Here is a 230,686-nt window from a genome sequence, read left to right on the forward strand (position 1 = left end):
AAAACGAATGGGGCCTTTTTGGAGAATAGAGAAGGAGTCGAGCCTTTCAAAACCTCAGATGTTGTTTTCTGATCATTAAATTAAATGAATCATATTAAGTTTTCCCTTTTTAATCTAATGCTTAAATAGCACCCGTCGGCCAGTGTTCTATGGTTCACTTTTAGCCTAACTTGCATAAAAATGGCGAGGATCTAAAGTAACAAGTTTCATTAGGAATACACGAAAGCCCGGTTGAGTCTCGACCGGCGTTAGACCTCGTTACATAGGAGACTACGATGGTGCAAGTGTGTACAGTGGAGCAATACAAGACTAACTAACTTATCGTCGCTGAACAGCCAGCTTAACGGCAAGTCCAGCGAGTACACCGGACATAATCCAGCGCTGTGCCTTAAGCCATGTCGGGCGCTTACCGAACCAACTGGCGATCTTGCTTGCTGTAAGAACAATAAGGAGGTTCACTGTTAAACTGATTAGAATTTGCGTTATGCCCAGAATTGCACCTTGTGCAAGTAACGAGCCTTTTTCAGGATTCTGAAACTGAGGTAAAAGTGAAATATACAATACCGCTATTTTGGGATTTAGCAAATTGGTTATGAAGCCCATCAGAAATAATTTTTTGGGCTTCTCCATTGGGAGAGCAGCCGGTTCCAGTATAGTCGTAGAGCCAGGCTTAATCATCTTCCATGCGAGCCAAAACAAATATGCCGCTCCCGCCCACTTCATTGCCGTATAGATAATCGGAACGGTATTGAATATGGCGATTAGCCCCAGCATAGATGCAATGAGGTAGACGCCAAATCCCAGCATAACCCCCAACAAAGAAATAATGCCGGCCTTACGCCCTTGCGCAATGGAACGTGAGATCAGGTAAATCATATTAGGGCCGGGAGAACAGACCATCCCCAGTGATACAACTCCAAAAGCAATTAATGTTCCTAGACTAATCAATCCCTTGTGCCTCCCTATAGAAGCTATAATGTCTAAGGTAGGTTATCATAATTACAAGATGAATGTATACCATTAAGTATTACACAACTGAGGAAATTTAGCGGAGATATAGACTAAACAAAAGGGAAAAACGTTCCAACTTCACTCACTTTGTGAATATAACGTTACCTGAAAGATCCACAATGATTATTTTTGAAGGGATGTATAAATTGTCGAGGGACAAAATCATAACCCATTGAAGTCGCTATTTTAGTGGCTTTTTTGTTTTATCGGTACAAGCTCGTGTCCCGAGCCATGGACAAGAACTTGTACCGATTACCAGAATGGGCAAGAACATGTTCCTACTACCGCTTGGACGTATATCTAATCTGTATTCTACCCATTAATTGATTAAGCTAACGGGCAGGTTAGTTGTATGGGTGATAGAATAAAGTGAATAAAATACTTTTTTATATGATGTAACAAAGGATACCTGTACTTTAATTTATTTTGGAAGTGAGGCTGGATGTGATATGCATGAACCAATCAGAGTTTATAACACGGCAGTTGAAGCTCTTCTTGAAGTGATTGGAGGCAAGTGGAAGCCGGTTATTTTATTCCATCTTACCTTTGGTAAAAAACGGAACGGGGAATTGATGAAGCTGATACCTGCCATTACACAGAAGATGTTGACACAGCAACTGAATGAATTGACGGAGGCAGGGATTATCTTACGTATTTCCCATAACCAAGTTCCGCCAAAAGTGGAGTATGAGTTAACGGAATATGGGTGGAGTCTTAAAGAGATTCTTCATCTGATGTGCAAATGGGGGGACGCGCATGTAGAAAAGGTTTATGGTGATCGAGGGATAATCCTGTTCAAGCCACCGACTTCTATCCTTTGAAGAACATAATTAAGCCAATTCCTGATAACTAGGAATTGGCTTATTAGTCATTATAATTTTTAAGGGATGATCTTGCGCTCACGAAGGTCTTTAAATATATTCATAAACATACTTTCAGTTTCAACGAATTCGTAAAATCCGAAACGACGAGCTTTGGAACCATCTGCGAAGAAGTCATAGTCCCAAGAGAAGACGAAGTCACCGAATGCCCAAGAAGAGACAGCTTCATAGGGAGTATTCATTAAATCATATTTTTCAATCATCGAATTCCAAAGTGGTTCTTTATCTGCCATCGTTGTTGCAAGTGAGAGGGGGAGTGGAGGTGCCGTTTCCAATTCAAAAAAAGCAGCGATTTTGGGCCAAAGTTCATTCCAGCGAAACAGATCGCCGTTGGTAATATTGAACGCCTGGTTGGCACAGCGCGGATCGGTTGCCGCCCAGACTGTCGCACGAGCGAGTAGTGATGCATCTGTCATTTCAAGAAGGGAATCAAAAGCTCCCGGTCTGCCCGGAAAGCGAAGCGCTAAGCCAAGCTCCTTAGAGATAGAAGCATATATTCCAATTACCATAGCTAAGTTCATTGGATTACCCAGAGCAAATCCACATACAACAGACGGGCGCAGGGCTGACCAGGTCCAGTTGCTTTTGGGCTGCCGATTTTCGAGAAACTGCTGCTGATCGACATTGAATTCAGGAGGCATATGATGAGCATCGGTTTCTCTTGCGGGTGTTTTAAATGGTCCCAGATGTGCACCGTAAACCTTATAGCCCTGCATTAGACTGATATGTTGAAGGTTTGGTGCGATCGGTTCGATGGTATTTACCACATTGACAAGCATCGCAAGGTTGGGCTGTACCAATTCCGCCCAGGTTGGACGATCCTGATAAGCGGCATAAAAAATATGAGTAACCGACGTTAGATCAGACAGTTTCGCCTTGGTATCTGCTTCGCTTAGTAAATCGGCCGATATATAACGTAGTCTAGGAGTATCTTTCCCTCCACGACGCGATACACCAATAATATTCCATTCCGGGAGGGTCATGAGATAATCAATAAGATTTCCTCCAATAACACCTGCAGCACCTATGACAAGTGCAGTGTAATGGGGAATAGATTGTTCGGTTTTCAATGGACATTTCTCCTTTCTCTTCTGCTCATTATTGTGGCTGAGAACAAGAGAGATGAGAAGTACGCACCTCAAAGTGATATAGGAACTTAAAAGTAATATATGTGCAGGTAGTAGGTGCTGGAGCGTGTGATGAACATCCTTAATATCAACCGTTCGCCATACTTTTTGAAGTATATGGGAAGTCATCGCCGGGCGGATATCATTTTATGAAACCTCTCGTCTAATAACATTATTTCCGCTTTTTGGCTGATGGCGTGGTTCCCAAGTTTTACATCAATTATGAAATCATTGCTCAGCATCTGGCGGTAACGGGAAATAATATCGTTGTCAGGCAATTCTCCCATTTCCTTCGTTTCGGGAGGGATTACGGGAATGCCGGCTTGCTCTACCAGATGAATGTTTTGTTTAATACCTGCGGCAATCTTGCTTAGAGTGCTTACACTTCTTGCTGTATCTATATCCACCATTCCGTCATTCGTATAGAAATGCTTGTTGACGATTGCTAACGCAGTATGCGAAATATGGAATGCTTGAATGTCTTTTTGGATTTCATAATGCAAATCCACGGATTCAAATATTTTGGCAAGCTCTTTTACTCTTTCTGTCGTCAGTCCATTTATTTCACCAAAAATGGTTCCTTGATGTTTTTCGGAACCAAATTGGGCGTATAGAACATCTTCTTTGATGTCACCACCGGCGCCCGGGAATCCCGGAAGTAAGCGATCTCCCACGATTTCAAGCCAAGAGTCATATCCAATGGTGTTGGTCAAGGTGACGATGGTCTTGCTCCGATTATGCTTGATCGCAGACAGGGCAGATTCGGCCTGATCATACCGGACTGGGACCAAAATGAAATCATAAATGTCGTCGTTATCAAGCTTTTCTATCGTCTTGATCGATATTTGCTTTATCGTTCCATTATCGTTGTATTTCAGTCCGTCCCTTTTCAGAGCCTCCAGTCTTTTTCCTCGTGCCAGTATAGTGACGTCCAGTCCCGACTGTGCGAATCGGAGTGCATATACACTGCCAATCACGCCGGCTCCAAATATCAAAAGTCTATGTGGTCTGGTGTTCAATAGGATCCTTCCTTTCAAAGAATTATTCACAGATTGTTTAAGCAACACGTGTTTGATAAGATAATAATATCGTATGCTTATGATTTCAACCGGCAGAGTTAGAGGAAAGTTGCATAGGCAACACATTGTGATAATTGATGTTTAATGAGGAGATATAGAAATGGTAAATCAGGAAGATCCGAGGGTGCTGCGTACACGATAGTTAATTAGAACGGCGTTCAGAGATTTGTTGCGGAGAAGGGGATTTGATGCAATCACCATCAAAGATATCGCACAGGAAGCAACCATTAACCGCGCCACCTTTTATGCCCACTTTGAAGATAAATATGCTTTGCTTGATGAAGTCACAGAACAGGCTTTTCATGAGATGATTCCTGAGCATGTGGCGAATGCACAGGAGTTTACGGATGAAATATGTGACCAGTTGATCTTGCTGACGTACCAATACATCGTAGATTTTTATCGGATTTGCAGAATAGATTCCAATTCGATGGCTAAGCTTGTCGATGAAAAAATAAAGAATATGCTGCAGCAAACCATAGAAAGCATTTTTCTGAAAGGGGATACCCACCATGGAGCGGACAGGCATCATATAAAAATCGCGGCGGCCATGACAGGTTCAGCGATCTATGGTGCTGCGCATTATTGGTTAAATGTCGAGGAAAAGGATCGAACCGATGTGCTTGTAGACATTGTTCGTCCCTATGTAATGAATGGTCTGGACTGTATCGCAATGGCGATGACTACAGATGAAAAACGAGACTGTTCAGATAGGAACGATGGAGTATCATAAGTTACACACTTCGTTGCTGCGAAAGTTGAGTTACAAGAACCAAACGAGATAAGATTACGAATGAAAACAGAGAGCGAGTATAGACCCCTTACTGATTCGATGGTTTTCTCGTTCTTCTTCAGGCTTGTACAAATTATGTACGCATATGGTTGTAATGGGCGCGCTGATCCTATGACTATGATTTGAATGAATTAAGGAGGTAGCTTGTGATAATAAATAAACATTGGGGAAAGTATTTAATTCTACTTGCTGTTATATTGCCAATCTCAATCGTTGTTATTTTTACGCTCCCGTATGATAAACGCTATATTTCAGTAGCTATATTTCCATTACTATTCTGGATAATTTACTATTTATGGATAGCAATAGAGAGAAGAAAAGATAGATAGAACAACTATCTTAGATAGCGAGGAGAACCAGTTTAAATATTGGGAGGTGTCGAGGGACAAGAACTTGTACCGATTCCCGGAATGGACAAGAACATAGTCCGAATGCCGACTTAGATAACCAAGGAATTCTAATGTTTAGAGGGATACCCGGTGCTTTACATCAGTTTTCTGTTAACTTAGCAGTATAGATAAGGCTAACGGGATAAGATAGATAAATAAAATCAAGAAGGCAGCTGACGAACGGAATCGGCTGCTTTTATTCAACTTACGGGCGGGCAGTTTAGCGCGTTCCTATAGAAATTAAATCAAGAACAATGGACATGCACTCTGAAAATTCAGTCTTTAGTATGAGGTGAACGATGAGGAAGTCCGTATAATTAGGAATTGAAAGGAGAGTCATATCTTACTCGAAATGGGAATATTTTCGGACAAATTGGAGGTTGAAAAGATTGGAGAGGCACGAAAAAAACATGAATGTACCAAGCATGTTTCGCAATCGGTTCCTGCAGACGATTTTATTATCAAGCGTGCTCCTGCAGGTTGGCATTTGGGTACGTAATTTCGCTATTCTCCTGTACGTTGCGGATAGAACAAACAATGATCCATACGCCATTTCGCTAATCAGCGTAGCCGAATTCGCACCAATTTTTGTTTTTTCGTTCATCGGAGGTACATTTGCCGACCGCTGGCGGCCGAAGCGAACGATGATCTGGTGCGATTTATTATCTGCAGTATCGGTATTTGTAGTACTTCTGACCATACATTACGGTTCTTGGCACTCCGTTTACCTTGTCGCATTCATCTCGGCTATTCTTTCGCAGTTCTCTCAACCTTCAAGTATGCGTTTGTTTAAATATCATGTGCCCGAAGAACAGCTTCAGCAAGGGATGGCTCTATTCCAATCGCTGATGGCCATCTTCATGGTGCTTGGTCCGATGCTCGGAACCTTCGTTTACAGCACGTTTGGGCTTGAAATATCGATCGCTGTCATGGGCTTGGTTTTTCTGCTCTCTGCACTCGTTCTTATTCGTCTGCCAGAAGATCATATGCAAGCTCAAACCGTTGCTGTAAAAGGGCAGTTTCGTAAAGAATTCATTGAAGGCTTCCGCTATGTTTGGCAAAGCCTAGTACTGCGGATGCTCGGACTGGCGTTTATTCTCGCGGGACTGGCTGTTGGCGTAGCCCAAGCGCTCAACCTGTTTATCGTAACGGAACGGCTGGGCAGAAGCGAGGAGTTCTTGCAATATCTGCTAATGGTGAATGGTGCAGCTATGCTGATTGGTGGCGGAATCGTAGCCGTCTTCGCCAAGCGGGTTCCGCCGCAGGTTCTTCTTGCGATAGGTATGATCGCAGGCGGAGTCTGCACAGCCATTGTAGGGTATTCGACAAGCGTTCCGCTCACCCTGACCGTTCAATTTCTGAATGGACTTGTTTTCCCTTGCATTCATATTGGGATCAGCACAATGATTCTGAAATGGTCAGAGGCTTCGATTGTCGGCCGGGTGAATGGGGTTCTGAATCCGATGTTCGTTGGCATGATGGTCGTTTCCATGTCTTTCGCTGGCGCGTTAAAGGGCGCCTTTTCGCTCAGTACGATCTATGGTGGCGCAGGATTATTATTTCTTCTTGGCGCACTGGTCATGGTTCCGATCATGAACCAAAAAGCGCCGAATAACTCACATATTGCACAAGAGACATAAGTTGGCGATATCTATAAGGTTTTAACGAAGAAGAATCGGCCATGAAAAAGTGGTCGGTTTTTCCTCAATGTATACCAGATCGGATACTTCAACAGCAGTCCAGGTACCGAATACCATGAAGACGAGGCATACCTGCCGTTTGCCAAAACGCCGACCGCCATTACGATTAAACCATATACAATGACAGTGAATAAGGATTGGACCGTGATTTTAGACAGCAAGGGCCAACCAGTCAAAAACTATCATAAAGATCTTGAAATAACGATCCCGGTCGTTCAATAACAAGCTGTGCCCGTTAACGCAATGGGGTTGAATAGAAAAGAAGCGATTCTCCCCAAGTAAACGGTACCCTATAGAGTAGACATATGCAAAATGTCTCTCTATGGGGTATTTTTATATATACTGTGAAAGAGACAGGGATGTGGAGACAAATTATAACCAAGAACAAGGTTGATACTGGATCTATGATGTTACATTTGCCAAAGATATTGTAGAATTAGGTGCAGCTTTACGTGATAAGAGGTTGGAAGAACCCTATTACCCCGAAAATAATTTTTCACCAAGTGATGCGTCTGTAAGCCTGAACAGATTGTGGTCAGGCTAGCGTCTTTAGGCGGAATTTGGCAACAGGGGGTTATACCATGATGGGGGAAGGCGATGCTGATATCACCACATAAATAATTTCACTTTTATTGTTAACCATACAGGTGAAGAGGATCGCATGCCGAAAGACCAATTTTCCATACTTTCTTGAAGGGGGATATCTGTTTTGGATGAGCAGTTTCTTGATTTATTGGCCGAGAAATATGATACGGAAGAAAAAGTCATAACAGAGATCATCAACCTTGAAGCGATCTCCAATCTTCCCAAGGGAACTGAGCATTATGTCAGCGATTTGCATGGGGAGTTTCATGCTTTTCAGCATGTACTCAGAAACGGTTCGGGTAATGTAAAGGAGAAAATCAAGGATTTATTCCGTGAGGTTTGGACAGATGATGAAATCAATGATTTTGCGGCTTTAGTTTATTATCCGGAAGAAAAAATACAGTTGGTTAAAGCAGACCTGTGTAATAAACAAGCCTTGAACCAGTGGCATAGACAAACGATTGAACAAATGCTTAAGCTCGTTTCTTATGCCTCTTCCAAATATACGCGCTCGAAATTGCGTAAAGCTCTGCCGGAGCAGTTTATCTATGTTGTAGAAGAGCTTCTATACAAAACGGATTTGACCAACAATAAGGATCCTTATTATGAGGAAATATACCGGCAAATTATCTCCTTGGGCCAGGCGGACAAGCTCATTATCGGTCTAGCTTATACGACCCAGCGCCTAGTGGTTGACCATCTTCATGTGGTTGGAGATATCTATGACCGGGGGCCGGACCCCGATAAAATTATGGACACGCTAATCAACTATCATTCTGTAGACATTCAGTGGGGGAACCATGATGTCCTGTGGATCGGCGCCTATGCGGGTTCCCTGGTCTGCCTTGCGAATATTATCCGGATCGGCGCCAGATATGACAATCTGGACATCATCGAAGACGTATACGGAATCAATCTTCGCCCACTGCTAAACTTGGCGGAGAAATACTATGATGACAATCCGGCCTTCAGACCCAAGCTGCAGTCAGACCATAACGGTTCGGAGCAGGAAATCCTGCAGATTACTAAAATTCATCAAGCTATTGCCATGATCCAGTTTAAGCTTGAAATCCCGATTATCAAGAGACGCCCATACTTTAATATGTCTGAAAGACTTCTGCTGGAGCAGATTGATTACGACAAAAATGAAATCAAAATCGGCGGAAAAACGTACCCGCTGGAAAACACCTGTTTCAGAGCCGTGAATCCGCAGCAGCCTGAACAATTGCTGGAGGAAGAACAGGAGGTGATGGAAAAGCTGCTGTTTTCCGTGCAGCATTCCGAAAAGCTGGCCAAACATATGAATTTTCTTATGAAAAAGGGCAGCCTTTATTTAAAATACAACGGGAATTTGTTAATCCACGGCTGTATTCCTTTGGATGAAGAAGGAAACATGGAAGAAATGCAGATTGAAGACAAGACGTATTCGGGCCGTCAGCTGCTCGATGTTTTTGAATATTACTTACGTTACTCCTTTGCGCATCCGGAAGAGACAGATGATCTAGCGACGGATATGGTATGGTATATCTGGACAGGGGAATGTTCCTCGCTCTTTGGAAAGAGAGAAATGACCACTTTTGAACGGTACTTTATCCAGGATAAAGAAACCCATAAGGAGAGAAAGAACCCTTACTACTATTTACGTGAAAATGAGGAGATCTGCCGGAAAATCCTGCAAGAGTTTGATTTGAATCCGGATCATGGACATGTCATTAACGGTCACACGCCAGTTAAAGAAACTCGTGGAGAGAACCCCATTAAAGCCAACGGGAAAATGATTGTCATTGACGGCGGTTTTTCCAAGGCCTATCAATCTACAACGGGTATCGCCGGATATACTTTGTTGTTTAATTCCTTTGGCATGCAGCTCGTCGCCCATCAGAAATTTAATTCAAAAGAAGATGTGTTATGCAACGGAACGGACGTAATGTCTGTAAAAAGACTGGTGGATAAAGAACTGGAACGGAAGCTGGTGAGGGAAACCAATGTAGGGGAGAAGCTGCTGCAGAAAATTTCAAATTTGAAGGACCTCCTGGAATATCGCTACATGAAATAAAAAAATACTGAAAGTACTAAAAGCCCCCCACCCCAGGGAGGCTTTTAAGTTCTACTTAAAAAAATGTCTGCAAATACGATTATTGTTCTGGAAGGCCTCTTCCATTTCGGTCGAGAACCGGCAGCCTTCAGATCAATTTTTCCGCTATGGGAAGGTTGAGTTATTCATAATATCCTTCAGTAGATTTTCTCAGGCTTCCAAATTGATCCGCATCATGCCCGAACCACACTTGGGAATTCGTTCGGGCAGCCAAAGTGCGAATTCTCTCCACTGTGTTTCGGTACCCGATCAAATCATAGATTATACCAGGTGGCTTGACCGGAGGACCAAAACTTTCCGCAGTATAGATGGCATCGGAAGCTAGAATGATTCCGCCGGTTTCTGGCATTTCGATCTGGAGACCTAACATTCCCCAGGCATGACCGCTTCCGAAATTTAAGATTTTGATACCATCCACCAGATCCAGATTGTCTTCTCCCGGTTTGATCGTTTTCCACTGCAGCTGGTTTTTGATCCATGCATCAATATCAGCCCACACATAGGCTCCTTCTTTTTCATTGCAGGCGTAGGTCTGCAGTGCTCCGTTAAATTCATCTTCATGAACGATAATCGTCGCATTCGTGAACAATTCGAGGCATCCTGCATGGTCCAGATGCAAGTGGGAGGCAACGACATACTTGATTTCCTCGGGTCTAACCTTAAGCTGCTCCAGCCGGTTATGCAGGTAACATTCCTCACTTGCTACCCATGGAGACGACAGTTGGGTCGACTGTGCCCAGCGCCCTTGAGCGCCCATCGAGTTTGGGTTGCACGCGGTATCAAACAAAATTTTCCCCTCAGGATGATCAATCAATACCGTATAAATTGGAAATTCAACAAATTGTGTCTGGGCATTCGGATTATTAATGGTTGCTGGATTATGCATGGAGATGATCCAATTTTTATCCATGCTCATTCGACCGTTATCCAATACATATAGCTTGGGACGCGTTTTAATAATATTTGTCATGTTATTTACCTACCTTCGAAGTAATCCAGTACAAGGCAACCCCTTCCAAGAGCAAAGCTTCTTAGACACCCGAGTTCACCCTTAAGGACTGTGTTTGCTATAGCAAATCTAGCTCAAGCTGCTCCGTGCTGGTATAGACATACAGTAATGCAAAAAATAAAATGATATAAGTAGGCACTTTAAAGTGTCCTGGGAACTTCATAGTGCATAGGAGGGGAACATTTTGGCACATTCATCAAAAACAACTAAACAATCTGATATTTCGTTATCCAATTGCGGCTATAGCAAAGTTCTTGACATTATCTCTGACAAGTGGACTGCACTTGTTATGTATGCCATGGAGAACGGTAAAATCAGATATGGAGAAATGCTGCGGAGGGTTGAGGGAATATCTAAAAAAATGCTTACCCAAACGGTGCGCAAGCTGGAGCGTGATGGTTTGGTTCAACGACATATTACTCCTACAGTACCTTTAATTGTCGAGTATTCACTAACCATATTAGGGGAAACCTTGCTTCAGCCGATGAAAGAGCTAAGGCAGTGGGGAAGAGAACATTACACTCAAGTTGTAGAGGCGCGAGTTCAGTATGACTCTGCTAATACTAAGGGTTCACATGAAGCCGACAGCATAAATGGATGAACTAATACTTTATTTTATTTGAACACAAGGAAAAAATCCTTTTACAATCATTGTCAGTACGTTATAATACAATCACCAGATGGATTACCCGACAAAAGAAGTTAAATATTGTAATTAATTAGTGATGTCCACCATGTAAATTTAGGTTGGATTATCTCCTTTTCACAGTCATGTAGTCACCCTCGGCTCGTCATAGTCTTGAGCCGCTTATTACATAATTGATATCGGAGGTATGGTTATGGTCAAGAAGAAAATTTCCACAGCCCTCAGCGCAGCTTTAATCGTTTCTATGCTGGCTACTGGCGTGATAGTCGCTATCCAAGGTAAAACAACGTTAGAGGTAGCGAAGACAGCAGGGGATAAAAAGGTTGAAGTTATTAAATGAAGAAGCTAGGTGCGACTCTAGTAGTCCCAATTAGGGGGATTCGAAGCACCTGATGCGAAAGGCACAGAAGATGATAAAGGCAACTGTCACGGGACAAGAGCATATTCCAATTGAAGTCGCTAATTTAGCGGCTTTTTTTTGTTTTATCGGTACAAGTTCGTGTTTCAAGCCAAGGACAAGAACAAGAACAAGAACATATTCCCATTACCGATTAGGCGTATATCTAATCGGTATTTTGTCGTATTTTCATTATGCTAACGGGTAGGATAATTCCAATTGTGGTGCTATAATTTCATTCAGTTAACGGCGATTTTGTAGGGGGAACAGAAATGTTTGCGGTAGTCGCGCACTTTGATCAGAAAACTACACAACTACTTAAATTATGAATGAAAGAAGGTATAGAAGATGCTACGAGAAATTAAAGAGCAATTCACTGAAGAGATTCTTACTGAAGCAATAAAGCGATATGACATTAATAATGACACCGTTCGTTTATTGGGCGGTTATGAAAGCTTTGTTTATGAATACCAGAAAAACAATGCGTTTTTCATATTAAAAATCTCACATACAATTAGAAGATCAAGAAATAATATACGGGGTGAAATTGAATTTTTAAATTTTTTGTCGAATAAGGGACTGGCAGTTTCAAATGCTGTTCCATCGACCAGGGGTAATATGGTTGAAGAAATTGCTGCAGAAAATGGGTCGTTCCTAGCCATTTCATACGAAATGTCTCTTGGAAAAGAAGTGTCAGATGCAGATTGGAATGAATCGCTTTACGAAAAATGGGGCGAATTTCTGGGGAAAATCCATCATGCGACTAAAGGTTATGAATGGAGTAATCCGGCGTTTAAACGACAAGCCTGGGACCAGGAAGTTCAATTAAAGGCGGAGAAATACCTGCAACCTGATGATGTAATGATTTCAATTCTAAAAGAAAGATTAACAAAACTTACTTCTCTGCCCAAGTCCAAAGATACATACGGTTTGACTCATACTGATTTTCATCAAAGTAATTTTTATCTGCATAACGGAGACATTTATTTGTTCGATTTTGATGATTGCGGTTATACGTATTTCGTAAACGATATTGGGATTACATTGTATTATGCACTTTCTTATCCGTTTAAGGAATTTGAAAATAAAACGGAATATTATAAATTGTTTTTCCGCCATTTTATGAAAGGATATCTGAAGGGAAATACAATCCAAGAAGAAGAAATAGTATATTTACAAGATTCTATTAAACTTCGTCATGCATTGCTGTATGTTTATTTTCATCAAGTAAACGATGTGTCAAATTTGAATGAAGAATCAATGAACTGGTTAAAAGAGCTTCAACGAGTAGCCGCTTCTGATGAACCTATGCTGCCGATTGATTTTGTTCAAGAATTTAAAAGCATTTATAATAGTATTCATTAACCTGGGAGCATCGCATTTTACAAACGTGCTCCCGGCTGTAATACTGGAAAAGGGTACAGTTGGGCTTAACTCTGCAGAAATAAATGAAGGATTTCTTCATTTAAAATTGCCTGATATGAGATTCGGTAAATGCAGCAATTAAGACTTTTCAAGAACTGACGGGTTATAATGATAAGCATTTAGTCATTGGTGATATGCTTGAACTTGGTGATCATAAAGAAGAGTTCCACAGAGTAATTGGTAAAAACCTTGACCCGGATAAAATAAACTTTATTTATACATTGATTGATTCAATATCCGATACTTAATGAAGTGATCACTAAACTTACGGAACAATTTAGTTCAACAAATAAAGGAAGGAGCAGCTCGCCGGCGGCGACTGCTCCGTTTTTTATTACGCTAATAAGCTTTTGCTGATCTGTAGTGCTCTTCTTCGTCGAACGCTGCCTACCACATTGGCCTAAAGAGCCATTCCAGAGAACAACTTACCATCGATTGTCGTGGTTTGCCCTCCAAAGCCCTATCGTTGAGCAGATGGTTCCTCGTAGCTTTGCAAGCCAGCGTCACGCAAAGTTCTTCCGACATAGCCCAACTCTCGACGTGCAGCGGCATCGTTGACGGTGAACTCACGCCCAATCATGCGTATCATCGAACGTGAGATCGGCGGATCGCCGTTTTTCCGCGTTACGGCCCAGGTAGTGTCGAACAGACGGCCAATGGCAGAGGCGAGCCAGTAGGGCATCGAACGCAGCTTATCGATGGACAGGCCCTGCAAGTTCGCAAGCGAGACGACGAACTCACGGAAAGTCTGCCCTTCCTGGTCTTTGATGAAGAAGGCATGGCCGCCTTCTCCGCGTTCAAGAGCGCATTGTATGGCTTCAACAACATTGTCCACATGGCAAGTTGAAAAAGCGTAATCACCGCGGTCGATGAACGCGAACTGTCCAGATCTGACTGCTTCGGGAAGCGCTCGGCTAAACGGATCACCAGGCCCCCAGATTGCGGGTGGGCGAAGCGCGATCGTGCGAAAGCCGGGTTTGTTGGCTGTCAGAACCAATGAATCGGCCTGTGCCTTGCTCGCCAGGTAGGAGGAGAAGTGGTTCCGGAAAGTCGGCGCGCTTTCATCAGCGTCGTGGATGAGCGTTCCGCCGTTATCCATGTGGATCCCCGCCGCACTGATGTAGATGAATGTCTTCGCACAGGCGGACTCGGATGCCTTCAGCAAGGCTGCAGTGCCATCGACGTTGGTACGGAAGAAGGGTTCGCGAGGCCCTGAAAAGCGGAAAAGGGCGGCCGCATGCACAACCGCATCGATCATCGGTAACACGATTGGCGTGCTGCTTTCGAGATCGGCATCGACCGGTATCGCACCCATGGCCTTGAGTTTGGCGTGAGACGATATAGAGCGTGTGAGGGCGAAAATCTGGTGACCATCCTCCACGAGCTTCGGGATCAGGCGGCCGCCGAGCAGGCCGGTGCCTCCCGTCACGAGAATTTTCATTGTGATCATCCTTTCGGTTCGGAATTCAGGATAGACCGCATGGCGCAACCGCGGATTTGCTCAAGAACCGCAGAAGTGGGTGGCTCTCCACCTTGCGTAGCCGAGCTGTGACGTGAAGCAGGGATGCAGCATTCGCAGACGCCTACATGAGCACAACCACCTCGACCGTAGGTGCGAGCCATCCCTCGGCTGCGATGCGTTGTATCAGGAGCGTAAAGGCCAGCTCGGCAGCGGGAAATTCAGCGCCGTAGAGAACGCGGCTCATCATCGCTACGTAGGGCCGTGGACGAGCTGCCGCGAAGCGCACGTAATCGTCCCAGCCTTCGCACAGCGCTATCACCGGATCGGCGCATTGGGCCGCAGTCCTTTTGCTTTCGAGCAACTGCGCGAAGGCTTCCACAATGGCGGCGCTCAGAAGCCCGTTGGCCCTTCCGAAGTGATGGTACACCTTCAACCGACGCGACTCCCGTCAAAACCAGAATAATGCCGAACAATCGATCATCATATTGTGGAGTGCATCCTTCATAGAATTTTCCTTCTATCCATCATTTATTGTTTATCTAGCAATCTTAGCGAAGTGCTCCAGAGTTCGAACCAATTGGGCTGTATAAGACATTTCGTTATCGTACCAAGCTGCGGTTTTCACCAATTGCTGGTCACCGACTGTCAGAACTTTCGTCTGCGTGGCGTCGAAGAGCGAACCGAATGTGATGCCTTTGATATCGGAAGAAACGATTTCGTCTTCCGTGTAGCCGAAAGTTTCTGGATCGGAAGCTTCTTTCATAGCAGCGTTAACTTGTTCAACCGTTACCTTGGTATTCAAAACGGCAACGAGTTCAGTCACGGAACCTGTTGGTACAGGTACACGTTGAGATGCCCCATCCAGTTTGCCCTTAAGTTCCGGAAGAACTAGGCCAATGGCTTTTGCGGCACCGGTGGAGTAGGGAACGATGTTCTCCGCTGAGGCGCGCGCAGCTCGGAAATTGCCTTTTGGATCCGGAGCGTCAAGTGTGTTTTGGTTACCCGTGTAAGCGTGAACGGTCGTCATCAGCCCGGATTGGATACCAAACTTGTCGTGCAGAGCTTTAGCCATAGGGGCCAGGCAGTTGGTTGTGCAGGAAGCACCGGAAATGACAGTTTCCGTACCGTCCAGTGTGTCATGGTTCACGTTGTATACGATCGTTTTCATGTCGCCTGTAGCAGGGGCGGAAATGACAACTTTCCTCGCTCCGCCTTTCAGGTGAAGCTCGGCCTGTTCTTTCGTGGTGAAGAAGCCTGTACATTCGAGAACAATATCAACGCCAAGCTCTCCCCAAGGAAGCTCTTCAGGATTCCGCTTAGCCAAAACCTTAACCTCTTTGCCGTTTACTTTGAAGGTTCCGTCATGGACTTCAATGTCACCGTGAAAAGTGCCTTGGGTCGTATCATATTTGAGCAGATGAGCTAACATTTTAGCGTTCGTAAGGTCGTTAATCGCTACAACCTCGACGCCTTCCACATCTTGAATTCGGCGAAAAGCTAGTCGTCCGATTCGTCCAAAACCGTTTATACCTACTTTTACAGTCATTGAAAAATCCCCCTATAAGTTTTATTTATTCCAACAAGCGAATGCCTGTAATAAAATAAAAATGGCCCAGCGCTATTTCATTCTAGAATGGCTTATTGTATAATCTAAAAAGAGACCGATCGGTTTCTTTTATATTAGCATGATATTAATGAATTACAAGGCCGAATTGAATAATTCGTTTAAAATAAATGAAATGAAAATAAGGTTCATACGGAGGAGCTCATGAAAAAAGGGGACAGAACACGGGAACATATCATTATGAAATCGGCTGAAATTTTTAACCAGAGAGGATATGCCGGTACATCGCTGAACGAAATTATTGCCGACACAGGAATTAAGAAGGGGGGCATCTATCGACATTTTGCCAGTAAAGACGAGATAGCGCTTGAAGCCTACAATTATGCTGCCGGTATGGTCATCAGAAAATTTTCTGAGGCGGTGGATCAAGAGCAGTCTGCGTCAGGAAAGTTGGTTGCTTTTTTTCGTGTCTATGAGAATGTCGTTAACGATCCACCATTTATTGGCGGATGTCCCATGCAGAATACAGCTGTAGAAAGTGACGATACTCATTTAGAGCTTTGTGGTCAAGCAAGGCAAGGGATGCATACCTTCTTGGATATGATGAAAAGTATTATTCGCGACGGCATTCAAGCTGAGGAGTTTAGGGAGGATCTGGATGTAGATGCGCTAGCATCATTTGCATTTTCCTTGTTGGAGGGAGGAATTTTACTCAGCAAGTTGGATGGGGATAACAAGCACATGCTAATGAATATAAAAATCTTCTCGTCCTATTTGCAGCAATGCTGCTTAAAGACCAGTTAATCTGGTGTACTGGCACATCGGAATGGAGCTGTGCATCATCGATGACAACTACATCCTTAATCATAAATTGAATGAGCTGATTGAATGTTGGAAGGAAGGGCGGTACAGATAGCCAGTTGTGCATCCGGAAACAAAAAGAGAACTTGAGCTTCTAACAAATCCTAAGGGAGAGAAAAACCATTGAGCTAACGGGAAACGTTAGCTCAATAAAACAGCGGCAGTCTAGGACTTTATTTATCGTCCACGGCTACCGCTGTTTTTATAGTTGTGGCTAGTCTAATACATATCACAATATCTGACGATTTAATAATTCGAAAACCGCCTTATACCAATTCCGAAATGCTGTCTGAAAAAAATTCCTAATATTTACATTAATCACCATTGAAAACCTGAACCGTTACGTTGAGAGCAGAGAACAACTGATGGTCCATCTGGGGATTCGAGCCATAATGATTTATTGGACAGGGGCAAGTAACAGCATATTTTCAAACAAGTTGATAATAATCTGTTACTTATTTTCACGTTTGATCCCTTGAGGAATTTTGTGAAACAATTTAAATGGGGTTGTGGAAATGAATGAGGATAATTTAAATCAAATGATTCAAATCTCTTTTTTGTTTAGTTTAATAGAAGGACCGTTTAAAAACGTACATATGAAGCACCTGTCTTCACACTTTGGGGAGGATCGGTGCTTTGTTCATTTATATAAAAATTTATGTTTATCCATTGTAACCATCCTCTTTCAAATAGGATGTAATATCAGTTATTGACTGCATGGTCAATAACTGATATATTACTCCCATGAGTAGACCAAGAGAATTTGATGTCGATCGTGTATTATACCAGTCTATGGAAGTGTTCTGGAATCAAGGCTTCAAAGCAACTTCTTATGAGGACCTTACGCGTACTACAGGAGTCAAAAAGCAAAGTTTGTACTGTGTTTTTAAAGACAAGCGATCGTTGTTCCTGAAGGCGCTGGCTCTTTACCGTGAACAGGTTATAGCGAAACTGAAGGAGATTGAAGCCCTGGATTCGTCTCCAGTTGATAAACTGGATGCCTTACGATATTCCCTTTTAGACGATGAAACTGGCTGCCAAGGGTGTCTAATTGTGAATGCATCACTCGAATTCGGAACAGATGACGAGCAGGTCACACGCGAAGCTGAGCTCATGGTAGAAGAGGTTCAACTGGTATTAGAGAAGATTATAAGTAGTGGCCAGAAACAACAGTTAATTTCCAACCGATATACGAGTATAGAGCTTGCATCTTATCTAAATAACACCATTCTTGGTGTGAGAGTTATGGAGAAATCAGGTTCATCCCGTGAACAGATCGAGACGGTTCTGCGTACTTCATTTGGCATGATCATGTCTTGATCTTTTTTTTGTGAAATTCTTGACTACGAAGTCAAAAACAATTGAAGGTGGATTAATACACCACGAAACCTTTAAGGAGGTGGGGCTTTTCGATAAAAATCGTGTATTGATTCATTTGGAAGTAACGTCTAGCTGTTAACCAGGCTAGTTGCTGTTTAACATCTTAGGTCAACTTATATAAAACAAAATATGTGGAGGTTATTATGAATTACTCTCAATCCGTAGAAGCATTGTTCCAACCTATAGAGTTAGGTCACTTGAAGTTATCCAATCGGATCGTAATGGCGCCGATGACGCGTCAATTTTCTCCGGACGGTATCCCGGGTTCGAATGTTGCTGGCTATTACCGCCGCAGAGCAGAGAACGCAGTGGGGCTTATTGTGACGGAAGGGACGATAATTAATCACCCGGATGCATCCAATCAAGCCAATGTGCCGCACTTTTATGGGGAAGCTGCAATGAATGGCTGGGCACATGTTGTATCTGAAGTACATGAAGCTGGCGGACGAATTATTCCACAGATCTGGCATATGGGAGCCAAAGGTCATGTTAATGATTATTCAGAAGCTGAGATTGCTACAATCGTTCAGGAATTCGCACAAGCAGCCTCAGAAGCGAAACGCGTTGGGTTCGATGGTGTTGAAATCCATGGAGCACACGGCTATCTGATCGACCAATTCCTGTATGAGAAAACCAACTCTCGTACGGATCGTTACGGTGGAGATATGATGGCTCGCACACGCTTTGCAGTTGAAGTGATTGAGGCTTGCCGTGAAGTAGTGGGACCGGAATTCCCGATTGTACTGCGTTTATCTCAGTGGAAGTCAGATGATTATCAGGCTAAATTGGCTGAAACACCGGAATTACTGGAGCAGCTTCTCGCACCGTTGGTTCAAGCTGGAGTCGATATCTTCCACTGCTCCACACGCCGTTTCTGGGAGCCGGAATTCGAAGGGTCTGATCTGAATTTTGCTGGATGGACCAAAAAACTGACTGGCAAACCGACAATCACCGTTGGATCGATTGGTCTTGATGGTGACTTTACAAGTCTGTTCACAGAAGGTAAAGGCGCAAGTAACGTCGGTATCGATGGATTGGTACAACGACTTCAGAATGATGAGTTTGATCTGGTTGCTGTAGGACGTGCTCTTCTGGTCGACCCTGAATGGGCTAAGAAAATTCAAGAAGGACGTACCAATGATCTGGTTCCATTTACAAGAGAGGCGGTGACCGTACTTACTTAATTGCAGTAATACTCATTAAGAATACTCATCTTATAAAGAAAAGCAGTGACAGACCAACGGAGCGGCTGGACTGACCCCATAACGTGAGACAAATAAAACACCTTCAAGAGAATGAAACCTTGTTGTAAGACAGGGAGTTCATCTTGGAGGTGTTTTTGTAATGGCAACCAGAGTGAGTTATACCGTGGAATTAAAGATGAAAGCCATAGAAATGAGATTGTAATGTCGGGGGACAAGAGCATAGTTCGATTACCGATTAGGCATATCTCTAATTATCTCCTAAAAAAGAAAATAATCTCTCCAAAAAGGGGTCGTAGTTCTAGTTCACGAATATAATATATGTCCCAAAGTTCCCCTGAACCGGTTTTGAGCTATCGGGGTATTTGTACGGGCAGGAAATAGTCGAGAACTAGTAATTACGAATATTTGGAAATGCGTTACATTTATAATTTTGGGAGGGAGGGTTTCAACTGATGGGAAAATCCACAATCTGCTCCATGCAAAGTCTGTTCTATAAACAACGGCGGTTGTTTGAATGGAGCAAGAACGAAATATAACCGCTGAATCATCTCTGGCATGATGTTTACTGTTTATAGAATGACTTTGCTCCCTTAAATTTTCAAAAAAATTTTAAGGAGCAGAGCTATCATGAAATATGTAAATGCAGACAGCATCTTTCCGGAAGAGTTGCTAAAAGAAATCCAAAAGTACATTCACGGTCGCATGGTTTATGTCCCGACTCCTGAAAAATTGCACAAAAAATGGGGAGAAAAATCGGGGAGTAGAGAACAACTAAGTCTAAGAAACGAAACGATCCGTCAAACATATTTCAATGGAAAGTCGATCGATGAACTCTCGAATGAATTCGGTCTTTCCTACGAAAGCATTAAGAAAATCATTTACTCTAGAAAATAGATTCACTTGTAAGTCACATCGAGCTTTCTGATGTGGCTTTTCGTGTGTGGAATTTGATTCTGAATCAAATTCAGTATATTTTCAATCAGCATCTTTTGTTACCATAAAGGTAAAGGGAAGAGGTTATAACATGGATAAAAAGATTAAACTACTATACACACAAGATATATTGAGACAGTCCGCGCAATGTTTTGGAATACGTGAAGACTCAATTTTCGAATTAAATGGGTTTCAAAATTTCGTTTATTCCGGGGTAGTCGGAGATCGAGAAGTTATTTTAAGAATTACCCATGTCACACATCGGGATGAATTATTAACAAGAGCAGAACTAGATTTTATCATGTTCCTGGCTGATCGCGGAATGAAAGTAGCGAGGCCCATTCAGTCTATATCAGGGGATCATATTCATATCATTGACGAGTCCTTTGTTGTGACAGCTTTTGAGAAAGCACCCGGCAGAAATGCAGTAATAGCCGAGGAGAGCAATACGTTTTATGAGAATATCGGTCAAATGGTCGGGAAAATACATAAGTTTTCACTTAATTATTCGCCCCAACATTCACGCTATGAATGGAATGATAATGCCCTATTAGCCTCATTTAAGAAGTATTGTCCGTTAGAATTACACGATAACTTTGATCGTTTAATTACTGAAGTTAGCGCTCTACCCAAGGAAAAAGATACGTACGGTCTTATTCATGGGGATATCAGCCCTGGTAATTATCTTAATGATGGGGACAAAGCCTTTATTATTGACTATGACGATGCGGAATATAGCTGGTTTGTTTCTGATATTGCTACACCATTACTTTATGAAATCCCTATTCCGTGGGTTGTATCTGGAGATGTAAGGATGGAGATTGCAAAGCGTTACTATTGCAACTTCTTAAACGGCTATTGTAAGGAAAATACTGTGAGTCAAGGTTGGTTAAACAAAATTCCATTATTTATTAATTTAAGGCAAGCTAGAGTTTTAGCCGCGTTCTATAGAAGCAGAGATTTTAACGCTCCTGATTGGAGCGAATGGGATGAGCAAGCCCGACGCTTCTACTATGAAAATTTGTTAAATAACACTCCTTATATTGATATGGACTTTTTGTGCTAAAGGGTACGATACTTTAACAAAGCCAGAAAAGGGAAGGGATTTGTTATGATAAAAATCTGGAGGCGAATGAGATGCTGGAATTAGAGTTTACTACTATAGAGGAGTGGGATGAAGCATTGTGGGCGTGGATGGAGCGAATCTATCATGAGGCTTTTCCAAGCGGCGCGAAGACAAAAGCAATTCTGCGCAGTATGCTTTGACCGAGGGATTGGTTATTTACACACGGGCGTGCATCAAGGAGAAGTGGTTGCGATGGCTGTTACTGGACTGGAGGGGAGGGCAGCGAACCGCATCGTGATCATCGATTACCTCGCGGTTGAACAGAAGCTGCGCGGGTCAGGCATCGGGACTTGGATGCTGGAGCAGCTCAGAGCCTGGGGGTTAAGTGAACACGGCATCAAAGGTATGATTATCGAGGCGGAGTCCGGGACAACGGAGGCTCATCAGGAACGCATTCAGTTCTGGCAGCGCAACGGGTTCATTCTAACCTCCTATGTTCATCAGTATAGAATGGTGCCAGAGCCGTATCAGGCCATGATGCTGCCACTGGATGGAAGCACACATGTGCCTGATGATGGTGAAGCACTGTTTCGTTATATCAATGCTTTTCATAAGGTTGCTTACCGGAAGAGTTAGACCGACATTTATTCTGTCAACGATGCCTGAAATATGAGAGAGCCGCTAACTGTGTAATAGGGTTAGCGGCTTTGTGGTCTGTACGGCTAGCTCTTTAATATGCGTTTATCAGCAAATTTCTCGGTTATGTCACTTGTTGCTGGTCTTCTTGATCAAGTCCACGCCATCGTATACCAGACTTTCCATACTTGCTGCCTTCTGCAGGATGTAATGATCAAAAAAGTTCTTCGTATAGTCAGTAACAAGATTTCGCATCTCCATAGCATCCCGTTCGCCTCTGATTTCCTCATTAACACTGGTAAACACGATGTCGCAGTAATCTAAATGCGCAACACGATCAACAGAGAAATAATAGGTTTCCATGCTATTGTTAGCGCCAATTATCGCATTCATATTATAGTTAGGTTCACAAAACAGTAGCAAGAACGGTTTCTTAAGGTCGCTGCCCTGAAGGCCGAACGCACCGCTATCGAGGCCTATCCCGCAGGCGAACCGGTCGTCGTCCCGGCAAACAATCGCCGTCGTAAGCCCTCCATAAGAATGTCCGACGATGCCCATGCCGATGTCAAGCAACAATCTGCCCTTAAAGATGGAATTCAGCTCTCCAGAGTCCAGTTTGTAAAGATAATCGGCTACATACCTTACATCTTCTGCCTGTAATTCACTATACTCTGTTAAGTTGGCAATTATCGGCAGTGTAAGCACGTTACGGCACATCTCAATGGCAGTTTCGTCGTCAGGCCGCATCTCCATCTTACCAGCCAACGCCAGCATCCCCGGATCTTCAGAAAGCGCTGTAATGACATCCGAAAAATCCTTTGATACATTAAACAGGCGCCCATCTTTACGCTTATACATCGTGCTATTCTGATGGCCGATGCTTACCACAACATACCCTATGCTTGCCAAGTCTGTACAGATCACGGTACCCCATTCTGGAGAACTTCCTCCGCCGCAAACATAGAATAACACCGGATAGCGCTTTTCCTTACGGGAGACAGCAAGTTCGTCGTAACACTGGGTCATGATATCTATAGAGAAAACATCCTTCAACGCAGTGGCAAGTGGCTGCTCATTCAACATTTCGTAGACTTCAGGAAACATGTACGATGATGTAGTCTTACCTTCGCTGCTGTCGGACGGATAGTACACAAACAACGTCAGTTCTCTTTTTGAGTGATCTGATGCTGTGTACTCAAAATCCATCTGGGTTCGACCGACAGTATAGCTGCCAATTGGTTCTGGAAATGCATCATACGTTTTCATTTTCTTGTTCCCCCTTAATTAATAAAAGTGGCGAATGTGAAATACATACATTGCGCGCGCTATGAGCGCTTTTTCAAAACAGTAAAACCATTACATTCTATCTTCAGTGAATCATATCTACTCATTGGCTTTCTTAAAATCTCTAACAATTTCAGAATATTTATGATCTTCAAGCAGCCCATGGCTCATAAAGTCAGTAAAGTACTTGCTAATCTTATTTTGCAGCGTAGAGTCCTTAATATTGAACTCCCTATAAAACATGACTAAATTAAACTGCATTGACTCAAACATAAATGAGATCAGGTCGTCGTCAATATCAGGTCGGAGGTATCCATCCACTCTCATTCGGCGCAAAATGTCCTTGATCAAGGGGAAAGACTCGCCCTTTAGCACATTCAGATATACTTTAAGTAAAACGTTCTCAGGAATGTATAAAAATGTTTCAGTGAGTTTGATTTCCAGCTCATTCAATGGCTCAATCACAGTGCCATTAACGTTACCAAATAAGCCAGTAAGGAAAAACCGGTAAAGGGAATCTTCATTACTGTTATTAAAATACGCAGCTCTTTTCTGGGTCACATTACGAACTAAGAGACAATAAAGGTCATCTTTGTCTTCAAAATACCGATAAAATGTTCCGGGGTGCATGGACAAACTATCCAAAACCATCTTCATAGTTATATCCTCGTAAAGATGATCAACAAAAAGATGCATAGCGTTATTAGATATTTCCTCGCGCCTTGCTTCGTCTAAACGAATGAAAGAATTTTTTGGCATAGATTACTCCTTAATGTGAAGTGTGAACCCATTCACACCATATCGATAATTCATTCACATGTCAAGTAGTATTGAATTATCATTATAAAAAATTAAAACCATTGCATAGAACATTATCCTTCCTAAGAAATAAGTTAAAAGAGTTAGTGAGGAGAGTTAAAAGAACCCTGCAGAAGTAATGAAGTGCACCCCTTAGAATGGACATTGGAAAAAGCCCTGGTTTATCAGATGAAATTCTAGGGGGTGCATTTTGTATGCCAGCAGTTAAAGGTCAGAAGTTTAGACAGTTTTCCTACGAGACCAAGATGGAGGTGATGCGTCTTCACTTGATGGAAGGTTGGACTTATCGCAGAATCATGGAGAAGTTCGGCATGACAGACAGGCATCGTCTCAAAGACTGGGTGAAGAAATACAAGGAATCCGGTGAGTTTGGACTCATCGATCATCGTGGAAGACGAGAGGAATATTCGAGGAAGCCGCAAAAGAGTATCTAATGCGAATTACATAATGATTTTAGAATAAATAATTTCAAGTTTTAAAGTTGATGAAACATATAAATGTTGTATCTATGATTATAATATTAACAATACTACACAATTCGTTTTCGTTACCTTGAGAACGGCTCAAACGCGAATCAGAAGTGCTTGCTTCCAATTGAACGGTTTTACTATGTAGGAAGCTGAATTCTGGCGAGGAGATATTCAACGAAAGTATGTGAAAATTTAATTTTATTAGGACTTTTGTTAATGGAAAAATCATTGACTTAAGCCCTGATGGGAGAGGGGAAAGATGTTTGGTGAACAGCAAGGAAACCAACGGTGCTTCGAACGAAAGTGTGACAGATCAGCAGCTTCAGGATCAGTTGACATATTATAAAGAACGAGCTCCAGAGTATGATGACTGGTGGTACCGTCGAGGCACATTTAATCAAGGAGACGAAGCCAACCAAATCTGGTTCGATGAGATCAGTACGATTAAGGATGCTTTTAAAGCTGAACATTTTCATGGTGACTTTCTTGAACTTGCGGCGGGGACTGGCACTTGGAGTAGTCTGTTCTTAAAAGAAGCCCTTATATTGACCATTGTAGACGGTTCCGAAGAAATGCTTTCGCATAATCCGGTAGTATCTGAACCCAATGTAAGAACGATCGTTGCAGATCTTTTCAGTTGGTCTCCGGATCAGTTATACGATTCAGTTGCTTTTACTTTTTGGATATCTCATTTACCCAGAGAGAGACTGGCGAGCTTCTTGACCATGGTATCACGCTGTTTGAAGCCCGGAGGGAAAATGTTCTTTATCGATGATCGAGAAGTAGCAGGAACCCGTGAGTCTCATGTTGTGGGGACATCTGGGCAAACGATGGTTCGGAAGCTTAATAATGGTGATCATGCTACGATAGTGAAGAATTTCTTTGGCGGTAAAGAGATTGAGAAAATTGCTGCTAGTGTGGGAATTGTATTGCATGTCCATTGCACCCCTAAGTACTTTCAGTATGGGATAGGGTCCAAAACAGTCTAAAGCAGCACAATATAGATAACACTAAATGTTCGCTGAAAATAAAGAATTAGACTGGAGTCGTTGATTTAACGCGGTTTTTGAATTAAAGAATCGTCAGCTTTTTTAATGATACAAATTTTTGAAGTTCAATTGGAACACGTTGGACAGCTTGCAAAGCAAGGAACGGATGTTTATTCAACTGAGCAAGAAAGTGAAGCTTTCGGCCTCCGAGACCAAATACAGCGATAAGGTTTACGCGTCCATCGATCGCACAAATGGTTCTACGAGTTGGGTGTACGATTATTCTGACATTCCCAACGACAAACCTTTTACCGCCTCGAAGTTTTATTCTGCTAATAATAGCTATAGTTATTTTTACAAAATGAAAGACGCAATCGCCTATGATCTCTCCGTTGTCGATCCGAAGGGGAAATTGAAATGGACAAAATATATAACCGATTCGTACACGCCATTGGTGCTCGACAGCGGTAACATTGTCATTCGTTCCTTCGTCCCCAACAAGACGTCTTCCCTTAGTTTCACCGAATACAACCAGGGCGGGAAACAGATACGAAAGCTAAACTTAACCAACAAATGGACTTCAGGGATAGTAGAGGTACTTCCAAACGGCTATGTGGTGCATGAATCGCCTGAGCAAGGCAGCATTAGTGTTTACCGGAGTCTGAGTACGCTGAAAACACCGCTGGTCACCTATACGGCTCCAAAATCGATGAAAGATCCCTATCTCGAGGTGAAGCCATCTGAAGGTGGATCCTTTATCGTTATTTCAAGGAGTAAGAAAGATAATCTGGTAATTGGTTACGATATGAAAGGCAAGAAGAAGTGGGTGCGTACTCTAAATGTGAATGATCAGATCGATATTACGGGCAACAACTACTTGGTTCGGAACGACAACGTGTATAGACTGTATAGCAAGGATAACCAGCTTCTCGGCAATCAGCAAATTGGCGAAATTGGCGATAAGAACTGGATTTACCATATGACGCCTTCAGGCGAGATTACCGTGGAGAAGCAGTATCAGTGGCAGGAGCATCCACCTATAATTGATGAGAACGTGTTTGAGGGAGATTGGGCCAGGGAAGACTTCTATGTGCTGGATCCTAGGAATTTGCAGATCAAATACCATCTTTCTAGTCTGTGGCTCGATCAAAAGGCCGGGCACATGTATATTTATGCCGGAAACGGTGAGCTTTATCTCACGAACGAGTTCTTCGATAATACCTTGACCAAATACATACTGAAATAGCGCTGAGCGAGGATTTCCATTTATCGCTCTTCCAAACACGCGTAATTCCTCTAATACATCGCCAAGTGACGTACAGCACTGGCGATGGCTTTTTATATAATCCGTTCACTTATAGTGGTTATTACTTGGATGAAGAAACGGATATGTTTTACCTATTCAACCGATATTACGACCCACAAGATGGTCGTTTTATTAGCCAAGATAATATTGAGCCAATCGATTCAAATTTGTACATTTATGCTGTCAATGATCCAATTAACAGTGTTGATCCTAATGGAGATTTTGCATGGGCACTTGGTGTGTATGCGATACCAGGTGTGGGTGGGCTAAGAACGATAGAATGAGAGGGAGCGAGGCGAAAAAAAGAGAAAAGAAACAAATAAATGATACATTTGGTTCAAGGTCTCAAAGGGAAAAAAGTACAAAAGAATTACACCGAGATAAAAGAGATCAAAGAAATGATAACAACAGAAGTTGGAATGATTTGGACATGTATCGATAATTAATTATTCATTTGATCTTTGTATTATTGACCTCAACAACTTATTTGTTGGGGTCAATATTATAAAAAGGAGATGCGATAAATGACTTTTTTTGAACAAGGGGAAGAGCTCTATGAAGAAGGTAATTATAATGAAGCATTAGTTTACTTTAAAAAGGCTCTCAATGAGAATATAGATATCCAAGATACAATGAATTACATGGGAAGATGTCTTACAGAGTTAAAAGAATATAATGCCGCAATTGAAGTTTACGACAGGGCAATTAGACTATTCCCTACATGGGAAAGATTATACTTTAATAAAGGTTATGTCTATTTACAATTAGGCAATACTGAAGATGCACTAATTTTTTGTAAACGTGCAGTAATGATAAACTCAAAATCTGAAGATGCTTTGTATTATCTTGCCCTTTGTTATCAAAAAAAGGAGGAATATAAGAAAGCAATAGAATATTATCAAAAATCATTAGCACTTAATACTAATCAAGAAGAGGCCCATATTAACCTAGGATTAATTTTCCATGAATTAGGAAATAATCAAGAAGCGCTCGACGAATTTCAGTGGGCTTTACAGATAGATCCGTCATCAACTAATGCAATGTATAACAAAGCATTAGTGTTAAAGCATATGGAAAAAAAAGAGGAAGCTATTATCGATTTTAAAAAGATCCTAATATCAGAACCTGAAGATTACGATGTAAGGTTACAAATCGCAAAAATTTATCTTGAAGAAAATCAATTTGAATTAACAGCATATTATTTAGATTCAATATTAAGTTTTGATTCAAATAATACTGTTGCGCTTTATTTCAAAGGTAAGTTGCTTGAGAGGCAAGGCAATTATGAGACCTCAATCAAACTATTAGAACATGCCTCTTCATTAGACCCGATTGATATAGATATTTTGTTACTATTAGCTCAACTTTATAGTTTGATCCATTTAAAAGAAAAAGAAAGAGCTTGTTACATCCGCATCTTAAAAACTGACCCTGAAAATATAATTGCAAAAAATAAATTGCGATAAAGTATTGAAACGATGGAAGAAACTGAACGAGTACAATGGCTAACAATCTCATCGAGGGAATAGTCATATTAACGAATCATAAAATTGTTGAACGAGTTTAAGAGACATTTATTTAGGCTGGAAAGCTTCAACTGCGAGATCGTGCAGCAGATAAGAAGAAGTTTAAAACGATTTATAATAAATAGCCAGCGCTTAAATGTTGGCTTTTTCTTCATATGTAAATATAGATAAACTGAATTCGAAATCATTTATTTCTAAGAATAGAGGCAATGTATGAGCAACCCGAATATAATAACTTTATGTTAATGTACAAAAATGTCGAGGGACAAGAACATATTCCCTAGCACACTGATATTTGGTTTTACCCCATGTTTCGTTCGATACGCAAAGCAAATAGCCCCCACGAATGGACGGGGCTAAGATTTGAACGTTCAATTTACACTCCATAGTTATACGATCCTGCACGTTCTACGATTATATTCCAGTCTTCTTCTTCAAAAAGGATGTTGTTCTCATCCTCGGGTTCGCCGATCTGTACTTCAAGGAAGACCAACCTGGTTTCAGCGAAAATAGAATAGACGCTCTCCGAGATCATCGCGAACTGAGTGCCCAGAGTCATCTGTGTGACCTGTCCGTTGATAAGCAATTGACCGCTGCCTGCAAGTACCGTCCACGCTCTACATCCTGCCCGGTGCCATTTCAACCCGATATGTTTGCCCGGAAGAACTGTTATGTTTAATGTGGTTACAGTTGTATTTTCATCATCTACCGAACTCTCAATGACACGATAACTGCCCCAGGTTGCTTCACCATACATCGGTTTTAATGGCAAGCTGCCCAATTGCGCTTTAATTTCATTTGAATTATTTTTGTTGGCAATGAGAATGCCGTCCGGACTTGCGGCAGCGATAATACCTGGCACGCCAATGACTTGGATGGGGTAGGGAAGCTCGTTAATAATATAGGAATCGGAGGAAGAGCCCGAGATTCCACCGTGTCCGAATACATGGGAATCTAACTGGGCACACAGCGTATCCCAGCTTCCGATATCCTGCCACACTCCCTTATAAGGCAGGACTACGGCCCGCTGCGCCTTTTCTGCAACATGCTTGTCAAAACTGCGTTCTGGCAACGCTTCATACAGGGACGACAATTGATCATAATGAACCGGAAGCCCCATTTTTTTAATATGGGATATCATAAACGCGACGGTGAATGCGTACACACCGCAGTTCCATAGTGCCCCACGTTGTAGCAGAGTTTCAGCAATGGTGGCTTCGGGTTTTTCTATAAATTGTGTTATGGGCGCATAAGCATTACGTTCTTCCCCACCCGGCAGGATGTATCCATACTGTTCTGAAGCATGTGTAGGCCTTGTCCCAATTAAAGCGATATCGGCTTGAGAATGTTTCAATATGTCCGGCAGTAATTGGAAGTTGCCGAAAAAATCTTCACCTGCGAACACATCAGCTGGCGCGATACAGATCACATCGTCATCTTTGGCCATTCGGAAGGATTGCAGATATAACGTCGCTAAGGCCGCCGCAGTAAAAGTGCCTCGTTTATAAGGTTCCCCGATGACTGGTATTTTGCCTTGAGTATGTCGAGCCGTAATATTAGCCTGATCCTGATGTGAAATAATGAGCGTTGAATCCGTTAGGCATGAACTGTCAAGCTGGCGGCATACTCTGCTGATCATGGATTCCCTACCTCCAGCGGGTGATGGAAGTATATCTATGAACAGCTTGGAGCGAAGCTCATTGGATAACGGCCAGAGCCTTTTGCCAGAGCCGCCGCACAGCAGTACGATATGCATGGGCTTCCTCCTTAAGCTCAGGGAGCTTTACTATAGATTTTCCGTTTATGAAAGGAAAGAGAACGGTATTTAAGAGCCAGATTACGGATTTGTTGCTCTTTTAACGAAGAAGCGTTAACATTCAGACTTTTATTCATGGAACTTCTAAGGACCATGCTGCCTGGGTTCTTCGTATACATAAAATTGGCATACGTTTCATACTCGGAGAAACCAAACTGCTTCTTCTTATTGATATTGGAGATGATCGCTTTGTACCATGGCAGCTTATGAACCGCTTCGATTTTCTGTTTTAAGGCAGCGAGTTTCGATTTGTCGAACAGCATATAATGGGTGACAAAAGAGCGGGGACGCGGAGCTTTCATGCCTAACAACTTGCGGTAGGTATTGAAATATTCCGGCTGGCTCCAGTCACGGCAGTAAAATACTGTTTTGCCTTCTACAAGAAATGAATGAGGTTTAATCAGTACGGTATCCGCATCCATGACTAGAAAGTATTTTGCCTTCACAATGGAATCTCCGTTCATTTTGAGCAGCTGCTGATATAACCAGCCTGACCGATTCCATCGGGAGGACTGGTAGTGTATCTCGTTTTTGGTTATAGGCAGGACGGATCGCTCATTAACAAAAATGCAGTTTTTACGGGAACAAAGTTTTCTGATTTTGGTGCTGACCGGAGAAACAATATATATGCTTCCAATGGGATGTTTTACATAACGGCGAATGTTATCGATGACGAGGGGAAGGGTAGCCAAATCTTTCTCGATCGCTGGTATAAGAACATCAATCTTAGGCGCATTATTCAACCGGATTCCACGCTGGACGGACATCTTCTCAACTCCTTGCACAAATCGTGATGACTTATTATATGGTATGTGTGCAAAAGTGTTTTGGTCAGGGCATGTGAAAATATACATTTTTTACGAATAGGGGCTTTTGTTGAGGGTTCCTTTATCGGTATTACATATAATGCATGCAGGATCTTGATCAAACAGCGAGCTTTGATGCGGTTGCTGAAGGGAGAGTTTACGACATGGGAGTTGATAAATTGCAGCCGTTAAGAAGCAAGTGGTTAAAAACAAAATTGATCATTAATAATGAATCAATTAAACCGTTTATCCCCGACACACAGAAATATAACAAAACGAATCTGAAATCCATGATCAGCAAATATGGAATGGTCTATGTCAAACCTGAGAGAGGTACTTTCGGGATGGGTGTTATTAAGGCCGAGATGGACAGTCATCAACATTTTGTCTATCAGATAGAGCAAAAACGCCTGACGTTTGACAGCTTTGAATCGTTTTATAGCAGTCTGACTCGTTTGGTGCATAAAAGAAGTTATCTGATTCAGAGAGGAATCCATCTGCTTAAGCACAATAACAGACGTTTTGACATCCGAGTCATGATACAGCTAAGCCCGACCAAACATTGGGAAGCTACCGGAATCATCGGCCGACTGGGTCATCCAAAGAAAATCGTAACCAATTATCATAGTGGTGGTACACCGATGGATATTCACAAGCTGCTACAATCGCATGCATCCACAAAACGCAGGAATAAACTGGTTCAGGAGATGAATGAGCTTAGCCTGCGCATAGCTCGTCATATGAAAAAAAAGTACCCGTATCTAATGCAAATCGGTGTAGATATCGGCCTTGACCACAGTCTGAAACCCTGGATTATTGAGGTGAATGTCAAACCTGACCCATTTATATTCAATCAATTAAAGGATAAGACGATGTATCGCAAGGTAATACGATATTACCGCCATGTTATGCCCAAAAAAACAGAATAACAGACCGGATTTTTCATAGGAATGGATGGAGAAAGTTTCAAGCTCAAAAGTCGCCAATGTGGCGACTTTTGAGCTTGAACTGCGTTTTAGGGTCTGAATAATGCATTTCATCCCAATTCGACTCCGAAACCTATGCTAAAATAGTATATTCGAGAGTGAAATTCAGAGTCGATGTCGATGAAAGGCGGATGTTCCCCCATGTTCGATATTGCAATCTGTGATGATGAGGAGCAGCAGCGAGAACGTGTGAAAACATTTCATTTCATATTCTCATCTTGGATGTGGAGATGGGCGGAATGAACGGGATTCAGACCGCTAAAGAGATCAGGAACATGAAGTTTCTGGATGTACAGATTATGTTCTTGACCAGTTACCCGGAATACATGGTGGAGAGCTTCGATGTCATCACCTTTCAATATCTGATTAAGCCAATTCAGCCGCAAGTTTTCGAGGAAAAGATGTTGCTTTGGGAGTTAATCTTGATGGTCCTTTGAAAGATGCTGTAGTTAGTAGAGAAAGTGACTTAGTGTTGAGTACAGTAGGAGTTGTCGAGGGACAAGAACATATTCCCATTGAAGTCGCTATTTAAGCGGCTTTTTTTATTTTATCGGTACAAGTTCGTGTCCCGAGCCAAGGACAAGAACTTGTACCGATTACCGTATTGGACAAGAACATGTTCCTATTGCCTATTAGGGGTATATCAATCGTTATTTTTGCCCGTTAATTCATTAAACTAACGGGCAGGATTGTTACAATTCATGGTAAACTACCTTAAGTGGAGTCTATGATTGTAGTGACAGGAATCCGGAAAATGTTGTTTATCTACAGGACGATATGTTCCGTTACATGAAGGATGCTGGGATGGTCTCCCTTTCTTTGAACTTTATTAAGTAGGTAAATGAAAGAGGTAATTTTTGCATGAGTGATTTGAAATATTCGAAAATCAAACCGTATCAAGGACTCCGATCTGATACCCGAAATGTTCTGCGAGCATCTCGTCTACCCGTTTTTATATGGGTTATTTTTATTTATTTAACTGTATTGTTCACCCAGATCCCCGTGATTCCTAGATTGTTAGATTATATTTTTTTTACAGTTCTCATGTATATCCACATCTTGCTGCATTGGTATGCCGGATCTATCGTTTATAGAAGTCACTGGATATATTTTGTAGTACAAGGTCTTGTTGTTTGGGGTTGTGCATTACTCATGCCTGAGGTTTATTCTGTTATCTTTGTCAGTTTATTGACGGTCGTGATTGGGCAGAGTATTGGGGTATATTCCCGGAGACTCAAGGTACTCTGGGTCTGTACGCTTTATAGTGCTATTTTTGCTTTTTCATTGGTTTGGTTGGAGACAACTGAGGATTTGTCATCAACATTAATATCGCTCTTCTTCATGATGTTTTTTGTAATCAGCTATGCTACTTTGTTCTATAAACAAGTTCATATTAAATTGCGGACACAGTCATTTTTACGTGAATTGGAACGAGCGCACAGAAAAGTGGAGGATCTGACAATCGCCAACGAACGACAAAGGATGGCCCGTGATTTACATGATACCTTGGCACAAGGGTTGGCAGGTCTCATCATGCAGCTTGACGCCATGGATGCCCATTTAGAGAACGATAATAACCAACGTGCCCACGAGATTGTTCAGCTGTCGAAAGCCCAAGCAAAACGCACGCTTTCGGAGGCGAGAAGCGCAATTGACGACTTGCGATTGTATTCGGTAGAAACCATAGATATCTCTAAAGCGGTGCAGGATGAGGCTGAACATTTTTCACATATGACAGGCATTCGAATTTCCACAAGTTTATCGATACACCATCCTGTGGTACCTAAGTTGATCTTAGAACATAGCTTGCATATCATTCGAGAATGCTTGGCAAATATAGCTAAACATGCTAATTCTACAAATGTAGAAGTCATAGTTGCATCAAATGAAAACGTAATCGAGCTAAGAATTACGGATGATGGAATAGGGTTCGAAACCAAGCTGATCGAGAAACAATCCGGTGGCTATGGATTGATTGGTTTATATGAACGAGCTAGAATTATTGGCGGGAAGATAAAAATTGATAGCGGAAAAAAAGGAACCAACGTTTTTGTCCGCATTCCATTACAACAGGAGGACGCCAACTTATGAAAATTAAGATTCTAATAGTGGATGACCACCTAGTCGTACGTGAGGGACTTAAGCTGATCATTGAAACCAATCAAAAGTACGAGGTAATCGCAGAAGCTTCCGACGGTGTGGAAGCGGTTCGACTGGTAGAGACCCACAAGCCCGATATTATCTTATTGGATTTGAATATGCCAGAGATGGGCGGATTAGATACCATGACAGTGCTCAAAGCTAAAGGACTTGAAATACCAGTCATTATTTTGACTACCTATAACGAGGATGAAATGATGATACGAGGACTGACGTTAGGTGCCAAAGGATATTTGCTCAAGGATACGGGAAGGGAGATGATTTTTCGCTCCATTGATGCAGCGATAAGGAGGGAGACGTTGCTTCTTCCTGAAATCACCGAGAAAGTTTTCGGTAACAATACGCCAATAAAGTCAAAGAAGTCATTCTCGGGGAAGACATCTCTTACAGACAAAGAAATGACCGTGCTTCAAGCGATTGCCCGTGGCTCTCGAAGTAAAGAGATCGGCTTCGATATGCGAATATCCGAACGGACAGTTAAAGCACATTTAACTAATATATATATTAAATTAGGAGTTGATTCGAGAGCGCAAGCGGTCGCAGTAGCGATGGAGCTTGGCATTTTAGATTTATAACTAAAAATTCATAGATTGCCCGATCGTACAATAGGGAACTGCCCTTTTGTACGATTTTTTTATTTTTCTCTTCCATTTATGATGAGTGTAGGAATAAAAGAGGAGTGTTAACACTATTCCATGACCTATATTGGAGGAATAATTATGAGGAAACTACTGACAGCGATTTTGGCAACTGTTCTCACACTAACCATGCTCTCCGCCAACGGCTCCAAAATCTTCATTTCCGCACAAGGGCAATTTTCGGAACAGGGGAATAACGTCATTACTGCAAATGATCAATTTCCGAAACCGGTCGGAAATTACACGGTCGGGCGGACACAGATGGACTTTACGTACAGAGCATCAGACAATTTAGCAAGGGATCTGACCGCAATAATTTTCTATCCGTCCGACAGCAGTAAAGGCAAGCCAACGGCAGAATATGCATTTTCGGAGTTTCAGTCGCTAAGGGATGAGCTTGTGGTCAAATTGGGGGGGACAGCGGGTGGAGAACAACTTTTTGCCCCTAATTTTAAAACATGGTCCTACGACGATCTGGCCTTGTCTAAAAAGGAAAAACAATATCCGGTTTTATTCTTTTCACATGGAGCAGGAGCTTACCCGCAGCAAGGCACCTTGTTCTCTCAAGACCTGGCAAGCGCCGGCTATATTGTGGTATTAATCGGGCATCCGGGGAGCGGTGTGTCCAAACTGAAGGATGGACGAATAAAGGGTATGACAACTGAATTTTTGGACGACATCGTAAAGTATACCATGGAATTTGCCGGCTTAATCACGCCCCAAATATCGATCCTGACAGAGAAGCTGGGGGAAGAACAAGCAATCGAGGTTTCTCGGCAGTTGACTTCCGCGCCTGAAGCCGTCAATTTTGCGAAATATGCCGTTTTACAGAGCGAGGATATTAGCTATGTCGCAGATCGTTTATACGAAATGAACTCAGGTGACATTGATTCCATATTTAAAGGTAGATTGCAGCTTGAAATCGGTATGGGTGTGTTTGGGCATTCTTTCGGAGGAACGACAGCGGCACTCGTTAGCCGTGACGATGACCGATTTGTCGGAGCTGTAAATCTTGACGGCAATATGTTAGGCGCGCTGGATAGCGACTTTAAGAAACCTTTCATGCAGCTAGGTACCGTACTTGCCTATAATACGAATGCTTTCCTTCTTGAATCGAACAGTAAGGAAACGTACTTTGCCATTATTGATAATGTGGTTCATAGTGACTTCTCCGACTCGTTGTATACTGGGGGAGAGGCTCCCAGAGGAACCCGGGACGCTATGGAACAACGCACCATTATTTCCTCTTATACAAAGGCGTTTTTTGATAGATATTTGTTAAAAAAGGAAGCGGAAATTGAAAACCTGACCTTTGACGGCGTAGAAATGATTAAGAGGTCTCAAACATTTGTGGACATCCAAAATTATGGTTGGGCGCGGGAGGCTATAGAGACTTTGTCTGCGCGCGGAGTCATCACTGGTGTAATGGAGAACCGCTTTAGCCCATCGGCTTCGGTTACTCGGGCGGACTTTATCCTGATGTTGGTCAGGGCACTTGGCCTTAATGAGTCAGGAAACGGTTGGGCTACGGATACCGGTATCAGCTTCTCAGATGTGGATTCCGATTCTTACTATGCCGATGCACTGCACATTGCAAAGAGCATGGGGATAGCATATGGCCAGGATAATAATCACTTCCGCCCCGAGTCCGAAATATCTAGACAAGATATGATGGTGCTTATTGAGCGAGCGCTTAAGCTTGTCGGCAAGGATATGGATAAGGGAAGCGAGAATCTGTTGGAACGTTTCTCGGACTGGTCTAGCGTATCCGAATATGCGCAGAAAAGTATCGCCACACTGGTTGCTGATGATATTATTACCGGAGATGGGACAAAATTGAAGCCTTTAGCATCATCGTCCCGGGCGGAAGCAGCGGTGATGATTTACAGAGTCATTCACTAACTCGCTGCAGTCCTAATCAATATAAACAATCCGCAACTAGGTTCCTTTATTTCTCTGGATCCAGAACAAGATATGGATTTGGATAATCCGCTGAATCGGAATGGATATAGTTATGGATTAAATAATCCAGTTGCGTTTGTGGATGATGATGGAAATAATCCATTTATAATATTTGTTATCGTCTTCGTTGTAAAGGTAGTCGCTAAAAAAGTAGTCAAAGCTGCTGTTAAGAAGACTGCGAAAAAGGCTGCGGGAAAAGCGATTAAAAAACAACTCATGGTAATAGTAAAGCAAGTAAAAAAACACAACATGGATATGAAATATCAGAGAAATCTACTGGAGATGTTGTAAAAACAGGAATTAGTGGGCAAAAGTTAAATAAAAATGGGACTTCTCCACGAGCAAACAGCCAAGTGAACAAATGGAATAAAAATGCTGGTACTAATAAGTATGAAGCAAGAGTAGTTAAATCTAAAATGCGTAACAGACAACAAGCCCTCGAATGGAAAAAAGAATGCTCAAAAACTATGGGATAAGGGAAATTCAATGAGTAGACATCAAAGACCACGCCCATGGGAATAAAGTAAGGAGAGAATCAGATGTATCTAAAAGAATTTGACTTAGACTTACCATATATTGTGAATGATGAAAGAATTGAATCTATAATGAAAATACAAAAATGTGAGTACAACGAAGCAACAAAATTAGATTATGAATTGAATTGGAAATGGAAAAGGCGTTCATTTAGATTGGAAACTCGTTGTATTACAGCGATGTTTGAACGTTTATTTGGAAAATACAAAACGAAAGATTGTTGGAAAGTCCTAATAGAATGTGTAGAAAACATTTCTGACGAAAGGATTGTTAACGATTCAGGTGTGTGTTCGGCGCCAATCCAATTTAGTTTGAATGACTTTCGTGCAAAAAATGAGTTGGAGAAAAAAAAAGGTTACGCTTCGACTACTAATGGATGGGATCGAGAAGCTTGCTCTACGTAATAGTTGGGAGATTGAGCCATTTAGGGAAATAGCATTACAAATAGAAGAATTAGGTTATGTAAATGAATGGACTTGGAAAAAAACAGTAACGAGTCCTAATAAGAAGTATAATGCTAAAGTCATATGCCATCATAATGTAGAAAGTATGGATATATTCATATCTATTCTACAACGAGATGGCACGCAAGTACTTTTAGAAAAGGTCATATCAGAACAACCAGATGAATTTGCCTATGCTAAACATTTAGGCGAACTGAAATGGGAATCTGATTTTGAAGTTGCTTTGATTAATAAAAAAGGCAATAAAAAGTATTTGGTAGCCATAGAACACTGATCATATTGTCTGTAGATAAAATTGTAAAAGGACAAGAACATTAGTTCAGTGAAAGTCGCTATTTATGGTCATAACCCCGTCAAGTAGACAAAAAGACGAAATTTAAGCTGCGACCGTTTCTCGGTACTCCACCGGGGAATGGTCGTTTAGCTTTTTATGGATTTGGTTTCGGTACAAATTAACAAATAAGGAGCATTCATACGGTGTAAAAATTAATACTGTAGATAATCCCGGTTGGTCTGTCGAAATCAACCTAACAGATACTTGTTTAGAAGATGTACCGTTTGAAACGATTGAAGAAGAGAGAAATGAAGAGGATTGGTTCTACTGTATTGTGAGGGATGGAGTGTTTCACGGTGCAGGTGGAGCAACAAATTTAGAAGAGATACTATATAAATTGAACTAAACATTTACACAAAACGGAGAGGGCAGAAAGAACCTGAAGAAGCGGAGCTAAAAGCTTTCTGAAAGAAAGCTGCATCGTGGGCTTCGAGTTTAGAGAGAAGTTAATTATGTAGTACCTGAGGAAGAGACCTTGATTGGCTAGATGCCTCTTAAGGTCTTTTTATATTCTTTATAGAGATATGTCTAGGACTAATCTTTTCTAGGTGTTTTGTTACTACACAATATTTGGAAGAGAGCAACGAGTAATTATAACACCATAAATAGATGAGCAGGTGTTGGAAAGGAAACATATTTTAAAGCTACGACGAGGGAGTTTGGAAGACTATGAGACATACATGTCGAGGGACAAGAACATATTCCCATTGAAGTCGCTATTTAGCGGTTTTTTTTATTTTATCGGTACAAGTTCGTGTCCCGAGCCAAGGACAAGAACATGATCCTATTGCCGATTAGATGAATGTCTAAATGAAAGCATTGTAGTTAAAATTCAACAAACACCATGACACATAGAGTTTTCACATCGTTATGGAACAACTGCCTCGAAGAGAGTTCTCCTAATTCATAAAACAAACAAACGGTATAATTTGTTTACAGTAAGAGTAATAGTTTCTATATTGTTTATTTTATGGTTCCTTATTTAAAATTACCGATTTAATAAATGTCTTCCGTATGTCCAAGAGTGTGCACGTAAGATCTGCTCACTTTTTTCTGGACTGATCAGTTCAGATATGTTATATTTCTGAAACGGGAGGTGTTACTTATCGCCAGGACTAAAGAATTTGACAAAAATCAAGCGTTACACCAAGCAATGCTGTTGTTTTGGAAAAAAGGATATGAGGCTGCTAGCATACCGGATTTACTAGAAGTGATGGGCATTAGCCGATCCAGCCTTTATGATACGTTTTCCGACAAGCAAACCTTGTACAGAGATGCCCTGGAGCATTATAAAAAAGGGAGTTCCAATAAGCAGACCATTCTTGAACAAGCTTCAAACGTTAGAGATGGAATTCTTCAATTTTTTGAGTATCATATTGCTTCAGCATACGATACCAGCCTACCGGGCGGATGTTTTGTAACGAATACAGCTACAACAGTGGAGTCACCAGATGAACAGATAAATGTCTTGATACAGACTAGTTTTTCGGATTTGGAACAAGCATTTTGTGAGCTTTTGGAGAAGGGCCAACAATCGGGAGAGATAGATAAAACAACAGATATCAAAACATTGTCTTATTTATTGCTGAATTTACATCAAAGCATAAATATTATGGCCAAAACAGGTCAAAATCCAGAACGTGCAAAAGAGATGATTAGTTTTGTAATTGCAGGTATATAATTTTTTTTGACAATATCGGAATGATTGTTCCGTTATTATATTCCTCATATTTTGAAGGTTCCATTTGAAGAGTATCTGTAAGACCATATTTTTTTGATCATTCCGGAACATTCATTCCGTTATTAAAACAATCCATCAACAATAAGGAGATGCAACCAATGAAGATATCGTTTATTGGACTTGGAAATATGGGGCTTCCAATGGCACAAAACCTGTTGAAAGCGGGGTATGAATTAGTCATCTTTAATCGGACCCCTGAAAAAGTTGAACCATTAATAAAACAGGGAGCACGCTATGTCCAAACACCACTAGAGGCAGCGAAAGAAAGTAATCTTGTAATTACCATGTTATCTGATGATGCTGCATTGAGAGAGATTGTTGAGGGAGCAAATGGTGTTCTGAACGGATTATCTGAAAATGGAATTCACGTATCCGCCAGTACGATCAGCGTAGATCTGGCTCGGAAATTATCCGCATTGCATGCGGAGAGACACCAACACTTTGTGTCTGCAACCGTAATGGGGCGCCCGGATGCCGCTAAAGCAGCTACATTGCGCATTATTTTAGCTGGTCCGGAACATGCAAGACAAAGAGTACTTCCCATGTTAACAGCACTAAGTCAAGAGATATTTGAGATTGGGGATCATGGCGAAGAAGGTAACATTGTCAAAATAGGCGTTAACTTACTAATTGCTTCAATGCTGGAAGCTTTGTCGGAAGCGCAGCTCATGGTTGAAAAGCACGGCATTAAGCCGTCCCGATATATGGATGTTGTGAATGCTCTTTTTCAATCTCCGGTATATCAGAACTATGGAGAGATCATGACTGAACAGCGCTTTGAACCAGCCGGTTTTAAAATGAAGCTCGGGTTAAAGGATGTTGCATTAGCTATCGAGGCAGCCAAGTCAGTTCAAGCTCCACTACCTTTAGGTCAGCTTATTCATCAACACCTCTCTGAAGGAATTACCCATGGTTATGGTGAGTTGGATTGGACGGCTTTAATCCGTTGTCTTGAGCATTCCTCTTAAGGAAAGAAAATATAAGGAGAGATTAATTATGGAAATAGGTGTTACTTCATTCGTAGAAACAAAGCCTGATACTGAGACCGGAGTTGTCATGAGTCACGCTCAGCGATTGCGAGAAGTCGTCGAAGAAATCGTCCTTGCAGATCAGGTAGGACTTGATGTGTTTGGCATAGGTGAGCATCATCGTGATGATTATGCAGCATCTTCACCAGCAATGGTGTTGTCCGCTGCGGCGCCTCTCACAAAACGAATTCGATTGACAAGTGCTGTGACGGTCCTATCTTCAGCAGATCCTGTCCGTGTGTTTCAGGATTTTTCCACGCTTGACGGTCTCTCCAATGGACGTGCCGAGATTATAGCGGGTCGGGGTTCCTTCATTGAGTCCTTTCCACTGTTTGGTTATAACCTGCATGACTACGAGGATTTATTTAATGAAAACATTGAACTGCTTCTTAAATTACGGGAATCCGAGAAAGTAACTTGGAGTGGAGGCCATCGACCAGCGATACATAATCTGGGGATATACCCGCGTCCTGTTCAGAATTCTATACCTGTATGGATTGGTAGCGGAGGTACTCAGGAGTCTGCCATACGTGCTGGAATTCTAGGTCTGCCACTAGTTCTGGCAATTATCGGTGGAAATCCAACGAAATTTGCGCCACTTGTAGAACTGTATAAAAAGGCGGCAACTCATGCTGGTCATGATGTATCGCAGCTTCGGGTAGGTTCTCATTCTATCGGATTTGTTGCAGAAGATACAGAAAAGGCCGCAGAACTCTTTTTCCCGTCCACTCAGTACGGCATGAATAAACTCGGCAAAGAGCGGGGGTGGGCATATTACGATCGTTCCAGCTATGACGCTGCTCGCAGCTCTGATGGTGCGTTGTATGTTGGGGATCCGGAAACAGTTGCTCAAAAAATTATTCATCTGCGCAAGCATGTAGGAATTACACGTTTCATGATGTATGTTCCCTTAAGCACGATGCCACATGAGTTGGTAATGCGGGCTATAGAACTGCTCGGTAAAGAGGTTGCACCGCGAGTACGAGAGGAAATTTCCAAGTGGGAAGCTGAAATGAGATAAGAATTAACTGAAAAAACGTACACAATCGAATTCATTATTATATTTGGAGGAATTATCATGAGTATTGAGACACGTATATTACCAGAATTAAGAGAGGTATATTCACAATTTCCAGGGTTTGAGTTGGAGAAAAATTTAGAGTGGAGCAGAAACTTAGTATCGGCTACATCGGTGAGGAAATCAGAGCATGTAAACACAACCAGCCGGAAAATTCCGAGGGATGGAGGTGAGATGCTGGTCAAAATATATGAGCCTGCCGGCCGAACGAATGATTTACTACCAGCCATGTTATGGATTCACGGGGGCGGATACGTGTTAGGACATCCAGATATGGACGACAAATTGTGCGAACTTTTTGTTCAGACAGCAGAATGTATTGTCGTATCAGTCGATTATAGGCTCGCTCCTGAGCATCCTTATCCTGCGGCGATTGAAGATTGTTATGCTGGATTGGTATGGATGACGGAGGAGTCAGCAATGCTTGGCATTGATGTGAATCGGGTTGCAATTGCCGGTGCTAGCGGTGGTGGAGGGCTGACAGCAGCACTCGCGCTGATGGCTCGCGATAAAGGAGGTCCGTCTATTATTTTCCAAATGCCATTGTACCCGATGTTAGATAATCGTAACATCACGCCATCTAGTCATGAGATTACAGAAGAGGGTTCAATCTGGAACCGAACGGACAACGTGGCTGCATGGAATATGTACCTTGGTGAGGAGAACGATGTCAGTGGAAGTTTTTCTTATGCAGTACCTTCGAGAGCAGAGAGCTTGGCCGGATTGCCGCCTGCCTATACTTGTGTAGGTCAGCTCGATCTATTCCGAGACGAAACGATGGAGTATGTGGCACGTCTTGCTCAAGCTGGTGTGGACGTAGAATTTCACCTATATCCGGGCTGCTTCCACCTTTTCGAAAGTCTTGCTCCAGAAACAGAAGTCAGTCAGCGCGCTGTTCAGGGTTATATGGATGCGATGGCACGAGCACTTCATCCCAACAGGGTTCTTTAAAGCTGCAGAGGGAAGCCGATCCGCAGTAAAATAGCTAGAGGTCACGTTATAAATCAAACCAAATCGCCGCAAACCTGCGGCGATTTGGTTTTTACCTAGATTTTAGCGTGCATTCTTGCTTCTTCAAGCCATTGTCGGAGAAAATATACGGTAAGCGTTATAAGCAAAATTGTGGTATTAGAAATAAGAGGAGAAACCATGTTTAGGAATATACCTGAGAAAATGTAGAATGACATAAAGTCGCCAACCAAGTCATTTTGGTAGGGAACTTTGTGTCAATGTACATGTCTGTCGAGGGACAAGAACATAGTGCCATTGCCGAAAAGGACATGTCGAAGGACAAGAACATAGTCCCATTGAAGTCGCTAATTTAGCGGCTTTTTTATTTTATCGGTACAAGTTCGTGTCCCGAGCCAAGGACAAGAACTTGTACCGATTACCGGAATGGACAAGAACATAGTCCGATTACCGATTAGATGAGCATCAAAATAGAAAACGATGTGATTTAAATCTCAACAGGTCTTCGTTTATTATATTAACGATGAGAAAATTAAAATAAAACTCTTTTTGACAGAGGCCGAAATTTGGTGGCAAAAGAATTTCCCTCATTAAATTCTAATCTTACTCACCTTATCTTCTAAAGTACGCGGCTTACAATAGAGGCTGTAGTTAAATTTGAAGGAGGAATTCACAATGAACAAGAAACTGATGGTCGGTGCGCTTGCTGTTGCTCTTACTGGAGGAGGAATCATGGGAGCGGCCTTATTGCCTTCCACGAATGCAGCGGCTTCGGATGCTGCAGCTTCCGCTTCGGCAATGTCGGCATCGGCAACGCCAGTCCAAAAAGCTCAAACCCAGCAGGATAACGATAAAGAAGTGAACGACGACGGTGCGCAGGACAAGCTGGATAACGATAAAGAAGTGAACGATGACGGTGCGCAGGACAAGCAGGATAACGATAAAGAAGTGAATGACGACGGTGCGCAGGACAAGCTGGATAACGACAAAGAAGTAAACGACGACGGCGCGCAAGCGGCTTCTATCACGAAGCAACAGGGTATTGATGCAGCCTTGAAGCAAACGGCAGGAACGGTGTCCGCCGTGCAGTTGGAGACGGAAAACGGCGTAGCCGCCTATACCGTTACGATCAAAGACGCTGCGGGAACACAGCATGAGGTTACGGTAGACGCCACGACGGGCAAGGTCATTCCCGAGAACGACTGAACCGACTTCCGAAGAGCCTAAGCTTTCGCTTAGGCTTTTTGCCCGTTTTGCCGGGATAGATTTGTTTGGTGGAAGCGGTTTTTACTTATAATAAAAAGACGGAAGGGGGATTCACAATGAACAAAGACGTGTTAATCGTCGAGGATGAGCCTAAAATCGCTCGGCTTCTCGAATTGGAACTGACCTATGAAGGCTATGCGGTTACGATAGCCGATAACGGGAAAGAAGGCTTGGAGCAGGCGCTGTCGAAGGCATGGGGGCTTATTCTTCTTGATATTATGCTGCCCGAATTGAATGGAATCGAGGTATTGCGAAGATTAAGGAAGATCGATATACATACGCCGATCATCGTCGTGACCGCGAGGAATACGACGCCGGATAAGATATCGGGGCTCGACCAGGGAGCCAACGATTATGTGACTAAACCATTCGAGATCGAAGAACTGTTCGCCAGGATGAGGGCAATGATGCGCAATCGCTTCGTAGAGCCGGAGGTGAAGGAACCGGCAAAATTACTGCAGATCAATAATCTTACGTTGAACAAAATGACTCGGGAAATTAACCGCGAAGGAAAAAGGATCGATCTTACGCCCAAAGAGTACGATCTGTTCTTATTCTTGTTGGAAAATAAATACCATGTCCTGAGCAGGGAACAGATCATGAACCATGTCTGGGGATATGACTTTGAAGGAGAAACGAACGTCATCGACGTTTATATCCGTTACATTCGCAAGAAGATCGACCATGATTTTGATGTTAACCTTATCCATACGATACGCGGAGTGGGCTTCTGCGTCAAGGAGGAGGACAGTTGAAGCTTCGAACCAAATTCACGCTTCTCACTTCCATATTGGTCATTCTCATCTTGCTCTGCGTAGATATCGGAATCTATTTCTTATTTATTCAAATGGCCACGCGCAACGAGATCGAACTGCTGCGCAACAAGTCGGAGCAGATTATCGAGAAAATCGGACCTTCTGTTATGCTGGACAAGAATCAGAACGGCCAAATCCTGAGCTATCTGCCCGAAGATTCGGCGATCCGGGTATTCACGCCGGATTTGAAGGTCGTTCAAGTTTATCAACAAGAACCCGACATCGATTTTAATCAAATCGTTATTTCTTCCATGAACGATTCCAGGCTGCTCGTTATCAACGATCAGAAAATATTAGTCGTTCGAATCCCGATACAGTCTGACAACAAGATCATTGGTGTCCTGGAGATTGCAGAGAAAATGGAGACCCTCGAATCCAATATAAACCTGCTGGTGATAATTCTGATCTTCGCGACGCTCGGCGCAGTCATGCTCAGCGTTGGCGGGGCGCTAATTCTGTCGAGAACGCTGTTTAAGCCGATCACGGATAGCATTATTACGATGAAAGAAATCGAAAGCAGCTTGGTATTTAAAAAAATTCCGACGCAAGGCCGATCAAACGACGAACTCTTTCATATGACGGAAACGTTCAACCGGATGATGGAGCGTTTGGAGGAAAACTTTCATAAACAGCAGCAATTTGTCTCCGACGCGTCGCATGAGTTAAATACGACGATCACGATTATTGAAGGATATGCCAATATGCTTCGGCGCTGGGGGACGCGCGATCAGAAAATCCGGGGTGAGTCCGTCGAGGCGATTTACGAGGAATCCAAGCAATTGAGGAAGATGACACGGCAATTACTGGACCTGGCCTCCTCCCAAAAGAACGAAAATATCGTCTTTGAGAAATTTGATCTGGTGGCCTGCTGCAGGCAAGTATCTTCGCTGGCCAAGCAGCTTCATAAGAATGATATCCGTCTTCATTCGGACTGCCGGGAAATAGAGATCGAAGCGGATCTGTCCAAGGTGAAACAGCTCTTGCTCATTCTCATCGACAATGCGTTGAAATACAGCGAAAGATCCATCGACATCCACGTAACGAAGGAGGCGGCGAATGCCATCATAAGGGTCAAAGATTATGGGATCGGCATTGCGCAGGAGGATATCGAAAATGTCTTCGAACGCTTTTTCCGCGTTGATTCCTCCAGAAATCGTAAGACCGGGGGGACCGGACTGGGTCTGCCGATCGCTCAATCGATCGTCAGCGAGCACCATGGGAAGATCCGCATAGAAAGCACAGTTGGCGCGGGCACGGAGGTTATCTTGCATCTGCCTGTGGAGCAGGAAGATGCGGGCTGAGCGATCGTCACCTTCACAAAACTTTTGTTTGGGTTGGAATAAAGAAACGATAGGAAGTGGATACAAGTACAGGGACCCGCGATTTTTTGCAGGATAGTAGGATGAGGATTACTAAAGGTATCTCGTTGATCGATGAGTTTTGAACCACTAAAATGGATACTAAACTATAGCTTAACAATCCCTTAAACGAGGCTACCGGTATGAAATGGCAGCCTCATTAATCAATGGACAGATATGTTAAAGGACTTATGGTGGTGAAAGGGACAAGAACTTGTACCGATTGCCGTATTGGACACGAACATGTTCTTATTACCGTTTAGGCGTGTATCTAATCTATGTTCTCACCGTTGGTGTAGTAAACACAAGTACGACAGTGAAACCGCCAACTGTCAGTTCAAGTCCCTACCAATGTATTACGGAGGTGAATAATAATGGACAGCCAATTAATTGATCCTTACGAGTTACGGTTACGTAAAGCGCTTAACAAAGTGCTACCGGGATGCCTATGAAAGTCTAAAAACCCTCGACCAACTTAACTCAACTGATCCGGTACCTAACTCTAAATATATGTTTAACAATGAGGCATTCGGAATAGTGGCCATTGCATCGGTGCTCAAGCATTCAAAAAAGCTATCTTATTCGAAGGCACTACTTATTTTGCCGCTCATGGCCCACAAAGAAACACTAATCTTATTGAAGCGTGAAAACTCAATTGTCCGCAGTATTGAACAATTAATAGCAAAAAAAGAGAATCTCCTTACCAACTTTACCGAACGCTACCTTTCTCTCCTGCCAATTTCCATAAACTCTATTGTATTGCTCAATGAAATCAGGGTGCTAGAGAATGACGCAGGAATTATCGAATATGTTAACGATTCGTTTAATTTTAACAATAGAGGTCTAGGAAAGCGGGCACATGATGTCGTAAAAGCATCAAAAAAAATCTCACGTATGCTGGATATGAGCGCAGAAAACTTATATTTACAATTGAGGGTGCATATATGAAATTTCACTTTAACGAAATATCACTATGGATGAAAAATGGAAATACTCGCAGACTCAGATTCAAACCTAACAAAGTAAATGTGATAACTGGCGGTAGCATCACGGGTAAAACGGTAATTTGGGGAATTATTGAGTATTGTCTATTTGGTAGCGATCCCCGCATCCCTGAGAAAATTATTAATGAGAACGTAGAGTGGTATGGAATCAATTTCTGTATAAATGATAAAACATTTACAATATGCAGAAAAAGCATCTCTGATGATGGTACGATTTCAGACGATTACTATTTCTCATGAAGCGGAGAGATACCTGAGATACCTGAAAAGAGTATTAATGAGGATGAACTGAAGAGTCTCATAGATGTTGAGTTTGATGTTCATGACAAAGTAGTCATCCCGTGTCGAGGAACAAGAACATATTCCCATTGAAGTCGCTATTAGTACGTCTTTAAAACTGAATTTAATGCTGTATCGTGAGCCCAATGATGCGCTATTCCACAGAGAAGGAAACAAAGAGACGTATCCTTTAATTATCTATCTTCAAGGGTGTGGATGGGGATGGTCTGAGCAAAATATTTTTGCATTTGTACCGCAACTTACTGATGTGGTCAAATCAGGCTTTGTCGTCGCAACCGTGCAATACAGAGGAAGCGGCAGCGCTATTTTCCCAGCTCAAATACAGGATGTAAAGGCAGCGGTACGTTTTCTAAAGGCTAATGCATCTCTTTATAATATAGACTCTGAAAGAGTTGGTGTATGGGGGGATTCTTCCGGTGCTCATCTGGGATTGCTGTTAGGACTAACGGAAAACAATACAAATTTTAAAGGAGAGAGAGAATATTCTGATGTGTCTGACCGGGTTCAAGCTGTAGTGGACTGGTTCGGACCAACGGAATTTCTAACGATGAGCCAATATCCATCTGTATTTGATCATGATTCACCACATTCCCCCGAATCCAAACTTATTGGCGGACCAATTCAAGAGCTTAAGGACAAATCCAGAAATGTAAGTCCTATTGAACATATCCATCCGGATGCTCCCCCAATTCTGATTATGCATGGAGATGAAGATGATGTCGTTCCTTATGAGCAAAGCGTCGAATTCTTTAAAGCTTTACGGCAAGCGAATGTGGATGCGACAATGTACAGAATTAGAGGAGTAGGGCATCTTGGTTTTGTTCAGCCGCAAACGATGCAGATCGTAAAACAATTTTTTATAAAGTACTTAAAAAAGGAATATTAATAAAGTGTAAACACAACCCACCTCAGTATAATTGTCGAGGGACAAGAACATGGTCCCATTGAAGTCGCTATTTTAGCGGCTTTTTTATTTTATCGGTACAAGTTCGTGTCCCGAGCCAAGGACAAGAACTTGTACCGATTGCCGGAATGGACAAGAACATAGTCCGATTACCGATTAGATGTGTATCTAAATGAGAAGAAATGTAATTAAAACCTCAATAAGCAGCATTATACAGGACAGTTTTCGCATTTCAGATCTGAGTAGAAGTGTTGTGTCTCTTATGGGTGACAGAAACACTGAATGCTGTTTTATAGTCAAAGAAACCAGCTTCAATGATCGGAAGTACTTCGATTAAAACTGTGATCTCATTTGAATTAGATAAAACAAACTCATAAAAGCACTTTAGCAAAGAAGTGGAGAGGATGCTGGATGTGTCTTTTGGCTCGAGGAATGAAAACATATACCGATATCGTACTTAGTGCTGATCCTGTCATTGTTGAGGGACAAGAACATGTTCCTATTACCGATTAGGCGTATATCTAATCGGTATTTCACCTTGTTTCATAAAGCCAACGGGCATGGATTTATCCATTCCTAGTTAAGGTTCACGTTCAGCTCTTTTTGTTCGCATTTGAATTTTGAAAAAGGATAAATAACTCAGGCATTTTGAGCAATCATTTCCCGTTAGTTCAATCGTCTTAAAGAATATCTGATTTAAACAGATCATGTAATAGCATTGATTAAAACTGACAGAATATAGGGCAAGGGAGGTGGATTTAATCAACACATGTACTATAATAATGGAAATTAAATAAGGGATGGTGTTTCTCAATTGAAAACTTTTTATTGTGATCTGGAAATAACCTTAGATGTCATTGGCGGAAAGTGGAGACCTCTTATTCTGTATTACTTAATAAAAGGTCCTAAACGGACCGGTGAATTGAAAAGGCTCATACCATCAATTTCTCAGAAAATGTTAGTACAGTCGTTGCGGGAGTTGGAGAGTAATAATTTGATTATAAGAAAAATGTTCAATCAGGTACCACCAAAAGTGGAATATGCAATATCAGAAATGGGTATGTCACTTGAACCCACTTTGCGAGCTCTTTGTGATTGGGGGCAGGATTACGCAGAGAAAACATGGAACAAGGATGAATATCGGAGATTAAATGTAGAATAGAGTAATTTAAAAAATCAAATTATTCTTTACTTCATCACAATTATCACTTTTTGGTTACTATATAACCAAAAAGTACGTACTATTTTAAAAGTGATACATAGTACATAATGAGACTTGTGACCATGAAGAAAATAAAAAAATTAATAAGAGGAGTGTTCTAATGATGTCAACAAACAACAGTCAAATAATTCTCAATATACGTTTTAAAATTAAGCCTGGTAAGAAAGAAGCTTTCCGTGAAAGTCTATTTGCAATGATTAGCAACTTCAAGAGTGAACCTACCTTTGTCAATGCGATCGTCTCCGATGATCTTGATCATTCTGATGATCTTGTCATCTATGAGATCTGGCAGGGAACAAGAGAAAGTTGGATTGAACACGAACTTAATAAACCTTATCGTGCTGAGTATGAAGGTGCACTTACCAACCTTATTGATGATAGAATCGTAAGCTGGCTTGAACCAGTCGGTGAATGGGGAAGTACACTGACGAATGTAAGACGGTAAGTTTTTTAAAGGTAAGGATTATCACTTGCAATCCATTCTGTAGCCTCCAAATTCGAATTTTACAAATAATCTCTGAATATTTCACCGTGAAACAACAGTCACTCGATCTACTGCCAAACTTAATCAATGGAAGATAGATGTTCTCGCTAGCTTCACGATAAAAGATGATGTGGACGATATGATAACCTTTTTTTTGACCATAATGCAACTTATATTGTTACATTATGGTCAACTTACCTTCATTGAAGAATAAGATGAGAATGTTAAACAAATATAATTTCATGGAGGTGCCTAATGAAATTTGGCTTTATTGGTGCTGGAATAGTTGCTCAAACGCTGGCGAGGCATCTCTTGCTTCACGGTCATGAAGTTATGCTCAGTAATAGCCGTGGTCCCGAAACGCTCTCAGACCTAGTAAGCTCGCTCGGTACTGGCGCAAAAGCTGGAACACCTATAGAAGCAGCTGAGCAGGACTTTGTAATTTTGAGCGTAATGTGGCCGCAAATGCCTACTGCTTTGTCCATGGTTCCTGACTGGACAGGCCGTGTTCTTATTGATGCGACTAACCGCTTTGAAAATATGGAACCTTTAGTCGGTGAATTATCAGGAAAGAATTCGAGTGAAATCGTAGCGCAATATGCTCCGGGTGCTCGGGTAATCAAAGCTTTTAACAGTGTACCGATGGAATGGATTAAGAATTACACGGAAGAGAAGCCGAAGACTGTCCTATTCATGTCCGGTGACGACATCCAAACCAAACAAGTCTTGCAAGAAATTTGGGAGAACATTGGTTTTGCCTGTATTGATCTTGGCTCCTTAAGCCAGGGCGGTCTGCTGCAGCAAATAGGAGGTCCTCTTGCTGGATTGAATTTAAATCTGTTGGAGCGATACAGTGTACGATAACGCTATTCTAGGTTGCAAGTGCCAGCAGATGTGTGAACCAAATCTTATTGGTTGGAATGTTTCGTTATTTGTGGACATTTACCAACTTCATATTCATGCACCGCCTAACGTTAAGGACTTTCAGTCAATCATATGGTCATAAAACAGGTGAACGATCCGGAAGTCGTGATTGGTTTCTAGTTATAAGATTACAGCATTAATAAAAGTACAAAAGGGGTTATTCATATGGGTAAAATACTTATTACTGGAGCAACAGGTAATCTCGGCAGCAGGACACTAGAGCTTCTTCTTAAAAAGGTTCCGTCAAATCAGGTCGCTGTATTGGTACGTGATCCGGAATCCGAAAAATTGAAAAAGTTTGTTAAAGAAGGTATAGAAGCTCACAAGGGCGACTATTTTGATTATGACTCACTTCTGCGGGCTTTTAATGGTGTTGACGGATTGTAATATGAAGTGCGACACCCGCTGGAAATAAATAAAAAATGGCCCATGGCCGGATTCGTGTAGAATGAAGGTTCCTACACCACATTCACACAAGGAGAATCCACCATGAGCTACACACATCTTAGCATAGTTGAGCGCAGCAAGCTAGAAATCCTCCATCGGCAAGGTCAAAGTTCAAGAGCCATCGCAAAAGAATTAGGAAGACATCCTTCGACGATTTGTCGTGAATTGGATCGTGCTACTTCATCGCAACCGTATCACGCAGAACAGGCTCAGAGCGCTTATGAGGAGCGTCGTCAAGCTTCGATCTCACCGGGTAAATGGTCCGAAGCCATAGCGATTTCCTTAGAGGAAAAACTGCAGGCAACGTGGTCTCCAGAGCAAATCACGGAACGTTTCCGTATCCAAGGCCTGCCGTCGGTTTCCTTTAAAACCATCTATCGATGGCTCTACGCTGGGCGTCTGGTTCGAGGCACGTTACAGGTCCTTCGGCACAAAGGGAAGCGTCAGAAACCTGCAGAAACTCGCGGTAAATTCGCGATTGGCAGATCGATTTCAGATCGTCCTAAAGAGGTTCGTTCCCGGGAAACGTTTGGACACTGGGAACTGGATACCGTCGTTTCGGGTCGTGGGAAAAGTAAAGGATGCGTAGCCACGCTCATTGAACGCAAAACCCGTCTATATACCGCCATTCTTATGCCTGATCGCACCGCTTTGTCCATGGAAATTGCGCTTGGTGTAGCCATTTCACAGTACCCCACAGGCACTTTCCTCACAGCCACGGCGGACCGAGGAAAGGAGTTTGCATGCTATACCAATCTGGAAAAAAGCTATGATCTGCACGTTTATTTTGCTGATCCATACTCGTCTTGGCAACGCGGTTCCAATGAAAATGCGAATGGCTTACTTCGAGAGTTTTTCCCGAAAGGCACTGATCTCGCTAAAGTCGAGGATGAGGATCTCGCCGGTTCACTAGATCTAATTAACCACAGACCACGAAAATGCTTGGGTTGGAGAACCGCTCACGAATCTTTCACAGAGGAACTGTCGCACTTGGTTTGACAATCTGTCTGTTGAAAAAGTAATGCTTATTTCCGCGCAAGCATTTACCGACCGCAATACGCAACATTTCAATGTGATCGCAGCTGCAAAACAGGCTGGTGTGAAACAAGTGATTTTCACGTCGATCATACGAAGAGAAAATTCAAATCTTATTGTGCCCGAAGTATCGATGTCAGACTTATTTGCTGAACAAACGCTTAAAGCATCCGGATTAGACTATACCATTCTGCGGAATCCTCCGTATCTTGAAGTCATGCATTCGTATTTCGGAGATGCGCTTAAAGTCGGCGTACGAGTACCAGCTGGTTCCGGTAAAGTAGCCGCTGCATCTCTGGACGATTTGGCGGCAGCCAACGTAGCCGTTCTTACTCAAAACGGGCACGAAAATAAGTCATATACTTTAAGTGGCAGCGAGGGAAGCTCTTTTGCAGACATCGCTGAAGCCCTCTCGGAGATTAATGAGATGAATATCCCTTATGAGGCAATTAGCGAAAAAGAATATATAGACACTATGGTAGCGAATGGCTTGCCTGTTCTTATGACTGATTTCTTATTAGGTTGGGTGCGTGGAATCAACACTGGAGAATTCTCGGAGACGTCTGGGGATCTTGAACGTCTGATTGGCCGAAAACCAATGACGTATAAAGAATTCTTTAAAATCAAATCGCCGTTTTCTAAAATTGAAGATTGAAAGCTGGCATGATATTAACTTACTCTATGAAAAGTTTAGAGTTATTTACAAGGAAGACATACTATGAGCCGCAAAGGCAAAGTACCATCAGAATCGCTTCTGTGATCCTCAAGAGGTTCTTGATGTGAAGTTCACGACTTTTGACTACAAGCTCGCCAAAGGCGATGTATTGATCAGAGTTACAAGTCTTTGGTTCGAGAAGGCATTTGACTATTCAAAACAATTCAGGAATGGATCTGCATTTTGAATGGTTTAGAGATGTTCATACAGATCACGCATGGAACTTTATACAAAACAATAAACATGAAACACGTAAATCAAGAAAAGTAGATGTAAGCGCCTATTTTCCAGTAAAAGTATATAAAAATGATGCAGGCTCAGTTGGATCATACATCGGATCTTTTACGAGAGAAGTTTATGGCCATGACCGGGTTGCTATCGTAAATTTAACAGTCGATGGAAAACCTGCACTTCAGGCAATATCTTTAGTCGAGACTCCATTAAAAATTCTCGTTACTTGGATTTTATGATGTGAATATTTTGAAGAAGAAGAATATTGAATGAATGTCTCGGGACAAGAATATTGTTCCATTCAAAGTCGCTATTATAGCAGCTTTCGTATTATTAGGGTCAGCCAGAGATTTTCTGGTTGGCCTATTTTTATGGGTGTTTTACGATGGTGGTAACCGGGAGAACGAGGGCGGCTTAGGGACAAAGAACCCGTACAAAAAATTGTTCTCCCACTACCGTCCAACGACCATGTTTGAGCTGGTTGAGGCTATGACCTCGTAATCACAAGCGAAGCTATGGGTTTGGAAACCAGGTGGGAATGCCGGTAAATCGAATGAGGGAGGTTTGGTTTCGAGCGGCTAGGGGAAGTGCTTAGCATACTGAAAGAGGAAAGTGGTGTGGAACCTGTCGTTATCTTCGAGGCAACCGGACATTACCATTGAGGTTTGGCGGGGTATCTCATGGCAGAAATTATGCGGCGAGAAAAAAAGGACAACTCGCTTTCTGAAGGCACACAGACAGTTCCATTCCTGAAAAGATTGAGAGCAAGGTATCAATGCCGATTTAAAAATTATATCTGAGTTGTCGCGGGACAAAACATTGTTCCATTCAAAGTCGCTATTATAGCGGCTTTTTTGTTTTAAGGAACCACGTTCTTGTCCCAAGCTGAGGACAAGAACATTGTACCATTGCCGAAAAGGACAAGAACAATATGTCATTTCGGATTAGGGGTTGTAAACGAACAAACACTGAAAGATTTGGTCAAAGAAACTGGGTACAGGACATCTCTAATGATTCCCTCCGGATGCTTGATGGCCGTCGCCATGTTAAATAAAATGCCATACTTGTTGCCGACTCGTCGTAGATCGTTCATTTGGAAAGGCCCTTTGCCGGCATGGACTTGGGGAGGACCGCGTTCGTCGGGAAAGTCGGTAGAAATAGGCTGCAGCGCGTTTCGGTCCACAGAACGATTGAGGGGACTATAGGGGCTCTTGCTGGCAGAAAGCAAATGCCCCTCCGCTATGTTGGCGGAAGGGGACAGATCCTTGTCAATTGCAGTACTTTTATACCTTGTGCTTAACATCAAAACAGCGATTAAGGGGACGGGTCCTTACAAGATAATGAGGCATTTTTTTTTGTTCTTTCCGCTAGTTTAGTAATCGAATCAATGTCTTGATCGGTTAATAGATCTAGAAAATGCTTGCGTATTGCCTTTGAGACTATGGGAAGGGCATCATCCAAGGCTGACTTTCCGGCGGAAGTAATGATGACTTGAACACCGCGATCTGTGTCTAGTGGTTTCCTCAGAACAAGTCCGCGTTTTTCCATCCGAGTTAGATGATGTGATAGTCGGCTCTTATCCCAGCCCATCGATTCAGCTAATTCCTGTTGGCGAAGCTTACCATTCCCGAATTGGACTAACCGGTCTAATACTCCAAAATCACCCTCGGATAGTCCTGTGTATTCAGACATTTCTTTTACAACGCGACCGAAGATTTGTTTAAAAGAGCCTTTCCACATATTCCATATTCGCATTTCGACTTCGTTTAGTTCGTTCATATTCATATCCATAAATACATAATAACACGGTTGACGCATCAACCTCAAGGTGCTACAATGCGTTTAGGTTGATACGTCAACCAAACGGTGAGGTCGAACTAAGATTGACATATCAACTTTGGGTTGTATTACAAAGATCTCACAGTCAATTCAAGAAAGGGAGTTTATTACTATGCAGGAAAACCCCGTCGCCTTGGTCACCGGGGCCAATAAAGGAATCGGTTTGCAAATCGCGAAGGATCTTGCAACGCACGGCTTTACCGTGCTCATCGGATCGCGCAATCTCGAGAAAGGGGAGACGGCTGCGAAGAGCGTCGAAGCCGATGTCCGCGCCATCCAGCTCGATGTCACGAATCAGGATTCCATCTCCGCCGCTGCAGCGCGTATTCGCAGCGAACTCGGCCGTCTCGACGTGCTCGTCAACAATGCGGGAATATCACACGCCGGTCAGCCGGGCAGGCCGCTCGAGGAGGTTGGAAAATCGGGTCGACCAAGCGTCGCTTCTCTCGACGAAGTACGCGCGGTGTTCGAGACGAATGTGTTCGGCGTGATTGCCGTCACGCAAGCGATGCTGCCGCTCCTGCGTGAAGCGCCGGCGGCACGTATCGTTAACGTATCAAGCGGCTCTGGCTCGTTGACGTTGAACGCGGACCCTACCAATTCGCATCGCGAAATGTTTGGCGCTGTTTACGCCCCGTCAAAGACGGCTCTCAATGCGATTACGCTCGCCTTTGCCATTGAACTCATGTCGACAGGCATTAAGGTCAATGCGGTATGCCCGGGTTTTACCGCGACGGATCTCAACAACTTCGAGGGAACGGGCACTGTCCAGCAAGCTGCTTGTCATCCCGTACGCCTTGCGCTGATTGGAGAGAACGGTCCGACGGGTACGTTCTCAAATGAGAGACGCGAGCTCCCATGGTGAAGTAGTCTCTAGCACTGGATCAACATTGAGAGATGTATAGACAACCTGAAGGTGTGGATACCTTCCAAATATACATAAGGAGTGTGTTAACAAATGGAATATGTAAAACTTGGCCGCAGCGGCTTGGATGTTTCGCGGTTAAGCCTTGGAACCATGGGCTTTGGGGTACCTGAACGCGGCAATGCCCCATGGTCGTTGAATGAAGAGCAAAGCAGACCGATCATTAAAAAAGCACTAGAATTGGGCATCAACTTCTTCAGTACCGCAAATATGTATTCCGACGGAACAAGTGAAGAAATTCTCGGACGTGCATTAAAGGACTTCGCTCGTCGTGACGAAGTCGTCATTGCGACTAAGGTCTTTGTTCCGATGCGCAAAGGTCCGAATGCTATGGGGCTTTCCCGGAAGACCATCATGACCGAAATGGATAACAGTCTAAGACGACTCGGAACGGATTACGTTGATCTGTACCAGATCCATCGTTGGGATCCTAATACGCCGATTGAAGAGACAATGGAGACTCTCCACAATTTAGTTAAGGCGGGCAAGGTAAGATACATCGGAGCATCCTCCATGTTGGCATGGCAGTTTGCGAAAGCTCAGCATGTCGCGGAGAGAAATGGTTGGACACGGTTCGTTTCCATGGAAAATAGACTTAACTTACTTTATAGGGAAGAAGAAAGAGAAATGCTCCCCCTTTGCAAAGATGAGGGAGTTGGTGTCACCCCTTACCTACCTTTGGCTGCAGGCCGGTTAACCCGGGATTGGAATGAGCAGACCTCGCGATCCGAGAATGACCAGGTAGCAAAGGGATTGTTTGTTAAAACGGAAGAGGCTGATCGTAAAGTTGCGGAAAGAGTTGCGGAAGTTGCCGCTGACCGTGGAATTCCACGTGCACAAATTGCACTTGCATGGTTGCTGCAAAAGGAAGAGGTTACAGCTCCAATTATCGGCTCAACTAAGATCAGTCATCTCGAAGACGCGGTTTCGGCGTTGTCGGTTAAATTGACACCCGAAGAAATTACGAGTCTAGAAGAACTTTATATACCGCATACATTAGTATAAATTGGACACAAATACACAACATCTTTGGGCGAACGCTTCTACGGTGTTCGCCCTCTTATATAGTTGTTCATGAGAGGGGCGGGTCTAACGAGAAACGTTAGTTTAACAAACAGACTGCAATTGGTACATTTATCACTCATAAAAAGAACTCTCCAGATGCGGAGGGTTCTAACATTTTTATCCATGTGTTTGCGGGTGGTGTCAGCTACGCTGTTATTACCCCGAATTGAAGACTTCATAACTGACCACACAGGTTTGGGTTATATTATTTCCGAGAGAAAGGTAAATTTGACCAACTCAATACACTTTTTTGAGATACTCCGCTAACTCTTTATTTAATTGGAACCGAGGAAAGGTACCTGCTGATATACAACAAATAGAGAAATGACCTATGTTACTTATATGCCTTTATTGTTGGATAGGGGGTTAATAGCTCTCACTGTTTTATACTGAAGATCCACAACTAACTGAGGTTATGGATTTTCGCCTTTAAGTGATATGGAACTTTTTTGATTCTGGAGGATCCCGGAAAGGATAACAACTAAAAATACTAAATGCATAGTAAGTAAGAGTATATGATCGATTAGAGGAGGAATTATAGTGAGTTAATAAAAGGAGAAAACGGGTTTTGTTTGTATTGGTTACATATGTACAAAATACGAGTTTTGTGAAACAGTAATCAAATTTTAAGATCATGAATGATTTTCACGCCTATTCAAACTCTGTTCACATGGATAAATGTGGCTTAATGTTTTTATAACCCCCGAGATATTTTTAATTTCGTATGGATAAATATGTGATCCTGTATGTTTCTGTTACCAAACAATTCAGTTATCTCAAATATAATATGCACCCAATCCAACTTTAAAATGAGCACATATTATATTTGATACCGAATCTTTTAATTTATGCTACATCAACTTAATTCCCGTGCACCCAAAACTCTATAATACTGTTCCAGGTATTGGATTCGTTTCCTTGCCCGACATAACGAATGAATTTTGCCTGAATCGGTTCAAATTCAAATGTTTCATAGGCAGCCTGTTTTTGACTGGCCACGTTATTTAATACCTTTTGGTAATTAATACCATCCAATGAAACTTCCAAATCGAAATAATTGGATCGCGTATGACCATTATAGAATTGGATGCTTACCTGCCCTACTTGAGTCTGTTGCTCAAGCTCCAACTGCAAGTATTGTCCCTTTCCATCTGCAGACCATCTGGAGTCAGGATCACGGTCGATCGTATGGATCGGCAGATTGCCATCATCTGCACTTGCCGTAACCTTGGTTACAGCAGCAAATGGTCCTTCCGGTTCGGCCATGGGCTCTTTGACTTCAAATTTCTCTCGTGCCTCGACCGTTACTCCATTAAAGACGCAGCTCACAATGACGTCGACAATTCCCGCTTTTACCGCATGGAAGGTAGTTCCGTCCGTATATCCGATCGTCTCATCACTCGACGTATACGTGACAGGAACGTTCAATTCCGTAATGTTCACGATCTCACCATTATCTAATGTTAGAAATGAGGATAATTCCCCGCTCGCGCCTGCACTGATCGCATTGCCTGCAACTCTCCATCCTGGAAGCGCTTTATTCGGACTTATGGAGATATTCTCTGGAAGTACCGGTGTATCCGCTACCTTAAAATTCACTCGCACGTTCTGGGTATGCCCCCGATACGATACAGTGATCTCTCCAGTTCCATTGGTCCCTTGCGGTTGTTTAATTTTAACCTTGGCATCCTTCGCAAATGGTTTCGCAGAGATGAACGGTGTTTCCGTTGTGCCATAAGGTAAAGTGTGAACGTAATCCGTTCTTAAGAACTGCATACCCGCTATAGCTTCGCCATTCACCAACAGGGATTGGAGCCCCAGCTGAATATCTTTGATTCGCTTCTTGCTCTGATCCTGATATAAACTCTGCGGAGATAAACGATCTCCTTCTCCAATGCCTTCCGCCATATCAAATGGCTGCGTATTCGCATCCGGAATGGAACCAACAATGTTGACGTTCACGCCGGTGTCCTTTCCTTTTGTTCCAATGACATAACCATTCCCGAATTGTTCTGATTCTACAATAACGCCGGATTTACTGCGATGTGCCGCCTGTCCGGTCGTATTCCAGAACACACTTTCCGTGGTAACGACTCCATGACGATTCGTTTCGGAGGATCCATAATCCCGCGTAATGGCAGAGATCCCGTCTCCGTTGACTACTAGGTTGTCGATCAGGTTCGCCATGCTCATGTACATATGGAAGTCGGTCATTAATGAAGGATTCTCGGAATACGACCCTTGCAGCACATTCCCGTTCGCAGAGAAGTTGGCATATGTGAAGCTATGTCTAGCTCCGATCGCCTTACTGTTCTTGATGAGATTATCATTGCCTATAAATTGATATAAATAACCGTTTCCATTCGCTCCACGATACTGCGGGTACTGCATGGTTACATGATCCACTGTGACGTTCTTCGTACGGTCCAGAATAATTCCCTTGGACAATAGATGATAATCTGCATTGCCAGCTGGCTTATACGTGTTAATATTACGAATCCAGCTGTTCGCCACTGCGATCACATTGATCGCTTTAGCATTATCAGCCTCGTATCCAGCAGTTCCAACGACTTTGAAGTCATCCTCACCAAGTCCAGGTTTCGAATTCTGAATGTTTGCGATTGAGAAATCCTCCAAACCAACCTCGACAATCGGATCAGCCGTTTGACTAATCGTAATGTCATCGCGCAGCTTCATTGGATAACGCGTCGGAATGTCTAGCGTAATCGTATTATTCTCCGGATCTACCTCCACGATTTGGCGATAGAATAACGGTTCTACTTTACCGAGACGTGAAGACCATTTGTTTTGCATGCCCAGCTCACGTAAGAACCCAGGCGTTGTTTCGAATGAAATGACCACGTAATCATTCACCGCAAACCCGCTCGTATCCTCAACGGGCAGCAGGACGGTTGGATCGGTAACGGACTTGCGAAGTTTCGTAGAGATCCCCGTTTTTTTCCAATCCCCGTTACCGATCCGGATAATATCCTTGTTTTTCATATTTTGCTGTGCATTATAGATATGAGTCTTGTTCATCCCGTCACCTTTCAGGACTACCCGACTTGCAGGAATGGTTAGTGAATAATCCTTGCCGGCCTGAGGATTAACCTGATATGTACCTTTGGGAAGATACACGACACCCCCACCCAACGCAACCGCAGCATCAATTGCTTTTTGAATCGCCTGGGTTGCATCACGGCCCCCTGAAGGATCGGCAAAATAAGGTGAATTGGTAACGTCGATACGTTTGTTCTTGGCCGTTTTAGGCAGGTCTTCTTCCCCACGTCGATAACCGGCATACGAAAAGTCATGCAGAAATCTTCCTTGTTCATCTTTAAATCCTGGATACCAATCAATTGGGTAGAGTCTGCTTCTGCCATCCGTCCCTAGAGACAGGTTCTCACTCGCACGTTCAATAGACAGCTGTGAGTCACCCTCTGATGCTCGAACTTCATGGGTTCCAGGTACAGGCAATCCAACAGCCAACGTAAATGCCAACCCTAACAAAGGCCATTTTTTCCGCATGCTTTCGTTCTCCTCCTTCTGGATTTCAGAGTATGTGAGCGGTTTCAAGAAATCCTGTAGTCACCTCCGATCCTGCTCAAGCAAGAGTCATGTGCATGCCTTCTCAGCATGTCATAACCGATTGTAGAGTACGAGGAAACGAAATTACATGAACAAAAACGACATTCCTATGCCTATTTTATACAATATAAGGATTTATTTTGAGGACACTGCACGATTATATCGTTCTAAAGCCTGCTGTTGAATCTCAATCGCACGTTCAATCTGCAACGATTTGATTTGCTCGACATACATATCAAAGGAATCCACCGGCTCCATGCCAAAAATAATTTTAAGTGACATCTCATCCACCACCTTGTTCACTTCCTGCATGATTACTGACAACTCCGTGCTTTCTTTCTCGGTCTTGGGCAGGGTTGGCACCTGATGGAGCACAGCATCCGTGTTGGACCATAGCTGCACCGCCTCTTTCTGTTCCGGCAAAATATAATATTGTTCCATATATCGCGTATCCTGCACAAATGGACCAAAATAACTTGCTCTGGTATACATCGCAAGGGCTTGCGCCGGCGACCACTTATCAGGGTTTTTCAGAATAGTATCCGTATACGTCGGATACCCGTCTTTCATCTCAAAGCTAACACCTTCTATTCCAAAATTGAACAGCAAATGCCCTTCAGGCCCATACCCATAATCCAGCATGCGTGCTGCTTCCTCCACATGACGACTGTTGCTGGATATGGCGACTCCACTGGAGCCGATAGCCGGAGCGAGCTGACCGAATTTAGGGCGATCTCCTTTGTTCATGACAGGATATGGCGCTGGTACAAGCTGTGCATGGGGATCCGTCTCCTGCAAAATGGGCAGCCATGTACCGATCCCCGCACCTGCATTCCAGATGCTCGCGCCACTGCGTCCTGTTGTCATGTTGGTATCCTGAGTCTCCGAATCGACGGCAGCCAGATTCTTGTCAATGAGTCCTTCCGCATACCATTCACGAAACAAGGCTAGAAACGCCTTATATTCAGGTTCCTGTGCCCCAAACTTAATGTGGCCATCTTCCAAGAAGAATCCTTTTTTTATGCCAAAAGCGCCAATAAAACCGCCGCCTTCGATACCAAACAACGGATTCGGAACACCGAGGAAAGTGAGCGGAGCGTCAGCTCCCTTTTTATCCTTAAATGCCTGCAGCATCGTATGCCATTCGTCGATCGTGGTTGGTACATCAAGACCGAGCTCATCCAGCCAGTCCTTTCGGATAATCGGCCCTTGATAGGTTCGCAGCTTGTCTTGTCCCTGAATAAAGGGAAATGCGTAATAACTTCCACTGGCTGTGCGAATCTGCATATCAATGTCCGGATGCTCACTCAGGTACTGCTTCAGATGAGGTGCATGTTGATCAATAATATCGTTTAATCGCAGAATGTATCCGTCTTTGATCGCTTTCTCCGGTCCACCGGGATAATTACTCCACTCATATTCGATCATATCCGGCAGCTCTCCGGACGTAAGCAGCACATTAATCGCTTCTTTGGCCTGATTGGCGGGAGGCCGGATGAATTGAAGGTTGACCCCGGTTCTTCGCTGCCATTCCTGAAAAAAAGGAACATCATTGAAACTGGATTTGATGCTTGCTGCATTGCCATTCAGTTCTGCCCAGTAGGTTAATCTCCCATCGGTGTCGAAAGCTGTAGTAGAAATGGTCCGAGATGCTGAAGCATCGGATCGGTCATTCATCTTGGCATCCGAATCTGTCCCGTTCTGATCGCAAGCAGTCAGCATGCCGAGCAGCAGGAGTAGTCCTGCCACCTTTGCTATGAATGCCAATTTCCACTTTACATTCATATTCCGGTCTCCTTTCAAATCAACTGATTTCTTTATATTTACCAGGCGTAATGCCTTCGTATTTCTTGAATACCCGGATGAAAGTGGCTGCATCATTATACCCGACCAATCGGGATATTTCTGTAATGGATTCATGTTTATGCTCCATCATTTCTTTGGCCTGTCGGATACGGCATTTATGAATACAGTCCAGCAGACCCTCACCGGTCTGATTCTTGAAGAGTTTGGACAAATAACTGCCCTTCAGTTCAAAATGCTCACCAATGGCGTTGACGTTCAAATTCACGTCCGTATAGTTACTCTCAATATACTGTGTAACCTGGGTACTGAGATGACGCAGGGAATCCTCACGTTCTTGTGATACATTCGTTGCGCGCTTATCAGCGGCATAGGCACATACCTCCTCTAACAAGGTTTGCAAAGCCTCCTGCATCTCCTGGATGGTATCCCCGGCAATAATGTCATCAATCCGGTGCGGATAATGGGTTAACGTGTTGCTATTCCTGTCCCCCAGATCATTGATGGCTTTTATCATCGTACCTACCAAGTTGAAAATCAGGCAACGAGCGAGTGTGAGCGACATAATCGGTTTATCAAAATTCCGCGCTGTAATCTCATTCATATAAGCGCTGGCTTGGTCGGTATCTCCAGCTTTGATAAAATTAAGAAGCTGCTGTTCTACTTGAAGCGGATAGTAATAGCCAAATGGGTCATCCGCCATTGCATCGCTGCGTACATCCCCATAGGTAATGATGCCTTTCTTGCCAAGCACCATTTTATATTCCATCGCGTCCACTGCTTCCTGATATGCTTCGGCGATACCAATCCACGACGTATGGCGTCCGCTGATGGAGATCGTCAGTTCCATATCATAGCGTTCCAGAAAGCGTTGTGCTTCTGCCGCAATGTGATGAAGATCCTGATTCCAGTCCGAAGAATCCGCTTTCATATTTACAAGGCAGACCATCATATCATCGACTTCCGCTACATATCCGGCGTGCTGACGCTCTGAAGTCAGTTCCTCAACAACGTTGGAAATAATGAGATGGATTAACTTGTTTCGTTCATTGATATCAATGCCCGGCAGCTTTCCATAGAGATTCTCTTCATTTTCGATGACAAACAGGATTACGGCAAACTCACTTGAATACAGCGGCATATGGAAAGAACGGAATGCATCTTCGTAGGGAACGAGTGTGTCCTGTTTGCCTTTCAGAAGCCGGTTAATCATATTCGAGCGCAGCACCTGCTGATGTTTCTGCAGCTGCTGGGCAATCTCATTCTTTTCTGATCGTGTGTTCATAATGACCTTCTGAATAAACCTTAGTTCGTTCCGATCAGCAGGTTCGTTCTGCGTAGTTTTGTCTTGTAGTGATTCCACGAGCTGCTGGATTGGAGAGTAATTCCGGCGCATGAAGAACCAGGTCAGTACACCCGCACTAATGAGACTCACCACGATACTAATATACGTAAAATTGCGGACATACACTGCCTTTTCCCAATACAGGCTGCTAGGAATAATTAATGCGTACTTCAGATCGGATACCGCGGAGTCCATGTAAAACATCTCTGATTTGCCTACCTTGGCGTTATCCAACTGAACCTGATTGCCATTCATGAATGGCTTCAATTCCTCCGATCCGGGACGATTGCTCATCAGAATCTCATTATTCTGGTTCAGGATCAGCAGTGTTGCATCACTAAAACCCGAAATGCTCTCAATCGCTTCCTGGAATCTTCGCGTATCGGCCATGACCACAACTGTACCCGTCTCCTGACCATTCAAATCATCAGGCAGACGTGTAATGTACGCAATGGCAGACTCCGCCGGACCTGCATTCTGATGCGGCAGAATGACGAATTGATTCGTTTCTGCACCCAGGATCTGATCCCGCCACGCTTCAAAAGACATTGCACCTGTGTTATGTAGGGTATGAAATGCCGTCCGCATATCCCGAATATTACCTGAACGGAGAATGGACTGGTCTTTTTTCCACACGACGTAAAATTCATCGATGGATGCGTAGGATGTTTTGTAGAGACGAAGTTCCTTCACCAGCTGATAAGCCGTATATGGCGCCTCCTTGGCTGGCTGATTGGAATACATCAGCGTTTGCAGGTTCGGACTCCACGTCATCTCCATGTTTAACCGCTTCATGAGATCAACTTGTGTATCGATCGTATAACGCATTTGCTTCAATAAAGAATCGTTCGCCCGATGTATTTCACCCTTGAGTGTCTCATTGGCTTGCATGTAAATAACCAGGCTGATCAGAATGGGTACTATTAAAACAGCACTGTAGGAGACAAGCCAGGTCACGATTATACTTTCTCGTTTTTGCCACAAATATCGAATGTTTAGCAACAACTCATCACCTAACTCTTCGTAGATTATCGATGTTTGGATCAGGAATTTATTATAACGGCAAGAGCACGATTCGGATATAGATAAAAAGTTCAATTCAATTGACAATAAGGTGAGCAAGCAGCGATTTCCCGCGTCAAATCAAGCACAAATAGCCCGTATAGACAGCTTTCGTCTATCGGGCATTCGGTATCAAAACGTCAATGTATTTCATTTAATTTTTAAATAGATGAGAATGTTTTTTTTGAATATTCTTAGAGCATTTTTAGAAAATGCGATGCTTCCATCCGTTTAATTTGGCGCTGGCCTCCACGAAGAAATAGTCACCGTAAATGAGAGAGACATTCACGTTCTGACCTGCCGGTTTATGACCGGTTCCCTCCAGAAGCATGCCTTCGTGCTCAGGAAGATCCCATGTTCCATAATGATCCCGCAGGGAATTCAGGATACGTTTGGCAACGGAAGCATAAAGCCTGCCTTCAGGATCAGTGAGTACACCTGCAAGCTCAAGCAATCCGGAAGCAGCAATGGCACCCGCGGAGCTGTCCCGTGGAATCTCTTCTCCTTCTTCGGGCTCTGCCCGGAAATCCCAATGTGGAACGCTATCCTCAGGCAAGTTGGCAATGAAGAAGTTCGCCACACGCTGTGCAGCATCCAGATATGCCGGGTCTTCTGTATAACGATACGTATTCGTTAATCCATATAAAGCCCACGCAGCTCCACGACTCCAAGCCGAATCTGGCCCTGCTCCCTGTCCCCCTATCGCTTCTGCCCGTTCACCTGTCTCGGGACCAAATGAAACGATATGATGTACAGAACCATCTTCCCGGACAAAATGCTTCATGACCATATCCGCATGAGCTTTGGCGATATGGCTGAAACGGGGATCTCCACTCTCCTCCGATGCCCAGAAGAGTAAGGACAGATTCATCATCGTGTCGATAATTGACCAGCCCAACATGTCTCCATTCCAGGCCCGGATAAAGCTGCCTTTGGTATTGAAGCGTCCAGCCAGGAAGTTGGCAGCAAATAAGGCACGTCTAGCTGCATCGGCATCTCCGGTGAGCTTGTATTTGATGACGGCCGTGGGTAGGAAATGAAAGCCCACATCGTGGTCGAAGTAGTTATTTTCGAGAAACCGTTCCGATAGCCGTTCATCCCAATTCCATGCAGCCTCTTTATATTTCTCATCACCCGTCATATCGTACACAATCCATAATATACCCGGCCAGAATCCCGAGGTCCACCAATCGATCCTCATGTCGTCATAAATGCCATTCGTACCTGCGACATGTGGAGACTTGTCACCTATAGCTGCAAGCATCTGGTCGGCTTTGCTCTTGATCTGATCCCACATGTCCTTGTCCAGTTCATTTAATACGTTCATGTAACGTCATACCTCCTTACCGTTTTTTCAATTCTTCGGTTTAACCTTTCAATGAACCAACCATGACACCTTTCACGAAAAAGCGCTGCAAAAACGGATAGATGCACAGGATCGGTATCGTTGCTACCATAATCGTTGCATACTTGATGGTTTCCCCAATCTGAAAGCGATCCCCGGCCGAGGCACCTGCGGACATGCTCTCCGTGGAATTGGCAATCAGAATCTCACGCAGCACCAATTGCAGCGGGAACAGCTCACGGCTTTTGATAAACACCGATGCATAGAACCACCCGTTCCACTTATCTACCGCGTAATACAGAATCATTACGGCAATGACGGGCATGGACAACGGGATAATAATACGGAACAAAATGGTAAAGTGATTGGCTCCATCAATCTTGGCCGATTCTTCCAGGCTGTCCGGAATACCCATAAATGATGTTCGCATGATGATCAGGTTAAATGTACTGATGGCAAAAGGCAGAATGGTCGACCACAGCGTATCTAACAGGCCAACGCCTTTGACAACCAGATACAGCGGAATCAACCCGCCGCCAAAGAACATCGTGAACACGATAAAGAACATGAACACCTTGTTCCACATCACGTTTTTACGTGATAGCACGTACGCACCAAGCGCTGTCATGAACAGGTTGACGATGACGCCAAACACGAGAATAAACAAGGTATTACGGAAACCTGTGGCTATCCCTGGATTGGCAAGTACACTCTTGTAAGCTTCCAGACTGAACCCTACGGGCTTCCAAAGAAGGCCCTTGTTCGCTAACAGCTGCGCCGAGTCGCTTAAGGATGCGAATAACACGTAAAGTAGTGGATACAAGGTGACGATAACAAGCAGGATTAGAAATGTATAATTCAAGATCGTAAAGATTCGGTCAAACCAACCGCTTTCCTTAATCAAAGTTACCACCTCACCATAAGCTGTTTTGACTCACTCTGCGGCTGATATAGTTCGCCGAAATCAGAAGAACGAGATTGATGACTGAGTTGAATAGACCGACTGCCGAGCTGTAACTCCATCCGAATTCCAGCAATCCCTTTCGATACACGAAGGAAGAGATCACATCTGCCGTTTCATAGGTTACCGGATTGTAGAGGAGAATGATCTTCTCAAACCCGACATTCAGCATATTCCCCATCCGGAGAATGAACATGATTGTAATAATAGGCAGTAATCCCGGCAGTGTAATGTGGAACATTTGCTTGAGACGGCTCGCACCGTCTATCTTCGCCGCTTCATACTGTTCCAGATCGATGCTCATTAATGCAGCGATATAGATAATCGATTCCCAACCGATCCGCTGCCATATTTCAGAAAGGACATAGATCGGACGGAACAACTCCGGCTTTTGCAGCATCGCCTGACCGTCATATCCGAGCATCATGATGAGACGGTTGATTAAACCATCCGCGTTCGTGAAATCTGTAATAATACCGCATATGACAACAAGAGAGATGAAATAAGGCATATACGTTATTGTTTGAACAACCCGCTTGAACGTGCGCTTACGTACTTCATTGATGAGCAGCGCCAGAATGATCGGTGCAGGGAATTCAAAGAGCAGCGTGTACAAACTGATGAGCAGGGTATTCTTAAGAACCCGCAAGAAATAGTAACTGTTAAAAAACTCTTCAAAGTGCTTCAGCCCAACCCAATCACTCCCCAAAATACCCTTCATCGGAGAATAGTCTTTAAAGGCAATAATTGCACCGTACATCGGACCGTAATGAAATATTAAATAATATCCAATAACGGGAATCATCATGATATACAAATACTTGTTCATCATGAAGTCCCGAACGAACCGGCTTCTGAAGGATTGACGATTGCTCATGATGTACCTTTTCACCTCTTTTCAATCGGGAGGGCCAGAGCCCTCCCCTTTTACAATTACCGATTGTTGTAGCGTTCGAGTGCTGCTGTCTGGATTTCGATAGCTCGATCCAGATGTAACGACTTCATCTTCGCAACATAGCTCTCAAATTGATCCACCGATTCGTTACCCAGAATGATCTTGATCGTCATCTCATCGACGAGCGTGTTGATATCATTCATGATGGTCGCGTATTCGGAGCTCTCTTCAGGTGTAGGTGTGATTGAAGGCAGATTATATTTTGCAGCCTGCGTATTCTTCCATACATCAATGGCATCACGCTGGGTCTGCAATGCAAAGAACTGCTCAGCATAACGTTTGTCTTGAACGAACGGACCGTTATAACTGCTGCGGGCATATAGTGAAATTGCTTGTGCCGGAGCAAGTTTATCCGGATTCTTCAATAACAAATCCGTAAACTTCGGATAACCATCTTCCATGTTGTAACTGACGCCTTCTTCCCCAAAGTTAAAGAACATGTGCCCTTCCTCACTATAGCCATAATCCAGCATGCGAACGGCAAGTTCCGGGTCCTTGGCTGCCGTAGTGATGGCAACAGTACCTTCCGAGGCATAACCCTGGTTGAGCTGCCCGAATTTTGGAATGTCGCCTTTGTTAAGCACCGGATATGGCGCAGCGACCAGAACGGCATCCGGATCATTTGCTTCTACGAGCGGCTGCCATTTGCCGATACCCCCACCTGCGTTGCCAACACTGGCGCCAGTCGCACCCGAAGCGAGGTTGCCGTCAACCGATTTGGTATCCGCTGTTGAGATGTTTTTATCGATCAGCCCTTCTTTGTACCATTCCTGGAATAACGTCAAGTATTCTTTGAATCCCTCTTCTGACGGGCCAAATTTGACCTGTCCATCTTCCTGATAGAATCCGCGGTTTACACCGAAGGCGCCAAGGAAAGCACCATTACCGGAATCATTAAAGAAACGTGGCTTACTTACAACAGAGAATGGAGCGGCGGCGCCTTTTTTCTCTTTAAAAGCTCTCAGAGTCGTTGTCCACTCATCAATCGTTTCCGGAACGGGCAGTCCCAGCTCATCCAGCCAATCCTTACGAATGATTGGACCCTGGAAGACACGAAGATACTCGTCTCCCCGAACGAACGGGAATACATAGTAGCTGCCACTGTCCGTTTTGACCATCTTGTCGATGTCCGGATTCTCCTGCAGATATTTCTTCAGATTTGGCGCATACTGGTCAATCAGATCGTTCAGCTTGAGAATGTAACCATCGTTGATGGCTTTCTCCGGTCCACCGGGGAAATCTCCGATGAAGTTGTACTCCAGCATGTCTGGCAAATCCCCGGACGCCAGCATCACGTTAAAGGATTCTCTGACCTGACCTGTCGGAGGTGCCGTGAATTTGAGTGGCACGCCGGTTTTTTCCTGCCATTTTTGAAAGAATGGAATTTCGCTGTGCGAATTTTTGACCCCAATCAGGTTTCCGTTAATTTCACCCCAATACGTAAGCGTCTTATCCGTTTGAATTGGATAGGTAGTTGCTTCCGTTGATCCGCTCGGTGTCCCTTTATCGGTATCGCCCGCTGTACTGTCTCCGGACGAACACCCCAGGATCGTTGCACCTAATAACAGGATCATCAAACTCGTAGATAACACTTTTCTTCTCATGGACCTTATCCTCCACCTTTTGGGAATGTCTGTGCTCTACCTCAGATTAAGGGAGGGGCCATTGAAGCGATATTCGCAAAAGATCAAATGTCATGTTGATTTCGTCAGAAGGAACTGATCATTTAGCCAAAACGATAGACGAATTCTCTATGTACTCATCTGTAATGTCTTGAAATTACTGTGTTGGCGCAGGGTTGTGACTGTACTTCTGACATCACAAAAAAACAGACCATGAACAAGGTTCATAGTCTGTAACGTGGGTGAATATGAGTGGATTGGAACATAACGAATATATTGCGCCAGGGCTCGCCTTCTCATTTTCAATCCCAAACGACTTCTGTGCCTGCGATAAAATCGTGTAGTGCACGTTTGTCCTCGCGAATGGCCACCATGAAGACACTTATAATGAAACCAATGCCAAATGTGATTGCGTATACCAGCCCAGCAACAACTACACGCATCAGCATCGTTCCGATTCCCGGAGGCTCCTGTGTATCATATTTTCGAATTCGAATTCCGCAAATCCGCTTTCCTATCGTTCTACCGTACCAGAAAACGGGCAATAAAATGGAATACAATGCACTTAATATTTTGGCTATAGGTTCATCACTATCAAAGTTTCCTGTAATGAGCCCTGCGAAAACCATTAACGGCAATGCAATAATAATAGCATCCAGAATACTGGCACCCAGCCTTATCCAAAAACCTGCTTTATACAAAATGTTTCCTCCAAACTTTCTTTACTAAAAAGACTAAAAAATACGTTATTCCTAACTCCTTTCATTCATTTGTTCTAACTCAACATATGTATGTACATATACGGAGAGTATAACAGAAAAATTTACTATATAGCCCAACAAAACACAATCAAATTCCTTTCCATATCTAAACACTTTTCATATGTATTAGGTTACAGAAAGAGACCATATTGAACATATGGCCTCGGCAATACGTGGAATGGGAAGGTTACGGTTGCTCGTGAAAAGCTTTCCAGAATGAGCCCTCTGTATTAATGATATCCTTGATTTGGGCAAAAGGAATCGTAAATGTCGGAAATCCCGCCACGTAAGGAGCGATTTCATAAGGTCTGAAATACACATGCAATGCATCACGTGAGACAAAAAACGGCTGATCCGGGCTAATTCCCTCATACGTGTCCGGAAAAACATAAGAGTATTGCGGGTCATTTTTGATCTGATCGCCTATAATTTTGCTGAGTACCTTCACATAGTCACTGTTTGGCTTAAATAAATCCTTGAGCTCATACATCTGACCGCTACTCAGATTAATAATCGCATAGATCATCGTAGGCATACCATGTGCTGCACCAGCCGGGTAGTTATAACCCGTGAGTTTGAGTTGAAGCAATTGCTGCTGATAAAATGTAATATCAAAATCCCCTGTATACGTGTAATCCAGCTTCTGATTCGCAGGGATGGGCTTCACTTGGGATAGTGCCTTTAACTTGGCGTTGACTGCAAGCTGAACTGCTTGATCCGTTAACCCTTCCAATTGCGGATAATACACAAGGTAATCGGGGTTGGGCTTATATTTCTCTTCGCGTACACGATATGGCGGGTGAAGCGGAACGATTGTATTTTGCCGCCAGATGATCTGCCCGGCCCGGTTTACATAGGAAACACGCTGGTCGACATACGCCTTGATCAAATCCGGAGCTACCACTTCAAGTGTGCCCGAGCCTTCAACACGGGGATATCCCGTTGCAGGTCGCCCGCTTAGATCCAAAAAGAACGTTTGCGTTCCATTCGTGGCTGAAGCCAGCCCTCCTTTGTAATTCGATACATCCGTATATACAAAATCCGAAAGCCTTCTACCGCTGACATCCGCAATTGCATAGACCGAACCCATAAAAGACTGTTTGGGATCAATAGCTTGCCCCAATGCCAGACGATGTTCTCCCAGATCGCGAATATCATTGTAGCCGGATTGGATGGTAAATGTGCCCTGTGTATTAATAACGCCATAGCTGGAGTTGTAGTCCTCCGCTGTATTCACAATAGCGTATCCACCATTAAACGGTAAAGCCGAGGTGAAGCTAGGCTGAATTCGGACATGACCACTTTCGTCAATATAACCGTATTTACCCGATGTTTCTTTCTGAAAAGGAAGTAATCCGTCACCCAGAGGTCCCACATAGGCATACGGGTACGTCGCCAGTCGCTGACCATTCCGATTGATTAACGCATATTCATTATCCTTGATCTGCACAACGGCCTTGCCATCCTGAAAATCGTTCGCTGAAGCGAACTGCGCCCGAATGACCTCATTTCCAGCTGTGTCCAAAAAACCGTAACGACTGACTTCCCCACCTGGCTGACTGCTGTCTGAAAGGTAAAACAGCGCTCGGCCATCCTTCACATCGGCAATAAACGGATATGCCCGTTTGGTCAGCACATTACCCTGTTCATCAATCATCTTGAACCCTTGAGAGTCAATAACAATGGCCCGACCTTCTGCAAAAGAATTAATGGAATCGTATACAGGTTGAACAACGAATTGGCCGCTAAGATTGATGATGCCTGTCTTCCCGTTTTTTACTACGACAGCCAGGCCATTTTGTTGAAAGTCTTGGGCATCGTCAAGGATCGGTTCAAGTCGAATACGACCTTGGGCATCCATATAACCCCACCGGGTTCCTGTTGTTGTTCTGACCGATATCGGAAATAGCCATGTCGTTTCACGTGCATGACCCTCTGTGCCCACCGCTTGTCTAATCTTCTTTTCCAGCTCAAGCAGAGCTTCCCGTGAAGGGTATGGGTCATTGAAACGTAGCGCTTTTTGGACAGAAACGAGTGCAGCAGTAAATAATCCGGCTTTATACTGAGCGTCCGCAAGATAGTACCAATAGAAAGTATAATCTGGATGCTGCTCTGCCAATTGTTCGTAATACTTCACGACCTTAGGAAAGTAATACGGGTATACATCTGTTGCTTGAACCCATCTCCCATTCTGCCAGCGGATGATCTCGACCCGATAAGCTTCACCTGTATCATGAATCCAGAGTGCAATCTCCACTTTTCCATCTCTGCCGTGGGGACCGGGCATATCAATGATTTCCACATGGCTGTAATACAAATCTTCTGGCGCTAAATCTTTCAGTCCCATTTCCGTCCAATCGTATACAGCAAGCTTCGACCAGATCGCACCGATCTGCCAGCCGACAATGAGATTATTTCTCGCCGTAGATGTCACAGATGCCGCTGTCAGCAAGGTAACGCCATACCCCAAGCCTTTAGTCAAAGACATCTTGATCCAGCGACCTTGGTAAAATTTCAGAACAAGCAGCATTAATTCTCCGCCCTGCTCATATACAGCAGCAATCTCCGGCATTCCGTCTCCGGTTAAATCTGAAGCATAAATGGCCGGATGTTGGACCGGTTTATCAATGGTGACGACAGTCGCGTCAGCCGGGATATGTTGATTAACAATTTGTGTTAACAGAGGTTCGCTCATGGACATGCCTGTTTCCTCCTCAAGACAGCATTCGCCTACTGGTATGGGTATGCATCATAAGCGGGGATATGACATCTGAACGAATATGGCCCTGTGGATTATTAAACGATCCGTATATTGAATCTAATCCTTGCCCTAAACGCTACTCCAATTAATTATGAAGCTTTTCGTACCATATTTGTTAGTCAAAAACAAGGTTTCAATCGCCATAATATTGAATATATAGATGGTGCAGGCTTTTCGTATGAAGCCACTGGAATGAACATATACTCCCTTAGATAAGATTCGTAACATTACGAGTCTTTGATGAGAGGGGATCAACCAATGGTTAATGATACTTCACAGCCTGAATTCTTCACCCGAGAATTTACACAAAATCCTTATCCGGTATATAAAAAACTGCGACAGAATGATCCCATTCACAGAGTCCTGTTCCCTCATGGTGATTTCGGTTGGATTATTACCCGATATGAGGATGCGGTCGAGGTGTTGAAAGACAATCGCTTCAGCAAGGATGTCATTAAACGTTATGGGCCGGATCAAGATAACATTTTTGTGCATAACATGCTTTTTTCTGATCCGCCCGATCATCGTCGGTTGCGTGGACTTGTACAGAAGGCATTCACTCCCAGGCTGATTGAAGGCATGAGAAGCCATATTCAGGATATTGCCGACGATCTTCTGGATAATCTTAATTCCCAGGACAAGATGAATCTGATTGATGAGTTCGCTTTTCCGTTACCGATTATTGTCATCAGCGAAATTCTCGGTGTTCCTCTTGAAGATCAGGACAAATTCCGTCTGTGGTCCAATTCCATCATCGACGCGACAAGCGACGAGAATTCCGAAGTGTTTGAGAAGCATGCCAAAGAGTTCATTGATTACCTGAATGCCTGGTTTGCCAAAGTACGTGAGCAGCCGGGCGACGATCTGATCAGTCAGCTTGTTGTGGCAGAAGAATCAGGAGAGCAGCTCACTGAAAAGGAACTACTTGGTGTAGTCGCGCTGCTCATCATTGCCGGACATGAAACAACCGTTAATCTGATCGGCAATGGTATACTTGCCCTTCTGGAGCACCCGGAACAACGCGAGCTGCTGATTAATCGGCCTGAGTTGATCCATAACGCTGTTGAAGAAATGCTGCGTTATAACGGTCCGGTTGAATTCAGCACGTCCCGCTGGGCATCCGAGGACATTGAATTTCATGGACATCACATAGCTAAAGGTGAACTTGTTATTGTAGCGCTGGATTCGGCCAATCGAGATGAAGCGAAATTTAAGGATGCGGATGTGTTTGACATCACTCGTGAGAAGAGCGCCCATTTGGCATTTGGCAAAGGCATTCATCTCTGTCTGGGAGCCCCTCTCGCGCGACTCGAAGGTGAGATTGCTATCAACACTCTAATTCGCCGTTTTCCCGATATGCAGCTTCAGGCGGATGTGAATGAACTTGAATGGAGACCTGGCATGATTGTTCGCGGTGTTAAGGAAATCCCGGTACAGCTTAAATAGAAATGTATTTGGAGTAAGGAAAGCGAGGCACCTGGCTGCATGGAAATAAACACCATTGTTTTAGTCGTTTTTTTAATTCTTATTCTCATCTTATTGGTTCGTGTCATCAGCTTGCAGACCCAGCTGAATGAACTGAAGAGGGATGTAGAGCGCCTGGAGAATGGAGCAGGTAGTACTGCACACTTCCCTCTTAGTCATAACGCTTCTTCAGTGAATGTATCTCCACCTCCACCGTCACAGGCTGATCTGACTGAACTTGATAGGGAGCTGCAGGCACTTGCACAACAGGGCAAGAAAATCATTGCAATCAAAAAGGCTCGTGAAGCCAGAAACCTATCACTGAAAGATGCCAAAGAATACGTCGAGTCACTCGAACGACAATAAGAGTGAGTTTGAATCGACTTTCCAACTCCCTGCAAAGGTTTTTGCTTCAGTTGATTCATTTTCGACTGAAAGTAACGATCTTCTTCGTAGGGAGTTTACTTTTTTCAAAAGACATGATAAAGTTATTTCAATATTTATAAAAATAAGAAATAAAGACGAAAGGAACGATTTTGATGCAATCCAATACGATTGATGAACAGGCCGTCAAAATTCATAAAGCTTTGGGCGAACAAACGCGATATAAAATTATTCAGATCCTTTCGGGTGAAAGCAACCTGTGTCCAGCTGATTTGGAAAATAGGCTTGTAACGGTAGCGCTCTCCACTCTATCTCATCACCTGAAGCAGCTATCCGATTGTGGTTTGTTGACGTCACAAAAGAAAGGCACGTATATTTATTACAGCCTGAATACAGAAACTGTCCAGAGATTCGCTCCTTATCTGTTGGATAGGTAAATTTTTGTCCGTTATTTCTATAATACTAGAAATATGAAATCAACAATTAAACACTCGTCCTGGCACATTGGAATGCAAAGACTCATCGTAGTTGCATAACTATCCTTTTGCCAAAACACCCAGTACATTAGATGGTTTAACTGCTCAACCATGTCTCATCGGTTCATTCATAATATTGTTATCCCGTTCTCTCGTCTTTATTTCTATATTTCTAAAAATATAATAATAACAAACAGAAAGAGGTTATATGCTCATGTCTAACACATGGAAAATCTATGTTCTCGCCTTGGTCAGCTTTCTTGTAGGGACCTCCGAATATGTCATTGCTGGTATTCTGGACAGGATCTCTGACACCATGAATATATCATTAATTGCTGCGGGACAGCTGATTACGATCTTTTCACTCGTTTACGCGCTCGGTACGCCCATCATAATTGCCTTAACATCCCGTATGGACCGACGCAAACTGCTGCTCTACTTCCTTGGACTATTTGTCATAGGTAACGTCTTGGCCTTCTTGCTCCCTGGATACGGACTGTTCATCGCCGCACGAGTCTTAATGGCTCTGGGAGCCGGGGTGGTTGTTGTTACATCCTTGACGATCGCGGCCAAAATAGCGGCTGTGGGTAAACAGGCCAGCTCTATCGCAACGGTTATTACCGGATTTACCGCTTCCTTGATCGTGGGAGTTCCTCTGGGAAGAATGGTTGCTACAGCTTGGGACTGGAAACTTGTTTTTGCAGGTATCGCGATTCTGGGTGTCATTGCCATGATTGTTATTGCCATTACGATCCCGCCATCTGAAGGCGAAGCACCGGTTCCTTTGAAAAAACAATTATCCCTTCTTAAGCAACCTCGTATCGGCTTGGCGCTGCTTGTCAGCTTTTTCTGGTTAGGAGGCTATTCCATTGCGTATACTTACATTTCACCTTACCTGGTATCTATTGCGGGCATGAGTGAAGCATTATTAAGTTCCGCTTTGCTGGCTTTTGGTATCGCAAGTCTGATTGGTTCCAAATCCGGAGGATATAGCGCCGATCGTATGGGAGTAAAAAGAACACTCCTCATGGGTATGGCCCTGCATGTCATAAGTCTGCTTATGCTGAATGTCACAGCTCATTCGGGTGCGGCCGTCTTCATTGTATTGATTCTGTGGTCCTTTTCCGCCTGGTCTTCCGGTCCAACACAGCAATATAATCTGGTGACGATGGCTCCGGAATCGTCCGGGATTATGCTGAGTCTGAACAGTTCGGTTATGCAACTCGCGATGGCTGCCGGTGCCGGTATTGGAGGAATTGCCGTCAGTGCTGTTTCATTGTCATCCATCACCTGGATTGGAGCTTTAGGGGTGGTCATTGCCATGATTATTATCATTCTTGCCTACCGTCCGGGAGTTGCCACTACGCCTCAGACCGAATCATCCCATGTGGCATGATGGAGCGTAAGCTCAACAATACAAATCATCAAATGCAAAAAGAGAGGCACTGTGACTTTACAGTAAGCCTCTCTTTCTTATTCAGTCTGATGGATGCTTTAGGTGTACGGTTCGAAACGGTGCTGTGTCAAGACTAAGGCGAACGTAAGTCTTATCTGAGCAAATTGGTCTTTGCCAACTCAATCAGCTCATCGCCACGTCCATTCAATACTGCCTTCATCATCCATAAGGTGAAGCCCTCGGCCTGTTTGATATTAATCTTCGGAGGCAGGGACAGCTCCTGTCGATTCACCACAACATCAATCAGAACAGGACCATCATGCAGCAATGCACGCTCTAAAGCCCCTTCCAGATCTGCCGGATCTTCAACCCGTATTCCTTCCAGACCCATCGCTTGGGCTACAATAGCAAAGTTCGGATTCACAAGCTCGGTACCGGACTCAAGCAATCCGGCAGCTTTCATCTCCAGTTCAACAAAACCCAGTGCTCCGTTGTTAAACACGACAACTTTAATAGGGAGATTATGCTGTTTAAGAGTCAAAAGATCACCCATCAGCATAGCAATGCCGCCATCACCGGACAAGGATATGACTTGTCTCCCCGGATCAGACACCTGTGCTCCAATCGCTTGTGGTAGAGCATTCGCCATGGTGCCATGACTGAATGAACCCAGCAATCGGCGCTTGCGGCTCATTTCAATATAACGAGCTGCCCATACGGTAGGTGTACCTACATCGCAGGTGAAGATCGCGTTCTCGGCGGCAGCATCGCTAATGACCTTGGTTAAGTATTGGGGATGAATTGGCATTTTTCCGGGTTTCCCAACAGCAAGCTCATCCAGTTCTTTACGAACTTTTTCGTAACGTTCCACGCTTTTATGCAAATGTTTGTCGCTGTGCTCTTCCGTCAGATAGGGCAATAACATTTCAATGGTAGCCTTCACATCGCCGCACACGCCGTAATCCAGCTTCGTACGGCGACCAAGGTGTGAAGACTGAATATCTACTTGAAGTACGACTGCATCCTCCGGGAAGAATTGACGGTATGGAAAATCTGTTCCCAGCATCAAGAGCACATCACAGTCCATCATGGCATGATAACCGGATGAGTAACCGATTAGTCCCGTAAGGCCTACCGAATACGGATTATCGTACTCCAGATACTCCTTGCCTCGCAGCGCAATAACCATTGGGGATTTCAAGCGATCACAGAGCTGCATGAGAGGTTCACGCGCACCAGCGCAGCCTGCCCCGCACAGCAACGTAATTTTTTTACCTTGATTCAAAAACTCCGCCAGTTTCCGCAATTCAGGTTCGGAAGGATGTACAACCGGATGGGTGGGATGGTATACATGCTCTGGCACTGGCAGATCAGCCGCTTCCAGGGCCGCTACGTCCCCTGGCAATATAATGACGGAAACGCCAGAACGCGCAACTGCGGTCTGCATCGCCATCGTAAAGGAACGCGGCATCTGTTTGGCCGTTGTAATGACCTCACAATAATGACTGCATTCCTGAAATAAATACTCTGGATGAGTCGCTTGAAAATACTCACTCCCAATCTCATCACTAGGAATATGAGCAGCGATGGCAAGTACTGGTACACGGTTCCGATGACAATCGTACAGACCGTTTATCAAGTGCATGTTTCCCGGTCCGCTACTGCCCGCACATACTGCGATACTTCCACTCACTTGGGCATCTGCCCCGGCCGCAAAAGCAGCCACTTCTTCATGGCGGACATGAATCCATTCAATTTTACCCGAGCGACGGATGGAATCCAGTACCGCATTCAAGGAGTCTCCAACGATACCATAGATGCGTTTGATGCCTGCGTTCAATAATGCTTCGACCAGAACGTCTGCAATTGTTTTTTTCATGAAAGGTCGGTCTCCTTTATTCGCTTATTTTGAATTATGTTTCCACCGCGTTAAACTACCTATTCTTTTACCCCAATTTTTTGAAATTAGAAACAAAATCATATGTATTTATGGATATATACAAAAATCCGCTTGTCATGGAACTGACAAACGGATCATGGTTACACGATAGTTTATAATGCTGTTCATTCATACTTTTGAATTGATTTACATCAATAAATTCACAATTAAATAGCAGGCATCACATTGCCGCCACTGACCGGGATATAGGCCCCAGTGATAAAAGAGGACAGGTCGGATGCCAGAAATGCTACCGCATTGGCAATTTCCTGATCTTCTCCCCTACGTTTCAACGGCACCGTTTGAATATACCCCTCATCATGTCCTGGCTCACTGTTGCGGTCACGTTCACTGATTGTCCATCCAGGCGCAACTTGGTTGACCGTAATCTGATGCTCGCCTACCTCTTTTGCCAGCACACGGTACAAACCGTCCATTCCGCGTTTACCCGCCGTATATGCAGACTGGGTAGCAAAATTCTGCATCGCACATTCCGTATTAATACCAATGAATCGACCAGCTCTGGCTTCCTTCATAGCCGGAATGAAAGCTTTGGCAAGATATACACTTTGCATCACGCATGATTCGAACTGGCTTATATAATCGTCCGGTGATTGTTCCAGCACTGTTGTCCAGGCATATTGAATGACCGCATTGGCAACCACGATATCTACATCTCCGAGGCTGGATTGAATTTCATCACGCATCCGAAATACCGTATCTTGCTTCGTGATATCACCCTGAATAATGACCGTTTTCCGACCGATGGCTTCAATCTCACCTTGAAGCTCCCTGGCCTTCGTTTCATTATTTATGTAATGCAGCGCCAGATTTGCACCACAGTCTGCCAACGTACGAGCGATGACCCTTCCTAATTGACCAGTTGCTCCAGTCACCAGCGCCGTTTTACCTGTAAGATCCAATTTCATAGGGACAGTTTCCCTCCTCTGAGCTACATGTGTAGTAACGAAATTTAGTGATAAAGCAAGAAGGATTATAAAATAGATTAACGCTCGATAGCATCAAAACGGAAAACGCTTTCGAGGTTCATGTTATTTGCCGTGCTGAACGAGATCGATTTCCTGGAAGCGACTAACTTCCTTTTCCCACCGTTCTTCTACATATTTGCGATGAACCGGGTGAACATTATATGCATCATACGCAGCCTGATCTGCAAATACCATTGAAAAACTGTAGTCAAACTCATTTTTTTCGCTCACCTGACGCAGGACCTGAAATTGCTCCACACCTGGAATTTTCGCTAGGGCATCCGTACTTTCGTTCAGAAATGCCTCTGCTTCAGGTGTATCTTTGCCTGCGTAAAGTGTAAACGTTACCATATGATTGATGCTGCTCATCTCTATTTCCTCCTAATGTATGATCTCACTCTGTTTCCTAGTGTACCTCCGTTTGATATGTAAGCGCAATAATTGTATGCAATTTTTTATTTATCCTTGTCAAGACACAAAGAAACCCCGAGGACAAGTCCCCGAGGTTTCTTCGCAATCTATGGACAGACTAGTTTTTGATGTTGTATTTACGGTTAAAGCGATCAACACGACCACCGATGTCCACGTTTCTTTGTTTACCTGTGAAGAATGGGTGGGATGCGGAACTAGTGTCCACACGGATTACTGGGTAAGAGTTACCATCTTCCCATTCCATAGTTTCGTTCGAGAACTTAGTCGAAGAACTCAGGAATTTGTAATCAGCACTTGCATCGAAGAAAATTACTGTTTGTGTCTTTGGATGGATGTCAGCTTTTGGCATAATCTATTTACACTCCTTTAATATGGGTACTTCTTAGAATAGAACTAAATTTTATTATACTCTTTTTTTGGACGAAGTACCAGTCGGAATTGAACAAACGATAAATATTTTACAATTCACTGCAATTTGCACAGGTTTTAGACTTCAAGTTAAGCCCTTTTCCAGCACGTTCAGCATATATTCCAACGCTTCAAGTTCATCTCTTCCCCGTGTCTGCAATCTCACCACACTGCCGTGTCGAATGGGAAGAAGCGCCATTCCGAGCAGGCTTTTGACATCTACACGATGCTCATGATTTGCATCCATAAATGACAATGAAATATCCGAGGAAAAACGCGACGCTTGAGAAGATACAGACATCAGATCATCCCGGTGGAAATCAGAGTGAATCCTAAATTCATGTGTTCTCACAACCTTCAGTTCCTTTCGCTAAGTTGCTATTCAACAAAATGAGTGTGTATGATTTTATATGTTAAAATCTTCAAGCATTATACCACGTTATGGAAGCTTATTTAATCCTTTTATAGCGAAAAATACAAAAAAAGGAACCCTGAACATCAGGGTTCCGTCGAATGAATTCATTTTCCGTTCGGATACACCATTACTTTCAGACTGCCACTCTTGTTGTGCAATGCCCGTTCCATGGCTTGTTGTGTCTCCTCAAGGGAATAACGATCAGTAATCAGGGACAGTACATCATGCTGGCCTGAGCTCAGAAACTCAATTCCTGCAGGATAGGTGTTGGCATAACGGAAGATTCCGTATATATCCACCTCATTGTCCGCAATAAAAGGAACATTCAGAGCAATCTCATCCTGTGCAGGCAGTCCTACAATAGCAAGCCTGCCTCCTCGGCGGAGAGAATACAATGCAGACTGAAGCGCTTTCGGATTACCCGCAGTTTCCCACGCCGTATCTACACCGACACCGTTCGTTAACTCACGGATCACTGCCAGTGCATCCTCGTTCCGCACATTAATGGTATGAGTGACGCCCATACGACGAGCGGCTTCCAGCCTCACTTCCTCCAAATCTGTGACGATGATGCGTTCCACACCAAACGATTTGGCAGCTGCAACAGCCATCAATCCCACTGGTCCCATGCCCATAATGGCAAGCGTGGTTCCCGGAGCGAGTTTACTACGTCTTGCCGCATGAATGCCCACCGAGAAAGGTTCGTTCATTGCAGCCTCTTCAAAAGACAGATGATCCGGGATGGGGAAAACCATATCTTCACGTATGGTCATGTATTGCACAAAAGCCCCATCCACCGGAGGTGTCGCCAGAAATTGCACATCGGGACACAGGTTATAACGGCCTTCTTTACATGCCGTACATCGTCCGCAGGTTACCCCAGGCTCAATCGCTACCCGATCTCCCGTTTTGAGCCGTGACACGTTCGAGCCAACCGCCGCAACAATCCCTGCACATTCATGTCCAAGTATAATCGGTTTCTCAACCACAAATCGACCAATTCTGCCATGTTCAAAATAATGCACATCCGATCCGCAGATGCCAACGGCCATCACCTGAATGAGCACCTCGTCTTCAGCTGGCTGGGGTACAGCCTGTTCTTCGATAATGATGTGCCCAGGCTCTGTCATGACAGCAGCCTTCATGGTTTCTGGTAATTGATGATGTCCCATATGTTCCCTCCTTCTCGTGTATGCCAACGTTGTTCTTCCTCCGAAGGTGATAAAGGTGAACGCTCCACTTCCTCAGATTTGTTCTGTCTTGTCGTTATCGTGTAAATGTTTAGTTCAGCTTATATCACTCTCGTATCCAGATTAATATATCGTTCTTCCTTGTTCATCTGCAATACCGCTTTTGCGATAGAAGTACGTATTGATCATATCTCTCCATTCCTTGGCATGCTCCGCCTGCCCAGCCTGTAACGTAGCTACCTTATCAAAAACAGTCGGATCAATTTTTCCTTCCAGCTGTCCCCATGTTTGTGCTAACGCCGCTGCCTGCTCTGCTCCAGCAAAATGTGTATCATAAATGTGCTGAATGACCGTTTTGCCAGAATGCAGAACATGGGTATACGGGACATGATGGAAAAATAACAGCAGCTCGTCCGGACAGGAGGCTACGGATTCATATCTTTCGGCATTTTCCCGGTGGTATTGCGATGTATATCCCGTTCCGCTGCTCACTGTCCGGTCCACGCCAATGCCATCACAATCGGCAAAATGATACGTTCCCCACTTGGAATATTCATAGCCATCCACATTCGGTCCATAATGGTGCTCCGGATTAACCATCCAGCCTACACCGAGCGGAGCCGTATAATTTTCATAGATTTCCAACGAATTCAGAAGCATGCCAGAGATTAGACGAACGACCTCTTCGTCATGTCCAAACGTAAGTCTGACCCATTCCTCTGCGATCTCTTCCGATGACAGCTCCGGATTCCAGGCCAGTCTTCCATATCCATACAGATTCGCCTGAGCAAGCGGGTGCCCTGTCCAGCAAGCGTCTGCACCGATATTGGAGACTGCGGCAAAGCCGCTATAAGGTCTGTTGTATAGAGAGCCGTCAGCAATACGTTTAATTTCAGAACCCGGCCCCTTGGCAAACGTATCAAAATTCAATACTTGTTTCCACTGTGGAATCAGATAACACAGATGTCGCTGCTGGCCCGTATATTCCTGCGTAATCTGGAATTCCAGTACCTGATTTGTGTTTTCCATGGCCCCGAACAGCGGGGATACGGCCTCTCGAACCTGAAAGTCCATCGGTCCATTCTTGATCTGCAAAATGACGTTGTCTGCAAATCGGCCATCCAGTGGCTTAAAGTGGTCATATGCCGCCCGCGCGCGGTCCGTGGAACGGTCACGCCAGTCTTGCTTGCAGTTATAGACGAAGCAGCGCCAGATCACCAGTCCACCGAAAGGACGAAGGGCCTCGGCCAGCATATTGGCTCCATCGGCATGATCTCGATTATACGTAAATGGGCCAGGACGATTCTCCGAATCTGCTTTGATCAAATAGCCGCCAAAATCCGGGATTGCCGCATATACCTTGGCTGTCTGAATGTTCCACCATTGACGGACCTGCTCATCCAGCGGATCTGCCGTAAGCAATCCACCAATCTCTATCGGACTTGCGTAGTTGGCGCTCAGGAACAATCGGATGCCGTACGCTCTGAATTCGGCAGCCACCTTTGCAACATCACCCAGGAAACGTTCCGTCAGGAACAGGCTCTCACGCTGGTGCACGTTAACGTTATTAATCGAAATGGCGTTAATACCTGTGGAAGCAAGCAATCTAGCATAATCCCGGATACGCCCGAGATCATGAGTGAATTCTCCATTTTCATAGAAAATGGACTTTCCCGCATAGCCACGTTCAATGCTGCCATCCACGTTATCCCATTGATTGATCATGCGTAATGCATTAACGGGCTGCTCCGCAATGTAGCTTAACCTTCCCGCAGCCGGTTGCGCATCGTTAGCGCTTTCTTGATCCAGGACAAGCTCTCTTAACAGATGAAAAGTACCATACAGCACACCTTGAGGGGTTTCCGAACCAATAAACAGTCTGCCCCGCTCCTTATCTTCGCGGATCATATAGCCTTCCCCGTGTACAGCTGAGCGCTCCGTTTCGCTGAAGGCCTGAGCTACAGCTTCCGAGCCTGTCCATGTGCCAAGCCATATCCCTTGGGCCTCCTGATTGGCTAAATCCGGATCACTCACTTGGCTGGTAACTTCCTGACTAACTTTCGGCTTGATGCCAAAAAGCTTATCCAATCCCTGAGTCAGTTCAGTTATGGCTGTTGATATCATTTCCTGATCTTCCGCCGCCGACACGGTATGGGCCCAGACTGGAGCTGCCTTTCGGGCAGCTCCCTTCACTCCGAATTGACCTTGAAGATATCCAAGCCACGCATCATACTGCGGGCCAGAGATATTGGATTGAACGGTTGTGTTGCTCATTGTACAGCCTCCTTGCTGGCATAGATCTGCTCCAGACGATTACCTTTGCCTTCGAGCAGCCATAGAATTGATGTTACACCGCGCGGGTAATACTTGCTTCCGACCGCCTCACCTGCCAAGATCTGGTCACTCCAGCACCAGTAGGATTCCTCTGGATGCAACAGCCAGTTTACATGGGCAGCGTCAGCAGCCTTCCCTGTTTCATCCCATTCCACGTCGAGTAGTTCTCTTGTAATGAACTGGGACAGATATATTTTGCTAAGCCATGAGTTATTGCTCGTAGAGGACAGCTTCCAGCCTCCATCCTCAAACAGACAAGTACCAGGTACAAGAACAGTCTTAAGGTGGGTTCGAAGTGCTTGCAGATAAGGTCCAAAACGGCCATTTACATCCAGCGCACCTTCACAGCCTGTAAAGTATGGGAATACCAATCCTTCTATGGCCGGAATGATGCGGGAATTATTGTTTTCAGCGATAACTGCCGGAATGTAGCCACTGTCGGTTAACTGAGCTGCAATACTGGCTGCACAGCGATCTGCCTGACGTCCTGCGTGATGAGACAATTCAGCCAGTTTCTCCGCAGCAAACAACTTCTCCAGTGCAACATAGACGGCCCAGCATTTGCCTGCCAGGTAGATGTTATTCCGCGATTGTCCAAGCGATACATCCAGACTGTCATAGGTGGTAATTTCAGCTCCACCCTTGGTGCGACTGCTATCCAGTCCCATCAGGCCATTGCGTTGTTGTTCATCCGGATGATCCCGGTTCAACATGCTTTCGAAGCAATCACGAATGACGGGAAGCATTTCTTTAACAAACTGCTGATCCTGTGTCTGTTCAATATATACAGTCGCACAGGAAAGCCAGTTCACGAGTTCCTCGTGGCTCATTTGGGAGAAGCAGTCATCGATGCCCACCAGTTCATACGCCGAGTGTCCCGGACGCGAGAATACATTGGCTACACCAATATCATGCGTGAACGTAATGCCGCCCGGGTATTCCTTCTCATCGCCCGGGAAACGTACTTGATCCGTATAACTGTAACGCTTCACAAACCACTCCAGCTCATTACGCACCGTCCAAGGATTCAAAGCAAGCTCGAAATACAGCTGATCTGCGGTCAGATCCAGAGTATTCATCATCCGGTATTCCCCTTCATTTACGATCCAGAACGGCTCGCCGTCTGCATCCAGCAGCTGTGTACTTGCATAGTAGCTATGAATGGAATGGGCAAGCATAAATGACTGGTTCTCACTCAAAGCAGATACGCCAAGACGTTGTTCCACCTCAGCACAGGAAGCAGTCAACTCGCTGAAACGATTAAGCGCATATTGCCCGGCTTCCAGAATATCCGCAAAATAACGGGTATACCAGTAGGTCGTGTCCATACCCGAAGTAACGATCCCACCACGATAGAAACATACAGCGAATTGATACGTACGCTTTTCTCCGGCTGGAACGTCCATCAACAACGCAGCTGTTTCGCCCAGTCCGAAAGCCAGATTCTCACGATGCTTCTCCTGCAATATTTTCTCCAGCGTGAACCCGCGAGCAGGCCATAGTCCCTCATCCGCAGACAAAATTGCGGTTAGGCGCCCTTGTCCAACACCCGTTAACGCTCCCCCCTCTGGTCCTCCGATGATACGCATCGCAGAGTAAGGATCATTCCCCTGATAGCCAAAATATGCTTTGCGCGATTGCTGCCCTTGCGAATTATCAATCGTCATCTCGACCAAGACTGCGGGTACAAGGGCATCCATTAAGGCATCACGATCGCCGCTGAGCGGTTCGGGTACAGGCCGCACAGGGGAGTAAATACGAAAAGTCAGATCACCGGCTGTCCACGTATCTGTTCCGGAAGTGAATACACGGGTAATATCCTCATCCCGAAACGCAGAAATCAGCGGACGAGACGTTTGTGCTCCAACTCCCGCTGGCGTGCTCGATTCACTTTGTAACGAGGCCGACGACGCCAGATCTGAATCCGAATTCTCCACTTTTTCAACATCGTACCGAACGCTCGCATCCTCAACGGCTTCGAAAAATGGTAAAGCTTCATAGTTTTCACTGTCACGAGATTGTAATCCGATATATACATTCTGATCTGCTGGCTTGCCAAGCTCCAGGCCTAGTCCGCCTTTGGCTCCTTTGTATCCAAGCGTAAAGCTGGCAAAAGCCCCGATCGGTGAGTGATGGGCATTATAAAAGATGGATTTGGAAGTGCTCATGAACGATGACCCCTCTCAAAATGGTTTGCATACGTTTTCATTAGCCCCATCCTACCACGGGCATTCCACCATAGACCATGGTCAAATCAATCGGATATTTACCCAAATCAAGCTAATAGATTATAATACAAATAAAGCGGTTACATCTGTTTCGATTCATATATCTCCATCATTCCGTTCAGAAGCAACTATAGATTCCACTATAATTATAATGATTGAGGGGGCCTTCCATGTCTTCCACCTATTTGCCTCCCGCTTTGGGAGAAAGTGTGCATGAGGTATTTTACCCGGATGTACAAACCACGGTAAACCTGTTCGCCATTCATTTGCGAAGTGTCGGGGCGAATTGGGATTATCCGGCGCATGAACATCCGCAATATGAGCTGAACTATGTAACGGAAGGCGAACAACACATGACTGTGAATGGCAAGCTGTATATTCAAAAGGCTGGCGAATTACTCCTGATTCCTCCAGGAAGCATTCATTCCAGCCTGAGCCATAATGGCAAGGGTTTTACGTATTTTTGCATGCATTTTGATATCGATGACCAGTTATTTCTCTCCTTGCTTGCACGAATCAAGCAGGTTTTGTTCGATGCAGATAGTCCGGTTACCCGCCAGATCGAGCCTGTACTTCGCAAATTAATGTCTTCTGCTGACAATCGGGCAACGAGTACGATGGTACAACGCATGCAGCTGCAATCGGCGGTATTTGAACTGTTTGGACATTTATGGGAAGCGGTCTCTCAGGAAGCCGCTCAATTGTTCACGGACGGATATGAGAAAATCGAGCTGGCTCACCAGATTCGTAATCGGCTGCAAGGGCTGGTAAGCCAACAATTCAAGCAAGGACGTGAGTCCGACAGCCATTATGGTATTGATGATATTGCAGCAGAGCTGGGCATCAGTTCCTCCCATTGTAACCGTGTATTTCGACAGGTGTATGGTCAGTCTCCGCGCGTATATTTATCTGAAATGGTTCTGCATGAAGCCAAAGTTCTGCTGGGTAACCCCAAGCTGTCAATTCAGAACATTGCTACCATGCTTGGTTATAAAGATATTGCCCATTTCAGCCGTCAATTCAAGCGCTGGTCGGGTGTTTCCCCAACATGCTACAGACAGGAGCAGCCTGCTCCCGAATGAGTATCATTCATCCAACATCAGTCCAGTCCAGTCCAGAACTTAATTGCTGTAGGGTTAAACGTCGGTTCTTTTATTTTAACAGACGTTTAATCGTCTTCAGTTTGTTATCATACGGCGGATATAAAATCGACAAGTTTAATCTGGTGCTCTTTTTAAGCACACTTTTCATATGAGAGAAGGTCTCCAGACTATACCGCCCATGATAAGCGCCCAAACCTGAATGTCCCACGCCTCCAAACGGCAGCCTTGGATTGGCTACATGCGTAATCGTATCGTTAATGCAGCCGCCCCCAAAAGAAACCTCTCGCATCACTTGATCCTGTAACTGTGCATCCGATGTAAAGAGGTAGAGCGCCAGCGGTTTGGGTCGCTTTACAATACCGGCAATCGCCTCATCAATATGGGTATAACTGATAATCGGCAGAATCGGACCAAAAATCTCGTCCTCCATCGAGGCGGCTTCCCACGATTCGGCATCAATAAATGTCGGTTCAATAAAACGATCTTCCTCATCGGATTGACCCCCATAAATGACATGAGCCTGATCGCGTTCAATAAGGGTCGTGAGACGTTTGAAATGGGCCTTGTTGACGATTCGCCCATAGTCTCTGTTGTGCTGGATATCTGTACCAAAGAACGACTCTACCGCTGCTTTCATTTCGGCAATCAATGGATCTTTCACCTGTTCATGTACAAGCAGATAATCTGGTGCGATGCAGGTCTGACCGGTATTGAGCAGCTTTCCCCATATAATGCGCTGTGAAGCAACGCTTAGATCGGCATGCTTATCCACGATAACCGGACTTTTACCGCCAAGCTCCAGCGTAACTGGAACGAGGTTTTTGGCAGCAGCCTCCATGACGATTTTGCCCACCGGGACACTTCCTGTAAAAAAGATATAGTCAAATGGGGCGTTAATAAGCGCCGTGGTGGTGTCTTTCGCTCCTTCAACCACGTGGACATAATTTGGTTCGAAGATGGAGGTTATCATCTCACGAATAACGGCGGAGACGGCTGGTGTGTTTTCAGATGCTTTGAGAACTGCCGTATTGCCTGCTGCCAACGCGCCAACCAGAGGTTCAATTAACAACTGGAATGGATAGTTAAAGGGCCCAATAATCAAGACCGCACCATAAGGCTCAGGAATGATATAGCTTTTGGAACCGATCAGCGCGAGTTGAGTTTTAACCTTGACCGGTTTGACCCATTTCTTCACTTGCCGAATGGTATGCGAAATGCTATCCAGCATAAATCCGATCTCCGTTGTATACGATTCGAACTCACTCTTGCCCAAATCCTGATAGAGCGCCTCGGTAAGACGGGACTCATACTTTTGAATCGCCTGTTTCAACCGGGTTAAATGTGCAATGCGAGCCTCAGCGGAGCGAGTAGCCCCTGTTCTAAAAAATTGCCGCTGCTGCTGTAAAATTTCTTCCACTTCAGGTTCGCTTAATTCCTGTATTGTCCTCACGTAATCCAACTCCTCTATGAGTTAATGATGATCCGTTTAAACAAACGAACGAATCGCCTACATGCATGGGCATGTTAGCTGCTCTTGTCTATAAGCACTCCTCTTCCATCGCGGCCACCAGTTCCTTCAAAAGTTCCACCGAGGACTTTAACGAAGCAGAATAATATCGCTGTGTTCCCTTCTGCTCCACGGAGATAAGTCCTTTTTCAAGCAACAACTTGAGATGATGGGATATTGTAGGCCGGGACAGGCTGAATTGTTCTGTAATTTCATTCACCGTCATGCTGCCCTTCTCGCTGAGCGCAAGTAAAATGGCCTGACGATGGTTGTCACTTAGTATCTGGAATAAAGGGATGCAGGTTTGAAAGATGGATAATGCTTTTTGTCCCATGGTTTCACCTCTAATAAGTTTCTAAAGATATTGTCTGTAGCGTCTATTCGTTTAAACATTTAAACCTAATAACTGTATTTTACTCCTCAAACCTGTGAAGAACAAGCTAGGCTTGATAAATTATATATAAGTTAGATAAAAGCGCTTCCATACTACCATACAAGTATGGTAGTATGGCTTTGAAGGAGTTGAAGTTATGGAATATCCCCCTAGGTCTTCATCCAAAGCCGATTTATTATCATCCTTAATAAGCCCATCTTCGCTGAACAAACAGGCATTCTCTTCACGTGAGGCTGTCTACACGACGTTGAAGCAGTTGATATTGAGTTTGAAGCTGCCTCCCGGTACCGCTATCTCGGAAAAAGAGATCTCGCTCGAGTTCAATGTGAGTCGGACCCCTGTTCGAGAAAGCTTTGTCCGATTAGCACAGGAAGGTCTGCTGGAAATATATCCGCAGCGGGGTACCTATGTATCTCTGATTCAAGTGGATCTCGTGGAGGAAGCCCGATTCATGCGTGAACAGCTTGAGCGTGCCGTCATACGGCTAGCCTGTGTGCAATTTCCAGATGAATATATGAATAAAATGGAGCAGAACCTTGCACATCAGCAGGAATGTATACTTGAACCGGATGATGAACGAATGTTCGGATTGGATGAAGAATTCCATAGTACTCTCTTTGCAGGCTGCAACAAAAAAAACACCTGGTCCGTGATCCAGCATATGAATGTGCATCTGAACCGGAGCCGAATGCTCCGTCTGTCTTCAGATCATCATTGGGATCACTTGCTTGAGCAGCATCGATCCATGGTTCAGGCGATACAACAGCATGATGCTCAAACGGCGGAGCACATTATGCAGGAACATCTGCACTTAACCGTCACAGATCTGGCTGTCCTGCGGCATACATACCCTTCCTATTTTCAATGATGATGGATGGATCTGTTCTGTTCTTTAAACTAATCTTGATGAGGTGAATGTGATGAGAATGGTTTTTCGCTGGTTTGGTGAAGGCAATGATACCGTAACGCTTGATCATATTCGGCAGATTCCCGGTGTCGAAGGCATTGTATGGGCACTGCACGATGTTCCGGCAGGTGAGGAATGGCCCCTGGACAAAATTCTGGCCGTCAAAGCTGCAGCGGACAAGGCCGGGTTACATCTAGATGTTGTTGAGAGCGTTAATATTCATGAAGACATCAAACTCGGTCTGCCTACACGTGATCAATATATTGAGAATTACAAAAAAACGATGGAAAAACTCGCCCAGGTAGGCGTTAAAGTCATCTGTTACAACTTCATGCCGATCTTCGATTGGCTGCGTACCGATATGCATAAGGAGATGGAAGATGGCTCTACTGCCCTCTTCTACGAGCACAAGAAACTCGCCGATATTGAGCCTCTTGAACTGGTGCGCCGGATTACCGAGAATTCAGCATTAACCATGCCTGGCTGGGAACCGGAACGATTGCAGTATTTAACAGGTCTGTTCGAAGCATATAAGGATGTAACAGAGGATCATATGTGGGAACACGCCCGTTATTTCCTGCAGGAGATCATTCCAACAGCTGAACGACTAGGTATTCGAATGGCTATTCATCCGGATGATCCGCCATGGCCGATCTTTGGTCTGCCCAAGATTATTACGAGCCAAGACAATATTCGCCGATATCTGAACCTGTATGATAGCCCTTATAACAGTGTAACTCTGTGCAGCGGCTCGCTTGGAGCCAATCCGAATAATGATATTATCGGCATGATTCACGAATTCAAGGATCGTATCCCTTTTGCCCATATCCGTAATGTCAAAATCTACGATAACGGGGACTTTATCGAGACCTCTCATCGCAGTCAGGACGGAAATGTCGATATTGCAGGTGTTGTGGAGGCCTATCACGATACTGGATTCGAAGGTTATGCACGACCGGACCACGGACGTCATCTCTGGGGAGAACAATGCAGACCGGGATATGGACTCTATGATCGGGCTCTGGGAATTATGTATCTGTGGGGCGTCTGGGATTCCCTGCAAAGGAGGTCAAAAGCATGAATGATTTTGCCAAAGAAAAATCAACCCGTCTGGAAGCCAGAACAGCCGTAATTACTGGCGGAGCAGGTGTTTTGTGCCGTTCTATGGCTGAAGAGCTCGCACGGCATGGCGCACGTGTAGCCATCCTGAACCGCACGGTATCCAAGGGTGAAGTAGTCGCTGCGGCTATACAGGCAGCAGGAGGCCGGGCCATAGCCGTAGCCTGCGATGTGACCCAGCCCGATAGCGTTAAAGCGGCTGCGGCATCCGTTCAGGAACAGCTCGGGCCCTGCGACATCCTTATCAATGGCGCAGGCGGCAATCATGCCAGTGCCAACACAACGAACGAGATCTTCAAGCTGGATGATCTGGAACAGAGCGGCGTCACTACCTTTTTTGATGTAAGTGTCGATGGTTTCCGCCAGGTCATGGATTTGAACTTTGTCGGGTCTCTTATCCCCACCCAGATCTTTGCAAGACAAATGGTGGAACGGGATACTCCAGCTACCGTCATTAATATTTCGTCCATGAGTGCCCCATCACCCATGACCAAAGTACCGGCTTACAGCGCGGCCAAAGCGGCCATTAACAATTTTACCCAATGGCTTGCTGTTCATCTGGCCGAATCCGGTATACGGGTCAATGCAATTGCACCAGGATTTTTCCTGACTGAGCAAAATCGCAATTTGCTGCTTCACCCCGATGGTTCGCCAACAGAGCGTTCAAGCAAGATTATTGCGCATACTCCGATGCGTCGTTTCGGGAAACCGGAAGACTTGCTGGGCACACTGATGTGGCTTGCCGATGAACGGCAATCCGGTTTTGTCACAGGTACGGTAATTCCTGTGGATGGCGGATTTATGGCGTATGCAGGAGTGTAGTGGTTCAATTTTTTAAACATTGTGCGTGAGTAACCTCGTATCTCCAATATCATCCTGTTAACGTCTATCCGAAGCCTGGGATAATCATCCCCGGTTTCGGATTTTTGCATTCCCGAATAAGAATCGCCAGCATAGGTAAAGCTTGTTAGAGTAACAGAAAATGCATAACAGTACTGCGTGTTGATCCATAGGGAGACTTGACATTTTCTGAATCGTTCTGTTAAGCGAAGGAAGGTGATATATACATGATGGAAGAAACTTGGGTTGTTGCTGTTCGATCTGTTATCGCCTTTTTGACCCTGATCATCTATACAAGGGTACTTGGCAAACAGCAAATGGGAAACCTGACGTTTTTTGATTACATTAACGGCATTACCATCGGTTCCCTCGCAGGTACATTTGCGACTGATTTATCAACCAAGGGATGGGTTCATTTCGTCGCCTTGACCATTTTCACCATCGTGACAATCGTCTTTCAGTATGTTACCCTCAAAAATCGCACTATCGCCAAACTGCTGGATTCCGATCCTACCCTGATTATCCAGAATGGTAAAATTCTTGAACAAAATCTCCATAAGATGCGTGTCAAGTTTGACGAACTGACCATGATGCTGAGACAAAAAGATGTATTTGATATCACTACGCTGGCCTATGCCATTCTTGAACCGGACGGCAATCTCTCTGTTGTCCTGAAACCCGAAAACCAACCGGTTACGGCGAAGGACATGAATATGCACCCTCCCAAGAGCAAGCTGATGACCGAGATTATTATCGACGGTGTTCTGATCAAGCAAAATCTGGAGGAACGAAACAAGGATATCAACTGGCTTAGTGAACAATTGAAGAAGAAAAAAATCACGATTCAGGACATTGCCTTTGCCGCCATTTTGCCCAATGACAAACTATATGTGGATCTCTTCGAGGATAAATTTCCGGAGAAAACCGATATGGGAGATTATGAGGGACCTTTCTAAAACCTTAAATTGCAGGAGGCGTATGAATGAAAACTCGTTTCTGGTTGCTGTATGTGCTTCCAATTTGCATGATCCTTTTGTTCTGCGCGATTCTTGCGAGTGGAACGTTTCTCAAAAAGCCCTGGGGTACCAATGATCGCTTGCTTGAGTCTGTTCAAACGTTGGAGAAGCAAGTGCAAGCCAAAAATTGGACAGAAGCCAAGACTCAGGTGGATTATGCGTTGCAAGCCTGGGATCGCATCGTCAACCGTATTCAGTTCAGTGTCGAGCGGGAAAACATCTACAATATTCTGGGTGCCCTCGCGCGTATGAAGGGTGGCGTCGTTGCGAAGGATGAGAAGATGATTTTGGCAGAGATTTATTATTTTTATGTCCTGTGGGACAACCTTGGGGATTGAACAGTTCCAGCTGAATTCTTGTGCAAGGATCACAAAAGACGGAACAAAAAAGGCACTCTCTTTAATGAAAAAGAGGAGTGCCTTTTTGCTTCTACACGTTACGCTGGCGCAATCTGCGGGATCGTGACCCTTGCGCTGTACTTTCTTTGCGGAAAAAGAGAGCCAGGGCCCCTCTGGCACACCACAGTGCAAACAGGGCGAAAAGCGTTCCCCAGAACAGGGCAGGAAGGAATGTCTGCTGAGCCAGATTGGCAGCATCGCCTGCCCGGGAAGGCTGTGTCCAGGACATCAGTCCGACATACATCGCACTTATTACGGACTCTTCAAGTGTAAGGAAAGCCAGTAACAGATAATAGAACTTCATGATTTTCGCACCAAAAATCATAATCACGACATTCAGGACAATGAAACCTGTGAGCCACAGCATGCCGAACTCTCCCCTTACATAGAAGAGTAGCGACACAAGAGCTACAGCCGTCATGATGCCAAGCCCCCACAGGTGCCGTCCTTTTCGGTATAGATAGAATAGCAACCAGGCAAAGAGGGATGCAGTAACATAGCCCGCCAAGGAAACCAAAATGGATCGGCCTGGTGTCAGCATGGATGAATACGTAACGCCGCTGTGATCAGCATATAATTCAATGCGTAATACTTTGCCGGATAACACCAATGTCATCAGCGCATGGCCAAATTCGTGAATCATCGTATCCAGGTTACGGAACAATGAAGAAAACGGGATAAAGCGGGTCAGTATCGCTGAACCCATCAGAAACAGTATGGTTTTGAGCCATTTATTCAATCCGGTCCTACCTCCCTTGCCTCCGAGTAAAACTGCCTATCACTATATTACGTGGCTACGCTGTGTTCGTTTCGATCCATGAAATGTGCGGCGCAATATTGTATCCACCAGCAGAAACTCCGGTTATGTCCGATGAAAAAAGAAGACAGATCATAACGCCCCGTTCCTGTCTCCAGTGTAACCAGCAATCTGTTGCGCATCTGCGTCAGCGCATAAGTGACAAATTGATCTGCTGCTTCATTTTGTACTAGTGTAACATAGGCATAGAGGGAATGATCCACCGGTTCATCGAGTGGGCTTACACCAGCGCAAGAAAATTCGGTACGTACTCCCGCCCTCTGAAGCAAAGTCAAGGCATCGACCAGCTCAGCATCCACTTCAACATCATTCCAAATCTCCGTTCTCTTCGCTGCCATCGTCTGCTTCTCGCGTTCCGTCCACTGCATTAACTCCTGTTTGCGTCTTCTCCATAGATGGGCAGACTGCTGGCTTAACAGCACTTCTTGTTCTTCAGGTAAATCCATTACATTTCCTCCCGTTCCCCGCATAATCTCCGTCACCTTGAACAACGAAAAGAGCACATCCCTGTGCTCTCTGCGTGGCAAAAGGCAAAGGAATGGCACAGCCATTCCTCAGCATGTTGTATTATTGTACCTTTTTCGATGACTGGCATCAAATGGATTATCTTTTTCGTGAATTCAGCTTGTTACTGAAGCATAAAGTGCTATTCATTCAGGGCTAGTTTCAGCGCCTCCAAATTCTGCCGCATTACACCGATGTAGTCCATTCCTGCCGCGATTTCCTCTTCCGACAACCCTTCGATCGGGTTCAATACGGCCGTTTTGGCTCCTACTTCATTGGCGATGGTCTCTGACACTTTGGATGAAACCAACGTTTCAAAGAAAATCGTCTTCACCTGATGCTCCTTGGCAAAATCAATAACGGCCGCCATTTGCGCTGCGGAAGGCTCTTGTTCTGGAGACAGCCCGGCAATTGGTACTTGCTGCAGACCATATTCCTGTGCAAGATAGGCAAATGCAGCATGCTGTGTGATGAAATCTTTACGTTTGCTGTCCGTTACAGCCGCTTTGAAATCCTGATCCAGTGCTTCCAGTTTGGCAACGTAGGCGTCGGCATTTTGCTTGAATTGCTCCGCATGTTCCGGTGCAGCCTGTGCCAATCCAGCCTCGATATTACGTACTTCCTTCACGGCAAGTGCAGGTGACAGCCACACGTGGGGATCAAGTCCGCCGTGGTCATGTGTATGTGCCTCTTCTGCTTCGGCATCATGATCGTGATCATGCTCCTCTGACGTGGCTTCATCCGCATGATCATGGGTGTCTGTTGTGTCGGCATGTTCGTGTTCATGCTCATCTTCTTCTGAGCCTTCCAGCAGATCAATTCCATGGCTCGCTTCCACTTGAATGAGTTTGGCATTGGCGAGACTGTCTGTAACTTGATCGATCCAGGATTCCATACCCGCCCCATTATAGACAAGTACATCCGCTTTCTCAATGCTTGCAATATCCTGTGGTGTCGGCTCCCAGTCATGCGGCTCCGTACCTGCAGGAACGAGTGTATGAACATTAGCCAGATCGCCTGCCACATTTTTGGTGAATTCGTACATCGGATAAAAGCTGACTTCAACATTTAGTTTGGCCTCTTCGGTCTCCGCCGAAGCTGGCGTGTTAGCCGAGTTGGTACTGGAATCGGAAGCTGCCTGGTTCTGTCCACAACCGGAGACAATGAGTGTAAGGCTGAATAACAGTGCGAGTGCTGATCTTTTATTAAATTTCATGTCGTGTATTCTCCCTTGAATGTATGAATAGCGCTGCGCGTTGTTGTGTTCTTGCTTTGCTATGGCGTTTACGGTTATATCTTGCAATCAGCTTTTGTGCTGATATTCCAATCAATAGAAAGACCAGCAGGATGAGAGCAATGGTTCCTCCCGGTGGTGTGTTTAAATGGTAAGAGGTGGTCAGTCCACTAAAAATACCGAGTAATCCGGTAACGACGGCGATAACAATCGCTGCTGCAAAACTGCGTGACAATCTCAGTGCTAGGGCAGCAGGAAGCACGATTAATGCTGACACGAGCAACACGCCGACAATCGGCATGGCTGAAGCAACGGTCATTCCTGTCAAAACAGCAAATGCAAATGATATACCTTTAACCTGAATGCCTCCGATGGAAGCTGTCTCTTCATCAAACGTGAAATTGTACAATGGTCTTCTGAGCACGATGAAAAAAATCAGACCGATAACACACACAGCTGCCATAATCCACAACTGCATATCACTAACTGCAACGATGGAACCGAACAGATAAGAGCTAAATGTCTTGGACAGACTCGTTTTCAGACTCATGAGTACCACAGCAAGGGCAAGCCCGGATGTCATAATGATCGCTACAGGCACCTCGCTATACGTCAGGTAATTTCTTCGGAGTTGTTCCACCAGCAATGCACCGATAATCGCAATCGCAAATCCACAGATTACCGGATCCAGGTTCATCACGGAACCCAGGGCAACTCCAGCCAATGAAACATGGGATAACGTATCCGCCATCAGCACCTGGCGTCGAAGCATCAGGTATACTCCCAGAATCGGAGCAATGACTCCAATCAGTCCGCCTGCCCAGAAGGCACGCTGCATGAATTCGTACTCAAACACTGCCATTCCTCACTTTCTTGCCGTTCCAGGATAATGGTTCGGTCCAATCGATCGCCCATCTCTTCCAGTCCGTGGGTTACCATAATAATGGTCAGTCCATGGACATCAGTATAATGGCGCATCAGATCATAGAACCCTTCACGGCTTCGTCGGTCCATCCCCGTAGTCGGCTCATCCAGCACGAGTACCTGGGGCTCGCCTGCCAAGGCTCTGGCAATGCAGATTCGCTGCTTTTGTCCACCCGACAGTTCACCAACTCGGGCGTTGCGGTAATCCCACATACCAACTTCCCGCAAGCTGCGTTCCACAACAGCTTCCTGCTCGGAAGTGAATCTGCGGAACAAGCCGAGCTTACGGTAACATCCGGATCGCACCAGTTCGATCACCGTACTGGGAAAGCCACTATTAAACGATGCGACCTGTTGGGGTACATACCCGATGTTCAGCTTGCTGCCACGTTCGGACTGTGCATCCATATGTACCGTGCCGCTCCAGGGCTGTAACAGCCCCAGCAGCAATTTCAGGATAGTTGTTTTCGCAGAACCGTTGGGTCCTGTAATGCCCACGAACTCCCCAACATGGATATCCAGCGACAGTTGGTCAATGACAGGCTCTTTGCCGTATCCGAATACCACATCACGCATGGAAGATAAAATCATGGTTTTTCCTCTTTTCGTAAATATTACGATGTAAAAATGACAAAAAAATTTATCTTGTTTCCCGGTGAATCGTCATCTTCTTCAATCGTGGAGAATACTTCTTCAATTCGATCCGTTCTGGATGGTTACGCTTGTTCTTGGTTGTTGTATAGTTGCGATCTCCGCACTCGGTGCAGGCTAAAGTTACAATGACTCTCATGGATATGGCCTCCTTCAATTTATCTAATCGTAATGATTACTGTTTAATGATATTAGCCCATGCTTTTTCTTTTGTCAACTCCACGCTGGAAATGGATCTTTCAATTCTCGCCAATTCATCAGCATTTCTTCTTCTGTAAGAAGTGTCTCATCCAGCGCTTGTTCGATCTCCGCGCGGTCCATGTCTATCCCGATGAACACCAGTTTCGTTACCCGATCTCCCCACTGCTCATCCCAATCCGGAATAGGTGGAAGTGTATCACCAAAATGCATTTGTCGCTCTTCTTCACTCATCGCACCCACCCATAATCCGGCAGGCCCCAACTGCTTGGATGTTCCTGCGTGACTAAAAGACACCGCCATATGATTACGTGTTGCCAGCCACATTAAGCCTTTGGAACGTACGATACTTTCAGGCCACTTCGCAATCCAGCGCAGCAAACGTTCCGGATGAAACGGTCGTTTCCGGTGGTACACAAACGAGTGAATGCCATATTCCTCTGTCTCGGGTGTGTGTTCTTCCTTCATTAATTCGCGGATCCAGCCCGCAGACTGGCTTGCTTTTTCAAAATCAAACCGTCCGGTATTCAATATCTCCCTCGGGTCAATCTGTCCATGGGTTGTACGAATAAGTCGGGCCTCCGGCTGCATCGCATGTAATGCTTTCTCAAGCTTGATCAGCTCGTCTTCCGATACCAGGTCACACTTGTTCAAAATCAGCACATCACAGAATTCAACCTGATCCGTCAGCAGATGAACGATTCCCCGTACATCGTCCTCTCCGGCTTCCTGCCCCCGGTCCCTTAACGTTTCTTTGGAATAGAAATCGCGCCAGAACTGGGCAGCGTCCACTACCGTTACCATCGTATCGAGCCGCGTAAATTTCGTTAAATCAATCCCCAGTTCTTCGTCAATGTACGTAAATGTCTGGGCAACGGGTACAGGCTCCCCAATGCCTGTAGATTCAATCAGTATGTAATCAAAAGAACCGTCCAGCGCAAGCCGCTCTACCTCTTTCAGCAAATCCTCACGCAGCGTGCAGCAGATGCAGCCATTGGACATCTCCACCAGCTTCTCATCAATGCGTGACAATCCACCGCCATCCCGGATCAAGCCAGCGTCAATATTAACTTCACTGAGGTCATTTACAATTACAGCAACTCGCATGCCCTCCCGATTATGGAGTACATGATTAAGCAATGTCGTTTTGCCTGCACCCAGATATCCACTTAATACGGTCACCGGAACTCGGGGTTGTACCTGTTGTTCTGTCATTTCAATGACTCCCTTCTATTTATCCTCTCAAAACTAATGACGGAATGCTATGTAGCTTCCACTCGACCCATAGGCTGAATGTAACAATTTCTTAATGGTAATAATTACGATTAACAACTCAAACTATACCTGATCCTTGTTTCTTTTGTCAACATGTTGGCATCCTCAGACATCTAAATCGTAAGAATGTTGATTAATTAAAGTGAACGAGTATGATGCGGACGGTACAAGCATATATTTTACCAAAGTCCCGGTTCTGGAGGTCTATCCCATGAAAATGGCAGCTAATCTAAAGCTCCTGTCATTCCTTATACCCTGTGCATTTCTTGTTCCCGTATTGATTACGATGGCTCCCGATCTGCATGAGGCATGGAACAGCGAAGCCTTGCAAAATATGAAAACCATATTCATAAGTATTTTTCTCGAAGCGGCTCCATTTCTGCTCATCGGGGTGTTGTTATCTTCATTTATGCAATGGTTTGTATCTGAAGAAATGGTGAGAAAACTTACTCCCAAAAACCCCATCGGTGGTGTTCTGGTAGCGGGTCTGCTGGGTATTATCTTTCCCATCTGTGAATGCGGCATGATTCCGGTTGTCCGCCGATTAATGAACAAAGGCATGCCCGCCTACATCGCGGTCACGTTTATTCTAAGTGGTCCTGTCGTAAATCCAATTGTATTTACCGCAACCTTGCTTGCATTTCCGTCCCACCCGGAAATTGTGATTGCCCGTATGCTGCTTTCTTTTGCCGTAGCTGCCTTTATAGGGATGCTGACGTATATGTTCGTTCATTATAATCCTTTGAAAATGTCAAAACGACGTGGATCAGCCATCGTGCAAACTCATCCGGGATTTAAAATGGCAAAGCCTCATTCACATTCAGTCGATCATGATCATGATCATATTCATGACAAAAACTGGCGCAGCTTTTTCATCCATGCCGGAGACGAATTCGTCGATATGAGCAAATATTTGGTGATTGGCGCTCTCATTACTGCCTGCATCCAGACTTTTATCAGCCGCAGTGATCTCATCTCTTTGGGTAACGGGCCTGTCGCCTCTTATGCATTCATGATGGGCTTTGCGTATGTATTGTCTCTCTGCTCGACATCCGATGCTTTTGTAGCCTCTGCCTTCTCTCACACGTTTGCGTTAGGGCCGCTGTTATCCTTTCTCGTCCTCGGTCCAATGCTTGATTTCAAAAGCACACTGATGCTGCTCTCCACCTTCCGCACCCGGTTCGTTATTGGCTTGAGCCTGGCCATTATTATATTGGTTTTCGCCGGGTCGTGGTTGATTAACCTTCTGGCATGAGCATTTAAGAGTATGTTTAATCCCGCTTATCCGGGAAAGCATTCACGAGGTCACGATTTGATCAAAAGAGGTGATTGATTACATGAACCATCCTGGTTATACGATGTCCAAGGCTCCTGTTTCAAAATCTCCCTCCATCCACTGGCATAACCTAATTCGTGCGCTGTGGATCGGCGGGTTGGCTGTATACATCATTCATTTGAATTCAAGCGATTCTCTTCATTATTATCTGGCACCAACGATGCAACGATTGCTTCTCTGCTGCCCTGTTCCCTTTTTGTTTATTGCTGCTATCATGGCCTGGCACGGACTGTTTGGCAATAGTCAGCTCCATTGTGATTGTGAGCACCCGCCTCCTTCGGGATGGATACGCAGCTCGCTGATTTATGGCTTGATTGCCATTCCCTTAATCTTAGGTTTTCTTTTGCCGGATCAGGCGTTAGGTAGTTCCATGGCCAGTCAAAAAGGTATGTCACTATCCTATGGAACTCCAGAGATTCGTCGAAAAGAGCCTTTGCCTGATGCAGCAGAACTGGACGTTAAGGATCTTTCAAAAAAAACAACGACTGTTGAATTACCAACGCCTGCCGCGAAAGTACAATTCGTACCCCCGGATGAGTACAGTCGAGAATTTGCTGAACTGGCAGAGAAGTTATATGCGGAATCGGTCATCAAGGTATATCCCGAAATCTTCTCCGAGACATTGGGTTCCATTGATATGTTCCAACGGCAATTTGCAGGCAAGGCTATCTCCCTTACCGGGTTTGTATACCGGGATAAAAGTATGGATCATGAATCGCATTTTGCATTAGGACGATTTCTGGTCATGTGCTGCCCCGCAGACGCGGCACCCTTTGGTGTGATGATTCATGTCCCAAATGCAGACAGCTTCCCAACAGACAGTTGGGTACAAATTGATGGCACAATTGGATCGGCTCAAGTGAACGGCGAGGACACCATTGAGATTCGTGCAACGAAGGTAACACCTGTCGATCAGCCATCCACACCATATATTTATACCAATGCAGATTCCGTTATGGCATATGATATGTTGAAGAACAAATGAGAAAAGACCCGAAGCTAAGGATGCATAGCTTCGGGTCTTTGAAATTTCATTCAGACATAAGGTTAAATCTTGTCTGACTTGTGTATTATTCCGTTACGATATCATGTACCAGCACAGGTGCATCGGCATGATCCGAAATCGTAATGTTTTCTTTGATCTTCGCGATCACGTCTGCCACGTCTTCACGATTCGCATGGATCGTTACGAGGGATTCGCCAGCTTTAACCTGGTCACCCACTTTTTTGTTGAGCATCAGGCCCACAGCGAGGTCGATCTCCGATTCTTTCGTTGCACGGCCTGCGCCGAGCAGCATTGCAGCAGTACCGATTTCGTCAGCGACGATACCAGCTACATATCCGTCTTTATCCGCTGGCACTTCAACCAGATATTTCGCTTGTGGCAAGCGATCCGGATGATCTACAACCGAAGCGTCTCCACCTTGGTTTGCCAGGAAGTCCTTGAATTTCTCCAGTGCTTTACCGTTCTGGATCACTTCTCTCAATTTCTCCTCAGCATGCTCCAGGGAGTCTGCTTTGCCAGCAAGGAATACCATTTGACGTCCAAGTGCCAGACAGAGTTCTTCCAGATCTTTCGGTCCTTTACCTTGCAGTGTGAGAATGGCTTCTTTCACTTCAAGCGCGTTACCGATAGCCAGACCCAGTGGTTGGGACATATCGGAAATAACAGCCATGGTTTTGCGGCCTACATTGTTACCGATGCTTACCATGGCATGTGCCAGTTCTTTTGCATCTTCCGTAGTCTTCATGAATGCACCAGCACCTGTTTTGACATCCAGTACGATGGCATCGGCACCTGCTGCAATTTTCTTACTCATGATGGAGCTTGCGATCAGTGGGATGGAGTTAACGGTAGCTGTAACATCACGCAAAGCATAGAGCTTTTTGTCTGCCGGTGTGAGGTTGCCACTTTGACCGATAACCGCGACTTTATGTTCGTTAACGAGTCGGATGAACTCTTCTTTCTCCAGCTCTACATGGAAGCCTGCAACGGATTCCAGTTTGTCTGTTGTACCACCAGTGTGACCCAATCCACGTCCGGACATTTTGGCAACAGGAACATCGAGAGCTGCAACGAGTGGTGCCAGTACCAGTGTTGTGGTATCGCCCACGCCTCCCGTGGAGTGCTTGTCTACTTTGATGCCTTCAATTGCGGACAGATCAATCGTCTCGCCCGAGTTCACCATGGACATGGTCAAATCTGCGCGTTCCTTGTCTGTCATATCCTTAAAGAATATGGCCATCGCCCAAGCGCTGACTTGGTAATCCGGGATTTCTCCTTGTGTATATCCTTGAACAACAAAATCAATCTCAGCTGTAGTCAGTTCTTTTCCGTCGCGTTTTTTGGCAATAATGTCTACCATTCTCATGATGATCTCTCCTTCGTTGTGGTGTTTTACACGGGTCACTTCGATGGCAGAACAACCTTCCAACCGCTGTTATCCCCAGATTTTTCTGATTCCCTTTTCTAAGGGGAAAATCCGGTGATAAAGGCGGACGCTTCGCTTCTTCAGGTTTTTTCTGCCCTCTTCGTTATCGTGTAAATTTTATGGTTTTTGTAATTTGGAAACTTGGAGACAAAGGCGAACGCTTCGCTTCTTCAGAATCGATTCCGTTTCCTTCACTACGTGCTCAAAACAAAAGTTTCGATCAAAATCAATTGATTATTGAATATAAAATGCAACAATTACAGCGTAATTGCTGTTTCCAGTGCTACCACCATCATGTCGTTGAACGTTTTTTGGCGTTCTTCGGCTGTAGTTTCTTCACCTGTCAGCAAGTGATCACTTACAGTAAGGATGGTCAGTGCATTTACGCCAAATTTAGCAGCGAGTGTGTACAGTGCTGTTGTTTCCATCTCCACGCCCAGTACGCCGTGCTGCATCAATTTCTCAGTAACAGAGCGGTCGTCACGATAGAAGGAATCGGAGCTGAATACGTTACCGACATGGATTTTCATGCCTTTAGCCGTTGCACGATCATACGCTTCTTTCAGCAGGGAGAACGTCGCGATTGGGGAGAAATCATATCCACCAAATACAAGCTTGTTCATGCTGGAATCGGTACATGAAGCTTGAGCAAGGATAACATCCCGAACACGTACATGCTCTTGCATGCCTCCGCAAGTTCCGACACGAATCAGGTTTTTTACGCCATATTCGCTGATCAGTTCGTTGGCATAGATGCTGAACGATGGAATCCCCATGCCCGAGCCTTGCACCGAGATACGGTGTCCTTGATATGTACCCGTGAACCCGAGCATTCCGCGAACCTCGTTGTAACAAACAACATCTTCAAGGTACGTATCCGCAATAAATTTTGCACGCAACGGGTCTCCTGGCAAAAGGATTGTTTCTGCGATATCTCCGGGTTTAGCTCCAATATGTGTACTCATGATTAAATCTCCTCCAGTTATCCATCAGTTTGAATGAAGGCCAGGGACCGGAGCAGCTGAAGCTGCCCAAATGGTTGTCCTGTCCAATTGTATGTTCTAAGAAAATAAAAGCTTTCCCCAAGTTCAGTTAAAGATAAGAATTCGGACTACTTCAAATCCTTCAGGAAGCTTGTACCGTATTCCGGCAGTTTCACGCCGAAGTTCTCAGCTACTGTTGCACCAACGTCTGCAAACGTGCTGCGCAGTTCAAGCTTTTTACCCTCGCTGAAGCGCGGAGAGTACACAAGCAGCGGAACATACTCACGGGTATGGTCCGTGCCACGGTAGGTTGGGTCATTACCATGGTCAGCTGTGATGAGCAGCAGATCCTCGTCCGTCATTTTGCTAAAAATCTCAGGCAAACGAGCATCATACTCTTCCAGTGCTTGAGCGTAGCCTTGTGGATCACGACGGTGTCCGAACAAGGCATCGAAGTCAACCAAGTTCAGGAAGCTGAGTCCAGTGAACGCTTCATCCATTGTTTCAGACAGTTTGTCCATGCCATCCATGTTGGAAACGGTACGTACAGATTTCGTTACGCCTTCTCCATCGTAGATATCTGCGATTTTACCCAAAGCGATTACATCAAATCCACCATCTTTGAGTTCATTCATCACGGTACGGCCAAACGGTTTAAGTGCGTAATCATGACGGTTAGCTGTACGCTTGAAGTTACCCACTTCTCCTACAAACGGACGGGCAATAATGCGGCCCAGCATGTACGGATCGTCGAGAGTAATCTCACGACAGAACTCACAGATTTCATACAATTCTTTCAGTGGAACAACATCCTCATGGGCTGCAATTTGCAGAACCGAATCTGCGGATGTATATATAATCAGGGCACCTGTTTTCACATGCTCTTCGCCCAATTCATCGATGATTTCCGTGCCGCTAGCCGGTTTGTTCCCGATCACCTTGCGGCCTGTTTTTTCCTCAATGCGCTGAATCAATTCATCCGGGAATCCGTCTGCGAACACACGGAAAGGAGTATCAATGTACAGGCCCATCAATTCCCAGTGACCCGTCATGGTGTCTTTCCCTCTGGATGCTTCCTGCATCTTGGTATAAAAGGCTTTTGGTGCATCCGCTACAGGGACACCCTCAATTTCCTTGATATTGGACAGTCCAAGACTGGCCATATGAGGCATTTTCAGCCCTCCGCGTTCACGTGCAATGTGTCCAAAGGTGTCGACATCGAAATCATCGAATTCTGCCGCATCCGGCGCTTCACCGATTCCCACTGAATCCATAACGATCAGATGTACTCTTTTGAATGTTGACATAACTTAAGCACTCCTTCCAATAATCCGGCTTTACAAGAACAGTCCGGCGATGATCGCAGACAGCACGCTGACAAGCGATGCACCGTAAAGCAGTTTCAGACCGAAGCGGGCCACCACGTTACCTTGTTTCTCATGAAGTCCCTTCACCGCACCGGCAATAATACCGATCGAAGAGAAGTTGGCGAACGATACGAGGAAGACGGATACGATCCCTGTTGTTCTGGCAGACAATGTAGTCTGTTTGGTCAGATCAAGCATGGCAACGAATTCGTTGGATACCATTTTGGTAGCCATAATACTTCCCGCTTGAATCGCTTCTTTCCAAGGAACACCCATAATGAAGGCAAATGGTGCAAACACGTAACCAAGCAGTTCCTGGAACGAAATACCGAGTACTGCACTAAAGATCCCGTTAACAAGTGCGATCAAAGCCACAAAACCGATCAACATCGCTGCTACAACGATCGCAACTTTGAAACCATCCAAAATGTACTCGCCCAGCATTTCGAAGAAGGATTGTTTTTCCTCTTCCTGTACTTCCAATATATCTTCTTCCTCGGTAACCTCATATGGATTCACGATGGAAGCGATGATAAAACCGCCAAACAGGTTCAGCACAAGTGCCGTAACCACATATTTCGGATCAATCATGGACATATAGGCACCGACAATCGACATCGATACTGTGGACATCGCCGAAGCACACAAGGTGTACAGCCGATGTTTTGGCAGCAACCCAATTTGTTTCTTCACAGAAATGAACACTTCAGATTGCCCCAATACAGCCGAAGCAACCGCGTTATATGATTCCAGTTTGCCCATTCCGTTGACTTTGCTTAATACCAGACCAATATATTTTATAACAAAAGGCAAGATTCGGATATACTGCAATATACCAATGAGCGCTGAGATGACAACGATCGGCATCAATACACTGAGGAAGAATGGCGCGCCCCCACTGTCTGCACCAACGGTAGTCAAGCCACCGAATACAAACGAAATACCGTCATTAGCATAGCCAAGCAAACTTTCAAATACGTTTGCGAAACCGCTAATCAAAAAGGTACCCACTCCTGTGTTTAACAATGCGTATCCCAATATAACTTGCAGAACAATCATGATAATTAGTGGACGATATCGGATCTTCTTCTTACCGTTGCTGACCAGATAAGCTAGTCCAAATACAACAAGTATACCAAGAAGGGCAATTAGGAATTTCATTCTATCTCTCCTTTGAAGGTAGTTAAGCCGGATGTTCATTCAGCTCAAAGGTTTCCCATAAATGTGAAGAATTAACCTTTCAGAAAACGGTTGAAGCGCTTACAATAAATTCGGTCTTTTGTGATCCTGTTATAATCAAAAAAATAGAAAAGGAAAAATCAGAATCAGATTTAAAACTTGTTCTTCACATCCGTCCAAAGCGAGATATGAAGAACAAGTTACCTTTTAAATCATCCAAGCATTCCATCTGCTGGAATTTATCGTGCTAAGTTACTCACGAATTAATAATTAGATGTAGATTGTTCGCCTTGCATGATTTTCACACCGGAACTTGCGCCAATGCGAGTTGCTCCTGCATCGATCATTTTTTGCATATCTTCCAGACTGCGCACGCCGCCGGAAGCTTTAACGCCCACATCCGGACCAACGGTACGACGCATCAAAGCGATATCTTCTGGCGTTGCTCCACCCGTAGAGAAACCTGTGGACGTTTTGACAAAGTCAGCTCCAGCTTTTACTGCTGCTTGACATGCACGTACTTTCTCTTCATCCGTTAACAGACAAGTTTCAATAATGACTTTCACCAAAGCTTTACCCGCTGCTGCTTCAACAACTGCACGGATATCCTGTTCCACAACGTCATCTTTGCCGTCTTTCATCGCACTAATGTTGATAACCATATCCACCTCAGTAGCTCCTTTGGAGATAGCGTCTTTGGTTTCGAACACTTTGGTTTCGGAAGTGGAAGCTCCCAGAGGGAAACCGATAACGGTACAAATATCTACGCCAGTACCTTGAAGTTGTTCAGCAGCATAAGCTACCCAGCCCGGGTTAACACATACAGAAGCAAACTGATATTGTTTCGCTTCTTCGGTCAATTTTGCCATTTCACTTTGTGTTGCATCTGCACGAAGCAAGGTATGATCTATCATTTTGGCTAATTGTGGTGTAGTCATTTGAATCTCCCCTTATCTGAACTAGTTATTTTCTATATCCCTACCCTAACATGAACATATGTAAAAATCAATATGAACTTTTGTTCATCGTTGAAATCTTAATACATTCCATGAAAACTTCATTAAACAAAAGACTTCCCTTACCGGGAAGAAATCGTACAGTATAGCTTTTGTCTAAGAAAGCAAAACATCCGCCCATGTCGCGTGGCAGATGTTGTCATCCATTGAATTATAATCGGAGCAGAGCCTGAGCTGTGTATTGATCTGTTACCAAAATGTTGGCGTAATGACCTTTGAGCGCAGCATGAATGGCCTCTATTTTGCGCTTTCCCCCGGCCACGAGAATGGATTTCTCCTTATTTCGCAGCTCGGCCAGATCAATTCCGACGGTTCTGTTGTTAATTTCTTCACTGATCAATCGGCCCTCGGCATCAAAAAAACGTGAACAAATGTCACCCGCACCGGAATGCATCAGCAATTGTTGTTCTTCATCATTAAAATACCCCAGCCTGAACAAAAGTGCATCTTCCTTCACGGTACCTACCGTAAACATGGCAATATTCGCCTGTCGGCCAAGCTCCACAATTCTGCCAATATGTCGGTCTGCTTCCACCATTTTTTTGACTTCAATATTGTCGAAGATCACTGGCAAAGGCAAATATCGGGGAACTGTATGGAACGCTTCCGCAAATAAATGAACAATTTCTGCCGCATACGTATTCACATGGGAATGGCTTACGCCTCCCTTAAGTTGAACCACTTCCACGCCTTTAACTTGCTTGGGACGAAGCTGACGGGCTACGGCGTTCATCGTTGTCCCCCAGGTTACGCCAATAATATCCGCATCCTGCACCGTATCCTGTAAGTAATCTGCTGCTCTCTTGCTAATATGTTTCAAAATTTCTTCATCACTCTTCAACGGGGCAAAACAAACAAGCGCAGTATCCAGATTATACTTGGTCTTGAGCTCCCCGGCGATAATGTCGATATCCTCCAGGGGGTCCATAATTTCAATGCGAACGTAACCGCGATCTTTCGCATACTGAAGTAACCGCGATACGGTTGGACGTGACACACCCAGCCTTACCGCAATATCCTGCTGGCTGTAATCCGACTGATAATACAATTTCGCTGCTTCAATGCTTAATCGTTGCTTCTCCAGATCCATTCCCATATGCGCTCATCTCACTCATTCCTGTTATCGTTCGGATTTCACCTACACCATTATATTATACATGATTGAGTACCAGGTCACTATCCAGGTATAAAACGTTACTAACGATGCATACTACATTGGTCGCTTGTTAATGTGAGCCCTTTGGGGCAAAAACATCATAGAGAGGAAGAACCGCATGTCTACATTATTGTATATTACTGCCCATCCTCATGACCATGAAACGTCCTTCAGTATGGGAACAGGTAAAGCGTTTGTTGATGCATATCGTGAAAGCCACCCTTCGGATGAGGTCATTCATCTGGATCTGTATCGCTCAGATATTCCTCATATTGATGCTGATGTGTTCAGTGGATGGGGTAAACTTCAATCCGGCAGCGAATTGACTTCTGGAGAACAGGCCAAAGTTCAACGTTTGAATGAATTATCAGACCAATTCGCTTCTGCTGACAAATATGTTTTTGTGACACCGATGTGGAACTTCTCCTTTCCTCCAATTATGAAGGCGTATATTGACTCCATCTGCGTGGCTGGCAAAACGTTCCGCTATACGGAGCAGGGCCCGGTCGGATTGCTTTCCAACAAAAAGGCACTGCATATTCAGGCCCGTGGCGGCATTTATTCTGAAGGACCTGCGGCCCAAATGGAATCCGGCCATCGTTATTTGAGTATTATTATGTCTTTCTTGGGTGTTCCGAAGCTTGAGGGGATTTTTGTGGAAGGACATAACCAGTACAAGGAACGCGCTGAAGAAATCAAACAGCAAGCCATAGATGAGGCACGTACGCTCGCCAAACAGTTTAATGCTTAAATAGAACAAGTACAGCAACAAACACAAAACCCGCATGCCAACCCATGGAATATTAATTCCATAGGGCGGCACGCGGGTTTTTATTTTTTTATAATAAACGTTAGAGCTTTAATGTTGTCCAGCACTGGAACGGCTCATGGTTTCAAGTTTACGAGTAATGGCATTGCGGTCTACCTTCAGTCCCCAGATGGCTTCAATAATCTGTTCTTTCTCTTCAGGACGATCAGCGTGTTTGAGTTGCATTAACAGATCATGCATCTGTTCGTTAATTCCTTCAAATTGATTCCAAAGATCCTGTCTAACCTCGGTTGAATCCAAATGATGATTAGCATCCACTTCTTCTTTCAGTGCCTGCAGAATGGCCTGTTTCCACTCCTCATCACCCAGTTGTTTTGCTATGTTCAGGAGATCCAGATAATCGTCAACAAGAAGTGAGTTCAATTCAGCATGTGTTTTCATCGTTTATTGCATCCCCTTTTCATCTATTTACCCAGTATTATACTCGGTATTTCGGGATATGCAATACTTGTCGAAAAAAATTGTGGTCCTTTGTGCTTAACCTGAATCTCCAAGTTTTACTGGAAGTAGCGGTTTACATTGATGAATAAGCATTTTCATCTCGCTCACTTCGCTATAATGATTTAGGACTTTAGTTGTTGCAATAGCTGCACGCGGTAGGCTTCACTTTCAAGAGACTGAATCTCTTTGTATTGTTCCGCAGTAAGCACTTTGGGCTCCCCTGCTGCCTTGGCAATCATATACACCTTGGCACTTTCCTCCACTACCTGGGTGCGGTAGTAGGCTTCGCGCAGGTTTTTACCTGTGGTCACCAACCCGTGATTTACCAAAATAAGCGCTGTGTGCTCTTCAACCTTTGCAGCCACCGCATCGGCAAGAAGTTTGGTCGTTGGCAGAACATAGGGGACGAAGCCAATATCGCCTACAAGTGCGGACTGATCAGGGAACAAATGTGGCAATTCATTGAAAACGAGACTTAGTGCGATGGTGTATGCCGGATGTGTATGCACAATGGCCTGAATATCAGGATTTACACGATAACTGTAGAGGTGCATTAATACTTCGGAAGAAGGACGTGTCGATCCGGCACGTGTCTCTCCAGTCGCAATATCAATTGCAATCCATTCCTCGGGCTCCAGATCCTCTAGTGCATAACCACTCGGGGAAAGCAGCATCGTTCCTTCGGAACGAGCGCTCAGATTACCCCCTGGGCCAACCACCAATCCCTGAGCAACTGCTCTGCGGGCATATTTGGTCAATTCTTCCCTTACCTGTTGTTCAGACATGTTCTGCTCCACTCCTTTGACTTTTTCTATTTCAGCAGTTTGCAGAATCGATTTTTATCGTTCTAGCGCAAAATGCTCTTCTAATTGAATCTGTTCGCCAAGGTTTGATTCAAGTTCTGATAGATTTCGTAAGCTTCCTTCCACCTTGTGGTTTCTTCTGGCTCATAGGTCTCGGGAGAAAAGGAAGAAGCCATAATCTCCCGCACCTCGGACAAGCTGCTCATTTCACCATGGGCCAGGAATTGCAGCATGCAGTTGCCAGCCGAGGTTGCCTCTGCTGGGCCGGCTACCACCGGAACACCTGCTGCATTCGCCGTAAATTGGCACAATAAGCGATTATGCACGCCGCCACCGACCATATGAATTACCCGTGGCCGCGTACCTGTAATGAGCTCCAATTCATCCAGAGTCTGTCTGAACTCCAGCGCCAAGCTTTCGAGAATACAACGCACAATGGCTCCGGTCGTTTCAGGTATGGTTTGGCCGCTGGAACTGCACTGTTGCCGGATTCGCTCGGGCATGTTACCGGGTGCCAAATACACTCCATCTCCAGGCGATACATAACATTCATGAGCGGTTGCCGATGCAGCAAGCTGAACGAGTTCCTCATGGCTAAAACATTGATTCTCCCGTTCCCACTGTCGTTTGCACTCCTGCAATAACCACAGGCCTGAGCGATTCTTCAAGGTTCGCACTTTGCCATTTACCGTGCCTTCATTGGTGAATCCCAGTTGGCGGCTGCGATTATCCAGTACAGGGGTGTCACGTTCCACGCCCATGAGTGACCAGGTGCCACAACTAATAAAAGCAAATTCCGAATCTGTCGCTGGAATAGCTGCCAGCGCGGATGCTGTATCATGTGATCCTACAGATATCACTTGCATCGGTCCAGTTCGCAACTCCTCACACAAGTCATCCGTTAACTGCCCCAGCACCGAGCCGGGCTGTACGAGAGGTGGGAATAACGTCTCCGGGATACCCAGTCGGCCAATCAGCTGTTCATTCCACCGGGCCTCCCCGGCATGCAGCAGTCCGCTTGTACTCGCAATGGTGTACTCACAGGCCTGCTGACCTGTTAGATAATAGTTAAACAAATCCGGCATTAACAACATGCGCACACCCTGCCGGAGATCTTCAGGGTGCTCGCGTACACTTCCAAGCAGCTGAAACACGGTATTGATCTGTTGTGGCAGGACGCCAGACATGGAATATAGCTCTTCTTCATTTACCATGCGCAGGACTTCTTCCATCCACTTTGCATTACGTGATTCCCGGTAATGACGCGGGTTAAAACACAATCTTCCCGTCCCGTCCACCAATCCATAGTCGACTCCCCACGTATCCACAGCAATGGAACGGACAGGATGCGAGGTTCCTTGCATGCCTTTCACAATACCTTGTTTTAATTCGTGGAAAAGTCGCAGGAAATCCCAATACAATCCCTCCCCCAACTGCACGGGTTCGTTGCTGAATCGATGCATTTCCTGTAACGAGAGCTTGCTCCCGTCAAAAGTCCCCCGGACTACCCGACCGCTTCCGGCGCCATAATCAGCAGCAAGCACATGTGTTGTCTGAATCCCCATTTCTCCTGCCTCCTTCGCTTCAGCGTCAAGCCGTTTGGATATTATCGATACAAAGGTCCAAAGACGCTGCATGCTCGGTAATCGGCATTTTCCGGTTCACTTGTACCGAATAGTCCCCAGGCACGCGGACGGAAAATCTCGGATTCCGGCACATTATGCATACTTACAGGGATACGAAGCATGGAGGCCAATGTCAGCAGATCCGCTCCGATATGTCCATAAGAGATGGAGCCATGGTTCGCGCCCCACTGATTCATCACTTCATAGACCGAGGTGAAGGCTCCTGATCCCGTGAGGACAGGCGCAAACCAGGTGGATGGCCAAGTCGGATCTGTACGCTGATCCAGCGTATCATGAACTTCCTCAGGCAGATCAACGGTGTAACCTTGAGCCAATTGCAGCACTGGACCAAGTCCTTTGACCAAATTCAGACGTGTCATCGTAACAGGCATACCGCCCTTGGTCAGAAAATCAGCCGAATAGCCGCCGCCCCGGAAATATTCCACAGATGCTGGCCGCCAGGAGGTAGCTTTCAGGCAGTCCTGAACCTCTTCGTCTGTAATTTCCCAGAAAGGCTTGAGCACAGGTTCACCCGCTCTTGACTGTTGCCCCGTACCATCCAATGCTGCAGAACCGGAGTTGATCAAATGCAGAATACCGTCCTTTGCGTTTCCTTCCAGCTGATGTCCGGTCACGCGTTTTACCGAATCCGGACTCCAATAGGTTCGTACATCTGCGAAGATCTGCGCGGTATGTGTAAGCAGGGAGCCGAATAACATTGACACACCATTCAGGCTGTCGTTCTCCGTTGCCACCAGATAAGGTGATCGTTTGCCATTCCAGTCAAAGGAAGAGTTCAGGATGGACTCCAGAAAATCTCCGTTGGGTGAATGATCAGTCCATTGCCGTTGTCCCTGAAATCCCGAGACAATCGCGTGGTGGCCCATGGATTCCTCAGTGAATCCCAGCTCCGCCAGCTTGGGATTACCAGCCATCAGATCCCGTACGATCTGGGTCATTTTCACAACCGTTTCCCATTCATACTCTTTGCGTATGCGATCTGTCTGCAGATGGGCAGGATTGTTATCTTGTCCTTCACTGCAGTTCTCCTTCACCCAGGCCAGTGCCAGTTTATACTCCTCGGGATCGTAGATCTCCTCTTCTATCCGACGAGTCAGTTCACTCATATCCACATATTCGTTCCGCATGCCCAGATACTCCTGGAAAAAAGTATCGTTTACGATGGAGCCAGCAATGCCCATGGATACCGATCCGATGGAGAGATAGGCACGTCCCTTCAGGGTTGCAGCGGCAAGCCCCGCACGGCTGAACCGTAGCAATTTCTCACGAACGTCATCAGGAATCGTCGTATCTCCTCCATCCTGAACATCCTCGCCATAGATGCCAAAAGCCGGAATTCCCTTCTGTGCATGGGCAGAGAGTACCGCTGCCAGATATACTGCACCCGGACGTTCAGTCCCGTTAAAGCCCCAAATGGCCGTAGGAATGGAAGGTGACATATCCATCGTCTCTGTTCCATAACACCAGCATGGGGTAACGGTAATCGTCACACCCACGTTTGAACGACTAAATAGTTCTGCTGCTGCCGCTGCCTCGTTAACGCCGCCAATACAAGACTCGGCCACAACGCATTCAACCGGCGATCCATCGGGATAACGAAGTTCTGCTGCGAGCAGCTCGGCAACGGACGTCGCCATACGCATCGTCTGCTCTTCCAATGATTCGCGAACACCCTTGCGTCTTCCGTCAATCGTGGGACGAATACCAATCTTCGGAAATGCCTGTTTATAACGGTAATCCTGATGTGTCATACTAAAACGTCCTCCTTCAATGGGTTCATGGATTAGGTACGAATGACTTCTGACTTGTCCGTGTGCAGTTGGATGGGGCCAATTAAGGATTCTCTTCCTACAGTTCACCGATACCCGAGGTAACACATTACCGTTGGATGCCACAACGGCCACTTCTCTTTCTTGTTATGAATGCGTTTACAAATACTTTTTTAAATAAACCGCTCTATATTATTGACTCCGTTATGCTGTCCTCTTATTGAGTATGAAGGAAGCGATGTGAGCAAAAATGAAGAGCGGTTAGACTGAAATAAATCAACTTTTTTATGATTAGGGTTATCGGTAACCCTAAGATAGCATGAGCTTATGTTGCTGTCAATTGGCATTATCCTATAGAATGGAAAGACTATGTTGCGGAAAGGTTAGATTCCATTGATCACCATTTATGATATTGCCAAAAAAGCCAACGTCTCCGCCATGACCGTCTCCAAAGTCATTAATCAAACAGGCCGCATCAGTCCGGCTACACGAGAGCGTGTGCAGCAGGTCATTGAAGAACTTGGTTACATCCCCAACTCCAATGCACGAAGTCTCGTGCTGCAACGGACCCAGATGCTGTCACTGCTGATTACGGATATTACCAACCCCTTCTATACGACTCTGGCCCGAGGGGCTGAGGATGCTGCCAATCTGCGCGGTTATCGCCTTTTGTTCAGTAATAGTGACGAGGATTATGACAAGGAGAAAAATTATGTGGACACGATCTTGTCAACCCGTGTGGATGGTGTACTGTTTGCACCTGCAGGAGATCGCTCGCTGAATCACTTGAAGCAGCTGCAGGAACGCAACATTCCGTTTGTCATTTTGGACCGTACTGTCCCGGGAATCACATCGGACGTTATCGCTGGAGACAGCCGAGACGGTGCGCTTCAGCTGATTCGATATCTGACGAATCTGGGGCATCGCTGCATTGCTCTGGTCAATGGTTCTTCCGAGGTTTCGACTGCACGGCTGCGAGAAGAAGGGTATATGGAGGGACTCCGGGAAGCCGAGCTGCCCTTTGATGAAGGCTTAATCCTTCGAACAGGATATCGGGATTTCAGCGATGAAGAGGGTATCGACCGTTTGCTTGCACATCAGTACAAACCTACAGCCATATTTGCAGCAAACAACATGCTCGCCATTGGCGTCATTCGACTTTTACGTAAACGGGGGCTGCGTGTGCCTGAGGACATCTCGGTCGTCTGTTTTGATGATCTGGATCTGGCATCCGTCTTTGATCCATTTCTCACTGTTGCTGCACAGCCTGCCTATGATTTCGGTGCCATCGGCATGCAAATGCTGATCGATCGAATTGAAGGCAAGGCTGCTGAGGAGCCACAGAGCGTCATTATGCCGTCTGAACTGCGCATTCGCGCGTCCGCCTCAGTGCCTTCCAAATAAACAGGAGAGCATTTTAAGATCACTCCTGACTCGCGAGAAAAATAGTAGGTTGAAGCAAATACAAACAGGACGCATCGGAGAAGACTTCTCTGACTGCGTCCTGTTTGTGTTTATATTAAAAGTATTTCTAATACATATTTTGGATTCTAGCCCTCGGATTGAAGTGCCAGAGCCACTTCGCGAACCAGACCTGGGAACCAATCCATTAATGCTTCGAACGTATATCCTGCCTGCTCTGCTTTGGAAGTATCCATTGTCCAGGATTCCGAAATTCCAAAGGGTGACATATCTTCTTTGATCGTTTCGGACAGTACCTGGGATTGCATGCCGGTTACCGTTTCAATCAATTTCATCATGGAAGAGAGTGTTATAGCCCCTTTGGATGCTGCATTCACAGGTCCAGTAATGGATGAATGTCCAAGCCAAGCGAGAAATCTTGCGGCCTCCGTGGAATTAATGAATCCAATCTCGGCTTCCGGATTTGGCATGCCGATAGGTTTTCCTTTTTGCACATGTTCAATATGAAAATGAAGTCTTCGCGTGTAATCATCAATTCCGAGTACAATCGGAATACGCATCGCTGCCACCGGGAAATCCGCTTCCTGGAAAAACACAGCTTCCGCAAGACGTTTGCCCTCTCCATACGAGAAATCCTCATGGCTACCATATTGCACCGGATAGGTGTACGGATCAAAATCAGCTTCCGTAAATCCAGGTTTGGGATCTCCATATACCGAAAGAGTTGAAGTCAAAATGTATCTTTGGGTACGTCCTGCAAAAGCTTCGCATGCCGACTTCGCCGCATCTGGCGAGTAACAGATGTTGTCATAGACAATATCCCACATGTCGGTCTGCGCAACCTCGGCGAGAGATTTCGGATCTTCACGATCCATTTTAATCCGGTTAACCTCAGGTCCAAAGTCTACATCCGTTTTGCCGCGAGTTGCGACGGTGATCTGAGACTTACCTTCCCAAAGCAAATGATCAACCAGACGTTTGCCAAAGAAACGTGTCCCACCAAGTATAAGTACTTTTTTCATCCGATAAAACCTCCTAACCTGTTCTGGTCATACGTATCTTAATCTTTATTGAAACCTTCATGAATGAAGTGCTAGCTGTGTTGTTGCAACTCGGGTATTTTTACCGGGATTTCACAATATGGAGCATCGTATGTGCTCCCCGCTGGAATTCGTATGAAGTTTTCTCTTCACAAGTTATATATCCGCGTTCTTCCAGTATAGCCTTTAGTTCATCCATATGCTCATAACGTTTGCCAGACAAGTCTACCGTAGGAAAAATCCGCAGCTCCCGCTTGGTCACACGCAACAGCTCAAGAATCGTCTGAAGATGGAAATCGGCATTCAGGCGATCTGCATACGTAAACAGAAAATGCGCAGACAATGTCAGATCGAATTGTTCATCGACAAAAGGCAACTCCGGCAGTATAGAAGCCACATAACGGTCAGGAAAACGTTTCATATCTGCTACACAATCGATGATTGCACGTCTACGCTCTTCTTTCAAGCCCTGGATCGAACCGAAATCATCCCATCTATATTTTTCTTGTACCTGTTCCATTTGTTTCATCGTATGCTCTATGTCCTGAAGTCCCTTCGCTTCCAGTTGGCCGCTCTCGTATTCATAAGCAATATCCGCTGCCATAGGATCTACACCCCACTCTCGCGCATGGCTACTGAAAGAACAAGCCCCGCCCGGACAATCAAGAATGGACTTGCCTTTAATCTCATCCACAGTCAGGTTGAACATCTTCATATATTCCTCGAAGGTTCGCCCGATAAAAATAATCTGTGCCAGCTCCAGGCCGGCTGCTCGGCTCTTCTGCTCATCTCTGCTCATCTCGTCTCAGCTCACTTTCCAGAATTAATCGTTAGGAAAAACAAGACCAATCTGCTGCCGGATCTGATCCATCACCTGCATGGTAACATAGGAACGTTCATAGGTGTTCATGTCCGATTCCCTTTTGCCCTGCTGAATCAGATTTACAAATTCCTCTACCTCATAATACATCGATGGGTGAATTTGCTCGGCAGTAAGTTTCTCTATCGTACCATCATTGTAGCGTATCTCTGCATGTTCAGGTGAACCAATTTTGTCAATAATGATGCTGCCACGTTCGCCCATAATTTCGCTTGGAACATGAGAATTGGAGATTTTGGAGTACGTCACTACCGCTTCCATCTCATCATAATTCAGGATGACACTGCCTTGTCCGTCTACCCCGGATTCCAGCATCATCGCCTGGGATTGAACTTGGTTAGGCTCACCAAACAGTGTTATCAATGGATAGAGACAATACACACCAAGATCCATTAACGCACCGTTAGCGAGATCAGGTTTGAACGCATTCAGGACGATTCCTTCTTTATACTTGTCGTATCTGGAAGAGTACTGGCAGTAACTCGCCACATATTTACGTACCGGGCCAATCTTATGTAGGTGAGACTGTACCATTTTGAACGAGGGAACAAGGGTTGATTTCATGGCCTCCATGAGCAGAACTTCATGTTCTCGCGCTGTATCAATCATACGACGAACCTCTGCCCCATTGGCTGCCAAAGGCTTCTCGCACAAGACATGTTTGCCGTTTCTCAGAAACAACTCTGCCTGTTCGGCATGAAAGGTATTCGGTGTAGCAATGTACACGGCATCGAACCCATCACTCGCCGCCATCTCTTCCAGATTGGTGAATCGGTATGCAGCATCATATTGATCTGCGAATGCATTAGCTTTATCTTCAGTTCTTGAATACACGGCGGTCAATTCGAATCCTTCGACTTGTGCAGCGGCCTCAAGAAGCCTCTCTGTAATCCAGTTGGTACCTACCACTCCGAAACGAACCATTCAATCTACCTCTTTCGTAAATAAATTACACACTTAAAACAGCTTGCCATCCTGTACATTGTAGCCTATATTTCATTCAGATTGAAGGGAGGCAGATTTCCAACATATTGATATCTTGCTTTTATGTATGATAATCCCTCGATTTCAACGAATCAGGGGTATAATGAGAGTTGAGGTGATCTCTATGGAAAGTTATAACCCCTATCAAATAGATCCTGTTCCTATAGACGACAAACAGTGGAAAGCCATTATCCACAACGACAGCAACTTCGACGGCAAATTCTATTACGGAGTCAAGACAACAGGCATCTTTTGCAGGCCTTCCTGCAAGTCGAAAGCACCGAAATATGCGAATGTCTCTATATTTAATAACCCTGAAGAAGCATTGGAACGACATTTCCGTCCATGCAAACGATGCAAACCAACAGGTGAGCGAGTCCCCGATCAGGAGTGGATTTCCGTTGTAACAGACTATATTGAGCATCATTTTGCCGAGTCCCTGACACTTGATATTCTTGCAAACGTTAGTCACGGCAGTCCGTATCATCTGCATCGTGTGTTCAAACGGATTACCGGCCAAACGCCTGTGGAGTATATTCAGGAAAAAAGAGTCACCGAAGCCCGCAATTTGCTCGAAAGCACCGGGCTTACGGTCACCGATATTGGCCGTCAGGTCGGCATAGCCAATCCGGCATATTTTATTACGGTTTTTCGAAAACATACTGGATGCACACCTGCAAATTACCGTGAACAGAGGCGTGATGAATCATGAAGACCAGCCTATTATACAAATTACCCAAGACGTTGCTGAACAAAGGAACCGGGTTCCTTAATGGCTATACGCATACACTGAATCCCTACACAGGCTGCGCTTTTGGCTGTTCCTACTGTTACGTAAGGCAAATGCCAGTATCTTTATTTCGCAATGAGCCTTGGGGAAGCTGGGTTGATGTGAAACAGGAAGCCGCCAGTGTACTTGTCAAAGAGATGAAACGTGCGAAAACGAAAGGTAAAGTCACGATCTTTATGTCATCCAGTACTGATCCGTATCAGCCTGTTGAGTATAAGGAGCAAATCACGCGTTCCTTGCTGGAAGTTATGGTTGAACAACCGCCCGATTTTATATTGGTTCAAACCCGAAGCCCACTCGTGACTCGAGATATCGATCTGCTGCAAAAGTTGGGTGACCGTGTGCGTGTAAGCATGACCGTGGAAACGGACCTGGACGATATTCGCAAAAAGTTCAGTCCGGCAGCTCCACCAATTGCAGGCAGATTGCGAGCTTTGGAACAACTTCGGGATGCCGGTATCCCCACACAGGCTGCTATTGCACCCGTATTGCCCAGCAGCGAAAACTTTGCAGCCGTCCTAAGACCGCTTGTCCAGCGGGTATGCATTGACGATTATTTCATGGGGGATGGCAGTGAGGGCAAGCGAACACGGAGACTTGGCATGGAATCGCTCTACCAGCAAGTAGGTAAGGAAGATTGGTACAGCCCTGAAGCTTACAAAATTGTAGCTCAACGAATGAAGGCGCATTTTGCGGAACATGAAATCTGGATTAGCCAGGCTGGATTCGAACCTTAATCATGCTTGAACATAAAATGAAAAATAGCCCTGCTTCCCACGTATTGGGAGTCAGGGCTATAGCTTTATCTTGATCGATTATTGATCGAGCGTGTACAATGGTAGATTTGCAGGCAGTGCAGCCGGGCGCTGACACGTGCTATCCATTTTATAGAAAGTCTGTTCATCCGAAGAGTCATGGAACGCCCACATGGCTTCGAGCACATGATAGGCTAATTCTCCACTCGCCCGGTGATCGCGACCGCTGTTCACTGCATAAGCCATATCAGCGACACCGATACCGCGTGTATTTTCCTGATATCCCGGCAGAAGTGGAACTTCAGTCCACTCCTCATCACCCAGCAAACGGTAACGAACCGGACCGCCGAATGTGTTTGGATCAGGAACCTGGAGGGTTCCATGGGTGCCATATACTTCAATTGGTGGCAGTACACTGCCGCCAAATACGTCAAAACTCGTGATCAGCGTACCGATCGCTCCCTGTTCAAATTGCAATAATCCAGCTACATGTGTTGGGATTTCGACAGGTACGGTTTGACCTCTCTTCTTCTCACTCGTAATCGTCCGCTGTTCCATCGCTTTGCCTGTCATGCCAGCTATCGACTTGATTGGCCCAAGCAACTGTACGAGCGCAGTCAGATAATAAGGCCCCATATCAAACATCGGCCCGCCACCGGCTGCATAATAGAACTCCGGATCGGGATGCCAGTGCTCATGCCCACGGCTCATCATGAATGCAGTGGCTGCCACAGGTTTGCCGATGACACCATCCTCCACCACTTTGAGAGCAGTCTGAATGCCCGAACCGAAGAACGTCTCCGGCGCACAGCCTACGAGCAGACCTTTGCGCTTGGCCGTTTCCAGAACTGCCTGACCCTCTTCACGTGTAACAGCGAGTGGTTTTTCCACGTAGACATGTTTGCCTGCTTCGAGCGCTCGCAAGCATACATCCGCATGAACGGCAGGAATCGTCAAATTAATGATCAGATCGATCTCGGGGTCTGCCAAAATTTCATCAACCGTGTACACGTTAGGAACATTATAGGCAGCTGCCTGCTCCTCAGCCCTGTTCCGGTCAAGATCTGCAACCGCAACAAGATCGAGCACCTCAAATCGATGACAGTTCTCCATATAAATACCGCTGATTTTACCACAGCCTATAATGCCTACTTTCATTGTTTTCATGCCAGGGCTCCCCTCGTTTTCCACTTGATATGGCGCTTCCAGAACGATTCTCAGATCGCTGTTATGTGGGCAAAAATATTTATCTCAACGGATACCTTTTAGAATTAAATCAGTTATTTTGGTTATCTGCCATTCCTGTGTATACCTCAGCGACTGCATCCGTGCGGCTTTGGGCGAGCGCTTTGCCTGCTGCAGTCCATTTGAAACCACTGCGCATCATTTCAGTAACTTGCTTCATTTCTACGATGTCTGCATGGTGTCCGAGCGAGTTGTAGAATACACGACCAGCGCCCCAGCGTTTGGTCCAAACAACAGGCATATCCACCGGGCCATTCGCTGCATGAGGGCCGTTAACGACTGGAAAACGAGTCGTTGCCAGTACTTCCACAGCAGGGTCCACATGCAAATAATACTGTTCACTTTTCACCTGGAAATCTTCAATATGATCCAAGAGCGGACTGGAACCACGCTTCATGTTTACCGTGTACTCCACGCCGTCGTTCCCCGGATGCGCAACCCACTGTCCCCCCGTCATGAACTGCCAGTCGACGTTGTTACGGAACGCATCACACATCCCGCCATGAAGACCCGCAAGGCCCACGCCGCTCTGAACAGCCGCAGATACGTTATTGACCAGTTCCTGTTCAATCTGCCCCATCGTCCACAGGGGAACGATCAGATCCAGACCCAACAGTTTGTCTGCGTCCGCATAAGCATTCAGTGTATCTGAAACCTCGACCTCGAATTGTTCTTCCTTCAAAATGCGTTCAAATATCGCTGCTACCTGCTCCGGTTCATGTCCATCCCAGCCGCCCCATACGATTAGTGCTTTGCTCATCACCGATCACTCGCTTTCCGGAAGTTAAGTTATTGTTATTCTATCGGACCTTGCACAAAATCAAGACCTCTCAGAGGCCAAAACATCCAGGCTTATATCTAGTTCTTATTTCAAATGAGTGCCAACATGACGTGCACTTCACAGTTCCAGTGGTCGGACCACTTACATTTCTTCTAACGATACCCAGCGGCGCTCTGTAACGGAACGTTCAACCGCTTCCAATACCGCTTGACAGGCAACGCCATCGTGAAAACTTGGCTCAGGCTGACGTCCTTCGGAGATTGCAGTCACCAGCTCCAGCATTTCATGCGTAAACGTATGCTCGAACCCAATCGTATGACCTGCAGGCCACCAGGCCTCTGAATATTTGTGTGCCGGATCGGTTGCCAGAACACGGCGGAAGCCCTGCACATCTTCCTCGTCCTTTGTAAAATACACTTCCAGTTCATTCATCCGTTCAAAATCAAACCGGACACTGCCCAGACTGCCGTTAATCTCAAACGAGTTAGTACTGCGGTGACCTGCTGCAAAGCGTGTAGCCTCGAAGCTGCCCAGCGCACCATCTGCAAACCGCGCGAGGAACAAAGTGGCATCATCGACCGTCACCTCACCCTTTGGAGCATCTGCGTTCGAGCTGCCTTTGGCGCTAAGTCCGGTCATTTCCGAAGCAAGCGGCCGCTCCTTAATGAACGTTTCGCTCATCCCGATCACTTCCTTGAATTCGCCGACCAGGAAGCGTGCCAGATCAATCAGGTGTGCGCCGAGATCGCCATGCGAGCCGGAACCTGCTACTTCCTTTTGCAGACGCCATACCAGCGGGAACGAAGGGTCCATAATCCAGTCCTGAAGGAAAAATGCGCGGAAATGATAGATTTTGCCCAGACGTCCGCTTTGCACCAATTCTTTAGCCAGCTGCACAGCCGGAGAGAAGCGGTAATTGAATCCAACCATGTGCGCAACTCCTGCTTCTTCTGCAGCCTGGAGCATTTCACGCGAATCAGCGAGCGATAGAGCCAGCGGCTTTTCGCAGAACAGATGTTTACCCTGACGAGCGGCTTCCAGAGCGATTTCCTTATGAGCATCACTTGGAGCATTAATATCGATCAGATCGATATCATCACGTCGTACCAGCTCACGCCAATCCGTTACACTTTCAGACCAGCCAAACTGGCTGGCAGCCTCCTGAACTCCCTGCTCGTTGCGTCCACAGATTACCGACATCTCGGGCTGCAACGGGGCAGACGGGAAAAACATCGGCAGGCTACGATAAGCATTGCTGTGGGCTTTCCCCATAAATTTGTATCCAACCATTCCGACACGAAGACGATTTGACATGGTCATTTCCTCCTTTGGGATAAAGCTTGTAATGTATTAATTGCGGATTGAAGATGCACGGATAATCAGCTCCGTAGGCAACAACTGCCTTGCAGTTACTGGGGTGACTTCAGGACTGGCAGTTGAAGCTCTTGCCCCCAATGATCCATGAATCAGCTTGGATGCAGCCAGTTCTCCCATTTCATAAAAGGGAACCCTGACGCTGCTCAGCGGTGGAACCGCCATCTCCGCAGCATCGGAGTCATCGTAACCCACGAATGCGGGGAAATCCTGAACCTTGATTCCGCGCTCGCGCAAACCATGCATAACACCGATCGCCATCCGGTCATTCGCAGCAAATACAGCATCAATCTCGCTAAGCCTGGCTGCAATGGTGGCAGCAGCCTCCACCCCGCTTCGTCTGCCGTAATTCCCCTCCAGCAGCAGGCTGGAATCCATATTCATTCCGGCCTCATTCAGTCCGATCTGAACGCCCTGAAGCCGCTCCTGACTGTTGGAATAACTATCCGGACCATTGAGAAAGGCAATATTCCGGTACCCCTGATCGGTTAAGTGGCGTATTGCCAGCCTGCTGCCCTCCACATGATCAGCATCCACTTCCATGAATGATTCGCCTGCAAAGTGCTGATTCATGACGCAGAACGGATGCCCCTCCTGCTGAAGCTGCTGCATGGCTGCCAATTCCCCGTGATCATCTCGCGCGCCGAGAATGATGCAGGCATCCACTTTCTGACGGCGGAACAGATCCGTATAATTCATCACTTCACCCGGTGTCCTGAACATGACCAGCAGGTCCATGCCGCTGTCCCTGGCTTTGCTCCCAATGCCGCTCAGCATTTCCGAGAAGAAATATGCCGAGAACAAGTGCGCCTTCGGAACGTAGGGCAACACCACGCCAAGGTTACCGCTTTTACTTCTCGCAAAGCTGCGGGCCAGTGCACTGGGCACGTAACCCAACTGCTCGGAAGCTTCGAGCACCTTGCGACGGGTCTCTTCTTTAATAGGACCAACGCCATTAAGAACTCGGGATACTGTAGCTTCCGAAACACCGGCAAGATCAGCCACTTCTTTACGGGATGCCATGGATCTCACCTCCTTCATGTTTCCTGAACACATGCAAAACCGATGCAATCTATAAAATATGATATTTATGTACGCGCGTACATCTTCTCATGTGTTGTAACCGTTGTCAATGCTTTTAACATAAAAAAAGATGAGGATTTGTGTAAACAAATTCCCCATCCTTTTCTTATGTTATTCTCCTGTAACTTGTCCCATATTCACAGCCGAGAACAATTTTAATTTAGGTCGTCACACCGTTACCAACGGATGATTGACTGAACTCCGCCTGTTCCAAAATGGTGACCTGACTCTGAATGCGATCCGAAGGTTCAGGTGTCGATTGAAGCTGCCGCACTTTGTGCAACACTTCTTTATTCGGAAGGAAATGCTGAGAACGGATGAAACGAATGGTTTTAGTTTTGGCACGCATAACGATGGAATCGGTCTCAGCCCGGTCATCTGCGAGGTAACGCACACCGCCTAAAATCTCACCCGGGGTCACACCCGTTGCCGCAAAAATAACATCCTCCGTGCCGATCATATCCTGCATCGTTAATACTTTGTAGGGATTGTCGATCCCCATCTGCAAGCAGCGCTGGAATTCATCTGCGTTGGCAGGCATCAGGCGACCTTGAATCTCTCCACCCAGGCAAGACAGTGCGGCTGCAGCAAGCACGCCTTCCGGCGCTCCACCTGATCCGACATACAGATCAATTCCCGCCTCCGGGAACGCAGGTGCCATCGCACCAGCAACGTCACCATCACTAAGGAACTTGATTCGCACTCCAACCTTTCGTAAAGTTTTGATCGTGCTCTCATGCCGGACACGGTCAAGAATCATGACAGTTAGATCTGAGATGTTTTTGTTCAATGCTTCTGCGGCTTTCTCCAATGTCACCTCAACCGGGTCTTCAATACTGACCTTGCCGACTAGAGCCGGCCCAACTGCCAGCTTCTCCATGTACATATCCGGTGCGTGGAGCAGGTTGCCTTTTCCCGCCACTGCAATAACCGATAAAGCGTTGTTGAGGCCCTTGGCTACAATCTCTGTACCTTCCAAAGGATCTACAGCCACATCAACCTCGGGTCCCTCAGCGTTGCCGACTTCCTCGCCGATATACAACATGGGTGCTTCATCCATTTCTCCTTCACCGATTACCACCGTGCCGCGAATGGACACGGAATCGAACATGGCGCGCATAGCCAAAGTAGCTGCCTCATCTGCACTATTCTTGTCGCCCCTCCCCATCCAGGGAGCTGAAGCTAACGCAGCCAATTCTGTTACTCGGACAATTTCCAACGCCAGTTCGCGTTCCATTTTTCCCACTTCCTTTCCAGTTTCCAAAAGCATACATTGAAAGCGGTACTAAATCCATCGCAAATCCATATGAAATTGATCTAAAACAGGCGTAACAGCTCGCTTTTGGGAAAACGACCCATTCGTTCTCTCCTCAATAAATACACACAGTTTTACAACTTTGAACAAGCTATTTTACACTTCTAATCCACCGAATAACACTGGTTTGAAGCGGTCGATTCATTTTATATTTTTTGAAACTCCATATTCATCGCGTTGAGAGTGTAAAAAGGCAAATCCGAACAAATTAATGCAGATAACAAGGTGTTTATTATATGAAAACTGAATCTACTGAGAAAAATACTAAACGTTCTCACATTCATCGAAAACGATTTTCGTAGGCTCATTTACAGCCTTGATGCACTGCCAAAGGAACAATATTGATGAGGTTATGTGCAAGGTATGTTCTTCAAAGATTCGACCTGAAAAACCACCCAAATCCAGCTCTATACGCCCTTTGGACATGACTATCAATATAGATACAGCTTATGGAGGTCATCGAAAATAATAAGTTTACATAATAATTATTACGTACAATAAATCCTTCGATTTTTAATGTTTTCCCTCAAAAGGTCCATTTTTTCTACATTTTTATTCATTACACACATATGATCTGAATTTTTGCCCAAACTTTGCAGGTTAGGAGCTTTCTATCTCAGTCCCCAACATGGCAACTGCAATTTTCAGGAAATCCTCTCTTTGAATCTGCAAATGCCCATATCTAAAATGATATCCCCAACGTGCCTGTCCTCGAGTAAGGATCAGTTGGTCCAGCAGATCAGCGATCTTCACCTGCTGACAAGGATAATACTGGACATTCCTCCGATATGGCACAAAGGAATCCGACATGCGGTAGGTGTACACCTGATTGTCTGCTACACGTCCTATGGCGGTAAATGCTTGAAGCACTTTGCCCCCATGCAAGCTTGTTCGAGGCGAATAATAGATCAGCCAGTCGCCTGCATTCATTCTACGCAGAGGTGCTGCCTTGCCGTGACAGAGCTGAGCAAAGCCACCTTCTACGCCTTTCTCCACATGAGAGGCTGACACAACGCCGATCCAGTAGCGGTTTCCTTGTTCAGATTTCGCCTCGACCTCTAACTGAGAAGCCAGTTCACTCGTATAAATCTGCTTTATTTCTTTACTGGTGATCATCAAATTATGTTTTTCCAGTTCATTCATCCCTCTGCTCCCGCTCTTCCCATGCTGTCTTCAGACGTTCAAGCTGCAAAAAATGATGACGATAATGCATCTCGACCAATATAAACCAATCGTCTGCATTCAAACCGCCGAATCTTGGATGTGGCAGCGTACATTCCGATGTTTTTCCTTCCAGCAGCAGGTCCATTTTCCGCATTTCATCCCTTACTTCAACCAACCCTTGAATTATTGATTCTCTTCCATCCGGTTGAAGCGGAGTATACTCCGGAGAAGCCGGGACGTGAATACGGATCGGCGGAAAACTCGCTTGTGCAAAAACAGCTTCGCCTGCTTCTGTTTTGCCCTGGTTTTTCTTCTTATCAGCGTCCTCGTCTGCACTTATACAAGTTCGAACATTGGCTAAATGCATTTTCATCGCAGACTGAATTAAATGCTGGTACATCTGGCCGACCGACCACTCCATATCACTGGGTTTGTATCTTAACTGAGCATCACTCATCTTATCCAGTTCTTGTAAATAACGTTCCAGCGTCATCTCAAAATGACGTCGAATCTCACCTTTGTTCGTTGTTCTTGGCGTATTCATACAAATAAACAGCTCCTTCAATCGGTTATAAACCGATCATACACAAACACTACTGACAGCGTTATGTCAGTAGTGTTTAAGAAGATTGCTTGCTTCCTCGCGAATACGTATCCTCAACGATTCGGGCTCCAAAACCATAGCTGACGCTCCCCAGCCAAGTATCCAATGCAGAACGTCTTCTGGATGCCTTACACGAAAATCTGCATATAATCCATCGGATTGCAGATCTGCTTTCTCCATGTAGAAATTGTTCGCTTCAATCACCCTGTCTGCAATTCGACCATGAAACCATACACGGACATGAACATCACGATTGTCAGGTGGTGAGTAGCTATGAATATCAAAACCCGAAGGAAGTTCGAACGGATCAGTGCTGATCTCCAGATCGCTCATGCGGGATATACGAAAATGACGAATCTCTTGTCGCAAATCGCATCGGGCAATCAGCATCCATGAGCCTTGCATCCAAAGCATCCCGTAAGGGGAAGACATACGAGCCGTCTTTTGCACGCTCTCATTAACCGTTCCAGGCTTATGATAATGAAAGCGGATTTTGAGCTTATGCTGCATTGCGGTTCGGATGACACCCATATGTTCGATTTCACGCTCGCGTGCATCACTGTCCGCTGAACGAAGTAGACGGATACCCTGTCGTATTTGTCCAACCTCTTCTCGAAGAGGGCCGGGCAGGATGGCCTCAATTTTGGAGCGGGATGTGAGGGATGTGCTCTTGTAATAGCTATCGAAGCGCTGCTCAACAAAATCAAGTCCGATCAGAAGAGTTACCGCTTCTTCAGCGGTCAAGCTGACCGGAGGCAAAAAGTATCCTTCCATAAGAGAATATCCTACTCCGGGTTCTCCCACTATAGGAACACCTGCCTCACATAACGCCTGAATGTCCCTGTATATGGTACGAACACTAGTTTCAAACAAGAGGGCTAAATCTTCCGCTCGTTGCACCTTCCCACGCTGCAGCTCAAGAACGATGGCCAGCATACGATCTGATTTGTTCAAGAACACACCTCCTTGTGTGTAATATCAATTACACCCTCTTCATTGGACATTTATTATAAGTAACATATGGACAAATGAAAAGCATACGGACTGACAAGTCCTCACTGTGCCCGAGTTGACCTATTTTCGTAAGATGTTTCATTGAACAACAAAGACCAACCCGCAGAGCGTAAGTTGGTCTATAAAAATTTTTATGATACAGAAATTCAGATACAATCTTAGTCCCCCCCACTGCCATCACATTGTTCTATCCGCCACTTAGAGATAGTTAGCAAGCAATAAGTTACAGCTTATGGAGGTCATCGAAAATAATGAATTTACATAATAATAATTACGTTATTTTAAGTTCAATTTTTTGATATTTTCTTTTAAAAGGTCGATTTTTTCCCCACCTTTATTCACCACATAAATATGGTCTGGCTTATTGTCCAGACTTTTACCGCTAATCATCAATTGATGACAGCCTTCTATGTTGTATTTTCGAATATATAATCCCGATCCTTCATCTTCATAAGGGTACGCTGCAAAATCATTCCATGTCAGGCTGTCTCCTTTCTCAGCCAGAGTATTCAGTTCTTTTAAGGGAATGGATGAACCCGACTCCTCATGATCATTATTTGCCTGACATCCTGAACAAAACGCAACCAAAAGCAACAATACTAAACTGAGTTTTCTAGGAATAAGTTTTTTCATTATTGTTCCTCCTTAAAACAAAAAAAGATATTGGAATTATTTGTAATAAATATCTTGCTTTCTTCAACATTGTACCAAAACATAATTACCTTATATTACATTTTTTTGGAATCATCTTAAACACATCCACGTATTCTGGACATAAATCAGCTGATCGTAATTATGGAAATGGCCTTAATTATTCCACTTGGGGCGGATGGTACATTATCAAATATTAATCGTTAACAATAAAGACCGAGCGAAGGAGGAGATATGCCCTCCTTCGCCCGGTCTTCTTTAATTCCGTTTTTCAATTACAGGTCATTCACTTTCTTCTCTTCCGTTGTTAAAAAGGATGTTGATAAACAGGTTTCTCGTGCAGTTCTTACCGCACGAAGTATTCCTCCATATCCGGTGCAGCGGCACAGATTGCCGCATAAACCCGTTTCAATCTGTTCCTGACTAGGCTGCGGATAGCGGTCCAGGAGCGCCTTGGTGGAAATCACCATTCCGGGAGTACAATACCCGCATTGGAAGCCACCTTCCTCGACAAAAGCCTGTTGAATCGGATGCAGCTCGCCTTCCTTTTCACCATGTAACCCTTCTATTGTTATGATCTCGCTGCCAATACATTGATAAGCCATAACGAGACACGAATTGACCGGCTCTCCATCCATTAGCACCATACATGCACCGCAGCGGCCTACTTCGCAGGAAACCTTTGTTCCGGTCAGATTCAAATGCGAGCGCAGTATATCCACAAGGCGGGTTGTTTGGGCGATCTGCAATGGCTTCTCTTCCCCATTCACAACGGCTGTCCAGAAATTGTCCAACGGCTCAGTCATGATGGAATCACTCCTTCCCGAAGCGGTACGTCCAATGGTTGGATCAATTGATCTCTCGGAACAGGCAAACGATTAACCCACACCCCTGTAGCCTGATGAATTGCAGCAGTTATGGCTGGAGCAAGCGCCACCGAACCGATCTCGCCAATCCCCCGCGGTCCAAACTGATCACCCTCGGGTAGATCTTCAATGGCCTCAACGTCCAGGTTCTTGTGAATATCTCGAATCGTCGGAATCAGGTAGGTGTCCAGATTGGTTGTCATATAGCGGCTGTCCTGCATAACGGCGTCTTCGGTCAATGTAAAACCAAGAGCCATTACACTTCCGCCTTCGATCTGTCCGATGAATCCCATTGGATTGATGACAGGTCCAGCCGCCACTACATGCCTTGTATCCAGCAATTTGGCTTCCCCGGTGAGCGTGTTTACCTCCACCTCTGCGGCTACTGCTGCATACGTGTATAGATAATGCCCGCCCACAACATTGTCCGGCGTGGTCGGATATTCGAAATGAGTATCAAAAGTCCATTCTTCCGCTTCTCCATGCTTCGCCAAATCTACGTAAGAAATAACAACTCTGGTATCAAGCGTCGTATCATTCGCTGTACGTTCTGGAGGAAGCTGTCCCTTGCGCCATACTCCCCCTATTCCAGTAATCAGTTCGTCAACCGGAATTCCTGACAAGGTAGAGGCTACCGACAAAATTTTTGAACGAAAAGGACCCTTTAATCGCTGAAGAGCCATCCAGGCCATCGTTGTTGAACGCGAAGCGGTACTTGAACCACTGTGCGGAACTCGATCCGTATCCCCAATGATGATGCTCAGATCGGATGTGGAGCACTGGAACAGATCGTAAAGCATCATTTCAAGAGTGGCAATCAGTCCCTGACCGAATTCTTCGTAACTAAAAGCCACTTCAATTTTACCATCGGCATTCAGGGACAGCCGGCCCCCGGCCGGATCGGGAATGCCATAACCCAGACCTGCCCCGTGCATCGCGATGGCTGCACCCACACCACGTTTGATCCAGGGAGGCAGAGCAAGATCTGCCGGGGGATGTTTATGTTTCTGCCATAACTCAGAACGGTCCACTGCCTCCCAAACTTGCGACAGTCCACCCGTGACCAGAATCCGTTGATTCAACGGTCCAGGATCGGTCTTTTCCCTCATGTTGCGTCTCCGAAACTCCCAGGGGTCCATATCCATAATCTCGGCGAGTCGATCCATCTGCCCCTCCATTGCAAAGATCGCTTGATTACCACCAAATCCGCGAAACTCTCCCGACACCCCATTATTTGTATACACCGATACACCTTCCACATCCACATGGGGAATGGAATATGGTCCAAGACAATGCTCTGTGCAGAAATTCAGGACAGGTGCTCCCAGCGTGGCGTATGCCCCCGTGTCTGCGGTAATCCGGACACGGTGAGCCTGAATCATGCCTTCACGGCTGATACCTGTCTGCATTTCAATTTTCATCGGATGCCGTTTCAGGCCTGCACGTACAGATTCTTTGCGGGAGTTGTGCATTTTCACGGGACGTCCGCTTCGTAAAGCAAGAAGTGCACCATACGGCTGCACATTCAGCTCATCTTTTCCACCAAAGGAACCGCCAATCGGAGACGAGACAACCCGAATATTCTCTTCGGGACAACCGATGATTCGGGCAAGCTGCATTCTATCCTTGTAACCATGCTGTGTAGCTGCATAGACATGAAGTCTCCCACTTTCATCAGGCACAAACAACCCGCCTTCAGTCTCCATATACGCATGCATCTGGCGAGGGGTATAATACGTTTCACTCACGATATGTTCGCATGCAGCAAACCCCTCATCCACATGACCTCGCTTGATTTCGGTACGGTGCAGTACGTTGCCGGGGCCATGTTCATGGAGCTCTGGAGCACCAGATGCCAGTGCAGCCTCGGGGCTGTCCAGCGGAGTCCATTCCTCATACTCTACCCGGATTGCCTCCAAAGCGAGTGCTGCACGTTCCGGGGAATCCGCAGCAACTGCGGCAATGGCATCTCCGACATAACGAACGACATTCTCGCAAAATACAGGCTGATCCGGAGTGGCAATGCCGAAACGGTTCAAGCCGGGTACATCTTTGGAGGTAAGTACGGCAAATACACCCTCCATAGCCGCAGCTCCCGTAATATCAATAGACAATATGCGGGCATAGGGGTAGGCGCTTCGAAGGACCCTTCCGTGTAACATACCAGGCAGCGTCATGTCTGTCAGATATTGAAGCTGTCCTGTCACTTTGCCAACCCCATCTGGCCGCAGATGCCAGCGTTTTCCACTACTCTCCCGATTCAAGAGCATGATCTCTCTCCCCTTTTTCTTCAGAAAGCGGTTAGGTTCACGCTTCGCTTCTTCAAATTGTTTTTTCTCCTATGAGCGAAGAGCTTCCCAGAGTCCGGCACCGAGCATATTACCTGCTGTCTGCTTACGGTACTGTTCTGTAGCGAATGCATCACGATAAGTTACGAATTCCGGCACGACTGCGGCAGCCAGAGCTTGAGCCTGCATGATAGAAACCTCGCTGCCAAGAAGCAGCTTTTCTGATTCGGGAAGCCGCATGGCCGTACCTGAACCTCCACCTGCAGCGATCGCGATCTTATTCCAGCGGCCATCTGTGCCCACTTCTCCGTGAAATGCAATCGTCACCAGTGATGCTGTAAAGGTCTCCCGTCGACCCAGCTTGCGGTAAAATGAAATCTCACGCGCTCCACACATCGGTTCACTAATGCTATCAGGGGAAGGTATATCTTTCATTGGAATATGAATGGCGATTAACACATCATTCGGGTTGCGACTACCGTCACGGCCACCATTCAACCAGGATGAAAGACTGTGCATCTCCATACCATGGTCCGTCATCCAATATAACTGTGCATCGTATACGAGGAGTGCAGGGATGGCGTCCCCCACTCCGGATACAATGTTTCCGCCAATCGTCGCCAAGTTGCGAATAGAGGGAGCTGCTATGGAATTCATTGCAGACTGTACTAGGGGCAGTTGTTGCAGATGAATGTCTGTAGCACATTGATTCAATCGCGTCAGTGCTCCAATGACCAGGTTATCTCCATCCACATATACGCCGCTCACACCTGGAATTCGAGCTAGGCTTATCATGTGCTCAGGTACAGGAATAAGTCCGCCTTCCCACTGAGTACGCAATAATGTCGCCCCTGCTGCAAAACAATACTTTCCTGACAGCTCACTCTTTAAAGATTGAAGTTCGTCCAGACTAATTGGCTGCCAAACCGTTGGCTGCGCTCCAGACCCGTATGCCGGCATAACCATCCTTCCATCTCCCTTCTCTACCTAGAATCTGCGGGGTGTTGGATACGACCGAATGATCCAAATAATTCTTCAAATCATATGGGACTGCAACCATAAGGTCAATTATCTTTACATCATTTTGGATAAATGTATAAATCCATTGTTTGATTTGTGCCTGATGCATGGTTTACTCTCGAAAGCTAACACAAGCCAATTCATAACTAACCGGATAAAAATAATAAAGAGGCCAACCAGATGGTCTGGCTGACCTCATTACTTCAAGAAATAATACACTAGGAACCGCTCCTTCTGCCGTAATCTCCACTCATCTTATCCCATTCACATATTCCAAAATGCGCTCCAGCTCTGGTTCGGTATCTGCATCCCAGAAGCTAAAATCAGATAACGATACATGCTTGCCCGCATATTTGCCATTGCGCATGATTTTTCGTGCTCCCTCATCCCCACTGAGCGACAAAAGAGCCCCTAGCATATGCACACGAAAGGCTACCGGAGGCTTGCCTCCACCACCATCCGTAGCTGCTGCATAATCACACAGCTTGTTGGCGGTTAACACCTCAGCAACCCTGTTTATATCCTGTGCCTGCAACAGCGGTTGATCCGCCAAAATCATCATCACACCTTCTGGTCTGTATGCCATTGCAGATAGAATGCCACAGTGAAGGGACATGGCCATACCGTATGCATAATCTGTACAGATTGCAATCTGAAGCCTATTCCCCGTACCTGGAGTACCGCCATAGGATGCCCCATGAAGCCATACGGACGGGATCCATGCCAATGAATCCTCAGGTTTGACCACACAGATGACCTGCTCCAAATCGGAATTCAAGGCAGCTTCCAGGGTCCATGCCGCCAAACATCTTCCATCAGGCATGACAATAGACAGTTTATCCCTCCCCAGTCGGCTGCTCTTACCCGCCGCTAGCACGATGCCCGTCAGTCGCATGCCTAATCCCCCTCTGTACATTGCGACGCTCTGCAGCCGCCGCCGCACGTTTACAGGCAATAAGTTCTGCTGCGATACTGATCGCGATCTCTTCCGGCCCATCGGCACCAATGGTCAAGCCGACAGGTGAATGCAGATGTTTTAGTGGAGGGAGATCATTCAGCAAACGTGCTGTCCGCGTTCTGGAGCCCATAATGCCAAGATAGGCATAACTCCGACCCTCAAGTAATTCAAGAAATTCCCGTTCTCTCGGAAATTGATGACTCATCAATAGGATATAATCCCCACTTTGGATATCCAGTACAGGCATAACCTCATGAGGAAAACCGCAGACAAGCTCAACATCCGGAAACCGTTCAGCAGTACACAAGCTTTCTCGCCAATCAGCCACCACCACACGAAATCCTGTTGATTTGCCCAGACGGGCGACAGGAATCACATCGTTTCCGGCTCCAATAATAATCAGACGGGGTTTGGGTGCAAATTGGGCAGAGATCTGTTGTGGGATACCCCAGCGATTAGCCTCTGATAAACTCTCTCTCGGAGGCACATTCTCTCCAGAAACAGATGCAACAATAGCAGATTCAGATGGATGAATAGCGACCAAGGAATGGCGTAATACGGTCTGGCGTTCTGCATCCTCAGCGAGCTTTATCTCATAACGAATCCGCGAATAATGATTGTAGAATGAACGGGTTAGCTCCACAACTGATCCAGATTGAAAATACGTATGCATATGGGACAAGATCGACCTAAGTTCACCACATACCGGCTCTATAAGCACTATAATTAACCCGCCGCATCCAATCGTTTCCCCCCAGGACAGATCATCTTCGGGACGCATATCATACTCCACGAATTCCAACTGCTGCGAATTCAGCACACGGACCACCCTGTCCTGCAGATCACTCTCCAGACAACCCGGACTGATGCTGCCATACAATGTACCTTCTTCGGTTAAAAGCATAGAGACTCCCTGCTTACGGTAAGCATGACCTTCTACCTTAACCGCTGTTGCGAGTACACAACGCGGTTCACGCGCTGCAATTGCACACAGATCATGCATTTCCATGAATGTCTCCATCCTTTCAGGGATTTAATTAGATGCGTTTCATCAATCTTGCAATACTTTTATCCGATTCACGAAGCACGATGCCACGATCAATCGTTTGAATCTTCCGGTTTTTGAGCACGATGCTTCCATCAATAATAACGGTATCCACACAGCTGCGAGTTGCGGAATAGACTACACGGGAGTACACATCGGTCTCATAGGAAGGATACGTGTGGAAATCATCCAAATCCAGCAGCAGCATATCTGCCTTTTTACCTATTTCAAGACTGCCGATCTCCTTGGACATACCGAGTACTTCTGCTCCACCCATTGTAGCCATGCGCAGCACCGTCCGGGCATCCATCACTGTTGGGCCATGAGGTACCTTTTGAATAAGCGCGGTCAGGCGCATTTCCTGAAACATATCGAGGTTGTTGTTACATGGCGCACCATCGGCACCTATTCCTACCGCAATCTGGCGATTCAGCAGATCAGGAATATCTGCTATACCCGAGGAAAGTTTCATATTTGACCCAGGACAGTGGGTGACTTTCACGCCGCGTTTGCGAATAATCTCCTTCTCTTCCTCACTCAGCCACACACAGTGTGCAAGCACAAGTCTCGGGGTAGCCAAGCCAATATGATCCAGATAGACGATGTTGCGCATGCCGCGTTCGTGTTCAACCAATTCGATTTCGCCACGGTTTTCGGAGGCATGGGTGTGCACTTTCACATGGTATTTATTCGACAGGTCGCGTACCTCAACCAATAATTCCTCGGTGCACGAGACGACGAAGCGTGGACAAAATGCATACTGAATGCGGCCACCGCCGAATCCGTTCCATTTCTCCAGCAAGTCCACACTCTGCTGCAGCGAAGTAGCTGTATTTTCTCGCAGCGGTTCAGGAACTTCATCCCCATGATCCATCATTACTTTGCCGGAAATCACCCGAATGCCGCTCTGTGCCATCGCCTGAAAAGCCGAATCGGTATGATGCACCGTCTCCATATCCAGAATGGTTGTTGTACCGCTGGAGATCAATTCACCCAAGCCGAGCATCGCAGAGTAATAGACAGATTCCTCATCATGCGCTGCCTCAAGCGGCCAGATGCGTTGACGAAGCCAATCCATCAGCTCCAGGTCATCCGCACGTCCGCGGAACAAAGTCTGACATAGATGAATATGTGTCTGGATAAATCCTGGAAGCAGCACTTTGCCCTGAGCATCAATGACCTGATCTGCCTGAACATCAATATGCTCTGCGATCTCTTTAATTTTGTTGTCCTCGATCAGCAGATCTCCCGTAAATACATCCTCTTCTGCATTCATTGTGACGAGCTGAGCGCCTTTCAGCAGGATTGTTCCCATGATAATCTCCCCTATCCGTATCTATCTGCGTACATTTTATTATTTCGACGATCCGCACATTAAAGTTTCTCTTCACACTCCCTCAGGAACGTTACCAGCCGATAGCCATGCCATCTCCTCTGGGGTCTGCTGCGCCGCTGATCATGCCGTCTTCACGGATGACGATGCCCTGCGACTGTCCCATGATCCCGTCCCACGGCGCTCTGGATTCGACGTTATGCCCCCATTGTGCTAAGGTGATACATACGTCGTCATGATAGCGGTTCTCCACTCGCATCGTGTCGCCTTCCTCGCCCCAGGTGCGTCCGTACACCCAACGTGGGAGAGCAATCGCTTCCTGAATGGTCAGTCCATAATCCAACACGCCCGTAAGAACCGATAACTGTGTCTGAGGCTGGCCCTCACCGCCTTGAGTGCCAACAAGCATATAAGGCTTTCCATTACGTGTGACAAGACCAGGCATTAACGTGTGAAAAGAGCGTTTATTCGGCTCCAGCACATTGGGATCCATTGGATCAAGCGAGAAAAAGGACCCCCGGTTCTGCATAATCACCCCAGTATCCCCAGGCACATAGGCAGCCCCAAAATCAAAATACAGGCTTTGAATAAACGAAACAGCATTGCCTTCATTGTCCACAATCGCCGCATATGCCGTATCCTGACCCATCGTTTTGGACAGAAAAGGCTGCGCCACAGGGGGAGCGGACTGAATCTCGTTCCACAATTCATCTCCATAAACCTTGGATAACAGATCCTTCACCGGAATATCCCTGAACTCCGGGTCTGTGAGATAACGATCACGGTCACGAAAAGCTTTTTTGACCACTTCAGCCATCAGGTGATAAAACTCGGGGGACGTGCGCGCCACGGAAGATAGATCAATATGTTCCAGCATATTCAACATCATTAGCATCGAGAAGCCCTGTGAATTGGGCGGCATCTGATGAACTTGATAGCCACGGTAATCGGTAGTGATTGGCTTCACCCACTCTCCCTTGTGAGCAGCGAAATCCGCTGGGGCAAGCATGCCGCCATCTTCACGAATAGCCGAAGTTAGCTGCTCCGCCAAGTCCCCGGTATAAAAAACATCGCGTCCACCTGCCTGAATCAGGCGAATGGAGGCGGCCAGCTCAGGCTGCAAGAGCAGATCGCCTTCCTGCAAAAGTGTACCAAAAGGGGCAAATACCGCTCGAAGCGGCGTATGCCCCATAATGAAATCCTCATCACGTTCCAGCCACAGGCGCAGATTCCGGGATACAGGACATCCCTTTTCCGCATACTGCGCAGCTGGTTCAAGCAGCTGCTCCCACTTCAACTTCCCGTAGCGGGACCAGACCTCCCACCATGCATCCACCATTCCCGGAACGGTAATGGCACTGAGCACGCCTCGTTGAGGAATGGTGCTCATCCCCATCGCTTTGAACGTATCAGCATGAATGCCTGCTGCGGAACGGCCGCTTCCGTTGTAGGAAGTTATATCACCACTTGCTCCGTCGTGGATCAGAAAAAACGCATCTCCGCCAAGTCCTGTCATGTGCGGGTAGACTACGCCTAATGCGGCACTTACAGCAACAGCAGCATCATAAGCGTTACCTCCCTGCTGTAGGATTGAGCTGCCCACCGCGCTCGCCAAATAATGCGGGGAGGTGACCATCACCTCTCGGGTTATCGGCATTTGATTCAGCATAAGGCCTCCTCCTTCCAGGCATATACATCCAGCGCTGCCTGTACCGCATCCCCTGCCGGCAAGGCGTGACGATGACGCAATAGCACTGCTTCCAGTGCACCTAGTACATGCAGTACATTTTTGCGCTGGCAGCTGAATCCCATCGTACCGATACGCCAGATTTTGCCCTTCAACGGTCCGAATGAACTAGCTATCTCAATACTAAAATCATTCAGAAGCATGCTGCGAACCGATTCTCCATCCACACTGTCTGGAATTTCAATACAAGTGACCACCGGAAGTTTACTGGACATATCCCCATACAGTTTGAGCCCCATTCCCTGAATCCCTGCAACCAACGCTCGTTCATTGATCCGATGTCTCTGGAAACGGGTCTCCAGCCCTTCCTGAAGCAGAATACGCAATCCTTCGTGAAGTCCGTAAAGCATGGAGGTGGCTTCTGTATGATGATTCAATCGTGCTGAGCTCCAGTAATCCTGCAATTGGCTCAGGTCAAAATAGTTACTGGCAATCGTGCGACCTTCAGCCCGAGCACTAGTTGCATCCCGCAGTCCGCGCTCAACCGTTTTACGGCTCATGAGTTTCTTCTCCACACGGCTGTTATACGTTAAAGGCGCCATCCCGGATGGAACGGACAGACACTTCTGTGTTCCGCCCATCACTGCATCCAGATGCCATGCATCTGTCTTGACCGGTGTACCGCCAATGGTAGCAACTGCATCTACAACGAGTAAAATATCGAGTTCACGACAGGCTTTGCCAATCTCGGCGAGAGGCTGCATTTGACCGGTTGATGTCTCGCCATGAACCATCGCGACCAGACTTGGCTTATGTGCATGGATCGCCTTCATTACCTCTTCCGGATCAAATACCTTTCCCCATTCTGTTTCAAAAAAAATAACTTCGGCACCACAACGTTCCGATATTTCCACAAGTAAATGCCCGAAGCGTCCATAGATCGGGACCAGCACCTTGTCCCCTGGCTGGATCAGACTGACCAGCACGGCTTCAATACCTGAGCGGGATGTACCATCTACTGGATAAGACCACTCATTATCTGTCATGTATAGTTCACGCAGCATCGCCATCGTCTCATTCATCAGGGAAGTGAACTCCGGATCAAACTGCCCCAGGATCGGGAAGGATAATGCCCTCAGAACTCTTGGGTCGACTTCAACTGGCCCCGGTGTCATGATCGTCCGCAAGGAAGGGGACAATTCTTTATAGTTGGACATCTTCACTCAACTCCCGTAACCGTATTTATAGAGTAGCTGCACCAGGACCCGGAAGCCTCTCATCAGGTCCTCTTCAGCTGTATATTCAAGGGGATTATGGCTAATGCCATCTTGGCTGGGCACAAAGACCATCGCTGTTGGGCAAGCCGGCTGAAAGATCTGCGAATCATGTCCTGCGCCGCTTGGCATGTGTATATAGGACAGCTGCTCCACTTCACAGATAGTACGAATGTCTGCAGTAATCTGTTCGTTCATCGGAATAGGCGTTACTGATAAGTGTTCTTCCCAGTTCAGTCCGAGCTGCTGCTCGGCTGCGATGCGGCTAAATGCCTGAAGCATATCCTGCCAGCATCGGTCAATGCTCTCTTGCCTGATGTGCCGGATATCCAGTGAGAATACAGCTCGTGAAGCAACAACGTTGCCGACACCCGGTTCTGCGATTACTCGTCCCACGGTGGCTACAAGCGGTTCTCCTGCTTCCAGCGCGATACTTCTTACAGCTGTAATCATCTCGGCTGCACCTGCAAGTGCATCCTTGCGCCAGAGCATTGGTGTAGTTCCGGCATGATTGGCCTCACCACTTACCGTAATGCTAAAGCGTTTCTGACCTACAATATCGGATACAATACCAATCGAGTGGCCCAATCGTTCAAGGACTTGGCCTTGCTCAACGTGAAGTTCAATAAAGGCACCGTACGTGTGTGAAGCCGCTCTATAACAACTATCTGGTCCAAAGCCTGCATCACGCATCGCCTGTGCAAAGGTGATGCCCTCTTGATCCTTCAAATGCTGGACATCTTCCAAAACGGAGTCGCCCGTTATACTTCGCGATCCCCAATAAGCAAACGGAAATCGGCTGCCTTCTTCTTCACAGAGCGAGACCACCTGAAGTGTTCGTTTCGGGGCACCGAAATGGTTTTGCAGATACTCCAGTGCAAGAACTCCCGCAGCTACGCCATAAGCACCATCATACTTTCCGCCATGTACGACAGTATCGATATGTGACCCTGTAACAATTGGCGCATCTTCCATTGCTGTTAATGAACCTGTTCCCTTCAATGTGCCATACAGGTTGCCAGATTGATCGAATTCGGGAGCCAACCCTTTCTGTTTCATTTTTGCCGCAAGCGCATGCTGCGCTTCACACCATGCTTTGTCATACAACAGACGTGTAACTCCTCCCTGGGAATCAGCACCATATGCGGACAACCAGTCCAGCATGCTTTGCATCTTCACCTGCTCCAATTCCGGCAAAGGCTGGATGGCACATTCCGTACCAGACGGCGTGTGCATTTCAAAGTCCGTCATGATAACCCCTCCGTTCCTTCAATACCAGCTGGAACAGATGAGTTGCCACGGACAAACCGTCCTACAGGTGGATCGGATAATCCTGTTTTTGAACTGTATACTCGCTCACCCCGGCAGAACACATCTGCAATGCAGGAAGAAAACGTGCGTCCCACATAAGGACTCTGTTTATGGGTGTAGAGCAGGTCATCCGTATTCAGGGTTGTAGTCTTCTCCCAATCAATAAGTACCAGATCCGCATCCTTGCCGATGGCAATTTCACCTTTACTCTCCAGCCCAAGCCTTCTGGCAGGCTGCAGAGCCAGAACTCTTCCAAGTAACGGAAGGGCTATATTTCGCCGAAGATGTCCTTCCTCCAGCATAAGCAGCAGCGTACTTTGCGCCCCGGAGATTCCACCCCAGATTTCGAAGAAATGATCAGATTGTTTCATCGAGGGAGGACAGGGTGAGTGGTCGGAAGCAATAACATCTATCAGGCCCGCTGCAAGGGCATCCCATAACTGATCTTGCTCAGCCTGACTCCGCAATGGTGGCGCACATTTGGCTACAGCACCCAACCGGACAACATCCTCATCAGTCAGACTTAGGTAATGCGGACATGTTTCGGAAGTTACATCCTGTCCGCGCCGTTTCGCCTCTGCTATCAGATCAAGCGCTTCCCGTGTACTAATATGAACAAAATGCAGTGCACATCCGGTCTGCTTTCCATATTGCAGCGCTCGGGTTACCGCTCGAACTTCTGCTTCAGCTGGACGAGATTGCACGTAATCCATCGGGCCAGTTCGTCCTGCTGCAATACTTCTGGTCGCAAGTTCAGCAACCATCGCTTCGTCTTCGGCATGGAGCGCCAGCACGCGGTTTAGCTTTGCAATCTCGTACATGCCATTCAAGAGTGTGTCCTCATCGGCTCTGGTGAAGATGTCTTCCCCCTCTCCGCCGGGTTCGGACATAAATGCCTTGAATCCAGCCGCTCCCATATGGGCCAATGGAGCAAGCTCGGCCCGATTACCGGGAACAAGTCCTCCCCAGAACGCATAATCAACATAGGATTGACCGTCGGCTGCTTTCATTTTCATCTCCCACGCATTCGGTCTAATTGTTGGGGGGACACCATTGAGCGGCATATCAACATACGTCGTAATTCCGCCAGCAGCCAGCGATGCTGATCCCGACTTGAACCCCTCCCAACTCGCGAGTCCGGGCTCATTGAAATGAACATGAATGTCCACTGCCCCTGGCATTACAGTAAGGCCAGCCGCTTCTATCATTTCCGTATCTTCATCACCCACCAGCTGTGGGGACAAAGCGATTATTTTTTCACCAGCAATCCCAATATCCAGTTCTTCTACGTTATCTCTCAATACAACCCGGGCCCCCCGGATGATCGTATCTAATTTTGCCATATGGATGCCCTCCCTGATCAGTACCGGATTCATGCATTTCAGCTTCCCCGGTATGTACTGTAACCTCCTGGAGCAATCAATAAAGGTATGTGGTAGTGGCTTGCAGCATCGGATACGGCAAACCGAATCGGCACAACTGTCCATAACGCTTGACCTAGTTCCTCAAGAGATCGCTGTGCATAATAATCCTCAACGTTGAACTGAAGCTCATACACCGCCTGCTCAAGCCTGCCGCTGTCCAGCAATGGCGCATTCAGACGCCCATCGGCATTGGTCACCGATTCAGCTACTTTTATTTTGGTTTCTTTTTCACCATCTCTGCGCAGTACATACAGTTCAACCCGCACATCTGCAGCCGGAACGCCCTTGGAAGTATCCAGCACATGCGTAGTAATCCGTCCTCCAGCCACTGACATCATGCCTCCCCTTCTTTCTTAGAGCCACCGATGTCATTCGCCAGATCATCCCTTGTCATCGAGAAGCCTTGGAACCCATAAGGGGGTCTGGGCTCGGTAAATACTTTGCCCTCTCCTTCTTTTACTTCCTCCAACACCGTCTCCCACGTCCGATTGTTGGATTCGAATGAAACTTCATTGAGCTGTCCAAATCGACGCAAGAGCCTTGATCCAATCTGATAAATCAGATGCTGAATGGATGCGGAACGACACGTATGGAACACTGCAGCAGCTACATCTCTTACCTGCTCTGCCGCTACATAACGCCCGCGCTGATCATCCATGCCATCTCTCGGATTTTCATAACGCCAATTGATATTCAGGAAAATGAATAGCGGACGGTCCCACGTCTCTGGTAAGGTGGTGTATTCATCCTTGACAAAACCGGCAAATTCACTGCCCTTGACCTTAATCAGTCTGATATCTGCAACACCACTGAAATGATTGCTAAGCTCAATCCGACTTCCTTTTCGCTGCGCTTCAATGGCAGCCGTCGCTCGTTCATTCTGGGAATAACGGAATACCAGCTCGCTTGCGCGAAGGCTTCCCTCTCTGCGAACAGGCACATCCTCAAAAGGGATCTGATCTGCGGTCATCTGAACTTTGCTCATCTGCGGATAGGTCTCCAGAAAACGTTGGCTGACGTAAGCGAGGAAGCCCTCCACTGTAGCTCCGGTGTAATCCGCAGCATGTACTAGAATGAAATTCTTCATTGAATCCGTGGCAACAACACGGGAATTATCTCCTTCTATAAAAGAAGGCAGAAATTCGTCACCTTGGACGGCTACTTTTATGTTCAAACCGAACAGGATATTATTGCGTCCGGTAAATGGAGATTCCGGAATAGGCTGGATGCCCGTCAACGGTTTGGCGTATGAACGGTACACCCATACATCACCTTTGCCGTAATACATCGTCCGCTGCTTCACTTCGGATGGTTTAAACTCACTTTCATGTTCATGACCAATCTGTACCAACCACTGCTCCAATCGAATGGAAGCAATCTTGAATACCTCTTTCAGAGCGGTTTGGAATTCTTCCTGCCTGCCACGCTGATTGCGTCTACGCATGGACTCCAGGATAGACTGAGCCGTATGGCCTTTCACGGCTAATATAAAAGGAAAGCCGAATTGGCTTGTATATTCTTTATTTAACTTACGAAGTTCGTTATACTGCTCCGGCAAGAGTGAATTAAGCCCTGCACCAGCTTGTTCTTGCACGGAATTGCTGCTCATACTGATTCGCGCCCCGAGATCCGGGTGATTGCAAAGCAACTGCAGCTTCATCTTTTCATCGGATGTCTGAACCACGTTCTTCATCACATTTATCATTTGTTCGAAAGAGTCAAATGGCCGTAAAGGCCAGGAACGCTCCGCTACCCAGGGTGATTCTTCGAATAGTCCGCCAAACGTATGTACGAACTGTGTGATAGACCAGCTGTTAACGAGTTTAATGAAGTCGCTCATGTTAGAACCTCCGGTCTTCAGTAGATTATTGTTCTTCATTTTAAGTGTCTCTCTGTATTGCGACAACAATATTTACGCAATTTTGTAATATAACATAACATCAGATATGTGATTTGTTTGCAATGCACGGGATTTGATTCATTGAATGCAGTAAAACCCAAAAAACCGCACTTCCTCAAGGGAAATACGGCTTTATCTGACAAACCAACTTCATTGTTATGCTGCACAATGCTTTTTCTATGGCCCAACTTTAGATTAATGATGCTGCGCCTGAAGTCTTGCTGCTGTTTTGTCCCGCACAAACTTGCGGAAGGTGAACACCAGTTTTAATTTCAGCAAATCATTGGTCTTCTTAAAGTCCATTTGCAGCAAACTTCCGACTTTCTCCATCCGATAGGTGACGGTGTTCCGATGCACAAACAGTTGCTTGGCAGCTTCGTTAATAAGTCCATCATTCTCGATAAAAGATTCCAACGTATTCATCAGCACCTGATTGGGATCGCCATCCCTGGCCAGTAAAGGTTCAAGTACTTTATTGCAGTAATTCTCCATGATGTTATCCGGTACATGTTGGAATACATAGGCGAATTCCAGCATCTCGAACTGGAGAGCCCGATCCTTCATTCCAAAACGGCGAGCCAGTTGGCGGGTATCCAGACATTCCTGATAGGCTTCACGCAGCGACTTCGGCTCATGCTTCATTTTACTGATCCAGAATCTTGGTGCGGATTCTCCCTTGGCTTCCTGTGCAGCAAGCACATCTCCGAATCGACTCAGCAGGAAAGCTGACAATTCCTCACCGTAATCTCGCCCCGTTGGACAGGTGTAAATGGACAATATGCCATCTTCGATCTGAAAATGCTGAGAGGCCGTGAATTGCATAAGCGGATTGTACTGCAATTCACGGTGGATCTGCTTCAACAGCTTCCCTTCTGCAAAAACAGACGGCTCCAAAGTGATTAACACGCATTGATAGGTTCCCTGGAACAGGTGAACACCTTTATTCTCGCTAAGTCTCGTTAGTTCATCTACTGTCATTTTGTTATCCAGATACTGGCTCAGCAAAGTACGCATCTCATCCTGAACGGTCGGGTTAATGTGCTCCCGATAGGTCATATCCATATAGAATGCCAGGACATCCGCAGCCTGCTGAAACAGTTCTTCTTCCGCTCTAAGTGACAGCGCCGAGTCTGTAAAGACGAGCAAAAATCCGTATTCTTCATCATTCTGCTTGATGGGTACCCGGTGGCAGCTTCCCTGATTCCATTTCACCCGGTGCATGACGGATTTCCAGGGCCAGCCCTGCACTACCGAGTCTCCGGCAATGCCTTCACTGCCATATAACACATGTCCACGGGAGCCAATAACTGCAAGGGGGTAATTCAGTACGGTGGCAAGCTCGGCAAATACATTCCGATGCTGTTGTTGTTGCAGTGCAAACTGCATCAATTTTTTCTGTTTCTGCACCACTTCATGCAATAAACGATTGCTGCGTTCATGTTCTGCCTTGAATAACGCATTCATCTGGTCGGAAAAGGTGAACTGAAATGGCAGTTCGAGCAGCGGTAGGCGCAGCCGGTCCGCTTCTTCAATAATCCCTTGGGGAATGGACTGCCAGAAACGTCCCAATTTAATGCCGAGTCCGGCACAACCTCGTTCATTCAGACGGCGCATCAAACGAAGTGCATCGGTCTCATTGTCTTTCATGATGAACGCGGTTGTGAACAGCAGTTCTCCGGATTTAATCCAATCCGCTATATCTGGAGCGTCCATGACATTAACGGATTTCATCATCCGTGAAGTCCCTTCCCCACCTGCAACCAGTCTGGCCTCAGACAACGGGTATACCTGTAAAGCCTCTTTAACCGTAAGCTGCATGGACATTACCTCCCATATATATAACGCATAAAGCGGTTTTAATCCTTGAATGGACATGAATAAAGGATAAACTCTTGATTCGTCCCCATATTTTTGAAATTCGCCTTGAATGTTGTTAAGTATTATAACATCATTTTCAATTGAATAGCTTACATGAAAAAAAATAAAACCCATGACATCATTGCAGCAATCGTTGCGCAACTGGCATAGGTTTTATTTTAGAGTTGATACATGTTGAATTCCCAAACGAAAGATCAGATTTCCAATGTTTCATGACTCAACCACAGTTTCATCCGGGACAGTACCTCTTTCATATTCAGCGGTTTACTAAGATAATCAGAGGCTCCTGCCGCGATACATTTATCGCGATCCTCTTTCATGGCTTTGGCAGTCAGAGCAATAATAGGGAGCTGCTTGAGATTTAATCTCTCCCGGATCTGACGAGTGGTTTCATAACCATCGAGCTCTGGCATCATGATGTCCATCATAATAATATCCGGCTTTGCTTCCCCACGTTCCAGCATCTCCAGACATTCGTATCCATTCTGTGCGGTGATTACATTCATCCCATATTGCTCAAGGGCATTCGCCAAGGCATATACATTTCGAATATCATCATCCACAACCAGGACTTGGCGCCCATTTAGTAACGATTTTTCCAGTGGAGTCAGCAGCATCTCGACGTTTGTTGAATTCATTCCTGTCGTGCTGTGTACTTCAGGAACAGTGACAGCAACCTCTTTCAAGAACAATCTGGAGTTCTGCATAACCTCAGGCTCTTCCCTTCTAAGCGGGAGGAATAGGGTGAAGACACTTCCTTGTCCCTCGCGGCTCGTTGCCGAGATTGATCCACCCAGCAGATTGGCAAGGGATTGAGATATCGACAGTCCTAGTCCGGTTCCACCGTATTTTCGGGCTGTGGCTCCATCTGCTTGCTTGAACGCATCAAAGATCTGCAACAACTTGTCTTCAGAAATGCCAATTCCGGTATCACTAACCGAGAAGGCAATGACTTCAGCCTCTACCCCGTTTTCTTCAGGGTTGGGCAGACCGACTCTGGAGATCGTTAAGGCCACTTCACCTTCATTGGTAAACTTGAATGCATTGGAGAGTAAATTCCGCAAAATCTGGTGTAAGCGCATCTCATCGGAAACAATCGTTTCTGGCAAAGGACTTTGCAGCTGAATCCGGAAATCAACTCCTTTTTGCTCAGCCGTTTTCAGGAAATATTGATTCATCGCTTCGGGCATGCTTCCAAGATAGACATCATCAAAATCCACTTCCATCTCCCCGGCTTCCACTTTGGAAAGATCGAGAATATCGTTAATCAGGTTGAGCAGATCCTTGCCTGACGCATGGATCACCGAAGCATATTTTTGTTCTTCACTATTTAAATGCTGATGCTTGTTCTCAGCCAAAATCTCAGACAGAATCAGCATACTGTTCAGCGGAGTACGCAGTTCATGTGACATATTCGCCAGAAACTCAGACTTGTAACCAGAACTTGTCCGCAGCTGATCAGCTACTTCTGCAAGCTCGCTGGCAGAGGTCTCAGCCACATCTTTTTGCAATTCCAAACGCTCGTTCAGCATGTGCAGTTCTTCTGTCTGCATATGTAACTCTTCTGTCTGAGACATCATCTCTTCAGTCTGTACCTGGAGCTTCTCCGATTGTGTCTGCAATTCTTCATTCAGTACCTGGGACTCATCATACAAATGCTGTAATTCCATCCGTGTGACGGTGGAATGAAGCGACACTCCGAAGATTTCAATTAGTTCAGTTAGCAGCTTAGTCTCCGTTGATTGGATCGGCTTCATAGAAGCCAGTTCAATGACAGCTATTGTTTTACCTTCAAATACGACTGGAGCTACCGTGAGTGATGCAGCTGAAGCATCACCCAACCCCGATGAAATGCGAATATAATTTTGCGGCAAGTCGTTCATCTGCAAAACTCGCTTCTCAATCGCACTCTGCCCCACTAATCCCTCACCCGGTGCAATGGATACTTTACCGAGGGAACGCTCTTTCTCTCCATCTGCTGCATAGGCAGCCACACGAATGAGACGATTCTCTTTCATTGCATATAACACGCCATAAGGAGCTTCCAGCAGAATCGCGACCTGGTTGAGGAACAACCGTGACAGTCCCTCCAGACTTGTTGGGTTCTGAAGGAGTGTAGCTATGCTCGCAACACGATCCTTAAGCCGATTCTGTTCCTGTACTGTGTCCAGTAATAAATTCGTTTCTTGACCCAAATCACCGACTTCATCATGTGTTCGTACAACAATACGCTGTGTAAGATTGCCACCTTGAGATATATCGCTGATGGTTTGTTTAACTTCACGCAGGGTCTTCACAATATTGCCCGAAATCACAAGAGCTGCAGCAACAGATAGTCCGGCTACGACAGCCCATAAAGTATACATTATCGTCAGCAGTGTGGAACTTCGCTCTGCAAGCTCGCTTACCCGAATTTCTGTCAGGCCCATTTCCGTGTTGCGGAAGGTTTGGAACTGAGACCTCAACAAATCAATTTCGCTTTTCCCTGGATCGGACTGGAAAAATTCAATAACTTTCTCCTGATTCCCTTGCTTTTTCAGCGCTACCGAGGCTGCTCCGGCAACATCAATCCAGCGGTTAATATGTGTTTTGATGTTTTCCAGACTCATCTGCTGGGATGGGTTATCGCTGATCAGCTCGTAAAGTTCAGCATAATTGGAGTTCCACTGGGTCATTGCTTGCGTGTATGGCTCCAAATAACTTTCTTCACCAGTAAGCATGAATCCCCGTTGTCCTGTTTCCATATTCAGAACATTTTTTTCAATTGCGTTGGTCAAGTTATGCACTTCCAGGTCGTGGTGAGTGATAAAATCAATTTCCTTCTGCGAGGCATTAATTTGGGCGGACAGAATCATCAAAACAGCCCCAAATAACAGCACCACCACGAGATAGCCCAAGACGATTTTGGAGCGTATCGTAAATCTTCTCTTTTTCGACAACGCAGAAACCTCCAATGAAATAAACAATTCCGCTCGATTAATAAAATAGTTGCATATGTAGTTTATATGTATACGTATATACTGACAAGCATTAGTTCACGAACCTCCGAGCGAGAAAAACGACCTGCGGATGCAGGTCGCTTGTTTATTCGAATGAGGTTCACTTAATGAGGATGGATTAGGCTTTCGGGGCAATCATCTTCGCCGGATCAACATACTGATCGAATTGCTCTTCCGTAAGCAGACCTGTCTGCAATGTTGCTTCTTTCAGAGACAGTCCTTCCTTGTGTGCAAGCTTGGCAATTTTGGCTGCATTCTCATAACCGATATGCGGATTAAGCGCAGTAACCAGCATAAGCGAATTATTCAGATTGTGTTCAATCTGACCGAGGTTAGGCTCAATGCCCACCGCACATTTATCGTTAAACGCCACAATAGAATCAGCAAGAAGCTGAACAGATTGCAGGAAGTTATAGATAATAACCGGTTTGAACACATTCAACTCAAAGTTCCCCTGACTTGCCGCGAAGCCAATCGCTGCATCATTCCCCATTACTTGCGTAACTACCATGGTCATCGCTTCGCTCTGGGTCGGATTCACTTTACCCGGCATAATGGAACTGCCTGGTTCGTTCTCCGGAATGCGAATTTCTCCCAAACCACTGCGCGGGCCACTAGCCAGCCAGCGAACATCATTAGCAATTTTCATCAAGTCAGCTGCAAGCGCTTTAACTGCACCGTGAGCGTACACCACTTCATCATGACTTGTAAGCGCGTGGAATTTGTTTGGCGCTGATACAAAATCCTTGCCGGTATGCTTGCCAATTTCCTTGGCTGTATAATCACCAAAGTCAGGATGTGCATTAATTCCGGTACCCACAGCAGTACCGCCAATAGCAAGTTCTTTCATATAATTCACACTATCACGAATCATGCGTTCACTCTTGTCCAGCATCGCTTCCCAGCCGCTGATCTCCTGACCGAGTGTAATTGGCGTTGCATCCTGAAGATGGGTACGTCCAATTTTGATAATGTCTTTGAATTTTTCCGATTTGTCTGCAAAAGTGGCTTTCAGCACCGCAATCGCCGGCAAAAGCTGATCTTCAACAGCAAGTACGCCAGCAACATGCAGAGCCGTTGGGAATGTATCATTAGAGCTCTGGGACATGTTCACATCATCATTCGGATGCAGACGTTCTTCCTTGCCCTTCTGTTCAAGCAGCTGATTGCCCAAATTGGCAATAACTTCATTTACGTTCATGTTGGACTGCGTTCCGCTACCCGTCTGCCACACCACGAGCGGGAAATGATCATCAATCCGTCCTGCAATAATTTCATCAGCTGCATAAGCGATAGCATCCGATTTGGCAGCTGACAATTTACCCAATTTATGGTTACTTGAAGCAGCGCTTTTTTTCAAAATGGCCAGGGCACGTACGACTTCCATCGGCATATGCTCGCGACCAATCGGAAAATTCTCCTTGCTGCGCTGCGTTTGAGCTCCCCACAGCCTGTCGGCTGGAACTTTCATTTCACCTAACGTATCTCTCTCAATGCGGTATTCCACTTGCTTGTCCTCCTCCAAAAAGATGGTTTGGGTCTCTACAACATTACGTATACATTCTTTTCTACATCGCAACTTGCATCTGTTAATTCCAAAGTCGTTTTTGAAATTTATGCAAAATGCTCTTCATGAACAAAGCCTGTGTATCTCGTCATAGTATACATGATTGCCTGCTAGATTTTCACCTTTTCGACAAAATTGTAAGCGTGCCGCAAAATGTGCGGACGTTTATTTTTACGGCTTGATTGGGTACAGACGACTGGTTTGTTCGAATAATTCACCCGGCTCAAGACCGATAAGACCGATCTCTTCAGCAGGAATGCCTTGTACATTCGGAGCATTAACCAGGTTCATCTGTGGCTCAGGGCAGAAGAAATCACCAGCCATGTTGTTATTCCAGATCATCCAGTGCTTGTAGGACGTCCCTACATCGTACACCAGCTTGTCACCGGTGCGATGATCGGTAAGCTCCATATAGTTACGCCCATTCTGCGGTTCTGCCGTATAGTGGTTGTCCATAGCTGCAAAAAACGGACTAACCCCTTCACCCTTTAATTGCTCTTCCTCCGGTGTAAGCGGTTGAAATTGTCCCGTAGGCAAAGAACGTTCGTTCAATTCACGACGCTGACCAATTGTTACTTTGGCCGTGTAATCGGATGCCTGGCTTTCCGGTGCAAAAGGTACGCTAATAGCTGTATGGAATGCGAACAAATTCGGCATACGTTCCTTTCCGTTATTGCGGACATTCAATTGCTGCTGAAGTCCCAGGCTGCTCAGTGAGTAACGGAGCGTCACAGTGAAAGTGAATGGCAAGTATTTGTAGAACTCATGTCCATCCTTCACTTCCTGACTAAGCAGAACGTAACTCTCCAGCTCGTCAGATCCATAGCCCTCCACCTTCCACTCGACGTTATGCAGGAATCCGTGCAAATGGTTGCCTGTAGCCGGTTCGTTTATAGGTAGTTGATAGACTTCACCATCCCAGGGGAAGCGACCATCCTCATAACGATTGGGTGGGGAAAGAATCGGAATTCCGTATACGGCAGGTGCAGCCATAAACTCGTCCATACGTTCCAGGTCTGGCTCACGCAAATACCGGAATCCTTGCTCTGTATCACGGAACGCGACAAGGTTAGCACCCACGCTCGGAAGGACTGCCGCTTCGAATTGATTAAAGCGAAGCCAGACGGCAGGTATACCTCCAAATTGTTCTTCGAAAGCTGCATTTTGCTGTGTCATCGTTATATGTACCTCCTGCATACTAAGGTTATATTATACGGCTCGACTATATCATGACCGCGCATAAAATACCAATCTATGATAGAGAACAAATTCATGATGGAATGACAAAAAAGACAGCTACGAAGCTCCGTGGCTGTCTTCATCCATGTATACTGCCATATTGGAATCACACCAGATTATACTGGAATGCCATGTCTGGCATCGGCTTTATTAATCCACATATTTGCCGTGATCCGGTACGGCGGTCTGTTCGAAATCCAGATCGAGTCTCTCCAGCGAATCCTTCAGCATTTCGCCAGTTAAGGAATGCCCGTGCCCGGTAACGGCGACTAATGGCTCCAGTCTTCGAATAATCTGAACCGATCGATGGGCTGCTTGCCAATCCGTTGTAAAATATGCGGGTGGACCGTGCAACTGTTTGTCCTGAAGCAGCACACTCCAGAGCGACTCCTGCTTCACGGTGACAATCGCGTCTCCGGCAATCAGGATACGGTCTTCTTTCCGAAATAGCGAGACATGCCCCGGTGTATGACCGGGTGTATGAAGCCATTCCCATCCAGAGACACCTGGAATTGAATGGTCTTCAGGCAGACTGAATATCCGATCATCCAGATTAATAGCTTCATTGGGATATGCAAATGACAATCGTGCCATCAAACCGCCACCTACGGAAGGATCGGCAGGAGGGTAATCCTTTACACCTGTTAAATAAGGTAATTCCAGCGGATGTGCATACACCGGAACACCCCAGAATTGTTCCAGTTCAATGACGGTCCCCACGTGATCAAAGTGACCATGTGTCAAAATAATCGCCGACGGCGGACCTGGAAAACGCTCTGATGCCACATGAAGTATCTGATCCGTGAAACTTGCCATTCCAGTGTCCACGAGCACCCAGTTCCTGCTTCCCGGCTCACCGATGAACACAACATTAACGAATAGTGTACGCAGACTGAGGATATCGTGCCCGACTGCTTCAAGTCCCGTCATTCCTGCTGTAATCAAATTGTCAGATGCCATTCACGGTTACCTCCCATTCAGGCGGATTGTCTCTCTGGTTCCATTCATCTGTCGTAGACTTCCCTTTTTCTGGAGCATCTATTCCTTCATACCAATAAAATAGACGGTGGACACCCTGTTTCAGGCATACACCGTCTAGTATAATCAGCTACATTCCATAATAGAACAACAATATCTCGGACAGTTACGCCGGATATGCTTCCAGTGCCGCATCAAGCAACTGATTGTACATATCATCATCGTTTTCCAACAGCTCGTCCATACGCAGCAATTCCTCTTCATCACCGGATTGTTCAGTGAAATGAAGACTATAGTCCCAATCCTTGCCGTTCTTGCTCATAAACGTAATTTCATAAACTGACTTTTCGCCTTCTGCACGAAAAACCGTATTCCCTACAAAATTCTTCTCATCTTCACGACGCATCTCTGCACGAATAATCTCAATATTCACAATCGTTCTCTCCTTTAAACTTTCATCTGTTGCAGGTCTCCACAATTTATGGTAAACCTAGTTTGGTAATTATTATTGGTTAATTGTACAATATATATCGTAGCAACGTATACCTTATTCAATGAGGGAACCATACTGACTCCTTACATACCTGTAATGAGGACTATAATAACAAACAGCTACGATATTATAACAAACGGGAGGAAAAAATAGCATGAACAATTTCGAAACGAATTTACAACAATATGCCGAACTGGCTGTCAAAGTTGGTGTCAATGTCCATCCTGGGCAGACTCTCGTCGTGAACGCACCAATCTCGGCAGCACATTTTGTGCGCCTGATTGTCAAAGCCGCTTATGGCACAGGTGCCAAGCTGGTCAAAGTAAACTGGAGTGATGAAGTTATCACACGTCTTCACTATGATCTCGCACCAGAGGAATCCTTCTCCATTGAACCAAAATGGTTTGCAGGCGAAATGACCGAACTCGTAGAAGAAGGTGCCGCCATTCTGCACGTTATCGCAGAAAATCCGGACCTGCTTGCGGGTGTTCCTCAAGAGCGGATCGTGACTAGTCAGAAAGTTCGCGGTAAAGCAATGGAGAAATATCGTTCCTATCAGATGGCAGATAAATTCAGCTGGTCCATTGTGGCAGTTCCTTCCCCTGAATGGGCAGCGAAAGTATTCCCTGATCTTCCGGCTGAGCAGCAAATCGATAAATTGTGGGATGTTATCTTCAAAACCGTTCGCATTGGTGAGCAGGATGCTGTCGCGGAATGGAAAACACATTTGCTGAATCTCGACTCCCGTGCTGATCTGCTCAACGAGAAGAAATACAAAAAGCTACACTATACTGCCCCTGGCACAGACCTGACTATCGAGCTTCCAGAAGGACATCTGTGGGTATCCGGTGGCAGCATTAATGAGCAGGGACATGTGTTCGTTGCCAATATGCCTACTGAGGAAGTGTTCACCGCTCCACTAAAGACCGGAGTTAACGGTACAGTTCGCAGCACCAAGCCACTGAGTTATGGCGGTAACCTGATCGACGGCTTCTCCATCACTTTCGAGAATGGTCGGATTGTTGATTATACTGCTGAACAGGGACTCGATTCACTGAAAAGCTTGATTGAAATGGATGAAGGTGCGCATTATCTCGGCGAGGTAGCTCTTGTTCCACATCAATCGCCGATTTCCGATACGAATATTTTGTTCTACAACACCCTTTTTGATGAAAATGCATCCAACCACTTGGCGATCGGTAATGCGTATGCCTTCTGTCTGGAAGGCGGCAAAACGATGTCCAAAGAGGAATTGATCAACCATGGCATGAACTCCAGTCTCACTCATGTGGATTTCATGATTGGATCAGGAGAAATGAACATTCACGGTGTCACTTCTGAAGGTAGTGAAGAGCCAATCTTCCTGCAAGGCAACTGGGCTTTCTAATTTAAACAGTACAATTAAATAAACGGTGAATTGAGAGAGAGGATCACTCCTCTCTTTTCCTGCGTATGCGGGTCATTCATGATATGGAGGAACCTGATATGTTGAGTTTTGAACAGAAACTGGATCGTTATGCTGAACTAGCCGTAAAAGTAGGCGCTAATGTTCAACCCGGACAAATCTTTGTTATCAGCGCCATGATTGATACAGCTGAATTTGTGCGTTTGTTGGTACGCAAAGGTTACGAGGCAGGAGCAAAGAAAGTCATCGTCAAGTATGGAGACGAAACAGTCAATCGGCTGCGGTTTGAAATGGCGCCCGAGGATTCGTTCCAAGACCCGCCGAAATGGCATGCCGCTGAACTTGAGGAGCTGGCAGCGAACGATGCTGCGTTCTTGACCGTTTTGTCATCCAGCCCCGACCTCTTGAAAGGCATCGATCCGGAGCGTATTTCCACCCACCAGCGTACATATGGTCAGGCCATGTCCAAATACCGTCAGTATCAGCAGGCCGACAAAATGAGCTGGACAGGAGTGGCCTGTCCTTCACTGGATTGGGCCGCAAAGGTCTTCCCTGATCTTCCCCCTGCCGAGCAGATGAAACAGCTCTGGGAAGCCATTTTTGCCGCTGTAAGAGCCGATCTGGAAGATCCTGTTGCGGCTTGGGAGCAGCATATTGAACGTTTGGAGCACAAAGCAGTTGCCCTGAACAGTAAAAAATATAAAGCTCTGCATTTTGTCTCACCGGGGACCGACCTTACCGTTGATCTTCCTGAAGGGCACATTTGGGCGCAGGCGGGAAGTATTAACGAACAAGGTACCCGTTTTGTGGCCAACATTCCGACAGAGGAAGTGTTCACTGCGCCAGCCAAATATGGAGTGAACGGCACAGTTTCCAGCACCAAACCGCTTAGTTACGGCGGAAGCATCATTGATCGCTTCTCCCTTACGTTTGAGAATGGGCGCATCATTGATTTCCACGCCGAAGAAGGTCAGGATACACTAGAAAGACTCATCAATATGGATGAAGGCTCGCATTATCTCGGCGAGGTCGCTTTGGTGCCCTTCCATTCTCCAATCTCGGAAAGTGGTATTCTCTATTACACAACGCTATATGATGAGAATGCTTCTTGTCACCTCGCGATTGGCAGTTCCTATGCCTTCAATATCGATGGCGGCAAGACCATGTCTACTGAAGAGCTTGCAGCTCGCGGCATGAACTCCAGCATTACACACGTGGACTTCATGATGGGTTCATCGGAAACGAATATTTACGGGATGACGGCAAATGGTGAGCGTGAAGCCATCTTCCTGAACGGCGACTGGGCTTTCTAAGCCATTTATATCTGTTCTACTACGATTATTAGATAACACATAGAGGCTGCCCTTCTGACCATGATTTACTGGTTAGTGAGCAGCCTCTCTCTATTTTGAATATATTTTTTCTGCTTCTGTCGGACTAACCTCCCATTGTATCGCTTCCATATAATGTTGTAAAATGAAATGATACCAATGTTTGTGGATTGTTCACCAGAAAGGAGAACATCATGGCCAATCGGCTCCAATTACTCTTAGCCTCGGATTTCCATAATTTGGGCCCTCAGCTTCAAGAAGAAGTGTACTACGAATACTATAATATGGTTCATGGTCTCATCGTTTACATCATCAAAGAACGTGCAGCAGCAGAAGATATCATCCAGGAAGCTTTTATCAAAATCATTAAAAACAAACCGATCTTCGACAACGAAGTCAAACTGAAAGCATGGCTGAAGGTTGTCACACGGAATACCGCTATTAATTATCTGAGAAAAAATAAAAATAACCGTAACCAACTCGATACGGATAGTGTTTTTATAGATATGGAGACAATTAATCAGACGGCAGCTTCCGTGGAGAGCACGGTGGAAACTCAAATGATGCAGGAATCCATCGAGTTCTATCTGGAACAGCTTAAACCGGAATATCGTGTTCTCGTAGAGCTGCGCTGGAAAGAAGGTCTTTCCTATAGGGAAATGGCCGATCTACTTGATACATCCGAAGAAATTGTGAAGCAACGTTTGTTCAGAGCCCGCGGAAGTATCAAGAAGAAATTACATAAGGAATGGGGTGGAAGTATTGAGCAAAGGCAAGTCCGATAAGCATATTGATTCATTTGATTCAGAGCTGGAAGACGAATTTTTCGATGCCGCGTTTGATATGGCTTTTGACGAAGCTTTCCATCAGGCTGTATCTGCCACCCCGACTGTGTCCAACACCGAACCCATGCGTCAATCCTGGCTCCAAGTTCAAAAGGAAATCGCCCGAATTGGCGCGCGCAAGAAAAGAATGCGCACCATACGATTATCTGTCATTGTGGCTGCGTCCGTGACCATCGGCGCCGTCATCTTCAGTCTGCCTTCCGGGACACAAGCTGTTTCCCCCTTTGTTCAATCAGTTAAGGAGTGGGGTAATGGCGTAAAATCCATTGTTATCGAAGATCGTACAACTCAGTTGGGTGCTGATCCATCTACAGCCAAGACCCCCCCGCCTCCTGAACGGGGAATCAATGAAGCTCCCAAATTCTATTCCGGAGACATACCAGAAGATGAGATTGTACTCCCCTTCTATGAGGAATCACACTTGCTTGAACCTATTGTAGTAACAAAGGATATCGCACGCTCAGGATTTAAGGGTGACTTTTTGCTGTCAAAAGCCATACCCGAGCGGTTTACAAAGATTAAATATGAACTTATGCTGGACACCCTCAATCCCGTCAATCCGGAGGATTATTATGAATCTGAACGCATGAGAGTTCGTTATACTGGTGTCGGCAAAAATGGTGAAGAAGAAATCATTCAGTTTGATTATGCCTATGTTATGCCGGGTCAGGTCATTGAGGGGCCCATGCTTCGCGAAACAAGTATCGTCAAATTAGCAGATGGCAGCGATGCTTTTATGTACCTCGGGCCCCCCTATAATACCTTTCAATGGATGATGGGTTCTGTAAACATGAGCTTATTCGGGACTGTCTCGGAAGAGGAAATGACTGCTATTGCCAATGACCTGCAAGAACAAAAATTTCCGGGCAGTACCCAAAAATAAATTAAAATAACACGTTGCTTGAAATATGTGTTGTTGTCTCAGGTTTGACCCCGTCATCGGCCGTGTGAAGACTGACGACTCGATAGTAATATCCGGTTATAACGGTCCAGCTCGATTGGGCATTGAGGGACTGAGTTTGTGTTTTCTTCTTGGAACCGGATTGGAAAAGTATCCAGGCTGATCCCGTCCAGCGCTCAAGTCGATAATCGACTTGCAGTGATTTCATTTCCGAGAAGGTCGTTGTCGTTGTATTTACAATCGCAGTCAACCCGCCTCCAGGTGTAACCGTCCCCACTGCCTGATAGATATATTTTGGAGAAGACAGTGTATTAATACTTGGTTCCAATGGCGGTGGTGGTGGAGTAAGTGCGTGAGGTTTGATACTTGGACTGGCGACAGCTACCCCAGTGGTTGTTGGTATGGCAAGGAACATAGGTGCTGATAGTGCTGCAACAATCATGACTTTCAGCATGGACGTTATTCTCAAATTCCGCATATGTATCCACCTTTCACTTCCAAATTTTGTTTTTGTGTAAATATTAAACGGATGTAGGGGTTTGAAGGTTTCAAAAAAAATAAAAGACGCTCCGACATTCATGTTGGCAGCGTCTTTTGGTTCTTTAATGCATCTTTGGGTGAATACTTCCAGAATGGATGAAACCTAAATATTCCATTCCGTATCCACTAGATAACGTCTATATGAATTGATTCTCGCGTGAAAGTTATACGTCCCATCATCAGCTACCTTGACGGGCTACAAAATGGTTCGTCCCTATGTTCCAATACTCAGGAACCTGCTGCCTGTAACCATTAAAGGGCAAAACAAAAGCCGCACAGTGAAATCATCCACCGCACGGCTTCTCTATAGATCGGAATCTCCTGTCACCCAAAAATGATACCTTGATCAGGCTCCTTCGCCTTCAACCATCAGTTCCAGCTTAATCACATTTACACGTGAAATCCGCTTATGCTCGGTCTCTTGAATAACAAAGACATATCCGCCATACTCTACCGACTGCCCCACTTCTGGAGGGATGGCCTCTACTCTGGAGTATAACCAGCCGCCAATCGTATCATAATCCGCCCGGTCCATATCCAGCCCAAAGCGCTCACTAACCTCTTCAATCAGCATAAGGCCGTCAATGGAGTACTCCATCTCATCCACTTTCTCAATGGAAGGACGTTCTTGGTCAAATTCGTCCTGAATCTCGCCCACGATCTCTTCCATGATATCTTCCAGCGTCACAAGGCCGGAGGTTCCTCCGTACTCATCAATCAGGATGGCAATCTGTGTCTTGCTGCGCTGCATCCGCTTGAGCAGGTCACTGATCGGGGTAGAATCGGGTACCGCTAGAATCGGTCGAATCACCGAAATAGTATCTGTAAGCTGTGACCGCATCAGGTCTTTAATGTGAATAAAACCGATAATATGGTCTTTGTCACCGTTATATACCGGATAACGGGTACGCATGCTTTCACTAGCGATTTCCAGATTTTCCAGCATGGACTGATTGGCATTCAGGCAGATCATTTCCGTCCGCGGAATCATAATTTCACGGGCGGTTGTTGCCGTAAAATCAAATATATTATCAACAAGCGCCAATTCAGTATTGTCAATTAAACCGCTCTTATTGCTTTCTTTCATCAGAATGCGTATTTCATCTTCACTATGCGCCGAGTCATGTTCCGAGGCCGGTGCCATGCGAAACACTCTCAGCAGGCTGTTCGCCATGCCATTCAATGCCCATATAAAGGGATACATTAATTTGTAAAAGAACGTAAGCAGCGCCGCAGACCATAACGTAATCGTCTCTGATTTGCGGATTGCCATCGTCTTGGGAGCAAGTTCCCCGAGTACAATATGCAAAATTGTAATAATAACAAAAGCAATCGCAATGGAAATCCCGTGTACGTATACCGGACCCATTCCAAATGCAGTAAACATGGGCTCTAACAGGTGAGCAATCGCCGGCTCTCCCAGCCACCCGAGTCCAAGTGAAGCAAGCGTTATGCCCAATTGGCAAGCGGATAGGTAAGCATCCAGGTTGCGTACAATATTGGAAGCATACATCGCATTTTTGTTGCCTGTTTCCACCAAAGCTTCAATCCGGCTGCCACGAACTTTGACCATCGCGAATTCTGCCGAGACAAAGAAACCATTCATCAATACAAGCAAAGCAATTAAAAATAAATTTAATATACTCGGTAAGGGGTCACTCAAATTATCATCCTATTCGCCGTCATTCTTCGGCAAATAGGTCCACCTCCTTCGAAAATGTAGGATATTTGCCATTCTGCCGCTCATATGCAGTTTCAACTTCCCAATGCGTTCACCTCCACCTTCTTCTGTCGAATAACAAGGATATGCTTCTTTTATTATATAATTCTACACTACACAGTCAATCCGTGTCCTATGACAACGAAATGATGCTTACGGGCTATTTCGTTAACAAATGTACCGATTTCGCAGTTTTTTTTACGTTTTACTAATAAACATATGCATCTTCTTGCTTATAGTTTAACCTTTTTCTTACGCTCAGATGATAAATCAGCTATATACTTCCAATTAGAACAACAATTTGATTTCGGAGGTATGCACATTGAAAATTAATCATGCAATGAAATGGAACGCGTTGCTGCTTAGTGCAGCTGTCGCAATTACAGCAGTGCCTTGGCAAGTTCATGCAGAACCCCTTTCTTCACAGCAACAGACGGCACCTGCCGCATTTACCATTCTGCCTATTGACCGTGCTCAGATTCTGGCAGGACAAAAACTGGATTTCCGGGTTGAATTGAATGGGGCCAAGCTGAAATCCGGGGATATCAAAATCCAGATTAATGGTTTGTCACCAGACAAATACTTCGGTAAATCCGGTACATGGACAAGCAGTAACGATCTGAGCACAGAGTACACTATTCGGGATGTTACCTTTCATGAGAGCGATTCCATTGTGGTAACCGCCGAAACGACTGCTACAGGTAAGCGCACATATTCACGGGTCGTATACCAAGTGTTCGATCCTTCCAAAGATACAGCCACACTGACAAATGGTGAGCAGGCCAAAAATGTCGTTCTGATGATTGGTGATGGCATGAGCGCGAATATTCGCACCGCTGCTCGCGTGGTATCCAAGGGCATTCACGAAGGCAAATTCAATGGCTGGCTGGAGATGGAACAAATGGAGGCCATGGGTATGGTCACCACGTCAGGTATGGATTCCATCGTCACCGATTCGGCCAATAGTGCTTCCGCTTATGCAACTGGTCACAAAACGGCTGTCAATGCCGAGGGTGTCTACCCGGACAATACGCCAGATCCTTTTGACGATCCAAAGGTGGAAAACATCGTCGAGCTGGTCAAACGGACACGTGGCATGGCTACCGGCCTTGTAACGACTGCGGATGTAACGGATGCCACACCGGCAGCGATGGCCGTACACACACGTAAGCGCGGGGAACAAGAAGCAATCGCCAGCATGTATCTGAATGAAGCCAACCGACCGGATGTTATTCTGGGTGGTGGACTGGAATGGTTCCTTCCAGCGAATGATGGTGGAAAACGCAAAGATGGACGTAATATTGTGGAGGAGTTCAAAAAAGAAGGATATACCTACGTTACAGATGCAACGAACTTGGACAAGTCCGCCTCTACCAAATCATTGCTTGGCTTATTCCGCAAAGGCAACATGAACGTATATTATGACCGGGAATATACTCAGCCTAACAACGCAGAAATTGTAGGCAAGGATACGGATCAGCCAACGTTGATGGAAATGACCGACACTGCCCTCCAGGTGCTGGAGCAGAATAAAAACGGATTTTTCCTGATGGTCGAAGGCGCATCCATTGATAAACAGGCTCACACCATGGATTTTGAACGCTCGATATGGGATGCGATTGAATTCGATCAAACGGTCGGTCGTGTTAAGGCCTACGCGAAGGAACATCCGGATACGCTCATTATCGTTACATCAGACCACGGTCATTCCCTTACGCTTAACGGAACGTATAACACGGAAGCTGCCAAAGGAAAATCAGGCGACGAGCTCCGTGAATTGATCGGCACATATGCGGATTCCAAATTTCCGACATATGTGGATGAAGACGGCGATGGCTTCCCGGACAACCCGGACTCCGAGTGGAAAATTGCTGTAGGCTGGGGCAATATGCCGGACAATAATGAGGATTATCTTGCCAATCCGGTGCCAATTAGTCCCACCATTCAGGACCCTAACGTGAAGGACAAAACCTGGTATATCGCCAACCCGGATAAGGATCCGAACGGTGTGCACTATACGGGTAACCTGCCTCATGATGAAGGCCAGGAAGTACACACATTCGACGATGTGCCAATCAATGCCTCGGGACCCGGGTCTCGTCTGTTTACCGGTTATCTCGATAATACGGATGTATTCCGCAAGATGGTAACCGCATTGAAGTTGGATGCATCCAAGTAAAAAAAGGTTGAGTAAACAAAGAGTATCCTCGCTCATGTTCAGGCATGGCGGCGGGATACTCTTTTTTCATGACGCTATGGATGACAATTGGACAGCACGCTTATCTGCTGCTCTACGGCTTCTATTGCTTTGCTTTTATTCTGCTTCTACTGCCATCTCACCTCTACAGGATCACTATGGTCTCATTAACGGTGTCCCAGCGCCAAGGCGTGTCATTTCCTTCACCAATCTGAAGACCACCAATCCAGGACTTATCATTTCTTAACAGTGTCCAATCTACTTCTTCATTCAGCACCTGAACACCCAGATCGGTCAGAGACAAGACACTGTGACGGAAATCGTCATGCTGCTGCTGAAAATCAGGAAACGCTTGTACACCGCTTAATTGAAGTAATGCATGAGGTTCCTCCGTCATTCTCTTCAGATGAGCCCAGTACTCCAGATCACCCATTCCCAGAATATGCAGTTGGTCTCCAACATGCTTGAACAATGGATAAGGGCTGTTCACGCCCTCTCTCACGGCCTCCAGTGTGGATTGCTCAATTGTGCCCAATCCGTTCGATACAGAAGGCAGACGGGACAGGTGGGCCTTGAATGCAGCATGTGCAAAAGGGAGCACCGATGTGTTTTTCAGCAAGTAGTCCCTATGATCCTGAATGTCAGATGATGCATACGCTGTCCAAAACTCGCTACCAGCATGGATTTCCTCTGCCCCCATCACGTGCCAGGTACCTGATAAACGTCCGATCTGTGATGGTGTGAGTTGCCCCAGGCCCCGAAAATGTTCAATATCCGGATAGGCATCGATACATAACAGATTCAGCTTCGTGTCACGTAGATCCTTTTCCTTGAAATAGTGCAGCAAGTACGATAGCATCGCCTGATCGTAGAGATCATACTCAAACCACAGAACGATCTCTTTGTATTGATGGAATGATTGTAACGTTTGCTCAAGTTCCTTAATTTTCAAATATTCAGTCTGTGGTATACCCAAGTGCTGCTCCAAACACTGTGCACGTTCACTTCGTGCCGTCTCATTCCCCATTTCTCTCGTTAACGGTCCAAATGTATAGAGCTCTCGCCAGACCAGAATCTCACCTTTAATCCCGCTTTGTCTTAATCGATCTGCCGCATGGTCACCATTCATAATGTGAAGCATCCCTTTTCCTCCTTCATATAGATCACTAAATACTGAAATTACATCCGCCACAGGCAGTGAACGTCTGAGCCTGGACCTGGCATCATACAGCCGTTTTTTAAGCGCCGGAACGTTGACCCCGAGGTATTCCGACATTTCCTTGAGTGAATAGCCTTGAAAGTAAAACAGTTCAACCGCAAGCTGCATGGAAGATGGCAAAATCGAAATTGATTCTCGCAGGAGACGATGCACCTCACCTTTCAAAGCCTGTTCTTCAGGATTATGAGCCTGATCCTCTTCCTGGAATAGATCCTGAATTTCCATAACCGGAACAGTGGCATGTTGTTTACGCCTGAGCTGACGATAACACTGTCTCTCCACAATGACTTTGAACCACCCGGGAAAAGCATCCGGATTGTCCAGCTTGGACAGATTGGCAAAGGCCTCTGTGAACGCCTCTTGAACGGCATCTTCGGCCAGGAACATGTCCTCTAATTTTTGATAGGCGACAGCCAGTGCCATTCCGCGAAATTGCGTCATCAGCTGTTCGTAAGCCTCGGCTTTCCCCCGAATTGCTCCATCGATCAAGTTCTTCAATGTGTTTGCTCCTTCCTTTGTACTTGCTGCATGATGTATTTATCTTTAAGTGCCCTGATCTGAGAAAAAGGTTACTTTCAACTGTGTTTTTATTTTATTTAAATTGATGTTCTATATCATAATATAGGAAAAGCCGTCCCGTTTGCGGAATAACATCCACATTCGAGACAGCCTGTGTAGGGTCATGTTATATTATGTTTTGTTTTTCGCTACAGATTAGCGTCTGCTTGGTTGTTGCGGATAGTTCCCGATCACACCTGGATATTGATACAACAACGGCTCATCGAATGTAGCGTAGTCGAAGTTGACCATCAAAAGTATAATCCGTTTTCCATTGTTCGGGTCACTGATAATGATATGGTCACGACCAGCTGCTTCCAGTATGCCTTGGAAAATACGGGCGTTCCACTCTTTGTTACCTTCGTAAGTCATGTAGAATGTTCCACATTTGCCCAGGTTGAGCCGCAGGATATTTTCGATATAGGACTGTTCAAACTGCGGCGCAGTTGTTGTTACTACACCACCCGTTGGAGTCATTGGGGCACCGCTAGATACGAGCGGAGGTACGCCGCCTGTGGAGCTAGGTGAGACCATGCCTGGTGTTGGCGACATCATGGGCATACCGTTACCGATTTTATAAGACGTTCCTTGCACTTGCGAATTGGCCTGTTGGCCCATAACTTGCGAATTGGCCTGCTGGCCCATAACTTGTGTTTGTTGATAAGGCTGATTAATCATTGTGATTCCTCCCAAAATTTAATATACGGTTGGACAGTCTTCGCCTGTTGGACTGAAGAAACAATGCGCCTTGAAGCGGCCTGTATTTTGCTGGTCATACCAAGTTGGTGGACATTCTCCCACTGGACGGAAAAACCACAGAGAGTTGCTGGCTGGCCAGAAGCGTTCGCCATTAATGACACGCTGTGCCAGGCGTATTTCCGATTGTCTTGCCCGTTGGTAGAAGTACCCTTTTTGCGTGGACTCGAAGCCACCCGGATTCTGAAATACCATTCGATTAATATCCCGAATATCACCGAAATCCAAGCAATCACCCAGCACCCGGTTTACACCTACATTGCCTACAAGCAGCATGCCTTGTTCGCCGTCACCTTCAGCCTCCGCTCTCATCAGCCTAGCGAGCAGCTTGACGTCTTCCGAGTTGGCTTTAATAACAGCCATATCCTGTTTCCTCCCTTGTTGAACCTCTCATCACCGTATATCGTATTGTGCAGACGCCCATTCGGTGACACAATTTCACATTTTGTTATAAAAAAAAGCCCGGAACCTCACCCTATGTGAAGTCCCGAGACAAAACATTTCCTATATAACCTGCCTATTCAGGGCTTGGCTTGAATCCAGTAATCGTAAGCATGAACAATATTGCCTTTGTAGGCTTTATACTCGCTCAACAGATCTGGAAGCAGAGCGAGCTGACGTTCCATTTCCGCTGCTCCTTTATCATAAAATGAAATATGTCTGCCTTCAAAATTCTCTTTCATCTCCACCGAGATCAAAAGTGATTTACCCAGACGGTCCGCGATTTTCATTTCCTGACTAACGACGTCCGCAATTCCATTGGAGCCTTCAGCAATGTTACGGAATGCCATTAGAGATACGTGATCCAGTGTTGTGATCATGTATTCACTGACAGACATGTCTTTCCCCGGTAACGGGAACGTATCGAGCCAAACGGCCAGATCGGCACTCGTTTCCAGATCACTGTCCTTTTTCGTCTCATCATGGAAATAAGCAATATTGGCCGCCCATTCGGTCAGCAATGTATCCCGATCATATTCCCATTCAGGTAGGGTGTATGGCTCGATATCAAGATGGATGCCCTTAAAACGTTCATCCGGTTCAGATTCAGCATTATAATTTTTCACATAATCGATCAAGCGCTGTATCCGTGGCCGGTTCTCCTTTTTGCCCCAGATCGGATGGCCACCCATGGCATGGACCTCAATCCCTTGAGCCTGAGCACGTTTCACAAAACTGCGATAACTGGAATACGGTTGATCCAGATCAAGCCTCACGTATAACCAATTAATGTTTTGCGCTTTGGCGAACTCCAGAATGTGGTCTCCCCCGTCATGCGTAACCTGAGAAGCTTGCCAGATGTAGGTTCCCCGAATTTCCGGTTGATTGGTCGGTTTCTCGGGTTCAGGCTGTTCCTCTGGCTCCAGCTGCCCCCAGTACACGATGTCATGCACAGCCGAACCTGCGTAGGAAGCATGATTCGTGAATGCCGAGGCTACCTCCTTTACCACACTCTCCAATTGCGTTGCACCTTTGCCGGCAAACGTAGTGAACTCTTCCCCAGGCATCGGCTTGGTGTTTACCCCAACGGTAATAGAACCATTTCTGGCGTCGGCCCATATCATTTCCTGTTCTACCAAACGTATAATTCCATTGTTTCCTTGCGCACTATCACGATAAGCGAGCAGCGTAATATGATCAAATTGCCCGATAAACCAGTGTGACAATGACTCGTTATCCGCATCATCAGTCGTTCTGCTGCCCGTCACGGTGTAAGAATCCAGCCAAAAAGGCAAGTCAACATTCACTTCAACCGCCCCGGCCTGGTTCACGTTTTCCTGTAATAGCTTCATATTGGCAACCCAGGATTGCACCAGCGGCTTGGCATCTTCTTTCCACTGTGGCAGTACATAGGGCTTGATATCCAGGTGTATGGCGTCAAATCGCTCTTCCGGCTCTGCAGCCAGATTATAATTGCTCACCCAGGACGCCAGCTTGAGCATCGGACCTTCACGACCACTCACTGCCCAGGACGGATCTCCTCCAAGAGCTTCAACTGCAATTCCAGCCTTGCTGGCTTTGGATATAAACGTATGATAGACCTCCTGTGACAGATTCATATCCACATTCACATACAGCCTGTTAATCTTATGTTTAGCTGCATTCTCCAGCAGCTCATTTCCTCCATCACTGACAGACTTGGCCTGCCATACCCAGGCTGCTCGTATATCTGCGTCAGCATCAGCAGTAGATTCAAAGCCTGTCATTATAATCCCTCCAATCAGCAGTAATAGCCAAAACACTTTCCGGGATGAGTTCCCGAACATATTCTCCCTCCATTCCTGTACTGTGGTAAAATCACATTTATTATAGCAACCGAGTTATCAAAAACAAATAAGCCCAAGTGCTTAACTTGGGCTTATTTCTGCTATGTTTTCAAAAGTTTACAATCGACCGGATAAATCCCGGTACTAGTCCTCATATATCATTTTTCGAGTCATGCCCCCGTCAATAATCAGGTTGGTCCCCGTGACAAAGGTATTGCTTGGATCGGACAAATATAAACAAGCGCGGGAGATATCCGAAGGAACGCCCACACGTCCTGCCGGGTGTTGTTCATGGTCCTCTGGCTTCAATTTCTCAACATTTCCTGTCTCAATCCATCCCGGACTGATACAATTGACCCGAATTCGGTCCTTGCCCAATGAGACCGCCATCGCATGTGTCAACGCCACGATCGCACCCTTGGAAGCGGCATAGGCCTCTGTTTCCGGCTCTGACATAATCGCACGTGTTGAGGCCATGTTCACGATTGCCCCACCATTTTCGTTGTGCTTCATATGTTTGGCCGCTTCCCGGCTTGCGAGAAAGCAACTTCGCACATTTGTATTGAGTATATCGTCCCACTCTTCCAGCGTTAGCTCATAGGGAGACTTCCATCTGGAAACACCTGCATTGTTGACGAGCACATCAATCTGTTTAAATTCGTCTATTGTAGTTTGAATGAGATTCGTTATATCCTTCTCTTGACGTACATCACACTGGACAAAAATGGCTTCTCCGCCTTCATTACGAATGGAAGCTGCCGCCGCTGCCCCTTCCGCTTCCTGATAGTCGGCAAGTACGACTTTAGCCCCTGCAACCGCATAGGCCTCAGCCACGCTTCGCCCGATTCCCTGGGCTGCTCCAGTCACAACCACGACTTGATCTGTAAATGACATCATCATTTCCTCCTCTATTGAGATAGTCCTTTCATCATATAAGTTTACATACAACTCACTGATTATGGACCATAAAATTGAACTAAGTCTCTTCTTATATAAATACACGTTAGCCCCATTAAGAAACGCTTGTCCCTAAAAGAAATTAAAAAAAGCTTACGCCACTGTGGCGCAAGCCAGCCGGTTTATCCGCGTACACGCTCTGAATACAAACGATTGTAGCGTTCAAAGCCTACATAACGCGTTCCCTTGAAAGAGAGTCGACCTTCATCTCCCTCAGCGCACAAGCCGTACTCATCACCATTCACCTTGAATTCGAGACGATCTCCGCTCTCCACTTCAAAAGTGATGTAATAAAGCGTACGGGCTGTACTTCCTGGTTCGGAGTGCGACTGACTCATCTGTATCCTCCTGCTGGTAATACGTGAAGGTACGGTAAGCAGAGGTTCTGAGTTATTGCGGCCCCATCTCCATACTTCTTTCCCTACCGACAGCAGAACAATACCTATAATCAGGACAAATACTACCGGAAAGACGGTTCCAAAAAAATCAAACATCCAGGATGATTCAATGCCCATATCTCTCCCCTCCGTTCATCAAACCTAGGACAGCCGGAGTCTTGACCCGTCTTCTGTAATATATATGCGCATGAACAAGGAAATTGTTATTTGGAGTTCAAATTAACCGGGGGATAAAAAGACTATTCCAGTTTTCGTTATTCAACAGATAAAAATACCCAGTCCATTGAACCAGGCATCCTCTGTTTTATTATTTTTTTGGAGAGATAGCTCCTTAATTCAGGTTCCGAAATATACATCCAATTTTCCGGTTGGTGGCGTGGTAGCCATCCAAACAGCGGCAAGATTGTCTGGTGCAGAGGTTGCAGCAGTAATATAATCCCCAATAAGCACAGTAGGTACGGGTGATATTCCATTGGGATTAAACGAAGTCGTAGTCAATCTACGATTGGTAAAGGTAATCCCTCCATCAAAAGACTCTGCAACATATACATCCAATAAAAAACCGTCAATACGATTGGAGTAATATATAACCCTAATTGTTCCAGCAAACGGAGATACGGTGATCGATGGAAAGAAATTTTGTGAACCTGCTGGTGCTCCTGTAATACTTATAGGATCGGACCATAACAACCCATCCGGAGATTGGCATAACAGTACATCTGTGTAGCCATTTCTGGCATCATTCCACACAGCGTAAACTGTCCCGCTGTTAGGTCCGACCGATATGTCTGCTCCTAGACTCAGATTGGTCTGCACTCGAAAAGCGTAATTCGGTACAGGTAATGGGGATGGGGCTGGTACAACGGAGGATATGAATGTAGATTGTCGATTTATAGGTGGTTCGTAGTTAATTCCACCGTTATAAGAGATACGTAAAAGGGCAGATGGGCTATCGGGACCAGTGACGATATATCCGGCATAGACCTCTCCAGAGAAACCAATTGCAATTGATGAGCGATCATGGATTCCCCTCGGATCGGATAAACGATTAGGGGGTTGTTCCCAACTCGCTCCCTGATCAAGGGTTCTCTGGACAAAGGTTGCAGAAGATGTCGTTGCAAGCGGAGTGTAACCTACATAGGCATTCCCTCGATAAGGGCTCCCGGGAGAACGATCTACGGCAATGTAAGGTTCATCGTTATGAACAACGGTTCCGTAACCTCTTTGCACAATAACTGGCGCAGCCCAAGTTTCTCCGTTATCTACTGAAGTATAACTTACTATGGTACCATCTAAATCGCCGTTAAATACGTGTGCAGTTACAATAAATGTGCTTGGGAAGGTGTAATCTATAGTTGGAGCTTCCGCACCTGCAAATCCCGCAGGCAAAGGAAGTAATGATGTGGACCAGGTATTTCCCGCATTCAAGGAACGATAAAATCCAATTAAGGTCGGTCCGCTACTTGTATCCACTGCAACAACACACATGATATTAGTATCCAGCGTATTGACTGCAATTGAAGGCTCGAATTGGCTACCACCCAAAGCTCCTGTAATATTAACAACGGCCAACGATATCACCTTCCTTTTATTATGGAATATTAGTAAATCGGTCTATTAACGACATTTCTGACTGAAGAACACGTTGTATGACCTGACCTGTAGAGTCGACGCCGTAAACATTAATAATTGTACTGGTCGCACTGAAATAATCGCTCTGGATTTCGTAAAAAGCAGCATTGGTAAGCCCATAAATTAAACTTCGAGTGGCTTGAGGAAGAAGTTGAAACAAATCATGTCCTATAGGTATCCGCATGGATTGTGTTGTGTCCCATTTAAAAACTTCAATCTCAATATTAACTGGGACATTAAGCGAGTCGTTTATACAAGTGACAATAATCTGAGTCGCCATATTCATACCTGTTGGTGAGTTATAGAGCAAGCCTGTTGAGTTTGGCAATAGAATAACTCTCCTCTCAGAAAATGATCTTGTCTATATACTATGATTGCATACTATATGAGTGCATGGCATTGAAAGAAATAATTAAAATGAAGAAAAGCCCATTATTCTAATTCCCTATAGAATAGACACTGTAAAAAGTCTATCCGCAGGGTGTTTTTGTTTAATAGTTCACAGAAACTTCTTACCACTATGCGGACAACACTTTCAATCTAGCTACATATGATATTCAAAATAATAGATTGGAGGAAAAAACTATGGTTCGTACACATGATGCCAGAACCTCTTTAGGATCCAACGGAGTTAATCCGCTTAATGTCCCCCTCGCTCAGAACACGCCCACCTTGGTAGGCATACTAGGACTTAATATTTCAAATCCAGGGACATTGATTCGAACTCAATTTAATGGCACATATCGAATTTCGGTGGCCAATTTGTCTTCCCAACCTTCTTCAATATTGATTGAAATTTTCAGAGGCTCCACCCATACAGGCACGCCAATCTATGTCGTTTCTCAACCTATATTCCCAGCTGAAGCTAGCATATTAGCAAGTTTTGAAGGCTCCGATTATAATGTCTCCGCCCCACCGTCTGGACAACTTATCTATTCTTGTTATTTGACATTTGTTCCCGTGTCACCAATGGAGCAAGCCACACGTGTTGGACCAGAATGCTTCAATGCGGTCACTTACAGTGACGATTAAATCTGTTTAGTACCGGATCTCATCTGAGAAAGGAGGGCATCCCATGGTTAAAACATTAGATGCAAGGACTTCTCAAGGTTCCAATGGTCAGAACATTGTTACTCCAAGCTTTACCAATGGAGTCCCGCTCTTGTTTGCACAGGTAGGCCTGCAAGTTAGCAACCCGGGAACATTGATTCGAACTCTTTTTTCGGGCATCATTGAAGTCACAGCAAATCAGCTGCCTGTTAACGGGAATCTCGTCATAGAAGTATACCGAGGGTTAAGCAGTTCACAACAGCTTGTTTATCGTGCGGGTACAATCGTTCTGTCCAACCCATTTTTTAGTCCTTGCGTATTCAGATTTAGCGGTTCGGATTATAATGTGATGCCACCAGGGAATGGTCAGCTTGTCTATTCTGTGTACGCTACATTCACCTATAATCCAAGTTTCAATGTTAGTAACTTGCGCCTGGGTCCCGAAAGTTTCAATGCTACAGTTTATTCCGATGATTAATATAAATTTCTCAAAATAATCGTGGATTAATTTCAGGTTCAATGTCAATCTTTGAATTCATTAAACGCCATTAAGGAGGGCTAGAACTCAATAGCTCTCCTTAATGGCGTTTGTTATTTAGCAAACAAATTCCTTACTTAACTCTATGTCTTTTCAAACTTCCACCCCCAGTGTGGATGCTTTGATCTTAATTGGTTCGCACTTCAACCTTCTATATGTGCTATGGCTAACCCCATCTCTCCGCAACTAATATAATCGAACTCTTCCTCGTTATCCAGGTAACACCTCCAAAAACAACTTCGTCAATAAGAGTCGTACCTATAGACGAAGCTATAAAGTGTATGTTAAAAGGTCTCAATGTTATTGTCTATGTAATTTTTCATATAAAAAAAAGCCCACTATTGGTGGTATTATCCCCTTTAAGTGCCTACTTCAAGGGGATAATACCAGAGCATCGCAATCAAAGGTTTTTTAATTACTTATTTGTTTTATTTCCCAAAATATTCTTGACTATCTCTTCGCGATTTTTCAGGAAGTACACGGTTCAATTCACTATTTAACCACGATAGGGTTTTACCTCGAAAGAACTCTCGCATATAACTTTCTCCCTCAAGCATAGTTACATTTATAGTGCAAGATGGATTGGTGGAACATGAAGAACACGCTTGATCATCACGATATGAATAATGATTCCTCAAGATATTTTTACACTGAAATATAGGTTTTACTCCTTCTACCGCCTCTATAACATCCCAAAATGAAATTTCTTCAGCAGGCCTAGCAAGTTTATATCCTCCCTTTACGCCTGGCACAGAACTCACGATTCCAACTTTAGACAATTTCCCAAACACTTTTGAAAGATAAGTCTCAGAAAGACCTTGAAATTCGGAAAGTTCTTTAATTCCAATACTATCTGTTGTTGGCGCATCTACTAAGTAAACGAGACTATGCAGAGCATACTCGACCATAACACTATACTGCATATATAATCTCCCACTTTCAATTCTTTTTTATTTCCTTCAAAAACAATATTATAAGCATCTGAAGTAACTTTGTAAAACTACCACCTAAAAATAACCAATTCGAATAATTTGACAAAAGATTGTGAACGATATATATTAGCTACTGTATTAATCGTCGATTAACTTTGTCGACAATAAAACAAACTATTGGGGGAATATCTTATGAGTAAACTTTTAGTTATCAATGCACATCCTTTAGTAAATTCAACGTCTTCTTTCAGCTTAAATGTATTTAATAATTTTTTAAAAACATATAAGGAGAACAAAGCTAAAGACGAAGTCATCGAACAGATTAATTTGTATGAAGATGTTATACCTATGATTGATAAAACAGTTTTAAGCGCCTGGGGCAAATCAGCTAAAGGAGAAGCGCTATCTACCGAAGAGATAGAAGTTACTGTACGTATGAACGAAATACTTCAGCAGTTCAAAAATGCCAAGAAATATGTCATTGTTTATCCACTTCACAATTTCAACGTTCCCTCAAAGTTAAAGGATTATGTGGATAATATTATGATTGCAAGAGAAACGTTCAAATACACAGACACAGGTTCAGTTGGTCTACTCAAAGATGGAAGAAGCATGGTAGTCATCCAAGCCAGTGGATCCATTTACACAAATAACGACTGGTACACTGAAGTCGAATATTCACATAAGTATTTGAAATCGATGTTCAATTTCATCGGTATTGAGGACTTTGAAAGCATCCGTGTTCAAGGTACAGCTATTCTTAACCATGATGAAATCCTTCAAAATGCATATAAAGAAGTAGAAGTAGCTGCCAAGTTACTAGCCGCTAAATAAATGGAGATGGAGTTTCCAGTTTTGTATAAATTACTTATGCAAAATATGCCCGGAAAAAGGGCGAAACTGAACAGCGGGTTTGATTGTAGCGAAGAAGGTCCCATTAAGCACTTTACAAGAAGTAAGACAGCTCTTCAGTGAAAAGGAATAAGTTGATTTGTTCTTATTAATCAATCAGATCAATAATTAAGAATTGATTTGCTATCCAAAGGGTACAATTATCGGACAAATTTTTCAGGCGGTTGCTTTTGCCAACCGCCGATTCACTTATTTGAGTTTCACCCTGTGCTGCATGAAATGTGATTTTATAAATAAAAAAGCCACCAATTGGGGTGGTCAAGACCCCATTTAGTAGACTTTAAAAAAGAACCTAGGCCGCAAACTAGCGTCGGTACTCTACCGGCGTCAGTTTTTTTAGTTTCCGTTGTGGCCGTTTTCGGTTGTAAAAACGGATATATTTTTCGATTTTGCTTTGTGCTTCGCTAAGCGTTCGGATATGATAAGGATAGAGTCCTTCCGTTTTGAGATGCGAGAAGAAACTCTCCATCGAGGCATTGTCATAACAATTTCCTCGGCGAGACATGCTGATTCGGGCGCCAACCTTTGGCAGCATGTCGTGGTAAGCATGAGACGTGTACTGGAATCCTTGGTCGCTATGAACGACCAGTCCGGTCACGTCTTTTTGCTTCGCAAACGCCTTGCTGAATGTGCGAAGCACCAGTTCATTGTCGTTGCGTTCGCCTATTTCGTAAGCCACAATTTCGTTATTAAACAGATCCTTTATGGCTGAAAGATATATCCAGCGCTCTCCCACACGATACTGGGTAATGTCCGTTACCCATTTCTGATTCGGTTTTTCTGCACTGAAATCTCGCTTCAAGAGGTCCTCTGCTACACGCTGCGCAGGTGTATACGAGCTGCTGGAGCGCCGTTTACGACGGATTCGAGATTGAATACCGAGCATTTGCATCAGGCGGAGCACCTTTTTGTGGTTCATCCAAATCCCCTGATCTTGCCAAAGGAACAACTGGAGCTGCCGATAACCATATTTGCCTTCATATCGTTGATACGTTTGAAGCACTTGTTTCTTCGCCTTTGCGTCGCGATCGAATCGTTTACGTTTTACATAGGCATAAAATCCACTCCGTGACACGCCAAACACATTACAAAGTTTCTGGATATCACCGTATGCCGCTACTTTTTCTATGATCTGAAATCTTTCTTGTTTGCTTCCTCCTTCCAGATGACCAAGCACTTTTTTAGCAACTCATTCTCCCGTTTCAGTTTTTGTACAAAGCGGTCTTGATCCAAGTATTCTTTACGTCGACCTCGCTGATCCATCAGTCCAAACTCACCTTGTTCCCGATATTTTCGCATCCAGCGCTTCATTCGTCCTGGATCATGAATCCCCAGATGTTCATTAATCTTTCGATAAGTCCACCCCTCAACCGTATGCAAACGAATAGCCTCATTTTTTATCTTCTCCGAATACGTTTTAAACTTTTGTCCCTTAATCGCCACAAAAAAATACACCCCCTAGAATTTCATCGGCTAAACCCAGGGGTTTTTCCAATGTCTATTCTAAGGGGTGCACTTCAGGGGCAAAACGTTGATATATCAGCTTTTTTTGATCTGTTTTGATAACTAAGCGTACATCAGGTCCATGTATCCGCGTGTTACTTCTCCACCATCCGTCTGTTCAGGTTCATCTGCCTGTGCATATTTTGTCATGCAGGCTTTGACTTCTTCCTCGGTTGTACAACGGTTGGCATCATCACATGTGTAGCATAATTGGAGCATGTATCTGGTTAACTCGTCCGCCTGCGTGAATTGAGCTTGTTCATTCGTTCTCATGTTCATCACTCCCATCTCTTCTTGAATTCAATATAACATCATTTGAAGGGATTTATTGTGATTTAATTCACAAAGTAATTAAAATGAAAAGAAACCCGCAGGTTCCTCTTCAAAAAGCGTTGTAATTCAACGCAATTATAGTACTTTCCAACGTACTCCACCGTCCATGGTTTGTAGCAACAGTGATCTTTTGGCATCCGTATTTTCGACCAAAATCCAGCCTAGTTTCGAAGAAACCATCTGGAGCTTGACGATCTCCGGGTAGTCTTCGAGAATGTTTTCCAATACTTTACTTACAGGAAGTGCCTTCCAGGTTTTACCTGAATCTTTGGTGTAATATGTCTTGCCTTTCTGCATGACCCAGCCTTCCAAGGGGTTCAGAAATGTAGGAGTCAGACCACGATTGATTCCGGTTTGTTTATTCAGACTGAACGTTGATAATTGCCAGCTCTCTCCGCCATTGGTTGTGAAAAACCCGTTGAATTTGGTACTTTCCCCCTGAGAACAGGATAACGACATCCAGGCTGTCTGGGCTTCCCGACCAAAAAACTGCGGCGAGCTAATGTTAAAATTACCACACCCGTTAAATTTGTTTCGGTCAAAGAACGACGGTCCAGCCTTCCAATGTTGGCCACCATCAGATGTAACATACAATTTCGGTGTACCGAACTCCAGAGCGGTCAAGAACCCGTGATCCGAATCCGAGAAAGTCATGCCTGTCGTATAACCCCGTGTAGGAATCTCTGCAGATGCTGGTTTGCCGTCCTCGTCACTCGACGTCATCTGATTCCAGGTAATACCGCCATCTTCGGTAACATACAATTTCTTGTCTTGCTTGCCAATCGAAGTATCCACTGTGGTCAGTATCCAGCCTTTTTCAGGAGATACAAATGTGATGGCAGTCACCTTATCCGTCTTCGACAAGGAGGACAGGCTCCAGCTTGCTCCTCCGTTGTTGGTCCGGAGAACCATCGTATCGGTTCCGCCCATTCCTTCACGAACAATCCATCCATGTGTACTGTCAACAAAATAAATGCTTTGTCCATATTGCGGGTTCGCCGGAAACTGTACGTTTTCCGAAGGTGAGATGTTAATCCAGGTACTCCCCTGATCCTGAGTATAATACAGACGCAGGGCATTCCGCGTCACTCCCCATGCTAATCCGCCGTTCCCGTTCAGCAGCTGGAAATCGGTTAAACGGGTCTGAATTTGATATTTTGCTGTATCCGCAGCTTGTGTACTGTTTGCAGGGGGGACAACAGTTAATGTCTGGCCCATATTCCCGTTATCTTCTTGCTCCTGTGGCGGCTCTGACACCTGGGGCTGTTCCGAAACGGTGCAAGCCGCCAGCAGAGCAGCTATACCGATAGACAGCAGTACTGTCTGCGCGATTTTGATCCATTGCGAACGCAAGTGGTTTCCACCTCTCTCAAACAATAAGCAGGCGCGCATGCCTGTCCATTCATGTTGTTTTTACGATTCATCTGAATCCACTGCTCCTATTCTACCACAAACGATGTCGAAAAGGATCATCTCCACTCTCTGGAAGGTGAAAGCGATCTTTTGGCTGCACCTGCTTCTTCTGCGAAACGCTAACCAGGTTTTCGACGAAATCTTCCGCAAATAGACATCAAATGTGAGAAAGTTTATAGACGCGGCTCGCTTTTCACACGCTTATCCCTTAATATGGATGGAAGTATACCCCAAAAAGGAGAGGATATGAAAATGGTAAACAGTGCAGCGCTCAAACCAAGTCGTGTCGTTATTGTAGGCATGGGTGCGGTGGGAACAACAACGGGATACACGCTGATGTTAAGACAGCGTTCGTCCGAGTTGGTATTTGTGGATGTGAATCATGATAAGGCTACCGGCGAAATGCTGGATATGAACCACGGACTCCCATTTACCGGAGGCGTCAAAGTATGGGCAGGCGATTACGCGGACTGCAAAGACGCAGATATCATTATTATTACTGCCGGTGCTTCCCAAAAACCAGGAGAAACTCGAATTGATCTGCTGAAGAAAAATGCAAGCATTTTCAAAGAGATCATTGAACGTATTACCGAGGTGAATTCCCATGGAATTCTGTTGATTGCTACCAACCCTGTAGATATTTTGTCCTATACTTCGTGGAAACAAAGCGGTTGGCCCGCTTCGCGTGTGATTGGTTCCGGTACGTTACTAGACAGCGCACGTTTCCGTTATCTGATTGGTAAAAACAAAGGCATTGATCCACGCAGCATTCACGCTCATATTATTGGAGAGCATGGTGATTCCGAAGTACCGGTATGGAGCCTTGCTAACGTTGCAGGAACCGACCTGGAGCTGGATGAAGAAACACAGCAGGATATCTTTGACCGGACCAAAAATGCGGCGTATGAGATTATTAATGCCAAAGGTGCTACTTCCTATGCAATTGCGCTCGCCTTGGACCGTATCGTGGCTGCTATTCTGGGCAACGAAGGCTCCGTACTGAACGTTTCCACATTGCTGGAAGATTATAATGGTGTATCCGATGTATATCTGGGCGTTCCATGTGTAGTTGATCGCAATGGTGTGCGTGAAATTCTGCCACTTCCATTGAATGAGACGGAGAAAGTCGCTTTCCAGGCCTCCGCGAACAAATTGAAGGAACAGATTGCCGGACTGGAATAAATCCAAATCCTGGATTTTGACTTAAGGTTGTATAACTAAAGGACCACTTGTATCTTCCTTGCGAAGATGCGAGTGGTCCTTTGGTCTTAATGGAAATATGAATTTAAGTTTACATAATGATTATTCCGTCAATAAAAAACGAGGTATTGAACTAAACATTTACACGTTAACGGAGAGGACAGAAATAACCTGAAGAAGCGGAGCGTTCGCCTTTATCCATGGATTCCCCCCTTTATATAAGGGATTCAAAAAAATCTAGGGATAACAGCGATCGGAAGGTTGTTCTGTCATCGGAGTGGCAAGTGGAATTATTCTTTAGTTCAATATATATAAACGAAGCTTACCTTTTACATATCAGCCACAAACGCAGGAAGTTTGACATCCAGCAAAGCCATCGCTTGCTCCTTCTCGCGGCTGGTTACATGAGTATATACTGTAGTGGTCTGAATGGAGGAATGTCCCAGCAGCTCCTGGACCGTTCGCAGGTCTGCTCCGCGTCTAAGCATCATGGTCGCGAATGAGTGACGCAGTTTGTGACTGGAATAGTTTATACGCTGATTGGAGGCGGATTCCTGCTGAAAACGTTCAAAGGTTTCCGTCGATATGAGCTGAATACTGCGAATCGACAACCGTTTCCCTTTTTGCGAGACGAACAATGCCTCTTCCTTCGCCCGCCACGGATCCAGACGCTCCTGAAGAGCTTGGGATAACAGGTCAGCAACCGTCTCAGGCACAGGGAGTGTACGCCATTTCCGGCCCTTACCGAACACATCCAGCGTACGCCGTTCCACATTATAGTCTTTGCAATTCAAGGCATGTACCTCTCCGACCCGCAATCCCATGTATCCCATTAACAGAAAAATAGCCAGGTTTCGTGTACGGTACTTTCCCTCGACCGATTGCAAAAATCGTTCCAAACCGTTTTCGTCAAGAAAGACGGGGGCACGGTTTTGCTCGGTTTTGGACTTCTTGATCCCGAAAGCGGGGTTATTGGTCACCAATTCAAGTTCAATTAATGACTTATAAAAACAGTTCACAGCTGCGTGTTTCCGATTCCGCGTCGAATCACTCACCCCGCGTTCCCGAGCTCGGGACAAAAAGGATAACACATGAAGCTTTTTAACCTGTTCCAGTGACTTTCCATTAATAGAGACGAGAAATTCAGCAACGTCCCCTGTGTATGATTTTACCGTATGTTCCGTGTACCCTGCATCTTTCATCCATATATGAAAAGCTTCAAGCTCATCGGCGTATTGCTCCTGAATCTCTTCGGTCAACATCTGTGTTCGTCACCACACTTCTATTTATTAATCTACAATTACGACATCGATTAGTGGGGTAATCGCCTCGGGCTGTCCTTTACTACGAGTGAGTACAAATGAAGGCAACGGATTCTCATGCAGTCCATTCACAGATTCACAGATCTGAACATACAGATCCATACGCAGCGTCTCTCCTTCACACGCAACCTCGATTACAGGCCATTCTTTCTTTGAACAGGATGACCAATCAGCCAATTCGTTCACGGGCACGATGCTTAATTGTTTACTTTCGGGATGTACACGGTATATTCCCGTGGCCTGAGGTTCATCACCCAGCTTGTCTATCGAAAGTTTGGCTCTGGAATCTTCATCCGGGGCCGAAAAAATTGAATAACACCATGGCGTAACTCCCCAGACAATCGCCATTAGACCTTCTTCCAGCAAGGTGTCCGAAAGGTCGCCCTCACCGAATTGTTCAATCAGATTATGGTTTCCAGAACCGATCAGCTCTTCTACACGCTTCTCCATACGAGGCAGATCTGCGAGAATGAAGCCACCCCTTCCGTAGGAGTCAAATATATGATTCTCCCGTGTCCATACAGCTTCCGGTGCTGTACTCATCTGCGCAGCTTCGGCTGGAAACAGACAGATCGCTACGGTTACGACCTGAGCATATTTCACCATGGCTTGCTGCTCGGGCTCCAGCTGCCCCTCTGCAATACGTGGTGTTTTAATGTGCAAGGAAATTCGCAGTTCGTATTCTCCTTCTGCAAAATCAGCCCAATTCAATATGATCGGATGATCTATTCCTTCAATAGGAGCGAGTGAACATGTACTGTTTGGTCCCAAGGCAACCGTATATTGTACAAACCCCAGCTCTTCTCCATATACGATAATGGCATCTTGTCGATCCAGCGGTGTATCCATATGTTGCGCAACAACCGACACTTTGCGTCCATCCTTCAAACGACGCTGCGGATCCAGCTCTAACTGAAATACGTTCTTGTCTTCTGGGTGTGAAATGATTAGCTTTGTTTCAGCAAGCACGGATGAGCCAGCCAAAGCAAAGCCGAAATTCGAATTTCGGTGATACTGATTGATATGTAATGGTGTGTCCATGATACATCCCCTCTCCTATGTCTGATGGCATGTCACACCCCCAAATATATGTCATATTTGCCCTGACCGCAACCCTGTTTCCGCTGACAATGACAGATCTATCACGTATTAGACACCCATAGCTCTCTCTATCCATCCCTGCTTTCTTTCGTAATGCATGATCTGCTTTTACAGAAAAAGCCCCATACCACGTCGCTTTGGCGACGCAGCATGAGACTAATTTCAGCTAACTACATTTACTATAAACCCAGTTATCGATAAATTTAATAACTCATCACGATGTCTCCCACGATGTTTCTACAATGTGGCTTAAGCTATGACTTCTACTTTCTTTTTGTTATTTTGAACGTGTCCGAAATTCGCCGTGCCGGATTCAAATGACTGTGATGGCGACCGTAGGCAAAGTAGATGATTAAACCAATAATTAACCAGCCAAAGAACGTAATCCAGGTCAGAGCCGCAAGACGTGTCATGAGATACATACAGCCAACAGCGCTCAGAATAGGGATCAGTGGAACGAAAGGCACACGGAATCCTCTTTTCAGTTCCGGGTTGTTTTTACGCAGCACGATAATGCCCAGACTCACAACCGCGAACGCAAACAGTGTCCCAATGTTGGTTAACTCCGCCAAGTGGCCAAGTGAGATGAAACCCGAGAATAAAGCGACGATGATCCCAGCAACCCAAGTTCCCATAGCAGGCGTTTGGCTTTTGCCACTGACTTTGGAGAATACCGGAGACAATAGACCGTCCCGTGACATGGAATAAAGCAAACGTGTCTGACCATACATCATAACAAGTAATACAGTGGTAATCCCTGTAATGGCCCCAAGTGAAACAATCCATGACAATCCTTTCAATTGAACAAATTCAAAGGCAAAGGCAACCGGATCACTCACATTCAGCATGTGATAAGGTACAATCCCTGTCAGAATCAAAGATACAACAATGTAGAGAACGGTACAGATCGCAAGGGACGCGATAATACCGATGGGCAAGTCCCGTTGTGGACGTTTCACTTCTTCCGCGGCTGTAGAGACAGCATCGAAGCCGATATAAGCAAAAAACACTGTTGCCGCCCCTGCGGTTACCCCTGACATTCCAAACGGAAGGAACGGCTGCCAGTTATCCGGCTCGACATAGAATACACCCACACCGATAAAGATCAACACCACAATAATTTTAATCGCCACCATGATTCCATTGGCACGTGCAGCCTCTTTTACGCCTCGGGTGAGCAGGAATGTAATAATTAACGTAATCATCGCTGCGGTGATGTCAAAATAGGTTCCCTTTTCCGGATTAAATGCACTGGTGAGCGCATGTGGTAATTCCAATCCGAATCCGGACAATAACGTTTGAAAATATCCTGACCAACCACTGGCCACAGCCGCACTCGCAAATCCATATTCCAGAATAAGATCCCATCCGAGAATCCAGGCAATGACTTCACCAAAAGCGGTGTAGCTATATGTATACGCACTTCCCGAAGCAGGCACACTGGATGCAAACTCGGAGTAACACAATGCAGCGAAGGCGCAGATTATACCTGCCAGCAGAAAAGACAGTACCAGACCGGGACCTGCATATGTTGCAGCAGCAACACCTGTTAATACAAAAATTCCCGTACCGATAATCGCTCCTACCCCGAGAGTCATCAGATCTAGGGGGCCCAGTACCCTTTTCAAAATGTTGCTTTCGTTATCACCGGTGGCAATCGGCTTTTTTCTAAATAGGGAAGATCGATTCTGGTTTTGATTCATACACAGTTTCCTCTCGTATTGAAAATGATGAATGTGTCTCTTTACTTCAGATATTTTTGTTGGGTTCATCTGTTCTATGAAAAAGTCGTTTGTTCTATCTTAACGACCAACTATAAAAAACTATCGATTTCTACACTTTGTCGCGTTGCTTTGTTAAATTAAATCATAGTATATTTTGTGCGTTACAGACGAAATTTATCATGATCTGTTGGACAGGGATGAATATGAAAATCGATTTAAAATAAAACTGCGTATAATTTATATTATGCGCAGTTTTTTTAGGGTTCTTTTCTCAGTCTTATCATTGTTTGTTCGTTGTTAGATGCACTGATGCAATCGAAGGATCTTTTCGCCTTATTCCGCTGTCCTTTCCTAGCTAACTTTGCGTGGTTTACAATAAACACGCAAGTTAAAGAGCCGCATATCCCTATGCAGCCCTTCGATTGAAACGCTATCAGATCTATTACACAGATGAGAACATCTACTCTTTTCATTCCGTAAGAGAATTTCTCTTTCATTCACATGGGACACCAAACTTATGAAAATACAATTCGCTCTGCATCCGACATCCGATATTGAGATAGCAAATATTCCTTGCTTGCCAAAGCCTTTCGACGGACCTCATTCAGATCGACATGCTGCAGCTTACCTTCGCGCTTCACCAACCGACCTGCTACAAACACAGTGTCCACATTGGATGGATTGGCAAATTGAACGACGGCTCCAACCGGATCATGCACCGGGAACAGGTTAAGGTCTGTGGTTCGGATCATAATCAGATCGGCTTCTTTACCTGGAGTAAGCGTGCCAATCTTCCGCTCCAGTCCCAGAGCCTTCGCCCCGGCAGAAGTTGCAAATCTCAGAACTTGACTGGATTGCAGATTAAGCTCACCAGGCATTTCACCCTGTAGTAAAAGCTGTTCATTCCCCCTGGAACGCTCTGCTTGAAGAGCAAATTTCATCTGGGAGAACATATCCCCACCCGTTGATGTTACAACATCGACACCAAGCGTTGGCGTTCCTCCGTTTTCAAGAAAGTAACCCGTTGCCGGATACCCGTGCCCCATCATCATTTCCACTTCCGGTGTGACGGACAGTGAGGCACCGCTATCGGCCAGCATTTTATACTCATCCGTATCCATCGTATTTCCGTGTACAACGTTCAGACTCGGACTCAGTAAACCAGCTTCATACATTTTACTTATCGAACGATCTACAGATCCCCAGCTTCCAAAGCCAACATGCATCGAACATATCGCATCCAGCTCTTGGGCAAGCTGAATTTCCTTCACCGTGGTATCCCAATGGCTGAACTCCGGACCACGAATGGCAAGACCGAACGTCAGTAACTGATCCTGTGAAGAGAAATACTGTTCCTTGACCCTTCTCACATCATTCGAATAGGTTAGGTGACTCTCTCTGTTCCAGTAGGGTGTCTCACCGGGTACGCCATGAGCGAAAACCGCCCGAATACCTGCATCCTGAAGTCCGTGAATCAGTTCATCCGTGTGCTCTGTTGAATACGGCATACTCCAGTCAAGCACCGTGGTTACGCCTGCATTAAGCGCTTCCAAAGAACCCAACAAATTGGCGATATAGCCGTCTTGTGGGCGGAGTTTGCTTCCCATTGCCCCATAGTAGAGGTTTTGCAGATAGACCGGCAATGACCAGTTGGTTCCCGCTGTTTTTACGAGCGACTCCCACACATGCCGGTGTGTATCCACAAGTCCGGGAAGTATGATCATCTCCGATGCATCTATCACTTCCGCTTCCATACAACTCAGATCGGGCTGGATGGCAGTAATAAGAGAATCCTCAATTAGAACATCCGCCCTCTTATACTGCCCTACCGACGAATCCATAGACAATACACAACCGTTTTTCAGTAGATAACTTGTCCCCACAAGACACATCTCCAATCATTGTTTTTTGTTGGATATACGCTTGAATCCCGGATGTTGATCTCTGACTGACTGAATGACTAACTGAATAAGCTACTAAATTATTTTAAGTACATATACATTATATAGCAATAAATGGAAACATGCAATTTTGAATTCATAGAAATCATTTCGAATAATTCCCTGTCTACCGCAAAGTTCAGCAAATGATACATTCTGTACATATACCTTACTCTTTCTGCTGATCCACCTTCCGTTTTGCCCGAAATCTTCTAACTTTCATCAGGTTACCGCACATCTTGTCATCACAATATCTCTGGGTCCGACTACGCGTATCATCATAAAAAAACCATCGGCAGTCCGAATTATCACAGATTCGAATCCTTCCTGCATCCCCTTCAACCACTGTGACGGCAAAATCAGCTGCGACCTCAGCCATAACCTGCTGCCAATGAAATTTTACAGGAACCAGCGAAAGTTTCAGTCCTTCTTCTCCAGAGTACAGCCTTCTGGTAACCTGACCTTCTCCCATCATGGCGTTAAGCCATTCCCGGTCCTTGTCCGGTAATGGGTTTCCGGCAGATAAACGAGTTGCAAGAGCCTGCAATTCGCCTCTGAAGCTTCTCAAAGCCCTCTCTTCTTCGGAAGAAGCAGGTATAGGCGCGTTCAGTTGCCATTGTTTCAGAAATCCTTGCTGCCATTCCGTTCTGCCAAGCCTGTCCTCCGAACGATCTCCGCCACGCCAGTCATGATAATCACTGTTCACAAAATCAGTCCATAGTCTATCCATAGTACCTCCGCTAAAATGTAACTACTTAAATATAAAAAGATAGTTACATCCATTCAAGTTTGGGTTATATTAATTGTAACCACTTTTAAGCAGTTTAGCTAGTTACCATGAATTTATTTTAGGGAGGAAAAAATCAATGACTACCTCAACAACAGAACTATTGCTCATTCAGAAAGATGACACCTGGGACCAATGTAATTGGATTGTGCCTTTGTCCAAAGCGCTCGATGGGTTGACTGCCGAACAGGCAGCCTGGGTTCCATCATCCGGTGGATTAAGCATCTGGCAGTTGGTTAACCATATGTATTATTACAATTTTCGTTTGTTGAGTCGCATTCAGGGCACACCTCCCTCCGGTACACCTGCCGAAAACAATGAATCTACCTTCGGAGACTCCGGGGACCCTTCCGATACCGCTGGCTGGAGTACGCTTATGCAAAATACAACACAATTAGCCGAGCAGCTTCGTGATCAGCTCGCTTCATTAAAGGATTCCGACCTCGAAGCCCCTTACATGGATACGAATGAAAAATGGGCACATGAACTTGCCCGCTGGATACTCCACGATGCCTATCATGCAGGTCAGATTGTATTACTACGCAGACAACAAGGAAGCTGGAATATCATATTCTAAAAAAACACTTGAACTGCTAGCGCTTACAGGAATAAGATGAAATTATTAATGTTACAGCTTGTTCAATACACATATAATTGAATAGGATCTTCGGGGTAGGGTGCAATTCCCAACCGGCGGTGATGTTCTTCGGAACCAGCCCGCGACTCGCTGTTTGACTCAACTTAGGTCATTCAGCGACTGACTTGGTGTGACTCCAAGGCCGACGGTACAGTCCGGATGAGAGAAGATCAACACATTGGCATGCCTTTACGGATAGGCTTCTTTCCGTATGACATGTCAATGATTGAGCCCCCGTTTATTTGGTGTATACCAAAACGGGGGCTTTTGTCGATTTTGCCAACTGAAGATTCCGTGTTCTGACGAAGGAGTCCTGAATATGGAAAAGACCCAATCTGCATCAACCGTTTACCGTAAGGAACGAAGCAATACCGGATTTTGGCTCGTCGTACTCGGAGCCGCCCTCTGGGGTGTAGATCCACTGTTTCGTATTATTTTGCTCAAAACGATGACCTCTACTCAGATTGTGCTGGTGGAACATATTATTGTTAGCCTTGTGGCGATTCCCGTCCTGTGGAAGTTCCGTGCTGATCTGAAAAATCTGCGCGCACGTCACTGGATTGCCGTAATCTTTATCTCCTGGGGAGGATCTGCTCTCGCTACGGTATTATTTACTCTTGCGCTTACACATAACGATCCCAATACCGTCTTGTTATTGCAAAAGATGCAGCCGTTATTTGCGATTGTTCTGGCTAAGTTACTCTTAAAAGAAACATTGCCACGCCGCTTCGGTGGACTATTTATTATAGCACTTGCAGGAACGTACCTGCTTACGTTCGGATTCACCCTTCCTCTTGGGAACTGGGACAACTGGGTTCATGCTGGCAGCCTGTTATCGCTGGGAGCCGCTGCATTGTGGGGCGGTTCAACGGTTATGGGGCGGCTGATGCTGGGGCAAACCCGTTATGAGACGGTTACCTCCCTTCGCTTTGTCGTCGCTTTGCCACTGCTGATCTTTATGACGTGGAACGAAGGTGCTGCCTGGACATTCCCTTCCGGTACAGGTGAGCAGGCGGCTGTGGCACTCAATATTCTAGGCCAGGCATTGCTGCCAGGGTTGCTGAGTCTTCTGTTATACTACAAAGGCCTCTCTTCTACCAAAGCTTCTGTTGCAACGCTTGCGGAACTGAGCTTCCCGATGGCTGGTGTGCTGGTAAACTGGATTGCATTCCGTACGCTAATTACATGGGAGCAACTGGTTGGGTTCATCCTCATCTGGATTGCCCTGTTCGCCATCTCCAAGCAGCAGGAACGCTCAGCGAGTCCGGCTGACGCAGCACCCAAGATTCGTACGAATTGATTGAATTTCTTACAATATAATTAGTCAAGGCACTGCACATCCATTGAGATGTACAGTGCCTTTTGTCTTTTCACTATTCCGGTGGTACGATGACATATGGAATAGTAGATCAAGTCAATTTAGAGAGGAACGATCATTATGTCTCCATCTTCATCATTTTCATATACATCCTACGATGCCATAGGTTTGGCTGAATTGGTTCGCGCCAGGGAGATATCTCCGGTCGAATTGCTGGAAGCGGCATATGCTCGCTTGGAAGAAGTGAATCCGCAGCTTAACGCAGTTATTCGTACATATGAAACACGTGCACGTCAGGAAGCGGGGATGGTTCGCCCGGGAGAACAGCCTTTTGCAGGCGTGCCTTTGCTCTTAAAAGATATATCCCAATCCATGGAGGGTGAAATTCTCACCTCGGGTTCACGTCTTCTCCGTGAGCATCGTGCACAACGGAATTCCAATTTCGTTTCCCGCCTGCGTGATGCAGGATTCATTATCATTGGTCATACCAACACGCCGGAATTCGGTCTGAAAAATATTACCGAGCCCCGTCTTCACGGCCCAAGTCGTAATCCATGGAATACCAATCACTCGCCAGGTGGTTCAAGTGGAGGTGCTGCTGCCGCAGTAGCCTCGGGTATTGTACCGCTTGCGGGAGCCAGTGATGGCGGCGGTTCAATCCGAATCCCTGCTTCATTCAGCGGATTGTTCGGACTCAAGCCTACACGTGGACGTACACCCGTAGGGCCGGGGGTCGGTCGTCAGTGGCAGGGTGCATCGATTGATTTTGCCCTATCCCGCTCTGTTCGCGACAGCGCTGCTTTACTGGATACACTGCAAGTCATTCAACCCGAGGCGGCATTTCATGCTCCCCTCTTTCCGGGAAGCTATTTGGCTGATATGAACTATCCTCATCAACGCAAACTGAAAATCGCTTACACGACAGCTTCACCTGTAGGTACACCTGTGAGTGATGAAGCCAAAGAAGCGGTATATAAGACGGTTCGCTGGCTGGAAGAACAAGGTCACGAAGTTGAAGAAAAACTGAGTCCGGTGAATGGTGTCAAACTGATGGAGAACTATTACATGATGAACAGCGGCGAAATGGCAGCGATGATTTCTTCCATGGAACGTTCAATGGGCAGAGTATTAACATCGGATGATATGGAGATCGAGTCCTGGGTTTTGGCCGAAGCCGGCAAAAAAGTATCCGCTGCCGAATTCGTACATAGTCTGGCGGAGTGGGATGTTGCCGCAGCCCAAATGTCCACCTTGTTTGAACGGTATGATTTTTATGTCACACCCGTGAATGCTTTTCCAGCACCCAAAATCGGAGAACTGACGCCTCATGATGAACAGATTCAGTATCTGATGCGCATTAGCGATTTGGACAAGAGCCAGCAGCAGCAGTTGATTTACGAGATGTTTGAACCAAGTCTCACGTACACACCGTTCACTCAGCTCGCAAATCTGACGGGTCAACCTGCCATGAGTGTTCCTGTGCATCTGACTCCTGAAGGGCTGCCCATGGGTGTACAAATTATGGCAACAAAAGGCCGTGAAGATTGGTTACTTCATCTGGCTGGCCAGCTGGAGTCATCCAAACTTTGGGTCGGAATGAAAGGTAATCCACTGTTTCCAGTATAAAATTTAGTTTTTAACATTTTTGCAATAAATTCAAGATACTCACACCCTTTAGAAGCATCGGCTACATCACTCATTAAGTGCATGAAAGTAACGTCATTTCCGCATACTGAGTTTAAAAACATCGGAGGAAATACGGATGAATTCTACGGGTTTATATAAGCAGTCCATTCATATTCCTGCCAAAACAGGCTATGCGCTTAGAGTGAAAAAAGGGTCGCGGATTCGTATAACCGATTTGGAGGGACAGCAGGTGGTTGATTTTGTCGCTTATGATGCGCAAAATATCAATAATCGGCTCGATCCCGGCGTAACACTCGATGTGCTACGCACTTACAGGATTAAACCGGGGCAATGTCTGTATTCCAACCGGTATGAACCTCTCATTTCCATTGTCGAAGAAACTGTAGGTATTCATGATTTTTTCAACTCGGCCTGTCGTCCGGAAATGTATGAGGTCTTGTATGATAAAAAAGACCATCCCAGTTGTTATCATAATCTGAATACGGCCCTGGAACCGTTCGGCATCGTCCCCCCGGATCAACATTATCCTTTCAACCTGTTTATGAATTCTGTTGTAGACGGTGAGGGGAAAATTGATGTGATTGCCCCCGAATCCAGTGCCGGAGATTATGTTGAGATGGAAGCCTTAATGGATCTGATCATCGGTTTGTCTGCTTGTCCATGCGAAGAGAGTGTGTGCAACGGTTACCATTGCACTCCTGTTCAATTAGATGTGGAATCTCCGAGCCTTTAATGCAATAACATTATAATGTACGGACAGCTTGTTCTAATTGGCTCCAAACGGGAATACGATGACTTGTACCCATATGTGTGTGACTTACGGTACAAGTCGTCTAACCCGTTAAGGAGTGAACGCGTATATGTCTGTACTGTTCAGTTATATTATTCTGGGAATTTCGCTATCAGCTCCGATTGGTCCGATTAATGCTGCTCAGCTGGATCGAGGGGCCCGCCATGGATTCATGCATGCCTGGATTTTGGGTCTCGGAGCCATGTTTGCCGATCTGGTGTACATGCTCCTGATTTATTTTGGAGTTGCCCATTTTCTGGACACGCCGTTCATGCGCTCTTTTCTTTGGTCTTTTGGCAGCTTTATTCTGGTGTATACCGGTGTGGAAACACTGTCCAAAATAAAAGACGGCATTCAGACCTCTTCTACAGCAGAAGCGAAAGTTGGAAAATCCTTTGTCTCTGGCTTCCTGATGGCCTTATCCAATCCGCTGAATATTTTATTCTGGCTCGGAATTTACGGCTCTATTCTTGCTACAACCGTGAAGCATACCGATACGGCTCATCTGCTACTATACAGCTCTGGTATATTCATAGGAATTCTTGTATGGGACGTTATCATGGCTGGCATGGCCAGTCGATTTCATAAACACAGCAACGAAGCCGTGTTGCGCTGGATCTCCATCATCTCAGGCATCTGTCTGATCGGATTTGGCCTGTACTTCGGATATGAAGCTGTACGCTCCATCTTTTTCTGACATAAAAACGACACTGGACAGTCACCCAACGCCATCCGCAGTAATACGTTAACGGTATCATGTGGAATGGAGTTGGGGAATTCATGGCAGAGCTGTACAGTGCCGATGAAATAAAACCATTATTTAAAGATCTGCCCGAATGGCAGCAGGACGCTTATTCACAATTCGCCAATATGATAGCAGATGAGGGGAATACGTATCCATGTGTACCCGGACGGATGGGTTTTCTCTCCGGCCATCTGAGATACGGATTCACATGTGATCCGCGTACACAAGCTGCTGCCAAGGACATGGCAGAATTACTTAGTCAATATGGACCCGTTTCCCGGAACACGGGACAATACGCTTCCTTGGTGGTCATTTGCGAGACACCGGATGATTTGAAAAATAACACAACAGTGGAGCAGTATCAGTCGTTGTTCTGGGAAATGCTTAACCGGGTGAGCACACTCGATGAAGCTGCTTGGCCTGAACATATTTCGACGGATCCGCATGAAGCCACGTGGGAATTTTGCTTTGGCGGGGATCCTTATTTTTGTTTCTGTGCGACTCCCGCGCACGAGCTCAGAGCCAGTAGGCACTTCCCTTATCTGATGTTTGCATTTCAACCACGGTGGGTGTTTGAATCGATTAATGACAACACACCTCTTGGTCGTAAAATGAAAACCTTGATTCGTAAACGCCTGGCAGCTTATGATGCCGTTCCGGCTCACCCATCACTCATGTGGTATGGACAGCAGGATAATCTGGAATGGAAACAATATTTCCTGCCTGATGACGAGCAGACCCCTTCCAAATGCCCGTTCTTGCGCATGAAGCAAGCCATTGGCAAGTTGACGAAATAGCTGAAACAAGGCATTTCAGTAAAGCCATTCAAGAACCTATCACTTAGCAGATTGGCTATGACGCATGGAAGAGCTGTGCCCAAGAAAGATCAAAACGTTGACGGTTAAGTGGATGTTGATGATCGTGGTTTCCGTAATTTGTTCACAATGTAGGTAATTAAGGCAATCAATATAACAAGACCTATACTTGCCTGCAGACCTGTTCTGCTGGCTTTTTCCATGGCGGTCCCTGCTACTGCTGCAACAATAAGAATCATGGCGATCCACACTTTGACACGATTCCATTTCGTCGGTTTCATTTTCTTGATATACGTGATGCAAATCAGAAGCCAGGTATACATTAATACCAAGCTGCCTGCGGTAGTTATATATTCAAACAGGCTCTTAGGCATCCATAATGCCAATAGGGTAGAAAGTATTAATCCGGCCGCAGTGCATCCCAATGCATGAAGAGGCATGTTCTTTTTCCCCCATGTCTTCGTAAACATCTTCGGTGCATCTCCGTCTTCACCCAGTTTAACCAACATGGACGTTATCGCATAGATTGAAGCAACCATCGTGGAGAACCCGGCTATAATCAAAATTCCGTTGAGAATATGAACCACGACCGTAAATCCAATCGATGACATCGCTTTGACGAGGGGACTCTCGTCTGGTGTTAACTTCGCGGCTGGCACCAGCAGCAGAATTAAAGCAATCGCTACAACATATAGCGCACTGACGGTTAACAGCATGACTCGGCCTGACTTGACTGCATCCTTTGGTTCCTTCAGCTTGGCTGCCATCAAACCCATGATCTCAATCCCTGCAAAAGCAAAAAAAGCATAAATAAATCCGGTCCACACCCCTTTTATTTTGTGAGGAAACCATTCATTAGTTATTTTCTGCGGGGTAATCTTCACATCTAACCATCCGAGGCAAGCCGCTGCCGCAATCACAATAAAAGCAACCGTTGCAGCCAGCTTGATCACTGCGAGCACATTCTCGGTTTGGGTTAACCCTTTGGCTCCCAATGCGGCGATGAACAATCCAATGCATGCATATACCGCTACAAACGCCCATAATGGAAACTTGGGAAACCAAAATTGAGAGAACAACCCGAGTGCCGTTAATGAACTCCCCATAATTAGCATTTCGGAAGACCAATACATCCAGCCGCTACCGAAACCGGCCCATGGCCCGAAGGCTTCTCCGGCATAGGTTCGAAAAGCCCCTTCCTTCGGATCTTCTGCCGTCATTTGAGCCAATGCACCAAATACAAAGTAAGTCCCGGCAGCAGCCAGCACCAAAAGGATAAGCACCGATAAACCGGCCCAATGAATAGCGAGACTTGTCCCAAGGAAAAAACCCGTTCCCAGCGTACATCCCGCTCCAAATAATGAAAGACTAATCCAGCTCAGTTTCTCTCCTTCTTTTCGATGCACGTGACTTTTCATATGTATCCTCCTTCGTGCGTTCACCATTACGATTTACATATGATGGAGGTTTTATGTCATTTTGGGAAAAAGAAATGAAAGTGATTGCAATTAGTTTACATAACAATAATTTCGTCAACTTATTTAAGCGTCTGAAATTAAGGAAAACCCTTCAAACTGAAAAAACAGCTTGAAGGGTTTTAATGTTAGTTCCTTAGAACAGACTTTCGTTGATTATGGTGAATCTATTTTTTTGCCCAACAACTGCTGCAGCTCCTCCAGCCCTAACTTGGCTTCCGGGTTAAACTCTTCACTTTTTACATATTGTGCTAGGCTGTAAAGTAATTGCCGCCCTTCCGCCTTGTTAATCAATTCATCATAATTTAGCGCCCCAACCAGCAGCTTCCCTTTTCCAACCTGGCATTCAAACAGCAGACCCAGCTTATGATTACGTTCAAAATTATCGATGGTTTGAACGAAAGGCTGAACATTCGTGGATACCTCATCCAGAATTAAAGATCGTGAGTTCATGACGATATGCCACCACGGGTAAGTGGAATGGGTCTCACTTGGAAAGTGCTTCAATGCCGGGTGCGAATTATCAATAAGCAAGCCTAGCGTACCGACAGGAACGGGCTTGTTCATGCTTTCCGAGATGGATCGGAACATCGGATAACACCAGAAATCGGTACAATATGTACCTTCGGCTGAACTATCGTTATGTTCCAGTGTTGGAAGCAGCAGCACGCTCTCGCCTTTTTTCAGTAAATTAATAACTTCATCGGACAATTCCTTATAAATAGGCTCATGTTCCATAGCTGTCACATCATGATCAGGATATACCCAAAGATCATATTGTTTCCGGATATCGGTACCTGGAATATACAGGGATAGAACGATGGACGTCATCTTTTTCACAGCAGGGAGCTTGAGCTTTATTGGGCTTATCTCAAACCAAGTTTCTCCAGCAATAAAGGGGATCTCTTCTGTTCCTGATGTAATCAGATGATCCGAATCACGCATCTCCCACTCCACGGTATGACCTTTCAATGATTGTGATCGGAAGTACCTTAATTGAATGTGGGCATCAAAATCTTCTCCCGAAGTGTAGTTATATTTCTCGAATCGAGCCAGAAGTACGGCATCGGAGCAAAATGTTCTCCACTCCTCGGGAGTAACCAATCCTTTGGAATCCATGAAGGCATCCAAAATGCCTACCAGTGCTGTCCCCTGTCCACTGAAGTCCTGAAGATCAAGCAATTGAAATCCTGCCAGATGTTTGGATCGAAATGCCGCTTCAAGCTCTTCCTTATAACAGGCTACAGCAAGCTTGCCAGAGCTTTGGAAAAATGGTTCAGCCAGATGTGCCATTCCTTTGGCTTGCAATCGCTCACGAAACACCTCGAAGTTTTTTGCCTTCAGCGACCCGGTGTACTTCTCGATCTCTTCGTAGTTGGGGTACATGGCATATTGTCCAATTTCATGGGATATGACGGGTAGATGTGGAATAAGCTGTTGTTCAGCCGAAGCGGCTTTCACGGTCTTGGCTTCCGTACCATATTGAATCTGAATTTCCGATTCAGCTGCTTGAATTCCCTCTTTTTCCGAAACCATCCCATCCGGCAAGATCATGTCGTCGTAGTCCTTTAGGGTACCAGGCACATCCGTTTGCACATGACCCAACGGGGCATCACACATGGCATAGGACCCGCGGAAAAGTCTATCTTTGGAGAATCGTACGCCACAGTAAAAGTCTTCTTCCTCCAGAATAAGCGGAGTGAACTGAAAATTGTTTGAACCCTGGGTGTACAGATGGCGTGGATCAAATGCTTTATACGCTTTTAGAATGGCATTAAGTCTTTCTTTACTGCCCCAAAGTTCATTACCGAGTGACATCATTACAAAAGAAGGATGATTCCCATACGCCTTCAGCATGGCGAAGCCTTCACGAATAAGATAGTCCTGTTCAGCCTGATTATGCTGTGGATCAAGTTCATCCGTAATCGTACCCCAGAATGGAAGCTCAGGCTCCATGTAGATACCAAGCATATCTGCCGCAGTGAACGCTGCCTCCGGCGGACAACAGGTATGGAAACGATAATGATTTATGCCATATGATTTGGAAATGCTCAGGATTCGTAGCCACTCTTCCACATCGGTTGGCGCGTAACCCGTAAGCGGAAATAGGAGACCATCATGTTTTCCACGAAGAAAGGTCTTTCGGCCGTTAATGGTAAAAGCATCTCCCCTGGCTTCAAAATCTCGTAGTCCTGTTATGATTTCAGTTGTATCCAGCACATCTCCTTGTTCCCCTAACAGAGTGAGGGTCAGCACATAGAGATTGGGGTCCGAATCACTCCAGAGCAATGCGTCGTCACCCATCTTGTAGAGCACATTAACCTCGTTCTGGTTGCATGGATAGGTTTGCTCAATCACCACATGCTTTCTGTCGGAAGGCACATATCCATGAGTCTCTTTTAAAAGGGGATTGAAGGTTTGTGCAGTAACGGACAGTACCGTACCTGGTATGGATTGAGACAATGTACTTGTGATTCTGAATGTTCGCTCTTTAGCATTAGGATAGATCTGTACCTCACCCATGTGCAGCTCGTGGTATAAATGAAGCTCCAGCTTTCCGGTAATTCCGTTCCAGTTGGTTTGAGTATCGACGGATGTAAGATGACCGCCTTTCGTCGGATAGTCCGTATTATCGACCCGGATGGTGAGGGTGTGTTTCCCCTCGGAAAGCCCTTCAAACAAGCTATACACATGAGGGGTGTTGAGACTATCCTGTGCTCCATACTCTCCAGCATCAACCCACAACTTGGTTATACGCGTGCGTTCCAGATACAAATCGCATTTCTTTCCAGCAAGCGCTGCGGGGATATCAATCTCCCGTTTCAGCCAAATCCAGCCTTCATAGGAATATTCATCGGTCAAAGACCCGATGTGAGCCGCATCACTCTTTCTTCCTTTGCGTGCATGAGAGGTCGTATTCGGCAGTGTTATGGTGTCGCCAAATGGGCCTTGAACGCCTTGTTTATGTTCATCCAGTTGAAGCTCCCAGCTTCCCTGCAAGTTAATTCTGGTTAACATGATTTCAACTCCTCTATGAATTGATGTATGTAATCTTTACTTCTGTCTCTATGTTTCAATAAATAGAAGTCCCAAAATTAATAGTACGTATTCCTATTATATAACTGTAATCTTAGTCCACCCATATAATAATAATTATGCTGAGTATAACAATACGGAAATAATTCAAAGAAAGTTGCTAACCAAATTTCACCTCTACAATGACTTAGAAATGAAAAAAAGTCGCCAGAAAGGCGACTCGTGAATCTTTATTGGATTACCTCCGTCAATGTCGACATGTTTATTCCGATGTATGGGAGTTCCATTCCTCATACAAATCCGCTGCCAATGCCTGCACGAAAGGCGACCAATCGCCTGTCGTGTACAGATGAAGTCGATGCATACCTCGTGTACATGCCGTATAAAGAAGCTTGCGTTCATTTTCTTGACCATACATCTCAGACGAAGCATCGTAGATCAAGACTGCATCGAACTCAACACCCTTGGCGAGATAAACAGGAATGACCATTACGCCTTTTTCGAAGTTGAACGTCTCTTTAGTAATGAGCTGCAAATCTTCACCTCCTTGAATCCGTAACGATTCATGGGCCTTCTGGCTTTCGGCGGCAGTCTTCGTAATGACGGCAATGGAATCAAAGCCCTCTGCCTTTAGAGCAGCGATATTTGCCACCATTTGTGCAATTAGGTCATCTTTGTCGTTGAGATTCGTCAACAGTGGCTTCTGGCCTTTTCTTTCAAATGGTACAATTTCATCTCCGTCTAGAAGCATCACTCTTGTAAATTCAACGATTTCTCTGGTTGAGCGATAACTGCGTACAAGGGAGATCAGATTGGTTTCGGCTTCGCCAAAGAGGCGGATCAGGGGTGAATCGGCTGCGGCCAAATTTGTAGCCTGTGTGAAGATCGCTTGCCTGAAATCGCCAAGCACCGTCATACGGGCACGTGGAAACAGCTTTTTGAGATATTCATATTGAAACGATGAATAATCCTGACCCTCATCAACGAAGACATACCGAATTTCCGTGTTTGTCCGGATGCCTTCAATCATTTCTTTTACATACAAATAGGGAGTCGCATCCTCATGAAACAACTCGTTCCGGAGCATGCTTTCCCTCGTTTGCTTGCATATCTCAGGCCACAGCGTGGGGGTAACAGCCCCATTTGTTTTCTCCCGATAAGCAGCTTCGTCTACAAACAATTGTTCATATATACCTTTGACATCTACAAATGAGAATTTCCTCACACTTTTCCTTAGCGGTTTAAAGCTTTCTTTCACGATCTTCCGGCGGAGCATATCTTCTTCCTTCCCGGCAAAGCCAAAGTCCCCTTCATCTTGCCGGCGCGTCTTGCTCATTATCTCACGAACTTTAGCATATTGCTCCGCAACGTCGAATACTTCCCTATCCTTATGCAGCACTCCGAACACTTCTGCATATTGCTCGGTGTCGAGATAATTCATTTCTTCCTGTACCCAAGCCGCCTCCAGTTCCATGCGTTCCAACATAGTCAGTTCATTTTGCAACCATTCCTGCAAGAGAACGACACGATTGGACAGCGGCAAGGAAAGATCATAACCGTAAAATTTTGCTCTGATCTGCTCTGCGGTAATCAAATCGTGGTCCCGAAACCGAATACTTTTGAATTGCATGCCTTCCCGACCCAGCCATATTCCATAGTTCTGCAAAGCGTGCAGGAAAGCATCGGAAGCTTTATACTCAATTCCCTGAAGACGAGCTTCATACCCTGGCGTTCCTTTTGCAGACAGTACATACTCAATCTGATCAAAGGCATCCTCTGGCCGTAACGAAGATCCTAGCCAATAGTCGAGATACTCTTGAAACGTGGTCTGCTGCATATTCTCTTCACCGAGCTCCGGAAGGACGGTGGAGATATAACTCGCAAACATCGGATTCGGTGAGAAAAGAACAATCTGATCAGCACTGATCGTCTGACGGTGTTTGTACAGCAAGTACGCTACCCGCTGCAGGGCTGCGGAAGTTTTACCGCTGCCGGCCGCCCCCTGTACGATAAGCATCCGGCTTTTATCATCACGAATGATGGCATTTTGTTCCTTCTGGATGGTTGCGACGATACTCTTCATTTGCGAGTCGGCTCCTTTGCCAAGCACCTGCTGCAGCAAGTCGTCTCCAATTGTTTCACTCGCATCAAACATGTTCCGAATCTGGCCGTATTGAATTTGAAATTGCCGTTTGAGCTCCATCGTTCCGTCGATTCGTCCGATCGGCGTCATATAAGACGCCAGACCTGGGGAGGAGTCATAATACATGCTCGCAATCGGCGTACGCCAGTCATAGATCAGAAAGCTCAAGCCGTCTTCGTCGACGAAAGAGGATACCCCGATATAGATCTGCTCGCTGATGCCAAGACCCTTCTCCTGGAAGTCGATTCGTCCGAAATAAGGAGACGGGAGCAGACGTTTCATGCTATTCCATTGCTGCGTCAACCGCTTGTGACCTCTTTCCCGCTCGGCCAATACCGCTGACTGCTGGTTAATCGTGTAAAAGGTCTCTTCGAAATCTTCATGAGTGCTTGTGTTAATCGTAACTTCTTCCCAAAACCGCTTGCGGATGTCCGAAGCCTGATCGTGCATTCCCGCAACCTCAGGCTCCAATTCGGTAATTCTCGCCTGAAGTTTCTCTCTTACCCATTCCAACCGTTCCTGTTCCAATCGCCAATCCTTCGTTTCCATCTCTCCCAACACACTCCTTCCTTTTTTTGGGATAAAAAGAAGCATTGACAAATCAAAGTTCCAGATGTACAATTAAATTAGGAATTAAAATGTATACACCTTTTATGTTGAATTGTCGATGACGCTAATGATTATATCATAGCGTTATTTCTTGTTCAATTTTATTTTTGTATCCCTGCCAGTTGGAAACAAAAAAAGGCAAGCGATCGCTTATGATCGCTTGCCCTTTTGTCTTTTATTGGGCCGAAGATTACTGGTCTTCATTGCGCTGCAGAAACAATGAAGCTAGAGCTGATAGTCCGCTAATTACGCCGCATGCCAGGAAAGCAGCATGATATCCGGCCAGCTGTGAAGCTGCAGTTATATCACCTTGATTCGTTTGTCCCCCTGCGGCTATATGCGTCACCGTTACAAGTACCGCAATTTCGAGCGCGCCGCCGAGCTGGCGGGCTGTGTTTTGAAGTCCTGCGGCGATGCCGGAGTCTTGCGATGGAATGCCTGCAAGTACGGCATGAGTAGCTGTCATCAACATCAACCCCAAGCCACCACAAATGAGCAAGCTCGGAAGAAGTAATTGAGTAGCGTAGTTCGGATGCATTGGCAGCCCATTTAACCAGATGAATCCAGCCGCAGCCAGAAGACCACCGAAGAATGGAAGCTTATGAAAGCCTGCATCTTCCAAACGCCGGGAAAGAATCGCAACAAGAGAAATAAAATTGCCCCTGGAATATTTCCAAGGGCATTTCGTAACAAGCTGAGCACTGCTGGAACGCAGTGTGGCACTATGTAGCATCTTTATTTAATCGGAATCCAGATTTGCGGAGGGTGACCCGGACCTGGATATACTTCTAGTTCGGGTATGCCCGCATGCTCATATGGATTCGAAGGGAACCATTCGGAAATAATTTGTTTCCATAGGCTCTGCATGCTCTCGGGCATCGGTCCTTGCACTTCAAATACACTCCATTTGCAAGAAGGGATCGTGAATGAGGCTAGCCCTTCCGGCACTTTACCATCATAGGCTGTAGCAATCCAGTATTCCATTTGTTTCTCCTGGATTTCGCTCTGATCCACACAGATACCAAGTAATCCTTTGATCCCATCATTGTTCAATTCAAATAAACGATCTTCCATACCACTCGTATAGGCTTCTTGCCACATCTGCCCGATTCCTCGTAAATGTTCACCCTCTACATAGGAGAAAGTTTGCTTTATTCCAACTAACGTCATTCCGGGATGTTCAACAATTTTGTAATTCATGGGCTCTGCTCCTTTCAGAATGACTTGAATAACCAGACGATTATACGCTTTGACGGAGGTACTATTTTTACGTGCTTCACTAGGTGAAATTCCATGTAGTCTCCGAAAAGCTTTGGAAAAAGATTCAGGAGTGTCATAGCCATATTTGTACGCCAGATCAATGATTTTTTGATCGGTCAACAGAAGATCATTTGCTGCCAAAGTCAATCGTCTCCGCTTTATATATTCGCCGACAGTAACATCCGTTAACAACGCAAACGTACGTTGAAAATGAAAAGGAGAGATATGCGCTTGAGCCGATATCTGCTCGATAGTTATATTTTCCAATAAGTGATCTTCCATGTATTGAATAGCTTGTTGTAATGATTCGATCCAGTTCATACGGTTAATCACTCCTTAATTTCAATAATAGACGAAGGGGTATCCACGATCCTGTCAGGATGTGCTTTGTTTTGTCCGGTAAGGGTCTGTGGATGAGAAGAACTTCACTTTATTATAACTTTATGGAGATTCCTTTTGGAAACTATGGTGGAGATCTGAAATTCAGGACAAAAAACAAACAAAGAAAGCCGCTGTTTTAGCGACTTTCCATTGAAGTTGATAGATAAATTTAAACATTCTGATGAGTTCTGTACAATCGTGTTCTGAGCAATGGTAACTATCAACGTTGCCCCTGCACGAATTGCTAAATAGTTTTGAAGCTTCTTGGGTACAAACCTTACTTCACCGAAAGAAGGCTGTCCGAGATAAACTTCAGCTGGCCTTCCAGTGATACAGGGTCGTTGTATGTGTCGGATGTCGGATCAAGCTGGAACACATTACCTGCCTTGACTGCAGGTAGATTTTTCCACAGAGCATTATCGTAAACAATCTGCGGATCGCTTGTATCTCCCGACCACGGGCTGGTGAAGATGATGTCACCGGCATAATCCGTCAGCACTTCCATCGAAATGGAGGCCCAACCTGTACCACTGTCAATCGCCTCTGTCTGAGCTTTGGCTGGGGCTTTAAGGCCAAATTCACTATAGATGATCTCGCCGCCACGACCGAAATTATGGCCGAAAACATACAGTCCCTTGGTGTATGGATTCAAGATCGAGACTGTGCGGTCGCCTACGACCTCCTGCACCTTCGGCTTCAGCTCGTTAATCTGTGCTTCCCATTTCGTGATCCAGTCTTTCGCCGCATCTTCTCTATTCGTCAGCTTACCCAGTTCAAGCATGAGGTCTTTATAGTTGCGCTCACCATACTTGATCTGTACTACAGGTGCAATTTGTGACAACTGATCAATTCCCTCTGCACCTGTATAAACAATGATCAAGTCAGGCTTTAAGCTGACCAGTTGCTCGGCTGTTGGCTTCTCACCCAGATCTGTTGCACCTTCATTAGTCAGCTGATCCTTAATGTACTTGTTGTCCATCGCACCTGACAGCGCCCCGACTACCGGAGCGTCCAGAGCAACAAAGTATCCTGTCGAAAATGCAGTTAGATCAATAATTCGCTTGGGGTTTTTAGGAACTTGTACTTCTCCTGCATCCGATTGATACGCAATGGTTTCTCCTGATTCATCAGCTGACGCTGCATCAGTCGTTGTACCTGTCTCCCCAACTGCATTTGTGCTGGTCTCAGTCGCCTTATCCGTCGTTGCAGACTGGCTGCACGCACTCACTATGAGAAGGGCCATCAGTGCAAGCACAAGAAATATCGAATTAGTTCGTTTCAGCAAAATAACCCATCCTCTTCATTGATATTGATAATCGTTATCAACGATATCATGATACGGATGGTTTGACAAGATTATTTTACTAGGAACGCACCTCCTTTAACTATTGCTTTGCTTGCCTGTAATTACCACAATAACCGAGGTTCACTTCGTCAAGCTTCCCTTTATTTCATTCCAAATTGGATTATCTGCCTTACTGCGGGCAGGCAGCGCCCCTTTTTCAATCGCATCCCAATACTTCCAGTTCGGCTTCTCACTGCCTAATTCATAGTCCATCCCGTCCCACGTATCTTCACGAAATGCGTAGAAAGCCCAATGCCATCCATACTCATTAAAGATAGAAATCAGATCTGCCATGTAGCGATCTGCACATTGAACCATTCGGTTCGTTCCGAATTCCGAAGCGATAATACGGTTCGCAGGTACGTCATGATCTGATGCCCACTTGGCAACTGGCTCGACAAATTGTTTGAGAGCCTGGCGGTTAAACTCTTTTTCCGTCTGGTCATTCCCGACCTTTACATTCCCCGGATAAGAGTACGTAAATCCTTTTTTCTTGTTTTGGCTTGTCATTTCATAAGGCTCGTACATATGAAAAGCATACAGCACGTTAGGATCATCAATCGGCTTCAAATACGCAAAGGCCCAAGGCGTTGCATAGAGTCCTGAATCTACAATAATGGGGGTCGTCTGGTCGACCGTTCGGATTTCTTTTACGATTGTGTCATAGAGTGAATTCAGATCCGCTGCGGTATGTTCCACTTTGGTATACCACTCCAAATAATCCTGTGTCCAGAAGTCGTGGAAGCCCGTTGCCGTTTCCGGATGAGGCTCATTAATCAGGTTATAGCCGATGACGGCAGGATGATTTTTCAATCGTGTCGCAAGATCCTTCCAGAACTGAGCAGCTTGCTTGTGATATTCAACATCATTCCAGATCCGATCATCATTTTTGGCTCCATTGAACTGCCGCCAACGGTCTCCCGGCAAACTAAGCACTGTAACCACAACCTTCATCCCTTTAGCCTCGGCGGCATCCAGATCCGCTTTGAGTCGGGCAAAATCCGCTTCCACGATACCTTCGTACTTATCCGAGCTCCCGATCAAAAAATCTGCATTCATATGTTTATCCGGCTGATCGTTAAACAAAAAATCCCGATCTTTGCTCCACTTATCCGGCGCGAGCCGGACGAACGCTATGCCTTCATCCTTGGCCGCTTCATAGTTTTCCGGAAGAGACGTGGAATTCATAAAATTTGTCCCTTTCCGCTGTTCATTCCAATAGCTCATTTTCTCTGAAGGAACTGCTGCCTTCTCCTCCTGATGACTGTTCATCCCTGAAACCTCCAATGGTTTTGGAGAGGCTGTATTGGAACTGCAACCAGCCAATGCAAGCATAATGACAGCCGAGAGTAAAACATTTTTTCCGATTGGCCAACTCGATTTCGTTGATATTTTCTTCATAATCAATCACCTCGATAGCCATCTTACCCGTTGTCTGTTACGCCAATATGACAAAAAACGCTCTGTTAACCAATCGGTGTCCCATCGGGGAGTTCGATATCTGGTTTTAATAGAACAACATCACCTTTTTGGGGTATTCCTCCCAGAACCAATACTTCTGAATTGAAACCGGCGATTCGACGAGGCACGGATTTTGCCCAAAAATAGACAGCCATTCCAACCGCTATTACTTAAAACCAACATTAAGTCCATATACCGGATGAGGTACATAATGCTCTTCCAGACATGCAATTTCTTCAGAAGTTAACGTAATCGCCAGAGCTTCAGCAGCATTTTCGAGATGGGATATCTTCGTAGCGCCAATAATCGGAGCTGTAACCGGATCCTTGTGCAGCAACCAGGCAAGCGCGATTTGGACCCGGGGAACGCCGCGTTTTTCTGCGATATGTGCAACCTGCTCAACCACCAACTGATCGGTACTGGCTGTTGCATCGTATTTTGCTTTTTGCACCTGATCCGTCTCAGAACGTTTTGTCGTTTCCTCCCAATCTCTGGTCAGTCGACCAGAAGCAAGCGGACTATATGGAATCACACCAATTTTCTCTTCCTGACAAAGAGGCATCATTTCCCTTTCCTCTTCACGGTAGATCAGGTTATAGTGGTTTTGCATCGATACAAATCGGGTCCATCCATTTTTCTCAGCGACATATAAAGCCTTTTGGAATTGCCATGCGGACATGGCAGAAGCGCCAATATATCTTGCCTTCCCTGCTTTCACCACATCATGTAATGCTTCCATAGTCTCTTCGATCGGGGTATGGTTGTCCCAACGGTGAATTTGATACAGATCCACATAATCGGTTCCCAGTCTCTTGAGGCTCTTGTCGATCTCACTCATAATTGCTTTTCGAGAAAGTCCAGCGCCATTCGGACCATCATGCATGCGGGAAAACACTTTTGTCGCAAGGACAATTTCATCCCGATTTGCATAGTCCTTGAGAGCCCGCCCCAGGATCTCCTCACTTGTTCCACCTGCATATACATTTGCTGTATCAAAGAAATTAATGCCGATCTCCAAGGCTTTTTGAATAACGGGACGACTATCCTCCTCATCCAATACCCATTGATGAAATCCACGCCCTGGTTCACCAAAACCCATGCAGCCAAGACAAAGCCGAGATACATCCATACCTGTATTTCCTAATTTAACATATTCCATTAGTTAATCCTCTCCTCAGTCTTTTTGGTTGCTACAACGTCGTACCCATGAGTCAAGAATAACAAGAAAAGAGATACGTTTCTTTGCTATTAAGTTCATCTGATTTGTTTATTTAGCCCATTTGTCTCTATAGATAAACAAAAAAGCGCTTCACGACATTTTATCGCGAAGCGCTTTACACAAGAACGTTATATAACGATAACTATCTTTTCTAAAGGGTGAAGAGGTCCAGATGAGCTTATTTTATCTTTTCCTCACTGTGCTTGCATTGCAGCCTATACTCCGACGGTGGAAGCCCGAACTGAAGTTTGAATACTTTGGAAAAATGGGCAACGTTTTCGAAACCTGTTGAAAAACAGACATCCGTGACAGACAGAGACGTCTCTGCCAGCAGTTTTTTGGCTTTATCCAGTCTCTGATTACGAATATATTTCAGAGGAGAAGTATGGTATACAGCCTGAAAGTCCCTTTTGAAGGTAGACAGGCTTCTGCCGGACAAATAAGCCAGATCACTTATGGATATGGGATTGGTGATATTCTCCTCTATCATTTTGCCGAAGTTACTGTTTTTATCATGATTCTGCTGCAGGAGTTGCTGTAAGAAATGCTCATTGGCATTCGCCAGATGAAACAGGAGTTCCATGAATTTGATCCGTACCAGCCCGTCATTTACCTCTTCCGGTGTTTCAAAATAGGGTTTCAATGACGTTATATAAGAGCGAGTGAGCTCATTGACCGGAATAACGGATACTGGAATAAACTCATTTACGATCTCTGTCGGTTTGAAACCAGAGAACTGAACAAATTCCTCAAGCATATTTTCGTTCAGGAAAAACATCATGTAGTCCAGCATGAATTCAGAGCCGAGTTCTCCCGACTTTATGTAATCAATTCGAATGGATTTATGAAGAAAAACCATTTCATTACTGCGCACGGTGTATTCCTGATCCTTGAATCGAACCGTGTACACGCCAGATATGACGAACAGCAACATGTGTTCTTTCAGAAAATAGGAACCTGTTGTCCCTTGTGTGTGCAAACAAAATTTAATGACGGATAACCCGTTCTGCTTTAAACTTCCTTGCTTGTCTGGTGCACGTTCCAGCTCTTGTGGTGCCTTGATTACTTTTTTGCTTCTCACGGACATGAGCAGACCCGCCTTTTTAGCTTTTCATTATAGAATAACAGGAAACAGAGTCACGTTCGACACACTGTATATTGACCTTATAAATCGATTCTACAGCCTCACCTTTTAACATTTGAAATAATACGTGTCCGGCAAGGGAACCGGCATCTGTTTTGGGTTGTCGAAAAGTGGTAAGCGGTGGATTCAGGTATTCGGATAAATGTATGTTGTCAAAACCGATGATGGATAGATCTTCGGGTATGGAGACCTGATTTTCTTTAAATGCCTCCAAGCCTCCAATGGCCATTTCATCATTCGCAAAAAAGACCGCGGTTGGAAGTTCTCCTTCCATTAACATCTTGGCTGCGTTGTAGCCGCCTGTTTTTATAAATTGTCCACCTAATCTCCAATTCTTATTCTCTTCCATTCCTGCTTCATGCATAGCTCTCAAATAACCCTGATATCGCATTAAATTGCACTCCGAACTTAAAGGTCCGCTGATATACGCTATTGCACGGTGCCCTTTATCCAGCAGGAAACGGGTTGCCATATAACCACCCTGCTCATCATCCATCAGAACATTTACTATATGCTCACTGTGCAGTTCACGATCCATCACAACAATAGGAAACTCCGTGTCAGCAGCCTGCAGCAACAATTCATCTTCAATATTTTCAGCGATTATAATTACGCCGTCCAGCCTTCTCTCCCTGATGAAGCGTGCGGCTGTCGATCGCTCTCCACCTAAAGAACTGCATACGATCAGGTCATATCCCTGACTTATGGCGACGGATTCAATCGCACTGACCAATTCAGAAAAATAGGGGACGGACATATCATGAACAATAATACCGATGGTTTGTGTCTTTTTTCGCTTTAATTCGGATGCGGCTCCATGCTTGATATAATTAAGCTCATTTGCCGCTGCAAGTACTTTCTGTCTTGTGTGCTCACTTACATATTTCTTGCCGTTAAGTACACAGGATACGGTTGAACTTGCGACACCCGCTAACCTTGCTACATCTTTAATCGTTATCATTAAATACTCCCCAAGAAGACTGTTATTGGTTCACTGGTAAATGCATTTTATCTCATTCACCGCATTTTAACACGTCATCTTGGGAAATGCACAAAAAGATACAATCGATCAAAAATTTCAAGGATATATTATAGATCAGGTCCAAATACAAGATTTGCGGATTGTTTGGCTTGTTCAATAACCTCCATCACCTTCTCACTATGCTTAAGCATAGTGGTAACCTTCTCCAGATCTTGCTCACGGATTATACGCTCGAATTCAATCGCCTTCGATTACGTATTAAACGTGATTTACTCCTGTATTTTTCAAATCGACTACACCAAAAACATGCAAATGACTGCAAATTCGTTGGAGAATTTCCATTTGGAAGAGTGATCCGCATTCATGTAATACGCCTGCGTTGCATCATAATGCTTCTGGGAGATGGGAGATATCGCCCTCCCCTCACTTGTCCGCAACCGATTGGTTTATGCGACGGCCGAAAAGGCCAGTGTTGATTGAGAAGAATGCCAAATACACCCCTCAGAATTTCATCGGTATCCTGACGGTTTATCCAATGTCTATTCTAAGGGGTGCATTTCACTGATCTTAAAAAGGGTTTTAATTTGACGTTTTAGAGTACTTTTTCTAGGAAGCTGATCGTGCGCTCATTCTTCGGATTTCCGAATATCTCTTCGGGAGTCCCTTGTTCTACGATAAATCCACCGTCCATGAAGATAACCCGATCCGCAACTTCACGGGCAAACCCCATCTCATGGGTGACGATCATCATCGTCATGCCTTCGCTCGCAAGGTCTTTCATTACACCGAGTACTTCGCCTACCATTTCGGGGTCAAGCGCCGATGTTGGTTCGTCGAATAACATAACATCCGGGTTCATGGCAAGCGCTCGTGCGATAGCTACACGTTGTTTCTGTCCGCCTGATAGTTGATTTGGATAGCTGTCTGCTTTATCCGACAAACCAACACGATCAAGCAAACGAAGTGCGGTATCGCGGGCTTCTTTTTCATTTAAGATCCCCAGTTCTCTGGGTGCAAACATAATATTTTTAAGCACGCTGAAATGAGGAAACAGGTTAAAATGCTGAAATACCATGCCAATATTCTCCCGTGCTTTGTTAATGTTCGTTTTGGGATCATTCAGATCCCGATCATCCACAATAACCCGTCCAGCCGTAATCTCATCTAATTGGTTAATGCAACGCAAAAACGTACTTTTACCCGAACCTGAAGGTCCGATGACACAGACAACCTCACCCTCGAGGACGGACATATCAATTCCCTTTAGAACCTGATTCGAACCGAAACTTTTCTTTAATCCTTCAACCATAATTTTACCCACGACGAACCTTCACCTCCAGATAATCAGCGATTTTAGTCAATGTGATAATGACAATCAGGTACATGACCGCAACAGTCAACCAAATGTCAAAAGAGGCGAACGTTCTTGCGATGACAATTTTACCGGATTGCGTCAACTCCACAAGGCCAATGACGGATAAGATCGACGTATCTTTCAGTGTAATGACCATCTGATTAATAAATGAAGGGATCATAACCCGTATGGCTTGAGGAATTACGATCTTTATCATTGCTTTACGATAAGGAAGACCCAGTGAACGGGCGGCTTCCATCTGTCCACGGTCAATCGATTGAATCCCGCCACGAATAATTTCGGTTACATATGCCCCTGCGTTCAGACTTAGTGTAAGAATGGCGGCCAGAAACAGCGGCATCGTAAAGCCCATAGCCTGCGGAATTCCGAAATAGATAAAGAACGCGAGGACAATCAATGGTATCCCGCGGAAAATATCCACAAATACGGTTGCAACACCACGAAGGAATTTATTTTGCCCCACTTTCATAAAGCCAAATATCAAGCCGATGATAAAGGCAAAAAACAGAGATACAATCGTATATAAGAGTGTGTTTCCCAAACCTTTGAACAGCGAAGGAAGCGATTTCTGAATCAATTCCCAACGACTTTGGGTTGCCACTAGGGAATTTTCACCAAGGTACTTCTCTTTAATACGTTCATACTCACCGCTTACCTTAATATTCGTCAAACCCTCGTTAAACATCTTAAGTAGTTCCTGATTCTTACCCTTACTTACCGCAAATCCGTAGGAAGCCCCATCTTCTCTATCAGTAACGATTTTCAAACCGTTATTCTGATTTACCCCAAATCTTAAAACAGGTTCATCTTCAAAACATGCAACCGAATTACCGGTTTTCACATCATCATACATCTGCGAAGAATCATCAAACGGAACGATGGTAAAGCCATATTTAGAGGAAATGGATTCAGCAAAGCTGTACCCTTCTGTGCCCGTTTTCACAGCGACCTTTTTACCGCGAAGATCTTCGTAGCTTTTTACAGTATCATTATTGGCACTTATCCCCATCACTACGCCTGATTGATAATAAGGCTCTGAGAAATCAAACTTTTGTTTACGTTCATCCGTAATACTCATTCCCGCGATGACGCCATCTACCTGATTGGACTCAAGCGCTTGCACTGCTGCATTAAATCCCAGGGCTTTGATTTCATAGTTGAAATTCTGGTCTTTGGCGATGGCATCCAGCAAATCCATATCAATGCCTACATAATCCCCATTTTCATCTTGATATTCAAACGGTGCAAATGTAATGTCCGTGCCGATCACATACGTTTTTCCTGAATTGGAGTTTGCATTGGCATCCCCCGACCATCCGGATAACCCCGCTACTAGGAGCAGAATTAGTGATAGTACAAAAAATGAGACCTTGGTTTTTTTCATATGTCCTCCTCATCTCGGTGTTCTCCGAATTCTGATCATTTTCTTGTCGTTCATGTTACTCTCGTACATTTTCAGGTGTCTTCACACATTATATTGTTATTATTTGCAGGATATTAACAAATTAACAATCAATGCTTTCCCTTACATTCTTCACTTTCCTCCGCAACGTTATATTTTACATCCATTTAAAGATCCACGTTATATTTACCCTTCAGGACAGCTTTTAAAAACCTAAATTGAACTTAAATAAAAAAGTCGCCATATAGGCGACTCTATAACAGACGATATTATGATCTTCCCATGACAATTGCCAAAGGATTAATCTTTCTTTATTAGATTGAACACTTCGAATTATTCTTCAGCAAAAAATTTTGAAAGTGGATTTTCCACTTTTTTATCCAGTGTTACCTTGCCAGTCTTATCAAGTACATAGTACTGATAATAAGCATTCGTGAATCCAATGGATTCCTGCATTTTCATCATAAACGATTCAAGACTCCCACCGCTCAATTGATCTTCATTCCAGAAATAGTGCAGCATTAAGCGATTCTGATTATAAGGATGTTTGATTATATACGCTCCCGCTGCCGACGGTTGATTCATGGTCGTCTTCCATTGAAAGCCGATACGGGTGGCACGGTCCATGATGCTGGGTTTCAAAGCTTGTACAAAACCATTGGATTTGACATTACCAATTACAATCAGATTGCTGGTGGCCAGCTCCTTTTTCATTTTTTGCTTTAATACCGAACGGTCCCTAATCACGTCATACTTCACTCCGCTCAAATCCAGAAGAGTTGTCAATTGGTTAACCATAGCTTCCTGTTGTTTGCTCGCTGACTTGCTCACCTGATCACTCAGCACAATGGCTAATGGCTCACCTTGAAGGGTTTTATCCATCACGCGGCTCATGGTTTCAAAAGGCAAATTCGGAACCTGAGTTAAGGCTGATTCATACAGCAATTGAAATTGATCATGCAGATATGCAGCTTTTTCCTCCTTGGACAGTTGATATTCAGGCTTCAGCACAAAATTGGGCTCATACAAAGCCGTCTTCATTTCCTTTCTCACCTCTTCCCCCAGTACATCTTCTATAGTTTGGAGAAATCCGTCAATCGTAGCGTTTTGATACACATAGCGTTTAAAATACACTTTCATAAATGCATCAAATTTCTCTTCCCCGACAGAGCGGTACAATTGGTATATCGCTTGGCGGCCTTTATCGTAATAGACAGGACTTGCCAAATCTCCTACCTCGTCATTGGTTGAAGCAATGGCCTTATCCACCGTGGAATCGTCAAATTGGATGGATTTGAAACCACTCAGCTTATCCCCCTGCTTCTCAGCAAAATAAACTTTGGAAAAATCCGCAAAGCCTTCATCCAGGAAGGACTCCGTCTCCGAATCATTTCCGATTAACGCATGGAACCACTGATGTGCAATTTCGTGGACAAATACCGTGTCCTGTTCAGGAGCCGCGTTTATTCCGATTTGTCCCATTTGAATGGCCCTAGAATATTCGATAGCCACACCTTCCACATACGATTCAACAATGCGGAATTCAGGATAAGGGTATTTACCGTATTTGTCGCTGAAAAAATCAATGGCTTTGAATGCTTGGTCAATATATCCATCAACGATCTTTTTCTTACCTGGCTGGTTATCAAAATAATAATACTCTACGGTGAGGCCATTGCGGGTTACGCTGTCCACTTTGAAGTTTGGACTGGCAAAGAAAACAAACTCCCTTGTATTCTTTGCCACGGTGGATACCACTTTCCGTCCTTTCTCCACGTCATCTTGTGTTGTTAACGCACCGGGCATCATTACCTGATATTGATCGGGAACATTGAACTGAACTTCATAATCCGCGGACGTATAATAATCCGTTTCAAAGGTTTGACTATATGGTTTGCTATCCCATTCATGCTTGGCCTCGTTATACACTGACATTACAGGGAACCAGTGAGCCCCATTAATAATATCTTTGTAATACGACAAGCGCTGTGAGCCATAGGGAATCTTCAGATTGAAATGGACTTGAACCGAAACGGATTTTCCGGGCTGAAGAGGCTGCTCCAGTTTCACCGTCAAGGCTTGGTTTTTATTACTGAAATCAAGGGCTTGCCCGCCGGTCGCCACCTTCTCAATATCAATGCCTCCAAGAAAATCTTCCGGCTTCTTATCAGGATTATTTTTGCTGATTTCTTCATTTGAACGTGTAAACATGCTCGTCTGGGTTGATTTCGAAAGGTTGGCATCTGCGTAAGTATGAAGAACCAGCTGATTCAATGTATCTTTGCTTGTATTTCGGTAAGTAATGGATTCATTGCCCTGAATCGTCATCTTCTTCTCATCCAGCCGGGCTTGAATTCGGTATTGAATAGGCGCCTGAGCATTAACGTCGTCTGTGGCTTGTGAAATAGCAGATACAGGAGATGCTTGAGCAGCAGCACTACCTGTACTTATTAATGGGCATGCGGTCAGAATCAAAGCGAGTGCGGTGACTGCTGTTATTTTGACTCGATTGGATGTTAAGGAACGTGAATGATTGATATAAATCTCTCCCTCGAATGATTTTTGAAGCACAAATGCAAGTATAGGAGACCAACCTTACACTGATTTAATGTGTATCTTAAATTTCGTTTAAAAAAAGTGGCTATTTGTATTAAATGAGCATGATGAACGATTATCCAGGTTGGGAGAAGTCGGTTTTCGTTATGCTCCGTCCTTTTTTCAGTTACTCATAATGATTAATTTAACGCTATAATACCTGCGTTCCTGACATTCTCTGGCGTCGTACGGTCATCAAGATTAAAGATGCAGCTAATATCGTCAGGATGATTCCGAGCGTTTGGAAACCGATAAAACTGAAAGTATCTCCCATGACAATGCCAATCAACAATGACGACAAAATAGTACCCAGATATCTCGATGTATTAAAAATACCCGATGCGACACCAATCATTTCTCCGGGTGTGCTCTTAAACAATGCCGCCTGCATACCGACACTGTTCAACCCGTTACTTATACCAAATACAGCTAGGGGCATGATTACATTCACAACCGGCGAAGCTTTATCCAATACCACAATCATGATGGACCCGAGCGTCATTAACACGGCAGAAACGATCAAGGCGGGTCGTGTCCCTGATTTGTCAATCCACCGTCCTGCTAGAGGAGAGCTGATGAGTGAACATAAACCGAGGGTAAGCATGATTATTCCTGTATGAACTTCGTTGAGATGGCGAACCTGCTGCAAATAAGATGGTATGCCAAAAAACAGAGCGTAAAACAGAGTGTTAACCAGCATAAATTGTACATTTACCCATGTCATCTCGGGATGTTTGGCAAATACCCGCAGCGGAATAAAGGGGGACGCCGTTTTCCATTCATGCCGTATAAAAGTCGCTAATGCAATCAAACCGACTCCGCCTGCCATAAGGTGCCATGTTGAAAGATGTCCGGTTGATTTAACTGAAAGCAAGCTCATTAGCAGAGTTACCAAAGCGATTGTGAACAAAAGTATGCCTGGCGCATCAATCAACAGGAACCATTTCCTGATGGATATGTCACCATGGTTGGATATGAGTGCCCCATCTTTGGGAATCGTTTTCCAGGCGATTATAAAGCTTGCGATTACCAATGGAATATTCACAAGGAAAATGCTTGGCCAGTCCCACCAGTGAATCAATACACCACCAATAAAAGGGCCTACCGCTGCTGCACCAGACAGAAACATTGCGAGGACTGACAAGGCGGCAGCCTGTTTCTCAGTAACATGGATTTTTACAATCGCCATCCCAACGGCTACCATCATGCTTGTGCCAACAGATTGAATGATGCGGATTACGATGAGCCACGAAAAGTTTGGAGATAACGGAGCTAACATGGAGGAAACGAAGACAACAACAAGACCAGTAAGGAATATCTTTCTGCGGCCGAACAGATCACTGCACTTGCCCATGACAGGTTGAGCCACAGCACTGGCAATGTAAAAGGAAAAAATGATCCACGAAACTGCCGTAACATCAAGTAGATATACTTGTTGAAGTCTTGCAATCGCTATAGATATCATGGAGGAATTTAACGGATTCAGCATGATTCCCAAGCCGACAGCTATCATTAACCATATATTTCGAGTGTTCATTATGTGTGCACCTCCTTCTTCTGTTGTCATCTTAATGGAATTCCTTTATTTATTCCAACGCATTTTATGTTATGATTTGATGAACTAAAAAGAATAAGAGAGTGGTGCGAAATGGAGCTTCTTCAACTACGCTATTTTTTGACGTTAGCCCGGTGTGAACATGTTACGGAGGCAGCGGGTAAGTTGCATGTCACTCAATCTTCATTGAGTAAAACGATACAACGATTGGAGGATGACTTGGGAGCACCATTATTTGATCGATTGGGCAGAAAGCTGCGTTTAAACGAATTTGGAAGAACATTCCTTCGAAGGACCGAAAAAGCCCTATTCGAATTAGAACAGGGAAAACAGGAAATAGCGGATCTCTCCAACCCGGATCACGGCAAACTTCAGTTGGCGGTCACTACAGCAAGCACATTACCAGGGATCTTGCGGGAATTCCGCAAAAATAAGCCAAATGTACAGTTTCATGTACAAATGGTTACTTTGGAAGACATGTCCACACTTCTTCATCGAGGCGAAATTGATTTTTGCCTGTCCTCCCCTCCAATCCAAGGTGATGACATCGAATGTCAGATGCTGTTCTTGGACCCTATTGTCGTAGCTGTGCCTCTGGGTCATCGATATGCGGATCGAAGCAGCATAACATTAGCAGAGCTTAAGGATGAGTGGTTTGTGGGGGTGAAAAAAGGATATGGTATTCGTGATCTGGTGGACTCCAAATGCCTGGCGGCCGGGTATGTACCGAAGTATGTTTACGAAGGAGATGAACCTGCAAGATTAACTGCACTTGTGGAAGCCGAGATTGGGCTTGCCTTTATACCAGGTACAGCAAGAAATCCACAGGAACGCATTGTATATCTTCCAATCGAAGATCAGAACCTTGTGCGGGAAATTGCTTTATTGTCGCTTAAAAACAGATATATCTCGAAAGCAGCTGTCGCGTTTCGCAGCGTTGTTATAGATTATTTTGGTGCAATGTCCCAACCAATTCATGATTGACCATTGCAAAGACCCCGCTCATCATTGAATGTCTGAGCGAGGTCTTTTTTGATGTAGTATCCGCGATGCCTATTTCCGCCAAAAGGTTGAACAGTCTGCCTTTTCCGTAATATTGAATTCAATCATTTTCCCCAGCAATGAGAAATCAACCGGGCCATCCCACCGGATACGCACTAATTCTTTGGTATGATCATAGCCAGCCTTTACAATTTCGTCGGAAAAATGATTAATGCCAGCCTTTTCAGGCGCCACAGCCAAATGATGCTTCGATACACTAAAACCGATAATAAATGTGCCATGATCGGTAAACATGGGCTGATTCCACGCTATCTTTGGCACTAAATTTGGGTACTCCTTGGTAATCCATTCTAGAATTTCTTCCGTTCGATCCCGATGTCCAAGGTTATCAATACGTGCTAAATATTCTGCAAAAACTTCCATCATATCTTCTCCTAACCCAGATTTATTTCGCATACTTCATCTCATATTATCATGAAAATGATTTTGAAAAACCCTTTGTCCTACATTCACCAAAGGGTTGAAGTACATTAATCATTTAAACCTTTTCCGTCCAGAATTTGCTGCGTATATTTCTCAACCCTTGATACCCGGGTTTTGGATTGCTTGGGTTGGGAAAAATAAAATAAGTAGGCTCGTTGACGTCCAGGCGTCAATGCTTCAAAAGCCTCTTTCAGAGCAGGACTTTCATCCAATTGATGTTGAAACTCTTCTGGAACATCATAATCTGTATGCTGTTTAAGAGTTACTTTCAAGCCGGCCTTTTCAACCTCAATGGCTTCATGAATATACTCTTTCAAGATGTTTTCCATTTCAACGATCTGTTGAATATTGGTGAACCGAATTTGCCGGGCGGACTGTACATTCTCTGTTTGTTGGACTAGGATGCCCTGCTTGTCCTTTAATAAGGCACCTTTGTGAAACAGCAGCGCACAATATTCTTTAAAGCCATGAATGATCACGACGTTTTTATTCTCCAATGTGTAACAGGGATGCATCCACTTAAAGTCTTCGGTCAGATCGCAGTCAAGGATAATCTCTCTTAACTTTACCGATTCTTCCTTCCACTTCTTTGCTTTGTTTAAATATCCATCAACTTTGGGGTTTGTTTTATTCGTTGTCATCAGGGACCATCCTTCATCATTCTAATCATATGGCGACAAACACATCCAGCGAATGGTTATTCTCGTTCGTAACCTGCTCTCTACATATGATTGCCAAGAAAAAGCCGTTCATTTCATTCAACACCATGTAGCGTCGCTTAAATATTATGACACCATTCGCTGTCTGGTCAAGACTAGCTGTGATTCAGCTTTTATACAAAGTGTCCTTTTCCCACCGTATGCCGCCAAGCCCTAATCTCTCGGCTTTTGCATATTGCAAAATTGCCGTCGCTGCACGAATTCGCAGGTCTTCTTCTTCGCTCTGCAATGCCTTTTTCAGAACATGGAGTGCTTCTTGAATTGTGTCTTCACCTACCCTAACTGAAGAATGATTTTCTTCTCCAGTCGTTGCGGAGGGGATTGAAATCCAGGGGTCCAGTTGCGCCTGAGTAATTGCATGTTCGAATTTCGCAATGATTGAATCATGATTAACTAGTGCCAATACTTTATCATTTAACTCTGATAAGGGAAGACGACCTAGCCAGGTAACTCCTCGTCGGTGGCATATGTATTCCTCTCCGGTACCATTGGAATCATCGTAAAAATAATCGCCCAAATCTCCAACGTATGCCCATTCATCATCGTTTACCAAGACGTAGTCTCCATCCTGCATGATATATACAAAAGTATGGAGAGTTTCCAGGACATCACTAAGTTCCGTCTCTCCTATCCCATAGTGTTGAACCAGTTGCTCTTTCCATTCTTCTGCAGGCTTATGCTCCAAATCTCCTGTTGCAGGCCAACCAATGCCGATAAAGTTATTCTCCAGAAACGAAGCATTCCAGTCGATCTCTTGCAGTATGGATTGTATATGAAACAGATTCATGGGGTTCCTCCCTATTGTGATTTCAGGATGTATGCCTAAGTATATACTCCAGACATTCGTCTCTGCATTAAAATAAATCGCTGATTGAGCTTACTATGTACACTGATACTCCCCTGACCGTACAACCTTCCGATCGATATTTATAGCTAGTACAATCCATCATCTGTTGCTCCTCAACATTTTCGACACTTGACTATCTACTACGTGATGTAGTAAATTAATCGTACTACGTAGTGTAGTAATACCCATTCGTTATGGACGCATAGCGATGTAAGGAGTGTTCACCGTGAACCAACTTCAAAAATTATCAGATACTGAAATGGAGCTGATGGAAGTCATCTGGGAGTGTGAGCCACCAGTCACCTCCACCGAACTATTGCACATGTTTTCCCAAAGAGGTAAAGCATGGAAAGCACAAACAATCTCCACGTTTCTTTCTCGGCTGGTAGACAAAGGGGCGCTAACCGCTACAAGGCATGGACGTACCAATAAGTATGTCCCCCGTATTTCCCCCGAAGATTACAAGCTGTTGGAGACACAACAAGTCCTGGATGGATTATATCAAGGCTCGGTAAAAAATTTGATTTCAGCTTTGTATGATGGCGACAAGCTCTCTGACCAAGACATTGCAGAGCTGAGACAATGGTTTTCGGAAAAGTAGGTGTAGTCTATGAATACCCTTCTTATATTACTGTCTACTCTAACTGTTGCCGGAAGTGTCATCGTTGCTTTCATTTTGTCATTACGCCTTGTTCCCTTTCAAGTCTTCCCTGCAAAATGGCGTTTTGGAATTGGGAAAATGGCTTTAGGTCTATATCTATTGCCCGTCTTTCTTGTATTTAACTGGATTTTTTCATTATTCACTTCTAGTACTACAGTAAACGAGTTACCCTTAAATGTTGATCATGTATTGCCTGGAGCATTGAATCCGGCTCCTGACATTCAGGTACAGACCATTTCGGTAAACGTTGCTCTCGCTTTTATATGCTTATGGGTAATCGGAGCCATAGCTTTTATAGCATGGCAAATCTATTGTTATCGCAGGTTTCTCAAGAAATTAAAAATTACGCGAACCACTGTTCCGAAAAACAGTGAAGTGGCTATGCTGCTCCCGGTAATCAAGGGAAATCTGGGTCTCAAGAGCGAGGTTCGGCTTGCTTACAGCTCCTTGATTCGTACTCCTTTTCTGATTGGGTTGAGAAAACCTACTATTTATCTGCCATTGAAGAATTCTGCAAATGTGGATATCGGTATGGTGTTCCATCATGAACTGATCCACCTGAAAAGGAAAGACATATGGGTCAAGGCACTCATATTAATAGCTCGTGCATTGCATTGGTTCAATCCATTGGTTCACATGCTTTCCAAAGATATTCACACATGGAGTGAACTGTCCTGCGACGAAGAAGTTGTGAAGGGAATGTCCTATGCGGATCGTAAACGCTATGGTGAAACGATTCTTAACGTAGTGGCCGGATCAAGGAGTTTACCTTTACAATTCTGCTCCTCTTTATCCGGGGATGGGAAACAACTAAAAAGGAGATTAACTATGATGCTTAACGTAAAGAATGTGAATAAGAAAACCTTTGTTATAGCAATATCAACACTATTTCTAGTAACTGCAATTACTACGGTGTCAACGGCTTGGGCTTCCAGCAACACTCCCAGGGTGGTTGCGAGTGAGGAAGCTTCCCAGGTAACACGTTCAACGGAACAGGCGGTTGTCCGCGAAGAAACTCCTGTAGTAACACGTTCATCGGAGCGGGCGGTTGTCCGCGAAGAAACTCCTGTGGTAGCACGTCCATCGGAACGGGCGTTTGTCCGCGAAGAAACTCCTGTGGTAACACGTCCATCGGAACGGGCGGTTGTCCGCGAAGAAACTCCTGTGGTAGTACGTCCATCGGAACAGGCGGTTGTCCGCGAAGAAGCTTCTGTTGTAGCACGTCCATCGGAGCGAACAGTGGTCCGTGAGGAACCTTCTGTAGTTCGTAGTCCAGCGACAGAAGCTTCTAATAGTCATTAAAATCATTTTTCACCGAATTGCAAAATAACTAAGCATTATATACAAAATTGAAGCAGCCTTCGTTCAACAATTGAACGAAGGCTGCTTCATTATTTTAAAAAGAGAAATAGTGATTGAAACGAATAAATTCCCTTCTCAAACAGTAACCGTTATGGTGGATAGCCTTAACACGACCGCATCGTGGAGACGTCTGTCTTATTACTGTGCTTTATACACACGTACATAATCCACTTGCATCGTTGCTGGGATATCGGACGCGTTTGGCGTACGCCCACCGTCGAAGTTCCCGCCGATTGCCAAGTTCATAATAAGGTAGAACGGCTCATCGAAAGGTGCGTTCGGATTATTCGGTGCAGCTGCGGAATACCACTGCTGGTTGGTGACTTTATAGAAAAACTTGCCGTCGACATACCATTTAATGCTGTCCTCTTCCCAGACCACCGAGTATACATGATAATCATTGGCAAAAGTTTGCCCATCTGGGAAGTGGTAATCACCACCCGAAGACTGGTTCACAGGCCATTGTCCGCCAAAGTGTATGGTGCCGCTTACAGATCCTGGCAAACGTCCTCTCGCTTCCATGACATCGATTTCACCCGATGCTGCCCATGTGCCATATACAGAATCTTTAGGAAGCATCCATAGTGCCGGCCAAACTCCATCGCCCGTAGGCAGCTTGGCACGAAAATCTACTCTGCCGTACTTCAAGGAGAGTTTATCCTTGGTGTTAATCTTACCAGAGGAGTACTGTGCATACCGATTCGGATCCTGCGGGAAAGATTTGCTGTCGTTCATGGCTTTGATATTCAGCTTTCCGTCCTGTACAAATACATTTTGGGTGCTGTTCGTGTAATGCTGCAGTTCTGCGTTGCCCCAACCCCAGGTAGCAGGATCGTTATTGAGATAATAGCCTGTTTCATAGTTCCATTTACTTGTATCAAGCGTAGTTCCGGTGAATTCATCCTGCCAGATGAGATTCATACCCGAGATAGCCGGGTCGGTTGGAGTCCCGATGGAGATATCCTCTTGATCCGATACATCCGGGCGAGGAGCATTTGGATTACCGATGAAGGTATAGTTTACGAAGTTGTTGCCGATATTTCCACCCGCCTGTCCGTTCAACGGATAGCCGATACGGATTTGCATATTTTCCTGGATTGGCTGGAACCAAAGGCCATAGATATAATCAGCCCAGTATCCCCACTGATTGGCATCAGACATATTGTTGTAGCCATTACCGGAGTATGCAAATTTGCTCTGACTGGAGTTACTCAAATCCACCCATTGACCATTAATGTTAATCTGGTATACGAAATTGCCCAGTTCCTTGGCGATTGCCGCACCCCCGTCAATTTTAGGAAGCGGTAACCCAATGGAACCATTTGCATCTGCTGTAAAAGTTGTTCCTTCGTATGGCGTAATGACATATGAATTTCTTGTCGGTTCATTAAAGGTAATTGTATAAATGAGGTTAGCGGAAGAAGTCTTTGATTCCAATTTGACATTGATCGACTCCGTTACGGTAAACCAGTATCCGCCCCCACCATCGGTGAATTGGCCGAAGTTGTGATCATAGATCCAGCCACTGGCTGCGTTATTGTCAATATCAATCCATGTGCTGCTGTTTACAGGTTTTACATACACCTTCAGGTCATCAGCTACGGCTTCATAGGTTACCGCAGAATCATTATTGAACGTTGGATATGTAAAGCCTGCACCGCCTGTGAAACTTGCTGTAATCTGCGGCCCTTGTGTTGGGCTCATAGCCGTAATCGTTGTTTTGTTAATGTTTTGGAATACAAGCTGATATTCTAGCTTAACACCATTGTTGGCTTTGGAGTACAGTTGAATTTCGGTTGTTGCGGAAAGCGTGAACCAATAACCATTGAAGCCGCCATCGCTCCAGTGCCCCCAGTTTTGGTTATAGATATAACCGCCTGCCTGGTCAATATCAACCCAGTTGTTACCCACTTTCACATTGACACCCACGTCACTGTATACATCGTTCCACGTAGCGGAGCCTCCATTGAACTTAGGCATAACAAATCCGTAGCTGGCTTTGCCAACCCCAGATTTTGAAATAACAGGTCCATCTGCTGGTGAGAAGTACTCCATTGAAGTAACTGTGGTTCCAGCTGCTTGAACTTTCGAAGTTGGCAAAATGCCAACACTAGCCAGCATCACAACCACTAAGAACAAACCAAAAACCTTCTTCATCAACCGTTTCTCCGCAAAGTGAGATGGTTTCATAATTGCCCTCCTTTGATAGAATCATAGTTTCTCCCAATCTATGCGTATAAAGGAAATCGCTTACATGGGGGAATATCTTTATTCTATCGAATAGGATAATCTGCTGAAAAGGTACATTTATTTTTGTTGTATCCCATTTTTTTGGGTTTTGATGCATATGCATACTCACCCCATGGTATTTCCCAAGTAAGCATGCTACCTCAGGGTGTTGAGCTGTGGTACTGCACTTCACGTTCTGCCTTTTGCCTCATCATTTGTCGGTACTCTGAGGGTTGGATCTGCATCACGAGGCGAAAAGCCCGTGTAAAGCTTTTGTAGCTTTCGTAGCCTACCATAGAAGCTACCTCAACAATTTTATAATCGGTTTCGGCTAGGAGCCGCCGCGCTTTATCCAGACGCACATCTCGCAAGTATTCGGCAAAGCCTTTGCCAACATTCTTCTTGAACAGATTTGAGAAATAGGCATAATTAAGTGAAACATGATTGGATACCATTGCGAGGTCCAGCGGCTTATGGTAGCTCTCATGTATAAAACGTATGGCTTCATTTAAGTCCTGCGAATTGCGATAGCTGCATTTATATTCAAAATAAAACTGATTTAACCGAAGCAGCTGCTGCTGCAGTGCTTGAATATAATCGCGCATCCCCGGATAATCAAAGAGATTACGCAAAGACTCAAGATCCAGCGCCTCCTCCCCCATATAGGGGCGAATAACACGCTCATATTCTTCCATCATCTGCACGGTAGCGCCACAGAGCTGCTGCGTATAGCGAATATGATAGCGCTGCAGCACATTTTTGTGAAATATTATGGAAATGCCCTGAGCGATTTTACCACTGTTGTCGGTCCCAACGGATTGGAACAGATCGTAGAGCTCCTCATAGGGAAGTTGCCACTGCTGCTCCATATGCTCAATATGTGCTGGCAGGATGCTGTACTGATCTGGAAACAGGTAACTATGGCGGTATAGCTCAAGCACTTGTGTATAGCTGCCAGGCAGCACCTTTAATCCCTGCTGAGGGTCAGTCATAACGGTTACGGCATTGATCATTCCTTCCTTAAGCGCCGCTGACAAAGCATCCGGGTCTATGGCTGCATCCACTGCGAGGATCAGATAAGGGCTGTGTTGCAGACAAATACAACCTTGTCTACCGAACACACCATAGGCAATAGCTTCCATGCTATGGACGTTGCTCGCTCCGGGCTGATTAATCCAACATTTCTCCCGCAGCAGGCATAGACGATAATGGGACCATAAGGAAGGATATTGTTCCTGGATTTGCAGAATCCAAGTCTCCTCGTTTAATGCTCCCTGCATAAACATTCGTAACTCTTTACGATCTGTCTCTCGGGCGAGACGGGATACATGCTGCATGTTATGCCTAAGTACCAGCCGTGTTTGGAGTTCTTGCCATATATGCTCTAACGAAGTTTGCAGATCCTCCCGTTTCAAGGGTTTTAGCAAGTAACCCTTTGCCCCCAGTTCAATAGCTTTTTGGGCATATGTAAAATCACTATAACCGCTAATAATGAGGTATTCCACCTCAATGCGCTCCTCTTTGGTTTGTGCCATAAGGGCAAGTCCATCCATATCCGGCATCCTAATATCGGTAATAACGATGTGGATGCTGTGCTGGCGCAAAAGGTTTAGCGCCTCAATCCCGCTCGCGGCACAGTAAATGTTGTTCAGTTCCAGAGGAAATTGAAGCAGCATCGCCTGCAGACCATCACGTATATGCTTTTGATCATCCACAATCAGAATATTCATCATTTCCTACCACCCTCCAAGATTTACATTTTCCCAAGGCAGCCGTATTGTGACACACGTATCATTGCCCTGCGTGCTATCAATCCAAAGCCCGCAATCCTGGCCGTAATGAAGCTGCAACCGCTTATTCACGTTCTCCAGACCTAGTCCGTTCTTACTGGTAACAATAGGCGTATCCAAATCTCCCCGGAGTGCCGCTTGCAGTCGGACTAACATCTCAGGGTCTAGCCCCACTCCATCATCTTGTATCTTAATAAGGAGTACGTGGTCATTCTCCACTGAAACCGTAATCTGAATACACACCTTACCGCCCGAAGGCGCTGCGTGATGAACTGCATTTTCAACGATGGGCTGCATGCACATCTTCGGAATCGCATAGCGGAGCACTTCCTGTGGGAGATCTGCCGTCAATAGGATGCTGCCGCCCTCCATTAGATTGATGAATTGAATGTAGCTTTGGATATTAGCAAGCTCCTCATGAAGGGCAACCGTATCGCTGCGCCATTGCATACTGTACCGAAGTTGCGAACCTAACGATACCAAAGAGTTGGCAATAGCAGGTTGCCGTTGAACCTCAGCGAGCATACGAATAGATTCCAGTGCGTTATACAAAAAATGAGAGTTGATCTGGGAATGAAGGGAGTGCAGCTGCGCGTTTTTGGCGATTAACTGTTTATCCACAACCTGTGTCATCAGACGTTTGACCTCATATAACATTTTGTTGTAGCTCACAGCCACCTCGTCGATTTCATCCCCTCTTTCGTTCTCATCAAGGCCTGTATCAATCATTGCATCCAGCTCACCTTTCCGTACCTGGCGCATTGAAGCCAGTACGCTGTCCAATCGTCGGAAAATGCGCCGAGTTGTATGTGATACAAGTAACATCAGCAGCAGCAGTACACACAATGTAATCGTTACCACAAATGCATACCAGCTGCGCGGCCCCTTCATCAACGCCTGATGGGAGACAATATCAACCACATAAGTATTCAGCGGAGCGATGTAGCGGTATAGTGCATAGTAGCTCTGATCACCTACCTTAATCTTAACGGGACTTTCCTGCGGAAGTACATCCAGTTGACGATGAATACTGCCAAGGATTTCGTCCAGACCATCCCCGGCCTTTCGAGAAAAGTCATGCTGGGAATTGTATACATATTGCGGAGGGTCGCTTTCATTCATCAAAACAGAGAAGAAGTCTCCCTTGCTCTCCTGGAGCAGGTCGTTGAAAAACATACTGTGCTGAACACGAATTTCCATAATACTGGGACGCTTCTGCTCCTGTCCCTGAAGGCGAACCAGCCGGTAATAGGATAACGTATGTTCACCATCCCTAAAGGAAAATAAACGATAAGCGGCCCCGCCTTCATCCCGAAGCTTTGCCCAGTAATCCTGCGGCCAAAATTTCTTGTAATGATAGATTTCAGGCCAGATTTCATACAAGTTCGGATTATCCACGTAAAAGCTGAGCTCACTGATCATCGCATTGCTTTGAATGATATTTTGCATCTGCTCAAATTGGTTTTGTTTGAATTTCACCAGTCGCAGTCCATCCACAATCATGTTGGAATGAATAAAATCCACAAATGCCTTTTGAGTAAGTGCAGTTGTGGAAGCGTTCTCAACGATGTCCATTCTGCTGCGTAATTGTTCGTTTAGCCATGAAACATGGCTGTTGCCCATCGCCATAGCGTCCTTGTATAGCTGGGTTTCCTGCATGCGAATATATAAAAAGGATACCAAAATAACAGGTATGGCAATCATCAGGCTAAACGCAAGAAACAGCTTTTGGGAAATACGGGAATTGCGGTAAAGCTTCCTCAGTCTAGTCCGTAAATATTTCATACTGATGCCCTCCCCACCTTTGTTATACCATATATTACAAGTTGTCTGATAGGTAACGAGGCTGATAGGGAATGGTTATTCCGACATCTTCGCTTTTCGCGCATCCAGCTCGGCTTGACGGTATTCCATTACCTGATTAAATCCGTAATTCACACGGCGGGCTAGGAAATTTTCGAATATCTTATCAAAAGCAGCTTCATCCTTGGTGGTTATCAATTCAGGCAGTACTTCCTCCCAATTCTGTGAAATACGGGACCAGGCTAACGCTATATCGGAATCTCCTACCGGATCTATTCCCTTATAGATGCCGCTGTCCATATCAGCCTGTTTGTTAGCGAACTCCTCCATTTGCTTAACGGATGGAGCCTTCTCTGGTCTCCATGGGTTAACGAAGGCCGGGTTTCGCAGCATCCAGTAGGTATCCATGATGCCGTATTCCTTTTCCAGCCTCTCCCTGTCCGTATCAAGCAATTGGACCATATCGGCTTTCAACTGCGGCTTACCATTCCTCATCACCCATGTTTCGCCTTCTTTGCCAAGGAATATATCCCTTTGGCCTTCTTCACTAGCGAGATAGGTCAAGAAGCGGATGGCTCGTTCAGGGTTTTTGGTGGATTTGCTAATCATCGTAACCATCCAGCCGTCCATATTGCCCGGGAACAGTGTTGCGGAATCACCATGTTTGTTTTGTGGGCCATCCACAGCGATGTAGTACGAATTCGGATATGCACCTGCGGCCAATATCGGATTGATCGCCGCCATGCCATTCCACTCACGAATCATCATAAAATAGCGGGCATTACTGGTTTTTTCCTCTACCTGAGCATTCGAGTCCACCAGAAAATCTACATTAATCAAGCCACGCTCATAGGCTGTGCGGAAGGTTTTCAGCCAGGTGATATAGTCCGGGTCGGTCATTCGGTCGTTATATTTGCCGTCCTTTTCATGTGGAATAGCCAGCAGGTTCTGCAAGTACTCGGTCATCCCGTAAGAGACAGTACCCTGAGCAAAGAAGGGACTGATGAGCTGACCTTTATACACAGAATACTGATCCTTTAACAATTGCAATGCGTTCAGAAAACCTTCCGGAGTGCTCAAATCCGGTCTGCCCATAGCCTCATACAGATCTTTTCGCACCAAAAAGGTTTGGTTGGCAGCCGTCAAACCAGTTACTTGCATCTGGCTGGGACTGTATGAATCATTTGGAATGCCATATGTATTTCCGTTTTTCTGACGATACCACTTCAATGTACCGTCGCCTGCGACCTTGAAAAAGTAGGGATCATACTGCTCCGCCAATTCATTTAAAGCATATACCTGATCGCTCTCCAACAACTTATTAATCGCACTTTCCCACGAGCCTATTGTCATCAAATCCGGCATTTTGCCGGAGGTCATCATCAGCGTAATTTGTTCGCCCGCTTCCCCGGATGGCACTTCAAATTTGATATGAACGCCTGTTTTTTCTGTTACATACTTGGAGGTCATACTTTCACCCCAGGTGTGACCATACCAGTTCGCGCCAACAAACCAGGTAAAATCCACAGGCGTGGTATCAAGCTTCCATGCAGGTTCATCGGGGTTCGGCTTATGTTCACCTGGCTGTTGTATAGGGTGAGCAGGTTGTGGGGGTGACAGATTTTCACTTTGCTCTGACCCGGAACACGCTGCCAAGACTAGCATCAGGATTATGCTCCAATAGATGAGCATACAGTGCTTGATGAAACTGGTTTTCATTCCATATATCCTCCTTTCTTTGTTACAGTTATGAATTAACCTTAGCCTTAATTATGCTATAACCGATTTTACTATCCCTGGATCCAAATGGAAATGCAGCTCCTTACCTAAATATTGTGGTTTAGGTTGGGTCTAACACAGGCACAGCCATATAAAGAGGGTTATTTATATTTAAATAGAACAAAGACAGCTGAGTAATCAGCTGCCTTTGTTGGATTGGCTTCAGGTAAAAATATTTTGTTAAATTATACGTCTCACTCGTAGGCGCCGATATTTACAGCAGCTCCCTGTACTCTCGGTTTTCCCTCAATGTCCAGTGTTCCAATGATTGCATTGTCCGTGTTCCCGGCATCGATCGCTGGAGACGAAGTTTGGAGGTGGAAATCGTAAGCTGCAGCATTCACAAATTTGGGATCGACGAACAAGGAGTGTGCGTCATTGCCTGTTCCTGCTTTATAAGCGGAGAAACCGGTGTAGTCTTTATTTTTCCAAGTCCAGTTCGCCCCAGTGCTGCCCGCAGGAGCAAAATAGAGATTGTAATCCACAACGTTTCCAGAATTTTTGGTGTATTCATTGTAAATCAACACATCTGTGGAACTGGCTACAAAAATGTTGTTCTTAATTACATTATTTTGTGTATCAAACTGAACGTAAAGCTGGCCGCTGCCATCGCCAAGCGTGTCATTTTTGTAAACCGTATTGTTGACGATCTTGCAGTTTACTGTGGAGCCACGTTTGGTATCATAGCCACCCATAGCAATGCCAGTGAGTCGGTTGTTGTAGACTGCATTGCTGCGCACCGTAATATTGCTGGTGGACTTACCGGCATGCTCGGATGCGATCTCGATACCGATATCGTTGTTATAGCTGTAGTTCTGCTCAATAATACTGTCCTTGCCGCCATCGACATAGATACCATCGGCCGCATTACTGTTATTCGGAAGTGACTTCCCGTACGAAGGATTATTATTGGAAGAAATATTATATACCCGGTTACCCTTCACGAGTCCGTTCCGCACCTGATCGTAAGCCGTATTTGGCGCTTTACCCTCATAACCGATGAGATCAATACCGATGTTATCGTTATCGTGAATGACATTATTGGTCACCGAAAAGGTATCTACGTTACCATTCAGAACCAGTGATTCGCTGGAGCCGAGCACGAGATTGTACAGTTCATTACCGTTAATCGTAATATCGTGAATGGAGTCCGGCGCTTTTGTGCCATATACGGCAATTCCATGCGCATCCCGGCCCAGCAGGTCACTGCCGGTTGGTGTAGCCGTATTTTTGATATCATGAACTTTGTTGCCGGACAAATTGATAAAGCTGCCTGATCCGTGAACATAGATGCCTACGGGCATAACGTCCTTGGTTGCCGTGGTATAATTGCGAATCTCAAAACCCTGAATGGTAACGTAATTTACATCGGTCAGGTCAATCAACCCTTCAATCCCGCTAACGGAAAGTCCGGTGCCGTCAATGATTGGAGTCTCTGTGCCGTCGTTAGTGAATACAATCGGTCCCTGTGAAGCAGAGCCAGAGCGGGTGATCTTCAGCTTCTGGTTGTATACACCGCCACGAACATGCACTGTACTGCCTGCAGGAACAGCATCAGCTGCGTGCTGAAGTGTCTTCCACGGCGCGCTGCTCGTGCCCGCATTGGAGTCATTTCCACTTGTCGCCACATAGTAATCCGTGCCTGCTGCGGCAGCGGATGAGGACCATTCAATCCCTGAAACCATTCCTATACCTACTGCCATACTTAATCCTACCAGCAATGTTTTACCGAATTTCAACATACCCTCAACTCCCTTTGATTAATGGGTCGCGCAGAATAAAGCCAGACTTTACGATTTAAGCCCTTCTTGCAAATGAAGTACAGCCTCCATCGTCGGCAGGCTGCCTGTGCCACCGATGCCTAGCGTGGACAATGCACCACATGCATTGGCAAAGCGCAGTAGTTCGCCCCCTCGCATTCCCAGTAAGTATCCATATATGATCCCAGCATTGAAACAGTCGCCTGCTCCCGTCGTATCGATAGGAGACAAAGTGTAAGATCCAGCAGATATTGTACTTTCGTCCAGGTCACGCAGTGTAGCACCTTTTGACCCTTGTTTGACTGCTACAATTCCCGCCACGGCAGGAAGCATGGAATCAAGCACATCGGCTACCCCATCCGCAGGGAAAATGTGAAGCAGTTCATCCTCACTGGGAATAAACAAATCAGTCTCCGTCAGTAGTGCACTTATGCCCTCGCGGTCCCATTGATTGGATACATCCCAGCCTGTGTCAAAAGATGTGCTGATCCCATTGGCCCGCAGCTTTGCAAAAAGCCCAGCCCAATGGGGTCTCATTCCATCCTGTAAATAATAAGAACCAAAATGAAGATGCATGGCCTGCTGCAACAGTGACTCTGGTATATAATCCGGTGTCAACAACGGGATGCTGCCAGCGTACGTTAACAGTCCGCGGTCCACAGGTGTGGAGAGAGATAGGGTTACACCTGTTTTGATGCGAGACAATCGGGTTACATGCTCTGTATTTACGCCCATACGTTGTAACTCAGCTATACAGAACTTTCCGAAATCGTCATCCCCCACGACGCTGACGAATCTCACATCCGCTCCCAAGCTTGCCAGAGCACATGCGGTGATTGCCGATGAGGAGCCCAGTACCACCTCGAAGCCGTCGACCATTTTCTCCCGATTCCATTCCGGCATCACATCCCTTCCGGAAACAATGACGTCTACATTTAGCTCACCAGCAATGACAACAACGGGACTTGTTTCCTGTCTCTTCATCATTTCAACACCGGAACAAATCCCTGTTCCGCCTCGTACAGTTCATCGAACATGCTTCCGATCTCCTCTAGGGAGCACACGGCAGCAGTTAGCGGGTCCAACATCAGTGCATGGCGTGCCATTTCCTTGTCATTTCTCCGTACAGCTTCCACAGCCAGATCAAAAAAAGCCATATTCGAGCGGCACAAGGCAGCCAAATGTTCAGGCAGTCTTCCGAAGCGGCAAGGTTGAACGCCTTTCCCGTCTACGAGGCAGGCCACTTCCACCACACCGTCAGGCTGCAAATTTTCAATCAACCCTCGATTTGGAACGTTACCATAAATGACCTTCGGCTCATTTTTCAATACCGCTTCGATGATAATGGCTGCATATTCATTACTCGATTGAAGCTCAAGCGGTACTGTACCTTCAAGCTGCGATACGATCTGCTCATCATTTTCTCTCCGCCAGATCGGCCAGTTGTCCGCATAGAACCCTGTGGCTCCGTTATAACCTGAGCTGCAGTGTTGATCGATAAGCGATTGGCGTTTTCGGTAATACGGGATATATTCCGAGAAATGGCCGCTGGATTCCGAGACAAAAGCGCCTAAATACTTCATGGCATCCAAGCGGACCGGGTCCTGTCGCAGCAGTTCAGGAGTGGTTTGTATTTTCTCCAAAAGAACAGGGTACAGATCTCTCCCCTTGTGAGACAGCTCCACGAACCAGGACATGTGGTTAATACCTCCGGCTTTCCATGACATCTCTTCATAAGGAACTCCGGCATATTCGGCCAGTTGAGCCGATGTGTTCTGGATGGAGTGACATAATCCCACTACCGGAATGTCCGTAATGCGGGAAGTCAGGAGTGTAACCGCAGACATCGGATTGGTGTAGTTTAGAATGATACAGTCTGGACAGAGCTCTTCAATGTCCCGAACGATCTCTATCCAGCTGGGAAGGGTTCGAAGTGTCTTGAATAGTCCTCCCGGTCCCAACGTATCGCCAATACATTGCTTTACCCCGTATTTCAAGGGAATTTCATATTCATAACGAACCGTTTCCAGCCCGCCCACTTCAATTTGGTTAATTACGAACTGTGAACCTCCGATTACCTCTCT

General features: G+C 45.3%; 203 protein-coding genes, 4 pseudogenes and 1 riboswitch (1 of these 208 cut by a window edge). Of the genes and pseudogenes, 83 read left to right on the forward strand and 124 right to left on the reverse strand.

All coding sequences use genetic code 11. The features are described from left to right. Positions 1–318 precede the first annotated feature (318 nt). Positions 319–948 (reverse strand): LysE family translocator, encoded by a 630-nt coding sequence (locus Q0V21_RS08535; protein WP_079345336.1) that lies wholly within the window; start codon positions 946–948, stop codon positions 319–321. 512 nt (positions 949–1,460) lie between these two features. Between Q0V21_RS08535 and Q0V21_RS08540 the strand changes: the two genes are divergently transcribed. Beyond that, the gene (locus tag Q0V21_RS08540) at positions 1,461–1,832 is read left to right on the forward strand and encodes a winged helix-turn-helix transcriptional regulator (RefSeq protein ID WP_079345338.1); all 372 of its coding nucleotides are present in this window, start codon (positions 1,461–1,463) and stop codon (positions 1,830–1,832) included. 59 nt (positions 1,833–1,891) lie between these two features. Here the strand turns inward: Q0V21_RS08540 and Q0V21_RS08545 are convergent, their stop codons facing one another. Both Q0V21_RS08545 and Q0V21_RS08550 read right to left on the reverse strand, forming a co-directional pair. Next, positions 1,892–2,962 (reverse strand): SDR family oxidoreductase, encoded by a 1,071-nt coding sequence (locus Q0V21_RS08545; RefSeq protein WP_079345340.1) that lies wholly within the window; start codon positions 2,960–2,962, stop codon positions 1,892–1,894. Between the two features lie 182 nt (positions 2,963–3,144). After that, positions 3,145–4,038, reverse strand: a complete 894-nt coding sequence (locus Q0V21_RS08550) for a ketopantoate reductase family protein (RefSeq protein WP_301878464.1) — start codon at positions 4,036–4,038, stop codon at positions 3,145–3,147. 226 nt (positions 4,039–4,264) lie between these two features. Here Q0V21_RS08550 and Q0V21_RS08555 point away from each other — a divergent pair, with 226 nt between their 5' ends. From Q0V21_RS08555 to Q0V21_RS08565, 3 genes are all read left to right on the forward strand, one after another. Further along, positions 4,265–4,831 (forward strand): TetR/AcrR family transcriptional regulator, encoded by a 567-nt coding sequence (locus Q0V21_RS08555; RefSeq protein WP_301878466.1) that lies wholly within the window; start codon positions 4,265–4,267, stop codon positions 4,829–4,831. Between the two features lie 859 nt (positions 4,832–5,690). Further along, positions 5,691–6,920: an MFS transporter gene (locus tag Q0V21_RS08560; RefSeq protein WP_079345430.1), complete on the forward strand. Its 1,230-nt coding sequence runs from the start codon at positions 5,691–5,693 to the stop codon at positions 6,918–6,920. A 769-nt stretch (positions 6,921–7,689) separates the two neighbouring features. Further along, positions 7,690–9,621 (forward strand): fructose-1,6-bisphosphatase, encoded by a 1,932-nt coding sequence (locus Q0V21_RS08565; RefSeq protein ID WP_079345344.1) that lies wholly within the window; start codon positions 7,690–7,692, stop codon positions 9,619–9,621. Between the two features lie 160 nt (positions 9,622–9,781). Here Q0V21_RS08565 and ahlS read toward each other — a convergent pair whose 3' ends face one another. Then, positions 9,782–10,630 carry an AhlS family quorum-quenching N-acyl homoserine lactonase gene (gene ahlS, locus Q0V21_RS08570; RefSeq protein WP_079345346.1) on the reverse strand — a complete coding sequence of 283 codons (849 nt, stop codon included), beginning with the start codon at positions 10,628–10,630 and terminating at the stop codon, positions 9,782–9,784. A 223-nt stretch (positions 10,631–10,853) separates the two neighbouring features. On the opposite strand from ahlS, the gene Q0V21_RS08575 reads away from it, so the two are divergent. The 4 genes and pseudogenes from Q0V21_RS08575 to Q0V21_RS32985 all read left to right on the forward strand — a co-directional run. Continuing rightward, positions 10,854–11,270 carry a winged helix-turn-helix transcriptional regulator gene (locus Q0V21_RS08575; RefSeq protein WP_301878469.1) on the forward strand — a complete coding sequence of 139 codons (417 nt, stop codon included), beginning with the start codon at positions 10,854–10,856 and terminating at the stop codon, positions 11,268–11,270. Between the two features lie 238 nt (positions 11,271–11,508). Continuing rightward, the gene (locus Q0V21_RS08580) at positions 11,509–11,655 is read left to right on the forward strand and encodes a hypothetical protein (protein ID WP_179132638.1); all 147 of its coding nucleotides are present in this window, start codon (positions 11,509–11,511) and stop codon (positions 11,653–11,655) included. A gap of 405 nt (positions 11,656–12,060) precedes the next feature. Next, positions 12,061–13,077 carry a phosphotransferase enzyme family protein gene (locus Q0V21_RS08585; protein ID WP_301878470.1) on the forward strand — a complete coding sequence of 339 codons (1,017 nt, stop codon included), beginning with the start codon at positions 12,061–12,063 and terminating at the stop codon, positions 13,075–13,077. A gap of 131 nt (positions 13,078–13,208) precedes the next feature. After that, positions 13,209–13,385, forward strand: a pseudogene (locus Q0V21_RS32985) (hypothetical protein); the annotation flags it as partial. A gap of 212 nt (positions 13,386–13,597) precedes the next feature. On the opposite strand, the gene Q0V21_RS08590 reads toward Q0V21_RS32985, so the two are convergent. From Q0V21_RS08590 to gap, 3 genes are all read right to left on the reverse strand, one after another. After that, on the reverse strand, positions 13,598–14,578 hold the full coding sequence (locus Q0V21_RS08590; protein ID WP_301878471.1) for an NAD-dependent epimerase/dehydratase family protein: 981 nt from the start codon (positions 14,576–14,578) through the stop codon (positions 13,598–13,600). A 142-nt stretch (positions 14,579–14,720) separates the two neighbouring features. Then, the gene (locus tag Q0V21_RS08595) at positions 14,721–15,032 is read right to left on the reverse strand and encodes a TetR/AcrR family transcriptional regulator (RefSeq protein ID WP_301878473.1); all 312 of its coding nucleotides are present in this window, start codon (positions 15,030–15,032) and stop codon (positions 14,721–14,723) included. Between the two features lie 102 nt (positions 15,033–15,134). Then, positions 15,135–16,145: a type I glyceraldehyde-3-phosphate dehydrogenase gene (gene gap / locus Q0V21_RS08600; protein WP_301246894.1), complete on the reverse strand. Its 1,011-nt coding sequence runs from the start codon at positions 16,143–16,145 to the stop codon at positions 15,135–15,137. Positions 16,146–16,367: 222 nt separating this feature from the next. On the opposite strand from gap, the gene Q0V21_RS08605 reads away from it, so the two are divergent. The 7 genes from Q0V21_RS08605 (at position 16,368) to Q0V21_RS08635 (ending at position 22,244) form a co-directional block, all read left to right on the forward strand. After that, positions 16,368–16,967 (forward strand): TetR/AcrR family transcriptional regulator, encoded by a 600-nt coding sequence (locus tag Q0V21_RS08605; protein WP_301878474.1) that lies wholly within the window; start codon positions 16,368–16,370, stop codon positions 16,965–16,967. Between the two features lie 801 nt (positions 16,968–17,768). Further along, on the forward strand, positions 17,769–18,344 hold the full coding sequence (locus Q0V21_RS08610; protein WP_079345356.1) for a TetR/AcrR family transcriptional regulator: 576 nt from the start codon (positions 17,769–17,771) through the stop codon (positions 18,342–18,344). A 203-nt stretch (positions 18,345–18,547) separates the two neighbouring features. Beyond that, a complete protein-coding gene (locus Q0V21_RS08615) occupies positions 18,548–19,588 on the forward strand; it encodes an NADH:flavin oxidoreductase (RefSeq protein ID WP_179132639.1) in 1,041 nt (346 codons plus the stop codon). Between the two features lie 648 nt (positions 19,589–20,236). After that, positions 20,237–20,503 carry a CD3324 family protein gene (locus Q0V21_RS08620; protein WP_079345358.1) on the forward strand — a complete coding sequence of 89 codons (267 nt, stop codon included), beginning with the start codon at positions 20,237–20,239 and terminating at the stop codon, positions 20,501–20,503. A gap of 130 nt (positions 20,504–20,633) precedes the next feature. Beyond that, positions 20,634–21,608, forward strand: coding sequence for a phosphotransferase enzyme family protein (locus tag Q0V21_RS08625; protein ID WP_301878475.1), 975 nt, complete (start codon positions 20,634–20,636; stop codon positions 21,606–21,608). 71 nt (positions 21,609–21,679) lie between these two features. Further along, positions 21,680–21,808, forward strand: a complete 129-nt coding sequence (locus Q0V21_RS08630; protein ID WP_301878476.1) for a hypothetical protein — start codon at positions 21,680–21,682, stop codon at positions 21,806–21,808. A 52-nt stretch (positions 21,809–21,860) separates the two neighbouring features. Continuing rightward, complete coding sequence (locus Q0V21_RS08635; protein ID WP_301878477.1) at positions 21,861–22,244, forward strand: GNAT family N-acetyltransferase; 384 nt, start codon at positions 21,861–21,863, stop codon at positions 22,242–22,244. 129 nt (positions 22,245–22,373) lie between these two features. Here Q0V21_RS08635 and Q0V21_RS08640 read toward each other — a convergent pair whose 3' ends face one another. Together Q0V21_RS08640 and Q0V21_RS08645 are read right to left on the reverse strand one after the other, a co-directional pair. Then, positions 22,374–23,510, reverse strand: coding sequence for an alpha/beta hydrolase (locus Q0V21_RS08640; RefSeq protein WP_301878478.1), 1,137 nt, complete (start codon positions 23,508–23,510; stop codon positions 22,374–22,376). 117 nt (positions 23,511–23,627) lie between these two features. Further along, a complete protein-coding gene (locus Q0V21_RS08645; protein WP_301878479.1) occupies positions 23,628–24,287 on the reverse strand; it encodes a TetR/AcrR family transcriptional regulator in 660 nt (219 codons plus the stop codon). A gap of 254 nt (positions 24,288–24,541) precedes the next feature. On the opposite strand from Q0V21_RS08645, the gene Q0V21_RS08650 reads away from it, so the two are divergent. The 5 genes from Q0V21_RS08650 to Q0V21_RS08670 all read left to right on the forward strand — a co-directional run bounded on the left by Q0V21_RS08650 (position 24,542) and on the right by Q0V21_RS08670 (position 28,578). After that, positions 24,542–24,781, forward strand: coding sequence for a helix-turn-helix domain-containing protein (locus tag Q0V21_RS08650; RefSeq protein WP_301878480.1), 240 nt, complete (start codon positions 24,542–24,544; stop codon positions 24,779–24,781). Positions 24,782–25,083: 302 nt separating this feature from the next. Then, positions 25,084–25,806 (forward strand): class I SAM-dependent methyltransferase, encoded by a 723-nt coding sequence (locus Q0V21_RS08655; RefSeq protein ID WP_301878481.1) that lies wholly within the window; start codon positions 25,084–25,086, stop codon positions 25,804–25,806. A gap of 118 nt (positions 25,807–25,924) precedes the next feature. Further along, positions 25,925–27,052 carry a hypothetical protein gene (locus Q0V21_RS08660; RefSeq protein WP_301878482.1) on the forward strand — a complete coding sequence of 376 codons (1,128 nt, stop codon included), beginning with the start codon at positions 25,925–25,927 and terminating at the stop codon, positions 27,050–27,052. 65 nt (positions 27,053–27,117) lie between these two features. Continuing rightward, positions 27,118–27,396: an RHS repeat-associated core domain-containing protein gene (locus Q0V21_RS08665; RefSeq protein WP_301878483.1), complete on the forward strand. Its 279-nt coding sequence runs from the start codon at positions 27,118–27,120 to the stop codon at positions 27,394–27,396. A gap of 240 nt (positions 27,397–27,636) precedes the next feature. Next, entirely contained in the window at positions 27,637–28,578 is a 942-nt protein-coding gene (locus Q0V21_RS08670) for a tetratricopeptide repeat protein (protein WP_301878484.1), read from the forward strand. Positions 28,579–29,014: 436 nt separating this feature from the next. Here the strand turns inward: Q0V21_RS08670 and Q0V21_RS08675 are convergent, their stop codons facing one another. Continuing rightward, complete coding sequence (locus Q0V21_RS08675; RefSeq protein WP_079345382.1) at positions 29,015–30,394, reverse strand: sugar phosphate nucleotidyltransferase; 1,380 nt, start codon at positions 30,392–30,394, stop codon at positions 29,015–29,017. 17 nt (positions 30,395–30,411) lie between these two features. Further along, the gene (locus tag Q0V21_RS08680; protein WP_301878485.1) at positions 30,412–31,221 is read right to left on the reverse strand and encodes a DUF6492 family protein; all 810 of its coding nucleotides are present in this window, start codon (positions 31,219–31,221) and stop codon (positions 30,412–30,414) included. 203 nt (positions 31,222–31,424) lie between these two features. Here Q0V21_RS08680 and Q0V21_RS08685 point away from each other — a divergent pair, with 203 nt between their 5' ends. From Q0V21_RS08685 to Q0V21_RS08810, 27 genes and pseudogenes are all read left to right on the forward strand, one after another. Then, positions 31,425–32,189 (forward strand): YheC/YheD family protein, encoded by a 765-nt coding sequence (locus Q0V21_RS08685; RefSeq protein WP_301878486.1) that lies wholly within the window; start codon positions 31,425–31,427, stop codon positions 32,187–32,189. Between the two features lie 198 nt (positions 32,190–32,387). Next, positions 32,388–32,653, forward strand: a pseudogene (locus Q0V21_RS08690) (LytR/AlgR family response regulator transcription factor); the annotation flags it as partial. Positions 32,654–33,107: 454 nt separating this feature from the next. Then, positions 33,108–34,337: a sensor histidine kinase gene (locus Q0V21_RS08695; protein ID WP_079345388.1), complete on the forward strand. Its 1,230-nt coding sequence runs from the start codon at positions 33,108–33,110 to the stop codon at positions 34,335–34,337. Continuing rightward, the gene (locus Q0V21_RS08700; RefSeq protein ID WP_079345390.1) at positions 34,334–34,981 is read left to right on the forward strand and encodes a response regulator; all 648 of its coding nucleotides are present in this window, start codon (positions 34,334–34,336) and stop codon (positions 34,979–34,981) included. Before Q0V21_RS08695 ends, Q0V21_RS08700 begins: the two co-directional genes overlap by 4 nt. A 144-nt stretch (positions 34,982–35,125) precedes the next feature. Then, entirely contained in the window at positions 35,126–36,946 is a 1,821-nt protein-coding gene (locus tag Q0V21_RS08705) for an S-layer homology domain-containing protein (protein WP_179132644.1), read from the forward strand. Positions 36,947–37,018: 72 nt separating this feature from the next. After that, positions 37,019–37,297 (forward strand): hypothetical protein, encoded by a 279-nt coding sequence (locus Q0V21_RS08710; RefSeq protein WP_079345394.1) that lies wholly within the window; start codon positions 37,019–37,021, stop codon positions 37,295–37,297. Next, entirely contained in the window at positions 37,267–37,482 is a 216-nt protein-coding gene (locus tag Q0V21_RS32850; protein ID WP_079345396.1) for a hypothetical protein, read from the forward strand. Before Q0V21_RS08710 ends, Q0V21_RS32850 begins: the two co-directional genes overlap by 31 nt. A gap of 63 nt (positions 37,483–37,545) precedes the next feature. Next, complete coding sequence (locus Q0V21_RS08715) at positions 37,546–37,944, forward strand: hypothetical protein (protein WP_301878487.1); 399 nt, start codon at positions 37,546–37,548, stop codon at positions 37,942–37,944. Beyond that, the gene (locus Q0V21_RS08720; protein ID WP_301878488.1) at positions 37,913–38,278 is read left to right on the forward strand and encodes a hypothetical protein; all 366 of its coding nucleotides are present in this window, start codon (positions 37,913–37,915) and stop codon (positions 38,276–38,278) included. Before Q0V21_RS08715 ends, Q0V21_RS08720 begins: the two co-directional genes overlap by 32 nt. Before the next feature lie 160 nt (positions 38,279–38,438). Next, positions 38,439–38,684: an Imm53 family immunity protein gene (locus tag Q0V21_RS08725; protein WP_301879526.1), complete on the forward strand. Its 246-nt coding sequence runs from the start codon at positions 38,439–38,441 to the stop codon at positions 38,682–38,684. Between the two features lie 750 nt (positions 38,685–39,434). Beyond that, entirely contained in the window at positions 39,435–40,019 is a 585-nt protein-coding gene (locus Q0V21_RS08730) for a TetR/AcrR family transcriptional regulator (protein WP_301878489.1), read from the forward strand. Positions 40,020–40,177: 158 nt separating this feature from the next. Continuing rightward, the gene (locus tag Q0V21_RS08735; protein ID WP_301878490.1) at positions 40,178–41,047 is read left to right on the forward strand and encodes an NAD(P)-dependent oxidoreductase; all 870 of its coding nucleotides are present in this window, start codon (positions 40,178–40,180) and stop codon (positions 41,045–41,047) included. Between the two features lie 28 nt (positions 41,048–41,075). Then, positions 41,076–42,128, forward strand: coding sequence for an LLM class flavin-dependent oxidoreductase (locus Q0V21_RS08740; RefSeq protein WP_079345404.1), 1,053 nt, complete (start codon positions 41,076–41,078; stop codon positions 42,126–42,128). A 57-nt stretch (positions 42,129–42,185) separates the two neighbouring features. Further along, entirely contained in the window at positions 42,186–43,136 is a 951-nt protein-coding gene (locus Q0V21_RS08745; RefSeq protein ID WP_079345406.1) for an alpha/beta hydrolase, read from the forward strand. Between the two features lie 693 nt (positions 43,137–43,829). Then, positions 43,830–44,360, forward strand: a complete 531-nt coding sequence (locus Q0V21_RS08750) for a PepSY domain-containing protein (protein ID WP_079345408.1) — start codon at positions 43,830–43,832, stop codon at positions 44,358–44,360. 116 nt (positions 44,361–44,476) lie between these two features. Then, complete coding sequence (locus Q0V21_RS08755) at positions 44,477–45,175, forward strand: response regulator transcription factor (RefSeq protein ID WP_079345410.1); 699 nt, start codon at positions 44,477–44,479, stop codon at positions 45,173–45,175. After that, positions 45,172–46,536, forward strand: a complete 1,365-nt coding sequence (locus tag Q0V21_RS08760; protein ID WP_079345412.1) for a sensor histidine kinase — start codon at positions 45,172–45,174, stop codon at positions 46,534–46,536. The genes Q0V21_RS08755 and Q0V21_RS08760 overlap by 4 nt, the downstream gene beginning before the upstream one ends. 594 nt (positions 46,537–47,130) lie before the next feature. Then, positions 47,131–47,541 (forward strand): three component ABC system middle component, encoded by a 411-nt coding sequence (locus tag Q0V21_RS08765; RefSeq protein ID WP_483312368.1) that lies wholly within the window; start codon positions 47,131–47,133, stop codon positions 47,539–47,541. Positions 47,542–48,003: 462 nt separating this feature from the next. Further along, positions 48,004–48,783, forward strand: a complete 780-nt coding sequence (locus Q0V21_RS08770; RefSeq protein ID WP_301878491.1) for a prolyl oligopeptidase family serine peptidase — start codon at positions 48,004–48,006, stop codon at positions 48,781–48,783. Between the two features lie 832 nt (positions 48,784–49,615). Continuing rightward, positions 49,616–49,963: a winged helix-turn-helix transcriptional regulator gene (locus Q0V21_RS08775; protein WP_192267534.1), complete on the forward strand. Its 348-nt coding sequence runs from the start codon at positions 49,616–49,618 to the stop codon at positions 49,961–49,963. A gap of 160 nt (positions 49,964–50,123) precedes the next feature. After that, positions 50,124–50,468 (forward strand): putative quinol monooxygenase, encoded by a 345-nt coding sequence (locus tag Q0V21_RS08780; RefSeq protein WP_301878492.1) that lies wholly within the window; start codon positions 50,124–50,126, stop codon positions 50,466–50,468. A 294-nt stretch (positions 50,469–50,762) separates the two neighbouring features. Next, positions 50,763–51,371 carry an NADPH-dependent F420 reductase gene (locus Q0V21_RS08785; RefSeq protein ID WP_079344715.1) on the forward strand — a complete coding sequence of 203 codons (609 nt, stop codon included), beginning with the start codon at positions 50,763–50,765 and terminating at the stop codon, positions 51,369–51,371. A 225-nt stretch (positions 51,372–51,596) separates the two neighbouring features. Beyond that, positions 51,597–51,818: an SDR family oxidoreductase gene (locus Q0V21_RS08790; protein WP_301878493.1), complete on the forward strand. Its 222-nt coding sequence runs from the start codon at positions 51,597–51,599 to the stop codon at positions 51,816–51,818. A 102-nt stretch (positions 51,819–51,920) separates the two neighbouring features. After that, complete coding sequence (locus tag Q0V21_RS08795) at positions 51,921–52,877, forward strand: IS30 family transposase (RefSeq protein ID WP_079351073.1); 957 nt, start codon at positions 51,921–51,923, stop codon at positions 52,875–52,877. Positions 52,878–52,899: 22 nt separating this feature from the next. Beyond that, positions 52,900–53,568 (forward strand): NAD(P)H-binding protein, encoded by a 669-nt coding sequence (locus tag Q0V21_RS08800; protein ID WP_301878494.1) that lies wholly within the window; start codon positions 52,900–52,902, stop codon positions 53,566–53,568. A gap of 206 nt (positions 53,569–53,774) precedes the next feature. Then, positions 53,775–54,098 carry a hypothetical protein gene (locus tag Q0V21_RS08805; protein WP_301878495.1) on the forward strand — a complete coding sequence of 108 codons (324 nt, stop codon included), beginning with the start codon at positions 53,775–53,777 and terminating at the stop codon, positions 54,096–54,098. Between the two features lie 34 nt (positions 54,099–54,132). Continuing rightward, on the forward strand, positions 54,133–54,360 hold the full coding sequence (locus tag Q0V21_RS08810; protein WP_079344709.1) for a hypothetical protein: 228 nt from the start codon (positions 54,133–54,135) through the stop codon (positions 54,358–54,360). Between the two features lie 813 nt (positions 54,361–55,173). On the opposite strand, the gene Q0V21_RS08815 is transcribed toward Q0V21_RS08810, so the two are convergent. Further along, complete coding sequence (locus Q0V21_RS08815) at positions 55,174–55,638, reverse strand: MarR family winged helix-turn-helix transcriptional regulator (protein WP_293017173.1); 465 nt, start codon at positions 55,636–55,638, stop codon at positions 55,174–55,176. 172 nt (positions 55,639–55,810) lie between these two features. Here Q0V21_RS08815 and Q0V21_RS08820 point away from each other — a divergent pair, with 172 nt between their 5' ends. Together Q0V21_RS08820 and Q0V21_RS08825 are read left to right on the forward strand one after the other, a co-directional pair. Next, positions 55,811–56,563 carry an SDR family oxidoreductase gene (locus tag Q0V21_RS08820; RefSeq protein ID WP_024631922.1) on the forward strand — a complete coding sequence of 251 codons (753 nt, stop codon included), beginning with the start codon at positions 55,811–55,813 and terminating at the stop codon, positions 56,561–56,563. Between the two features lie 93 nt (positions 56,564–56,656). Next, the gene (locus Q0V21_RS08825) at positions 56,657–57,628 is read left to right on the forward strand and encodes an aldo/keto reductase (protein WP_024631923.1); all 972 of its coding nucleotides are present in this window, start codon (positions 56,657–56,659) and stop codon (positions 57,626–57,628) included. Positions 57,629–58,549: 921 nt separating this feature from the next. Here the strand turns inward: Q0V21_RS08825 and Q0V21_RS08830 are convergent. The 9 genes from Q0V21_RS08830 to Q0V21_RS08870 form a co-directional block, all read right to left on the reverse strand. Further along, the gene (locus tag Q0V21_RS08830; RefSeq protein ID WP_301878496.1) at positions 58,550–61,216 is read right to left on the reverse strand and encodes a discoidin domain-containing protein; all 2,667 of its coding nucleotides are present in this window, start codon (positions 61,214–61,216) and stop codon (positions 58,550–58,552) included. A 195-nt stretch (positions 61,217–61,411) separates the two neighbouring features. Continuing rightward, complete coding sequence (locus Q0V21_RS08835; RefSeq protein WP_079344705.1) at positions 61,412–63,061, reverse strand: extracellular solute-binding protein; 1,650 nt, start codon at positions 63,059–63,061, stop codon at positions 61,412–61,414. 19 nt (positions 63,062–63,080) lie between these two features. Further along, entirely contained in the window at positions 63,081–65,381 is a 2,301-nt protein-coding gene (locus Q0V21_RS08840; protein WP_301878497.1) for a helix-turn-helix domain-containing protein, read from the reverse strand. A 310-nt stretch (positions 65,382–65,691) separates the two neighbouring features. Continuing rightward, the gene (locus tag Q0V21_RS08845; protein WP_483312372.1) at positions 65,692–66,783 is read right to left on the reverse strand and encodes a glycoside hydrolase family 88 protein; all 1,092 of its coding nucleotides are present in this window, start codon (positions 66,781–66,783) and stop codon (positions 65,692–65,694) included. Between the two features lie 70 nt (positions 66,784–66,853). Then, positions 66,854–67,735: a carbohydrate ABC transporter permease gene (locus Q0V21_RS08850; protein ID WP_024631936.1), complete on the reverse strand. Its 882-nt coding sequence runs from the start codon at positions 67,733–67,735 to the stop codon at positions 66,854–66,856. A 10-nt stretch (positions 67,736–67,745) separates the two neighbouring features. Then, positions 67,746–68,669: an ABC transporter permease gene (locus Q0V21_RS08855; protein ID WP_024631937.1), complete on the reverse strand. Its 924-nt coding sequence runs from the start codon at positions 68,667–68,669 to the stop codon at positions 67,746–67,748. 56 nt (positions 68,670–68,725) lie between these two features. After that, positions 68,726–70,351: an extracellular solute-binding protein gene (locus Q0V21_RS08860; RefSeq protein ID WP_301878500.1), complete on the reverse strand. Its 1,626-nt coding sequence runs from the start codon at positions 70,349–70,351 to the stop codon at positions 68,726–68,728. 320 nt (positions 70,352–70,671) lie between these two features. Continuing rightward, positions 70,672–71,070, reverse strand: a complete 399-nt coding sequence (locus Q0V21_RS08865) for an RDD family protein (RefSeq protein ID WP_443145764.1) — start codon at positions 71,068–71,070, stop codon at positions 70,672–70,674. Positions 71,071–71,317: 247 nt separating this feature from the next. Then, on the reverse strand, positions 71,318–73,831 hold the full coding sequence (locus tag Q0V21_RS08870; protein ID WP_301878501.1) for a WG repeat-containing protein: 2,514 nt from the start codon (positions 73,829–73,831) through the stop codon (positions 71,318–71,320). A gap of 318 nt (positions 73,832–74,149) precedes the next feature. Between Q0V21_RS08870 and Q0V21_RS08875 the strand changes: the two genes are divergently transcribed. From Q0V21_RS08875 to Q0V21_RS08890, 4 genes are all read left to right on the forward strand, one after another. Continuing rightward, a complete protein-coding gene (locus tag Q0V21_RS08875) occupies positions 74,150–75,337 on the forward strand; it encodes a cytochrome P450 family protein (RefSeq protein ID WP_301878502.1) in 1,188 nt (395 codons plus the stop codon). A gap of 39 nt (positions 75,338–75,376) precedes the next feature. Beyond that, positions 75,377–75,721, forward strand: a complete 345-nt coding sequence (locus tag Q0V21_RS08880; RefSeq protein WP_079344691.1) for a hypothetical protein — start codon at positions 75,377–75,379, stop codon at positions 75,719–75,721. 173 nt (positions 75,722–75,894) lie between these two features. Then, positions 75,895–76,176, forward strand: a complete 282-nt coding sequence (locus Q0V21_RS08885; RefSeq protein WP_024631952.1) for an ArsR/SmtB family transcription factor — start codon at positions 75,895–75,897, stop codon at positions 76,174–76,176. A 253-nt stretch (positions 76,177–76,429) separates the two neighbouring features. Beyond that, a complete protein-coding gene (locus tag Q0V21_RS08890) occupies positions 76,430–77,611 on the forward strand; it encodes an MFS transporter (protein WP_301878503.1) in 1,182 nt (393 codons plus the stop codon). A gap of 151 nt (positions 77,612–77,762) precedes the next feature. Here the strand turns inward: Q0V21_RS08890 and poxB are convergent, their stop codons facing one another. The 8 genes from poxB to Q0V21_RS08930 form a co-directional block, all read right to left on the reverse strand. Further along, positions 77,763–79,490, reverse strand: coding sequence for a ubiquinone-dependent pyruvate dehydrogenase (gene poxB, locus Q0V21_RS08895; protein WP_301878504.1), 1,728 nt, complete (start codon positions 79,488–79,490; stop codon positions 77,763–77,765). Positions 79,491–79,717: 227 nt separating this feature from the next. Continuing rightward, positions 79,718–80,479 carry an SDR family NAD(P)-dependent oxidoreductase gene (locus tag Q0V21_RS08900; RefSeq protein WP_301878505.1) on the reverse strand — a complete coding sequence of 254 codons (762 nt, stop codon included), beginning with the start codon at positions 80,477–80,479 and terminating at the stop codon, positions 79,718–79,720. Between the two features lie 123 nt (positions 80,480–80,602). Further along, entirely contained in the window at positions 80,603–80,908 is a 306-nt protein-coding gene (locus Q0V21_RS08905; protein WP_301878506.1) for a Dabb family protein, read from the reverse strand. 160 nt (positions 80,909–81,068) lie between these two features. Continuing rightward, positions 81,069–81,320: a type B 50S ribosomal protein L31 gene (locus Q0V21_RS08910; RefSeq protein WP_024631957.1), complete on the reverse strand. Its 252-nt coding sequence runs from the start codon at positions 81,318–81,320 to the stop codon at positions 81,069–81,071. 144 nt (positions 81,321–81,464) lie between these two features. Then, entirely contained in the window at positions 81,465–81,680 is a 216-nt protein-coding gene (locus Q0V21_RS08915) for an HPr family phosphocarrier protein (protein ID WP_301878507.1), read from the reverse strand. 218 nt (positions 81,681–81,898) lie between these two features. Continuing rightward, positions 81,899–82,966: an NAD(P)-dependent alcohol dehydrogenase gene (locus Q0V21_RS08920; protein ID WP_301878508.1), complete on the reverse strand. Its 1,068-nt coding sequence runs from the start codon at positions 82,964–82,966 to the stop codon at positions 81,899–81,901. 141 nt (positions 82,967–83,107) lie between these two features. Next, complete coding sequence (locus tag Q0V21_RS08925; protein ID WP_301878509.1) at positions 83,108–85,258, reverse strand: alpha-glucuronidase family glycosyl hydrolase; 2,151 nt, start codon at positions 85,256–85,258, stop codon at positions 83,108–83,110. After that, the gene (locus tag Q0V21_RS08930; protein WP_301878510.1) at positions 85,255–87,486 is read right to left on the reverse strand and encodes a glycoside hydrolase family 52 protein; all 2,232 of its coding nucleotides are present in this window, start codon (positions 87,484–87,486) and stop codon (positions 85,255–85,257) included. The genes Q0V21_RS08925 and Q0V21_RS08930 overlap by 4 nt, the downstream gene beginning before the upstream one ends. 230 nt (positions 87,487–87,716) lie before the next feature. Here Q0V21_RS08930 and Q0V21_RS08935 point away from each other — a divergent pair, with 230 nt between their 5' ends. Then, positions 87,717–88,628 carry a helix-turn-helix domain-containing protein gene (locus Q0V21_RS08935; protein WP_301878511.1) on the forward strand — a complete coding sequence of 304 codons (912 nt, stop codon included), beginning with the start codon at positions 87,717–87,719 and terminating at the stop codon, positions 88,626–88,628. A gap of 70 nt (positions 88,629–88,698) precedes the next feature. Here the strand turns inward: Q0V21_RS08935 and Q0V21_RS08940 are convergent, their stop codons facing one another. Further along, entirely contained in the window at positions 88,699–90,090 is a 1,392-nt protein-coding gene (locus Q0V21_RS08940; RefSeq protein WP_301879528.1) for an aldehyde dehydrogenase, read from the reverse strand. A 97-nt stretch (positions 90,091–90,187) separates the two neighbouring features. Further along, positions 90,188–90,490, reverse strand: a complete 303-nt coding sequence (locus tag Q0V21_RS08945) for an ArsR/SmtB family transcription factor (protein WP_301878512.1) — start codon at positions 90,488–90,490, stop codon at positions 90,188–90,190. Between the two features lie 196 nt (positions 90,491–90,686). Between Q0V21_RS08945 and Q0V21_RS08950 the strand changes: the two genes are divergently transcribed. From Q0V21_RS08950 to Q0V21_RS08970, 5 genes are all read left to right on the forward strand, one after another. Next, positions 90,687–91,418 carry a GntR family transcriptional regulator gene (locus Q0V21_RS08950; protein ID WP_079344669.1) on the forward strand — a complete coding sequence of 244 codons (732 nt, stop codon included), beginning with the start codon at positions 90,687–90,689 and terminating at the stop codon, positions 91,416–91,418. Between the two features lie 52 nt (positions 91,419–91,470). Next, positions 91,471–92,538 (forward strand): mannonate dehydratase, encoded by a 1,068-nt coding sequence (gene uxuA, locus Q0V21_RS08955; RefSeq protein ID WP_079344667.1) that lies wholly within the window; start codon positions 91,471–91,473, stop codon positions 92,536–92,538. Beyond that, positions 92,535–93,398, forward strand: coding sequence for an SDR family oxidoreductase (locus tag Q0V21_RS08960; protein WP_079344665.1), 864 nt, complete (start codon positions 92,535–92,537; stop codon positions 93,396–93,398). The genes uxuA and Q0V21_RS08960 overlap by 4 nt, the downstream gene beginning before the upstream one ends. A gap of 245 nt (positions 93,399–93,643) precedes the next feature. Beyond that, on the forward strand, positions 93,644–94,372 hold the full coding sequence (locus Q0V21_RS08965; RefSeq protein ID WP_079344663.1) for a DUF421 domain-containing protein: 729 nt from the start codon (positions 93,644–93,646) through the stop codon (positions 94,370–94,372). Between the two features lie 26 nt (positions 94,373–94,398). After that, complete coding sequence (locus Q0V21_RS08970; RefSeq protein WP_079344661.1) at positions 94,399–94,770, forward strand: DUF4363 family protein; 372 nt, start codon at positions 94,399–94,401, stop codon at positions 94,768–94,770. A gap of 91 nt (positions 94,771–94,861) precedes the next feature. On the opposite strand, the gene Q0V21_RS08975 is transcribed toward Q0V21_RS08970, so the two are convergent. From Q0V21_RS08975 to Q0V21_RS09005, 7 genes are all read right to left on the reverse strand, one after another. Further along, complete coding sequence (locus Q0V21_RS08975; protein ID WP_079344659.1) at positions 94,862–95,569, reverse strand: M50 family metallopeptidase; 708 nt, start codon at positions 95,567–95,569, stop codon at positions 94,862–94,864. 47 nt (positions 95,570–95,616) lie between these two features. Then, entirely contained in the window at positions 95,617–96,093 is a 477-nt protein-coding gene (locus tag Q0V21_RS08980) for a hypothetical protein (protein WP_301878513.1), read from the reverse strand. A 200-nt stretch (positions 96,094–96,293) separates the two neighbouring features. Continuing rightward, complete coding sequence (locus tag Q0V21_RS08985) at positions 96,294–97,367, reverse strand: metal ABC transporter substrate-binding protein (RefSeq protein ID WP_301878514.1); 1,074 nt, start codon at positions 97,365–97,367, stop codon at positions 96,294–96,296. Then, complete coding sequence (locus Q0V21_RS08990; RefSeq protein WP_301878515.1) at positions 97,357–98,247, reverse strand: metal ABC transporter permease; 891 nt, start codon at positions 98,245–98,247, stop codon at positions 97,357–97,359. Before Q0V21_RS08990 ends, Q0V21_RS08985 begins: the two co-directional genes overlap by 11 nt. Beyond that, positions 98,193–98,900 (reverse strand): metal ABC transporter ATP-binding protein, encoded by a 708-nt coding sequence (locus Q0V21_RS08995; RefSeq protein WP_079344651.1) that lies wholly within the window; start codon positions 98,898–98,900, stop codon positions 98,193–98,195. The genes Q0V21_RS08990 and Q0V21_RS08995 overlap by 55 nt, the downstream gene beginning before the upstream one ends. A gap of 49 nt (positions 98,901–98,949) precedes the next feature. After that, positions 98,950–99,099, reverse strand: coding sequence for a 50S ribosomal protein L33 (rpmG, locus tag Q0V21_RS09000; RefSeq protein WP_024631975.1), 150 nt, complete (start codon positions 99,097–99,099; stop codon positions 98,950–98,952). A 74-nt stretch (positions 99,100–99,173) separates the two neighbouring features. Next, complete coding sequence (locus Q0V21_RS09005) at positions 99,174–100,373, reverse strand: GTP-binding protein (RefSeq protein WP_301878516.1); 1,200 nt, start codon at positions 100,371–100,373, stop codon at positions 99,174–99,176. Between the two features lie 271 nt (positions 100,374–100,644). On the opposite strand from Q0V21_RS09005, the gene Q0V21_RS09010 reads away from it, so the two are divergent. Then, positions 100,645–101,688 (forward strand): permease, encoded by a 1,044-nt coding sequence (locus tag Q0V21_RS09010; protein WP_301878517.1) that lies wholly within the window; start codon positions 100,645–100,647, stop codon positions 101,686–101,688. An 82-nt stretch (positions 101,689–101,770) separates the two neighbouring features. Next, positions 101,771–102,754: a TIGR03943 family putative permease subunit gene (locus tag Q0V21_RS09015; protein ID WP_301878518.1), complete on the forward strand. Its 984-nt coding sequence runs from the start codon at positions 101,771–101,773 to the stop codon at positions 102,752–102,754. An 85-nt stretch (positions 102,755–102,839) separates the two neighbouring features. On the opposite strand, the gene Q0V21_RS09020 is transcribed toward Q0V21_RS09015, so the two are convergent. The 6 genes from Q0V21_RS09020 to Q0V21_RS09045 form a co-directional block, all read right to left on the reverse strand. Further along, positions 102,840–104,141, reverse strand: coding sequence for a pyrimidine-nucleoside phosphorylase (locus tag Q0V21_RS09020; RefSeq protein WP_024631978.1), 1,302 nt, complete (start codon positions 104,139–104,141; stop codon positions 102,840–102,842). Positions 104,142–104,458: 317 nt separating this feature from the next. Further along, positions 104,459–105,166, reverse strand: a complete 708-nt coding sequence (gene deoD, locus Q0V21_RS09025; RefSeq protein ID WP_024631979.1) for a purine-nucleoside phosphorylase — start codon at positions 105,164–105,166, stop codon at positions 104,459–104,461. 146 nt (positions 105,167–105,312) lie between these two features. Then, on the reverse strand, positions 105,313–106,491 hold the full coding sequence (deoB, locus tag Q0V21_RS09030; protein WP_079344643.1) for a phosphopentomutase: 1,179 nt from the start codon (positions 106,489–106,491) through the stop codon (positions 105,313–105,315). 30 nt (positions 106,492–106,521) lie between these two features. Beyond that, positions 106,522–107,712 carry a NupC/NupG family nucleoside CNT transporter gene (locus Q0V21_RS09035; protein WP_024631981.1) on the reverse strand — a complete coding sequence of 397 codons (1,191 nt, stop codon included), beginning with the start codon at positions 107,710–107,712 and terminating at the stop codon, positions 106,522–106,524. Positions 107,713–107,993: 281 nt separating this feature from the next. Next, positions 107,994–108,668, reverse strand: a complete 675-nt coding sequence (gene deoC / locus Q0V21_RS09040; protein WP_079344641.1) for a deoxyribose-phosphate aldolase — start codon at positions 108,666–108,668, stop codon at positions 107,994–107,996. A 229-nt stretch (positions 108,669–108,897) separates the two neighbouring features. Further along, entirely contained in the window at positions 108,898–109,836 is a 939-nt protein-coding gene (locus tag Q0V21_RS09045; RefSeq protein ID WP_285075697.1) for a DNA-binding transcriptional repressor DeoR, read from the reverse strand. Between the two features lie 184 nt (positions 109,837–110,020). On the opposite strand from Q0V21_RS09045, the gene Q0V21_RS09050 reads away from it, so the two are divergent. Next, positions 110,021–110,653, forward strand: a complete 633-nt coding sequence (locus Q0V21_RS09050) for an FMN-dependent NADH-azoreductase (protein WP_301878521.1) — start codon at positions 110,021–110,023, stop codon at positions 110,651–110,653. A 108-nt stretch (positions 110,654–110,761) separates the two neighbouring features. On the opposite strand, the gene Q0V21_RS09055 is transcribed toward Q0V21_RS09050, so the two are convergent. The 4 genes from Q0V21_RS09055 to Q0V21_RS09070 all read right to left on the reverse strand — a co-directional run bounded on the left by Q0V21_RS09055 (position 110,762) and on the right by Q0V21_RS09070 (position 115,372). Then, entirely contained in the window at positions 110,762–111,112 is a 351-nt protein-coding gene (locus Q0V21_RS09055) for a hypothetical protein (RefSeq protein ID WP_094939639.1), read from the reverse strand. A 182-nt stretch (positions 111,113–111,294) separates the two neighbouring features. Beyond that, entirely contained in the window at positions 111,295–111,957 is a 663-nt protein-coding gene (locus tag Q0V21_RS09060) for a class II aldolase/adducin family protein (RefSeq protein ID WP_301878523.1), read from the reverse strand. Positions 111,958–112,037: 80 nt separating this feature from the next. Then, the gene (locus tag Q0V21_RS09065) at positions 112,038–113,540 is read right to left on the reverse strand and encodes a rhamnulokinase (protein ID WP_301878524.1); all 1,503 of its coding nucleotides are present in this window, start codon (positions 113,538–113,540) and stop codon (positions 112,038–112,040) included. Between the two features lie 41 nt (positions 113,541–113,581). Next, positions 113,582–115,372, reverse strand: coding sequence for an L-fucose isomerase (locus tag Q0V21_RS09070; protein WP_301878525.1), 1,791 nt, complete (start codon positions 115,370–115,372; stop codon positions 113,582–113,584). A gap of 411 nt (positions 115,373–115,783) precedes the next feature. Here Q0V21_RS09070 and Q0V21_RS09075 point away from each other — a divergent pair, with 411 nt between their 5' ends. Then, the gene (locus tag Q0V21_RS09075; RefSeq protein WP_301878526.1) at positions 115,784–116,794 is read left to right on the forward strand and encodes a LacI family DNA-binding transcriptional regulator; all 1,011 of its coding nucleotides are present in this window, start codon (positions 115,784–115,786) and stop codon (positions 116,792–116,794) included. Between the two features lie 146 nt (positions 116,795–116,940). On the opposite strand, the gene Q0V21_RS09080 is transcribed toward Q0V21_RS09075, so the two are convergent. The 3 genes from Q0V21_RS09080 to Q0V21_RS09090 all read right to left on the reverse strand — a co-directional run bounded on the left by Q0V21_RS09080 (position 116,941) and on the right by Q0V21_RS09090 (position 119,656). Continuing rightward, entirely contained in the window at positions 116,941–117,834 is an 894-nt protein-coding gene (locus Q0V21_RS09080; protein ID WP_079344627.1) for an NAD-dependent epimerase/dehydratase family protein, read from the reverse strand. 100 nt (positions 117,835–117,934) lie between these two features. Continuing rightward, the gene (locus Q0V21_RS09085) at positions 117,935–118,651 is read right to left on the reverse strand and encodes an SAM-dependent methyltransferase (protein ID WP_301878527.1); all 717 of its coding nucleotides are present in this window, start codon (positions 118,649–118,651) and stop codon (positions 117,935–117,937) included. 24 nt (positions 118,652–118,675) lie between these two features. After that, positions 118,676–119,656: a Gfo/Idh/MocA family protein gene (locus tag Q0V21_RS09090; protein ID WP_301247027.1), complete on the reverse strand. Its 981-nt coding sequence runs from the start codon at positions 119,654–119,656 to the stop codon at positions 118,676–118,678. A gap of 184 nt (positions 119,657–119,840) precedes the next feature. Between Q0V21_RS09090 and Q0V21_RS09095 the strand changes: the two genes are divergently transcribed. Beyond that, on the forward strand, positions 119,841–120,428 hold the full coding sequence (locus tag Q0V21_RS09095) for a bifunctional transcriptional activator/DNA repair enzyme AdaA (protein WP_301878530.1): 588 nt from the start codon (positions 119,841–119,843) through the stop codon (positions 120,426–120,428). Beyond that, positions 120,425–121,243 (forward strand): SPL family radical SAM protein, encoded by an 819-nt coding sequence (locus Q0V21_RS09100; RefSeq protein WP_301878532.1) that lies wholly within the window; start codon positions 120,425–120,427, stop codon positions 121,241–121,243. The genes Q0V21_RS09095 and Q0V21_RS09100 overlap by 4 nt, the downstream gene beginning before the upstream one ends. Before the next feature lie 78 nt (positions 121,244–121,321). Here Q0V21_RS09100 and Q0V21_RS09105 read toward each other — a convergent pair whose 3' ends face one another. From Q0V21_RS09105 to Q0V21_RS09235, 27 genes are all read right to left on the reverse strand, one after another. After that, positions 121,322–122,428 (reverse strand): Gfo/Idh/MocA family protein, encoded by a 1,107-nt coding sequence (locus Q0V21_RS09105; protein WP_301878533.1) that lies wholly within the window; start codon positions 122,426–122,428, stop codon positions 121,322–121,324. 109 nt (positions 122,429–122,537) lie between these two features. Continuing rightward, entirely contained in the window at positions 122,538–123,266 is a 729-nt protein-coding gene (locus Q0V21_RS09110) for a ThuA domain-containing protein (protein WP_024631996.1), read from the reverse strand. Positions 123,267–123,428: 162 nt separating this feature from the next. Next, positions 123,429–124,601 (reverse strand): Gfo/Idh/MocA family protein, encoded by a 1,173-nt coding sequence (locus tag Q0V21_RS09115; RefSeq protein ID WP_079344613.1) that lies wholly within the window; start codon positions 124,599–124,601, stop codon positions 123,429–123,431. A gap of 36 nt (positions 124,602–124,637) precedes the next feature. Further along, on the reverse strand, positions 124,638–125,684 hold the full coding sequence (locus Q0V21_RS09120; RefSeq protein WP_301878535.1) for a LacI family DNA-binding transcriptional regulator: 1,047 nt from the start codon (positions 125,682–125,684) through the stop codon (positions 124,638–124,640). Positions 125,685–125,904: 220 nt separating this feature from the next. Further along, on the reverse strand, positions 125,905–126,981 hold the full coding sequence (gene glpX / locus Q0V21_RS09125; protein WP_024631999.1) for a class II fructose-bisphosphatase: 1,077 nt from the start codon (positions 126,979–126,981) through the stop codon (positions 125,905–125,907). 678 nt (positions 126,982–127,659) lie between these two features. Continuing rightward, positions 127,660–128,202: an EVE domain-containing protein gene (locus tag Q0V21_RS09130; RefSeq protein WP_443145772.1), complete on the reverse strand. Its 543-nt coding sequence runs from the start codon at positions 128,200–128,202 to the stop codon at positions 127,660–127,662. Continuing rightward, the gene (locus tag Q0V21_RS09135) at positions 128,195–128,767 is read right to left on the reverse strand and encodes a DinB family protein (RefSeq protein WP_301878536.1); all 573 of its coding nucleotides are present in this window, start codon (positions 128,765–128,767) and stop codon (positions 128,195–128,197) included. Before Q0V21_RS09135 ends, Q0V21_RS09130 begins: the two co-directional genes overlap by 8 nt. A 66-nt stretch (positions 128,768–128,833) precedes the next feature. Beyond that, on the reverse strand, positions 128,834–129,781 hold the full coding sequence (locus tag Q0V21_RS09140; RefSeq protein WP_301878537.1) for a helix-turn-helix transcriptional regulator: 948 nt from the start codon (positions 129,779–129,781) through the stop codon (positions 128,834–128,836). A 336-nt stretch (positions 129,782–130,117) separates the two neighbouring features. After that, positions 130,118–130,474: a hypothetical protein gene (locus tag Q0V21_RS09145; protein ID WP_301878538.1), complete on the reverse strand. Its 357-nt coding sequence runs from the start codon at positions 130,472–130,474 to the stop codon at positions 130,118–130,120. 293 nt (positions 130,475–130,767) lie between these two features. Continuing rightward, positions 130,768–131,298, reverse strand: a complete 531-nt coding sequence (locus Q0V21_RS09150) for a (2Fe-2S)-binding protein (RefSeq protein ID WP_301878539.1) — start codon at positions 131,296–131,298, stop codon at positions 130,768–130,770. After that, positions 131,295–133,628 carry a xanthine dehydrogenase subunit D gene (pucD, locus tag Q0V21_RS09155; protein WP_301878540.1) on the reverse strand — a complete coding sequence of 778 codons (2,334 nt, stop codon included), beginning with the start codon at positions 133,626–133,628 and terminating at the stop codon, positions 131,295–131,297. The genes Q0V21_RS09150 and pucD overlap by 4 nt, the downstream gene beginning before the upstream one ends. A gap of 69 nt (positions 133,629–133,697) precedes the next feature. Further along, positions 133,698–134,612, reverse strand: a complete 915-nt coding sequence (locus Q0V21_RS09160) for an FAD binding domain-containing protein (protein ID WP_301878541.1) — start codon at positions 134,610–134,612, stop codon at positions 133,698–133,700. 304 nt (positions 134,613–134,916) lie between these two features. Beyond that, on the reverse strand, positions 134,917–135,561 hold the full coding sequence (locus tag Q0V21_RS09165) for a nucleotidyltransferase family protein (RefSeq protein ID WP_301878542.1): 645 nt from the start codon (positions 135,559–135,561) through the stop codon (positions 134,917–134,919). Continuing rightward, on the reverse strand, positions 135,527–136,633 hold the full coding sequence (locus tag Q0V21_RS09170) for an XdhC family protein (protein WP_301878543.1): 1,107 nt from the start codon (positions 136,631–136,633) through the stop codon (positions 135,527–135,529). Before Q0V21_RS09170 ends, Q0V21_RS09165 begins: the two co-directional genes overlap by 35 nt. Positions 136,634–136,661: 28 nt before the next feature. Then, a complete protein-coding gene (locus Q0V21_RS09175) occupies positions 136,662–137,984 on the reverse strand; it encodes a 5'-deoxyadenosine deaminase (protein ID WP_301878545.1) in 1,323 nt (440 codons plus the stop codon). Between the two features lie 91 nt (positions 137,985–138,075). Next, on the reverse strand, positions 138,076–139,671 hold the full coding sequence (gene ggt, locus Q0V21_RS09180) for a gamma-glutamyltransferase (protein WP_301878546.1): 1,596 nt from the start codon (positions 139,669–139,671) through the stop codon (positions 138,076–138,078). Then, entirely contained in the window at positions 139,665–140,906 is a 1,242-nt protein-coding gene (locus Q0V21_RS09185) for a pyridoxal-phosphate-dependent aminotransferase family protein (RefSeq protein WP_301878547.1), read from the reverse strand. Before Q0V21_RS09185 ends, ggt begins: the two co-directional genes overlap by 7 nt. Positions 140,907–140,912: 6 nt before the next feature. Further along, positions 140,913–142,214, reverse strand: coding sequence for a Zn-dependent hydrolase (locus tag Q0V21_RS09190; protein WP_301878548.1), 1,302 nt, complete (start codon positions 142,212–142,214; stop codon positions 140,913–140,915). Continuing rightward, positions 142,211–143,617 carry an allantoinase AllB gene (allB, locus tag Q0V21_RS09195; RefSeq protein ID WP_301878549.1) on the reverse strand — a complete coding sequence of 469 codons (1,407 nt, stop codon included), beginning with the start codon at positions 143,615–143,617 and terminating at the stop codon, positions 142,211–142,213. The genes Q0V21_RS09190 and allB overlap by 4 nt, the downstream gene beginning before the upstream one ends. Before the next feature lie 38 nt (positions 143,618–143,655). Then, entirely contained in the window at positions 143,656–144,036 is a 381-nt protein-coding gene (uraH, locus tag Q0V21_RS09200) for a hydroxyisourate hydrolase (protein WP_367620520.1), read from the reverse strand. Beyond that, complete coding sequence (gene pucL / locus Q0V21_RS09205) at positions 144,033–145,538, reverse strand: factor-independent urate hydroxylase (RefSeq protein WP_301878551.1); 1,506 nt, start codon at positions 145,536–145,538, stop codon at positions 144,033–144,035. Before pucL ends, uraH begins: the two co-directional genes overlap by 4 nt. A gap of 255 nt (positions 145,539–145,793) precedes the next feature. Continuing rightward, complete coding sequence (locus Q0V21_RS09210) at positions 145,794–147,416, reverse strand: PucR family transcriptional regulator (protein WP_079344592.1); 1,623 nt, start codon at positions 147,414–147,416, stop codon at positions 145,794–145,796. 254 nt (positions 147,417–147,670) lie between these two features. Next, a complete protein-coding gene (locus Q0V21_RS09215; RefSeq protein ID WP_301878553.1) occupies positions 147,671–150,415 on the reverse strand; it encodes a CHASE3 domain-containing protein in 2,745 nt (914 codons plus the stop codon). A gap of 178 nt (positions 150,416–150,593) precedes the next feature. Next, the gene (gene fumC / locus Q0V21_RS09220; RefSeq protein ID WP_301878554.1) at positions 150,594–151,982 is read right to left on the reverse strand and encodes a class II fumarate hydratase; all 1,389 of its coding nucleotides are present in this window, start codon (positions 151,980–151,982) and stop codon (positions 150,594–150,596) included. A gap of 231 nt (positions 151,983–152,213) precedes the next feature. Beyond that, entirely contained in the window at positions 152,214–153,218 is a 1,005-nt protein-coding gene (locus Q0V21_RS09225) for an aldose 1-epimerase (protein ID WP_079344590.1), read from the reverse strand. Between the two features lie 213 nt (positions 153,219–153,431). Continuing rightward, positions 153,432–154,241 carry an MBL fold metallo-hydrolase gene (locus Q0V21_RS09230; protein ID WP_024632020.1) on the reverse strand — a complete coding sequence of 270 codons (810 nt, stop codon included), beginning with the start codon at positions 154,239–154,241 and terminating at the stop codon, positions 153,432–153,434. 184 nt (positions 154,242–154,425) lie between these two features. Beyond that, positions 154,426–154,692 carry a hypothetical protein gene (locus tag Q0V21_RS09235; RefSeq protein WP_024632021.1) on the reverse strand — a complete coding sequence of 89 codons (267 nt, stop codon included), beginning with the start codon at positions 154,690–154,692 and terminating at the stop codon, positions 154,426–154,428. Between the two features lie 214 nt (positions 154,693–154,906). Between Q0V21_RS09235 and Q0V21_RS09240 the strand changes: the two genes are divergently transcribed. The 4 genes from Q0V21_RS09240 to Q0V21_RS09255 all read left to right on the forward strand — a co-directional run bounded on the left by Q0V21_RS09240 (position 154,907) and on the right by Q0V21_RS09255 (position 159,216). Continuing rightward, positions 154,907–156,139 (forward strand): aminopeptidase, encoded by a 1,233-nt coding sequence (locus tag Q0V21_RS09240; RefSeq protein WP_301878557.1) that lies wholly within the window; start codon positions 154,907–154,909, stop codon positions 156,137–156,139. 98 nt (positions 156,140–156,237) lie between these two features. Further along, positions 156,238–157,470, forward strand: a complete 1,233-nt coding sequence (locus Q0V21_RS09245; protein ID WP_301878558.1) for an aminopeptidase — start codon at positions 156,238–156,240, stop codon at positions 157,468–157,470. A 212-nt stretch (positions 157,471–157,682) separates the two neighbouring features. Next, positions 157,683–158,273 carry an RNA polymerase sigma factor gene (locus Q0V21_RS09250; RefSeq protein WP_024632024.1) on the forward strand — a complete coding sequence of 197 codons (591 nt, stop codon included), beginning with the start codon at positions 157,683–157,685 and terminating at the stop codon, positions 158,271–158,273. Beyond that, complete coding sequence (locus tag Q0V21_RS09255) at positions 158,251–159,216, forward strand: hypothetical protein (RefSeq protein ID WP_301878561.1); 966 nt, start codon at positions 158,251–158,253, stop codon at positions 159,214–159,216. The genes Q0V21_RS09250 and Q0V21_RS09255 overlap by 23 nt, the downstream gene beginning before the upstream one ends. A gap of 1 nt (position 159,217) precedes the next feature. On the opposite strand, the gene Q0V21_RS09260 is transcribed toward Q0V21_RS09255, so the two are convergent. Both Q0V21_RS09260 and Q0V21_RS09265 read right to left on the reverse strand, forming a co-directional pair. Then, positions 159,218–159,712 (reverse strand): hypothetical protein, encoded by a 495-nt coding sequence (locus Q0V21_RS09260; protein ID WP_079344586.1) that lies wholly within the window; start codon positions 159,710–159,712, stop codon positions 159,218–159,220. Between the two features lie 408 nt (positions 159,713–160,120). Beyond that, positions 160,121–161,437, reverse strand: a complete 1,317-nt coding sequence (locus tag Q0V21_RS09265) for a hemolysin family protein (RefSeq protein ID WP_079344585.1) — start codon at positions 161,435–161,437, stop codon at positions 160,121–160,123. A gap of 379 nt (positions 161,438–161,816) precedes the next feature. Here Q0V21_RS09265 and Q0V21_RS09270 point away from each other — a divergent pair, with 379 nt between their 5' ends. Then, positions 161,817–163,673, forward strand: coding sequence for an alkaline phosphatase (locus Q0V21_RS09270; protein ID WP_301878562.1), 1,857 nt, complete (start codon positions 161,817–161,819; stop codon positions 163,671–163,673). Positions 163,674–163,836: 163 nt separating this feature from the next. On the opposite strand, the gene Q0V21_RS09275 is transcribed toward Q0V21_RS09270, so the two are convergent. The 8 genes from Q0V21_RS09275 to Q0V21_RS09310 all read right to left on the reverse strand — a co-directional run bounded on the left by Q0V21_RS09275 (position 163,837) and on the right by Q0V21_RS09310 (position 171,806). Next, the gene (locus Q0V21_RS09275) at positions 163,837–165,408 is read right to left on the reverse strand and encodes a sigma-70 family RNA polymerase sigma factor (protein WP_301878563.1); all 1,572 of its coding nucleotides are present in this window, start codon (positions 165,406–165,408) and stop codon (positions 163,837–163,839) included. Positions 165,409–165,624: 216 nt separating this feature from the next. Further along, entirely contained in the window at positions 165,625–166,146 is a 522-nt protein-coding gene (gene gerQ, locus Q0V21_RS09280; RefSeq protein ID WP_443145781.1) for a spore coat protein GerQ, read from the reverse strand. Between the two features lie 18 nt (positions 166,147–166,164). Beyond that, the gene (locus Q0V21_RS09285; protein ID WP_063563952.1) at positions 166,165–166,587 is read right to left on the reverse strand and encodes a cell wall hydrolase; all 423 of its coding nucleotides are present in this window, start codon (positions 166,585–166,587) and stop codon (positions 166,165–166,167) included. A 158-nt stretch (positions 166,588–166,745) separates the two neighbouring features. After that, positions 166,746–168,431: a hypothetical protein gene (locus Q0V21_RS09290; protein WP_301878567.1), complete on the reverse strand. Its 1,686-nt coding sequence runs from the start codon at positions 168,429–168,431 to the stop codon at positions 166,746–166,748. A gap of 204 nt (positions 168,432–168,635) precedes the next feature. Continuing rightward, positions 168,636–169,385, reverse strand: a complete 750-nt coding sequence (locus Q0V21_RS09295; protein ID WP_301879531.1) for an SDR family NAD(P)-dependent oxidoreductase — start codon at positions 169,383–169,385, stop codon at positions 168,636–168,638. Between the two features lie 185 nt (positions 169,386–169,570). After that, positions 169,571–169,963: a DUF2500 domain-containing protein gene (locus Q0V21_RS09300; protein WP_024632039.1), complete on the reverse strand. Its 393-nt coding sequence runs from the start codon at positions 169,961–169,963 to the stop codon at positions 169,571–169,573. 219 nt (positions 169,964–170,182) lie between these two features. Further along, positions 170,183–171,418, reverse strand: a complete 1,236-nt coding sequence (locus Q0V21_RS09305) for a beta propeller repeat protein (RefSeq protein WP_301878568.1) — start codon at positions 171,416–171,418, stop codon at positions 170,183–170,185. A gap of 19 nt (positions 171,419–171,437) precedes the next feature. Continuing rightward, positions 171,438–171,806, reverse strand: coding sequence for a hypothetical protein (locus tag Q0V21_RS09310; protein ID WP_301878569.1), 369 nt, complete (start codon positions 171,804–171,806; stop codon positions 171,438–171,440). Positions 171,807–172,063: 257 nt separating this feature from the next. Here Q0V21_RS09310 and Q0V21_RS09315 point away from each other — a divergent pair, with 257 nt between their 5' ends. Together Q0V21_RS09315 and Q0V21_RS09320 are read left to right on the forward strand one after the other, a co-directional pair. Further along, on the forward strand, positions 172,064–172,510 hold the full coding sequence (locus Q0V21_RS09315) for a hypothetical protein (protein WP_301878570.1): 447 nt from the start codon (positions 172,064–172,066) through the stop codon (positions 172,508–172,510). A 43-nt stretch (positions 172,511–172,553) separates the two neighbouring features. Continuing rightward, positions 172,554–173,006 (forward strand): hypothetical protein, encoded by a 453-nt coding sequence (locus Q0V21_RS09320; RefSeq protein ID WP_079344579.1) that lies wholly within the window; start codon positions 172,554–172,556, stop codon positions 173,004–173,006. Between the two features lie 488 nt (positions 173,007–173,494). On the opposite strand, the gene Q0V21_RS09325 is transcribed toward Q0V21_RS09320, so the two are convergent. Then, positions 173,495–173,989: an RrF2 family transcriptional regulator gene (locus Q0V21_RS09325; RefSeq protein WP_079344578.1), complete on the reverse strand. Its 495-nt coding sequence runs from the start codon at positions 173,987–173,989 to the stop codon at positions 173,495–173,497. 201 nt (positions 173,990–174,190) lie between these two features. On the opposite strand from Q0V21_RS09325, the gene Q0V21_RS09330 reads away from it, so the two are divergent. Further along, positions 174,191–174,832, forward strand: coding sequence for an FMN-dependent NADH-azoreductase (locus Q0V21_RS09330; RefSeq protein WP_301878572.1), 642 nt, complete (start codon positions 174,191–174,193; stop codon positions 174,830–174,832). A gap of 382 nt (positions 174,833–175,214) precedes the next feature. On the opposite strand, the gene Q0V21_RS09335 is transcribed toward Q0V21_RS09330, so the two are convergent. The 4 genes from Q0V21_RS09335 to Q0V21_RS09350 form a co-directional block, all read right to left on the reverse strand. Continuing rightward, positions 175,215–176,087 (reverse strand): IS3 family transposase, encoded by an 873-nt coding sequence (locus tag Q0V21_RS09335; RefSeq protein WP_301878573.1) that lies wholly within the window; start codon positions 176,085–176,087, stop codon positions 175,215–175,217. Beyond that, the gene (locus Q0V21_RS09340; protein WP_079350485.1) at positions 176,036–176,353 is read right to left on the reverse strand and encodes a helix-turn-helix domain-containing protein; all 318 of its coding nucleotides are present in this window, start codon (positions 176,351–176,353) and stop codon (positions 176,036–176,038) included. The genes Q0V21_RS09335 and Q0V21_RS09340 overlap by 52 nt, the downstream gene beginning before the upstream one ends. Before the next feature lie 123 nt (positions 176,354–176,476). Then, positions 176,477–176,686 (reverse strand): hypothetical protein, encoded by a 210-nt coding sequence (locus Q0V21_RS09345; protein ID WP_301878576.1) that lies wholly within the window; start codon positions 176,684–176,686, stop codon positions 176,477–176,479. Between the two features lie 135 nt (positions 176,687–176,821). Beyond that, the gene (locus Q0V21_RS09350) at positions 176,822–178,099 is read right to left on the reverse strand and encodes a VPS10 domain-containing protein (RefSeq protein ID WP_301878577.1); all 1,278 of its coding nucleotides are present in this window, start codon (positions 178,097–178,099) and stop codon (positions 176,822–176,824) included. Between the two features lie 312 nt (positions 178,100–178,411). Here Q0V21_RS09350 and Q0V21_RS09355 point away from each other — a divergent pair, with 312 nt between their 5' ends. After that, positions 178,412–179,341: an L-lactate dehydrogenase gene (locus Q0V21_RS09355; RefSeq protein WP_094939858.1), complete on the forward strand. Its 930-nt coding sequence runs from the start codon at positions 178,412–178,414 to the stop codon at positions 179,339–179,341. A gap of 347 nt (positions 179,342–179,688) precedes the next feature. Here the strand turns inward: Q0V21_RS09355 and Q0V21_RS09360 are convergent, their stop codons facing one another. From Q0V21_RS09360 to Q0V21_RS09380, 5 genes are all read right to left on the reverse strand, one after another. Next, positions 179,689–180,621 carry a tyrosine-type recombinase/integrase gene (locus Q0V21_RS09360; RefSeq protein ID WP_301878580.1) on the reverse strand — a complete coding sequence of 311 codons (933 nt, stop codon included), beginning with the start codon at positions 180,619–180,621 and terminating at the stop codon, positions 179,689–179,691. 27 nt (positions 180,622–180,648) lie between these two features. Then, positions 180,649–181,722 (reverse strand): hypothetical protein, encoded by a 1,074-nt coding sequence (locus Q0V21_RS09365; protein WP_301878581.1) that lies wholly within the window; start codon positions 181,720–181,722, stop codon positions 180,649–180,651. Positions 181,723–182,045: 323 nt separating this feature from the next. Beyond that, positions 182,046–183,485, reverse strand: a complete 1,440-nt coding sequence (bcaP, locus tag Q0V21_RS09370) for a branched-chain amino acid transporter BcaP (protein ID WP_079344571.1) — start codon at positions 183,483–183,485, stop codon at positions 182,046–182,048. A 536-nt stretch (positions 183,486–184,021) separates the two neighbouring features. Then, on the reverse strand, positions 184,022–185,389 hold the full coding sequence (locus Q0V21_RS09375) for an amidohydrolase family protein (protein ID WP_301878582.1): 1,368 nt from the start codon (positions 185,387–185,389) through the stop codon (positions 184,022–184,024). Positions 185,390–185,615: 226 nt separating this feature from the next. After that, positions 185,616–186,176: a CGNR zinc finger domain-containing protein gene (locus tag Q0V21_RS09380; RefSeq protein WP_079344569.1), complete on the reverse strand. Its 561-nt coding sequence runs from the start codon at positions 186,174–186,176 to the stop codon at positions 185,616–185,618. A gap of 136 nt (positions 186,177–186,312) precedes the next feature. Between Q0V21_RS09380 and Q0V21_RS09385 the strand changes: the two genes are divergently transcribed. The 6 genes from Q0V21_RS09385 (at position 186,313) to Q0V21_RS09410 (ending at position 192,167) form a co-directional block, all read left to right on the forward strand. Continuing rightward, a complete protein-coding gene (locus Q0V21_RS09385; RefSeq protein ID WP_079344568.1) occupies positions 186,313–186,810 on the forward strand; it encodes a DinB family protein in 498 nt (165 codons plus the stop codon). A gap of 82 nt (positions 186,811–186,892) precedes the next feature. Beyond that, a riboswitch (FMN riboswitch) is annotated at positions 186,893–187,045 on the forward strand. A 144-nt stretch (positions 187,046–187,189) separates the two neighbouring features. Beyond that, positions 187,190–188,170: a DMT family transporter gene (locus tag Q0V21_RS09390; protein WP_079344567.1), complete on the forward strand. Its 981-nt coding sequence runs from the start codon at positions 187,190–187,192 to the stop codon at positions 188,168–188,170. Between the two features lie 138 nt (positions 188,171–188,308). Continuing rightward, positions 188,309–189,814 (forward strand): amidase, encoded by a 1,506-nt coding sequence (locus tag Q0V21_RS09395; protein WP_301878584.1) that lies wholly within the window; start codon positions 188,309–188,311, stop codon positions 189,812–189,814. Between the two features lie 136 nt (positions 189,815–189,950). Then, positions 189,951–190,568 carry a DUF1989 domain-containing protein gene (locus Q0V21_RS09400; RefSeq protein ID WP_301878585.1) on the forward strand — a complete coding sequence of 206 codons (618 nt, stop codon included), beginning with the start codon at positions 189,951–189,953 and terminating at the stop codon, positions 190,566–190,568. Positions 190,569–190,695: 127 nt separating this feature from the next. Next, on the forward strand, positions 190,696–191,322 hold the full coding sequence (locus Q0V21_RS09405) for a LysE family translocator (RefSeq protein ID WP_079344564.1): 627 nt from the start codon (positions 190,696–190,698) through the stop codon (positions 191,320–191,322). A gap of 83 nt (positions 191,323–191,405) precedes the next feature. After that, positions 191,406–192,167, forward strand: a complete 762-nt coding sequence (locus Q0V21_RS09410; RefSeq protein ID WP_301878587.1) for a YqcI/YcgG family protein — start codon at positions 191,406–191,408, stop codon at positions 192,165–192,167. Positions 192,168–192,271: 104 nt separating this feature from the next. Here the strand turns inward: Q0V21_RS09410 and Q0V21_RS09415 are convergent, their stop codons facing one another. The 16 genes and pseudogenes from Q0V21_RS09415 to Q0V21_RS09485 form a co-directional block, all read right to left on the reverse strand. Continuing rightward, complete coding sequence (locus tag Q0V21_RS09415) at positions 192,272–193,603, reverse strand: amino acid permease (RefSeq protein WP_301878588.1); 1,332 nt, start codon at positions 193,601–193,603, stop codon at positions 192,272–192,274. A gap of 213 nt (positions 193,604–193,816) precedes the next feature. Beyond that, positions 193,817–196,678 (reverse strand): glycoside hydrolase family 2 TIM barrel-domain containing protein, encoded by a 2,862-nt coding sequence (locus Q0V21_RS09420; RefSeq protein WP_301878589.1) that lies wholly within the window; start codon positions 196,676–196,678, stop codon positions 193,817–193,819. Positions 196,679–196,958: 280 nt separating this feature from the next. After that, complete coding sequence (gene helD, locus Q0V21_RS09425) at positions 196,959–199,388, reverse strand: RNA polymerase recycling motor HelD (RefSeq protein ID WP_301878590.1); 2,430 nt, start codon at positions 199,386–199,388, stop codon at positions 196,959–196,961. Between the two features lie 250 nt (positions 199,389–199,638). Then, a complete protein-coding gene (locus tag Q0V21_RS09430; protein WP_079344559.1) occupies positions 199,639–200,181 on the reverse strand; it encodes an MFS transporter in 543 nt (180 codons plus the stop codon). A gap of 2 nt (positions 200,182–200,183) precedes the next feature. Further along, the gene (locus tag Q0V21_RS09435) at positions 200,184–201,029 is read right to left on the reverse strand and encodes an AraC family transcriptional regulator (protein ID WP_079344558.1); all 846 of its coding nucleotides are present in this window, start codon (positions 201,027–201,029) and stop codon (positions 200,184–200,186) included. Between the two features lie 337 nt (positions 201,030–201,366). Next, positions 201,367–202,374 (reverse strand): ABC transporter substrate-binding protein, encoded by a 1,008-nt coding sequence (locus tag Q0V21_RS09440; protein WP_079344557.1) that lies wholly within the window; start codon positions 202,372–202,374, stop codon positions 201,367–201,369. Positions 202,375–202,515: 141 nt separating this feature from the next. Next, positions 202,516–203,706: a glycoside hydrolase family 5 protein gene (locus tag Q0V21_RS09445; protein WP_301878591.1), complete on the reverse strand. Its 1,191-nt coding sequence runs from the start codon at positions 203,704–203,706 to the stop codon at positions 202,516–202,518. 194 nt (positions 203,707–203,900) lie between these two features. Then, a pseudogene (locus tag Q0V21_RS09450) lies at positions 203,901–204,020 on the reverse strand (tRNA-binding protein); the annotation flags it as partial. 41 nt (positions 204,021–204,061) lie between these two features. Continuing rightward, positions 204,062–205,054 (reverse strand): aldo/keto reductase, encoded by a 993-nt coding sequence (locus tag Q0V21_RS09455; protein ID WP_301878592.1) that lies wholly within the window; start codon positions 205,052–205,054, stop codon positions 204,062–204,064. 238 nt (positions 205,055–205,292) lie between these two features. Continuing rightward, a complete protein-coding gene (locus Q0V21_RS09460) occupies positions 205,293–206,201 on the reverse strand; it encodes an AraC family transcriptional regulator (protein WP_079344554.1) in 909 nt (302 codons plus the stop codon). Between the two features lie 16 nt (positions 206,202–206,217). Next, entirely contained in the window at positions 206,218–207,219 is a 1,002-nt protein-coding gene (locus tag Q0V21_RS09465) for a LacI family DNA-binding transcriptional regulator (protein WP_301878593.1), read from the reverse strand. A gap of 128 nt (positions 207,220–207,347) precedes the next feature. Then, positions 207,348–207,482, reverse strand: a pseudogene (locus Q0V21_RS32990) (gfo/Idh/MocA family oxidoreductase); the annotation flags it as partial. Between the two features lie 350 nt (positions 207,483–207,832). Beyond that, positions 207,833–208,549: an amino acid ABC transporter ATP-binding protein gene (locus Q0V21_RS09470; RefSeq protein WP_373456367.1), complete on the reverse strand. Its 717-nt coding sequence runs from the start codon at positions 208,547–208,549 to the stop codon at positions 207,833–207,835. Between the two features lie 4 nt (positions 208,550–208,553). Beyond that, positions 208,554–209,999 (reverse strand): amino acid ABC transporter substrate-binding protein/permease, encoded by a 1,446-nt coding sequence (locus Q0V21_RS09475; RefSeq protein ID WP_301878594.1) that lies wholly within the window; start codon positions 209,997–209,999, stop codon positions 208,554–208,556. Between the two features lie 351 nt (positions 210,000–210,350). After that, positions 210,351–212,555, reverse strand: a complete 2,205-nt coding sequence (locus tag Q0V21_RS09480) for a M1 family metallopeptidase (RefSeq protein WP_483312373.1) — start codon at positions 212,553–212,555, stop codon at positions 210,351–210,353. Positions 212,556–212,763: 208 nt separating this feature from the next. Next, complete coding sequence (locus Q0V21_RS09485) at positions 212,764–214,149, reverse strand: MFS transporter (RefSeq protein ID WP_301878596.1); 1,386 nt, start codon at positions 214,147–214,149, stop codon at positions 212,764–212,766. A 111-nt stretch (positions 214,150–214,260) separates the two neighbouring features. Here Q0V21_RS09485 and Q0V21_RS09490 point away from each other — a divergent pair, with 111 nt between their 5' ends. Further along, positions 214,261–215,151 carry a LysR family transcriptional regulator gene (locus Q0V21_RS09490; protein ID WP_079344550.1) on the forward strand — a complete coding sequence of 297 codons (891 nt, stop codon included), beginning with the start codon at positions 214,261–214,263 and terminating at the stop codon, positions 215,149–215,151. Between the two features lie 69 nt (positions 215,152–215,220). On the opposite strand, the gene Q0V21_RS09495 is transcribed toward Q0V21_RS09490, so the two are convergent. The 3 genes from Q0V21_RS09495 to Q0V21_RS09505 all read right to left on the reverse strand — a co-directional run bounded on the left by Q0V21_RS09495 (position 215,221) and on the right by Q0V21_RS09505 (position 217,158). Next, entirely contained in the window at positions 215,221–215,592 is a 372-nt protein-coding gene (locus Q0V21_RS09495; RefSeq protein ID WP_079344549.1) for an iron chaperone, read from the reverse strand. A gap of 107 nt (positions 215,593–215,699) precedes the next feature. Further along, entirely contained in the window at positions 215,700–216,293 is a 594-nt protein-coding gene (locus tag Q0V21_RS09500) for a YdeI/OmpD-associated family protein (RefSeq protein ID WP_301878598.1), read from the reverse strand. A gap of 184 nt (positions 216,294–216,477) precedes the next feature. After that, positions 216,478–217,158, reverse strand: coding sequence for a hypothetical protein (locus Q0V21_RS09505; protein ID WP_301878599.1), 681 nt, complete (start codon positions 217,156–217,158; stop codon positions 216,478–216,480). A 286-nt stretch (positions 217,159–217,444) separates the two neighbouring features. Here Q0V21_RS09505 and Q0V21_RS09510 point away from each other — a divergent pair, with 286 nt between their 5' ends. Together Q0V21_RS09510 and Q0V21_RS09515 are read left to right on the forward strand one after the other, a co-directional pair. Continuing rightward, entirely contained in the window at positions 217,445–217,819 is a 375-nt protein-coding gene (locus Q0V21_RS09510; RefSeq protein ID WP_079344546.1) for a BlaI/MecI/CopY family transcriptional regulator, read from the forward strand. Between the two features lie 9 nt (positions 217,820–217,828). Continuing rightward, the gene (locus Q0V21_RS09515; RefSeq protein WP_301878602.1) at positions 217,829–219,181 is read left to right on the forward strand and encodes a M56 family metallopeptidase; all 1,353 of its coding nucleotides are present in this window, start codon (positions 217,829–217,831) and stop codon (positions 219,179–219,181) included. Between the two features lie 198 nt (positions 219,182–219,379). On the opposite strand, the gene Q0V21_RS09520 is transcribed toward Q0V21_RS09515, so the two are convergent. The 7 genes from Q0V21_RS09520 to melA form a co-directional block, all read right to left on the reverse strand. Continuing rightward, a complete protein-coding gene (locus Q0V21_RS09520; protein WP_301878604.1) occupies positions 219,380–221,431 on the reverse strand; it encodes a glycoside hydrolase family 16 protein in 2,052 nt (683 codons plus the stop codon). A gap of 200 nt (positions 221,432–221,631) precedes the next feature. Continuing rightward, positions 221,632–223,203: a response regulator gene (locus Q0V21_RS09525; RefSeq protein ID WP_079344544.1), complete on the reverse strand. Its 1,572-nt coding sequence runs from the start codon at positions 223,201–223,203 to the stop codon at positions 221,632–221,634. A gap of 3 nt (positions 223,204–223,206) precedes the next feature. After that, positions 223,207–225,045: a sensor histidine kinase gene (locus Q0V21_RS09530; RefSeq protein ID WP_079344543.1), complete on the reverse strand. Its 1,839-nt coding sequence runs from the start codon at positions 225,043–225,045 to the stop codon at positions 223,207–223,209. 75 nt (positions 225,046–225,120) lie between these two features. Further along, positions 225,121–226,782: an extracellular solute-binding protein gene (locus Q0V21_RS09535; RefSeq protein WP_301878606.1), complete on the reverse strand. Its 1,662-nt coding sequence runs from the start codon at positions 226,780–226,782 to the stop codon at positions 225,121–225,123. Positions 226,783–227,036: 254 nt separating this feature from the next. Further along, positions 227,037–228,584 (reverse strand): right-handed parallel beta-helix repeat-containing protein, encoded by a 1,548-nt coding sequence (locus tag Q0V21_RS09540; RefSeq protein WP_301878607.1) that lies wholly within the window; start codon positions 228,582–228,584, stop codon positions 227,037–227,039. 48 nt (positions 228,585–228,632) lie between these two features. Continuing rightward, positions 228,633–229,589, reverse strand: a complete 957-nt coding sequence (locus Q0V21_RS09545; RefSeq protein WP_301878608.1) for a carbohydrate kinase family protein — start codon at positions 229,587–229,589, stop codon at positions 228,633–228,635. Next, a protein-coding gene (melA, locus tag Q0V21_RS09550) for an alpha-galactosidase (protein ID WP_301878609.1) crosses the window boundary here: on the reverse strand, positions 229,586–230,686 show its 3' portion. It continues 204 nt past the right edge of the window; the window shows 1,101 of its 1,305 coding nt (coding positions 205–1,305); its start codon lies off the right edge, out of view; its stop codon occupies positions 229,586–229,588. The genes Q0V21_RS09545 and melA overlap by 4 nt, the downstream gene beginning before the upstream one ends.

The sequence above is a fragment of the Paenibacillus sp. 11B genome, assembly GCF_030487755.1.
GTDB lineage: Bacteria > Bacillota > Bacilli > Paenibacillales > Paenibacillaceae > Paenibacillus > Paenibacillus vandeheii.

Coding starts and splice junctions, on each gene's coding strand:
- Q0V21_RS08795 (WP_079351073.1), top strand. CDS start 51,921: ATGAGCTACACACATCTTAGCATAGTTGAGCGCAGCAAGCTAGAAATC.
- allB (WP_301878549.1), bottom strand. CDS start 143,617: ATGGCAAAATTAGATACGATCATCCGGGGGGCCCGGGTTGTATTGAGA.
- Q0V21_RS09545 (WP_301878608.1), bottom strand. CDS start 229,589: ATGATGAAGAGACAGGAAACAAGTCCCGTTGTTGTCATTGCTGGTGAG.
- Q0V21_RS09190 (WP_301878548.1), bottom strand. CDS start 142,214: ATGACGGACTTTGAAATGCACACGCCGTCTGGTACGGAATGTGCCATC.
- Q0V21_RS08980 (WP_301878513.1), bottom strand. CDS start 96,093: ATGGATTTACCTGAAGAACAAGAAGTGCTGTTAAGCCAGCAGTCTGCC.
- Q0V21_RS09070 (WP_301878525.1), bottom strand. CDS start 115,372: ATGACACATCAGGATTACCGTTATAAACAGGCATTTCCGAAGATTGGT.
- Q0V21_RS09420 (WP_301878589.1), bottom strand. CDS start 196,678: ATGTTAACCAGAATTAACTTGCAGGGAAGCTGGGAGCTTCAACTGGAT.
- Q0V21_RS09110 (WP_024631996.1), bottom strand. CDS start 123,266: ATGAGCAAAGCACTAATCGTATGGGGCGGCTGGGATGGACATGAACCG.
- Q0V21_RS09105 (WP_301878533.1), bottom strand. CDS start 122,428: ATGAAAACAATGAAAGTAGGCATTATAGGCTGTGGTAAAATCAGCGGT.
- Q0V21_RS09245 (WP_301878558.1), top strand. CDS start 156,238: ATGTTGAGTTTTGAACAGAAACTGGATCGTTATGCTGAACTAGCCGTA.
- Q0V21_RS08610 (WP_079345356.1), top strand. CDS start 17,769: ATGAGTAGACCAAGAGAATTTGATGTCGATCGTGTATTATACCAGTCT.
- Q0V21_RS09085 (WP_301878527.1), bottom strand. CDS start 118,651: ATGAGCAGAGATGAGCAGAAGAGCCGAGCAGCCGGCCTGGAGCTGGCA.
- Q0V21_RS08870 (WP_301878501.1), bottom strand. CDS start 73,831: ATGTCCATGAGCGAACCTCTGTTAACACAAATTGTTAATCAACATATC.
- Q0V21_RS09020 (WP_024631978.1), bottom strand. CDS start 104,141: ATGAGAATGGTAGACATTATTGCCAAAAAACGCGACGGAAAAGAACTG.
- Q0V21_RS09395 (WP_301878584.1), top strand. CDS start 188,309: ATGTCTCCATCTTCATCATTTTCATATACATCCTACGATGCCATAGGT.
- uxuA (WP_079344667.1), top strand. CDS start 91,471: ATGAGAATGGTTTTTCGCTGGTTTGGTGAAGGCAATGATACCGTAACG.
- Q0V21_RS09100 (WP_301878532.1), top strand. CDS start 120,425: ATGAAGACCAGCCTATTATACAAATTACCCAAGACGTTGCTGAACAAA.
- Q0V21_RS08845 (WP_483312372.1), bottom strand. CDS start 66,783: ATGTGGGATCAGATCAAGAGCAAAGCCGACCAGATGCTTGCAGCTATA.
- Q0V21_RS08835 (WP_079344705.1), bottom strand. CDS start 63,061: ATGAATGTAAAGTGGAAATTGGCATTCATAGCAAAGGTGGCAGGACTA.
- Q0V21_RS09065 (WP_301878524.1), bottom strand. CDS start 113,540: ATGGGGATTCAGACAACACATGTGCTTGCTGCTGATTATGGCGCCGGA.
- Q0V21_RS08620 (WP_079345358.1), top strand. CDS start 20,237: ATGAAATATGTAAATGCAGACAGCATCTTTCCGGAAGAGTTGCTAAAA.
- Q0V21_RS09410 (WP_301878587.1), top strand. CDS start 191,406: ATGGCAGAGCTGTACAGTGCCGATGAAATAAAACCATTATTTAAAGAT.
- Q0V21_RS08780 (WP_301878492.1), top strand. CDS start 50,124: ATGATGTCAACAAACAACAGTCAAATAATTCTCAATATACGTTTTAAA.
- Q0V21_RS09295 (WP_301879531.1), bottom strand. CDS start 169,385: ATGTCATTTACAGATCAAGTCGTGGTTGTGACTGGAGCAGCCCAGGGA.
- deoC (WP_079344641.1), bottom strand. CDS start 108,668: ATGACTACACCACAATTAGCCAAAATGATAGATCATACCTTGCTTCGT.
- Q0V21_RS08685 (WP_301878486.1), top strand. CDS start 31,425: ATGGGAGTTGATAAATTGCAGCCGTTAAGAAGCAAGTGGTTAAAAACA.
- Q0V21_RS09515 (WP_301878602.1), top strand. CDS start 217,829: ATGAATACCCTTCTTATATTACTGTCTACTCTAACTGTTGCCGGAAGT.
- Q0V21_RS09415 (WP_301878588.1), bottom strand. CDS start 193,603: ATGAAAAGTCACGTGCATCGAAAAGAAGGAGAGAAACTGAGCTGGATT.
- Q0V21_RS08715 (WP_301878487.1), top strand. CDS start 37,546: ATGTATCTAAAAGAATTTGACTTAGACTTACCATATATTGTGAATGAT.
- Q0V21_RS09170 (WP_301878543.1), bottom strand. CDS start 136,633: ATGGAAATGCATGATCTGTGTGCAATTGCAGCGCGTGAACCGCGTTGT.
- Q0V21_RS08640 (WP_301878478.1), bottom strand. CDS start 23,510: ATGAAAACGTATGATGCATTTCCAGAACCAATTGGCAGCTATACTGTC.
- ahlS (WP_079345346.1), bottom strand. CDS start 10,630: ATGACAAATATTATTAAAACGCGTCCCAAGCTATATGTATTGGATAAC.
- Q0V21_RS08705 (WP_179132644.1), top strand. CDS start 35,126: ATGAGGAAACTACTGACAGCGATTTTGGCAACTGTTCTCACACTAACC.
- Q0V21_RS09405 (WP_079344564.1), top strand. CDS start 190,696: ATGTCTGTACTGTTCAGTTATATTATTCTGGGAATTTCGCTATCAGCT.
- Q0V21_RS08950 (WP_079344669.1), top strand. CDS start 90,687: ATGGAATATCCCCCTAGGTCTTCATCCAAAGCCGATTTATTATCATCC.
- Q0V21_RS08985 (WP_301878514.1), bottom strand. CDS start 97,367: ATGAAATTTAATAAAAGATCAGCACTCGCACTGTTATTCAGCCTTACA.
- Q0V21_RS09290 (WP_301878567.1), bottom strand. CDS start 168,431: ATGACAGGCTTTGAATCTACTGCTGATGCTGACGCAGATATACGAGCA.
- Q0V21_RS09130 (WP_443145772.1), bottom strand. CDS start 128,202: ATGAATGAACTGGAAAAACATAATTTGATGATCACCAGTAAAGAAATA.
- Q0V21_RS08990 (WP_301878515.1), bottom strand. CDS start 98,247: ATGGCAGTGTTTGAGTACGAATTCATGCAGCGTGCCTTCTGGGCAGGC.
- Q0V21_RS09240 (WP_301878557.1), top strand. CDS start 154,907: ATGAACAATTTCGAAACGAATTTACAACAATATGCCGAACTGGCTGTC.
- Q0V21_RS09360 (WP_301878580.1), bottom strand. CDS start 180,621: ATGTTGACCGAAGAGATTCAGGAGCAATACGCCGATGAGCTTGAAGCT.
- Q0V21_RS08890 (WP_301878503.1), top strand. CDS start 76,430: ATGTCTAACACATGGAAAATCTATGTTCTCGCCTTGGTCAGCTTTCTT.
- Q0V21_RS09520 (WP_301878604.1), bottom strand. CDS start 221,431: ATGAAACCATCTCACTTTGCGGAGAAACGGTTGATGAAGAAGGTTTTT.
- uraH (WP_367620520.1), bottom strand. CDS start 144,036: ATGATGTCAGTGGCTGGAGGACGGATTACTACGCATGTGCTGGATACT.
- deoB (WP_079344643.1), bottom strand. CDS start 106,491: ATGTCAACATTCAAAAGAGTACATCTGATCGTTATGGATTCAGTGGGA.
- Q0V21_RS08830 (WP_301878496.1), bottom strand. CDS start 61,216: ATGCGGAAAAAATGGCCTTTGTTAGGGTTGGCATTTACGTTGGCTGTT.
- Q0V21_RS08675 (WP_079345382.1), bottom strand. CDS start 30,394: ATGCATATCGTACTGCTGTGCGGCGGCTCTGGCAAAAGGCTCTGGCCG.
- Q0V21_RS09185 (WP_301878547.1), bottom strand. CDS start 140,906: ATGTCCAACTATAAAGAATTGTCCCCTTCCTTGCGGACGATCATGACA.
- Q0V21_RS09380 (WP_079344569.1), bottom strand. CDS start 186,176: ATGGATAGACTATGGACTGATTTTGTGAACAGTGATTATCATGACTGG.
- Q0V21_RS09120 (WP_301878535.1), bottom strand. CDS start 125,684: ATGGCATCCCGTAAAGAAGTGGCTGATCTTGCCGGTGTTTCGGAAGCT.
- rpmG (WP_024631975.1), bottom strand. CDS start 99,099: ATGAGAGTCATTGTAACTTTAGCCTGCACCGAGTGCGGAGATCGCAAC.
- Q0V21_RS09035 (WP_024631981.1), bottom strand. CDS start 107,712: ATGAAATTCCTAATTGCCCTTCTTGGTATACTTGTTGTATTTGGACTA.
- Q0V21_RS08625 (WP_301878475.1), top strand. CDS start 20,634: ATGGATAAAAAGATTAAACTACTATACACACAAGATATATTGAGACAG.
- Q0V21_RS08930 (WP_301878510.1), bottom strand. CDS start 87,486: ATGAGCACTTCCAAATCCATCTTTTATAATGCCCATCACTCACCGATC.
- Q0V21_RS09260 (WP_079344586.1), bottom strand. CDS start 159,712: ATGCGGAATTTGAGAATAACGTCCATGCTGAAAGTCATGATTGTTGCA.
- Q0V21_RS08885 (WP_024631952.1), top strand. CDS start 75,895: ATGCAATCCAATACGATTGATGAACAGGCCGTCAAAATTCATAAAGCT.
- Q0V21_RS08815 (WP_293017173.1), bottom strand. CDS start 55,638: ATGAACGAACTAAACGAAGTCGAAATGCGAATATGGAATATGTGGAAA.
- Q0V21_RS09150 (WP_301878539.1), bottom strand. CDS start 131,298: ATGACTGAGCCGTTGGACAATTTCTGGACAGCCGTTGTGAATGGGGAA.
- Q0V21_RS08670 (WP_301878484.1), top strand. CDS start 27,637: ATGACTTTTTTTGAACAAGGGGAAGAGCTCTATGAAGAAGGTAATTAT.
- Q0V21_RS09490 (WP_079344550.1), top strand. CDS start 214,261: ATGGAGCTTCTTCAACTACGCTATTTTTTGACGTTAGCCCGGTGTGAA.
- Q0V21_RS08935 (WP_301878511.1), top strand. CDS start 87,717: ATGTCTTCCACCTATTTGCCTCCCGCTTTGGGAGAAAGTGTGCATGAG.
- Q0V21_RS09430 (WP_079344559.1), bottom strand. CDS start 200,181: ATGCTACATAGTGCCACACTGCGTTCCAGCAGTGCTCAGCTTGTTACG.
- Q0V21_RS09400 (WP_301878585.1), top strand. CDS start 189,951: ATGAATTCTACGGGTTTATATAAGCAGTCCATTCATATTCCTGCCAAA.
- Q0V21_RS09500 (WP_301878598.1), bottom strand. CDS start 216,293: ATGACAACGAATAAAACAAACCCCAAAGTTGATGGATATTTAAACAAA.
- Q0V21_RS09015 (WP_301878518.1), top strand. CDS start 101,771: ATGAACCATCCTGGTTATACGATGTCCAAGGCTCCTGTTTCAAAATCT.
- Q0V21_RS09465 (WP_301878593.1), bottom strand. CDS start 207,219: ATGATAACGATTAAAGATGTAGCAAGGTTAGCGGGTGTCGCAAGTTCA.
- Q0V21_RS08695 (WP_079345388.1), top strand. CDS start 33,108: ATGAGTGATTTGAAATATTCGAAAATCAAACCGTATCAAGGACTCCGA.
- Q0V21_RS09080 (WP_079344627.1), bottom strand. CDS start 117,834: ATGAAAAAAGTACTTATACTTGGTGGGACACGTTTCTTTGGCAAACGT.
- deoD (WP_024631979.1), bottom strand. CDS start 105,166: ATGAGTACACATATTGGAGCTAAACCCGGAGATATCGCAGAAACAATC.
- Q0V21_RS09365 (WP_301878581.1), bottom strand. CDS start 181,722: ATGGACACACCATTACATATCAATCAGTATCACCGAAATTCGAATTTC.
- Q0V21_RS08825 (WP_024631923.1), top strand. CDS start 56,657: ATGGAATATGTAAAACTTGGCCGCAGCGGCTTGGATGTTTCGCGGTTA.
- Q0V21_RS08720 (WP_301878488.1), top strand. CDS start 37,913: ATGGATGGGATCGAGAAGCTTGCTCTACGTAATAGTTGGGAGATTGAG.
- Q0V21_RS09525 (WP_079344544.1), bottom strand. CDS start 223,203: ATGATGAATATTCTGATTGTGGATGATCAAAAGCATATACGTGATGGT.
- Q0V21_RS08860 (WP_301878500.1), bottom strand. CDS start 70,351: ATGAGAAGAAAAGTGTTATCTACGAGTTTGATGATCCTGTTATTAGGT.
- Q0V21_RS09090 (WP_301247027.1), bottom strand. CDS start 119,656: ATGGTTCGTTTCGGAGTGGTAGGTACCAACTGGATTACAGAGAGGCTT.
- Q0V21_RS09325 (WP_079344578.1), bottom strand. CDS start 173,989: ATGCAGTATAGTGTTATGGTCGAGTATGCTCTGCATAGTCTCGTTTAC.
- Q0V21_RS08590 (WP_301878471.1), bottom strand. CDS start 14,578: ATGAAAATTCTCGTGACGGGAGGCACCGGCCTGCTCGGCGGCCGCCTG.
- Q0V21_RS09540 (WP_301878607.1), bottom strand. CDS start 228,584: ATGTTGAAATTCGGTAAAACATTGCTGGTAGGATTAAGTATGGCAGTA.
- Q0V21_RS08820 (WP_024631922.1), top strand. CDS start 55,811: ATGCAGGAAAACCCCGTCGCCTTGGTCACCGGGGCCAATAAAGGAATC.
- Q0V21_RS08770 (WP_301878491.1), top strand. CDS start 48,004: ATGCTGTATCGTGAGCCCAATGATGCGCTATTCCACAGAGAAGGAAAC.
- Q0V21_RS08560 (WP_079345430.1), top strand. CDS start 5,691: ATGAATGTACCAAGCATGTTTCGCAATCGGTTCCTGCAGACGATTTTA.
- Q0V21_RS08650 (WP_301878480.1), top strand. CDS start 24,542: ATGCCAGCAGTTAAAGGTCAGAAGTTTAGACAGTTTTCCTACGAGACC.
- Q0V21_RS08875 (WP_301878502.1), top strand. CDS start 74,150: ATGGTTAATGATACTTCACAGCCTGAATTCTTCACCCGAGAATTTACA.
- Q0V21_RS09115 (WP_079344613.1), bottom strand. CDS start 124,601: ATGTCAAATCGTCTTCGTGTCGGAATGGTTGGATACAAATTTATGGGG.
- Q0V21_RS08925 (WP_301878509.1), bottom strand. CDS start 85,258: ATGAGCAACACAACCGTTCAATCCAATATCTCTGGCCCGCAGTATGAT.
- Q0V21_RS09145 (WP_301878538.1), bottom strand. CDS start 130,474: ATGAAAAAACTTATTCCTAGAAAACTCAGTTTAGTATTGTTGCTTTTG.
- Q0V21_RS09005 (WP_301878516.1), bottom strand. CDS start 100,373: ATGACAGAACAACAGGTACAACCCCGAGTTCCGGTGACCGTATTAAGT.
- Q0V21_RS08580 (WP_179132638.1), top strand. CDS start 11,509: ATGGTCAAGAAGAAAATTTCCACAGCCCTCAGCGCAGCTTTAATCGTT.
- Q0V21_RS09175 (WP_301878545.1), bottom strand. CDS start 137,984: ATGGGAACAATCCTGCTGAAAGGCGCTCAGCTCGTCACAATGAATGCA.
- Q0V21_RS09330 (WP_301878572.1), top strand. CDS start 174,191: ATGAGTAAACTTTTAGTTATCAATGCACATCCTTTAGTAAATTCAACG.
- Q0V21_RS08635 (WP_301878477.1), top strand. CDS start 21,861: ATGGCTGTTACTGGACTGGAGGGGAGGGCAGCGAACCGCATCGTGATC.
- Q0V21_RS09250 (WP_024632024.1), top strand. CDS start 157,683: ATGGCCAATCGGCTCCAATTACTCTTAGCCTCGGATTTCCATAATTTG.
- Q0V21_RS08965 (WP_079344663.1), top strand. CDS start 93,644: ATGATGGAAGAAACTTGGGTTGTTGCTGTTCGATCTGTTATCGCCTTT.
- Q0V21_RS09455 (WP_301878592.1), bottom strand. CDS start 205,054: ATGGAATATGTTAAATTAGGAAATACAGGTATGGATGTATCTCGGCTT.
- Q0V21_RS09050 (WP_301878521.1), top strand. CDS start 110,021: ATGTCTACATTATTGTATATTACTGCCCATCCTCATGACCATGAAACG.
- Q0V21_RS08900 (WP_301878505.1), bottom strand. CDS start 80,479: ATGAAATTGGATCTTACAGGTAAAACGGCGCTGGTGACTGGAGCAACT.
- Q0V21_RS09010 (WP_301878517.1), top strand. CDS start 100,645: ATGAAAATGGCAGCTAATCTAAAGCTCCTGTCATTCCTTATACCCTGT.
- Q0V21_RS09320 (WP_079344579.1), top strand. CDS start 172,554: ATGGTTAAAACATTAGATGCAAGGACTTCTCAAGGTTCCAATGGTCAG.
- Q0V21_RS08880 (WP_079344691.1), top strand. CDS start 75,377: ATGGAAATAAACACCATTGTTTTAGTCGTTTTTTTAATTCTTATTCTC.
- Q0V21_RS08855 (WP_024631937.1), bottom strand. CDS start 68,669: ATGAGCAATCGTCAATCCTTCAGAAGCCGGTTCGTTCGGGACTTCATG.
- Q0V21_RS08605 (WP_301878474.1), top strand. CDS start 16,368: ATGAAAAAAGGGGACAGAACACGGGAACATATCATTATGAAATCGGCT.
- pucL (WP_301878551.1), bottom strand. CDS start 145,538: ATGAGCGACTTCATTAAACTCGTTAACAGCTGGTCTATCACACAGTTC.
- gerQ (WP_443145781.1), bottom strand. CDS start 166,146: ATGATTAATCAGCCTTATCAACAAACACAAGTTATGGGCCAGCAGGCC.
- Q0V21_RS08740 (WP_079345404.1), top strand. CDS start 41,076: ATGGAAATAGGTGTTACTTCATTCGTAGAAACAAAGCCTGATACTGAG.
- Q0V21_RS09095 (WP_301878530.1), top strand. CDS start 119,841: ATGGAAAGTTATAACCCCTATCAAATAGATCCTGTTCCTATAGACGAC.
- pucD (WP_301878540.1), bottom strand. CDS start 133,628: ATGCTCTTGAATCGGGAGAGTAGTGGAAAACGCTGGCATCTGCGGCCA.
- Q0V21_RS09475 (WP_301878594.1), bottom strand. CDS start 209,999: ATGAAAAAAACCAAGGTCTCATTTTTTGTACTATCACTAATTCTGCTC.
- Q0V21_RS09060 (WP_301878523.1), bottom strand. CDS start 111,957: ATGTCTGAACAACAGGTAAGGGAAGAATTGACCAAATATGCCCGCAGA.
- Q0V21_RS09285 (WP_063563952.1), bottom strand. CDS start 166,587: ATGGCTGTTATTAAAGCCAACTCGGAAGACGTCAAGCTGCTCGCTAGG.
- Q0V21_RS09460 (WP_079344554.1), bottom strand. CDS start 206,201: ATGTCCGTGAGAAGCAAAAAAGTAATCAAGGCACCACAAGAGCTGGAA.
- Q0V21_RS09300 (WP_024632039.1), bottom strand. CDS start 169,963: ATGGGCATTGAATCATCCTGGATGTTTGATTTTTTTGGAACCGTCTTT.
- Q0V21_RS09445 (WP_301878591.1), bottom strand. CDS start 203,706: ATGAACAGTCATCAGGAGGAGAAGGCAGCAGTTCCTTCAGAGAAAATG.
- Q0V21_RS09435 (WP_079344558.1), bottom strand. CDS start 201,029: ATGAACTGGATCGAATCATTACAACAAGCTATTCAATACATGGAAGAT.
- Q0V21_RS09210 (WP_079344592.1), bottom strand. CDS start 147,416: ATGCAGCTTACGGTTAAAGAGGCTTTACAGGTATACCCGTTGTCTGAG.
- gap (WP_301246894.1), bottom strand. CDS start 16,145: ATGACTGTAAAAGTAGGTATAAACGGTTTTGGACGAATCGGACGACTA.
- Q0V21_RS08800 (WP_301878494.1), top strand. CDS start 52,900: ATGCTTATTTCCGCGCAAGCATTTACCGACCGCAATACGCAACATTTC.
- Q0V21_RS09055 (WP_094939639.1), bottom strand. CDS start 111,112: ATGAAAACACATGCTGAATTGAACTCACTTCTTGTTGACGATTATCTG.
- Q0V21_RS08910 (WP_024631957.1), bottom strand. CDS start 81,320: ATGCCAAAAGCTGACATCCATCCAAAGACACAAACAGTAATTTTCTTC.
- ggt (WP_301878546.1), bottom strand. CDS start 139,671: ATGCTGAATCAAATGCCGATAACCCGAGAGGTGATGGTCACCTCCCCG.
- glpX (WP_024631999.1), bottom strand. CDS start 126,981: ATGGAACGCGAACTGGCGTTGGAAATTGTCCGAGTAACAGAATTGGCT.
- Q0V21_RS09165 (WP_301878542.1), bottom strand. CDS start 135,561: ATGCGACTGACGGGCATCGTGCTAGCGGCGGGTAAGAGCAGCCGACTG.
- Q0V21_RS09505 (WP_301878599.1), bottom strand. CDS start 217,158: ATGAATCTGTTTCATATACAATCCATACTGCAAGAGATCGACTGGAAT.
- Q0V21_RS08945 (WP_301878512.1), bottom strand. CDS start 90,490: ATGGGACAAAAAGCATTATCCATCTTTCAAACCTGCATCCCTTTATTC.
- Q0V21_RS08750 (WP_079345408.1), top strand. CDS start 43,830: ATGAACAAGAAACTGATGGTCGGTGCGCTTGCTGTTGCTCTTACTGGA.
- Q0V21_RS09530 (WP_079344543.1), bottom strand. CDS start 225,045: ATGAAATATTTACGGACTAGACTGAGGAAGCTTTACCGCAATTCCCGT.
- Q0V21_RS09385 (WP_079344568.1), top strand. CDS start 186,313: ATGACTACCTCAACAACAGAACTATTGCTCATTCAGAAAGATGACACC.
- Q0V21_RS08700 (WP_079345390.1), top strand. CDS start 34,334: ATGAAAATTAAGATTCTAATAGTGGATGACCACCTAGTCGTACGTGAG.
- Q0V21_RS08810 (WP_079344709.1), top strand. CDS start 54,133: ATGTCTCGGGACAAGAATATTGTTCCATTCAAAGTCGCTATTATAGCA.
- Q0V21_RS09535 (WP_301878606.1), bottom strand. CDS start 226,782: ATGAAAACCAGTTTCATCAAGCACTGTATGCTCATCTATTGGAGCATA.
- bcaP (WP_079344571.1), bottom strand. CDS start 183,485: ATGAATCAAAACCAGAATCGATCTTCCCTATTTAGAAAAAAGCCGATT.
- Q0V21_RS08995 (WP_079344651.1), bottom strand. CDS start 98,900: ATGATTTTATCTTCCATGCGTGATGTGGTATTCGGATACGGCAAAGAG.
- Q0V21_RS08920 (WP_301878508.1), bottom strand. CDS start 82,966: ATGGGACATCATCAATTACCAGAAACCATGAAGGCTGCTGTCATGACA.
- Q0V21_RS08615 (WP_179132639.1), top strand. CDS start 18,548: ATGAATTACTCTCAATCCGTAGAAGCATTGTTCCAACCTATAGAGTTA.
- Q0V21_RS09230 (WP_024632020.1), bottom strand. CDS start 154,241: ATGGCATCTGACAATTTGATTACAGCAGGAATGACGGGACTTGAAGCA.
- Q0V21_RS08735 (WP_301878490.1), top strand. CDS start 40,178: ATGAAGATATCGTTTATTGGACTTGGAAATATGGGGCTTCCAATGGCA.
- Q0V21_RS09315 (WP_301878570.1), top strand. CDS start 172,064: ATGGTTCGTACACATGATGCCAGAACCTCTTTAGGATCCAACGGAGTT.
- Q0V21_RS08785 (WP_079344715.1), top strand. CDS start 50,763: ATGAAATTTGGCTTTATTGGTGCTGGAATAGTTGCTCAAACGCTGGCG.
- Q0V21_RS08630 (WP_301878476.1), top strand. CDS start 21,680: ATGCTGGAATTAGAGTTTACTACTATAGAGGAGTGGGATGAAGCATTG.
- Q0V21_RS09225 (WP_079344590.1), bottom strand. CDS start 153,218: ATGACACAGCAAAATGCAGCTTTCGAAGAACAATTTGGAGGTATACCT.
- Q0V21_RS08645 (WP_301878479.1), bottom strand. CDS start 24,287: ATGCCAAAAAATTCTTTCATTCGTTTAGACGAAGCAAGGCGCGAGGAA.
- helD (WP_301878590.1), bottom strand. CDS start 199,388: ATGGAAACGAAGGATTGGCGATTGGAACAGGAACGGTTGGAATGGGTA.
- Q0V21_RS09495 (WP_079344549.1), bottom strand. CDS start 215,592: ATGGAAGTTTTTGCAGAATATTTAGCACGTATTGATAACCTTGGACAT.
- Q0V21_RS09160 (WP_301878541.1), bottom strand. CDS start 134,612: ATGGTTATGCCGGCATACGGGTCTGGAGCGCAGCCAACGGTTTGGCAG.
- Q0V21_RS09485 (WP_301878596.1), bottom strand. CDS start 214,149: ATGAACACTCGAAATATATGGTTAATGATAGCTGTCGGCTTGGGAATC.
- Q0V21_RS08540 (WP_079345338.1), top strand. CDS start 1,461: ATGCATGAACCAATCAGAGTTTATAACACGGCAGTTGAAGCTCTTCTT.
- Q0V21_RS09355 (WP_094939858.1), top strand. CDS start 178,412: ATGGTAAACAGTGCAGCGCTCAAACCAAGTCGTGTCGTTATTGTAGGC.
- Q0V21_RS08755 (WP_079345410.1), top strand. CDS start 44,477: ATGAACAAAGACGTGTTAATCGTCGAGGATGAGCCTAAAATCGCTCGG.
- Q0V21_RS08680 (WP_301878485.1), bottom strand. CDS start 31,221: ATGTCCGTCCAGCGTGGAATCCGGTTGAATAATGCGCCTAAGATTGAT.
- Q0V21_RS09390 (WP_079344567.1), top strand. CDS start 187,190: ATGGAAAAGACCCAATCTGCATCAACCGTTTACCGTAAGGAACGAAGC.
- Q0V21_RS08710 (WP_079345394.1), top strand. CDS start 37,019: ATGGATTTGGATAATCCGCTGAATCGGAATGGATATAGTTATGGATTA.
- Q0V21_RS08970 (WP_079344661.1), top strand. CDS start 94,399: ATGAAAACTCGTTTCTGGTTGCTGTATGTGCTTCCAATTTGCATGATC.
- Q0V21_RS08960 (WP_079344665.1), top strand. CDS start 92,535: ATGAATGATTTTGCCAAAGAAAAATCAACCCGTCTGGAAGCCAGAACA.
- Q0V21_RS09045 (WP_285075697.1), bottom strand. CDS start 109,836: ATGGATCTGGAGAAGCAACGATTAAGCATTGAAGCAGCGAAATTGTAT.
- Q0V21_RS08905 (WP_301878506.1), bottom strand. CDS start 80,908: ATGAGCAGCATCAATCATATGGTAACGTTTACACTTTACGCAGGCAAA.
- Q0V21_RS09470 (WP_373456367.1), bottom strand. CDS start 208,549: ATGGTTGAAGGATTAAAGAAAAGTTTCGGTTCGAATCAGGTTCTAAAG.
- Q0V21_RS09135 (WP_301878536.1), bottom strand. CDS start 128,767: ATGAATACGCCAAGAACAACGAACAAAGGTGAGATTCGACGTCATTTT.
- poxB (WP_301878504.1), bottom strand. CDS start 79,490: ATGAAAAAAACAATTGCAGACGTTCTGGTCGAAGCATTATTGAACGCA.
- Q0V21_RS08915 (WP_301878507.1), bottom strand. CDS start 81,680: ATGTCTGTATCTTCTCAAGCGTCGCGTTTTTCCTCGGATATTTCATTG.
- Q0V21_RS08745 (WP_079345406.1), top strand. CDS start 42,186: ATGAGTATTGAGACACGTATATTACCAGAATTAAGAGAGGTATATTCA.
- Q0V21_RS08585 (WP_301878470.1), top strand. CDS start 12,061: ATGCTACGAGAAATTAAAGAGCAATTCACTGAAGAGATTCTTACTGAA.
- Q0V21_RS08790 (WP_301878493.1), top strand. CDS start 51,597: ATGGGTAAAATACTTATTACTGGAGCAACAGGTAATCTCGGCAGCAGG.
- Q0V21_RS09345 (WP_301878576.1), bottom strand. CDS start 176,686: ATGAGAACGAATGAACAAGCTCAATTCACGCAGGCGGACGAGTTAACC.